Origin of the sequence: Providencia alcalifaciens (assembly GCF_915403165.1) — a bacterium.
In the GTDB taxonomy this organism is placed as follows: Bacteria; Pseudomonadota; Gammaproteobacteria; order Enterobacterales; family Enterobacteriaceae; genus Providencia; species Providencia alcalifaciens_C.
On record NZ_OU659204.1, the window covers coordinates 461,371 to 692,056 of the forward strand.

Genomic DNA, 230,686 nt, shown 5'->3' on the forward strand with positions numbered 1-230,686 from the left:
GAACGCTGGCTAGCGCCAAATTTAGGCTATGACCCAGAAGATTGATTTGATTCATAAGATTGATTTTTCAGTTATTCGCCTCCATCTTATAGGTAGGAAATCTATTGGGAGCAAATGATGAGCTATGAATTTATAATTGAAGGAAAACTGCCATCTTCGGTAGTCTATCCTTATCAGATCCAAAATAGCGCCGCACCAGAAACATTTATGATGAGCGAAGATGCGGTGAGTGCCATGATGAGCATTTTGCAAATCATGGATAAGCTGGATACTGAAGATTCATTGACGGAACATTGCTTTAACCAAATTTGGTTAAGAAGCGAGTTAACGCCAGCAAGAGCAGAAGAAATTTACCTGTTCTTGGAAAACCAAGAGCGGGTTGAGCCGATCCCTTCACAAGAGGAAATCGACGCATTTTATCAAGCCCAACAAGCAGAAGATAAGTTACTCTCTAAAGAAAGTACCAAAGACGGTATGGTTCCGGTTCATAAATTTGCGACCAATGATGGCTGGTTAATTACAGCGAAAGAGAGTGGATTAATTGCCGAGGTATTTTCAGAAGAATTAGTGGGTGAAAACCATTTTGTGGTTTCCCAAATATCGACGCTATGCAAAATTAGCCATCAAAAATTGGAATTGATTTTAATTGAGTGGGGTAAGTTTAATTTATTTGCCAGTAAGCATGGTGGATATCGCGTTAATTAATTTTCCGCATTAAGACAATTTAATTATTAATTAGAGGGTGATTAGCTCGTTTTATAACCAATTACGATAATCACCCAAATTATTTTCTTAAAAATTCACATCATTTGGTTATTTTCTGCTTATAGTCCTTATGATTTTTGTATGGGAATGATATCTTATATAGCAGTGGTCAATGCCAAGCTGTGAGTAAATGTCATGAAATTACCCTCTCTCTTATTTAGTTTCTGCATTATCTGTGCCCCTTATGTGCAAGCAGAGCCAATAGAGTCGGGTTCGTTTCATAACCAACCAACCAAAGCGACTGCTAATCAATCTTCTACCCCAATGATCACCCCTGTGGTTTTAACACCTCAGGCGGATTCTGCTTTAGTTGAACCTTTACCTAAAGCCCTTGAAGTGACTGAGCCAAGCAACCTTCCAACCGATTTCCAAAGTAGCATTAAAGAGGCCAATGCGGGCAAAGTTGATGCCATGATTGACGTGGGTGTCGCTTATTTGGATGGCACAGATTTTCTCGATGTCGATGAAAATAAAGCCTATTACTGGTTTAAGAAAGCTTCAGATTTAAATAGTAATGATGGTGATTATTACATTGGTATGCTGGCGCAGCGCAAAAAGGATTATGAGCAAGCGGGTAATTGGTACCGTAAATGCGCCGAAAAAGGTGATGCATACTGCCAATATGCGATGGGCTATTTATTTGAGCGTGGTTTAGGTGTCGAAAAAGACTATAAACAAGCACGCGCTTGGTATTATGAAGCCGCAGAGCAAGAGCAAGAATATGCACAGTTTGCCATTGGGTTGTTCTACCATGATGGGCTTGGTGGTGATATTGACTACAATAAAGCTTTTACATGGTATGAGCGCAGTGCACGTAATGGTGTAGCCTCTGCCGTGAACAACTTAGCCGTGATGTATGAAAATGGCGAAGGCATGGAAAAAGATGAGGACACGGCGATTTACCTGTATCGCCAAGCCGCGAATATGGGCTCCCCAGTTGCACAAAAAAACATGGGGGACTTTTACAGCAAGGGCCACCCGCTTGTTGAGCAAAATAACTACCAAGCCGTTTACTGGTATAAACGCGCGGCAAACCAAGGTGAATTTTCGGCTCAATATGCGCTAGCACAAGCATATGAGACAGGCGATGGCGTTGGACAAGACCTGAGCGAAGCCTTTAAGTGGTACCAAATGGCAGCGGATAATGAGTCTGCTGAAGCCGCCATGAAAGTGGCTGAGTATTATGAAAAAGGCCTCGGCGGCGTTAAACCTGATATGGCCAAAGCGACCCAGTGGTATATCGAATTAGCCGATTCAGATATTGTCGATGCACAATTAAAGTTGGCGAATTTATATCTGGCGGGTCAGTTGAAAGATGTTGAGATCCAGCAGATTGTGAAGTGGCTGGAAGCCACTAAAGAAGACAATATGGAAGCCAAAAGCCAGTTGGCAATTTTCTACCTGACTGGAACTGGGGTTCAGCAAGATAGCCAAAAAGCACGAGAGCTTTTGGAGTCCGCTGCATTCAAAGAAAACAGTGATGCGCAAAATAACCTCGGCGTGATGTATGCCCGAGGAGAAGGCGGCAGTAAAAATATTTTCCGCGCCATTATGTGGTTTGAGCGTGCGGATAAACTGGGTAATGTGACCGCAAAAAATAACTTAGCATTATTGCAAAAAGACCATAATGCGAAAGCGAATATGCTGCAATATACAGAAAGTGTAAAAAATTCATTGCCTTCTAAAAAATGAATCAATAAAAGAATCCATTCTATTTCATTTAAAAGCCAATAACCTTATTAATGCTATTGGCTTTTAATCATCTTTATCTATTTTGCTTTTTTATCGTAATGACAAATATCATTTTGATATTCTTGAAAATTACTCTCTTACTCTTTCTTTTTTAAAAAATACGTATTTCTACACCATAAAATTTATCAATCTTTGTGAATTAGGAAGCTATTTTTATTTAGCTAAATAATGAAGTATAGTTTTATTAACTGGTTCTTTGTTGAGTCTTTGTTGTAAATCTCTCCATTAGATTAGAACGAGTCTAGTTGTTTTTTGAGTATGAAAAAATGAGGTGTCAAATGAGCACTTATTGTTTTTTTATTAAATCTGACGAAGTTGTTGCGTTAGAGATGACTGAAATCCAGAAAGCTACCGAGTTAGTGAATACGGGTTACCAAAAGCAGTTTGAAGAGATAGAGGCGAATAGCGAAGAATTGGCGTTAGCGCGCTTTGCAGATATTCGCGGAGAAGAGCTAAAAAGCACTTATGCTTTTGCGGGTGAGTCGACGTTTAGTGGGCTGATTACCTCTTTCCTAAGTCGTTAAATTGATTTTCCTTGTTAATTTTACAACCCAAAAGAGCCATTTCCAAACCTGATGGGTTTATCAATAGTCAAACGGGCAATCAAAAGATTGCCCGTTATCGTTTATGGATAGCTATTCGCCATCACTCAAAAAGATTATTGTGCAGCGTGCGAACAATCTCTTCCGCGTCGTTACCCGGCACAAGCAGACAAATATTATGGCTGCTAGCACCGTAGCTGATCATACGGATATTAAAGGATTCCAGCGCGCCGAAAATCTGTTTGCCGAGCCCGTTCACTTGTGAAAGTTGGTTACCAATAATAGCCACCAGAGCAAGGTTTTCTTCCACTTCTACGCGGCACAGCGCGGATAATTCTGTCATTAAGGCATTGGTCAGCAAGCTACCATTAGTGCCTGTTGAGCCCGTTGTATCTAATGTCAGTGCGACACTCACTTCCGACGTGGTGATCAAATCCACGGAAATATTATGGCGCAGCAAGATAGTAAAAATCTCTGCCAGGAAACCACGGGCATGTAGCATTTTCAAACTGTGCAGCGTCAGTAACGTTTGCTTGCGGCGTAATGCGAGTGCTCTAAATTGCGGTGGGTTTTCCGTTTGGTCGCTGACAATCGTCCCACCTGCTTCTGGGGCTTTACTCGAGCCGACGAATACAGGGATCCCTGCACGCACTGCGGGTAATAACGTGGCTGGATGCAGGATTTTTGCGCCGAAAGTCGCCATTTCAGCTGCTTCATCAAAGGCGATTTCATCGATTTTTTGGGCATTCGGCACCACGCGAGGATCGGTGGTGTAAATGCCAGGCACATCCGTCCAAATATCCACGCGGGCTAGGTTCAATACTTCAGCCAGTAAGGCAGCGGTATAGTCACTGCCTCCGCGCCCTAGGGTGGTGGTGCGCCCTTTGGCATCTCGACCAATAAACCCTTGAGTGATAATAATCGACTCGGCTAAGCGTGGAAGTAACTGCTGCTGTGCGAGCACTTGTAGCTGTTCAAGATCCGGCTCAGCGCGACCAAAGCTTTCATTGGTTCTCATCACTTTGCGGACATCAAACCATTGTGAGGATGCCCCACGTTGGCGCAACACTTCCACAAACAGTAATGTGGACATAATCTCGCCGTGGCTGACCATTTCATCCGTTAAAGCATCGGAAGTGGCCAGAGAGGCGGAATCGGCTAAATGGGCGATATTCTCAAGTAGACGATCGATTTCTTCGCGAATAACGTTCGCAGTTTGCAGGTGTTCAATAATGTCATATTGAGTTTGTTTGACTCTTTGCAGTAGCTCGTTGCGTTTATCAGTGTCACAGCCTTCAGCGAGTTCAATGAGTAAGTTGGTGATCCCTGCACTTGCGGAAAGCACAACCACACGAACTTGATCATTTGCCAGTACGATATCCGCACTTTTATTCATGGCGTCGAAGTTAGCGACGCTTGTGCCGCCGAATTTTGCGATAACAAACTGATTACTGCCAGCTACTGTATTCATTTTTCCAATCCCTTTAATTAAACCGCCTATCTTTAAATAATGCATGAACCCAAAATAATTCCTGCGGCGCTGGTCGAATACGGCACGACATCAACAGCTTGAAATACGTTGGAGTAATAGATTTATCGACTTTGGCACGTATCGTCAATAATGAATCGAGGTAAATCAGTAATTCTAATGATGGGCAAATGATTATCGGTTTTCCCAATACCTTCCTTTTTCAAAACCATTTTGGGGATGAGATGACAGTTGGCGTTAGGTTTGGGAGAATAGACCTAACAACAGCAGATTATGAGAACGCAGAAAACCGATAAGCTTCGTGTCCTCGGCGAGTTACAATCTATTATTATTTGAAATTGTTTTGGAGGTGTTATCCATGAAAAGTATCAATCCAAGCCAGACAGCGGCATGGCGAGCGCTAGAGCAGCATTATGCAGACATGAAAAATGTGCATATGCGTGACTTATTTGCACAAGATGAGCAGCGCTTTACGAGGTTTTCAGCCACTTTTGATGACCAAATCTTAGTGGATTTCTCCAAAAACCGTATTAAACAAGAGACATTGAACAAACTTTTGGCATTAGCCAAAGAAACGCAACTGGAAGATGCAATCAAAAGTCTGTTCAGTGGTGAGAAAATCAATCGCACTGAAGATCGTGCCGTGCTGCATACCGCATTACGTAACCGCGACAATACCCCAGTGCTGGTGGATGGCAAAGATGTGATGCCAGAAGTGAACGCAGTGCTGGAAAAAATGCAGCAGTTCAGCGTACGCATTATCAGTGGCGAGTGGAAAGGGTACACCGGTAAAGCCATTACGGATGTGGTGAACATTGGGATTGGTGGCTCAGATCTGGGACCATTTATGGTGACTGAGGCGCTACGTCCTTATAAAAACCATTTAAATATGCATTTTGTCTCTAACGTTGATGGCACTCAAATTGCAGAAACATTGAAGGATCTCAATCCTGAAACGACGTTATTCCTGATCGCATCGAAAACCTTTACAACGCAAGAAACCATGACTAATGCGCATTCCGCGCGTGAGTGGTTATTGACGTTTGCCAACGATGAAAAACATATCGCGAAGCATTTTGTGGCGCTCTCAACGAACAGCGAGCAAGTCGCAAAATTTGGTATTGATACCAATAACATGTTCGAATTCTGGGATTGGGTTGGCGGTCGTTACTCTCTGTGGTCAGCGATTGGTTTGTCTATCATTTTATCCATCGGTTATGAGAATTTCGTTCAATTACTGAGCGGTGCTCATGCAATGGATAAGCACTTCACGCAAACGCCTCTAGAAAGCAATATCCCCGTTTTATTAGCGCTGATCGGCATCTGGTACAACAACTTTTTTGGTTCAGAAACTGAAGCGATTCTTCCATACGATCAATATATGCATCGCTTTGCGGCCTACTTCCAACAAGGCAATATGGAATCAAACGGAAAATATATCGACCGTAATGGCAATGCAGTCACTTACCAAACAGGCCCGATTATTTGGGGTGAACCGGGAACTAACGGGCAACATGCGTTTTACCAGTTGATTCACCAAGGGACAAAAATGATCCCATGTGACTTTATTGCGCCGGCCGTGACACATAATCCACTGGGGGACCACCATGCTAAGCTGCTTTCTAACTTCTTCGCACAAACGGAAGCGTTAGCCTTCGGTAAAACCCGTGAAGTGGTGGATGCAGAATTTGCCGCGCAAGGTAAAACCGTCGAAGAGATGGAATATGTGGCACCTTACAAAGTGTTTGAAGGCAATCGCCCAACTAACTCTATTTTACTTAAAGAGATCACGCCGTATTCATTAGGGGCGCTGATCGCTATGTATGAGCATAAAATCTTCACCCAAGGTGCAATTTTGAATATTTTCACCTTTGACCAATGGGGCGTAGAGTTAGGTAAGCAACTGGCGAGCCGTATCCTACCTGAATTGGAAAATAGCCAAGGGGTAGAGAGCCATGATAGCTCTACCAACGGGCTGATTAATCGCTATAAAAACTGGCGTTAATGGCGTTTTTTTAAGCGACTAATAGCCTGTGATTGGCAGGCTATTAGTATCCTAATAAAATACGATTTTTAAGCTAACTCATTATAAATCAAATAATTTTCACAAAATTTTTACAATTTGTGTTGAATTAGCGACTTTTTATATAAATTGTTATCTATCTTTAACCTTGCACTATAACAACGTGCTATTCTATCGCCCAATAATTTAGATGAACGATGCTGGTTGTGGCTTTAATACGCTAGACGTTAACAAGCTGGAGTAGCAATCAGGGGATAACCATAATTACTATGGTGGAATTTGATTGAATGTCTGAAACGATTTTTACCTCTCACCCGATAAACTGGTTAGAAGAGGGCGACGAGAGTGTTCCTGAAAGTGTATTAGATTGGTTGCAAGAGCAGGGCTCGATGACCAAGCGGTTTGAGCAGCATAGTCAGAAAGTGACGGTAATACCTTATTTAGAACGCTATATCTCACTGGATATGCTCACAGCCGACGAACAAAAATGCTTACCAATGAGTGAGCGTTATTGGCTACGGGAAGTGATTATGTATGGGGATAATATCCCTTGGTTGATTGGCAGAACGCTGATCCCAGAAGAGACGCTCACCGATACTGACAAGCAATTAGTGGACATTGGGCGAGTCCCATTAGGGCGCTACCTCTTTAGTCATGAAAATCTAACCCGAGATTATATTGAAATGGGATCCAGCGCTGATCGCTGGGTACGCCGCTCCCTACTTAGATTGTCCCAAAAACCATTATTATTAACCGAAATATTTTTACCTGAATCACCTGCATATAGATAACTATCTAACATAATTCAAATGACGTTTATGGGTAAAATAGAATCATAAAGGAGCACGATAACGTGGAGGGAAGTATGGCGCTAAGTAAATGGCATGCATACAGCCGTTTAATGCGTATTGATAGACCTATTGGCTCACTGTTATTACTGTGGCCAACCTATTGGGCGCTGTGGATTGCCGCCCAAGGCACGCCAAGCTTGCATTTTCTGATTGTCTTCACGGCAGGTGTATTTTTAATGCGTGCTGCAGGCTGTGTTATCAATGACTTTGCTGATCGTAATTTCGATGGGCACGTAGAAAGAACCAAACACCGACCACTGCCTAGCGGTGATGTCACGGAAAAAGAAGCAAAAATTCTATTTGCTGCGCTGGTGGGGCTCTCTTTCTTATTGGTATTGAGTTTGAATACCATGACTATCTGGTTATCAGTCGCAGGCTTAGCGCTAGCGTGGGTCTACCCGTTTGTGAAGCGTGTGAGCCATTTACCTCAAGTGGTATTGGGTGCTGCATTTGGTTGGTCAATCCCAATGGGATTCTCAGCCGTTAGTGAGTCCTTACCACTAGTTTGTTGGTTACTATTTTTAGTGAATATCATCTGGTCAGTGATTTATGACACTCAATATGCCATGGTTGACCGCAACGATGATTTAAAAATTGGCGTGAAATCGACGGCGATTTTGTTTGGTCAATATGACAAGCTGATTATTGGTTTGCTGCAAATTGTCATGGTTGGCTTGCTGGTGGTGATTGGCTCATTGGCTAACTTAGGTATGGTTTATTATGGTTCGTTAGTGCTAGCCGCTGCGCTGTTTGTTTATCAACAGCAATTGATGGTGAACCGAGAACGAGCGCCGTGTTTCAAAGCGTTTATGAATAATAACTATGTTGGCTTTATTCTGTTTATCGGTATGGTGATTAGCTATTTTTAACCGCTAAAATTGTTTGAGGGTTGTGAAATAAATAAGGAAAATCAATTAATTGATTTTTGCCTGATAACACAAAGAGGGAAAAACCAGGTTTTATCCCTCTTTGTTAGCAACCTAAGGGTAATGCATTGGCATTACCCTTTTTTGTTGGTGCGTATCATTGACTTGTGAGATTACTCTTGCGGAGCTTCTGAGTCTGTATCAGCACTTTCCGGCGTATTTTTCGGTGCCGGCTTTGGTGCAGAAAGTTCTTCAGTTTGGCTAACGCTCTCAATGGTCAGACGGATTTCCGGTGACATCAAGCGTGCAAGCACGGCATACAGATTCTTCGCATTCGTTGAGAAAATATCGTTCTCATTATTATCGATATAGCCTTCTTCTTTGAGGGTATCGACCAGTGTTGAGAACACGGCTTTATCAAAGAATTCAGGGGCGTTAATACCGTGCAGAACGGACAGACGCTGCGCGAGCATACGACTCTCTTTCTCCAACGTATTGCGGCTGACTTCTGGGCTTGCATTGAGCAATGACAGCGTGATGGCGTAGCGTTGCAGTGTCTCACGAACACCCGCGGCCAGTAGCTGTAAAGGACGGATACGGCGAGGATTTAGCACCACCATATTCTCATCTTTCACGCAGATCAGTTGTTGGCTGTTCAGCTCATCAATCAATGTATCCACCGTTTCCGTGAGCGCGTTTGCGTCATAACGCATAAACAGTTCAGCTTTCAGGAATGGATAAATCAGCGCAACTTGCTGGTGGATAGCGTCACGGCTAATGCGCTCATGGTGCAGCACAATGCTAGCGATAAGCGAAGGCAGAACCAGTAAGTGATGAATATTGTTACGGTAATAGGTCATCAAGACGGCATTTTCGCGTGGCAGAATAATAATATCCCCCATACTGTCTTTTTCGACTTCAAACTTATTCATCTGCAAAGCGTGTTCAAGAAGCTCTTCAGCTGTTTTGTTCGGCGTGGTTGCATCGGCAGTGTAAGGCACATTGCGCAGTAGCTGCAGATAGCACTCTATTTGCTCAAGCAGTTGTTCACGGGTGAGCGAGCGCTGACGTGACGCCAACAGTGCCGTTGAACATAAGTTAATCGCGTTGGCGGCTGCCGCATTATTGATATTCACCATAATGTTATCGGCTAAGCTGCTGACGGTTGGGTTTAACCAGCTTGGGCGCTGTGGCTCAATTGGGTCAATAGATTCACGCCAATTTGGCACGCGGTTATTTAAGTATTGGGTCAGTGAAATTGGCTGCCCAAAGTTCACATAGCCTTGACCTAAATTACGCAGTTTACGCAGACCACGCACCATGGAGAAGAAGCCTTCTTTCTCTTTTTCCGCTCCACGCAGCTCTTTCGCGTAAGTTCCCACTTCCATCACATGTTCGTAACCAATATAGATAGGGACAATAGTGATAGGGCGAGAGTCTCCGCGTAGCATCGCTTGTAGGGTCATCGACAAGGTACCCGTTTTCGGCTCCAGTAAGCGACCTGTACGTGAACGACCACCTTCCACAAAGTATTCAATCGAATAGCCGCGAGCAAATAGCTCACTGAGGTATTCGCGAAATATAGTGGAATAGAGTTTATTGCCTTTGAACGTACGGCGAATAAAGAATGCGCCTAAACGGCGGAAAATCGGGCCGGCTGGCCAAAAATTGAGGTTAATACCCGCCGCAATGTGTGGTGGCACCAGACCTTGGTGATACAGCACATAAGAGAGCAGCAGGTAGTCCATATGGCTACGGTGAGAGGGTACATACACAATTTCGTGACCATCTTGTGCCAGCTGGCGAACGCGCTCAGCATGTTGAACGTTGATCCCTTGGTATAAGCGGTTCCATGTCCAGCCCAGTACGCGGTCAGTCAGTCGCACAGCTTCATAAGAGAAGTTGGCGGCAATTTCTTCCATCATCGCCACGGCATTTTGCTGGGCTTTTTGTAATGGAATTTTTTTACTGCGAGCTTCGTCTTCAACCGCTTTTTCAATGGCTTTAGAGGATAGCAGCTTATTAAATAGCTCATAACGTGCAGGCAGTTTTGGCCCGACTGCAGCTAAACGCTGACGAGAGTAATGGATACGTGCTACGCGAGCGAGTTTATTGGCAATGATGGTATCAGTGCCATGCTCCTGTGCCATCTGGCCAAGAGAAATGCTCGGAGAAAAACGCACAAAGCTATCGCGCCCTAACCACAGGACTGCAAAGAATTTTTGCACTCCGTTTAAGAGTTTTAACGGGGCTGGCTTATGCCCTTCGCGACCCGGCGCACGTCCAAACATGACGGATGCAGGTAGCATTTGAATATCAAGATTTGGATTGTTTTTATGCAAATCCAGATACGCATGGAATATTTTTACTGACTCTTTACGTGGATCTGGGGAGTAGTAACGGAACACGCGTGGGCCATCATCAATAAACACATAGGCAGGGAGCTTGGTGCCATTGATATCGTTATCCACGAGAGGATCAGGTAAACCAATCGCTAAGCATTGTTGGCGAAGCGTGAGAAGGTCGGACTTTGAGTGATATGGCAAGACGTACAGCGTTGGCTTGTTTGGGTCAAGCTGCAACTCTGTTATCGGGTCCGTTGGGATTAGTTTACTTTTTACCAATAATTTCAGTGGTAAATTCAACGTGTTGTAATATATTTTACGCCATAGTGACATAAATGATTATAGCCTCTTGTTAGTAATGCTGCGCAATCATATCAGAAAGCAACGTTTAGATCTGTTATCGATAATTCACTTTGACTGCAAAAGTTGATTATTGTTTAAAAATTAAGGAAAAAATATGGCAAGTCAAACTAAGGGTCTCACTCGGGTCATCAAAGCGGCTGGATACTCCCTTAAAGGTTTAAAAGCAGCATGGGTCAATGAAGCTGCATTCCGTCAAGAAGCGGTTGCTGCTATCATTGCGATAATTATAGCTTTTTACTTGGATATTAGCCAAATTGACAGAATTTTATTAATTGGTTCAGTCGTGTTAGTCGCAATCGTTGAGTTAATTAACAGTGCAATTGAGGCGGTTGTTGACCGTATTGGCAGTGAATACCATGAATTATCTGGGCGAGCGAAAGATATTGGCTCCGCAGCTGTGTTCGTCACGATAGGATTGGCACTGTTTATCTGGGGAACGGTTTTATGGGCGCGTTATTTTACGGTTTAATCGGCTAAAAATAGTAAAAGAGATAAAAAGCCAGAAATTCATCAACAAATGCAGATTTTGGCTAATTTAACAGTTCCCAATACCCATTTACCTGTATATACTCACAGTCTGACTGTATAAACAAACAGGGGAACGGGATGAAAGCACTGACAGCTCGACAACAGCAAGTTTACGATCTGGTGCGTGACCATATTTCGCAAACTGGCATGCCACCAACACGCGCTGAGATAGCAGCAAGTTTGGGTTTTCGTTCGCCTAATGCGGCAGAAGAACATTTAAAAGCCTTAGCTCGTAAAGGGGTAATTGAAATTGTTTCTGGAGCTTCCAGAGGCATTCGTCTGTTGTTAGAAGAGGAACCTGAAGATTTAGGACTTCCTCTGATTGGACGTGTTGCTGCCGGCGAACCATTGCTTGCACAAGAACATATTGAAAGCCATTACCAAGTCGACCCAGAGTTATTTAAACCACACGCTGACTTTTTATTACGCGTAAATGGTATGTCGATGAAAGATATCGGTATTATGGATGGTGATTTACTTGCGGTACATAAAACACAGAATGTCCATAATGGGCAAATTGTTGTGGCACGTATCGAAGATGAAGTCACTGTTAAACGTTTTAAGCAACAAGGCAATCGTGTTGAGCTTATTGCTGAAAACTCTGATTTTGCACCAATCGTGGTTGATTTACGCGAACAGAATTTTACCATCGAAGGTCTGGCTGTTGGGGTTATCCGTAACAGTGACTGGCATTGATGATGAGCGATTGAGTCTGGCAGCAGACTCAATATCTCTATTTTTTGAATAGTCTTTCTTTATATAGCTATATATAACTATGTTCATATTGCACTTCTTTATATATAGCCATCTTCCATATTGCTATATAGCTTCCTTTCTTTTACTTCCTGTATACCATTTCTTCTATATCACTTCTTTTTTGAACTGACTGTGTTTTTTGCACTGACTGTAGTGTGATGGTCATGCTCACAGTGTTCATGATCTTGGCAATTGGAAATCTCAAAACATTTCTGACATAAGCCATGGTTTTCTACCACCGTATGCCTGAGATGAAAATGATTTTCTTCTGCTAGTGTGCTAATCGCTTGCTCGATAGTCGTGCAGTCACTTTCGGTCACATTGCCACAATTATCACAAATCAACATCACTGAAATATGGCTTGGATTATCGACATGGTGACAAACCACATAGCTGTTCGTGGATTCAATTTTATGAATGAATCCTTGTTCCATGAGGAATTCTAAACCGCGATAAACGGTAGGTGGCTTAGCCTGCGGCTCTATTTCACGCAGTAAATCTAGCAAATCATAAGCACTGATCGCACCGTGTTGCTGCGCAATTAACCGCAAAACAGTCTCTCTTTGTGGGGTCAAACGCACGCCTCGAGACTGGCAAATACGTTCGGCCGTCGTAAGCAGCTTATCTTCACTGATTGTTTTCATCTTGTTTGGCCCCACCTAGATAGCTTCAAGTTTTTATTACTGTTTAGTTTACCATAACTTCCATTTCTGTTGTGTTTGAAATGGTGGTGATGAAATGAACAGTTTTTTTACTAAATTGAATACGCAATTTTAACTTTAATAAAGGTAACGTTAATAAAGAATGAATATCTTATTTAAAAGGTGGTTTTTTTTATTTTAAATAAATCATTAATTGCTGCATTTTAGTTAATCATTGAGTGTTAATTTTAACCAAATAAAAACAATTATTGAAATTCATTGTTACTATTTGACGTTAATTTTAATTAAGACTTATCTTACGCCTCGTTTGTTATGTAGCGATTACGGGTAAAAAAAATACGATTTTCAGAATTTAAATTCAATAAATTTGCATCAGTCTGGATTATTAAGTTGTATTTAAATATAAATATAGGTTTTTATATTTATAGGTTTTTTGCAATATTTAGACATTTTTATAAATGTAAAATGAAGTCTTCATATAAATCTTTCTAAGTAATTTATCATTTCTTCAGATTTAAGTACTCACTCAGTGGATAAAAGTTGTTTGTATGCACTTTGTCGATATAAAAAACCAAGTCAACGCTTTATTTGGGTGATTTTTGACAACATATGTCACGTATGTAGAATTGACATCAGAAAATATCACAAGGTAGTTATCAGAATTCATTTAGTGTTCTATATCAATTTTAATTAATTAATGAATGACTCAGTAATTAATTTAGAAGTGAGAATGTTGGCTTAATGAGTTTTGTTTTTTAAATCACATAAATGAGATGGAGCTCGTTTATATAAAAAAATCTCTAACCTGAATGAAATTCATCAAGTAGGAAAGCTAGAGGAATTTTCAAGGGTGCACTACTTAAGTAAATAGACTTAATTTTGCGTCAATGAAAGCAGGAAAGAGAAAAAAGAGAAATAGCAGTTCCTACTCATTTAAAGGAAAACTTTTATGAAACTGAATAAATTAGCATTAACTCTAGCTTTAGGTTTAGGTGTTGGCGTTTCTGGTGTTGCTTTAGCTGCTGATCCAGCAACTCCTCCTGCACCAGTAGAAAGCTCACAAGGTGAAATCCGTTTTACTGGTTTCATTAATGACGTTCCATGTTCAATCGATGCTGACAACCTGAAGCAATTAGTTGAATTCGGCGAAATCGCGTTACACGAACTGACTTCTAACCAATTCCGTTCAGACAGCAAAGCGTTCGATATCGTTCTGAAAAACTGCTCTACTGAAACTTACAAAAACGCAAAAATCACATTTACTGGTTCTACAGTAAATGGTTTCCAAGGCTTCACTGGTGACTTACTGGGCTTAGGCGGTAAAGTTAAAAACGCTGGTATCATCATCACTAACGGCGCTGATAAAGTTGTTGAATTCGGTAAAGCATTCCCAGGTACTGGTGACGGCTATGCGTTAAACAATGGTGACGGTTCACAAACTACTCTGCACTTCGCTGCATACGTTAAAGGTAACGAAGATCCAACTAAGAAAGCTACAACAGGTCGTTTTGACACTGTAGCTAACTTCAAAATTGTTTACCAATAATAGTCAGTTTCTATAGAGAATAATATGGCGTAGTCATACGCCATATTTCTCATACCGTCTTCATTGTGTTTGTTTGTATAGGCGCATAGTTAATGAAAAGCATGAAGCTAAATCTAATTACAAAATTAATGCTTTTAATGTTAACGCCAATGGTTGCATTCTCTGAAGAGGCCGTTGATTTTAACACCGACTTCATTGATTCTGAAGGTAAAGAAAACGTCGACTTCAGTAAATTCTCTCACGCCAACTATGTCCCCCCTGGGGATTACTCTTTAGCGATTGAAGTTAACCGCGCTAAAGTTTCTATGGAACAACCTATCACCTTTTTTAATCCTAATTACGACGACAAAGTTTCGTTGGCATGTATTACGCCTGAAATTTATGCATTATTGGGATTAAAAAAGGAGTGGAATAGCCAAGTCAAATGGCTAGATGATGGAAAATGTTTGGATATTCGCTCAGTTCCAGATATGACCATTCAAGGCGATTTGGCAAAGAACGTTGTACAGTTCAATATTCCTCAGGCCTACATGGAGTACTCAGACCCTGATTGGGACCCACCATCTCGTTGGGATGACGGGATCATGGGTGCATTTATTGACTATAACGCGACAGGACGCGTTGTTAATAAACAAACCGGCGATAAAGGAACGAAATCAGGTCTGACGGCCACAGGGACAATGGGTGCAAACTTCGGTGCATGGCGTTTGCGTGCCGATTGGCAAACTCAAAATGGTGAGCTGAATAAAGGCAGCAAATCATGGTCTTGGAACCAATTATACGCCTATAGAGCGATTCGTTCACTGAGTGCGCGTTTAACACTCGGGGAGCAATATTTAGCATCAAACTTGTTTGACAGTATTCGTTACGTTGGTGCGAGTTTAGAAACCAACGAATCCATGTTGCCGCCTCGCTTACAAGGCTATGCGCCTGAAATTGCGGGTGTTGCAAAAACAAATGCGACAGTCATGGTAAAACAAGATGGCCGTATTATTTATCAAACAGAAGTTAGCCCTGGTCCATTCCGTATTCAGGATGTGAACTCATTCGGTGGTGGTACGCTGGATGTAGTGATCCAAGAACAAGATGGCACAACAAGCAGCTATCGGGTGGAAACTTCTCGACTGGGTACGTTGACACGCCCTGGACAGCTGATTTATCAATTTGTGATGGGTAAACCGACTAAAGATGACCATGATACTCAAGGCCCTGCATTTAGCATGGGGTCACTCTCTTGGGGGGCGACAAACAATATCACGGTTTATGGTGGTTTACAGGCATCATCTGAATATCAAAACGTTGCATTTGGTTTAGGTCGTGACTTTGCGCCATTTGGTGTGTTATCAGGAAACATCAACATTTCTCGCGCACAAATGGGTCGACTGGATGACAATGAAACGTTAACCGGTAACTCTTATAACCTAACGTATTCTAAGCAGTTTGACGAAATTAACAGTCAGATTACGTTTGCGGGTTATCGATTCTCTGAACGAAATTATATGACCATGAGCCAGTTTATTGATCGTCGCTATAAAGGCGATACGGTCGATAGCGGTAAAGAACTGTATACCATTATCTTTGGTACGGCGTTCCCTGATTATAACGCCAACATGTATTTGAACTATTCGCACCAAACCTATTGGAATAGAGCATCAACGAATCAGTATAACTTTACGCTTTCAAACTATTTTGATATTGGCAAAGTTAAAAATATCAGCCTGAGCTTAACGGCATATAAAACGAAATCACGCGAAAGTGATGATGATGGTATTTATTTAAACCTCATGATCCCATTAGATAAAAATGAGTCGAGCATAAGCTATTCTGGTTCTTATTCTGGGGGGAATAACTCCAATAACGTTAACTATTATAGCCGAATTGATAATCGCTCTTCTTACTCTGTGTCTGCAGGTAACTGGGATAAAGATAAAGTCACGACTGCGGGTACATACAGTTATGATGGCGATAGAAGCCAGCTGAATTTGAGTGGTACCTATATTCAGGATAACCAAACTGCCGTTTCTATGCAGTTAAAAGGCGGTATGACGATGACACCTGAAGGTGGCGCGATACACCGTAATAACTCAATTAGTGGCGGATCCCGAATATTAGTCGATACTAATGGTGTTGCAGATGTACCCATCTTAAATGGAGTAACACCAATAAAAACTAACCGTTACGGTAAAGCGGTGGTCACCAGTGTGATGGACTACAACCGTAATAACTTAAATATTGATCTGAAAAACGTACCGGACAATGCAGAAGCATTGCAATCCACACAGTATGCAACCCTGACAGAAGGTGCCATTGGTTACCGTAAATTTAATGTCATCACGGGTGAGAAATTAATGGGAATTATCAGCTTAGCTGATGGAAGCTATCCACCATTTGGGGCTTCAGTAAAAAATGCGAAGAAAGTAGAAGTTGGAATTATTTCAGATAAAGGTTTTGTTTACTTAGCGGGTGTTAACCCATCAGAGTCGCTTGATGTGGTGTGGGGTGATGATACTTCATGTCATATTCAACTGCCTGAAAAATTAGATAGCAACATGGAGCATGATGTTTTACTGCCATGTAAATAATTAAAAAAAAATTTTTAACGTCAACGGTGAAAATATGAATTTATTAACTAAACGCAATGCGGTCGCAATTTTAAGCGCCTCATTACTGGCTCAGTCAGCTTATGCAGCCATTGCTATTGATAGAACTCGTGTGATTTACAACGAGGGCGATAAATCAGTGAGCGTAGGTTTAAGTAATGAACACAAAATCAGCCCTTATTTAGCGCAAGCATGGATAGAAAACGATAAAGATGAAAAAGTAAATTCTCCCTTTATTGTGACGCCACCCGTACACAGGCTTGAGGCAGATTCAAAAAGCCAAATTAAAATTCAGTCTGTGCCTGCTATCTCTAAATTACCGAAAGATCAGGAAAGTGTTTATTACCTAAACGTGAGAGAAATACCACCGCGCAGTGAAAAAGCCAACGTATTACAAATTGCGTTACAAACAAAAATAAAACTGTTCTATCGTCCTGCTGCGATTGCTACGAAAGAAAGAATGGAAACTATTCCTCAAGAGAATGACATTAAACTGATAAAACAGGGCAGTGGATATATCGTCAAAAACCCAACCCCTTACTTCTTATCAGTCACTAAATTCAGCAAAGGTAAGACGGAAGTTGCCGATTTTGAACCTATTATGGTTCCACCACGCGGTGAAACTAGCTTAGGAAAAAATACAGGGGATATCGGGACATCACCAACCTTAGTATATCTCAACGATTTTGGCGGTACGATTGACTTGAAATTTAACTGCAGCGCGGTTGAGTGTTCTGTCGTACCTAGAAAATAAGGTCTACCGCTATGATGTCTATTAAAAATTTAGCCAAGGTATTATTGATATCATCGACTCTTTTTACGTCAGGTGCCTTTGGATTTTCAGGCTATCTGTATGTAGAAATTAAGGGGGTCGTCTTATCCAAACCCTGCCAGATTAATAATGGACAAGCCATAGAAGTCGATTTTGGCGATGTCATGACTACGCGTATTGAAGGTGAAGTGTATAAACAGCCAATGGATTACACCATTACCTGCAAAGATGGCGTTCAACCAAAATTGAATATGTATATTGACGGCACACCCGCTGTGTTTGACCAGCGGGTGCTTAAAACGAGTGTCGATAATCTCGGTGTCCTTTTTAAGGCGGATGCTAGTGATTTTCCATTAAAAAGTAGGCGCGGTTTTAACTTTGCATCACCAACTAAATTATTTGCAGTATTGGTGAAGAAAAGTGGCGCTGATTTACCAGCGAAAGCTTTTACGGCCAATGCGACACTCAAAGTCGAGTATCAATAAGGGTGATAAACATGCGAGACATTTATAAGCTTATTGGGGTGTTTTTACTGTTTATCTTATTCCCTTTCGCTTCAACGGCGAGAGATAACGAAACGGACATTCTGATTAAAGGTAATTTAATCACCCCGCCGCCGTGCCATATTGATAATGGTAAAGATATTGAAGTGGAGTTTGGTAACGTTTCCATTAAATCCATTCAAGGTAATGCTCAAAAGAGACAAGTGAATTACCAAATCCAGTGTGAAGAAAACAAGAACAACTGGGCCATGTATTTAACATTAAATGGCGCAAAAAGTGCATTTGATACCAATGGATTGAATACTGGCGTTACTAACCTTGCGGTTAAATTTCAACTGGGTGATCAAACTTTAGATTTAGGCAAAAAATATTTAATTAACCCAAGTAACCCTGGGGTACTTTGGGCTGTATTGGTTCGTGATGGCAATAAAGAGCTGAAAACGGGCGACTTTCTTGCAAACGGAACCATGCTAGTGGAGTACCAATAATGAATAAGAAAATACGTTTTGGAATTTTATTTGCATTACTGGGAAACCTCGCTGCAGTAGCAACGATGCCTGCGCAAGCTGCGCAGAATAATATGAAAATCAAAGGAACGCTGGTAAATGCACCTTGTGTGGTGTTACCAGAAAACTCAAAGGTTGAAGTCGATTTTGGTGATATCCGACTGTTGGATATCTATGAGCCGGGATTTCAATTTCCTAATGAATCCTTCACGTTAGTGCTGTCAGATTGCGATTTGACCATTGCCCAAAAGTTGAAAGTGAAATTCTCAGGAACTGAAAACTTACTGTTGCCGGGTTCCCTTGCGTTGGCGGGCAGTGATTTAAACCCAGGACTCGGTATTTTTATTGAGTTGGCGGATGGGACTCCGATGAAAATTAACCAATTTTCATCGCTAATGCCAATCAGCAAAGCGGGTAAGAATGAATTACAGTTTAATTCATTTATCAAAGCGACATCGGATGTTGTGAATAATAAACAAGTGAAAGTCGGTAGAATATCAGCCACTGCAACATTTATATTTGAGTACGAGTAATTTTATTATCAAAGTCTATTGCTTTGATTTAACTAAGCTTTACTAAGTATATAAAGAGAACTGAAATGGGAAAACGAATTCAAAGGTTATTTTTAATACCGTTGCTTTTTATAAGCTCTCTTGGTTATGGGTCGACGTATTTCTCGTATGTTGAAGATATTGTCTCTTCAGGTAGTAGCCATACCTATTATTACCAATTTGATTATTGGAAAGCGAACTCTCCTACGGAACCAAACCCATGTGTTGCTGTTCTAGGTTCTGGTGGTGCTAGGAACTGCTATTTTACGATTAACCATTTACATACAGCTCCAAATATTGGGGGGGCTGGGTCTCGTAAAGACTGGGAGTGTTCCATAAATTTCGCGACTTACAAGACGATGCAATCAATTATCGATGCAGCGCAAAACCAATGTGGTTTGAGTTTTCCTAAAAAAGGGGATAGTCGTCACTCTGGAGCTATTACAGCAGATGAATGTGTCGGTATCTTTTTAGACACGAACCGCACTAGTGGTTCTGCGAAAATGCTACCCGGTGGAATTTGTGGTATTGCACCTCCACCTGCAGGTAAGTGTTATTTCAATTATGTTGCAAATAACCGAATGGAATTAGATCACGGTACATTGAATACTGGGGAGCTGAATGGAAATACGCAACGCGGATTCTTCTCTATTGTTTGTAACCAAAACATGCGAGTAAAAGTTTCTTCAAACATGTTGCAAGAGTACGTGAATTTGCGTCCGAATGGTGAACTGGCGTCACGAGTGACATTGAACGGTCAACCTGCTTGGTTTGGTACTGTTATCAATGCAAGAGCAAATACGAATGAGCTTGTGACAGTAGAATCTGTATTGAAAACGAATGGTACGGTTGCACCGGGTAACTTTAGTGGTGTAATTACACTGGTAATGACCATTCCATGATGTAAAGAAGCAAGAATTTTGTATTCGTCATTTTCCCATGTTGACGGTTTTGCCTACTTAAACGTAAATGTTGGTAGGCTTTTTTTTATCTTTTTTATTTATTCTAAAGTACGTATTTTTAATATAGAACTTATTAAGCTTTATGCTTATTCAACATAGCAAGTGAAGGCAGAATAGGCCTCATCCTTCAAAATATAAACATTATCTTCCATTTTAGTAACATTCACATAATATTTTATTTTATCTTTTTCCAATTGAATGAAATTAGAAAATACTTCATTGGGGGTGCTATCAGAGTTTGTGACTGATGAAGAATTCATTACGATTGCATAATTTCCCTTTTTATCTACTGGCGTATAGGAAAAGTAAATAGCACGATCTAATCGATAAATTGTTTCTTGGTTTTTTATATAACCATAAAAATTCATTCTTCCATTATGATTATCTGAAACCTGCAATGACATTTTAGATTTAAGGATAACACCATCCGGTGTGCCATTTTCTTTTATCCAAACAATTTCAGAATGACAAAGTTTTACATCATCTTTATCTTTTGCAAAGGTCGCATAGGTAATGGGGATAATAACTGCAGCTAGAGCTGCAGTAATAAGATACTTTTTCATTTAAATTCTCTGATCGTTAATGGAAACACAGTCAAACTTATTATTTTTTTCTTTGCAAACACTAATTGCAGCATTTTTATCGAATGAGTAAGAGGCATTGACATCAGAAAGAACAATAATTCGTTTTGGCTCTTCGCAGGCAATATTATATTTATCTAGTTTTTTATTAATAAAATCGAGATTGATTTTTTTTGCCTGTTCATTCATTTTTACCGGTGATTGGAATACGCAATTATCTCGGCTTCCAAACGTTGTATAGCTATTCCTTTCATCACCGGCTGAATTTAGTGAATTGATAAATAAGTAAAATAATCCAATCGAGATGAATGAAATGATAGCGAATAAAAGCATTCTACCTTTTCGATTACCATTTTTAGTGGCGATTTCCTCTGAAATTATAATGGGTTTCGTCTTTAAATCGTCGGTACTTTTACTTATTGGAGTATTAAGTTCTGCGGTTTCATTTTCACCATTTGAAATAGATACTTTTGTAAGTTCGGTATTTTGGGGTATTAGTAAGTTCTTCGATGGGGTGACAAGTGTTTCTGTTATCCCATAATTATCTGAAGTGATAATTTCACTGGATACAGTTTTCTTGTTGTCATTATCCATTGCAATACTGGATAGATGACTATCGATTCTAAATCCTTTTTTGGGAACCGTAACAATTGTTTTTGGATCAATACCAACCAGCTCAAGTTTTTTTCTTATTTCGCTGATATAGGTGTTTAAATTATTATTTGAGCCAACCAGACCATATTCCTCCCAAACATTTGTAAGAAGTTCGTCTCGGGTAGCAATTCCTTTCTTTAAATTTAATAAAAGGATTTCACCAAATAATCGAGCGGCAGGTTTAGATAATTCAATATGTTGATCTGGATCATCTTTTAGAAAAATACGACTTGTCCTGTGCTCAAAAATAAACTTGTTATCGATTGTATAATCATGTTTTTCAATCATAGTTACCGTCAGCTCTCTGAAATTCAAATAATTCAATAGCTAAGCCACTATTAATTAGTGGCTTAGTGTAATTTAAGTTAAATTTATTCTGGGGATTTATATATTTTTATTAATTTAATTATGAGTATAGTCTAAATAGGGATTGGAATAACTTCAAGTATTCGGAGATGAGCTTTTTTGCTATAAATTAGCAAAAATATTGATTTGAATATCATATTGGAGTAATAAACTATATAAAATATTATTGCCAGTTTATTATTATAAATATATTCGTTTTTGTTGTTATATCGGTAGATAAAACTAAATTTCAAGGGCGTTAAGTAGGGTTATTTATAGGAATTATCCTAAGGGATTTCGCTTAATTCTATTTATAGGTCAAATTAACTGATAAGACAATTTATTTCTCAATTTATAAGGCAAGAAAGTAATTTCTTGCCTTATATAATTACGTATTAGTATTTATATTCAATTCCTAGCCAATAGTTGCGACCTTCTTCTATATAGCCATCAGTATATTCATAGGACTTGTCGAACAGGTTGTTGACTGAGCTGTTCACGGATAGCCCATGCCCTAAGTCATAGTCCACGCGGAGATCGGTTTTGGCGAAGCCGCGTACCTTATCTTCGCTGTCCACATAGTTAAATGCCCAGCTTCTAGCTTCTTCTGTAATCGTAATGCTCATCGGCTGATATGGCGTGAATTTCACCCAAGCAAATGCTTTGTGAGTTGGCAGTTCTGAAACATGGCGTACGCTGTAATGTTTCGGGTCAGCGTGGATATAGCTGTAGTTCACACCCGCTTCCATCCAGTCAGTGATCTGCCCTGTGGTACCTAAATCCGCACCGATATAATCCACTTTGCCGCTGTTACGGTTTTGCAGTAATGCGCCACCTTTTTTATTCTCGCCAACATGGTGCGCCATAATGGCATCAGAAACGTGGTTATAGTAAGTGCTTGCGGTGTAGCTCCACTCTGGAGTGAAATGCCCTTTGTAAGTTAAATCAAAGGTCAGTGCGCGCTCAGCATCTAAATGCGGGTTAATGAGGAATGAATCATCATTCTTCATTTTGTTTTCGGTGTAGCGCTCTTTCTGTGTTGGGAAACGTGTTCTTTCAGAAACCGAGAATTGAACGGTATCTTCATTTTCTAAATGGTAACGCGCCATCATCTCCCAGTTAAAGGCATGTTGGTTGTTATTGTCATAATGTTGAACGCCTTCCATTGCGCCCGTTTTTTTATTGTATATATAGCGTTTTCCATCATCACTATCACGCCAGTCATAGCCAATCCCGCCGATGATATCGAGCTTATCAGTCGCAACCCATTGGTATTCCGTGGAGACAGACCAGGTTTGATCTTTATAACGGTCAAATGGATTGGTTTTATTACTGCGAGAGCGATGAACGTCTTCTTTCCAGTGTGCAGCAAATGACAGCATGTCTAATTCACGTACAGTAAAGTCTGCGCGTAGGTCTGCACCGTTACTGTAGTCGTCATAGCGGCTGTAGTTATAATTACCTTTTTGATAATCTTTGACGGATTTGTACTGGTGCAGCGTGTTTTTGAATGAATCGTGGTAAACACGACTTTGCAGGGCAATACCGTCAGTAACTTGGGTGGTGCCATTAAAATAGATGCTTTCTTTATCATAAGCAGGCCACTGCCAGATCTGCTGCTTATCGGAGTTGGCATTCGGTGCACTATTTTTGTCACCATCTTGCTTAATGTAAGTTACCACATACTCATCGGCTTCTCGTGGCGTCCAGCCCATTTTCAACATTAAACGTTTATCATCGGTGGCTGAGTTAGTGCGGCGTCCGTGAGTCCCCGCATAAGGGTTATTATCATCAGAGCTAGGCAGGCCCATAAAGCGCTGCTTATATTGGCTGCCACTGACTTGAATAAAACCTAAATCATTGCGACCACCAAGGCGGGCGCTAACGTTATGGGCATTGTCTGCGCCACGCGCAAAGCCTTGGTTCAGGCTGATATTAGCTTCGAACGGTTTTTTCGGGGTTGCGGTAGTTAAGTTGATGGCACCGCCCATTAAGTTCGGGCCTTGTAACAGGGAAGTATAGCCCGTAGAAAGCTCGACACTCGCCAGTTCACTGGTCATAAAGCGCCCAAGGTCAAGGGTGCCATCATAAGGAACATAGGTCGGGATACCGTCGAAGAAAACAGGTACTTGGCGACTGTCAAAGCCACGCACATTCACTTGAGTTTCGTTTCGGTTACCGGATTTTTGAATCGCTACGCCGGGTAGGGTGCTGAGGGCTTGAGCCACGTTGGTTTTATTGAGTTGCTTCATTTGCGACTCAGTGATCACGTTAGCGTCAGCGGCGAGTGGGGTACTCCAAACTGACATCACATCACGGCTAGCGTCAGCTTGCGCCTGATTTTTCTCTGGAGTGGCGGTTGCTGCTTGCCCGTGTGTTGCGAATAACGCCATTCCTATCAAATAGGTAATTTGTTTTATTTTCATTATTAATAATTTCCAGTTAGTTTTTACTGCGACTGATATCGATATATTTATTTTTATATAACGATAAGCGTCACTTTTGCCATAAAACACCATCCCGCGGCTAGCCGCAGGATAAGGTTTTAAATCTATGTTCTTGGGGGGTTAAGATTTAAATATCTGTACTTTGATGTCTCTCGGGTTTGCGTAATAGGGCGCGGAGGTCACCAATAATGGGACGCCCGTTTGAGCGAAACTTTCGATGGTTTGCAGGTTAACGCCCCCTGCAATGGATAAGCGGCAGCGAGACTTTTTCTCATTCACCAAACGTTGTAATTGCTGAATCTGTTCCACAGGAAGTTTATCCAGCTGAACAATATCGGCGTTGGCATCAATGGCAAGCAGGGCCTGCTGATAGTCATCGGCTTCAACGATGATCTGTTTCTCAGGGGCTGCCGCTCGTAACGTATCAACATGAGACTGCCAATCATTGGGATTTGTAAGGCAGTTGCGATGGTTAGTGAATAATAAGATAGTTTCTGCGCTGCCAGCACGGTGGATAATGCCACCGCCAGCGAGGATCGCGGTTAACGCAAGGGGCTTGGTCACGGGAATGGTTTTTCGTGTGCAAGCAAGCTGCCCATTAGGGCGATATTTTTTTAATATCGTGACCATTTGATGGGTGTAGTGGCTGACACCACTGCACCATTCCAAGACATTCTGGACTGCCTTCCACCCTTGATGTAGTGCTTCAACCGAGCCGGACGCGTGAATTAAGCGGCTTTGTGGATCCACAATATCCCCATCACGAAATAGGCACTCGCTGTGTATGCCCAGCTTTGTGAGCATACGTTGGGCGATATCCAACCCACTGATACAGCCGCCAAGTTTCGAGGTAAAGGTCATGGTGCCTTGCTGGGTATGTAAGCCAAGGGCGCGGCTGGTGAGATCCCCATACTGGATATCGTCAAGAAGCAGCTGGTCAATCAGGGTATCAGGCAAGTAGATCATAATGTCAGTTCCGCTTCATCCACCACATCCCACGACACCATAGCCCAATCGCGAGATGGGAACGGCAGAGTTTTGCCGTCTGCGGTTTGTTTCTCGTAGTAAGCGCGAAGTTTTTCAATTTCTTCTTCGGTGAGATCTTTGAGAGACCAATTTACGCTATCGATAAACGCATCCACGTTATCGAATCCACCTCGATTTGGACTTTTAATAAAGTCGACACGGGCGTGGATCCCCATTTGATGCAGGACATTCACAGCATAGATATAGGTTGGCAGGCTAACCACTTCGCGCCCAATTTCACGGATAATTTTTTCATCGATAAATGTCGGGTTAACGGTGTGGGTGGTATACACGCGTAAGTTAGTTTGGCGGTTGAGCTTTAACATTGCGGTTTTTAAGTCATCTACGAGGGTAGAGCGGGAGGCCACCGAAATATCGGCTTTTGGTAAATCGTCCCAGCTATCTTCCCATGCAAGGGTTTTAAATTGTGCATTGGTGACGTTCATCTCTTTGGCACGAATATTGGCCATTTCGAGCATACCTGCGCTGTAGTCAATGCCGGTGACAGATTGAAATTGGTTAGCGAGATAAAGGCTAATGGAGCCGGGGCCGCATCCCACATCCAGCAAGGTTTTTGCACCCGTAAAATCCATTAATTGGCGAAAGCGAATTAAGTATGGATCGTTCGGATTGGCACAATTTTGCGCCATTTGCTGGGCTTTTTTATCCCAATGCTCCGGCTCTTTGCGTGTGCGTTGGGCTTGTTGCATATGCTGCTGATACATCGCGGCAAAATCGAGTTGGTGAATAAGCATGACGCTTTCCCTTAACAAGTAAAATTGATTGGAAGCTGAAAATGCGCCGTAATACTCGGTGCATCGATATTATAAAGTTCTGCCAAGTTAGTAAGCGTTAACATACTTTGAGTCGAGCCTTGCCGTGCCTGCTGTTGTTTGTTTAATAAAATGACATGGTCGGCAATGGCGGCAGCATGTTGGGGGTGATGGGTGGACATCAACACCGTGATCCCATGTTGCTTTAACGCTTCGATATGCTGTAACAGTCGAATTTGGTTGCCAAAATCGAGGCTAGCTGCGGGTTCATCCATAATCAATAACTTAGGTTTTTGGACTAAGGCTCTGGCAATTAAAACCAGCTGTTTTTCTCCTCCGCTGAGGGTGCTATACAAGCGCTCTGCAAGGTGAGCAATACCAAATTGGGTCAATTGCTCCATGGCACTGGCTTTTTCTTTTCCCCCCGGTACGCTGAACGCAGAGAGATAGGGGGTGAGTCCCATCATCACCATATCTACCACTGAAAACGTAAAGGGCGTGTCGTGAGCTTGGGGTACGTAAGCAATCACTTTCGCGATATCTCGCTGTTTCAGTCGGTTGATGGATTGCCCTTGCAAGTATATATCCCCATCAATGGCAGGAAGTAACCCTAATAAGGTTTTCATTAAGGTGGTTTTTCCACACCCATTAGCGCCCAGCAAGCAGGTCATCTCACCTTCAGGTAAATGCAGGTTAATGCCTTCGATAATGGCTTGGCGGTGGTAGCCAATCGCCACATTGTCTAAGGTTAAAATACTCATTTAACCCGCCTTGTTTGCAGCAAAATGGCTAAGAAAAAGGGCGCACCCACGGCAGAGGTTAAGATCCCTAGCGGTAACTCAATGGCAGCAATGGTGCGAGCTAGCGTATCGGTGATCAGCAGTAAAATAGCGCCGATGGCCATTGCCGCAGGGAGTTGATAGCGAAAGTTAGCACCCACTATCATTCGCGTAATATGGGGAACAATTAGCCCCACCCAGCCAATAATACCGGCAATCGACACGGTGCTGGCGGTAATCAGTGTTGCGCTAATAATCAAAATGGTGCGATTGAGCGTGACATTTACGCCTAAACTTTTGGCTTCTTCATCGGATAAACTCAGCAAATTCATGCGCCAACGCAGCATCAATAAGGGGATAAAACCCACTATCATGATGGGCAGGACTGACCATAAATCTTGCTGAGTAATAGAGGACAAACCACCGAGCAGCCAGAACGTGATAGAAGGGAGTTGAGTGTAAGGGTCGGCTAAAATTTTCATTAACGAGATGGCAGAACCGCAAATCGCACTGACTGCAACTCCAACCAGCACAAGGGACAGAATGGGGTCGTGCTGGCGGGCTAGACGAGCAATCAGATACATCACTGCCACGGTGATAAGTCCACCCACAAAAGCAAACAGTTGGATAGAAACCAGAGACTGTCCGAGAAATATCCCCAAAACCGCCCCCACGCCTGCTCCTGCCGAAACACCAAGAATATCGGGGGATACTAGCGGGTTACGAAACATCCCTTGATAAGCTGCGCCAGCAATCGCCAGCCCGCCACCAATTAAGATGGCAGCTAAGACACGCGGAAAGCGAATTTGCCAAAATACCGTATTACTACGAGGGTCATCGACGGGCGCTTGGATAAACAAGCGATATAGCTCTTCCAAGGTTAGTGAGTATTTACCACTGGTTAATGCCATCAGAAAACAGAGCAGCAAAATAGCCATCAATAATAATGGCTTGGTTTTGGTGTTGAGCCAGCTCGCCGTCATGACCTTTCCATTAGCAAGTCGACCTGCTCTTGAGTGAGCGATGAGTGGTAGAACAGCACAAAAAATTGTCTGAGATCGTGAGTCATCGTCTCTTCAATCGCTTTATCAAAGTGACTCTGTAAGCGTCTCATGCCCAGTAAACGGTTGATCCCCGGCGGGCCATCTAGCCAACCGAATGGCATACCACTGAATACAAAAAGGTTATTCGATGTGATGGCTTTGAGTCCTGCCCATAATGGCGAGTGAGTGATTAATTCAACGGATTCATCATATTGGGTGATGATGATATCGGGCTCCCACTGGTACAGTTGTTCCATCGAAACATCGGTCAAACCGTGGAAATTGTTGATGTCCACCACATTGCGAAAACCGAGCATTTCGATGGCTTCTGTGTGAATAGAGCCTTTTGTGCCGGTTTGTAGCCCTTTTGCACCTCTGGCGAGGTAAAAACTGAGGGGCTTTTGTTGTTGAGTCAGTGCAAATTGCTGCGCATTGCTAAGATAGCGTTCTGCTACCATACTCAGTTTTTCAGCCTGCTGGTTGACATTCAATAGGCGACCGAGCTGGCGAAGCTGTTGCGGGGCATCAATCAGCTTGCCGTCCATCAGCAAATACGGGATCCCCGTCTGTTTGGCGACTTTTTCTGCTTGGGAACGGTAGGTTTCATCGATATTGCCAGTATCGAGGATCAAATCAGGATGGTAAGCCAATAATTGTTCAAGGGATAACGTGCTACCGCGTCCCGCAAGACGACCATAAACAGGCAAATTCACCCATTGTGGCGCAAACAGTTCACTGTTCCCTTTTTTCAAGTTAATAGAGGCAAAACCCACCATTTTTTCTGGGGCGAGGGCAAACATCAGCAAGTCTGCGGGCGGGCCCGCCGTGATCACTTTTTGAATGTTACTGCTTACAGGTAAAGTACCGAATAATGCCTCTGCGACAGGGCTGCGACTAAATGCAGGTAAACTGTAGAATGCTGCAAGGACAGCGCAGGATTGGATAAAATGTCTTCTGTTCATTGCCATAATCAATATCGTTATACTTATATTTATATAGCGCGAAAATTAGCGAAGTCAGGCAACAGAGTCAACAGTAAAAATGAGATAGTACTGAAAAGTCGATGATTCTGTGATTTAAAGCAATATCAAGGATTGATATCCACAGGCAGATCGCAGAACATAGCGAAATATAACGGCGTATTATAGATAATCTGGGATATATGAAGAATAAAAGACCTTCTTTGCAAGATGTAGCCGACCAAGTCGGTATCACAAAAATGACGGTGAGCCGTTTTCTGCGTAATCCTGAGCAAGTTTCAGAATCCTTGCGCGGGAAAATTGCCAGTGCAGTGGAGAAATTAGGCTATATCCCAAACAAAGCGCCCGATATTTTGTCTAATGCGACAAGCCACGCCATCGGCGTTCTATTGCCATCATTAACCAACCAAGTTTTTGCAGAAGTGATCCGCGGTATTGAAGCCGTCACCGACAAACACGGTTATCAAACTATGTTGGCGCACTATGGTTATCGCGCAGAAAAAGAGGAGGAGCGCCTAACCTCGCTACTTTCTTATAATATTGATGGCGTGATTTTAGCGGAACGTACCCATACTGAGCGCACTCTGCGCATGTTAAAAACGGCGGGGATCCCCGTTGTTGAGATTATGGACAGCATTTCGCCTTGTTTTGATGCCGCGGTAGGCATTGATAACTTTGAAGCGTCTCGCCAAATGACGCAGGCGATGATCGACCGTGGCTGCAAAAAAGTGGTCTATTTAGGGGCGAGGCAGGATGAGCGGACAATCATCCGCTTGGAAGGTTATGAAAAAGCCATGCTCGATGCCAAACTGACTCCGCGTAATTTAATGACTCAAGAGAGCTCCTCTTATTCTCTAGGCGCACAATTACTTCAAGAATGCCGCGTAAAATACCCCGATACTGATGGGTTATTTTGTACCAACGATGACTTAGCCATCGGCGCTATTTTTGAATGTCAGCGTTTAGGGATCAATGTCCCCAACGATTTGGCCATTTCTGGCTTCCACGGACATGACGTAGGGCAGGTCATGACGCCAAAACTCGCCAGTATCTTAACCCCCCGTGACCTTATGGGACGCAAGGCGGCAGAAGTGCTGCTGGCAAGGATGCGCGGTGAGAAATTATCGCAGAAAAAATTCGATGTTGGTTTTAAGTTACTAACTGGTGAAAGTATCTAGCAAGGTTGCATCGAGTCAGCAAAAGATTATTGCGATTACCATCACAATTCCGCTGTTTTCTTCACCTATCTAATTGCTAAATAAATATCCACTAGCAATAATGTTACCCGTAACCTGTTACCGGTAACATGCAATCAGGGCACCGGAATAACAACCTAAATTAAATTTCAAATCTAGAATTAAATAACCTCTTTTCAACACCCGAGGAGTTTCCTATGAGTGATACCCAAAATCAAAACTACACATTTGTCTTAATGGGGGTATCGGGTAGCGGCAAATCCGCAGTGGCGAGTGGCGTTGCTCAGCAGTTACAAGCTGCTTTTTTAGACGGGGACTTTTTGCACCCGAAATCCAATATTATGAAAATGGCTTCTGGACATGCGCTGAATGACGACGACCGTCGTCCATGGTTAGAAGCGCTGAACGGTGCCATTTTTGCAATGCAAAGAACCAATCAAGTTTCTCTGGTTGTGTGCTCTGCATTGAAAAAGAGCTATCGCGATATTCTTCGTGAAGATAATAAAAATCTTTATTTTATCTATCTGAAAGGCGATGCCGCAGTGATTGAAGAGCGTTTAAGAGCGCGTCGTGGTCACTTCTTTAAACCAGAAATGTTGAAATCACAGTTCGATACACTGCAAGAACCAGATACCCAAGAAGCCGACGCTTATGCGGTTGATATCCGTCCTGCACTTAATGAGGTTATCGACAATACCTGTGCCACCATTCGTCAAATCATGACGGGAGATAAAGCATGAACGCACCAGTAGAAACATTAAGTACCTTAACATTGGTACTGACCGCCGTTGGCTCGGTGGTGTTATTGCTATTTTTAGTGATGTACGCGCGTTTACACGCTTTTGTGGCATTAATGATTGTGTCGATTGGCGCGGGTCTATTTTCTGGTATGCCAGTCCAAGATATTACCGCAACCATGCAAAAAGGGATGGCAGGAACTCTAGGATTCCTCGCTATCGTCGTGGCCTTAGGTGCCATGTTCGGTAAAATCCTGCATGAAACGGGCGCATTGGATCAGGTCGCTCATAAGCTATTAGACCTTTTTGGTGAAAAGCGTGCGCATTATGCAGTTGGTGTCGCGGGTCTTATCTGTGCATTACCGCTGTTTTTTGACGTCGCAATTGTTTTACTCATCGGCGTGGTCTTTGCGGTAGCAAATCGCACTGGTCACAACGTGGTTCGCTTAGCTATTCCTCTGTTTGCCGGTGTGGCAGCCGCGGCAGCCTTCCTGCTACCAGGGCCAACACCAATGCTGGTGGCCTCACAAATGGGAGCAGATTATGGCTGGATGATCTTAATTGGTCTGTGTGCGGCTATTCCAAGCATGATTTTAGCAGGACCACTGTTTGGTAGCTTTATCAGTAAATTTGTTAGCATTGAAATTCCTGCTGACTACCAAGCACCACAAAGCTCTAACGGCAAAATGCCAAGCTTTGGTTTCAGTTTGAGCCTCGTATTGTTCCCATTATTGCTGGTCGGTTTAAAAACCATCGGGACTCACTTTGTGGAAAAAGGCTCGAATCTAGAGAACTGGTTAGAGTTTATTGGCCATCCATTTACTGCATTATTACTGGCATGTTTGCTGGCAATTTATGGCTTAGGCTTCCGTTACGGTATGGACAAAGAGCGCGTGATGGCGGTCTGTTCTGCGGCAATTCAACCGGCGGGTATCATCCTGTTAGTGACTGGTGCAGGTGGGGTATTCAAACAAGTGCTGGTGGACTCAGGTGTAGGCCCAGCATTAGGTGACTCACTGATTGGCGCAGGTTTACCGATTGCTGTCGCGTGTTTTGTCTTAGCGGGTGCAGTACGTGTTATCCAAGGTTCTGCGACTGTGGCATGTTTAACGACAGTTGGCTTAGTCCTACCTGTTATCGGTGAGCTAGGTTACTCTGGCGCACAACTGGCGGCATTAGCGATTTGTATCTCTGGTGGTTCATTAATTCTGAGCCATGTGAATGACTCCGGTTTCTGGTTATTCGGTAAATTTACAGGGGCAACTGAAGCTCAAACCTTAAAAACGTGGACCATCATGGAAACGATTTTAGGAACGACGGGTGCGATTGTCGGGATGATTTTCTTTATGTTCCTGTAATTCCAATATTTTTAATATCGCTAATAATAGAAACCAGCTTATAGAAATAAGCTGGTTTTTTTATTTAGTTTAATGAAATTTTAGGGATTACAATTTCATTTGTGCTAACGATTGATTTGGAGTGTGTTGTTTGATTCGATAAAGCAATATGTTGGGTAAATAAAGATGCGAGTCCTAAATCATGAGTCGCAAAGAAAATAATGGTATTTTCTAATTCTAATTGCTGGCGAATGGTCGTCAAAAAAGTCAATGCATCGTGGGAAGCCATGAAAGATGTGGATTCATCAAGGAAGATAATCTCCGGTTTTTTTAATAAGCTTATTGCTAGCATTAATTTTTGCTTTTCTCCGGTAGAGGCTTGAACATCCCAAACTAATACATCATCTAAACTCTCTTTGCTCAGTACCAGTTTAGGGCAGCATAATTTTGTGATTCGAATAATCAACGCATTATCAAATACACCATGTAAATTGAAATTATCGCGAATACTGCCGTTTAAGAAAACAGATGACCCTGAATGATAGGCGACTTTTTCTTGGAAAAATCGACCTGAGATTTCACTGAGATTAACATCGTTAATCGTAATTTCACCTGAATAATGATTGGATGTCCCATTCAACACATTAATTAATGATGTTTTTCCTGAACCTGAAGCCCCTGAAATTCCAACGATATCACCCGGCTTCGCTTCAAAGTCTAAGTCTCTAATTACCTTTTTTCCATTAAAGTTAAGTGTGACTTTTTTGACTTTAAAGCTCTCTAACTCCTCAATGACAATGCCATTTTCTTTTGAATGGAAAAAGGTGTTTTTTGTCAGTTGGGAAACACTGGATTGAATATGAAATAAATGGGTTTTTACCATGAATAAGCGATTAATTGCGCCAGTAATTGCACCAGAAAGTCGCCCATTAATGATCAGAACAGCAATAATAGAAGCTAGGCTTAAACTCCCACTGCCAATGGCTAAGTAGGAGGCTAGATACATCACAACCATGGACAAAAAACTATTGGTTTTAATTACTTCCATCCAGTGATGATTTGCATCATTGAGTTTGAGTTTAACCTTTTCATCTTCATCAATTTTTAAGTCAATATACTGTTTAAAATGTGTATCGTTAATAAACGCAAGCTCCTGCTTTTTTTGCTCTAGTGAATAATACATAGCGGACTTTTCATAGTTGCAGCTATTCGCCCGTAACATATTTTTATAAGAACGAAATCGGATATGTAAACAGAGAAAAATGAGCCCAGCATAATAAAGTAGGAGCAAAATAGAATAGAATCCTAGCATACCGATAATGCATAAAGTAAATAATACTGCTAATCCTATATCATAGATAATCTGCGGTTTAAGTTCCCATACCTGCATAATTGACGCTTCAGCGGTTCGTATTTTTATTGATGCATTTTTACAATTCGCGTGTTTGAGCATACTGACAAAGTAACGATTAAATAACCCGATATTCTTTTTGATTTTTTTGAGATTATATTCATGAATAATATGCTTAATAAAAAACTCTAAACCAACCACAAAGATAAAAATGGTACTAATGTATAGCAAGGAAGCGATAGATTCGCTATAGACTAAACGAGAATTAAATAGGTTTGAATACAATGGAAGTAAAAGTGCAAACAAAACCAGTGGCAATGAGAATAGGGTTGATTTAGGGGTTAAACGGATTAGAGAATGAAAAATTTTTTCATCATTAAGCTCTTTGGCTACAGAGCGAAAGAAAAATAGATTTTTACTGTCTAAAAGTAGTTCTGTGATTTTGGTCTGGGTAGTTAAATTGGTAAACTTTCCGCCTTGATTTTTGATCAGAATGTACTTCCCGTCATGGATTTCCATGATAAAAATCATCGGTAAAATGCTATTTTCTGAATATATTATGGGTGAAAAATTAAAAGTAAAAAACTCATTATCGATAAACTCATTAATATGATTAAGAATATATTTTGAATCATAGGAAGGAGCTGGTGAATTAAAAGATTCCCCTAAAATACCGAAATAATTATTAATAACTTCATGGAAATTATTTGCTTTCATGCTTGGTACTCTTTAAAAAACAGGTGTTTTCGTTCTCTGTATCGTTGATCGGCTTTTCTGCCAAAATAGTGATACCGGGAAGATTTTTTTTAATTAAAACCGTATTGTAAATGGTATAAGTCATTGAAGAATTAAAAGATAAATTGTAACCATAACTACAATACACATTAATAGTCTTTATTTTGGGATCTTTCATCACCTTTAAGGAATCTTGGCTAAAGACGAGGGATTGCACGATATCGCTTTGCCCAGCCTGAGTTGATTGCTTTTCGCTAACACCCTCTAACAAAGCTTTATTTTTATTTTTTTCCATTTCCATGGTTGTGGAGAGTACGTTAGCTAGTAGCACGGACATAAGTAGCACCATGACGGCTACCGAAGCAGATAATGCAGAAACGAAACCCAGCATAAAATCACCAAACGTTAAAAGAGATATTGTCCCCAAGCAAAGCTGTCAAGTAGTTGAATACCGATATTTTTTTACTCGATATATAAACCATGACAGGCAAACCATCATTCTCAGATGAAATGACGGTATTTTGCTCAGGGGTAACTTGAATAGAATAAAAGCGTTCTTGGCTGGATCTATCCTTATCAGCAAAGGAGTCAGCGCTAATTTTTGTGACGGTACCGTGAAGAATTCGTTTAAAACCAGGAGAATTCACGATGATTTTCACTGGCAACTCAGGCGCAATAAATGGGCGATATTTTGCTGCTATCTTGGCATCTATTATTCGAGTTTCCTGATGCTTTTTCAGTACCATAACTAAGTTAGATGCTTCAACATAGGAGCCTTGTTCTAAGTCTTTTTCAATACTTAAGACTACGCCATCAGAGGGAGCCAATACGCTATTCGCACGAATTTTATTTCTCAGTAATTCCATTTGACCGTTGTTTTCCAGCTTTTCTTTTTTTAATCGATTAAGCTGGTCTTCGTTATCTTGTACTTCACCAATTAGATTTGTTGTGTATTTTTTATCCGATAACGCTATCTCTCGAATTAGCGCTTGGGCACTTAATTCACCAGTTGTGATAAGCACGGTAGTTCGACTGATATCGGCATTATTATTGAGTTTTTCTATTTCAGGGGCACCTGCTTTGATTAATAGAGCGCCTTTACGCTTCAAGATGGTAATTTGGTTATTAAGCTCAGTTAGCTCTTTCTCTTGCGCTGAATATTTTGCTTGTAAATTACTCGTTTCCATCTGCAATAATAGATATTCAGATAACTTTTTATAGGCACTTAAACCTTTACTTTTATCTGTTTTTATCTGTGATAAAAATTCAGATTCACTGGTAATATCCCCGTTTAAAATCGCGTTTAGTAGAATTCTATTTTCTTCAAGTTCATCAATGCGATCACTCGCAAATTCGACTAGGTGGGTTAAGGTTTTTTCCTGATGAAATGCTTCAATATTGGTATAGGAAAAAAGTACCTGATTTTTTTTAACGTTATCTCCAGTTTTAATATTAAAAACATTAATAAAACCAGATGCTGGGCTGACAATTTCTAAACGATTGGATATACCTGAAATTACGCCTTCACCGGGGGATGAAACATCAATCTCGGCAAAGGTAATATAAGCAATAAAAAGACATGAAACAGCGAGTAAAATTTTCACCTTTTTTGGAAGTAGGCGAAGTTTATTCAAATTATGCAGTTTTAGACTAGGTAGTTTATTAAGATAGTGTTTCACTTTCAATCAAGTCTCCAGTGATCTGCATATACTCCATTTTATTTTTCATGTCGTTGATCATCAGCTCAGCAATACGTCGTTGGATTGTTACCATATCAAAAAGCGTATTGACCATTTCATAAAATGAGGACTGAGAGATATCGTACTCTTTTTTCTGGCTTTGAATGATAGAGCGCATAGTGGTTAATTGTGCTTGTAAACTCGCCAATTCAATTTCATTCGAGGTGGAAATTTGCTTTAAATTTTTGATTCGAGCCGTAATCTCTCTATATTTATAATCAGCTTTTCCTTTTGTTGCTTCATATAATTTAAGTTGAGATAATTTTGAAAGTTTTCTGTCTAAATCGAATACGTTGACCTTTAATTCAACACCAAAGTAAGACTCATTACGTACTTTTTTTCGGTCAATATAACGTTCTTCAGCGATTAAGTTAACGTTAAATAAAGCATCTTGTTGCTTCGCATTTTCCTTCAATGCATCAGCTTGCATCTGTAACATTGAGTACTCGGTATTTTTTTCTGTACTATCACTATTAATCTGTATCGATTTTATTTTTTTAATTAAAGCATTAGGTAATTTAACACCTAACTTTGGAAAATCGATCCCTGAAGCTAATTCAATATTAGACTTGTATTGTTCAATTTCCATCTTGATATTTTTTTGTTCAGTTTCAATTCGTTGCATTAATAATTTTGCTTGTTCAACATCACTGAGTTTTGCAACCCCACTTTGATAGCGGCGATCGATCAACTTAAAAATATCTTGAGCTTGACTATTTAATTGATTAGTTTTACCCGTTAACTCGCTGAGGTAATGTATGCCAATTAAATTATTAGTTACTGAAGAGTATAATTGCTCTTTCTCTTTGGTTAATGTCAATTCAGAGGCTTTCAAACGAGCATTTTTTTCATTAAAACGGTTATTTAGGGCACTGTCATAGATCATCGATGTTGCCGTTAACTGTGTCGTATTTCCACCTTTATCTTTTATCTTTCCTGATGCGCTTAATTTTGGCAAATAAAAATAGCTGGTTTGCTTAGCTCTATATTCTTCTGCTTCATGTTCCAATTTTTTGATCTGTATTGGACTGGAATTATCTAATACTTTTTTCATAAATGAATCGAAGTTTTCTGCGGATTGATTCGCAAAACTCATATTTCCGAACATTAATGAGAATGATAAACTGATGACTGTTAGTGAAAGACGCATGGTTACTCCATTGATAAATAGGCTAATAATTTTTTTCGGTTTTCTATGGATTGAATTTTTAGCCATTGCGTTGTTTGAGCAACCTCTAAAAGACCTTCTGCTATTTTTTTATTGTCATCTGAACGTATCTTTTGATCTTCTAAGAAAAGCTCAGAAAATTTTATATTCCAATGATTATTTTCATTTTTTATAGAATTTAGTATCTCAGCATTTTGTTGTGAGGTATTTACCAGCATAGATAAGCTTTCAGAAAGTTCTTTGGCGATTACACCATTTTCGGGAATAGAAACTAACTTTTTAGCTATCTCGATATTGATATCTTGTAATGAATTCAATGTCAGATGGAGGCTATTGAATTCTTTAGTATAATTATCTTGTTTATTTTTATGAGTTTCCTTTTTCTCTTTTTGATAAGAGAAGTGAAAAAAGTTTAAACTCACCAATAATAATACGGAGATAGAAACCCCTAAAATGGATGTTAAGAATGCGAAAGACATGGAGTCTAGCGCCATTGAGATCGATGAAATCATCGCTTCCATTTTAGCTGCTACATCACCATCGCCGGATAATGATGAAGAAATTGCTCCAATCATGCCGGTTAAACCGATAAAAGTACCAATTAATCCCAATGAAACTGTTACTGATGCAGAAAGTTTGGTTTGATTTGAAAGAAATACATAGTGTCGATATGTATTGTGTTTAAATATTTTTTGGCATAAGAAAATAACTAATGGATAGATATAAATACCTATCATGGCATAGCTAATTTCTGGGGCTAATAACAAACATTGTTGCAGCATTTCTTTAATTGAAGAAACAAAAAATGAGGCAATAAACGTGATTACGTAGAAAAAAAAGTCCGATATAATACATATTATTTGTAGTCCCAATAAATACATGAATTCCAATCTAAACATGGTTCGGAAGTTCCTTCTTTTAAGGTAACTTTTTTATCAATATTTAGCTTTTTGGTGAGTGATAACATATAGAGAAGATTATAAGTATTCTTTTCTTTTGCATTAGTTATCTTATTGTTGATATAACCGTGAAAAATAATGTTTCTAGTCGAATTGCTATTTAATTCATTTTCTAATAGTTTTGTATCTCTCTCAGATAGCTGAATTCCACCTTTGAAATAGATAACTCTTTTAGTCAAATCAACCTTTACATTTTCAAACCTAAGCTGTCCAAAATTAATATACGTAGATGCGGTTTTTAGACCGCTAAATATAAAAATCATGGAAACTAAGATGATAATACATAAGGTTCCACTTAGCCCATCAACCATGGGTGCAAGTTCTTCATCAGAACTATTTTCTTCTTCTGTCATTTAAATATAATCCCCTAGAGGTTTTTTCCTAGGGTTTATTATATTCAGTATTTTATTATCAGTATCGGATTATGAGCTCAAAAATAGTGATATTGAGCTCATTCGATAATTTGGTGGGTCTAATTTTTAAATGGTTATATATAATGAGGAAAACATCCCTTATTAATAAAGGTTAATATTGTATTAATCTTTCAAATAACGAAGCCAAGAAAACAAATGACTAATTCAAACGAAGTAAATAATATCATCATTAAATCCTTTAAAGTTCAAGGATTAGATTTAATTATAACCATGCCAGATGGTAAAGTTGAAAGAATTGAGAATGGTTTATCTGAAATCATTCTTGGTAATTTAATTTTATCAACGGAAAAAGGTGTTCCTTTATCTCAAGATGAAATTCTATCCTCTATACATATGAGTGTTGGCGCAGATGCCGTTTATATTAAAGAGCAATTCACTAGCGACATTATTGATGTTGCAGATAATCAGAAGATTGATATTGATGATGAAAAGCAACTTGACCATAACCTGATTGAATTAGAAAAAGAAAATCAAGCTTTATCAGAAGCGCTTCGAGAATTAACAGAGATAAATGAGCAGAAAGATGAACAACTAAATTCATCAGTGACTAAGCTTAATCAAGTTAAGCAGCAAATGAACCAAGTTAAATCGGAGAAAGGTGCTGAAGAAAAAAACAATGAAATGCCCCCACTTCCTGCACTCGTGGTTCCTCCTGTCACTTCAGTATCTTCATCGTCATCGAGTGCCTCAGCAGAACAGCCAAAAGAAAAACTAAATGAATTACCGGTTATTGCGATAACTAAAAGCCAGCTATTTATTCAAGGTGGGTTGAGTGCAAAAAGTGACTCCTCAAAAGTAGGGGATAATATTACACAGGTTAGTACACCGATATTTACTGGGGTTATCTCGCTTGATGCGGTTGGCTACTTACTTTTAGATGGGCAAAAATACCCCATCACACCCGATCTTAAAGGTAATTGGTCTTTAGACATTAAAACGCCATTGAAAGAGGGTAAACACCAATATGAGTTAGTTGCTTCTCGTGATGCAACAGACACAACCACGGTGTCTGGTGAACTCATCATTGATACTCAGTTAGATAATCTTAATTCAGGGATAGATTTAAATTCCGACAGTGGCGTAGCTGGGGATGGTATCACCAATAACCCATTACCGACGTTAACGGGACTTGCTGAAGCAGGAAGCCAAGTCACATTGACATTAGGGCAGCAGACACTATCAACGGTTGTGGATCAGCAAGGAATATGGCGCATTGGCGTTAAAGATGCGTTACCGGAAGGTACTTCAGCCTATCAGGTGACGGCAGTGGATGCGGCGGGGAACACGAAAACAGAAACGGGCAGCGTGACAGTAAAAACGAGGTCGCCGAATCTGACTTTACTGTTAGAAGGGAAAGCAGATTTTAAAACTAATCATGCCACGCCAACATTCTCAGGTAAAACAGAGAGCGATGTTGATGTCCGTGTGAAAATTGACAACCAAGATTATGCGGTTAAAGCCGATAAAGACGGCAATTGGTCGCTGCCAATGGTCGACAAGCTTGCCGATGGTATGCATGTTATTGGTCTCAGTGTGACGGATATTGCGGGGAATATATCGACGGTGACGCAGTCCGTGTTGATTGATACGGTAATACCGTCAAGTCATGCGCAGTTAGCATTGGAAAGTGACTCTGGTATTGAAGGTGATAGCCTTACTCAGAAAAAAGCAGTGACATTGGTGGGTGTGACGAAGCCGGATGCGAAAATCAACGTGACCTTCGATGGAAAAACCTATCCAGCCACGGCCAATCCGATGGGTGAATGGCAAGTTCCATTGCCAGCGGTTTCTAGCGATGGGGCGTTTGACTACCACGTAAACGTGGTTGACCATGTGGGTAACATCGGGACTTCGTCAGGGCAATTTACCGTCGATACCAGCATGCATCTGGATGCCGGGCTAGATAGTGCAAGCCAAAGTCCATTAAAAACAGACGGTAAAACCACCCACTTACTGCGTCCACAAATCAGTGGTACCGCTGATCCACAGAGTATTATCACTGCTACGTTTAAAGGCACGGTAAAGAAAGTCAATGCGGATGCGCAAGGGAAATGGTCATTGGCATTCGATACTAATGCTTCGGTAGGAAAAGACAACCAATACGTGATCACTGCCGAAGATGCGGCGGGGAACACGAAAACCCTTAACCAAGTATTTACGTTTATACTTCAGTCAGAGGGGAAAGAGGATCTCACTGCGCCAAAACTATCGGTTATGTTAGATGCGGATAGTGATAGCGGGAAGATTAACGATGGTATCACTAATGTTAAAAAGCCTAAATTTATTGGTGTTGCGACAGAAAATTCAGATATTTCTTTGGTTATTGCAGGTAACACTTATACCGCAAAAGCAGATGCATCTACGGGGAAATGGTCATTAACGACAGATACGTTACAGGAAGGGACTAACTCGTATACCGTGACAGCAACTCGCCCTGATAATGGAATGTCTTCGAGTGTACAAGGTAATCTTTTCATTGATACCACTGCGGCAGTATCGACAGTTGCATTAACGGAAGACACTGACTCAGGTATTAAAGGTAATTTTATTACTAATCACAGAACGCCTGTATTTACGGGGCAAAGTGACCCCAATATTGAAATTAAATTAACACTCAATAATGAAGCGGTATCGACAACGACCGACAAAGACGGTAAGTGGTCATTAAAATTAACAAAACAATTACCTGAAAATTTCACGGGTGAGTACGTCATTTCGACAACGGATACGGCAGATAATAAATTTGAAAAGAAAGGGTCGTTGGTTGTTGATAATTTAAAACCTGAATTGTCAGAAATAAAATTAGTCTCACCGTGGAAGAAAGGTAAATTCCATGGTGATCAGTCGACTAATGATCTGACTCCAGATTTTGAGGGAAAAGCCTCTGTGGGGGCAAATTTAGTTTTTTCATTTACATTAACTGATTATGCGGGCTCTAAAAAATTCAGTTATCCCATCACAGATATTGACCAAAATGGAAACTGGTCTTTTAGCCCACCAAAGGGTTTGTTGGTAAAAGACCACCGATATTCAATGAATGAAATTTTTGTGAAAGCAGTTTCGCCTGCGGGAAATGAATCAATAAAGGATTTTTATAAGCCCGGAGTACAGATTAAAGAAAGTGTCTTAACCGTGAAGGGCGAAGTTGCTGCTGAGTCGAGCTCGACAGGAATAAATGATCAATATCTTAGCGCTTCGCGTTCGCCGAAATTACAAGGAACTATTGATGGTAGCTCGGATAGAGATGAGCTACAAGGTTACATTGATATATCAGGGAATCGCTATCCTTTATCTTTTGCAAATAGTCGCAAAAATTGGAGCGTGGAATTACCTCAAGATGTTCAATTGCCATTAGGTGAAAATAATTACACTCTCACACTAAATGATGTTTATGGTTCAGAGTATAAGTTTTCATCCTATATTGTGGTTTCCGATTTTAAATTCTCGCTTACGCCTGAAACGGATACAAATAGGTTGGGTGACAACATCACTAGCCATAAAAAACCAGTTTACAAAGGAAAAGCTGCTATAGGTGCAAATGTTTCAGCGAAAATTAACGGTGAGATTTATCCAATTAAAGTTAATAGTAAAGGTGAGTGGCAATTTGAAGTGCCGAGTAAAGGTGAAGGGATTTACGATATTACGTTTGTTCACGACCTTGATCGTATGATTTCGGGTAAAATTACGCTAAATATAGATACCACACCTCCTGAGTATGAAAATAATTGGATTCATTGGGATGACGTCCATCCGAAAACCAATATCTCGAAAACTAACGACCTAAGATTTTATAGTGTATATAAAGGGATGATTGATTCAACGATCGTTTCGGTGAATGGTCAGACATATACTTTTAATACAGATTTCGATAGTAATCGTTCTGATATAAGCCAGTTTGGTGGCAAAATTTATTTACCCAATGGTGAATATCTAGCCCAAATAACGGCAATAGACATTGCTGGAAATAAGACTGAGCATGAAATTACGATGAATGTTCTGGGAGGGGATCAGGGTAAAAATCCACCTCAGATAGCTGCTGGATTCCATGAGCAGCTTCTCGTCTCGACTAAAGATAGCAAAATAGAATTTAATGAAAGCATGCTCAAGCTGATGGGGACTACAACCCCTGCAAGCTGGGTAGAAATTAAGGATGCTCAAGGTAAATTACTTGGAAAAGAGAAAGCAAATAACAACGGAAAATGGGAAGTTTTGCTACCGATAGATGATATTCCTGTCGGGATTAAACAAGATGATAGTATAAAATTAATGATTAGCGCTAAAGATATGTTAGATCGTGAAAGCCATCTAGACGTTAATCTTGTTTACTCCAATACCCCGCCAGAGCTTACCGGTGGTTTAGACAATGTATTGATTGTGGATAAGCAGCAAGTAAATATTAAAACACCAAGTTTTAGTGGTACTACAGAGGCTTATGCAAAAGTGACTTTAGCGATTAACAGCAAGTCATATGCAGTCACCGCAGATAAAAATGGAAAATGGTTATTTAAATTATCTGATTCTGACGCCCTTAATGATGGGAATTACTCGTATCGTATCGAAGCAAAAAGTGTAATTGGTCTAGAAAGCACTCAACACATTGAAAATAATCTCATTGTTAAAACGACACCTAAATTAGCAGGCGGCTTAGATTTTAGTTCAGATTCCGGTGTTCTCGATGATGAGATAACGAAAGTGTCAACGCCAAAACTGAGTGGTGTAACGGAAGCTAATGCAACCGTGCGTGTGACCTTTGATAATAAAATGGCAGACGCGTATGAAATAAAAGCAGATAATCAAGGTGTTTGGCAAATTGAAGTTTCTAAGGCATTAGCGGAAGGAAAACATGATTATGTCATCTCAGTGGATGATAAGAACCAAGATATTCGCGGCAATATAACTGGGCAATTAATCATCGATACAATAGCCCCAGATACCCTGACTGCTGGAGTTACGGATACCCCCAATTCTACCATTCAAAATAATCTGTTAACCAAAATAAATACGCCAACCTTTAGCGGTCGTAGCGAACCTTTGGCGCAAATTTTATTAACAATCGATGCGAGTACACACGTAGCCAGTATTCAGAAAAAGATAGTTGCAGATGACCAGGGGCGCTGGACATTTACATTACCTTCGTCAAATGCGCTCAGTGATGGACAATATGTTTATCGGGCAATGGTTGAAGATACAGCGGGGAATCCAAGTGGTATTGAGCTGATAGGTTTTATCACGGTAGACACCACAGCGCCGATACTAAAAGGCGAGTTGGATGCTGCTTCAGACACTGGAATTGCGGGAGATAACCTCACCAATATCAACACGCCAACCTTTAGTGGAGGGGCGGAAGCTAAGTCTACAGTGTTCTTGAGCATCAATGGCAAGGCGTATTCAGCCATAGCAGATGAAGCGGGGCACTGGAGCGTCAGTATACCAGCGTCAGATAAACTGGCAGACGGGCAACATGCTTATACCATTGATGTGATGGATGCTGCGGGTAATCAGACCCAACAAGCGGGCAGTATCACCGTCGACACCTCCGCGCCAGCATTACACGGGGCGTTAGATGCCGCCTCAGACACTGGGATTGTCGGTGACCACCTTACCAATATCAACACGCCAACCTTTAGTGGAGGGGCGGAAGCTAAGTCTACAGTGTTCTTGAGCATCAATGGCAAGGCGTATTCAGCCATAGCAGATGAAGCGGGGCACTGGAGAGTCAGCATACCAACGTCAGATAAACTGTCGGACGGGCAACATGCTTATACCATTGATGTGATGGATGCTGCTGGAAATCAGACCCAACAAGCGGGCAGTATCACCGTCGACACCTCCGCGCCAGCATTACACGGGGCGTTAGATGCCGCCTCAGACACTGGGATTGTCGGTGACCACCTTACCAATATCAACACGCCAACCTTTAGTGGAGGGGCGGAAGCTAAGTCCACAGTGTTCTTGAGCATCAATGGCAAGGCGTATTCAGCCATAGCAGATGAAGCGGGGCACTGGAGCGTCAGCATACCAGCGTCAGATAAACTGTCGGACGGGCAACATGCTTATACCATTGATGTGATGGATGCTGCGGGTAATCAGACCCAACAAGCGGGCAGTATCACCGTCGACACCTCCGCGCCAGCATTACACGGGGCGTTAGATGCCGCCTCAGACACTGGGATTGTCGGTGACCACCTTACCAATATCAACACGCCAACCTTTAGTGGAGGGGCGGAAGCTAAATCCACAGTGTTCTTGAGCATCAATGGCAAGGCGTATTCAGCCATAGCAGATGAAGCGGGGCACTGGAGCGTCAGCATACCAACGTCAGATAAACTGGCAGACGGGCAACATGCTTATACCATTGATGTGATGGATGCCGCGGGTAATCAGACCCAACAAGCGGGCAATATCACCATCGATACGCAGCAGCCACATTTGGATGGCCAATTGGATGACGCGAGCAATAGCGGCGAGCTATCCGATACCCTGACCAATGTAGCGACGCCAACATTCAGCGGAACGGTGAAGGTGGGTTCAGTGGTCACCTTGACCATCAATAACGTCACGTATCCGGCACAGGTCGATAATGCAGGAAAATGGGCGCTGGCCTTGCCAGCAGGGGATGCATTACCGGATGGCTCTTATCTGTATACAGTTGAAGCGACGGACATCGCGGGGAACACTCAGCAATTCAGCAATAGCATAACGGTGGACACTCTTGCGCCAAGTGCCGCAGGGGAGTTGAGCACAGGCAGTGATTCGGGGATCCCCAACGATAATATTACGAATATCGCTACCCCGACGTTTAGCGGGAAAACAGAATCGAAAGCAAAAGTGACCTTAAACATCAATGGTAAAGATTATAACGATGTTGCGGATGCTTCAGGGGAGTGGCGTATCAGCATACCAACGTCAGATAAACTGTCGGACGGGCAACATGCTTATACCATCGAGGTGATGGATGCCGCGGGTAATCAGGCACAAGAAGCGGGCAGTATCACCATTGATACCCAAGCCCCTACATATATTGAAGCACATCTTAATGCAGAATTGAGAGTCGATATGGGATCATTGAATACCACCGTGACGTTTGGTGGTAAAGCTGAGCCGGAATCAACAATTACTGTCTTTATAGAAAATAAACCTTATGGTCATACTCAAGTGGATAAGAACGGTAGCTGGGAGCTCAAACTTGAAAATTTCGCAGATGAAGGTGACTTTCAATACACAGTAGAATCTAAAGATATTGCAGGAAATACCCATAAAATAGAAGGCGTGATGTCGGTGTCTAATCCTGTTGTTCCGGTTGATGGGAGTATATCGACAACGCTTATTATACATACACCCGACGCTAGTCATTTCGATTTAGATAATGACTATCACTTTTAATAGATAGAACTAGACGCCACCTAAAAACTCAATATAAGGTGGCGTTTATAAAATCGCCGCTATTATAAAAAAGATGAGATCTGGGTACGGTAGTATTTTTTGAAGGTAGACATAAAGAATGGAATATCATCGTAGCCCACTTCCTGCGCGATGCGGGTCATTGGTATGTTATTGGTTTTAGATAACATCATTGCTTTATTCATTCGTGACATTAAACTCACTTGAGAAAAGCTCGTTCCTTCACTAGTCAAACGGCGCTTTAACGTTGCTGGACTCATGTATAACTGTTTAGCAATAGAGCCTAAATTAGAATTTTGCTTTCCAACGTTATTAAACACCAAGTTATATACTTTCTCTTTGATAGAAACATTGATTGATAAATGCAGTGCAGGAATGAATTCGTTCACATTTAAGAAAAAAGCCAAAATAAAATTGAGATAAATACTAATTTTATTCTTTTTAATGATGTCATTTTCACTATAAGAACATTGCTGTAGTTCATTAATATCTTGATATGCGTAATGGAAAATATCTTTAATGATTGGCACCATCTCAAAATTTGCAACACAAAGCTGATTTTTTTTGCCTATTTTTTCTTTCTGAATACAAACAGGTAAATACTGTTGATTAAATACATTTAAGATATTGGCAGGTAAAGGAATAATGCTCAAAATGACAGTATCACTAGGGGCATTTTTTTTCATTTCTATGATTTGATCTTTTGGTAGAAAACAAACATCTTTGGAAGTTAGTGTACGCCATTCACCCGTTTTCAAACGGATCATGACTTCACCTAAACTTACGGTTAATAACAACGTTTCGGATAAATAAAATGCGCTTTCCGTTTCACTGGAAAGATCTTCTATATATGAATGAAAGGTTTTTTCACAAAAGTTTAGTGACATAACGATCCTAATTATAAAGTTAACAAAAAAGATAAGTTTCTATTTTGAAATGTGCTTTAGTGATAGGTCGTAATTTTAATTTGCCAATAGGTATGGATATTTAATGGTTAGTCGGGATTTTTTATTTTTCTATAAGAGTCAGAATTAATAAAAGAGAGGCAGGAATTTTCCTGCCTCTTACTCAATGTGACGTAACATGAAGATGTTAGTTTATAGCCTGATTAAACTGGCTATACAGTGCCTGTGCGCTTTTCTTATAACCATCCGCAGAGAAATGCACATTATCAGGACGGGCTAAACCTTGTGATGCCCATGCGCGGATAGAACAAGGCCCGCCCATGTTAGCTTGCCAATCCCAAAACAGCGTATGTTCCTGAGCGGCAATGTTTTTCTGAATGCGAATAACATCCATCAAATTCACTGGCATTTGTGCACTACAACCCGCCGCATTACTGAATTTAATTGAGTCACTTGGGCCCACTAACATAATCACCGCATTTGGCGATTGCTGGCGAATTTGACGAATTTTATCCCGTAGGTTTTGCTCGTAAGCTGCCAAATTCAGGGTGTCATTAAACGCTTCGTTGGTGCCGAAGGCTAAAATCACCATATCCGGCGACATTTGAGCCAGCGTGGCGCTCCACTGTGGTTGCCACTTATCTAGCATGTTGATAGTCGCACCGTTCAAACCGATGGCAGATAACATCACACCGGGTTTATTCGAACGGACTAACCAGCCACCCACTTTGAGATTACTTGCCGCACCAACTGACACGGTTGATGGCAATTGCGTGCTCACTGGCGCAGAGAATTGCCAGCTATTTCCCGTGGCAGGTAAGGCAACCGTCGAAGACGAGGATGGCGAAACCTGCATCTGGGCACCATTTGAGCTTTGGTACAGTGCTTGTAAGCGATAACTATTTTGAACAGGCTGCAACGGTTTTAATAACACATTGCTCTTGCTACCTTGTGGCTCAGCTATCAAACCACCTAACGGGTAGTCAAAACGCTCATCTTTGCGGCTACTGGAAAGTGACCAATCCGACTTATCACTGACGCGATTAATGGTGGCGGTGCGTTGACCCGGTACCGAAATTGGCGGTACAAAACCAGGGCCTGCATCGCCATAGCGTTGTTGGAACAATGCTCTTAATTCACCCGTGAAAAAATCGGCGGCCGTGTGTGAATCCCCTATCTGGACGATATGGATTTGTTGACCACCTTGGCGCAGCTTAGATGCCAATTGGCTTAGGTTTGGTTCGCCATTATTGACTAACTGCCCTTGCTCTGTAGGTGCTTGCCACTGAGTTTGCGACGTTTTGCCGCGTTTAGTATCAGGGGTTTGACAAGAGACTAAGCCTAATGACAGCAGTGTAATGACACTAGCTGTGAGTAGCTTGCTCTTGACCTGATTCTGGTTGTTCAGTTTCATGAGGTTCCTTGTCTTCCTCTTCGAAATGGATCAGTGAAAATACGCTTTCGGCAATCATTTGTTGCCCTTTACCACTGAAATGGATCCCATCACCACTGCGCAATTTTATAGCATTGCTACCATCCCCAATATAGTCGGAATAGTCGTCATTTTTATATTTAAAGACGTCATTGGCAGAAATGTACATTTCGCCATATTTCGCGACTTCAGTCTGGTAAAGACCACGAAGGAATTTCATACCATCGGAAAGGGTGTTTTTACGCATATTCGGTGGACCCACCCAAATCACATCGACATGATGTTGGCGTGCGGTGGAGAGAATTTCACTGATACGCGAGCGATAGGTTTGTTCCCACTCTTCACTCTTGAATTTCACATACTTATAGCCTGACTGTGGTGGCATATCCCATGGATCATTAGGCCCTAAAAATACCACTAAGACTTTAATGTTCGGGTTATCGTTCAATGCTTTGGCAATGGTATCTGGCCAGTTAAAGAATTTAGGGTACGCAAGACCCGTACTCTGCTTACTTAAGTTAATACTCTCAATATTATACTTTTTCAACAGCATGTTTTTAACATGGGGAGCGACGCCCTGCATCATGGAGTCCCCTGCAAACAAGACTTGATCCCCTGCGGCAATATTGGCTATTTGTTTTTGAACAACAGGCCCTTCAGGTTGTGCAATAGTCACGCCCGCAAAGGTTCGACCCGGAATTTTAGCGCGAGCTTGAGGGCGTTTTAATAACTCAGGGAACGTAACCGATAAGCTCTCTGCTGGATGAATATAACCATTAACAAAGTGTAGTCCCACACGGAAATCTTGTGGGAAAACTAACGTTTTGTGGTTAGCGGCCATTTGGGCCGCAAGTTTATCTTCAGCGGCCTTTTGTCCCGATGCGTGATAGGCAAAAGTTGCCCCCGCTTCTTGGACACCATCATGTAACGCACTCCCGTAATCCCAGACAGGGTTTCCGCCGATTTTCGCCCATGGGGTATCTTGGTGATACTTTTGCTGCCAGAATCGCTCTAAGGAGCTTTGGTTTAACCAAATCAGTAGCAAGCCCGTGATGATGACAATCAGCACAACTTGCCCAGTTTTTTTCAGGTTATTTTTAAACTCAGAAGTTAGCATAGATAAATCCTGGCATTCCCGAAGGTGATAGCATAAACATAATCGTCAACACAATGGCTAATGGGATTGGGTAATAGTACCAAGCGATATCTTGATATTTTTTGGCAACATACTGATAGCCTTGAACAAAATAAGGGTAGGCAAAGAACAGTAACCAGAATGCAATCAGCAAGCCGAGATTCGCGCTAATTGAGGCGATAAATCCAGGTTCAATAAATTGATTGAGCATCACCAGCGCATCATCAAACGATGGGCTACGGAAAAAGATCCATGCAAAGCAGACAAAATGGAAAGTCAGAATTCGTGCAAGTAATTTTGAAACGTGGGCATTGGGAATTAAGTGGGTTCTTCCCAGTTTTTTCATTAGCTCAGTTTTAATATTAAAAATCACCGTCCCTAAGCCATGGATCGCCCCCCAAATAACAAACGTCATTGCGGCACCATGCCACAGACCTGAAATTAACATGGCGGTTAATACGTTGATATTTTTGCGCACAAATCCTTTGCGACTGCCCCCCAATGGAATATAGATATAGTCCATGATGAAGGTCGATAAACTGATATGCCAGCGTTTCCAGAAATCTTGCAAGTTAGTCGCTAAATATGGGGCATTAAAGTTAAGAGGTACTCTAAAGCCTAATAGCAATGCAATCCCCGTGACTAAGTTGGTATAACCGGAGAAGTTAAAATAGATATTCCATGCGTAAGCGTAGGTGGCAATTAATATTTCCCCTGCACTAAAGCCTGCGGGAGCATCAAATACCGGATTAACGTAGTTTTCAGCAAGGTAAGAGCTGAATAGAAACAGTTTTACCAGTGCTAAGCTAATTAACAAAATGGCGCGGCGAGAGTCGAGAATAACGCGGCTTTCAGCTTGGATTTGCGGTAAAAAGTTTTTCGCACGGTTAATTGGACCTGCCACGATACTTGGGAAAAAAGCCAAATATAATACAACGTCAAAAAAGTCGGCTTTTTCAATTTCTTTGCGACACACCGAAACGGTATAGCTGACGGAATGGAAGGCGTAGAAAGAGAGCCCCAATGGTGCCAGCAGCTCCAGCACAGGCAGTCCAACGCTAAATCCAAACTTGTCGAGGGTTTGCTGAATAGTTTCTTGGAAGAAAGAATAATATTTAAATGCGGTAAAGCAGCCAATGATCCCGACAGCTAATAACGAATATACCCATCGGTTAGATAACCAAACCGTTGCCCAGTTGGTGAGCAAATAGATAAATAACGTGTAGCCAAACAGAATATAGGCAAAGTCAGGGCTAAATGAGTAGACAAAGAAATAACTTGCTGTGATGAGCAACCCATTCTGCAATTTAGAGCTGGGTTGGCAGCCCCAATAAATAAGAAAAAAAACTAAAAAAGAGCCAAGAAACTCAAATGAGAAGAAATTCATATTAGACTCAGGTGTTATTTGTTATGGGTGACCATGATATTTATTCTTTTCCGGCATGCAATCGGAATTTCGTCATATTTCAATTTACTCGTCATACTTCGAATTTTAGGGGTGTTGGCTGCGCTCAACTACCCTAGTCACATACTTATGTATGCTCCTAGGGATATCTTCTCTTGCCGCCTACCTAAAACCCGAATTATTTAGAGTAAATCGGGGATAGGGAAAATAAGTTATGTAAGATTCAAAGTTCAAAGTTCAAGAAGTATAGCTGGGGCGGGGTGGGTTGTCATATTTCGAGTGGGTGGGACAAAGTGCAAAAAAAAATCCACTTTCGAAAAAGTGGATTTTTATACTGTGTACCTGGTGTGTAGATACTAAAATTAGCTGCGAGTCGCTGCTCTTTGTTGAGCTTGTGTAATCAATTCTTCGTTGCTCGCGTACATCTCTTTCAAATAGCGGTTATATGATGAACCTAACTCTGAGTACCCTTTCATATCGTTAATCAGCTTGACGGAGTCTAACTCATCTTGTGATTGACGCTGTTTAGCACGCGAGTGACGTAAGGATTCATACGCGTTATGGGTATTCATGTTCTTCATATAGGCAGTCACTGTTGCTTCAACAGAAGCGTAAGCTGAGTAGCCTTTGATCTTTCCTTTGCTAACTTGGCAACCGCTACCACAGCGCATACCAAATAAATTTCCGTTTTGTAGAGCAAGCTGAGAAGTACCCCAACCAGACTCTGTAGCCGCTTGTGTCGCAACTAAATGTGTTGGCATGATGTCTACACGACTTAACAGCTTATCCCAATTAATACGTTTTGGGTTGCTGCAACTGATGCCATAACTATCGCAGATCTGGGTTAGGCGACGTAGCTCTTGGGCGCTCCATTTGGTGTTTGCGCGCACGGAAAGCAGCCAGTTACGCTCTTCCATAATCTGTTGATTGACTTTTTCAATCACCGGGACAATCGTTTTCAAAAACGCTTTCTTACGTGGAGTACCAGACGGGTATTTACGCATATCAGGCAGTGGTGTTTCTGCTTGATTTGAGTTTTGTGCCGACTTCAGCGTGAAGTCTTTTTTAAGCATCGTACTGGTACTGGTGGAGCCAAAACTGAGGCCCGAAAACAAAAGTAAAAATAAGAAAGCGAAGACGGCGTTTGTCCTCATCGTTCGAGAGGGCATTTGCTTCTCCTATGTTTCTCTGAACAAAAATCGAGCGAATGGTAGCAGAATAATTTTTCATGAGCTACCTTTATCCGACTCACATTAGGTAAATTTCTGTATTGGTATGTCATTAAGTGTTGATTTCTTTTAACTCAATGATTTTAGATTATATATAATTCCGTTATTTATATTTTTAATGCTTTATTTATCAATTTTTGTTTTTGATTCCATGCTGCAACAATCTGATTTAAGCTAAATTGGATTGATTTTCAAACAATTAACAGGTGTATTGTAGGGTTATTATGTTTGATAAATGACCAATCAGTGGTCTGATTTTTAAACAAAACGAGGTGTTTCGCATTTTTTGAGTGGTATTGGTTGTTAAAAATACAGAATCAAAATCGACTTTCAATGTGTGAAAAGGCCAAAAAAAAGGCCGTTTTTTGACCTTTTACCTTAGCCAATTATCAACGTTGGCCGACGACTTTTTTAGTCGTTGAATGGCACGGTTTGCTGTTTTTGATCTTCAATTTTTGCATTCTCAGCGAGCCGTTTGAAATCATCAACTGTCCAATATGTTTCTGGAATGGGGAGCTGTGCCATATGATCGGTGGGGACTAAGCGAAACTGTGCGAGAGATGATAACGTAAATCCTGCATATTCCGACGGTAAACTGAGTTTTAGCCCTAAAGTCGCTACAGTTTGGGTAGGTAAAAAAGGGTAGCGGCTATCGGTGGTGTCATAATCTCGCTTAAGCACTAAAAATTTATCTGGAACACGCTTCGAACTATTCCACCAAAGCCCATCAATTTTGTTAAATGCATGGCGAGTTAAGGATTTTTCTTGGGCCCCAAGTTGATGTAATGCAATGGGAAGCAGTGCTTCGAGTGATTGTGAGAATATGGCAAGTGACTCAGCATGACCTTGTAAAATCAGCGAACTTGCTAGCCTTGCACCTACTAAGTTGGAATATAAGTCTTCGGGAGAGAAGGCGGATATCCCCTCAGAAAAACCGGGAACCGATTGATAACCATACCATTGTGCAATTTCATGCCAAGCGGCTAACTGAAACGCGAGTTTGGCCGCTAGATAGGTACTTAACGTGTAGCGCTCTGCGGGGGAAGTAGGAGGCGTAAAGGCGGAAAAATGGATTTGTCTGCTCGCGAGTTCATCGCTGAGGGTTAATGTCCACTCTTCACCAAGCTTTGGGTAAATCTGGCTAAAGAGATATAACGTATAGTCGGCGGTATCTCGAACATGGGCAATATCAATAAACCCGCCATCAGTGGTGTAGATAAGCCCCACTTTTTCGTGACTGACTCCCATTAGACCTGCAGTGGCACCCAAGTAGCTATCATTATAATGGTGCTCACCGAGATTATCGGCTTCAACAATGTTGTCGATGGTATAGAAAGGAACGGGAATACCAGCTACTTCTGCTTGCAGATCATAGCCAAAAGCGCAGCAGGCTCGAAGCCCTTGAGGGGCTTTGAGATCGTGCAGAATAGGCCACGCTTGGGATGCTTCTTCGTAGGAAACAGTATCTAGATTAAGGTTCGCCGCAGGTAAGTTCAGTTCTTCGCGAGTTTGGCAGGCGACGAGCATAAATAAAAAACATGAAGTTATTAGCAGCTTAAACATTAGAAAGATTCACCAACTTGGAAATAGACGCCCGTACTGTTACGACCAACACCAAAATCCAGTCTTACATTCATCCGAGGCTTAAATTCAAAACGATAACCCACTCCGGCACTTGGGAGCCAGTGTCCAGCACCTAACTCTGAGGGAGAGTCGCTCATGGTTCCTGTACCTAGCCAACCAACAACTCCGTGCCGCCAGTCTAATTTATGGCGTAACTCAATTTGGCTAGTAAAAATATTGTTATCCCGATAGCGCCCTTCATAGTAACCCCGCATGCGGTTACTGTTACCTAATAAAGAAAGCTGGTTCCATGGCACATCTCCCGTAGTAAAACGGGCATAGTTATCAATAGCTACGACAGTTTTCTCTGTGAGCTCATGGTAATAAGCATACTGCAACTGGGTCGCTTGAAAACGGGTATCACTACCAAGGTTAGGTGAAAAATAGGTGTAGATGACCTCGAGTGTTTGCCCATGATGCGCGTTGGGTAAAAAGTCTCGGGTGTCATAGCTATAATAGGCGCTGACGCCTGAACTGATAACCGAGCGCCCACCAACTGACTGAGAGAAATAAGTTTTTGCGCCTTCATCGGGGTCACTGGCATTGATCGATGAAAAATTCCAGCCTAGCCCCACATAGGTGGCCTCGGTTAGCTTATATAAAGCTCTTGGGGTAATTTTGAACTCTTGGGAATGGTATTTTTCTTTATTGCTCTCTTTTTTACCCGCTGCGTATCCTTTGCCCCAATAATAAGTCGGTACATTATTGATGGTGCCAGATACAAACAGTCGCCATTGGTCACTATCCACAAAGTTGTAGTTAGTGAAGTTGAGCCCAAAAGCACCTGTGGATGAGGCAAAACCACTTAACCCAATCGAAGAGGGCTGGGTTTTGGTGTCTTGCTTGTCGAGACGATACAAGCCCACTAAAGCGGTTCCGACACCTAACCCCATTTCAGGGGTATAAAAAGGGCCCGGTAAGACGCCCCAGTCGATAGTTTTGGATTCATCAAAGCTGTTTTCGCCCCCAAGCTCGCTGAGCCAACCATCAATTTGTTCCCGTTCAGGAAGGATTTGGGCTTGCGAGGAGAAGGTAGCGATAAGGCTGAGCAATGTCAGCCTACGCAGGTATTTCTGTTGCAACATTAAAAACGGAACTCGCCTGAAATAAAGAAGCTGTTACGGTTATTAAAACCAATTTCGGTAAGGACGTTAAAGTTCCGAGTTAACTCAACGCGAGCACCGACGGTATTGTTCCATTTATGGGCTAGGTGTTGTTCAACATCGAACTTAGTATCAGCGGGCGCTAAAGCCATCATACCTTGGAGTTCTGGAGGTAAATCCAAATTACTGATATTCCCTTTAAAACGTTGGGTAATATCTTGGTACATAGCTCCTGTCCAAACTTGAATTTTGGTATTACCTTGACCTGAAATTAGAGGCTCAAAAACAAATTCATATCCAATGCGTGGGGTAATGACTAATGCTTTAATATCCCCATCAATAATGTCTAAATTGGTTTTTGTATAGTTAAGATCCAAAGTTGAGAAAAATTGGTTATAAGCCCCGGCGAAAGTCACCCCTCCACCGTATGATTTTCCGTCATATTTGAGTTCGAAAGGAAGATTACTACCAATATGCATCTTCTTGTATTTACCCAATATTTTCACATTGGCATCAATGTTGGTTAAGTTCGTGTTGGAGGTACCTTTTGTTTTTCCGTATACCCCGTAGACGTTCATAAAAGGGAAAACCCACGTATCTAATTTCAACATTTGGGATTCATTCTTACTGCGAGTGTGGCCTGTTTGAATCTCTAAGTCTTTGTTGATATCAAACTCAACTAATCTACCGATCTTAATAAGTGAATCTGATTTGAAACCAATCTTATCCACTACAACATCCTGACGCAGGTTCATATAGCCATAACTGACCCCAAAAGGCTGCGGTAAGTCATAGCCTTGAGCGCGTGCTTCATCTCCCCAAAAAGGCAAAATACGGGATTCGGTTGTGGATGAACGAGTTACTCCGCCTTCGTCATTTGCTTTAGGGACTCCAGATTCGCTCATGCTTAATGAAAATAGTGGGGTGTCACTATCGGCAAAACTGGCAGGGATAGCCAGACAAGAGGAAAGTAGCAGCGCTGCGCTGTATTGAATGCGTGTCATAATGGACTCAATGATTAGTAGAATAGAATGAAGGAAACAATAAATTATCTTAATTTAATTAACTTACAGTTATCGTCAAAAGTTTAGCATAGATGACAATTGATAATATGGCTCATGGTGCTATTTTAATGATATCTCGCTACCGATAAATGCGTATTATTATCAATGTGATGGATGTGACTAAAATATTAGGAAGATGCTATTGAGGTGCTAAAGAACGTGCTGAAACTTTGGGTATTTCAGCACTGATATGTATTAGACGAGTAAGAAAGGTATTATTTGCTGTTTTTCTGATGAAACTGAACTCGCTCATGGAAGTAATCTTTTAAATGCGCTTCCATGCTGTGAATTTTTTGTTCCAGTGCATTAATTAAGACATCATCATTGTTCATATCAAAAACGCGCTTCATTGCGAGGTCATCAATATATTCTTTTTGTTTCTCAGATAAATCAGCCATGTTGTAAAGCCTCTATTTTCAAAACCTATATATAAGAAAGGATTATTTCACCAACCAACAATATTGGTGATGCTGGTTCTCATTGTGCCCTAGTGAATACGGGATGAAAAGTGGAATTACGTTGCATCAAATAATGATGATTGGTGCTCCTAGTTTAAATATGAGAGATTAAACGCCTATCTGATTGGGTTAAGAATAATCACAATATTCTTACCGAATATAAGCTGATATCCTCCGGTAAGATAATAAATAACAGGGCAAAATAGTGAACAATAAACAACAATACCTTGATATTGCTGCTGGAAACGGGGAAAAAGAAGCCTCGATGATGGTGGCAATCCCTGCATCAGAGCTGGCCTCCCTACAACTTGAACAGCGTCTGGAAGAGCAAACCTACTTTACCGAAGGGGAAATAGATTACCTGCCAGATGAAGAAGGCGGCGGTTTCTTCTTTACCTGTAAACGTGGCGAAGAAGAGTTACGTTTTTACATTTCGCTTGTGGAAAGCGACCCGGAATACACCATCAACCCGTATTTCGCGACAGATCCTATTAGCCAAGAACTCTACACGCAGGCAAGTAATGCGCCACAAGCCGTGGTGGTTGAATGCCTATTCCAAGAAAAGCCTCTAGTGAGCTACTTACAGCAGCTTAAAATTATCCAAATTTTAGTGCCTGATTTATTACTGGGCTTGGATATTTCTGCCGCAGGTAAAGTCTTTACCCGTGAATGGCTTAACTTCCAACTGATCGACGATTTAATGCCAAGCATTGATTCCCTGTATGTGGTACATGCCATTTACGATCATGATGAAAACTCAGAAGATTCAGCGCCAACCAAATATTGGTTCCATACCCATGGGTTAGCCCGTTGTGGTTTATCGGAAGCGGAAATTATCATTCCACACCCGATTGCGTCTTATTATGGGATCCCTGAGTTGTTCTGGAGCTTTGTGAACAACAGCATTACCAACGGAAAAATCGACTTTAATGAGCCAATTTTTATTGGGCAAACACAAACTGGCTATGAGTATTTAGTGGCGGTGCCTTTTGAAGAAGGTTTACTTCATGTAGGTACCTCCACACCGATCGATAACTTAAAACCGCTGGAAGAAATGAACTTCGAGTTTGGCGATATGAGTTCTGAGCGCTTTATGGGGGATTGGCACGACCGTGATGAATCTCACCAGCATCCGTCCGTAATGTTATTCCGTGTCACGCAAGAAAACCCAACATTGGAAAGTTTCTTCGAAGGGTTTGAAGACCAAAATGCGATGATGTTTATGCGCACTGATGAAGAAACGGCGGATATGTCCAGCAAAGCCAGACTGCGTTGGGAATATTTCATCCATATGTTAGATAACTATGGTCCAAAACCGGTCGCACCGAAAAAAGGGTTATTTGCGAAGCTGCTCGGAAAATCGGAAGAAGAGGAAGAATCAGAGTGGCGCTTCCTAGTCAAATGCGGCATTAGTTATCAAGATGAAGATGGCGACGAGGGGCACGAACATATGTGGTTTGAGCCGTTGACATGGAACGGCGACCAATTTGAAGGCCGTTTAATTAATCACCCATTCTATGTGGAAACTATGGAAGAGGGTGGTGTTTATCCGCTAACGCGTGACCATATCACGGATTGGACTATTTATTATCAGGACGGTAGCTATACTCCTGATACAATTTATAAACTTCTTAGTGGTGCTCAAGTTCATTAGTCTATCCTGACTGACTAATGCGAATAGGGCACTGAATTCAGTGCCCTGAGGTTGATGACAAAGAGGGATAAAAGCGTGGTTTTTCCCTCTTTGTGTTATCAGGCGAAAATCAATAAATTGATTTTCCTTGTTAATTTTACAACCCAAACGAGCCATTTCCAAACCTGATGGGTTTGTCAATGGTCTGCGGGCACTTCATTCAGTGCCCTTTTTAATGAGCTAAATGTGACAATGACCCAACCTGAACTGTACCAATACGCCCTATTTTTACTTTCCAGACGAGATTATGGCAAAGCGGAGTTATTTGCCCGTATGAAGCGTCGTATGTATGAGAAAAATGAGGGTATTATCGATGAGCAGTTGATTGAAGGGGTGTTAGACAAACTGAGTGAGCAGCATTTTCTCGACGATGACCGCGTTGTGTCGCTGTTATTGCAAGGGTATGCACGTAAAGGATATGGGCCTTTGCGGATCAAACAAGAAATGCGGCAAAAAGGATTTGCCGAGACATTAGTCGAACACCATTTTGCCGAGCTTGATGTGGATTGGTTTGAAAAGGCAGCGGAAGTGCGCAGTAAAAAGTTTGGCGATGAAATCCCAACTGACTTTAAAGAGAAAGGTAGGCAAATTCGTTATCTGCAATACCGAGGTTTTTTTGGCGATATGATATTTGAATTATTTTCACGCTAATTTTTGCAGTTAATCCTACATTATTTATGATTGTCATTATGTGGATAATCACGCCATTTAATATCGCTCAAATGACTATTATTTGACTTTAGTTTAAATAATTAACGCACCTGAGTTTCATTTCTTTTGCTTAGTCAAAAAATAATATTTTTTTGACTTGTGTTTTTATCTATTTCTAGATTAAAAATATTGTCCACTATGATCATTATCAGTGTATTTCGCTTTTTTTTTAGGCAGAGTACCACCAATAATTACAAAATGAGACGGGCAGGAGAAACACATGATTGAGCTCTTAATAGGCGTATTAGTCGCCGTTGGAGTCGGGCGCTATATAATAAAGGGTTACTCTGCAACAGGGGTATTAATGACGGGGGGTATTTTACTCCTGATTATTACTGCGTTAATGGGTAAAAGCATTTTACCAGAATCAGTGAAAGCAACGGGATGGCGCGTTACTGATATTCTGGAATACATCAAGTTCTTATTAATGAGCCGAGGCGGTGATCTCGGTATGATGATCATGGTGCTGTGTGGGTTTGCGTCTTATATGACTCACATCGGTGCGAATGACGTGGTGGTTAAAATTGCCTCCAAGCCATTAAAAATGATCAACTCTCCATACTTATTGATGGTTGCGGCGTATATTGTTGCTTGCTTGATGTCGCTGGCAGTTTCATCGGCAACAGGTTTAGGGGTGTTATTAATGGCAACCCTGTTCCCTGTGATGGTTAACGTCGGGATCAGCCGTGGTGCAGCGGCGGCTATCTGTGCGTCACCAGCCGCTATCATTCTGGCACCAACGTCTGGAGACGTTATCTTAGCGGCAAAAGCAGCCGAAATGCCATTAATTGATTTCGCATTCAAAACTACACTGCCTATCTCCATCGCTGCAATTGTTGCGATGTCAGTGGCTCACTTCTTCTGGCAGCGTTTTCTGGATAGAAAAGAGCATGTTAAAACCGAAATGCTGGATGTGAATGAAATTAAAACCCACGCACCAGGTTTCTACGCGATTTTACCGTTTACTCCAATCATCGGCGTATTAGTGTTTGATGGTAAATGGGCACCTGAGCTGCATATCGTCACCATTATTGTTGGCTGTATTATTATGGCAGCAATTATTGAATTTATTCGTAGCTTCAGTGCAAAACACGTCTATGGCGGCTTAGAAGTTTGCTATAGAGGCATGGCGGATGCATTTGCAACCGTAGTGATGTTGTTAGTCGCAGCGGGCGTCTTCGCGCAAGGTCTAAGCACCATTGGCTTTATTAAAGGCTTAATCGACTTAGCACAATCCTTTGGTTCAGGTGCGATTGTGATGATGATTGCGCTGGTGGTGATCACCATGTTAGCGGCGATGACGACAGGTTCTGGTAACGCACCATTCTACGCATTCGTTGAACTGATCCCTCACTTAGCGAAGCAAATGGGCGTCAACCCAGCTTACCTTGTCATCCCAATGTTACAGGCATCTAACTTAGGTCGTACATTATCACCGGTTTCTGGGGTGGTGGTGGCGGTATCGGGGATGGCGAAGATTTCACCGTTTGAAGTGGTGAAAAGAACCTCGGTTCCCGTATTAGTTGGGCTTATCGTTGTTGTGATTGCTACCGAGATTTTAGTGCCTGTTTATTTGTAACAAAATAGGTATTTCTCCCTCTAAAATGGCTAGAAATTATTCTAGCCATTTTTTTATCGATATTTATTTCGGTTAACACTTAGGTTAAAAAGAAAAAAATTCTACGCTTTTTTGATGTGGTGTTTTGGTGTTTTCAATCAAATGATAAAGATTTATTTGCGATTATTAACAAATTGTCATTTTTTTAAACTCAGATATGAGATCTACACCAAAAAGCCAGAAAGATTAATCAAAATAAGCTAGTTGCTCTAACGCATTTAATGCAAAATTCGCGCATCTTTTTTTATCCATTTTAAAACGATGAAGTGACGGTATGAGCACAATAAAAACCGCAGTAAACACGACAGACAAACCAGCCAGTAAGTGGACGTATAAAGACTTCACTTGGGTATTATCTCTTTTTGGAACAGCCGTTGGTGCGGGTGTTCTTTTTCTGCCAATCAAAGCTGGCGCAGGTGGTTTCTGGCCATTAGTTGTATTAGCGTTAATTGCAACACCAATGATTTGGTTAGCCCATAAAGGGTTAGCGCGTTTTGTTTTGTCTGCCAAGAAACAAGATGCTGATATCACCGATACCGTGGAAGAGCATTTCGGTAAAACTGGTGCGAATATCATCACATTTGCATATTTCTTTGCTATCTACCCAATCGTATTAATTTACGGCGTGGGCATCACCAACACTGTAGACTCATTCTTAGTGAACCAAATTGGTATGGACCCATTACCACGTTGGTTATTGTCTGGAGTGTTGATTGCCGCGATGACTGCGGGTGTCGTTTTCGGCCGTGATTTAATGCTGAAACTCACTTCTATGATGGTTTATCCATTAGTCCTCATCTTATTAGCACTGTCTCTGTACCTGATCCCTGAGTGGAACACGTCGATGTTAGACGTCGCACCAGATTGGAGCACAATGCCGATTGTTGTCTGGATGGCTATCCCTATCATCGTATTCTCCTTTAACCACAGCCCAATTATCAGCCAGTTTGCGAAAGACCAACGCCAACAATTTGGTGACAAAGCGGTAATTAAAACAGACATGATTACTGGCGGCGCAGCATTCATGCTGACTGGCTTTGTGATGTTCTTCGTCTTCTCAGTGGTACTGTCACTGAGCCCAGCAGAATTAGAAATCGCGAAGAAAGAAAACATCAGCGTGTTATCCCATATTGCGAACATTAACCCATCACCGATCCTGTCTTATTTAGGTCCTATTGTGGCATTCGCAGCTATCGTTTCTAGCTACTTTGGTCACTTCTTAGGTGCGCATGAAGGTTTGGTGGGGTTAGTGAAATCACGCTCTTCAGTTTCTGTGAAGAAAATTGAGTTAATCTCTTTACTGTTCATCGTGATCACGACTTGGATCGTCGCAATTATCAACCCAAGTATCTTAGGTATGATTGAAACCATGGGTGCCCCAATGATTGCGGCAATCCTGTTTATTCTGCCTGTAGTGGCAATGCGCATCATACCTGCGATGAAACCGTTAAGTACTTCTAAACCAGCCCAAATTTTCACATTGATCTGTGGTTTAGCATCCATTACCTCTGTGATTTACGGCGCATTCGCGTAATTAAATTCAGTTGTACCGGAGCCCATATTGCCAAAAGCAATATGGGTAGGTTGATGACAAAGCGGGATAAAAGCGTGGTTTTTCCCGCTTTGTGTTATCAGGCGAAAATCAATAAATTGATTTTCCTTGTTAATTTTACAACCTAAAAGAACCATTTCCAAACCTGATAGTTTTGTCAATGGTCTGACCCATATTGCTTCGGCAATATGGGTTTTTTATTTTTAATCACTGACATATTTATTTATCGAATAACGTTAGATGAAATTATTTCAAGTCTAGGTGGTTGTGTGAGGAATTTACTTGGGGGATATTGAAGAGGACTGCCATGAAACAATAAGTACCGTGAAATAAAAACAATAACCCATTCAATTGGCAGTGCGGGTATAACAAGGATAACGCAATGAAATTAGAAACATTATCAATCCACGCAGGCTATTCTCCAGACCCTACAACCAAGTCTGTCGCGGTGCCTATTTATCAAACCACTTCTTATGCATTTGACGATACACAGCACGGCGCGGATCTGTTCGACTTAAAAGTTGCAGGTAATATCTATACCCGCATTATGAACCCGACCAACGATGTGCTAGAAAAGCGCGTTGCTGCTCTTGAAGGGGGTATTGCCGGGCTGGCTGTGGCTTCGGGTATGGCTGCTATCACCTATGCAATTCAAACTATTGCCCAAGTCGGCGATAACATTGTTTCGGTGGCAAAACTGTATGGCGGTACGTACAACTTACTGGCGCATACTCTGCCGCGCCTTGGTATCGAAACACGTTTTGCTGAGCATGACGATTTAGCTGCACTAGAAGCCCTGATTGACGAGAAAACAAAAGCCGTTTTCTGCGAATCTATCTCTAACCCTGCAGGTTTTATTGTTGACCTTGCGGCGCTGGCGGAGGTCGCTCATCGCCATGGTGTACCTCTGATTGTCGACAATACTGTTGCGACCCCATATTTATGCCGCCCATTTGAACACGGTGCGGACATCGTGGTGCACTCGTTAACTAAATATATCGGTGGTCATGGCACCTCAATCGGTGGAATGGTGATTGATTCAGGTAAATTCCCATGGGCGGAGCACGCAGAGCGTTTTTCTCTGCTGGTTGAGCCAGATATCGCCTATCACGGCGTCAGTTATACTGAGCACTTCGGTGCTGCGGCGTTTATTGCGCGTTGCCGCGTGGCACCGCTTCGTGGAACAGGAGCGGCATTATCGCCATTCAACGCCTTCTTGATTTTACAAGGTCTGGAAACGCTAGCGTTAAGAATGGAGCGCCATACTGAAAATGCATTAAAAGTGGCACAATTCCTCGAAAACCATCCTCAAGTGGCATGGGTAAAATATGCGGGTCTACCAAGCAACCCTGAGCACGCACTGGCGCAAAAATATATGCAAGGCAAACCTGCCAGTATCATGTCTTTTGGGATCAAAGGTGGGCAGGAAGCCGGTGCGCGTTTTATTGATGCACTGAACCTGATTGTTCGCTTGGTCAATATTGGAGATGCAAAATCATTAGCTTGCCATCCAGCATCCACCACCCATCGTCAATTAAATGATGCGGAGCTAGCTCGTGCAGGGGTGTCGCGCGATATGATCCGTTTATCCATTGGTATTGAGCATATTGATGACATTCTTGCTGACTTAATCCAAGCTTTGGATGCAGCCAAGTAAATCTTGTTAAGCAGCTACCGATAAATAAAGGCGGTTATTGTGAAGAATATATTGCAATAACTGCCTTTATTGTTATCTGCGTGATTAACTATTGGGTTTTATTCTTCTTTTTAGAATTAATAACTATTCGCAAGCTGCACCGTTTTTTAATTTATTTTTCATTCTGTTAAAAATAAATTAAAATCGCTGAACTATTGTTTTTTAATCGAGTCTTAACAAGCAGCTCATCCTGTTATCTTAATGTTGAAATAAAAGATTCATTTATTGATTGTTTATCTCATATGGGCATATGTGATACGAAAACGTTTATTGGTTTATACTGGGTTTAGTCGAACTAATGATAATAGAACCCTGATTTGATTAATCAAAAGTGCCTGAAGCTTCGGCGCAAATAATAATTATTAAATATTTATGACAATAATGGTTGAGATTAAATGATGATGGCAAATAATAAAGTTGCCTACTTTAAGTGGTGCCTATTATTCGGTTTTGTACTCATAACCTATTTCCTTCCTCTCAATGGGCGCATGCTATGGCAGCCTGATGAGCTACGCTATGCAGAAATCAGCCGTGAGCTGATATTAAGTCACCATTGGAGCGTACCTGAGCTGCTTGGTATCCGCTATTTTGAAAAACCGATTTTGGGTTATTGGGTCGGTTCTTTCTTCCAAATGTTATTTGGTGAAAACAATGTCTCAGTTCGATTGGGTGTGGTTTTTAGCACCCTGATCAGCGGGCTATTTGTTTACCTCAGCGCAAAGATGGCATGGAAAAATAAAGACCTCGCGTTTAATGCGGTGCTTATTTATCTTTCCATGTTTATGATTTTGACCATTGGGACATACAATATCCTTGACCCAATTGTGACCGCTTTTATTACGATGATTATCTTCTTTTTCCAATGGGGGATAACCACGACACAACGCACTCATAAACTGTATGCATATATTCTGATTGGTGTGGCATGTGGCTTAGGGGTCATGACAAAAGGCTTTTTAGTCTTAGTGCTTCCCGTTTTAGTGTGTTCCGTTAGCGCAATTTACTTCAAAAAACTCAAAGACGTCTGCCTGTACGCATTAATTTCTATTATTGTCGCGGTGTTAGTTTGCTTACCGTGGGCGCTGACTATTGCCAGCCTAGAGCCAGATTTTTGGAGCTACTTTTTCTGGGTTGAGCATATTCAGCGTTTTATGGCTGATAACGCACAAAACAAATCTCCGTTCTGGTTCTATATGCCGATTTTATTGGCGGCGGTGCTTCCGTGGCTAGGTTACCTCTTTTCATCCATTGCACACGCAGTTCGCGCTAGAGGCATGAATCTTTATTTCTTATTCTGGGCAGCGCTGCCTTTCCTATTTTTTAGTGTGACGAAAGGGAAGCTACTCACCTATATTCTGCCATGCATCGCACCTATCGCGATTTTGATGGCATCCTATTTGCAGCAGGTTTTAACCCAGAATAAAGTGGCTACCATTCGCCTGAATGCGCTGATAAACATCACGTTGGGTGTCGCGGCAGCTGGGGCATTTATTGCATCACCTTACTTCCCTAAAATGAATTTATATCAAGGGGATGAAAGCTACAAAATGTGGATTGCCGCAGGGACGTTTCTGTTTTGGGCAGCGATGGGTGTGGTGTCATTTAACCGCAAATTCTGGTCATTGGCAGCCGCTTGTACGTTAGTACTCAGCCTCAGTATTGGGCATGTGATCCCTAAATACATAGAGAGCAATAACACACCGCAAGGCGTGTTAACTAAATACCAAGATCAGCTACAAAACCGCGCGATACTCTTAACCAATAACGTGGGATTAGGCACTGCGTTGGCTTGGGTATTAAAACGCGATGACATTACCATGCTGTATCAAACGGGTGAGCTAGGCTACGGGCTGAATTACCCTGATGCAGAAAACCGTTTTTACCGTTTAGAGCAGTTACCAAGCTTGCTGGCGAGCCAAAATAACCGCAACGTCGCGGTGGTGGTTGATGCTTCACAAAATGAAGTTATTGATGCTCTACCGGGTACGCCAATCATTATTAAAGAAGGTAAATTAGTGATGGCTTTCTATGAAGGTCAGTAAATTAATAGCTTGATGCTCTATTCTTGAGAGCCTATTGAAGAAGAGCCGCACTACGAAAGTATGCGGCTCTTTTGTATTGGGAACTAAGAGACTATTTACGCCATCGGTTCGTGACGTCGGAGTGCGTGTTCCTTGATGGATAAGGATGATAAATCATCATCATTGCCACACTGTTGCTCATAGGATTAGTCACAGAATCCGCTGATTTGCTGTCATGAACTGATCGCTTTTCCTTGCGAGTGGGAACAAGCGAAAGATGGTTTAACGATGATAAATTCATGGTGCCGTCTCCTCAGAGTGTTTAATTAAACGGTTAGCTTCAGCCAGCTCATAACGTCTTGGGGTTAACGCTGTCGCACTGTGATTACGTGCAAGCACAGAATAGATAGTTGGCAACACAAACAGAGTAAATAGCGTACCCACCAGCATGCCTGTGACAATCACCAAGCCCAGTCCAAAACGGCTATTTGCTCCTGCGCCAGTCGCGAACAGAAGGGGAACTAAACCGATAACCATCGCCGCTGTCGTCATCAAAATCGGGCGTAAACGGATTTGTGCTGCTTTTAAAATGGCATGGCGTTTATCTAACCCTTCGTTAGCTTGCAGTTCATTGGCAAATTCCACCATTAAGATCCCGTGTTTACTGATTAGCCCGATCAAGGTGACTAAGCCAATTTGGGTATAAATATTGAGGGTGGCATAACCCAATGCCAGCGGGATCAAGGCACCACAGATAGACAGCGGAACGGTAATTAAAATAATCAACGGATCCACTAAACTTTCATACTGAGCCGCGAGCACTAAATAGATAATGATCAGCGCCGCCATAAACGCGAAGGCGAGGGTGTTTCCTTCTTGTTTATATTGGCGCGAATCGGATTGCCAATCATGGCTAAAACCGGCTGGTAGTTCGCTGGCTATCTCATCGAGATAAGCCACCGCTTGCCCTAAGGTGACGCCCGGTGCAGGGATCGCTTGGAAAATAGCGGCATTTTGCTGATTAAACTGAGACAGTTTATTCGGCTCTACTTGTGTTGAAATATCCACCACCGTTGAAAGCGGGATCATGCTACCATCTTCAGACTTAACATAATGGCGGGATAACGCTTCTGGGGTCAGCCGTTGACTGCGCAAGCTTTGCGGGATCACATCATAGGAACGTCCATCCATGCCAAAACGGTTGATATAATTCTCACCCACTAACAGCGTTAGGGACTCACCAATATCCTGCATGCGAATGCCTAAACTGTTGGCTTTTGAACGATTAATACGCACCTCAACTACGGGGTTGTTATAGTCGAGGTCGCTATCGACCACCATAAACAGGCCACTTTCACGAGCTTGTTGTTTGATCTCTTCCATGGTGCGATACAGCACCGGATAATCTTGCGGGCTTTTTAGCACCATCTGAATAGGTAAGCCGCCTGTAGAGCCGGGTAATGCCGGTAACTGGAACACAAAGATACTGTTACCTTCCACATCGCCAACGCGATTTTGTAAATCCGATTGGATAGCCGACGCAGGACGCTCCCGTTGTTCCCAAGACGTTAAGTTTGTGCCCCCGAAGCTGGCGGAAGGGCCATCGGTACCGTTAATAATCCACGTACTCTCAGTTTCGGGTAGCTCCATAAACACATCGTGTAATTTACGGGAGAAACGCTCCACATACTCAAGGTTGGCATGTTGCGGGGACTTAATCGCCGTTAAGACGCTCGACTGATCTTCAACAGGAGCCAGCTCTCTCGGTGCTGCTTGATACAACATCGGCAGGCTGATCACGACGCCGATAGCCAAAATTCCGGTGATCCAGCGGTTTTTCAATGAGAAATTCAGTACCGCAGTATAGTAATGGGCAAGGGTCTCGAAGAAGGTTTCCGCCATTCGTGCCATGCGCCCTTCATTCTGTTTCGAGTTCAACATAAACGAACTCATCACCGGAGAAAGGGTTAACGCCACTATTCCTGATACAATCACCGCCCCCGCCAACGTGAGCGCAAACTCTTTAAATAATGCCCCTGTTAATCCAGACATTAAGCCAATCGGTGCATACACCGCAGCGAGGGTAATGGTCATCGCGAGAACGGGACCTGCCACCTCACGTGCACCGATCAATGCTGCCAGAACAGGGGATTTTCCCTCTTCAATATGGCGATGAACGTTTTCCACCACCACGATGGCATCATCCACTACCAACCCAATCGCCAGCACCATTGCCAGTAAGGTCAGCAAGTTAATACTAAAGCCGAACGCCATCATCAATGCCGCCGCACCCAGCATGGACAGCGGAATGGCAAGAATAGGAATAATCACGCTGCGAATCGAACCAAGGCATAGATAAATCACGGCGATAACAATCAGCAGGGCTTCAACGAGGGTGTGGATCACTTGGTCGATGGAGGCTTTAATAAACCGTGAAGTTTCAAAGGCCATTTCCACTTTTACCCCCGGCGGCAGGGTTTTGATGATATCTGGCATTAACGTGTTCATGCCATCTACAATCACTAACGGGTTACCGGTTGGCGTGGCAAACAAACCTAAGTAAATAGCAGGTTCCCCGTTCATTAAACCGCTGGTTTCTGTAGATGCCGCCCCCAGTTCAATGGTGCCCACATCTTTTAAGCGCACCAATCCGTTACCGTCATTGCGGATCACCAAATCGCGAAATTCATCCACATTGGTTAAATCGGTGTTTACATACACGTTAGAAATGACAAACTCCCCCTTCACTTTACCGGGAGCCGCTTGATAGTTATTTTGACGCACTGCTTGGGCGACTTCAGCCGCAGAAATGCCGCGACCCGCGAGCTTATCCACATCCAACCATAAACGCATCGCCAGTTGTTGCCCGCCAAATACTTGCACTTTCGCTACGCCATCAATGGCGGAATACATTGGTTCCACCACGCGGGAAAGGTAATCGGTTAGTGCGGGAATCGAAAGTTCGGTACTGGAAAAACCAATATAAGCGACAGCGGTAGACTCCCCAGAAGAAAGCTCAACCACAGGGTCATAGGCCTCTTTCGGCAGCTTATAACGCACTTGGTTTACCTTCGCCATCACTTGGGTGAGGGCTTGGGTTGAATCGCGATTTAGCTCCATACGCACCGTCACAAGACTACTGCCTTGAACTGACGATGAGGATAGGTAATCAACCCCTTCAACGGAAGAGACCGCTTGGGCAATCGGCTGAGTCACAAACCCCTGCATCAATTTTGCCGATGCGCCCGGATATTGCGTGGTAATGGTGATGGTTGAACTTTCTAATTGAGGATATTGGCGAATGGGTAATTTACTCAGCGCAAACAGCCCCATCAACACAATCAAGGCACTGACGACTAAAGCTAATACTGGTCGGCGCACAAACAAGTCCGTAAATTTCATAGCACCGTCCTTAGGAACCTTGCGGGGTTTCAGATAATGTATTTTGAGCGACAGGGGTAATGGCAGAGCCATTATTCAGACGTAGCTGACCAGAGCTGACCACTTGGTCGCCTTCTGCAAGCCCGTGCTCAATTTCGATATTGCCATCAAAACGCTGCCCCGTTTTCACGGAAACGCGCTTGACCGTCATGGCGTCCCCAGAACCTTCGGCGATAAATACCGTATCCCCATAAGCGGTGTAAGTGACTGCTGTTTCAGGGATTGTCAGCACTGCATTGTTGGCTTGTCGCACCACGGTGACATTGGCGTACATACCTGCCTTTAGCTTGCCATTGCTGTTATCCAATGTGGCTTGCAGAGCAATTGTTCGGGACTTACCAATCAACGGATCAATGGCTGTCACTTTGGCGGGGAATGGTGTTTCGGGGTAAGCATCTACAGTGATGTCCACCACTTGCCCTTGATGCAACTCAGGGGATGCCTGTTCATCCAGAGAAAAATTCAGTTTTAAGGTTTGGGTATCCACAAGGCTGGCTATCGCTTCACCAGGGCTAAGGTATTGCCCTTCATGGACTTGGCGAATACCAATGGTGCCATCGAATGGGGCATGAATGGCTTTTTGCGCAATCAATGCTTGGGTTTGCTGAATCAGCCCCTGCGCCATATCTCGCTCTGCACGGGTGCTATCCACCTGCGCTTCCGCTACTAAATGTTGTGCAGACAAAGAACGAGTTCTGTCATATAGGCGGGCAGCATTGCGGTATTGTGCTTGATAGCGGGCTAAATCTGCGCGTTCCACTGCATCATTGAGCTGCACCAGTAATTGCCCTTTTTTTACCTGTTGACCGGATTCAAAACCAATTTTGGTGATACGCCCACTAGTTTCTCCGGCCACAAACACCTGACTACCCGCTTCTAATTCCCCCACGCCGTAAAAAGTACGTGGGGCATTAGCCAAGGTGACGGGGGCAAGTGCCACTTTCACTGGAGGATACTGATAAGCCGCTTGTGGCTTGTCGTCTGAGCTGGCGTAAGTCGAGTAAATGGCTGCTCCCCCACCTACGGAGAGAAGCCCTGCACATAGCAAAGTTAGCGTTTTTTTATTCATTATCATTGGCATCTTAAATTGACAATTAAAGAGGCTGGCACTATAAAACCTTAAGTTAAGTTGAGGTCAATAGGGAGTGAGCAAAAATGGTGGGCAAAACCATGAATACGATAAAAACGCGGGAAATTGCCGCAGAAAAGGCAGATTTTTCACGGGCACTGACGGTAGGAGAAGTGGCAAAACGCGCAGGCGTTCCGGTTTCTACCGTACATTTTTATGAATCGAAAGGGTTGATTCAAAGTACTCGAACACAAGGGAATCAGCGGCGTTTTCCACCCGTGGTTTTACGCTACATTGCCATTATCAAAGTGGCACAAAGTACCGGCATTCCCCTCAAAGAGATCCAAAATGCACTTGGCCAGTTTCCGGCAAACAGCAAATTGACGGCGGAAGAGTGGAAAGGGATGTCAACGGAATGGAAAAGCACATTAGATAGAAGAATCAAGCAATTAACTCGATTACGCAATGAGTTGGATCACTGTATTGGTTGTGGTTGTTTGTCTCTCAAAGATTGCCCATTGCGCAACCCTGAAGATATCTTAGGCAACCAAGGCCCCGGTGCCCAAATCCTCGAACGTCCCTAAATCACACTTTTCACTATCTGGATAGCCACTGCAAAATGTGGCTATTTATCCATTATTATCATCATGTTATTAACCAAATAGCCGCGCTGTGTGGATAATCTTTGCGCATATGGGCTACCGATTTTTGCCTTTTTTGCGTAATGATTCGTCATGTTAATTTTTTGTGAACGAATAAGAGCAAAGAGGGCACAGTGATGAAAGGTCTGAATAACAAAATTGCCATCGTGACGGGTGGTGCAACCAAAATCGGCGCAACCGTGGCAAAAATCTTATGTTCCTATGGGGTTAAAGTCACCATTTTTGATATCGATAAAACCAATGGGGAACGTGTGGCGCAATCGGAGCCCAATATTGACTTTCTGCCTGTGGATATCACCGATGACCAACAGTTAAAGCAAGGCATTGACCGTGTTGCGCAAAAATATGGTCAACTCGATTTTTTGGTTAATTTGGCCGCAACCTATCTGGATGACGGCCAAGCCTCTTCACGTCAAGACTGGCTAGCGGCATTAAATATCAACTTGGTGAGCGCCGTGATGGCAGCGCAATTTGCCAAGCCCCATTTAGCCAAAGCGGGTAAAGGGGCAATTGTTAACTTCACCAGTATTTCCTCTTCGGTGGCGCAAACAGGTCGCTGGCTCTATCCCGCATCGAAAGCCGCTATGTTGGAAGTGACGCGTAGCCAAGCGATGGATTATGCCCCCGACGGTATTCGCGTTAATTCCGTTTCCCCTGGTTGGACATGGTCTCGGGTGATGGACGAATTGACTGGCGGCGACCGTCAAAAAACTGACCGCATCGCGGCGGATTATCATCTTTTACAACGTGTTGGCGACCCTGAAGAGGTGGCTCAAGTTGTAGCATTCCTACTGTCTGAGCTGGCGAGTTTTGTCACTGGCGCAGATTACGCGGTCGATGGTGGATATTCCGCCATGGGGCCTGAACAGGCGAAACCCGCCATTCCCCGTCTTGCTGAATAAGACACCCTGATTTTAATTTTATCGAGGAATTCACTATGCGTCGTATTGCAATCGTAGGTGGTGGTCAGGCGGGTATGCCATTGGCATTAGGGCTGCTGGACAAAGGTTATGACGTGACGGTTGTGACCAACCGTACCCCAGATGATGTGAAAAATGGTCGCGTGATGTCCAGCCAATGTATGTTTGATATCTCACTGCAATTTGAGCGCGATTTAGGGATCAATTTCTGGGAAGACAAATGCCCACCAGTTGAAGGCATTGGTTTTACCGTTCCGCATCCTGAAAAAGCGGGTGAAAAAGCCATTAGCTGGCGCTCACGTATCGATAACTACGCTCAAGCCGTTGACCAGCGCATCAAAATGCCTTACTGGTTGGAGTTGTTTGCTGCTCGCGGCGGTAACTTGATGATTGAAGATGTGGGCGTCGCAGAGTTAGAGCGCCTCGCCGAAACTCACGATTTAGTGATTTTAGCAGGGGGTAAAGGGGAAATCGTTAAGCTGTTAGAGCGTGACCCGACTCGATCACCGTACGATAAACCTCAGCGTGCGCTAGCGCTCACGTATGTTCACGGCATGCTGCCAACCCCTGAATTTTCACAAGTTTCCTTCAACTTGATACCGGGTGTTGGGGAGTACTTTGTGTTCCCATCTCTAACCAACAGTGGTGACTGCCACATCATGGTTTTTGAAGGCGTTCCGGGTGGCCCTATGGATCAATGGGGAGAAGCTCGTACTCCACAAGAACACTTGGCCTACAGCAAAAAAATCATTGATACCTATTTACCGTGGGAAGCAGAGCGCTGCCGCCATGTGGAGTTAACTGACGAAAACGGCATTCTGGCAGGGCGCTTTGCCCCAACAGTCCGTAAGCCTGTTCTCACGCTGCCATCAGGGAAAATTGTCTTTGGCTTAGGGGATGCATTAGTCACCAACGATCCACTAACCGGACAAGGATCGAATAACGCCACGAAAGCCAGTAAAGTCTACTACGACGCCATTTTAGCCCATGGTGACAAACCGTATACCGCACAGTGGATGAACGATACGTTTGAACAATTCTGGAAATACGGTCGCCATGTGGTGGAGTGGACTAACGCCCTGTTAGCGCCGCCACAGCCACATATTCTTAATGCATTAGGCGCAGCGCAACAACTGCCAACCTTAGCGCACACCATCGCGAATGCCTTTAACTATCCACCAGTTCTTGCGCCATGGTGGCATGATGCCCATGCCTGCGATGCGTATATTCAATCGCTGATGCAAGAAGAAGTTCGCGCTTCGTAGGAGAAATCAGTATGTCGATGATTGCAGAGGACACGCTTATGTGCGAAAGCGAATGGGGTCATACCGAGTTTGAATCGAAAACCTTACGCAACTTACTAGGCTGCTACCCCACAGGGGTAGCGGTTGTGACCACCCGCACCCCTGATGGACGTGACGTTGGGTTGACCATCAACTCATTCGCATCACTGTCGTTAGATCCACCTTTGGTGTTGTGGAGCTTAGTGAATCATTCACCCAATCTCGCGGTATTTCGTGATTGCCAACATTTCACGATCAATATCTTAGGCAAAGATCACCAAGAGTTGGCAATGCGTTTTGCTAACCCTCGAGTCGAAAATAAATTTGAAGATATCGCCGTGCACATCACGCCAGAAGGGATCCCCGCCTTACACGGCGCGATCGTGACCTTAGTGTGTGAAAACCACAAGCAAGATCATATTGGCGATCACTTATTGATGGTGGGGCATGTGCGCCGTATCGGTAGTGAAACGGGTAAGCCTTTAGTTTTCCACGGCGGCACATTTACCGCCCTACATGAAGCGCAATAGGCGCAGGAGATAGTATGGAACAGCAAACTTTGATGTCATTCGCTAGCGAGTTACAAAAAGGCAATATTCAGATTATCGACCTGACACAAACTTTATCGCCTTCATTTCCGGCATTGCAATTACCTGCCGAATTTGGGCAAGTATGGTCATTCAAAATGGAGCAAATCTCCCGTTATGATGAGAATGGTCCCGCTTGGTATTGGAACAATTTTAGCTGCGGTGAACACACGGGCACCCACTTTGATGCTCCAATCCATTGGATAAGTGGTAAAGATCAGCCAAAAAACACCGTTGATACTATCCCGCTCCACCACTTTATTGCCCCTGCGGTCGTCGTTGATGCCAGCAAAGAAGTGGCACAAAACCCCGATTGGGTCTTAACTGTGGATTTCCTACAAAAGTGGGAAGATAAACACGGCAAGATCCCTAAAGCAGCATGGGTTTTACTGCGTACGGATTGGTCGAAAAAATCCGATAACCCAGAAGCGTATGTGAACATGCGTGAAGATGGGGCGCATACGCCGGGGCCTTCTCAGGAAGCGGTTGAATGGCTTATCCATCAGCGTGATGTCAAAGGTTTTGGGGTTGAAACTATCAATACGGATGCAGGGCAATCTTACAGCTGGCCTGTGCCGTACCCGTGCCACACGTTAATGCACGGTAACAATAAATACGGTCTGCAATGTTTGAAAAACCTCGACCAATTACCCGCTACTGGGGTGGTGATCGTCGCAGCGCCTCTAAAAATTGAAGGCGGCTCTGGCAGCCCGTTACGCGTGCTTGCGCTGGTGGGGTGAGGTATGGCGACCTTATCCAATCCCCAAGTGATCGTGGTCGGTAGCGGAATGAACTCGCTAATGTGCGCTGCCTTATTGGCGGTGCGCGGAAAATCGGTCTTGGTTCTGGAACGTAATGACCGCCTTGGCGGCTGTATTCGTACCGAAGCGCTATTTGAAGGCTACACCCACGACCTGCTTTCTTGCTGGTATTCACTGTTTGTCGGTAGCCCCGGCTACCAAGAATTAGCGCCATTACTTCAACAGCAGGGTTTGGAGTTCGCTCAATGCGATTACTCCACTGGATTGGTGCAGCCTGATGGCAAATCAGTGGCATTAAAGCGGGATATTGCTGAGGCCGCCAAACAGTTGGATGCTCTCGCCCCCGGAGACGGTTCAGCGTTTCGCCAAATGGCAGAAAAACTGTTTAGCGAAGATGCCGCACTGACATTTGGTTTATTGGGGCAAAACCCCTACAGCGGCGGTATGTTCAAGCTGCTGTTCTCCGAGTGGCGCACACGCGGCGTTGATGGCTTGCTGGATTTTGCTAAATCCGGCGTGGAAAGCTTTCGTCGCTGGTCTGAGCGGGAATTACAGCATGATTTCAGCCGTGCGTTGATGGCACCGTGGGTGTTGCATACCGGGTTAGGGCCTGATGAAGCCAGCTCGGCGCTGATTGGTAAACTGACGTTTGCCGCGGTTGTGGCAGGCGGTATGCCCGTTGTCAAAGGCGGCAGCTACCGGATTGTCGAAGCGTTTACCAAAGTGATTGAGCAACATGGTGGTGAGTTACGTATCAACGCCCATGTCGAGAAAATTATCACACAGGGCGGCGGTAAAAATAGCCGTGCCACAGGGGTTCGTGTGAATGGGCAGTTTATCCCCGCGAGTGAAAGTGTGGTGTGCAACGTAACGCCAACCCAGCTATATGGTGGCTTGCTCGATGAGGTTTCGCCACAAGTGAAACAACGGGCGAAGGGCTACCGTTATGGTCGCGGTGGGATGCAAATCCATTTTGCGCTAAGCGCTCCGCCACCTTGGTGTAACCCTGAATTATTGAATGTGCCATTGGTTCATTTCACGGAAAGCATGGAACAAGTATGCCTATCCGTTACGCAAGCCAATAATGGCTATCTGCCTGATCGCCCAACGTTTGGGATCGGTCAACCCACCACATTAGATCCAAGCCGCGCCCCTGAAGGTGGGTGGATCTTGTGGATCCAAATGCAGGAATTACCTCGCCATCTGAAAGGGGATGCGGCAGGAGAAATTGCGATCCCTGAGGATGGCCGTTGGAATGACGCGGTACGTGAAGCGGTAGCGGATCGCATTCAACAGCGTTTGGAAATGGTGATGCCCGGTGTATCTGATTTGATAGTCGGGCGTAAAGCGATTTCCCCCACTGATCTTGAACGTTATAACTGCAATCTGGTGGGTGGGGATCCTTACTCAGGAACTTGTTCGCCAGATCAATTCTTTTGGTTGCGACCGTTTGCCGCTTCAGGGCAGACCAAAGCGCATCAAACGGCAGTTAAAAATCTGTTCCATATTGGGGCATCAACCCATCCGGGTCCCGGTCTTGGCGGGGGCTCTGGGTATTTAGTTGCTGAGAAATTAGCAGCGAAGAAAAAGCGGTAATAGAGAATGGGCTTGAGTCAATTCTAGGCAAGACAAACACAGCGATCATAAAAGTAAACATATAAAAAATATCATAAAACCACTACAGCGGCAGGTAAATGATGAATAAAGAAATGGTGAATAAGCTGCTCGTCGGCTCGTGCTTGGGTGCACTGTCATTTGGTGCTGTCGCAACAGAAGGGGGCGGTCTTGGGATCTACCCTGATGGGCTAGAAAACTTTATGTCTGGCGCACTGCCACCGCAAGGTGTCCATGTGCTGGTCTATGGTGGAAATGCCCACTATGACAGTGTTCGTGACAACAAAGGCGATAAAATTCCAATCCCCGGTTTTAGTGTGAATGTGAACGTACTCGCACCACGTTTTATCTGGGTGACTGACCAAAAAGTGTTTGGTGGCGATTTAGCGTTTCATACCATCCTTCCTTTGTTGGATGTGACGGCGAAGGCGGCGGGGAATAAAGAAACCAGTCGTGGGCTCGGGGATATTACTTTTGGTCCCGCACTCGGTTTCCATCCTTCCGCTGACTTACATTATGTCTTAGGGCTGGATGCTTACGCGCCGACCGGAAAATACAGTAAAACCGACCCATCAAGTTTAGGGAAAAATTACTGGGTATTACAGCCGGTGTGGGCAATCAGCTACATTCCACCTGTCGGGGTGAATGCGGATTTAAAAATGATGTATGATTTTAACTTCCGCAACAATGATACGGACACGCGTTCAGGGCAAGCATTCCACGCCGATTATGCATTAGGCTGGGGCTTTGGTAATGGCTGGGTCGCGGGTGTTGGGGGCTATGGATTTATGCAAACCACCAATGACAGTGGTCCAAACTCAGCGCAAGGTAAGGCTCAAGCCTTCGCGGTAGGGCCTTCAATCCGTTATGCAAACCCACAAGGTTGGCTATTTACGGCGAAGTGGGAAAAAGATTTCTCTGTGAAAAATCGCCCAGAAGGTTCGCAAATTTACCTCAAAGCGTCTATTCCGTTTTAGTCCCCTCTCCTCAATATTGGCAGCCGAAAGGCTGCTGATATGTTTGTTTTTCTAGAGAAAGTTAGGTGGTAGTAGGATTAAATCTAACTCATCAGCAAGTAGAGTTAGTTCATTATTCACATCGACTGAGTTCAATGCAGGCTCTGAATCAATATTAACATTAAGATTGCTGTGATTAACTCTGTCACCAAATAACATAATGGCGTGATCACCATGCTGTTTTGAAGCCCATTGTATCCCTTGCGCTTCAGGGTTATCTCCATGCACTTTCTCTGCCCACTTTTGTGTCGAAGAGTAATTGGCTGATGGTGAATTGAGAAGATGGTTTTGTGTTATCCCATGCTTTCTCATGAAACGCGGGTTTAAATCGATTAAGCGAATATCTTCTTTAGGTAGAATTTGGCTGCGCACAAGTAAACTTAATAACGAAAGTTCGACGGGAGTATTTTTACAAGGTGTTGGAAGGTCGTGTAACAGAGTTTCCATTAGGGCAACCGAGATGTTTATCCCGCCATAGAGTGTGGGTATATTATTACCAGACTGACTAAAAATAGGGCTAAAACGGCTGTATCCCTTCCCAGGATTAAACTGTACAGCATGAAATAATACGGAATGAATGCGTTCTATTTTCTTACCTTTTGGCCAAGTAATCAGTTTATTGGAAAGGTTATCCATTTCATCAGGCTCCTTGATTTTTTCATCCATGTATAGGGCCTTCTTTTGCTCTTTGCGCCGCTTCCAATACGCGCTCTGGGTTTGAGGTGAGTAAATCTTTTGGTTTTGCATTATTTAGCCAGCTATTAGGACTACCAAACCAAGCGGCTAGTGCCCAAGGTGTTTTGGTTTCACCAAATAACTCGATGATTTTCTTTATCAAAGGCAGTGGCTGTCCACCAATATCAAGCGCATAAGCGGGGTAAAGATCTTTGCCATCAATGGTCACCGCAAAGATTTTTTTAGTGCGTTTCCAGCGGTTTGCCAAACCACTCGGGTTTTTAACTTCGGCTCCAGACCCTCCTCGACGAGATACGACATTTGCAGGAAGCCATTTGCTATCGTTCAGCATATCCTTTTTTAATTGTTCTAAACGATCGGTATTAATAGGAAGTACAGTTTGATGCTTAATATCAGTGCTTTGTGTTGATGGTGCGGTTGTCTGATTAGACGGCAAATTGTTCAGTTTTGCTAAGATGCAAAACGCAGCTTCTAATGCGATTTGAAAGGCATCATCATCAATAGAGTTTGGTCGTTTCAATACATAGTATTGGCTTGGCTGAGGCTCCTGTGCTTCATAAAAATCAGGGACAGAGAGAGTGATATTGGCACCATGTTCTGTCTTTTTATATGAAACTTTATGGGCAGGAACTGCAATAACGCCGAAATTAGAGTCTTTGTTTGAGGCTATCATGAGGGACTCCTTGGTAAATTGAGATATCTAATATCTACAATATAGCCCATATATCTTTTTGTGGCTATTTATTGTTCAGAGCATGATGAGCAGGCACTTTTGAAGAATACAATCTCTCATGACTTCATTTTTCTTCGTTTATAATTTGACACATAAGCTATAGCTTATTATTCTCATGCATAAGCTATAACTTATGTGAGGTGTATTGTGTGGACAGTCATATTAACGGATTATTTTGACTGCTGGTTATCGGAACAAGATGAAGATATGCAGGAAAAGGTTTTTGCATCGCTTGGTAACTTAGAAGTGTATGGACCCAAACTATCAAGACCCTATGCGGATACTATAAAAGGATCTCAATATCCTAATATGAAAGAGTTACGGGTTCAGCATATGGGAAAACCAATACGTGCATTCTTTGCTTTTGATCCTAAAAGACAAGCGATTGTTTTATGTGCAGGAGACAAAAGTAATGACAAAAAATTTTATTCAAAGATGATTCGTATCGCTGATGATGAATTCAGTAAATACCTTGCTTCAATAGAGGATAAGCAATGAAAACGTTAAAACAAGCTATTGCTGAGCGTTCTCTCGAAAGTCAGGAAAGGATAAAAAACCTTACTGATGAATTAGTTCTAGAAACAGGCTTACAGCTTTTAAGAGAAGAGTTAAACATTTCACAAAAGACACTCGCAAACAATCTTGGCATCTCTCAACCCGCTATCACACAGATAGAGCAAAGAGGAAATGATATCAAGCTTTCAACATTGAAGCGCTATATTGAAGCGATGGGCGGAAAGTTGAGTTTAACAATTGAGTTCCCTACAGGTGACGGACGAGTATTTCACCTCTAAAAAATATCGCGCTGTGAGATATTGAGCAGCGCGATACATTTTATCAGTGGGGGCAAAAATTAAGGGGCTAAGCAGTTATGCCTTTTTCATACTTTGGCTTGGGCTCTCTCCGTAACGTTGCTTATATTCTGCGCTAAACCGTCCCATGTGGGCGAATCCCCAACGTAATGCTACGCCAGTCACGCTGGTGGCTTCTCCTGACATCAATTCGGCTCTAACTCGCTCCATACGCAAATCACGTAAATATTGCATTGGGCTAATATCTAAAAACTCTTTAAAACCAGCATATAAGCTGCGCAAACTGACGCCAGCAATATGGGCGAGTTGTTCAACAGTAATCGGTTCATGGGCATGTGCTTCGAGATACTCTTGCACGCGGCGCACATGACGCGGGCGAATGGTGGCACGACGCATACCGGAATCTTCTAAATAATTATGTTGGTGGGTGGAAAGTAGAGTGACAGAAACCAATTGTTCTACTTGGGTGGTTATCAGCTTATGTTGCAGTAAATCAGGCGTGCGTGTAGCGCATTCAACCAAATAATTCATCAACGTACGCCATGCAATACAAGACTGCCAAGCGAACCCCAATTCAAAAACTAACGGTTTTTCTAAGGTATGCCCAAGCTGTCCAACCAACGTACGCTCTAATAAAGAGCGAGAGATTCGCAGCATAAATTGGTCATTGTCACCATTCCATCGCATCACCGTGGACTCTTCTGGGCTAAGCAAAGAAGCCATCTGCGGTGTGGATTCTAAGGTTTTTCCGCCACTTTCGATAATTGCACTACCTGATAATGGCATTTGTACCAGAAAAAAATCTTCCAGTTGTCCGGGAGTGATAGCCACATCTGCCCCATAGCGTAGGCGGCTTAGGGAAATATCCCCCATTGGAATGTAGTGCATGCGAGCATCAAGACGCTGATGCGGGTTAAGTAACTGAAATTGATGGGGCTTCATCACGCGACCCACCATGGATTTGATCTCTTCAGGATCAGCAGAACTGAATAATAATCGCTCAGAAGAACAGAGTTGGTTCTCTATCTGAGGTGCAGGTGCGTAAGGCCATGAATTGCTCAACATAAGGAGGTGCCTCCAAAGTAAACACTGTGCCCTTGATAGGTTGCCTAGCGAGTGTCGCGATAAGCAAGAATCCTTGAGGGTCTCTATGGGATATTTCAATATCTCATTGTTATTTTTTTATTATCTTCGACTTATCACGCAGGTCGATTTTGTTAACATTTTATTAAACAATTTTTAACCGATTGTGCTTCGAACATAGCATAAAGGAATTTGCTTACCTAGCCATATTTGTGCAAAAACTATCCAAATACTGCAAAAAAATAGAGATAATTCACTGATTGTGATTTCTGTAACAAACTAAAAAATAAAGTTATTTTTATTAACCTACAGTTATAAATATATGATTATTCATGTTGTTTTGTATATTTAGCTACCTATTAGTTAAGCAAAAAGTTATCAATGGTGGTATTTCATTTTTTATTAGAGGAATACTCTAATGCCCTTCTATTTGTAAGGGTTAATTAGGATTATTAGTTGATTCATTAGGTAAATTAGCTACGACTTTCTTTGGCAGTGATTCTTATCAATTGCCCCTTTCTATGACATTTTTTCATTGTTTTACAATGATTTTGTCCGCTCTATGCACCTCTTATCCACTCTCTGCAAAAATCTAATATACATGATTAATCATGGATTGACCGTTTATTAACAAATGAGATACAAGAAAGAAACACAAAAAAGATAACAACGTGCTGACGTTGACTGGTGAGGTTAAAATGGCTGAGCGCTCGTTTGTTCAAGAAGTTCAAAAATTACGGCAGGGTGAAGGCGAAGTCTTCAGCGGTGAAGGGATCCTTGCCGTCACTAAAGCATTACTCGAATCAGGGGTTTCGTATGTGGCTGGCTATCAAGGCGCTCCCATCTCCCACCTGATGGATGTACTGGCAGATGCGCAGGATATCCTATCGGATTACGGTATTCGCTTCGAAAATAGCGCCAGTGAAGCCACTGCGGCCGCAACACTGGCCGCATCGGTTAACTACCCTTTGCGTGGCGCAGTGACATTCAAAGCAACCGTTGGTACTAACGTTGCTTCAGATGCATTAGCAAACTTAGCCTCTGGCGGTGTACTGGGTGGTGCGCTGATCATCGTCGGTGAAGATTACGGCGAAGGTTCCTCCATCATGCAGGAACGCAGCCACGCATTTGCTATGAAATCCCAAATGTGGCTCCTCGACCCACGCCCTAATTTACCTTGCATTGTTCAGGCAGTTAAAGATGGTTTTGATCTTTCCGAAGCCAGTAACACGCCTGTTATGTTGCAAATGCGCATTCGCTCTTGTCATGTGCACGGGCAGTTCACATGCTCTGATAACCAACACCCTAAATTTACAGTCAAAGATGCACTAGAAAACCCAACTCGTGACGTGAGCCGCATTGTGTTACCGCCAGCCAGTTTTTTACATGAAAAAGAGAAAATTGAGGCTCGCTGGCCTGCTGCCATCAAATTTATTCAGCAACGTGAACTTAACGAATTTTTTGCGGAAGATGCTGAAGATGTGGGGATCGCCTTACAAGGTGGCAACTACAATACGCTGATCCGCGCATTAAACCAGATTGGTCTAGCCGACGTTTTTGGTAATAGCAAAATTCCGCTGTATGTCATGAATGTGGCATACCCGTTGATTGATGATGAATTTGAACGTTTTTGCCGCAATAAAAAAGCCATTTTAGTTTTAGAAGAAGGGCAACCGAACTTTGTTGAGCAAAATGTGGCGAATATTTTACGTCAACGCAATATTGATGTGGCACTGCATGGTAAAGATATGCTGCCGATGGCGGGGGAATATAACACCGCAACAGTATTAGCAGGGCTGCGCTCATTCTTCGAACGCTATGGCAAAATCGAGCCACAAGTGAAAGCAGCAGCAAATCAAATTCGTATTCCAACCATTAATGTCGCGGCCGTCAAAGTCGATGATGACTTACCTGAATATGTGAATGCTGCACAACCTACTCTGAATGAAACGGTACATGCGCGCCCACCAGGGTTCTGTACGGGCTGCCCTGAGCGCCCCATTTTTACTGCAATGAAGCTAATTGAGCGTGAACTGGGCGAACACCATGTGAGTGCGGATATTGGCTGCCATTTATTCTCTATTCTGCCGCCATTTAACCTCGGTAACACAACGATGGGTTACGGGCTGGGTGGCGCGGGTGCGGCTGCGCTCAACGCGAAGGCGGGTAAACGGGCGATTTCAGTGATGGGAGATGGTGGTTTTTGGCACAACGGGTTAACCAGCGGTATTGCTAACAGTGTATTTAACCGTAGCGATAACTTAACCATTGTTGTTGATAACAGTTATACCTCCGCAACAGGTGGGCAAGATATTTTGTCGTCAACGGCGCTAAATTCTACCCGCAGCACAGGGCATGAGATTGAAAAAGCAGTTAAAGGCGTTGGGGTTAATTGGGTAAAAACCATCAAACGTACCTACGATTTAAAAGCCATGACGAATACGCTGCGTGAGGCACTGACGACGACAGAAAGTGGTCCGAAAGTGTTAATTGCGCAAAGCGAATGTATGTTGAACAAACAGCGCCGTGAGAAGAAAAAAGTCCGCGAAGATGTTTCAGCGGGCAAGCGAGTTGTCCGTGAACGTTTTGGTGTTGATTCAGACACTTGCACGGGCGACCACTCCTGTATTCGTTTATCGGGTTGTCCATCGTTATCAATCAAGCCTAACCCAGATCCTTTACGGACAGACCCAGTCGCAACCGTGATGGATAGTTGCGTAGGTTGTGGGCTGTGCGGTGAAGTCTCCCATGCCGCAGTGCTGTGTCCTTCATTCTTTAAAGCTCAGATTATTACCAATCCAAATGGTTGGGACAAATTGCGCCACCGTGTTCGCGGCTGGTTTATTGGCTTCTTGCAGCGCCGTGATGCACGCCGCCGTGAACAACTGAGTTTCTAGGGGGGCACATGGCTCAATCTTTAATGACTTCTCAACCGCTAATGGCTTTGCAGCCGATCAAAATCGCCATCCTCGCGATGGGCGGTGAAGGCGGTGGCGTTCTCGCTGATTGGATTGTCAATCTTGGCGAAGATAACGGTTATTTTGCGCAAACGACTTCTGTGCCAGGCGTGGCGCAGCGTACTGGGGCGACAATTTATTATGTTGAATTATTCCCCGGCGCTGATAACCCTCAGACCCCTTCACCTGTTTTAGCGTTAATGCCAATGCCCGGTGATGTAGATGTGGTGCTGGCTTCAGAGCTGATGGAAGCTGGGCGAGCCGTACAGCGTGGCTTTGTGACCACGGAGCGTACCACGCTGATTAGTTCGACCCATCGGGTTTATTCCATCGCAGAAAAATCGGCAATGGGGGATGGACGAGTGGATAGCCAAGCGTTGATCCGCCATGCGGGGCAAGCCGCCCGCCAGTTTGTGCATTTTGATATGGCGCAAGCCGCGCAAGAAAGTGGCAGCGTGATCAGCGCCGTGTTGTTCGGTGCGCTGTTTGGTTCGGGGGTTTTGCCCTTTAGCCGTGAACAATTTGAAGAAACCATCGTTCGTGGTGGCGTGGGTGTAAAGCCGAGCTTGCGGGCATTTGCATTGGGCGCTGAAAAAGCGGCTCAGCCTGAAGAGGCTTATCAAGCAGAATCTGCAAAGTCGGTAGAAAAAACACCAAAAAACAAACATGTAGCTGCTCTCCTTTCTCGGATTGAAAGCCAGTTTCCTGACCATGTTCACTACCTTGCGACCGAAGGTGTTCGTCGGCTGGTTGATTATCAAGACCCTGCGTATGCCGAAACGTATCTCAACCGATTACAAGGGCTGTTTGCGCAAAAAGGCGGTGATGACCCACGCTTGCAACGTGCATTAGTACGCCACTTAGCGCTATGGATGTCCTATGAAGACACTATTCGCGTTGCGGACTTAAAAATTCGCGATAGTCGTTTTGCCCGAGTACGCAATGAAGTCCAAGCGAAAGATAACCAATTGCTCGACATCAATGAATTTATGCACCCAAGAATCGAAGAGATTTGCGAAACGCTTCCCAAAAATTTAGGCAACTGGTTGATGAAACCACATTGGGTACACAAAGCAGTTCGCAAATTGACGCAAAGGGGACGAACAATCACTACCAGTTCCTTGTGGGGATTTTTACAGTTATACGTGCTAGCCGCATGGCGCAGAGGGCGTCGCTCAACGCTACGTTATCAGCTTGAAAATAACCGTATTGAAAAATGGCTAGCCACCGTTGTGCAAGCTGCAAAAAGTAACCCTGCTTTAGCAACCGAAATTGCGCAATGTCAGAGAGTGGTGAAAGGGTATAGCGACACCCATGCCCGTGGATTGCGCAATTTCCAAGTTTTGATGGAGATTGTTGAGCGTCATGGTAGCCAGCTAGCACCGATTAATTTACGTGAATTACGTGAAGCGGCGCTGGCGGATGAACATGGTAATGAGTTGAAAAAATGCCGTCAGCGTTTGGCGATGGAATAAGGATAGCACCATGAGTTTACTGACATTTTCTCGAAACCATCGAATTAATTTTTCAGAGTGTGATCCCGCAGGGATCGTGTTTTACCCGCAATATTTCGTGATGTTTAACAACCTCATTGAGCGTTGGTTTGATGAATTACTCCCTGAAGGATTTGCAGGGTACATCCTCGATCAACGCTTTGGTTTGCCAACTGTGCATTTAGAGGCTGATTTTAAAGCGATTAGCCGTATGGGGGATGACGTTCAGCTTGAGCTGCATGTCGAACGCATTGGCGGTAAATCACTGACTTTACGTCAACGCTGTATCAGCCTTGATGGCGAATTGCGCATGGAAGTGACGCAGACCTATGTCACTACATCACTGATTACGCATCAGGCTATTCCAATCCCTGAAGCACTGTATAGCGCCTTAACCCAGCAGCAACCTGTGTAATGGCACAACGTAATTAAAGGAGAAACTCCATGAATATCGTTTGTATCGGCGGCGGTCCCGCTGGGCTTTATTTCGGGTTACTGATGAAACTGCAAAACCCAAGTAACCGTGTAGTGGTGGTTGAACGTAACCGTCCTTATGACACCTTTGGTTGGGGCGTGGTTTTTTCGGATGCCACATTAAGTAATTTGCGCAAAGCAGATCCCGTTTCTGCGGAAACTATTAGCGCTGAATTTAGCCATTGGGATGATATCGACATTCATTTTAAAGGCAGCTGTAACCGCAGTGGCGGGCATGGCTTTATTGGTATTGGGCGTAAAAAATTACTCAATATTTTGCAAGATCGTTGTCTTGAAGTGGGTGTAGAACTGGTGTTCGAAACCCAAGTGACTGATGACCAAGAAATTGCTCGCCAATATAACGCGGATTTAGTCATTGCCTCCGATGGGATCAACAGTGCGGTGCGTACGCGTTATGAAAATATCTTTAAACCGGATATCGATCAGCGCCGCTGCCGTTTCGTTTGGTTAGGAACTAAAAAGATTTTCGACGCATTTACCTTTATTTTTGCCGAAAATGAACATGGTTGGTTCCAAGTTCACGCTTATCAATTCCAAGAAGGTTTATCCACATTTATTGTAGAAACCACAGAAGAGACCTGGTTAAAAGCAGGTATCGACCAAATGTCTCAGGAAGATGGGATTGCTTACTGTGAAAAACTATTCGCCCCATGGCTGGATGGTGAAAAACTGATTGCCAATGCAGCCCACTTACGTGGTGCAGCGATTTGGATCCGCTTCCCTCGCGTGATTTGTGATAACTGGGTGCACTGGACACAGCCAACAAGCAGCAAGGAAGTCCCTGTGGTGCTGATGGGGGATGCAGCTCATACCGCTCACTTCTCTATTGGTTCAGGCACAAAACTGGCTCTGGAAGATGCAATTGAGCTGTGCGAAAGCTTGAAATCGACCCAAGGGGGTTTGCGCAAGGGACTGGAGCACTACCAAAAAGTTCGCAGTGTCGAAGTGCTGAAAATTCAGAATGCGGCGCGTAACTCGACCGAGTGGTTTGAAAACGTGCAGCGCTATGAAAACCTCGATCCCGAGCAGTTTGCTTACTCTTTATTAACCCGTTCTCAACGTATCTCTCATGAAAACTTACGTGTGCGTGATGGTAACTGGTTAACCCATTATGAAAACTGGTTCGCCGAAAAATCGGGTTTACCAACGCAGGTGGCTAACCAAAAAGTTGCCCCGATGTTGACGCCATTTCGCTTGCGTAATGTGGAACTGAAAAACCGCGTGATAGCGTCTCCAACGCTACTGTATTGCGCAACTGATGGGTTAGTCAGTGATTTCCATCTAGTACATATCGGTAGCCGTGCATTGGGTGGAGCTAGCCTGATTATGACGGAAATGACGGCGATTTCTCCTGAGGCGCGAGTCACGACAGGCTGCCCGGGAATTTGGAATGATGAGCAAGTGGCGGCATGGAAAAATGTGACGCAATTTGTACATCAAAAAACGGATGCGAAAATTGGCATCCAACTGGGGCATGCAGGGCGTCGTGGCTCAACACAGCGCGGCTGGGAGCAAGAAAATCATCCAATGAAACACGATAATTGGTCATTAGTTTCTGCGTCACCATTGCCTTATTTACCTTCAATTTCACAGACACCCACTGAACTAACAGAAGCCCAAATGGCGACGATCATCGACCAGTTTGTGGCGGCAGCAAAACGCGCGGATCAAGCCGGTTTTGATTGGTTAGAGTTGCAAGCTGGGCATGGTTATCTGTTATCGAGCTTTATTTCTCCGTTAACTAACCAGCGTATCGATGCATTTGGTGGGTCGCTAGAAAATCGCCTGCGTTTCCCATTAGCGGTAGTGAGTGCAGTTAGAAAAGTATGGTCTGACGATAAGCCACTGTCTGTGCGCATTTCAGCAACAGATTGGGTTGAAGGCGGTACAACGGTGGATGAAGCAGTATTAATTGGGCGGGCGCTTCATCAAGCCGGAGCCGACATTATCGATTGTTCATCCGGTGAAGTCTCCCCACTACAGCAGCCTGTTTATGGGCGTATGTACCAAACCCCAATGGCGGATCGTATTCGCAATGAAGGATCGGTACCGGTCATTGCGGTTGGCGCTATTACCGATGCGGATCAAGTGAATAGCATTATTGCGTCAGGGCGTGCTGATCTTTGTGCACTCTCACGACCACTCCTTGCCGACCCTGCTTGGTTACTCCATGAATGCGCTCGCTTTGGGTGGAATTCAGTAACGTGGCCAGCGCCTTATGAATATGGTCGCCAACAATTAATCCAACAATCGAAAAGCCGTTAATGGCGCAAATGCGAGAGGAGGAAACATCATGACGACTCAGTCCCATGACCAATACAGAGAAAATGTCGCAGGACGCGCAGATGTGGAAGATACACCAGAATTGTTGGCGTATTACAAACAGTTAGATGAACTAAAAACGGGCGCATTGTGGACGGTAGCCAACAAAATTGAGCCGTGGCAGCCAAAATCTCAATCTGTGCCTGTGTTATGGCGCTACAAAGATTTACGGGAGCATGTTTTGCGTTCAGTGGATTTGGTGACCCCGGAAAAAGCGGGTCGCCGTGTGATCTACTTAAACAACCCTGGTCGTCAAGATGTGGCAGCCGCGGTGGGTTGGTTGTATTCCGGTTTACAGGTGATGCATCCGGGAGAAGCGGCTTCGGCTCACGCACATTCATCATCAGCATTGCGTTTCATTATGGAAGGGCGCGGAGCCTACACCATTGTGGAAGGGCAAAAAATGATTTTAGAAGCTAATGACTTTGTACTGACGCCTAACGGTACTTGGCATGAACATGGTGTGGAAGAAGGTGGGCTGCCGTGTATTTGGCAGGATGGTCTGGATATTCCATTAGTCAATGCGATGGAAGCGGGTTTCTACAAAGTTCACCCTGATTTGCATCAAGCGCAAACTCGCCCAATTGATTATCCCGTTGGTATGTGGGGAGCGACAGCATTGCGCCCGCATCATGTGGGATGGGATAAACCGTATTCGCCATTATTCAAATATCAGTGGGGGCCAACGTATGAGGCATTGCAACGCGCCGCAAAAGTGACGGATGGCTCGGTATTTGATGATGTTTTAATGAACTACACCAACCCATTAACTGGCGGGCCAGTGATGCCAACGATTGGGGCTAGTATGCAGTTATTACGCCCTGGGTTTGTTGGTAAAGCTCATCGTCACACGGGTAGCTTTATCTACCAAGTAGCGAAAGGAAAAGGGTATTCGATTATTAATGGGCAGCGCTTTGACTGGCAAGAGCGAGATATTTTTTGCGTGCCATCGTGGATGTTCCACGAACATGTGAATACATCCCAGAGTGAAGGTGCGTGTCTGTTCTGTTTTAACGACCTGCCAGTGATGCACTCCCTTGGTCTCTATTACGAAGAGGCGCTTGTGGACAATGACGGGCACCAAAAAGTTATTAGCTAAGTTTTTATTCTAACTATTTATTCCGATTACTTATTTTAATTATTTACGTGAAGATTTTAGTTAGGTCTGAGACCTGACTCAAGGAGAAAAATTATGCGTCTTATTACTTACCGTTCAGATGTTACCGCAGCAGCACGTTTAGGGGCGATTGTTAACGAGCAAGTCGTGGATTTGGCGAGACTAGCGGAAGAGAATGGCCAATATCTCCCTGATAATATGTTGGAATTTATTGATTTAGGCCCTCAAGGGATCCGTGCAGGTACTGAATTATTAAACGCACATAAAGGGCAGTTTCCTGCGGGAACTGCATGGCCAGTACAAAACGTAAAAATTTTAGCGCCAATTCCGCGCCCAAGAAAAAACATTTTTGGGATTGGTCTGAACTATGTTGAGCACGTTGCTGAGTCAAGCCGTACTTTGGATACCTCGAAAGAATTACCAAAAGAGCCAGTTATCTTTTCTAAACCACCAACAACGGTGATTGGACCGGGTGATGCGATTGAACATAACAGCCAAATTACTCAGCAATTAGATTGGGAAGTGGAGTTGGCAGTGATTATGGGGACGCGTGCTAAAGGGGTTTCTGAAGCAGACGCACTGAATTATGTGTTCGGTTATAGCTTAATGATCGATATGAGTGCGCGTGATTGCCGCCGTGCGGGTCAATGGATCTACTCAAAAGGGCAGGATACCTACGCACCATTCGGCCCTTGTATTGTGACTGCCGATGAAATTCCTGATCCTCACTCACTAAACTTAAGTTTGAAAGTTAACGGCGTAATCAAGCAAGACTCCAATACGCGCCACATGCTGTTCAATGTGAATGCGTTGATTGCTGATATCAGCAAAGGCATTACGTTGGAGCCGGGGGATATTATCGCGACGGGCACACCTGAAGGGGTTGGTGCGGGTCGTTCTCCACAAGAGTGGGTATGGCCGGGTGATGTAATTGAAGCTTATGTCGAAAAAATCGGTGAGTTACGTCATCCAGTGGTTGCGGTATAACCCAAGGGAGATAGCAGCATGTTGAATCTACCTCAATTTAAGGCGGCGGCAGTACAGGCCGCCCCTGTATTCCTCGATACCGATGCGACTGTTGATAAAGTGTGTCGGTTGATTGAAGAAGCGGCTGATAATGGTGCCAAATTAGTGGCATTTCCTGAAGTGTTTGTTTCTGGCTATCCATATTGGAGCTGGGTGATGAATCCGATTGATGGCAGCCCTTGGTTTGAAAAACTGTGCAAATCTGCCATTGAAGTTCCGGGGCCTGAAATTAAACGAATCGCCCAAGCCGCTGCTCGCCACCATATCAACGTAGTTGTGGGTGTGAATGAGCGTAATCCGAATGGCATCGCTACGCTGTACAACACCTTAGTGACGATTTCTGATGAAGGTAAAATTTTAGGGCGTCACCGTAAATTAGTCCCAACGTGGGCTGAAAAATTGACGTGGGCAAATGGGGATGCCTCCTCGCTGAAAGTTCACCAAACCAGTATTGGTCCATTAGGGGCATTGGCATGCGGCGAAAATACCAATACGCTGGCGCGTTTCTCGTTATTGGCTCAAGGTGAATTGGTCCATATTGCCAGTTATATTGCACTGCCAGTGGCACCAAAAGACTATGACATGGCGGATGCGATTCGTTTACGTGCTTCAGCCCACTGTTTTGAAGGCAAAGTATTTACCATCATTTCATGTTCAACAGTCTCTGAAGAAATCGTTGAGGCTATGGCTGCGTCGCATCCCGAATCCCGTGAGTTGCTAGCGCGTCCAAATAGCGCGTTTTCCGGCATTATCGGCCCCGATGGTCGAGTGATTGGGGAACCATTGATTGATAAAGAAGGCATTGTTTATGGTGAAATCGACTTGAATCGCTGTATTCAACCTCGCCAGATGCACGACATTACAGGGCATTATAATCGCTTTGATATCTTTGATTTACAGGTTAATCGTCGCCCATTAACGGCAGCTCGTTTCCATCATGGTGGACAAGATGTCGATGAACTTAATCAGTTTGCTGAATCGGATGACCCTTCAGTGGAGAAAGGACTATGAGCTTAGCGCGTACTTTTCGTATTGGGCAGATTGTGCCTTCATCAAATACCACGATGGAAACTGAAATTCCGGCCATATTACGTGCCCGAGAAGCGATGTTTGCAGAACGTTTTACATTTCATTCTAGCCGTATGCGTATGCAGAAAGTGACTAAGGATGAGCTTGCTAAAATGGACTCAGACAGTGACCGCTGCGCGATTGAACTGTCAGACGCCGACGTCGATGTATTAGGATATGCTTGCTTGGTTGCCATTATGAGCATGGGGAAGGGCTATCACCGTGTTTCGCAAAAGCGCCTTCATCAATGCACCATCGATAATGGGCATCCAGCACCGGTTGTCACCAGTGCAGGAGCGTTAGTCGAAGGGTTACATGCCATTGGCGCGAAAAAAGTGTCGATTTTGACGCCGTATATGAAGCCATTAACGCAAATGGTTATCGACTATATTGAACATGAAGGCATTGAAGTGGTGGATAGCATTTCATTGGAGATCCCCGATAACCTCGAAGTGGGGAGACAAAACCCATTAGCACCAGTGGAAATCACCAAAAAGCTAAATACCAATGTGGATGCGATTGTGGCATCGGCTTGTGTGCAAATGCCGTCATTACCGTCGATTCAACTTATCGAAGATAGAGTGGGCTTGCCAGTATTGTCTTCGTCTGTGGCAACAACTTACATGATGCTAAAAAAATTGGGGCTAGATACGCGAGTGGATGGTTTTGGCTCACTACTTAGCGGAAGATTTTAGTTAAATTATGTTAAGAGTTCGGTTTCCTTCTGCTACTCTGCTAGCTTCTAATGTTATAAAACCAGAAGCGAGAAAAGAGGAATTGATGCCTGAATCGAAAGTCTTCGTTGATAATTACCTGCCTGCTCTTTTGGGGCAGGCATGGATGATAGTTTCATCTGAATTTCATGCGGTTGTGGAAGCCAATGGGCTATCGGTTTTGGAGTGGCGAGTGCTTTCTACATTAGCCAATAATGGTTCGATGGGGATCACCGAGCTGTCGCAAAAAACAGTTAGCAAGCAACCGACAATCACGCGGGTATTACAACGATTGGAACAACAAGGGCATGTGGTCCGTCACAATAACCATACAGGAAGTGACCGCCGCGTGACACTCGTGAGTGTGACTTCTAGCGGCGTCGAGCTAGTCGAAGGTTTATTGATTGCAGCGGAAGAACACGAAAGGCAGGTTTTAGCGCCCCTCGGTGTTCGTAAAAGCAAAATGCTCAAGCAAGTTTTACAAGAGTTGATTGATAGACATAGCCCTGAAATCAAATAGATAAGTTGCATTGAAATACTCAGAATTATCTGTTTTTGATGAGTGATAAGGATTTATAGCAGAAGAACAGATTAAATCCTTATAAAACACGAACATATTGAACGAGAATGTAATGTATTGGAAGTTAAGTAATATCCTGTAACACAATGATTGATATCGTAGTTTTTGATTTATTTTATTTTTTTATTCAGTAATAAATTGATGCTTTACATTGATTTGATTTATCTATTTACTGCAAGGTAGATAACTAAGATAAACCATTATGGAGCACTCAATGTCAGTAGTGACACTTGTACTCGTTTTTTTACTTGCAGTCGTCGTGAGCGTATTTGTTTCTCGACTACTTAAAGACATCATTCCATTGCCAATTATCCAGATAGCGTTAGGGGCAGCCTTATCTTTCTACGGATTTACAGTGGAATTCGAACCGCATCTTTTTCTATTTTTATTTATACCTCCATTGCTATTTCTTGATGGATGGCGAATTCCCAAAGAGGCATTATTCCAAGAAATTAAGCCAATTATGTCATTGGCGATTGGCTTGGTGGTCGTCACCGTTATTGGGATGGGCTTCTTTATCCATTGGCTGATCCCAACGATTTCACTGGCGGTTGCCTTTGCACTGGCGGCTATCCTTTCTCCAACTGATCCTGTGTCGGTATCCGCAATGACAGTGAATTCGCCACTGCCATCGCGTATGGCGCACATTCTTGAAGGGGAATCTCTACTCAATGATGCGACGGGCTTAGTGTGCTTTAGCTTTGCGGTTGTGGCTGCGCTGACAGGGGAGTTCTCTCTGACATCTGCTGCGGGGCAATTTGTGCTGGTGGCATTTGGTGGGATAGTGATTGGTTTATTAGTCGCATGGGCAATCGGCTGGTTAAACCAATTCTTGGTCAAGCGTACGGGTGAAGAGCCTGCTATCCAAATTATGATCAGCCTGTTAATGCCTTTTACGGCGTATCTGCTGGCTGAGCATTTACATGTTTCTGGGATCCTTGCTGCCGTTGTTGCGGGTATTGCGATGCACTATGAAAAAATCGCAGGGCGTATGCAAGCGGCGACTCGAATGCAAAGTAAGGCAGTTTGGGACACGGTACAGACAGGTTTGAACGGCATGATCTTTATCCTACTGGGTGAGCAGCTCCCCGGCATGTGGACAAATCTTCCTCAGGTAGCCGAAGCCGCAGGCGCTAGCCATCCTTGGATGTTGTTTGTGTATGTTGCAGTTATCACCACGGCATTAGGTGCACTGCGTTTTGCTTGGGTATGGATATCAATGACCCTGACAGTTTTCCACAATCGTCGCCGTGGAAAGCAAGCGGATGAAGTGCGCATTCGCATGATGGCGGTGATGGCAACGGCAGGCGTTCGCGGGGCAATTACGTTAGCAGGTATTTTAACGTTGCCATTCTTAATGCCAGATGGGTCATTATTCCCTAACCGTGATGTAGCTATCTTCCTCTCGATGGGGGTTATCTTGTGTTCGCTGTTAATTGCCAGCATCGCATTGCCGATATTAACCAAAGGTTTGGTGCAAGATTTACCTTACGATAACGATGAAATTCGAGCTCGTCTGGCACTAAATGAAGCCGCAATGGCACATATTCGAGAGCTGATGAATCACCCTTCTGATGATATGGATGAAATTGCGATGCGTACCGAAGTGGGGGCTCAGCTGTTAGAAATCTATGGTCGTCGTTTAGATAATACGGATGAAACAGAGTCGGATGTGTTTGATTTACATCGGATGATCGAAATGGAACGTTCGATGTCGGATTCAGCTCTGAAGGCGAAACGTGAAGCGCTATACCAAATGCGTAAAGGGAAAAACATCAATGAGCGTGTGTATCATCGCTTACGTGATGAGCTTGATTTAAAAGAAGAAACATTAAATCATCATAAGAGTTCAAAACACTAGTTTTTGTGATTTTTGTATATCAAATCATGCTCTGGTATTTTTCGAGTGCTTTGACTGTCATCGGCAATCCTTGGCGTAACAAGGCGGCAAAGTACTCGTTAATATTTATTTCTGGCTTTGTTAAGCTGAGTCGTTGTCGGCGCACAGCGGATAAAGCCAGAGCATGGTTTAAATCAAATAAGTCTGAAATAAACTCATCTGGATGCAAGGCTTCTATTTCTAATTGATCCATAGATTCTTTTGGAAAATCTTTTAGATTGAGCGTCACAATGATTTTTGCATGGCATTTTATGGCTGCAGCAACAACATGCCGGTCATTAAGGTCGGGCAATTCAATACCTTCAATTAATGGTTCATATTGACTGACTCTAGCGTCTGGTAGCGCATTATTCATTAGTGAGGCCGTTCGGATTAACTGTTTTTGGGCTAAATCAGGACGGTTACTGAGTAGATTCCGCTGCCATTCGTCTTGAATAGTATCGGTCCATTTTGCTTGATACAGGCCTGTAATGGCTAGATGCATGAGTAAATCCCGTAAAAGGGATGGATATAAAACACATGCATCTAGTACAACAGGAAAAGGGGAATGGATCATCAGTAAAGACCAAGCTCCTGACTTTGGTCTACCAGCGCTTGCATTGCCTGTAAGCTCTCTTTCTCTCGTTGAGCTTTGAATTGCATTAAATCTGCAAAAAGAATACGGCGATGACGACCTGTTTTATGAAAAGGAAGTCTACCTTCTTCTAGCAGTTTCACCATATGTGGGCGAGAAACATTAAGAATATTAGCCGCTTCCTGCGTTGTTAGCTCTGCATGTACGGGAACAACTTGTACTGCATTACCTGCTGCTAGCTCACCCAAAATAGCCATTAACAATGTGAGTGCTGATGTTGGTAACTCAATTTGATGAATATTGTCATCAGCATCTTTAATGGATATTTGCTGGGTTTCTAACTTAGTGGAGAGATAAGTTGCAAGCTCTCTTTGTCCGCGTACTGCCGCCTCAATCTCCTTTGGAGCCGGGAGGCTCATACTATTAAGAATTGAGTGTGTCATTGCTATTCCTACTTATAAGGTTAATTGCTATCAATTGCTTAGAAAAAATGTTTAAAAACCGATCAGAGCATAATCGAAATAAACGAAAATCGCAATAAACGAAATGATGCTGGAGGTGAATAAATTATGAGCATCCTGACTTGACTGTAGATAGATAGCTGATAATGTAATCTCTAATTATATTCAGGAAAAAATTATGTCACAGCATGTAGCTCACCTCATTATTATGATGACCATCACTTAACTGGTGGGAGTTTGCTGCATCCTCAACCCGCCAGATAAGGCGGGTTTTTTGTCCTTGTCTGGTTAGCCTTCAACAAGGAGCCCTCTATGAATCTTTTCGTTAATACTCAAAAGCACACGCAAGAACTTGAAGCTCTAATTGCCAGCGCAGATAGAGCCATCACGGAAGAGAATTTCAGCTATTTAATGGATTTTTATTCTGAGAATGGCTCGTTAGTGGTGAAAGACGGTTTACATGTCCATGGAAAAGAGAACCTAAAGAAAGCGTTTTCTGCCATCGCTGAATTTTTTAATCACAGCCTGCAAGTATCTCAAGGTACGGTGAAAGTTATTTTTGGCGAAGATTGTGCCTTAGTCTTAGCTGAAACAATTCTGAGTGCGCAAATGCAGGACGGTACGCCGTTTAACACGGTGCGAGATGCCACCTACGTTTTTAAACTGATCGACGGTAAGTGGCTATGTGTGATTGATAATTCTTATGGAACTTCACTGCTGAAATCCTAAGGAAAGCTTTTGCTCATTCACCTGCTGGTGTCATGAAAAAACAGCAAAATTCAGTTTACGTAATAAATGGTTTTTTATTGTAATTATTAAGCTTTACTGTTGTCTTTGGAGTTAAGTCTAAGGTTTATACTCGGGACAAGAATAACAGTGGAGGATATTTATTATGTCAATTTTCAGCTGGTTATTTAACCTCGGCAGAAATCGTTATGACTCGAAACGCGATAGCCAATATCGAGGTTATTCAGGACATGGCAGCAATTCTAAACATGGCTCTCGAGGTAAACATGGCTCACGAGATAAACAGGGTTATGGCTCGAAGTATGGCGGGGATTATCAATGTAATGATGGTCAGGGCGAAGACAATTATTTTTCACAGGGACAAAACATCCAAAAGATAAGATGCCGACAATGCCAAAGAGCCGTAGACCCGAATGCAAATTTTTGCGGTGAATGTGGAGCATCAACTTAAGGAAATAGAAAAGGTATTTCTGATTCAGGAGGAAGCATGGCGGAATCATTTTTTTCTCATAAGAACCATTACCAGCTCTACGTTAAGAATTTCATTGCATCACCAGCCTCGATGGGAACGGTATTCCCATCCTCTCGCTGGCTATGTAATACCATGATTGACAATATTGATTGGGCTCAATGTCATCAAATTGCAGAGATTGGTGCAGGTAATGGCGTCATGACTCGCTATATTGTGAACAAAATTACAGCGCAAACACGTTTAGATCTCTATGAAATTAATCATGATTTTATCGATATTTTAAATCAGATTGATGACCCGAGAGTGGCTGTTAACCCACGCTCTGCAGAATATTTATTGGGTGATTATGATTTGATTATTTCAGGAATTCCGTTTCTTTCCCTGAATAAAAAAACCAGCATGCGAATATTAAAGCAGGTACGTCAGAGCCTAATAAAGCATCAGGGTAAATTGGTGTTATTTCAGTATACCCAAAGTTGTGAGCCGCTATTTTCACGTTATTTTTCATTCACGAAAGAACGTGTGTATCGCAATTTCCCACCCGCTTGGGTGTATACCTGTATACCCAAATAACCCATCTTAGGCCAGCGTGATAGAAACTGGCCTAAGACTTTTTACGTTATTTAGGGCGATACATTTCGAGCTTTTGTTGCTCTTCAATCCAGTAATAATCCGCAGGTCCACCCGCCCGCATCAGGGGTTTTTGACGGGCACTGTTATATAAGCCTTGCTCTAAAGTGGCTTCATCGATATGCACCATCACCACTTCCCCCATGACCATCCACGTATCCAGTAGGCTGCCATCTGCACGCTTTAATTGCTGATATTCAGTGACCACACACTCCATGGAAACAGGTGTTTGGGCGATGCGTGGAGGCGTAATTAATGTGGACGGTAAGGTGGAAAGCCCAGTAAGGTCAAACTCACTTTCTCCACGAGGTAACATTGCACTGCTTGAATTGACCTGCTGCCCAAGTTCAAGAGTCGCAAGGTTATAAACGAACTCACCCGTTTCGATAGCATTGGTGACGGAATCTTTTTTTCCAACACTTGAAAAGACCAAAATAGGGGGGGAGTAGTTAAAAATATTGAAGAAGCTATAAGGTGCAAGATTGGTGTTGCCTTGCTTATCGCATGTGGAGATCCAACCAATAGGGCGCGGACCAATTAATGAGGGGATCGGATCATGGGGAAGCCCATGACCTTGTTGTGGTTGGTAACTATAAAATTGAGTTTTCATTATTGGCTCCTTTTTCGTTATCCTAACGGATTAATTTATTCTAGTTAATATTAGAAAATGAAAAGTGCACGATATGCATAGTTTAAGCATGATATGGATAATGGTGAAGATTCTATGGTTAATATGACTTATTTTGATAAATTTAAATTATATTTGAAATTTTATGGATTGAATTCACAAAACACAAAATATGAGTTATTTAAGTGTATTTTTGTTTTTTATTAAAATATTAAGTTTTTATGTTTGATATTGTTTGTTTATAACCACGAATAAATTTAATTAAGTTATTATTTGAAATATTTATAATTGGATAATTTTATTTTATTTAATTTTAAATGATATTTTTTTAATGACTTATCACGCTTAAAATAATCTAATATTTAAATGTTAAGCTAATTATACCATATGATATTTGTTATGTAATATATTGATATTTAATCTTATATAAATAAAACCTCGACGTTAAAACGATCGATAAATTTAATTTGATAGGTATTAACTATTGAATGATATAATTTCGATCGATATAAACGTATTTACAGACTTATTTACTGTATCTATATTTTAATAAATTAAATTTCCTGCACTTTGGATATATCCATTTTTTATTGCACTATTTTCTCAATGAATTAGCTACCTTTGAGTAAATAAAATTAAAGCTATTTAAATTGGTTTTAATATGATGAAAAACAAATATAGATTGCGTGAAGAGGTTGGTTTATTTATTCGAGAAGCACGGCTTAATTGCTCATTAACAGGTGAGGAATTAGGGCGAATGCTTCATATTAGTCAACAACAAATATCTCGCTATGAACGTGGTATTACGAGCATAAATATAGAAACGCTTGATGCCATATTAAATGAATTAGGCAAGGATTGGTCTGAGTTTTTTTTCAAAGTTATTGCTAATTATTCAGATGAAATAGCAGAGATAAAATTACAAGATAATTTTTTATTTCAAGATAAAAAATCAAAAAATTCCTATTACGATAAATTAAAGTTCAAAGCTTTACATGATCTTTAATAACGAATAATCAAATTTAAATATTCTTCAGTAAGTATGTAGTTAATTGTTATTTAATGTTTTTTGTTCCATTGATTATTTAATGGTGTATTGCGTTTTTCTTATTTTTAAACGAAAGGAAAGTCATTATATGAAACTTAATCAATTAGCAATCATTACACTTCTGGCTACATCTGCAACTTCTTTTAGTGTAATGGCAGAGAACACAGGCACGGTGAATTTTATCGGCTCAGTGGTGACTTCACCCTGTAATATTGCACAACCATCGCTAAAACAAACTATTGATTTTGGGCAGCTTTCTCGCCGTGGTTTGGAGAATGGTCGAACAGCTGAAGTGAGTTTTAATATTGAATTAACAGGATGTGATTTTTCAGATTACACCAAAGATGGTACAGGGGTGCCAGCAGCGGTGAAAAGTATGGAGTTAATCTTTACCGGGCAAAACTACGCTGATGCGGGTAATACTTTGCTCTCAACCTCTCCGGGCAATGCAAACAACGTGGGTATTGGTATTGATGGCTTTGAATTTGGCAAAGCCAAGGATATTTTATCGAGCATTATCAATAAGAAGGGAGATAACACCTTAACCTTCAAAGCATTAGCTAAGGCTATTGATGCTACAAAGGATGTCGCTGAAGGTAAGTTTAGCGCCGTAACTAACTTCCGAATTACGTATCAGTAGGCATTGGAGCCTGCCGCCAGTGAACAGCTGGCGGTATCAAAACTGGGTTGAAGGAGAAAGTTGAGGGAGACAATTGTGATTTTTTATCAATGGGTAACTTGCCAATTAGCTCAACTGATGGCTGTGGCCATTTTGATATGCCCGATGATTTCAGGGGCTGCAGTGAATAAAAAAATAGAGCTTAATGGCAGCACAACGCTGAAAGGTATTGTCATCGCGACACCGTGTTCGGTTGTAATGGAAAATAGATTTCAAACGATTGATTTTTCAACTTTAGCAATCCCCCTGCTTGGTACGAAGTTACAGCGTGAGCGACATAATCAACCTTTTATTATTGAGTTACGAGACTGTGGAAGCCTTTATTCTTCACTCGATAGTAAAACATGGTCTATTCGATTTGCAGGGGAAACAGCGGAACACATTGATGCATTTGTACTACGGGGCGCATCACAAGGTCTCGGGGTTTCTGTCCTTGATAGCCGTTTCAATACATTGATTCCAGGTCAATATTATCCTTTATCTGACAATGTGTTGCGACAAGATAAATCAGGCAAAGCACTCTATCTACAGTACTTTTTACGTCTAGAGCTAACTGGGCGGCCTATTCAAGCGGGTAACTATCAAGGGTTAATCCGCTTTTTTATCGATTATCAATAACACCGATTATCAATAAATTGCAGATAAACATTTTCTCGAAGTCATTTTCGAGAGGGGCACACTCGTCGCATTTGGGATGGTATAGAGCATGATGTTCAAACATAGCAAACTAAGACAGACGATTTTATTGGCGCTAAGTATGGGGATCAGCAATAGCTATGCTGCTGAATTTAATACCGATGTGTTAGATGCCGAAGATATGAATAACATTGATATGAGCCAATTCTCTGTCGCCGGATATGTTCCACCTGGAGACTATATTTTGACGGTTTTTGTCAATGGACAGCGTTTAGGTGAACCGCGAGATATCGCTGTTTTTGATGATAAAAGTGCAAAAAGTGCTGGGTCTCAGCAAGTGTGCCTGGCACCTCAGTTGCTGGATTTTATGGGGCTAAAAAAATCCGCGGAGGAAAAAGTCACATTATTTCATGATGAAAAATGTTTGAATTTCTCGGCTTTGGCTGGGGTACAAACCAAAGTGGATTTGTCTTCGATGTCCTTAAAAATGACCATTCCCCAAATGTGGATGGAATATCGTGATCCTTACTGGGTTCCCCCAAAATTATGGGAAGAGGGGATCACTGGGATGTTTGTGGACTACAGTGCGAATATTTCTGCCACAAAAGAAACCGATGGCGACAAGCGCGTTTACTTATCCGGTAATGGTACATCGGGTATTAACATTGGAGCTTGGCGGTTGCGCGGTGACTTCAATGGAACTTATCAAAAGCAGCATGGGGGCAGTTATTCGCAAGAAAAACATAACTTTGATTTCAGTCGGTTATATGCGTTTCGCTCATTGAAGGAAACCGCAGCTCTGCTCACGCTCGGGGAAAATAACTTTTACTCGGACGTGTTTGACTCTTGGCAATACACCGGTATTTCGATTGAAAGTGATGATCGCATGTTGCCGCCAAAATTGGTGGGATATGCCCCTGAAATTATCGGTGTGGCGAAAACCAACGCCATTGTGATCGTCCGCAGTCAAGATCGGATCATTTCAGAAACCTCTGTGCCACCAGGGCCTTTTCGTATTCAAACATTGGATAGTGGGATCCGTGGTGTACTTGATGTGACGGTGCGCGAAGAAAATGGAGAAGAGAACAAATTTAGCCTCAGTACCGCATCGTTGCCCTACTTAACCCGCCCCGGCCGGATAAATTATAAAGCGGCGGTGGGGAAAACACGTTATGACAATCGACATTTAACGGGGGATCCCGTCATTAGTGGTGAATTGTCATACGGTGTATCAAATGCGTGGTCGCTGTATGGAGGAACTCAGCTTAATGCCTATTACCAAAGTGCCGCTTTAGGGATTGGGCGTGACCTGTTCTCTTTCGGGGCAGTGGCGGTGGACATCACCCAATCTTTTGCTGATTATTCTGATGACGATAAAGGCCGCTTACAGGGGCGTTCTTACCGTTTTAATTATGCGAAGTCATTCGAGGATCTCCGTACCGATATTACTTTTGCGGGCTATCGTTTTGCCGATAAAGAGTATCGAACGCTAATGCAATATATGGATGAGAACAGAACTGGGCACTCACCGCGAGCCACTAAGGAAAACTACCAGGTCTATTTAAATAAATACTTTGATGATTTTAACCTCTCGTTAAATTACCAGTACAGCACCTATTGGCAGGATGATCCGCAAACCCAGTACGGTTTATACGCCAATACGAGCCTGAATTTTCCTTCTCTTTCTCAATATAGCGGCAATATTGCGATCTCTGCAACGCGAACAGAGCGGAGTAACGGCTATGAAGATGATGCCATTAACCTCTATTTAACGATCCCACTGTACAGCGGGCATAGCTTGACGTTTTCTGAGCTGTACTCTCGTTCCAATAAAAAGAATCAATATAACCATAATGTGGGATATAGCGGTTATGGGGAGCAGGATAATTACAGCCTAACGATGGGGTATAACTACGGGCAAGATGTGGATAGCCAAACAAGCTTGAGCGGTTTTTATTCTCGAGATCTTTCGGATGGCAGTGTGTCCATTAATGGCAGCTATGTTCCTCATCAATACCGCAGTATTGGGGCATCGATTAATAGCGGGATCACGATAACAGGCAAGGGAGCAGCGCTGCATCGCTCCGCGCATGGTGACACTCGCTTGATGGTGGAAACCTCGGATATTGGCGGCGTTCCGCTGAATAATGGCATCACAAAAACCAACCGCTTTGGTTTGGCGGTGATCCCAAATGTGAATAGCTACCGCAAATCCTCGGCTTCCATTAATACCAGCAAATTACCTGAAAACATTGAAGCGCTCAGTGCCACCAGCGATATCACGCTCACAAAAGGCGCTATTGGCTATCGAAGTTTCCCTGTGATGAAAGGGGAAAAACTCTTCTCGGTGATCGCCTTACCGGATGGCAAAAAACCACCGTTTGGCGCTAGCGTGCGTAATGAGGCGAATCAAGAGCTTGGGATAGTTGGAGAAGATGGGGTGACCTGGTTGGTGGGTGTCCAGAAAAATGCTGCGTTATGGGTTTATTGGCGCAACCAAAAACAGTGCCAGTTAACTTTGCCTGACTCATTAAGTAGCCCTTCTTCAATGCTGTTACTGCCATGTCAAAAATAACGGAATTTTTATTATCTTTAATCTATGAGGTTGATTATGCTGAATTTTAAACTTATTTCCGCAGCATTGATAAGCATGCTTATTGGAATTCCACAAGTCTCTTATAGCGCGGTGACTCTGGATAGAACGCGAATTGTTTTTCCGGGCAATGAGAATTCCATTAATGTGCGTATCGCTAATGATAATCCTGAAGAAGCCTATTTAGCCCAGAGTTGGATTGAAGATCTTCAAGGTAAAAAACTGACTCAAGGCGCGATCCTTGCCACGCCGCCGTTACAGCGGGTAGAAGCCAATAGCCACAGTTTAGTGCGTTTGAGCAAAACGCCGTTATTAAGCCAATTACCCGATGATAGAGAGTCCGTTTTCTATTTCAATTTGCGTGAAGTTCCGCCGAAATCTACGGAAGAAAATACACTGCAAATCGCACTACAATCCCGGGTAAAACTGTTCTATCGCCCTGAAAAAATCCTCGAAGCCTCTCAAACTAAATGGGCGCATAACATTACGTTGCAAAAAACGGCCAAAGGCTACCGTTTGAATAACACCACGCCGTTTAATTTAACGGTGATTGGGGTGGGGAACAGTAAAAAACAGTCGGAAGAGAGCAGCTTTGAGGTCGTGATGGTTGCCCCAAAATCCACATTCGAGATTAATACTCATACACTAACCACCCCTTATCTCACTTACATCAATGATTATGGTGGCAAGCCAACACTGGTATTTCGTTGCCAAGGAGACACCTGCACGGTCTCAGGGGAACAGTAATGGAACCAAGGCATAAAAGGGGAATATGTGGATGAATATTATCCGGTTAGTTATCGGGATTATCACAATGACCGTAAGTGCTTGGGGGCAAGGCGAGGAATTCCTAGGCAGCGTGCCACCCACTGAATCCCATTATGAATCTTCACAGGCGGGCTGGTTTTTGGTGAATGCCACGTTATTCAATGCGCCATGCAGTTTAGAGGTGGGGAAAATGTTGAAATTGACCCATTGCGGTGCGGGTTTAGCATTCAGTGAAAATAAGAATGGAGCAAAAACGCCCGCAATTTTGCGGGTGGTGGATGCCTTAACGGGGGAAGAAACGGTGCGCTACCCCGTGGCACTTATTGATGGAAATAACCCCGTTCAGCTCCCTTCTGTGATTGATAAAGCCCACCCACTGCGGCTGGAGGTGAGTTATGAGTAAGTTAACTCTGTTCTGGTGGCTGCTAGCGCCACTTTTTTGGAGCTTTTCGACTCAAGGTAATGCGCAATTTCTTGATGTGGAGTTTAGCGGGGAGTTAGTGCATTTATCCTGCAAAGTGAGTGCAGGTTCCGTTAAAAAAGAGATCCAACTAGAAGATTTACGCATGGAGTCTCTTAATCTGGGGGAGATTAGCGCTATCACGCCATTTTTTATTGAAATTGACCATTGCCAGCGTGCAGAGCTGGGAAAACTAATCAAGGTAACGTGGCATGGTACGCAGTTAGTGGATATTGATGGGCATAACTATCTTATCACTCAGGGCGACAGCGGTGTGGTACTGGGGATCGTGGACAGTGAAGATAAACCCATTGCTTGGGATGAACCTATTGATGTAGGCAGTGTTGTGGTTGTGAATGATTCGCAGTCTTTATCCTTTGGGGTGGTGGCGCGTAAGCCACCTTATGGCTACGTCAGCACAGGGCAGTTCTCCGGTTGGGCTACGTTTTCCGTGGAGTATAAATAGTGAAGCAAATCAATAAAGTCAGAAAGTATTGGTGGGGTTTACTGTTATTTATCTCACCGGTGGTTAATGGGGATGTGTTTGTGGATGTTGTGGCGACAATGGTCGACCCTGCTTGCCACGTACGCAGTGAAAATAACGATTCACCACTGCAAATTAATTTTGGGGTGGTTGAAATTAATGGTGCGCCAGGGGTTTCGTTGACCAAAGATTTTCCGGTGTATATCAGTGGGTGCTCAGGAAGAAAAACGTTGTCGGTGCTACTCAACCCAAAAGGCTATGGAACGGAAGAGTACCAAGGTCGACAAATATTATCCACCAGCGCAAAAGGGTTGGGAATCGATTTTTCTGATATCACGGATGGGTTAATATTTCCTTTAGAGCTCAATCAATTACAACCTATCACACCACAGCCTATCAGTGCGACGGAGCACCGTATTAATCTTCAAGCAAAGTTGGTGAATACACGGCCACTCAGCCAATTACCTGCAGGAAGATTCACGTCGGCAATGATGCTCTCAGTCACTTATCACTAATGGGAACACTAATATGTTGAAAATTAAATCCATAGCGCGGGCAGGTTGTTTGGTGGGTGGAATACTGTCGGCGATGATGGCTCATGCGGATTATGCGGCGCAAATTATCGATCCTAATACGGGCTATACCATACGCGTGAATAACAGCAGCACGCTGGCGGATCACCCTGATCGGGGGTCGGACGGTCAAAATTACTATCAAGTTGGGGAGCCTTTTGTGGTGGATAGTAACCTTGCGGAACCGACTGGTATGGTGAAGTGTATCGGGCGGCGCTGGGGGAGTACGAGTACGCAAATTTTGCCAGCAAATGCGTTTCATCGATTATTTATGTATGTGCCTGAAACGGGATTTTCAATCAGCGGGCTTAAAGCGTATCGGCTGAATGCCAACCTTGTGATGACAGTGCAAGCCGACATGATGGAATGGACGAACCGTAGCTCCGGTGTGTGCTCAATGTCTGATGCGGATACGAAATTTGATGTTCCTCGATTTAATAACCATTTTCCTATCACCATGACGTTTTATATCAAAGAGCAAATTATCGATGGGCAGTTGGTTATTAGTGAAATGCCGTTAGCAGGCTACGTGCGCGCATTTACCAACCCGAAAGTGGCACCACCTTATGATAGCTGGCCGCTTCACGAATCTTCTGTGCCATTACGCTTGGCGGCTTCGCAAATTAATATCGGTGCAAAATGCACATCCAGTACCAGCAGTGGGGAGCAAGGGATTTTGAACTTGCGTCATGGGCAGTTAAATAGCTTGTACTATGACAACCGTGCTAGCGGTCAAGTCACCTATAGTTGCCTCTTCCAATCGGCGACCAAAGTGCGTTTGCGCTTAGATTACACGCAGGATAATGATCCTCAAAAGCGCTTACCGATGAAAAATGAGGCGAATGATACCATCTACAGCTCACTGGTGATTACGGATCTTGAAACCGGGCAATCTGGCAAAGAGATCAACGCGGAAATCCACAGCCTGAAAGAGTTTGAGATCAGTAGTCACCTGAAAGGGGAAAATGCCCAAGCGGGTGACTATCGCGGATCCGCATGGCTGATTGCCACCTTAGATTAAGGCTAGGACTCAATACGCTGAATAAAACTCGATGGGGTTTGTCCGAGCCATTTTTTAAACATGGTTGAGAACGAACCTACATTGCTGTAACCAAGATCAAATGCCACCTCAGTGATCGACTTGCCTGCTGAAATCTGGCTAATGGCACTCAGTAAGCAGGCTTGTTGTCGCCAATCTGAAAATGACAAACCCGTTTGGGCTCCAAAAAAACGGCTAAATGATCGGTCACTTTTGTGCAATTTTGCTGCCCACTCTTGGGGTAGCGAGGTAATTTGTGGTGATTTTAAAAATTCACGGCACAGGGCTGCGAGGCTTTCATCTCGAGGGATCGGGGCAAAAAATGGTAGCGGCTCGGCTCGCGCCACTTCATGGAGGATCAATTGCATCAATGAGCCATCGCGTCCGCTAAGATCATATTCCAGTGGCGCACCAACCGCGTCTAATAACAATTGGCGAAGTAAAGGCGAGACACGCAAAACTTCACATCGATTGCCTTGGCGGGGCGATGCCGCAGGTTCGATATATAAACTGCGGGTGCTGACATTCAGCATCCGCGTTTCGTGCGCCGTATTTTCAGGGATCCACACGCCGCTATCGGGAGGAATAACCCACTCACCATCTTCAGTGCTCACCTCAATTAACCCCGTTGCACCATATAAAAATTGAGCGCGGCGGTGCTTGTGAGAATCCAACAGCACGTTGGGTAAGTAATCCGTCGCGAGTGCGATAACATCCCGGGCGACACTATCAATGGTACTCAGTGGAATATTTCTCATCGTAATTTTGGTTACCGTCGTTCAGTGGCTCAAATTCAAACATAACGAATTATTTTCTGAATATAGGCAAAATTTATTGATATAACCACCTGTTTTAGGCGGTTGGCTGAAATTCCAATGCCTTTGGCGGTTTTTCAAAAGTTGGCTCAGTGGGAAATGTTTACGCTATCGCGGCAACCTAATGTATGCCAGAGGTAGAGTTATCATGAAAAATTATAATGATCAGAGTGAACATCTGATTGAACCATTGACCCGTCGTCGGTTTATTCAAGGCAGCTCTGCACTCATGGCTGTCCCTTTTATTACCACGAACACGGTCGCTTCAACACCAGAAAACCCCAATATTATCCCTACGACCACTTTACCGAATGACGGTGAGCGAGTGGTTTCCACATGCAGCAGTTTTGACTGCGGCGGAAAATGTGATATTCGCGCCCACGTTAAACAGGGTGTTGTTACGCGCATCAGCACACGTCCTGACGGGGATCTTGATGAAGAGATGCCGATTATGCGTGCTTGTGTGCGCGGACGCAGCTACCGCAAATTTGTCTACCATCCGAATCGCTTAAAATACCCAATGAAGCGGGTGGGCAAACGTGGCGAAGGGCATTTTGAGCGAATTAGCTGGGAAGAAGCGACCGCGCTTATCGCTGAAAATATGCAGCGAATTAACCAGCAATATGGTCCTGCATCTCGATTTGTCAGCCTAAGTACTGGGGTGACGGGCGGCATTTTTTCAGGGGCGAATATGCTGCGCCGCTTGTTTAATCTGACAGGGGGATTTCTGGAAAATTACCACTCTGTCAGTAACGGCAACACCATGGCAGTGACGCCGTACACTTACGGCACCTCGGCGAGCGGCAGTACATTAGATACATTGGAAGAGACTCCATTAGTCATTCTATGGGGACATAACCCGAATGAGACTATTTTCGGGCATACCAACCATTACTTCCAAAAAATGAAGAAAAATGGCACCAAGTTTATTGTGGTGGATCCGCGCTACTCCGATACCGCGTCTTCGTTAGCGGATCAGTGGATCCCGATTTTACCGACCACCGATAACGCCATGATGGATGCCATGATGTATGTGATCATCAGCGAAGGTCTGCATGATCAGGCATTTATCGATACCTACACCGTTGGCTTTGATGAGCACCAAATGCCTGACGGAGTACCGGAGAATGAATCTTTAGTGGCCTATTTGATGGGGAAAAAAGATGGCGTGGTGAAAACCCCTGAGTGGGCGGAACCGATTACCAAAGTGCCTGCGCAAACCATTCGCCAGCTTGCCCGTGAATATGCCACAACCAAACCTGCCGCCTTGATGCAAGGGTGGGGACCGCAGCGTCATATTTGCGGGGAACGCTCTGCGCGTGGCGCGACATTGCTAGCAACCATTACGGGAAACGTCGGCGTGAAAGGGGGCTGGGCTGCCGGTTATGGCATGGCAGTGACGCCTGATCTTCGTAAAACACTGGCGGGCCCTAGCCTGTTTGAAAACCCAGTTAAAGCGAAAATTAATATTACCAACTGGGTACAAGCCTGTGAGAATGCCAGCTTAGTCACGCCAGACAACGGCTTAAAAAATGCTGAAAAACTGGATACCGAAATCAAAATGATTTTTTCCCTTGCGGGAAATTACATGACGAACCAGAACCCCGATATTCGCCATGCTGCCAAAGTGCTGGAGGATGAAAACAAGGTTGAGTTTATCGTCTACAGTGACCTGTATATGACGCCAAGCGCCAAATATGCCGACATCTTACTGCCTGAAACCAGCTTTTTAGAACGTTGGAATGTCGGCGGGACATGGGGGACGGGAAACTACATTATTCTGTCTGAAAAGGTCGCGGAGCCTGAGTTTGAACGCCGCAGTGATTATGAGTGGCTCTGTGATGTGGCGAACAAATTGGGTGTCGGTGAAAAATTCAGTGAAGGGCGTACCGAAAAGCAGTGGATTGAACATCTGGTGAATGATGCTCATGAAAAACGCCCTGAAGATGGTATTCCAACTTTTAATGAATTGTTAGTTAAACGTCGCCATCTTTTGAAACATAAACCCCATACGGGGCATGTGGCATTTGAGAAAAATATTAAAGACTTAGCCAATAACCCGTTTGAAACTCCATCGGGCAAAATCGAGATTTTTTCGAAACGTCTGTATGACCGTAATAACCGCGATATTCCCGCACTCTCTCATTATGTGCCTGCGATTGAAGGCCCTGAAGACACGTTGACGCAGCAGTACCCGCTGCAATTGATTACGTGGAAAGGGCGCAACCGCGCGAATTCTACCCAATTTGCGAACCCGTGGTTACAAGAGGTGCAGCGCCAAGAGTTATGGATCAACCCGATCGATGCGAAACGCCGCCACATTACTGAAGACGATTCCGTGAAAGTGCATAACGACCGAGGCATCACGATGGTGCCCGTCAAAATTACCTCACGGATCATGCCGGGGGTGGTAGCACTACAAGCGGGAGCCTGGTGGCAGCCAGATGAAAATGATGTTGATCAAGGGGGCTGTGCGAACGTTTTAACGTCAGCACGCAGTACTGCAATGGCACACGGTAATGCCCATCAAACCTTATTGGTGGAGGTAGCAAAAGTATGAGTAAATTCCACGTTTACCCCGCAGTGAGTGACAAACAACTCGGGTTTTATATTGACTCGGCACGCTGCTCAGGGTGCAAAGCGTGTCAGGTATCCTGCAAAGATAAAAACAATCTCGAAGTCGGACGTAAATTTCGTCGGGTTTATGAAATCACGGGCGGGGAGTTCATCGAAAATGGCTGCGGCAGCTGGGAGAACAATGTGTTCGCCTACACTCTGTCTATTTCGTGCAACCACTGTGCTGACCCAATGTGTGTGAAAAACTGCCCAACCACGGCAATGCATAAACGTGAAGGGGATGGCATTGTGATGGTCAATACAGATAAATGCGTGGGTTGCGGAACCTGCGCGTGGTCATGTCCATATGGTGCGCCGCAGATGAACCCCGAAACTAAGCAAATGTCGAAGTGCGATTTTTGCATTGATTTGCAACTGCAAGGGCAGGCTCCCGTATGTGTGGCGACGTGTCCACTCGGCGCGATCCAGTTTGGTCCTATTGATGAGCTGCGTGAACGCTTTGGCTCGCAAGCGGATGTGAAAGGGCTGCCAGACTCATCCATAACTCACCCTAATTTAGTGATCCATCCGCACCAAGGGGCTGGGCGTAATACGGTTATCCAAGGAGCGAAAAAATGAATGAATGGCCACTATTGATATTTACCTTGTTAATGCAAGCCTCTATCGGGTTAAGCGTGATGCTGGGCATTTGTGCAAAAAGATTGGCGACAACTCTTGGTGGAAATATTCCTTCGAGCTTTCTGCTGCGTTATTTATTCATCGCATGTGTGCTGGCGGGTGTGGGTTTACTCTCTTCCATTACACACTTGGGGGTGCCGCTCAATGCGCCTAATTCGTTGTTAAACATTTTCTCCTCTTGGCTCAGCCGTGAAGTGGTTTTTACGGCAACTTACTTTACGTTCTTGGGCCTCACTTTTTTGTGGATGTGGTTTAAAAAACGACTGTCTTACGGGTTATTGGGGATGGCGATTATCGCGGGGCTTTGTGATGTGTATGCGATGGGGTCAATTTACCGTTATACCTCCATGTTAGTGTGGATGAATGACAATACCTATCTGATGTTTTATGGGGCGATGTTGACCTTAGGGGCGGCAGGGTACTATTTACTGGTTAGCCTCCTCCTGAAAGATAAAGGCCAAAATAGGGCGCTCGCATTATTGATGGTCGTGGGCGTGAGCTTAGTGGTTCGTTTGATTTATCAACCATTCTACGAAAACTATTTGCTGGAAACTGCTTACACCAATGAATCCGTCACTTTTCCCATTGATTCAATTAATGCTTATCAACAAATTTGGTCACTGCGTTTAGCCAGTTGGGTGGTTGGGTTTATTGCTATTGTTGCTATCGGTATGGGGGCATTTTATCGAATTAAAGGCGAAGCTCAGGGCGTGTTGGTTGGACGTAGCCAATATATTCTTGCGATGGGCTGTGTTTGTGCGCTGGTTGCGGAATTTATGCTGCGTTACTGTTTTTATACGATCCATATTTAAAAATGAATAACCGAGCCTGATAGGTTCGGTTATCTAATTTACGCTTAAAGTATGGGTGACTAAGCTGCCTTGATCATTGATATACACCGCAATAAGTTTGCCATTTTGCCGCTGGCTCCCTTCTAACTTTTCGGTTGAATAGGGTGGGATCATAACGCTTTTTGCGATGGGGGTATTTTGGCTATTTTCATAATAGAGCTGTGAAATATTCAAAAAATAAGGGGTGGGGTTTTTAATCGAAAGCTGATTCTCGGAATGTAAAGCACTCACGTTATTGATAAATGACTCTACGCCACTGGCAAGCGCAGCGGGTCGATAAAAAACTTTGATACGAATTTGTAGCGCTAACTGAATAATATTCATCCCTTCTTTATTTTGAGGTTTTGGCGAGATATCAAGTACATTCAAATAAAAAACAGATTCTCTATCTTGCGGTAAATCCCCGCCAATAAATCGAATCCGCAATTGCGCGCCATCATGAGCGGCGATTTTGGTCACAGGAGGCGTCACAATAAACGGTGCTTCTGTTGTTTCTGGGGTGGAATGGATATTGCCCTCATCAACCCAACTCTGTACTAAGCTTGCTTGTTCACTGTCATTAATGGTTTGAATATTGGCAGATTTTTGGTCGCTTAAGTAAATCAAACGCGTTTTTTTGAGTATTAAGCTCGCGTGCGTCTGTGAGCTGAGAAGGAGCAATATTAAACCGTAAAGAATTCCTTGAATATACCGCATTTTTTCATCCTTCTAATTATAAGACATGACCACAGTTGCGGTGCTGGATACAGGGCCTTGCGTCACAATTGCCGGGGTATAAGGGTAATAGTAAGCCCCCATATTGAGAGTAAATGATGGGGATATCGGATTCCCTTTTGTTACCGTGAAAATAGAGGTTGCGGTATTTTGTGCTGATACGCTATTGGATAGAGTGATAGGGGTATTAGGAGCACTTGCCATAACGAGTCTAAAACCGACACCGGCGGCACCTTGGCTGGCCGTATTATTCATGGTGGTTTTGTCTGTCGCGAGTAAGCTGCTGCTGGATAAAAAGATATTGATATCCCTTGATGCGTTGCCTCCTGCAAGAAAATCACTGCAAGTGAAGTTGAGGTTAAAGGGAGTATAACCTGCGCGTGTTGCTGATTTGACGGTGCTGATACTGACGGGCGGCAAAGTCACCACTAAACCTTGATTTGCAAAGTTACAGGTGGTGGTAATAGGGCTATAAGTCACTTGAACGGGTTGCAAATAGATATCATCAGGCTGAGTTGTCCATACAAATCCCAGTAAAAATGCTAAAAGTCTAGCCACCACATCAAGAAGCCATTGTACAAGACCTAAAGTGGATGCATCCGAAGCAAAAACAACGGGGTTAATGGTTGCGGTGCTTCCTGCAATTTCAATATAGTTCGAGCTCGGTTTGACGGTCACCAGGGTAAATTGCATAGTGAAATTTACATTGAGTTCATTGGCATTGTGGGTACCGGGGGACAAGTTTGACACATTATTTTTTTCTAATTGGGTGACGGTGACTTCGACTAATTGCTTGCCCCCATTAAATCCCACGGTCGCTTTTCGACCTTGAAATGGTGAGGCAATACCTACGACATTAGGGAGTAATCCATTATTGGTACAAGTAAATGTACCGGAAAATATGGTTCGAGAGTCTTTGGTCACGACAGTTGATGAGCTGGTTAAGTCGTTTGATAAGTCAAAAGCAATAGGGGATGCCGTGACTGTTGACGCTTGTCGACAGTTAGCAGAGGCATACTGGCTGACGGCAAGTAAACTTGAAAATAATAGTGCCAATGTGGTTTTTTTCATTGGAGTTTCCTTTATTGACAGCGGTTTTTACCTTTATCCATCGTGTTAACTGGTTGATGGATCACGCACTCTTTTTCCCCTTTCAGCTTGATGTGTAAGGCTGAAGGTAGCTGTTCACTCTTAAGGTACAACACGCCAGATTGCCCTACATAGCCAATATTTTGCTGCTGTGGATCGACGACTTCAGTACCGAATGGCAGGCTGTGACCATCGGCTAACTCACCGCGTAAAATAAAGGTTTGTCGAGTGTCGGTTTCTAACTGAATGTAGTTAACTGCGCCTTTATATGGACTAATATTTGCCATATTGCCGAGTACTTCAGCGCCTTCTGTTTTTTCAGTATCAGAAAGGGTATATGAGTTAGCGCGATAAGGGGTGCTGTTGGTTACTAGCACCACACCGCGTTGATTAGTTAGTGTGGTTTTATCGTCATTGACCATCATATTATTGGCCATTGGGGCATCAATGATGGTGTAGGTATCTCCGGTATCACCCGATAAGGCGATATGGTTAGGGATAGCGACCAAGGTACCTCGGGCACCTAACCCTGCCTGACGATAATCATTCGCTTCGGTATAAGAGCCGGATAATGTGGTGTAAGGGTGCTTATAGGTAATATTTCCACCAAGGACATTGTTGCCCCCAGACTGATTTGTGCCCGTCACGGTGTAATTAACTTGGTTATCTTTCCCCGCGATACCACTGACACTCAAAGCTGTTTGTTCATAGTGAGAGTCAGTAAAATAGCTACCTAAGCTTACGTTAGCGCGTTTTTCAAATAGGTTAATGGGAACGCTAATATTCATATAAACGCGGGTTTCTTCTTTATTATCATAATTACGCATCCGTGATACGGATACGCTGTAGGAAATGTCGTTGTAGTTGTTGGCATAACCGACTTGATACTCTCGGCTACTGCCGTGGGTATTCCAGTAATCACGATGAGTTCCAGAAACAAAAACAGAGCCATAATCGTCGCCAAGTTGCTGATTCAAGTTAACGGTGAAAGTATTTTTCGCCCGTGATCCTCGTAGGGCATCGAAGTTACTTAACGAGAGAGCTGAATTGTTATTATTATTGCCAATTTGGTTGGCATTTTCGTCTTGATATCGCTGCCATGCTTTGTAGTTATCATGAGAGTAAATTGAATCAACAAAGCTGTAGTAGCCACTGGTGGAATAACGGTACGTGGCGAGAGTTAAACTGGTCGAGGTGGCATCAATAAATTTACTGTAGGTTAAACGATAGCTTTGGCCACTCTTATCTCCGCTATCCAATTTAGTTTTGGCATGAGTGATGTCTGCGGAGATAGCACCAAAGCGAAAGTTCCAACCACTCCCAATGACGGCGGAGTAATATTTCTCACTGAGTAGAGCGCCGGAATAGAGCGTCACTAAGTTATTCAAACCGTAATGATATTCACCTTGAATAAATTTAGGTTGGTATGAGGTATTGTCGATTTTTGCTTGCCCAGCAAGAACGTTATAGTTGGAAACTCCCTCTTTAAGCATGTCTGGCACGGCGGAGTAGGGAACTGAAAATGACTCTTTTCGACCATCAGCCTCTTGTATTACCACCAATAAATCACCACTTCCTGCACTAGGCTGAATATCGTTAAATGCGAACTCTCCCGGTGGAACGTTTTCTTGATAGACCAAATACCCATTTTGATAAACGGTGACTAAGGCATTGGTTTGTGCGACGCCTCGAATAATCGGCACAAAGTTTTGACTTGAGTTCGGCAACATACCGACTTCCGTTGCGAGCATTACACCTCGTATACGGATGCTATTAAATAGTGCCGTTGGTGTATAAAAATCGCCAGCCTTCAACCCTGAATTAATTTGGCTGATTGGGCGGTATACATAGCGGGTATTATTGCGCCATTTTTGCGAGCCATGGGATGAATAGCGATAACTTGATTCATCACGAAATTGCCATGCACCTAAATTGACACCTGAGTTGAGGGTGGCATAGAAATTTTCATTATTTCTCTTCTCGCGTTTTTTCTCTTTATAACTGTAATAATTTGTATTGTAAGCAAAAATAATGGCTGGGACTCCATGTTGCCACAAGCTAGGATCGACATAACCAGATTCAGATTGTTTAATCGATACTTGTGGAACGGTAATATTCAGCTGCAATTCGCTGATTTTAAATTGGTAATGTAGGTTGGGTGCCTGTGAGCTGAGTTGAACATATGCGTTATCCTCAGGCTGATCTGTTTGGTTAGGCGTGGCCTTTAAACCGAGCTTAGGGACATCACTTTGTGCAATGCTGATCTGCTTACCATTATCCTCAACATTGATGTCAAATTGTCCTTTCCAAACCTGATTAACATAGAGATCCACAAGCTGTTTGCCCGCTGGAATTTGCCCATCAGAATAGAAACGAGAAATATCTCCTTTTGCAGATTCACCCACCAAAAGGGAGGTATCAAATTCATCTGCAAATGCATTTTTTAGATAAGTCTGTAGCCCTATTAAAATAAGGATGTAGAGATAATTTTCTTTTTTCATGATGGTTTCTTCTGTTAAAGCTGAAGGTTTTTAGATTTGAAAACACCATAATCATCAACATAAGTCAGAATAAGATTGTTACCTTTTAACTGCTTTTTTAACGGTAGCGTTTTGGATGTGTGTGGTGGAACCATCTCTGAATCAATAAGCGCTGTTTTTTTATCTTCAGGCGTTGTAATAGCAGCAATAGTAAAGTGGTATTGGGAGTTATTATTCACGACAATGCCGTTATTATTTAGCTTGTAACTAATATTGTCTGTGATATTTTCAGGTGATTCAGTTAATCCCGTAGGTCGATAAAATAATTTTATTCTTGAACGTGCTGCTAATTGAATTCCATTTTTCCCTTTCATTGAGTCCGGTGCTTTAGGAATATCTAAGACATTTAAATAAAAAACACTTTCAACATTATCTGGAAGTTTTCTATCTGTTTTTTTGATTTTTAATTGTTGACCTTGTAAACCTTCTATTTTGATAATAGGAGGGTAAAGATAAAAAGGTGCATCTGAATTTTCAGGTGTTGAGTTTATATTTCCATCATCAATCCAAGATTGAACTAATGACGGCGTGTTACTGTTATTAGTTAATTGAATGGACATGCTTTGTGCAGCTTCAGGATATATAATTCGTGTTCCTGTAATAATAACGTTTGAAAAGGTTTCTTTAGAGAATAATAAAATAAGTAAGAATAATAATTTTATTTTCATAATAAATTCTCACTAAAAGCTAGGCTCATAGGAACCTAGCTTGAGTTTATTGTTATAGATATGAAACGGTATAAATAACGTTTGATTGCAGCGCACCGACAGATGCGGCAGTCGCATTTGTTTTGTAGTAGCTAGCAATTAAGTTTAATGTCGCACCTGCAGCTGAAGTGGTATTGGCTGCAGTTAGCTGAGTATCAAAGGTCGTATTTAATGGAATAGCAACGGTTGGTGATCCTGTCTGTGACAAGCTAAAGCCCACGTTACGTGCAACGGTCGGATCATTTTCGTTCACTGTTGTATTCATTAAATACAGGCCTGAAGGCGAAATATTACTTGAAGAGAAGTGAAGTTTTAATGTTCCTGCTGGTGTACCCCCACCAACAATTGCACAGTTTGAAAAGGTAAGCGCAAAGGCTTTTTGGTTTTTTGTAATAACTGTACTTGCCGTTGTTCCTGCATCAGAAGATATAATCGGATCTAAAGCAATCGACATATCAGCGCTGTTATTACCATTAATCGTACAGGTAGTATCACTAATTGCACCGGAGAAAGAAATAATACCTCCAGGGCTATTTGTGGCAGCAATTACTGAGCCAGATAACACGGATAAGGACAGTATTGATAGAGAAAGTATATGTCTAGGCATAATTAACCCCATCGAGGTTCTCGATTAATTAAAATAAGTGATTTTTTTTCGCGAGTCAGAATTGACTAGCTTTTTAAGCTTAGACAAGGTTTAAAGATCTTCAAGATATGTAAAGTGGAATTCTTAGGTTTATAAAACCAATGATTTTAAATTCTCAGATTAAAAGTCTGCATTTTTTATTTTTGATTATCATATATTCTATTTTATTGCTTGTAATGAGTGATGTTACTTAGTTAAGTATAGATAATATAAGGAAGATTCTATTTTGTTATTTTATTTCTATTCTGGAATTTTTTATTTTTATTTATCTTCAATATTTAAACAAGTAAAAAGAGTATTATGCTTTTTTAATATTTTGTTTAATTAATTAAAAATTTATTGAGTGATTAGTCTTGTTAATTATGTGGTTAATTTTTGATGGGGTGTTTTTCAATTTAACTGCACATTGAGTTGTGGGGTTCAAAAAATTAGTTCAAAAAAAGAGAGCATAAACGTTATTTTTGAATAAGAAATAGTGTATTAGAAATAACTAAAATTACCTTGATTTAGATAAATAAAATGAAAATTAAAACAATTCTCATTTCTGATTTTTGAACCATAATGATAAGTAACATAACGTAGAGAGATGGGGTGCAAAATGGTCGGACTTTTCAATCGTTGTTTGTCACATGAAGACGCAGGAAAATTGCTGTTGCGCTTAGCAGTGGGTGGGTTAATGCTATTTCACGGAATGAGCAAGTTGCTAACAGGGGCGAGTGGCATCAAAGGGTTGTTAGCCTCGTATGGTTTACCTGAATTTATTGCTTACGGCACACTTTTGGGTGAAGTGGTTGCACCTATTTTCATCGTGTTGGGTATTTTAACCCGACCATCCGCATTGTTAGTGGCGTTCACGATGGTTGTTGCATGGTTAATGGTGGGGTTAGATAAAACGTTCTTACTGGATAAAACAGGGGCATGGGCGATTGAGAGTATCGTTTATTTCTTTGTGAGTGCGCTGGCGATTGCGTTGCTGGGGGCCGGGAAATATTCCGTGGTGAAAAGCGAAAATTGGCGATAAATAGTGTGGCATAGTGAAAAGGGCATCGAAATCGATGCCCTTTGTTTGATCACGAAAAACGCTATTTAGCACTAAATTCTAAGATGGTTTTCTGTAAGAACGCATCTAGCAGGCGACTATCTCTACAGGATGGCTCTGGAAATTGGCCGCGTTCCATGCTGTCTATGGTTTCTTGGATTAATGCATCAATAGCGGGTCTGCGCGCACCATAAAGGCTTTCTTTGCCTCGACCTTTTATCTCTAGCAGCGTATTAATTTCCGCTAATACATCCTTTTGGCTAACACATGCCGCGACTAAATCACTAAAAGCCATCGGTGGCATATTTCTATGGTTCTCTATCCATCGCAAGGCTAATACTGATCGTAAGATATAAAAGTATTTTTTTAATCTCACTTCTTCGCCTTTGAAATCAGTGTGTAAGTTCCTTTTACTGATAGAAAGATAGTGATAACGCGCTTTTAACGGTGAGTAAAATTGTTCAGCCAATGATTCTAACTGAGCAAAAAAATCCTCATCTTTATGATAAACAATTGGTGATTGTAACCATTCAATTAATGCGGGGTTGGAATTACGCATCAGTTTTAAGGCTTTTGATAATTCCCAACCCGACACATCCAGTTCATCGTCAATCGGCTTCTCTATCACATCACGCTTTCTATCGAGTGTGAGATACCAATCGAGTGAATGAACATAAATAAAGCGCACATCATAATCGCTGTCTTGTGAGGCGAACCCCCAACCACGACTACCGGATTCACAGGCAAATAATATTTTGACTTGGTGAGTGCGCTCTATTTCGCTTAATGTTTCACGTATCCTTTCTCGCATCGGCATGGATACGCCATCACTTATATTTTCCATGCTGCTATTTTCCATTTGAACTCCTAATTGGGGAGAATTACCCCTTCACACACACCACTTGGCGTAGAGTATGCACAATTTCTACCAGCGATGATTGGGCTGCCATAACCGCATCAATGTCTTTATAAGCCATTGGAATTTCATCAATTACATCACTATCTTTTCGACATTCAACGTGGGCGGTCGCTATCTTTTGGTCGCTCACTGAAAAACGTTTTTTGGCTTCTGTTCGGCTCATTACGCGTCCTGCGCCATGACTACAGGAACAAAAACTCTCTTCGTCTCCAAGACCTCGAACAATAAAGCTTTTGGCTCCCATTGAACCAGGAATGATCCCCATTTGCCCTTTTTGGGCAGATACGGCCCCTTTTCGGGTAACTAGGATCTCTTCACCAAAATGCTGCTCTTTCTGCACATAGTTATGGTGGCAGTTTACGGCTTCTTGTTGCGTCATAAACGGTTTGGTGATTTCTTTCGACAGCGCTTCCAGTACGCGGTGCATCATCACTTCACGGTTATGGCGGGCAAAATCTTGTGCCCAACCTACGGCTTCCATATAGTCGTTGAAGTATTGGCTACCCTCTTGGAAATACGCTAAATCACGGTCGGGTAAGTTGGCGATATGTTGCTGCATATCTTTTTGCGCTAAGGTAATAAACAAGTTACCAATCGCATTTCCCACACCGCGAGACCCGCTATGTAGCATTACCCAAACGCGGTCTTGCTCATCCAGACACAGCTCAATAAAGTGGTTCCCCGTTCCCAAGGTTCCTAAATGGTTGTAATGGTTTGTCCCACGTAACTTCGGGTACTTATCGCAGATACGTTTGAACTCTTCATCCAGTTGCGCCCAATGGGTATCCACAATATCAGGAGCACGATGCCAAGCGCCTTTATCTCGACCATGTCGATGGGTGGTTCGTCCGTGAGGTACCGCGGCTTCAATGGCAAAACGAATATTTTGCAGGCTATCTGGCAAATCCGATGCAGTTAATGATGTACGTACCGCAATCATCCCACATCCGATATCCACGCCAACCGCCGCAGGGATAATCGCCCCTTTAGTTGGGATCACGCTCCCAATGGTGGAACCTTTACCCACATGCACATCTGGCATCACTGCGAGGTGTTTAAAGATAAACGGCATTTTGGCTGTGTTTTGCAATTGGGTCACTGCCGCAGGATCGACAGGAACTCCGTGAGTCCACATTTTTACAGGGGCACTATTTGGCTGCATGATTTGGTTAAAGTTATTGTTATTCATTGTTATTCCTTAATTTTTACCAATCCGTTTAATACTTGATCCAATCCACCGTAAACGGAAATTTGGTCGATTCGATGTGCAATATTTTCTAAGGTTTCGAGTTCTTTTAAACGCAAGGCAATGGGGTTGTTTTCCATTACTTTGGCGGTATTTAACAGTGAGCGCGTGGCGGCGGTTTCTTCGCGGCGACGGATCACGTTGGCTTGCGCCGATTTTTCGGCTTCGACTACTTGAGACAAGATGGTGCGCATGTCTCCGGGCAAAATAATATCTTTCACGCCAATGCTATCGATTTCTAAACCGAAAGTGAGGGCGGTTTGTACCACCTGATCCATCATCAGTTGGTCGATTAACTGCTTGTTTTCCAAAAGCTCATCTAAGGTACGTGTGCCGATAATTTCACGCAGGGCAAATTGCAGCTCGCGATATAAATAGTCTACCGGTTGGCTCAATTTGGATAACGCCAATAAAATGTCGGCATAGCGCCAGTTTGCCGATAAGTTAACACGTAAAGTCACTTTATCTTTGGTCAAGATCTCCTGACCGCTGACTTCCAATGCCTGTAATCGCGTATCAATCACGTCCACTTCAGGCTTGCGACAAATCTTCCAGTAGCCGTAAGTGCCGGGTTGTAAAACTGACTGGATCTCGCCATCCAACTTAAAGATGCCCACATGCCATGCAGGGACTTGGCTGATTAAGGCCAGATCGGTACCTTTGATGCGTTTTTTACCCGCCAAGCGCGCCAGTAATGTTGGGTTGATAACCACATCGTCTGTTGATTGGGTCTTGATGCATAACGTATTGCCTGTTTTCCAGTACAGCCGGCGCGTCGCGGGCGCTAAAATTTCAGTCAGGCTGTTATGCAAATAAACCAAGCCCATTTCATCATCTGCGAGGGTGATATCCACGCAGTATTCTTCAACCCAATCAGGATGAAACTGGCGTAAATGTTCAGCGAGTTTTTCTTCAATTGGGTCATTATTCAGTTCAAACAGTGAAACCGTTAGTTTATTAAACCAATCATTGAGGCGATGTTCACCAGCGGTGAACAGTTGCTTGAAATCGCCTTTGTTTGAAGTCAGTGCAATGTATCCCTGTGCCACGTTAATTTTTGTCATTGTTATTTTCCTTTTTATTTATTGAGGTGTTATCGAAATTATCGACGAAGCGAAGAGGGAAACAGCTGAGTGCCATAGGGCTGTCTACTGTTCTGCTCAATGCCCGGTGCGATGACTCGGATAACACTGTGTGGCGAAACGGCAACCACGTTTTATTCATTTGGTTTTGAATGTCGGGACTCGAACCCGATAGCGCATGCTATTACCAGATAGGTCTTACCAACGGCGGAATACAGACCATGAAGTGGGGCTAGCCACCATGTCTGCACCGGTAGAACTGAAGTTCTGACAAATTCCGGTAGTGGACAGCTAGACTATTGCCAGATGCGTGCCAACTTTTTATGAATGCCATTAAATATTTTTAAATGATTGATATTTAATGGTTAATTATTTTAATGATTTTTTTGGTGCCATTGTTAGGCAGAATGACTTATTCTTATTTATATATTTTTATATCGCCTTTTATAAATTTTTATAAATATGAATCAGAAAAGAAAAGTGGTTATTGGCGTATTGGGTACTGTGCTCGACCGCCGAGGTAAAAAAGCCAATCGCTGGAACAAATGGCGGCCTACCGTGGGACTGTGCCAACAAGCAGATTTAGATATTCACCGTTTTGAGCTAATTCATCAGGTGAATGACTACTCGCTCGCGTGCCGCGTGAAAGAGGATATTGAGCAGGCATCGCCGAAAACTGAGGTGGTGCTACGTGAAGTGGATATTGCGGATCCGTGGGATTTTGAAGAGGTCTACACTTCACTGCTGGATTTTTCCGCAGACTACCCTTTCGATACACAAAACGAAGAGTATTTGGTGCACATCACGACAGGCACCCACGTAGTACAAATCTGTTGGTTCTTGCTGACTGAAGCCCATTATCTGCCCGCAAAATTGATCCAGACTTCACCGACTCGTGGGGAACGGGAAACCGATCCTGCGGGTATGTATGCGGAGATTGATCTCGATTTAAGTCGTTATACACAAATCACCAGCCGTTTTGACAGCCAACAGCAAACTCAATTGGCATTCTTAAAAGCGGGTATCGCCACCCGTAATCGGGCGTTTAACACTATGATTGAGCAAATCGAGCGCGTGGCACTGCGCTCTAAAGCGCCTATTTTGCTCAATGGCCCTACGGGAGCAGGAAAATCATTCCTCGCTCGGCGAATTTATCAGTTACGCCAAGGACGCCACCAAGTCAAAGGGCGTTTTGTGGAGATCAACTGTGCGACCTTGCGCGGCGATAATGCGATGTCCACGTTATTTGGGCATGTGAAGGGCGCATTTACAGGGGCACTTAATCCGCGCCAAGGGCTACTGAAAGAGGCCGATGGGGGCATTTTATTTTTGGATGAAATTGCCGAGTTGGGGCTTGATGAGCAAGCCATGCTCTTAAAAGCCATTGAAGAGAAAAGTTTTTTCCCGTTCGGTTCAGACAGTGAAATTCAAAGTGATTTCCAGTTGATAGCAGGAACCCATCGCAACCTTGCCGAGTGGGTGGAAGAGGGGAAATTCCGCGAAGATTTATTCGCCCGTATTAATATGTGGACGTTTGCGTTGCCAGGGCTGGCGGATCGCCGTGAGGATATTGAGCCGAATATCGATTATGAGCTGGCAAAATTCTGCCAAGCGGAGCAATGCCAAATCCGTTTTGACCGAGAAGCTCGCAAGCACTATGTTCAGTTTGCTTGCTCCTCTCAAGCCGCATGGCGTGGTAACTTCCGTGAGCTAGGCGCTTCAATTTCCCGAATGGCAACCTTTGCGGAACGTGGGCGCATTTCGCAATCAGTGGTGGAGGAAGAAATTCAGCGCCTGAGTCAGCAGTGGCAGCCTAAATCTAAACTACAGCTGCCCGAACAAGTGGGGGAAATCGACCTGTTTGAGCAGCAGCAGCTCGCCACTGTACTGGATGTGTGCCGAAAATCTTCATCATTATCAGAAGCCGGTCGCACATTGTTTGCGGTGTCTCGCCAACAGAAAAAACAACCGAATGATGCCGACCGGCTACGTAAATATTTAGCTAAGTTTGGGTTGGATTGGGATCAGATCAGATAGATTTAAATAATAATAACGATAAAACAAGGAATTATGATGGAACTGACTTTCTTGGGTACTAGCGCAGGTGTGCCAACAAAAGAGCGCAATGTCACCAGTATGATATTAAATTTAGTCGGTATCCGTAAAAGCTACTGGCTCTTTGACTGTGGCGAAGGTACCCAGCACCGAATTTTAAATAGCCCCTTTAAAACACCTAAAATCGAGAAGATTTTTATTACCCATTTACACGGTGACCATATTTTTGGTTTACCGGGATTGCTGTGTAGTCGTTCTATGGGGGGAACGACGGATCCCTTGAGACTATATGGACCAAAAGGGTTGAAGCAGTATGTGGAAACCGTTTTATCAGTGAGCGACTCCTATATGACTTATCCTCTTGAAATTGTAGAAATTGAGGCAGGTAAGTTATTTGATGATGGGGAGCTAATTGTCACAGCGTATCGGTTGGATCACCGCGTAGAATGTTATGGCTATCGTATTGAAGAGCATCCAAAACCGGGGGCGCTAAATGTGCAAAAACTGGAGCAAGATGGGATCCCTCGCGGGCCTTGGATGCAGGCGCTGAAAAAGGGTGAAGTTATTGAGCTAGAAGATGGCCGTATCGTGAATGGGGCTGACTACCTTGGTGAGCCAGTTGCAGGTAAAGTGGTCGCGATTTTTGGGGATACTATTCCAACACCAGACGCGTTGTTATTGGCAAAAAATGCCGATGTGATGGTGCATGAAACGACGTTAGAAGTGGCGCTAGAGGCGAAAGCCAATGAACATGGGCACTCTTCTACCCGCCAAGCGGCGCAGCTAGCCAAACAAGCGGGGGTAAAACGGTTTATTGCGACGCATATCAGTGGGCGTTATGGACCTGATGAAATTCCACGTTTACTGGCGGAGTGCCAAGCTGAGTTTCCTGAGACGCAAATAGCGGAAGATTATTTGACGGTGAGAGTTTAGTTTTGAAGCAATCGACACGCATAAGGAAAACGTGTCGAAAAACTGACAGAAAATGTACATATAGGAAAATCGTGTCGATTCAATCGACACATAGATATGAAATGTCGATTTTTATTGTAAAAATCGACATATAAAGATGAAGGGATATATCGTACTAGTAAATCACTTTCACAAACCCATTGCGGCAGTAAGTTTCGTACTCATCACTCAGCTGTCGGTTTGTCACTATCACATCAAACTGGGACAGTTCGCCCATATTGGCGGTCGCCACTTCATCAAACAGATTGTAAGGCGCTAATAAAATCTTACGGATAGATTTTTCCATACCTTTCTTTTTCATCGGTAAATCATCGAGATTATAGCAAGTCACCCCGTAGGTGCTGTGAACCCCAGTGGCAGACATAAATGCTTTTTTGGGGTTAATGGAATCGAGTAAAGAGGGCAGCGTAGGGCTGTAAAAAGAATCACTTTTTGGGCGATATTCTCCACCACACAGTAGCGCTGTGGCATTTTTTTTCTGGCTCAATGCGAGAAAAACGTTATGAGAATAACAAATTCCGGTAAAGCTAATTTCTTCTGGAATTAAGGCTATCAAGGTCGCCATTTCGATGCCATTGTCGAAAAAGATCACATCGTCTTCACTGACCATACTGGCGGCTAAATTTGGGATATACAGGTCTTCAGTTTGATCTGGCGTGAAAATATCGGCATGAGGTTCGTGAGGGGCTAAGGTGGTAGGTTGAGTGACAGAAACAATATAGCCACCAAGCAGTGACATCGGGATAGGGCCTTCGGTATCCGCATTAAGATCTCGACGAATGGTCATTTCAGAGACTTCGAGTATTCTCGCGGCTTCTTTAAGATGAATGCGTCCTGAACGTTTAATACATTCACTTAATCGGCGAAGGCGTTCTTTTTGTTTAGTTTCTATCACCCTGCAATCCTTTTTATGATGGCGCGGACGAACCGCGCCCCGTTGTTTAGTAGTCACTTGGAGTGATATTTTCTCCAGTCACAATTGAGACACTTGCGCTTGCGCCAACACGGTTAGCACCCGCTTCAATCATTTTAATTGCGGTTTCGCGAGTACGAACGCCGCCAGATGCTTTAACGCCAATTTCATTACCAACGACTTTGCGCATCAAGGCAACATGATGCTCGGTGGCACCCATTGTACTGAATCCTGTTGAAGTTTTCACAAAACCAACTTTCATTGTGCGGCAAATTTCACAAACTTGTGTGATTTCTTCATCAGTTAACAGGCAGTTCTCTAAAATAACTTTCAAAGTGGCATCACCACAAGCGGAAAATACCGCTTCGATATCACGACGAACGAACTCTAAATCACCGCTTTTTAGCATGCCAACGTTGATAACCATATCCACTTCATCAGCACCACGGCGTACCGCTTCTGCTGCTTCAAATGCTTTAGTTTCTGTTAAACCAGCACCTAATGGGAATCCTACCACACAGCAAACTTTTACATCGCTATCTTTTAAGCATTCATTTGCAAGTGGAACATAACCGGTATTAACACACACAGAGGCAAAGTGGTATTGCGCAGCTTCTGCACATAACTTTTTGATATCACTGACAGTTGCGTCTGCGGCTAATAATGTGTGATCAATATATTTCGCTAAATCTTGCATTTTATACCTTCCTATATAATGAAAATTAGGATAAACGTGGGTTAGATAACAATGAATGAGGAAATGTGGCAGATGTAACACTTGATCATTCGTTATTCGAGATCCTAATCACAAATGATATTTTTGCAACATGATAATGTTAGAATCATATCATTATGTGATTTATTTAACACGAGGGACGTCATGGATATAGCAGTTATCGGTTCAAATATGGTCGATTTGATCACTTACATCGACCAAATGCCAAAAGAGGGTGAAACCCTCGAAGCGCCAGCATTCAAAATTGGTTGTGGCGGTAAAGGCGCAAACCAAGCGGTTGCAGCGGCAAAATTGAACTCAAAAGTGATTATGTTAACCAAAGTCGGTGACGATATTTTTGCGGATAATACCATTCGTAATCTTGAGTCCTACGGCATCAATACCCGTTATGTAGAAAAGGTACCTTGTACATCGAGCGGTGTTGCCCCGATTTTTGTCAACCAAAATTCGTCTAACAGTATTTTGATTGTCAAAGGAGCGAATAAATTCTTATCTCCAGAAGATATCGACCGCGCTGCGGAAGATCTGAAAAAATGCAAATTGATCGTATTGCAGCTGGAAGTACAGCTGGAAACGGTTTACCACGCGATTGCTTTCGGGAATAAGCACAACATTCCTGTGTTACTTAACCCTGCGCCAGCACAACGCGCACTGGATTTAGATTACGCATGCCGTTGTGATTTCTTTGTACCGAATGAAACCGAGTTAGAGATTCTGACCAATATGCCTGTGGACACCATGGATGACGTGCGTCGTGCTGCACAATCCCTGTTAGACAAAGGCTTGAAAAACCTGATTGTCACTTTAGGTGATAAAGGTGCGCTATGGATGACTCGCGATAGTGAGCTGTTCATTCCGGCTATCAAAGTTAACGCGATTGATACCAGTGGTGCTGGCGATGCGTTTATCGGCTGCTTCTCTCATTATTATGTCCACACTGGAAATATCGAGGAAGCGATGAAAAAAGCGGTTCTATTCTCGGCTTTTAGTGTAACCGGAAAAGGTACGCAATCTTCTTACCCAAGTATCGAGCAGTTCAGTGAGTTTGTGCAGTTGAATAATTAGTATTAACCATCTTTCAAGCGCCAGAAGCATTACCTGTACCCACAATATTTGCTCTGAATTTGAATGATGTTGAGCATGACCGGTTGAAATAAAGGTTGCCGTTAGAGCACTAAAGCCTGTTTAACCGGTTAAAAATATAATAAAAACGATTAAGGGTTAATATGAACATCAAAAATATTACTCAGTTACCAGATGGTTACCTGAGCAGAACACCTATATTCCAATTTATCCTACTTTCCTGCTTATTTCCGCTCTGGGGATGCGCAGCAGCACTGAATGATATTTTAATCACACAGTTTAAAAGCGTTTTTGAACTCAGTAACTTTGCCTCTGCATTAGTGCAAAGTGCGTTTTATGGCGGTTACTTTTTGATTGCTATCCCTGCCTCACTGGTTATCAAGAAAACCAGCTATAAATACGCGATTATGATCGGGCTTATTTTGTATATCGCGGGTTGTTCCATGTTCTTCCCTGCGTCTCATATGGCGACTTACACCATGTTCTTAGCCGCGATTTTTGCTATCGCGATTGGATTAAGTTTCCTTGAAACCGCTGCGAACACTTACAGTTCGATGATTGGTCCAAAGCAGTATGCGACTCTGCGTCTGAATATTAGCCAAACTTTCTACCCAATCGGTGCCGCGGGCGGGATCTTACTGGGTAAATATTTAGTGTTCTCAGAAGGTGAAAGCTTACAAAATCAAATGGCGGGAATGGACGCAACACAGCTTCATGAATTCCGTCTGGCTATGTTAGAAAATACCCTCGAACCATACCGCTATATGATCATGGTTTTGGTCGTGGTCATGATTCTGTTTTTACTGACTAAATTCCCGAAATGTAAAGTGGCAGAAACGGTGGATCATAAACGTCCTTCTGCACTGGATACCTTAAAATATTTAGCCAAAAACAGCCGCTTTAGAAAAGGGATCATCGCCCAGTTCTTATATGTGGGCATGCAAGTTGCAGTGTGGTCGTTCACCATCCGCTTAGCGCTGGAAATGGGGGATATCAACGAGCGAGATGCCTCTAACTTTATGGTGTACAGCTTCGCCTGTTTCTTCATTGGTAAGTTTATTGCCAACATCTTAATGACTCGCTTTAACGCCGATAAAGTACTGATTATCTATTCGATTATTGGTGTGCTGTTCCTGGTGTATGTGGCCTTTATGCCAAGCTTCACCGCAGTGTATGCGGCAGTATTAGTGAGTATTCTGTTTGGACCATGCTGGGCAACTATCTATGCCGGCACTTTGGAAACCGTCGACAACGAGCATACTGAAATGGCGGGTGCGGTGATTGTAATGGCGATTGTGGGTGCGGCAGTTGTGCCTGCTATTCAAGGTTATGTCGCGGATATCACCCACTCTCTGCAACTCTCTTTCTTAGTTTCAATGTTGTGCTTCGTCTACGTGGGCATTTACTTCGTTGGCGAACGTCGCTTTAAAGCTAAACAACAAGCCAAATAATTAACTGTTACTCAGGGTAGGCGTTACGCCTACCCATCTTTACCTCAAACCGTGAGTATGACAATGAACACAATTATCCCGTTACATAAACGCTTATTTACGGAAAAACCGACCTTAGTTTTGAAAAATAGCCAGTTTTCCGTTTCCGCATTTGTCTATCAATCTGGCGTGCAAGGGCTGCGTGTTGAAAACTCGCAGGGGCACTTAACCATTTTGCCATTTTTAGGGCAGATGATTTGGGATGCTGAGTTTTGCGGGCAAAATCTGAAAATGGAAAATATGTTTTCAGAACCCAAGCCTGTTCCAACCGTGATTGAAACCTATGGCTGCTTCGCCTTCCATTCTGGAATAATCAGTAATGGTTGCCCATCACCAGAAGATAATCACCCACTACACGGGGAAATGCCCTGCGCACCGATGGATAGCGCATGGCTTGAATTGACAGAAAACAGCCTTAAAGTGTGTGGCGAATATGAGTATGTGATGGGCTTTGGCCATCATTATTGTGCGTCGCCATTTGTGCAATTACATACCGATAGTGCGCTGTTTGATATTCATATGTCCGTCACTAACTTGGCATCAGTGCCAATGCCGCTCCAATATATGTGCCATATGAACTATGCCTATGTGGACGACGCCACTTTAACGCAGAATATTCCTGAGCAGGCGATTAAGCTGCGTGAGTCTATTCCGGGGCATGTGCATCCAACCCAAAAGTGGCTCGATTTTAACCAAGCTCTTAAGTGTGGCGAAGTGAAGCTAAATCAACTGAATCAGCCGCAAATGTGTGACCCTGAAATTGTCTTCTTTATGGATAATTTGAGCCAATACACTGCAAATCCTGAATTTAAGATGACTTCGCCAGCAGGCAATACGTTTGTGACCCGGTTTAAAGCCAATGAACTAAATTATGCGACTCGCTGGATTTTATATAATGGCGATCAAAAAGTGGGGGCATTTGTGTTGCCAGCAACCTGTCGCCCAGAAGGGTTTATTGCTGCGAAAAATAACCAAACGTTGATTTGGTTGGCGGCGGGAGAAAACCGTCAATTTACCGTGACGACGGGCGTCGAACAGTAAATTTTGTTTTTGAGTTTTTTATGAGGCTGCCAATATGCAGCCTTTTTATTCATATTGCTGACACTCTTCTTGTAAGTCATCGAGTACGCTTTGAGCATTAAATGTAGGGGTACCCTTGCCATTGGGTAGCATCATAATTGCCGTTTTTATATTAGCGCTCGCCATGTCAGGTAATACTTCCATCATTACATGTTCCAACGTCATAGGAAGCGGGTAACATCCGCTCCATTCATCGGTTAAGCATAATTCGGCATACTCTTTTGCGACCCACAACGGTAAAAATAAACACTGGCTATCATCTTGTGCCGTGACTAAGCCATCATGGTTACCCAATGTCCATACTTGCTCCCAGTCCGCAACCTTGCCGATAAAATAGTCATATCGTTGATGAGGATTCAGCAGTAGAACATTTTGGATTTCTTGTTTTTTAGGTGAAAAATAGATGCTGTTCATTATTAGACTACCTGAAAAGTAATTGATAATTATTGAGAAAATTAAATGAATAATTGATATCTTAGCAGTTATTCACTCACTATTTAGAGTGTTATATTTTACACAGCAAATTGGTTTTCAATGTCAGTTTAGGGCAATAGACATGATAGAAGCACTACTTGAAAAATATGCCATTGGCATGACCATCATTGCCGTCTGTTTAGCGTTGTATTTGCTTTTTGAAGTTTTACACAAGCGGCACAAACATAAGCGAAAAAGCATTTTGGTGCATGTGATCCAAACCATGGTGCTATGCGTGATGGTGTTGGTGGCGGCTCAATCTGTGGATATGGCAGCCAGTGATTTTGATTTAACCTTTATTTCAACACCACTGATTAATTTAGTCGCCATATCGGTGATAGCATTGATTATCACGCGAAAATTCTTTCAGTTGGTTAACCGCTTAGAGAAAAAACAGATTAAAAAAGGCAGTGACCCAACTTCTGCTAGGATTATTGCGCGAGTATTTAAGACGGCGGTCATCGTCGTCATTATGCTGCTATTTGGCGAACATTTTGGCATGAGTTTGTCAGGATTGATGGCATTTGGGGGCATTGGCGGTATCGCCATCGGTATGGCGGGTAAAGATATTCTGAGTAACTTTTTCTCAGGGATCATGCTCTATTTCGACCGCCCGTTTAATATTGGGGATTGGGTCAGCTCACCGGATAGAAATATTGAAGGGACAGTCGTTGAAATTGGCTGGCGGATCACTAAGATTGTCACGTTTGACCATCGCCCGCTCTATATTCCTAACTCGCTGTTTTCTTCCATTAGCGTTGAAAACCCGGGGCGCATGACTAATCGACGGATTAAAACGGAAATCGGTTTACGTTATGAAGATTCTGACAAAGTCAGCGCGATTGTGGACGATATTCGCACCATGCTGAAGCAAGATGAAAATATCGATACAGGGCAAACCTTGTTGGTCTATTTCGATGCGTTTGCTGATTCTTCCCTGAATATTATGGTGTACTGCTTTACGAAAACCACCGTTTGGGCAGAATGGCTGGATGCACAGCAAGCAGTCTATTTGAAAATTATTGAGATAGTTAAGCGTCACAATGCGGACTTTGCGTATCCATCTCAAACTCTGTACGTGGAAAGAAACAAGTAACCTCGTCATCCTAAAAAATTAACCGACTGATCCACTGTCATGAGTGTCTGTTTTGGTCGGTTAATCTGCAAATAATTTATTTTTTATAGTTTATGACTAAAAAGCCTGTGAGGTTGTCTGGAAATTTTTATACTATTAACCAGTAAGTTATAAAAAATATTTACCCTAGGCAAAACTGAATAGTTTTGCATTAATTCTGACTATTTCAATCTCAGTATCTATCAAGTATATTGAGCCCCTCTTTACCTCGCTAACCAAGAGCCAGACTGCTATGAAGAAAATCAATGTGGCATGTAGCCAGGGGGTCGCTATCTATTTTACGGGTCAATTCCAGTGGGTAGATATTCGCGATGCACAGTTAAATAATATTGCTGCGGTTGTGCTCTCTGAACAAGATGCCAACCAAGGGCTGTGGAAGAGAGTTGCAGACAGTAAACTCAGTATTCCGCTGTTTGTCATTAGTGACAAGCAGCTACCAGACAATGCACCAACACCTGACTATTTGACGGCATTATTACCGCCAGCGCCTGCTGCGCGCGAAGAGAATAGCCGCCAATTACGGGATGCTGCAAACCAATACCTTGAACAGTTATTGCCGCCATTCTTTGCGCGAATGATGGATTATGCTGCGGGCCACAATGTGACATTTGCCTGCCCTGGGCACCAAGGTGGACAATTTTTCCGTCGGCACCCAACGGGTGAACAGTTCTACCAATTCTACGGTGAAAACCTTTTTCGCACCGACTTGTGCAACGCTGATGTGGCGATGGGGGATTTGCTTATTCACGAAGGTGCAGCAAAAGAAGCGCAAAAATTTGCGGCGAAAGTATTCAATGCTGATAAAACCTACTTTGTGCTTAATGGCACGTCGTCATCCAATAAAGTGGTTTTAAACGCCTTATTAACACCGGGTGATTTAGTGCTGTTTGACCGCAATAACCATAAATCTAACCATCACGGTGCCTTGATCCAAGCGGGGGCAACACCGGTTTATTTAGAAACGGCACGTAACCCATTTGGATTTATTGGTGGAATTGATGCCCACTGTTTTACCGAAGATTATCTGAGAAATGCGGTGAGCGAAGTGATGCCGGAAAAAGCACAGGCAGAAAAACCGTTCCGCCTTGCGGTGATCCAACTCGGGACTTATGACGGCACGGTCTACAACGCGAGACAAGTGGTGGATAAGATTGGGCATCTTTGCGAATACATTCTGTTTGATTCCGCGTGGGTGGGTTACGAACAATTTATTCCGATGATGCGCCAATGCTCGCCGTTACTGCTGGAATTGAATGAAAATGACCCCGGTATTATGGTGACGCAATCTGTTCACAAACAGTTAGCTGGCTTTTCCCAAGCTTCACAGATCCATAAGAAAGATAACCATATCAAAGGGCAAGAGCGTTTTGTTTCCCATAAGAAACTGAATAATGCGTTTATGATGCACGCCTCTACCAGCCCGTTTTACCCACTGTTTGCTTCACTGGATGTGAATGCGCGTATGCATCAAGGGGAAGCGGGGGAAATGATGTGGATGGAGTGTGTGAGACAAGGAATTGAGGTACGAAAATCCATTATTCAACACTGCCGTCACTTTAGACCGTTTGTGCCTGAGCTGGTGGATGGCAAGCCGTGGCATGAATACCCAACAGAACAAATTGCGTCAGAAAAGCGTTTCTTTAATTTCATTCCGAAAGCGCGCTGGCATGCGTTTGATGGTTACGCGCAGGATCAATATTTCGTTGACCCTTGCAAGCTGATGCTGACCACGCCGGGGATTGATGTAGAAAGCGGGGAATATGAATCTTTCGGGGTTCCAGCCACGATTTTGGCGCATTTTCTGCGTGAACATGGCGTGATCCCGGAAAAATGTGATTTGAACTCCATTTTGTTCTTGTTAACCCCTGCAGAGTCGCGGGAAAAACTGGAGCTGCTAGTTTCTCACTTAGTCCGTTTCGAACAGCTTTTGGATGAAGATGCGTTATTTGAAGACGTATTGCCGTCAGTGTATCAGCGTTATCAGGAACAGTACCAAGGTTATACTTTGCGTCGATTGTGCCAAGAAATGCATCAATTAAGCGTAGATTTTAATATTAAACAGCTGCAAAAAGAGATGTTCCGTAAGGCGCATTTCCCTGTGGTGAAAATGAATCCACAACAGGCACATCTGGAGTTTATTCGTGGCAATGTGGAGTTACTGCCGCTGGATGAGCTAGAGGGGCGAATTGCTGCAGAAGGCGCGTTACCTTATCCGCCGGGCGTGCTGTGTGTGGTTCCGGGGGAAGTGTGGTCAGGCCCTGTTCTTCAGTATTTTAAAGCGTTGGAAGCGGGAATTAATGCGCTACCAGGTTTTGCGCCGGAGCTGCAAGGGGTCTATATTTCGAAAAATGAAAATGGACCAAAACGCGTGTATGCGCATGTTTTGAAATAAATCTCTTGGTATTCAGACATCAAGCATAGATTTTGCCCCATGAGATAGCTAAATTGGGATCTGCGAAATGTGGATCCCGATTGACGATAAGGCAACCCTATGACGAAAAAGATTATTTTAGACTGTGACCCAGGGCATGACGATGCCATTGCTATGCTGTTGGCTTACGGTAATCCAGACATCGATTTACTCGCCGTCACCACGGTTGCAGGCAACCAAACTCTCGAAAAAGTCACCCGTAATGCTCGTGCGATTGCTGAAATGGCCAATATTCGCGGCATTCCTTTTGCTGCGGGTTCAGCGCGGCCATTAGTACGTGAAGTGGAAGTAGCGCCCGATATTCATGGGGATTCCGGGTTGGATGGCCCAGAGCTTCCAACGCCGACGTTAGCGTTGGATGAACGCCATGGGGTGAATCTGATCATCGATACCATCATGTCCCACCCGCCAAAAACCATCACTTTAGTGCCTACGGGGGCGCTGACCAATATCGCGTTAGCAGCAAGGTTAGAACCACGGATTGTCGAACGTGTAAAAGAAGTGGTATTGATGGGCGGCGGCTACCATGTGGGAAATTGGAGCCCGGTAGCGGAATTTAATATCAAGATTGACCCAGAAGCGGCGCACATTGTTTTCAATGAAAAGTGGCCGTTAACCATGGTCGGTTTGGATCTAACCCACCAAGCGCTGGCAACGCCAGAGGTAGTGGCGAAAATTGCCGAAATAGACACGATATGCTCGCAGTTTGTCGTCGAATTGCTGGATTTCTTCGGGAAAATGTATAAACAGGCTCAGGGCTTTGATGCGCCGCCAGTGCATGATCCTTGCGCAGTCGCTTATGTGATTGACCCGTCAGTGATGACCACCCAAAAAGTCCCTGTGAACATCGAATTAACGGGAACGTTAACTCTTGGCATGACGGTGGCTGATTTTCGTCATCCCGCTCCAGCCAATTGCCATACGCAGGTTGCTGTGAAACTAGATAGCGACAAGTTTTGGCAGATGGTTATCGAGGCACTGAAAAATATTGGTTAATGGAATCGTATTTAACATGAAGAGTGAATTAGAACAGATGCCTTATGAGGCATTAATTGAACGCAGTATGAATTCCCTGCAATTGAAAAATCAGTTCCATTGCGATAATTGGAAACTGGATGAAGCCAGTTGGTCGGTAGACCAAGATGAAGGCACCATTATTTTTCATGCGCCGGACGATATAATGGTGACGGCACCTGTGCAAATTATTGGGACTTATGACCAAAATATGGGTAGCTGGATGTGGGGCTGGGCAAATAGCTCCATTGAAGAGCCATTAATGCAGGATGCGATCACGGTTAAAGCTTACGGTGAGCGCCAAGATAATAGTTTGCTGACTTCCCGTGTGAGCGATATCGAAGAGAATGATGCATGGCAACTCGCCGCATTGGCATGTGAGCTAAATGAGCAACAAGGTGTTTATCGCGGCGTTGCAGGCAGTACACTGATTTTTATGACATTCGGTCAAGTATCCCTCCAAAAAATGTAAGCCAAAAACGCCTTTTTTATCGTTGCTAAGAAGGGCGTCACCAATTTCTCGAAAACGACCCACCCAGTTTATTATGACAACAGTTTATTATGACAAAAGAAAGCCAGCTGTTAAAATGCGGCTTTCTTTTGCTATTTCACAACAGCATAAGCCTTAAATTCGATATCAACGCCAAAAGACCAACATGCAACAAAATCAAACGATAGAACAAAATACACCATCAACAACAGGTGGTTACAAAAATCTTAACCGCTTCTCGGTTGCGCCGATGCTCGATTGGACTGACCGTCATTGCCGTTATTTCCATCGCTTATTAACGAAAAATACGTTGCTGTACACCGAAATGGTGACGACCGGTGCGATTATTTATGGTAAAGGCGATTATCTTGCTTATAGCGAAGAAGAGCATCCCGTTTCCTTGCAATTGGGCGGTAGTGACCCTGCGGCTTTAGCGCAATGCGCAAAATTAGCGCAAGAACGTGGTTACGATGAAATCAACCTGAACGTCGGTTGCCCATCAGACCGCGTACAGAACGGGCGTTTTGGGGCATGTTTGATGGCGGATGCTCAGCTGGTCGCAGATTGTGTCAAAGCGATGCGTGATGTGGTGTCTATCCCTGTGACGGTGAAAACGCGAATTGGGATTGATGAGCAAGATAGCTACGAATTTTTATGTGAATTCATTGATACTGTCTCCACAAAAGGGGACTGCGACATGTTTATTATCCATGCTCGCAAAGCGTGGTTATCAGGATTAAGTCCAAAAGAAAACCGTGAAATCCCCCCGCTGGATTACCCTCGCGTATACCAATTAAAGCGTGATTTTCCGCATCTAACTATGGCTATCAATGGGGGCGTTAAAACTCTTGAAGAAGCTAAAGAGCATTTAAAACATTTAGATGGCGTGATGGTGGGTCGTGAAGCGTATCAAAATCCGTCAATTTTAACCGCGGTAGATAATCAATTGTTTGATGAAACAATGCCAATTGTCGATAGCGTGGCCGCTGTACGTAGTATGTATCCATACATCGAAAAAGAGCTGTCTAACGGGGCTTATTTAGGGCATATGACTCGCCATATGTTAGGGATTTTCCAAGGGATTCCGGGGGCTCGTCAATGGCGTCGCCACTTAAGCGAAAACGCTCATAAACAAGGTGCTGACTTATCTGTGGTCGAACAAGCGCTCGCGTTTGTCACTCGTGGCGAGTAAACAATGCTTAAATAAAATTTCGATTTTGGTTGATGCGGGCTGAATAGGATTATCTGCATGCTATGATAAAACTCATTAATGAATGAGGAATAAGCAGATGAAAATATTAATCGCAACCTCTTTGCTGCTGTTAGTTGCTGGGTGTTCGGGGTCAGGTGGGCAGATGCGAGAACCACCAAAGCAAGATCCTTATGAGGGAACGGTGTTAAACACCATCAAAGAGAACCAGCAGATCTACAAAGAGCAGCAAGCACGCAAAGGGCACTATTAATTATTAGTGCAACTGAAGTGAGTAAAATTGCAGTGGTTAGAATTTTAAAAGCGCCAGTTATTGATAGCTGGCGCTTTTTTATAACGGAATAATTTTAAGGAACTAGCAGGCTAGAACCTTGAGTCTTACGTTGTTCCAACGTTTGGTGCGCTTTTTGGGCATCTTTCAGTGCAAAAACTTGGGATGCCGGTACATCCACATTCACTTTGCCACTTAAAATCATGTCAAACAGGGCTTTGCTGGCTTGGTCTAACTCTTCTCTGTTAGTAACATAGCCACCTAGTGATGGGCGGGTCACATACAGAGAGCCTTTTTGATTTAAGATCCCTAAGTTAACCCCAGTTACGGCACCAGAAGCGTTACCAAAGCTCACCATTAAGCCGCGACGCTTCAGTGAATCTAAAGAAGCTAGCCACGTCGCTTGACCTACGGAGTCATACACGACATTCACTTTTTCGCCGTGAGTGATTTCTTTCACTCGCTCAGCAATATTTTCAGTTTGGTAGTTGATGACTTCCCACGCGCCTGCGGCTTTCGCACGCTGCGCTTTTTCTTGCGAGCCAACGGTACCAATCATTTTCGCGCCTAACGCTTTTGCCCATTGGCAAGCAATGAGGCCAACACCGCCCGCTGCTGCGTGGAACAAGAAAATTTCATCTTTTTGAACTTGATAGGTTTGATTGAGCAGGTAGTAAACCGTCATTCCTTTAAGCGAACAGGCTGCCGCTTGCTCGAAGGTGATGCCGTCGGGTAAGTGTGCCACGGCATTGACGGGCACATTATGAACTTCACTGTATGCGCCGAGAGGGCCTTGTGCGTAAACCACGCGATCACCTGGTTTGAAACCTGTGACTTGGGAGCCAGTTTTAACCACCACACCCGCCGCTTCTGTGCCAAGTCCACATGGCAAATTTGCAACTGGATACAGCCCACTGCGTACATAGGTATCAATAAAGTTAATACCAATTGCACGGTTTTCGATTTGGATTTCATTTTCAGCCGGCGCATTCGGGGAATAGTCGACAAAATTGAGAACTTCAGGACCACCATGTTGCGAAAATTCAATACGTTTTGCCATGATCATCTCCAATGAGTGAGTTTGTTTTTATTAACAGTATCAATTGCTCCATCATAACGCGATGCTTTAATGAGAAGAATTATCGGTTTGTGCGCTGCGTTAAGATTGCGCCTGCAATAATATCTTGTGCAGATAACAATAAAGACGCCACAAGACACCTAAGATTGGCGTATACTAACTGTTGGTTAATTATAGACGTGGATATTTCAAGTATGGCTAAAAAACCCTCCTCAGATTACAAGACAAACCCACCGCGCGATCAGCAAATGGAAGGCTTAAAACTTCCTCCGCACTCTATCGAAGCGGAACAGTCTGTATTGGGGGGACTGATGTTAGACAACGAACGCTGGGACACAGTCTCTGAGCGTGTCACGTCAGCGGACTTTTTTAGTCGTCCTCACCGCACTATCTTTGCTCAAATGCAGATCCTGCTTGAGCAGGGCAAACCCATTGACTTGATCACTCTATCAGAATCTCTTGAACAACAAGGGGAACTGGACAGCGTTGGGGGCTTTGCTTACTTAGCTGAATTATCAAAAAATACCCCAAGTGCGGCGAACATCAACGCTTATGCGGACATCGTCCGTGAACGTGCCATTGTGCGCGATATGATTTCCGTTGCCAATGATATTGCTGATGCTGGGTATGACCCACAAGGCCGTAGCAGTGAAGATTTACTCGATTTCGCGGAAACTAAAGTTTTCCAAATTGCAGAATCTCGCGCGAATAAAGATGAAGGCCCGAAAGGGATTGAAGCGATTTTGTCGGAAACCGTTGAGAAAATCGAACAGCTTTATCAGCAGCCTCATGATGGTGTCACCGGGGTTTCCACGGGCTATCAAGATTTAGATAAGAAAACCGCAGGGTTACAAGGCTCAGATTTAATTATTGTTGCCGCACGTCCATCCATGGGTAAAACCACTTTCGCGATGAACTTGTGTGAAAATGCGGCGATGACAGAAGAGAAACCGGTACTTATCTTCAGTTTGGAGATGCCCGGCAACCAGATCATGATGCGTATGCTTGCGTCACTGTCTCGCGTAGACCAAACCCGTATTCGTACGGGGCAGCTTGATGATGAGGATTGGGCGCGAATTTCGAGCACCATGGGCATATTGATGGAAAAACGCAATATGTACATCGATGACTCATCGGGGTTAACACCAACAGAGGTTCGTTCCCGTGCACGCCGAATTTACCGCGAACACGGCGGGCTAAGCCTGATTATGATCGACTACCTTCAGTTAATGCGCGTGCCAGCGTTGTCCGATAACCGTACATTGGAAATCGCCGAAATTTCTCGTTCTCTCAAAGCGTTAGCGAAAGAATTAAACGTGCCAGTGGTGGCGCTTTCCCAGTTAAACCGTAGCTTGGAGCAACGAGCAGACAAACGTCCAGTCAACTCCGACTTACGTGAATCAGGCTCCATCGAGCAAGATGCTGACTTAATTATGTTTATCTACCGTGATGAGGTCTACCACGAAAACAGCGACCTCAAAGGGATCGCCGAAATTATTCTGGGTAAGCAGCGTAACGGCCCGATAGGTTCTGTGAGATTGACGTTTAATGGGCAGTGGTCGCGGTTTGATAATTATGCGGGGCCAGCCTACGATGACGAATAACCTAATCTCGTCATATTTTGAGCTGTAGCTGTGTTGGTTGCTCTCAGCCACCCTAGTCACATACTTGTGTATGCTCCTAGGGATAGCTTCGTTTACCGCCTTGCTACAGTTCAAACTATTTAGAGATTGGTAAGCCTCGTCATACTTTACACTGTGGCGTTGTTGGCTGCGCTCGCTAACCTGAGTCACATACTTATGTATGCTCCTAAGGATTAGCTTTTCTTGCCGCCTAGCCCCAGTGCGAATTATTTAGAGGCTGGTATGGTTAGAGATTGGTAAGCTCGTCATATTTTGAGCTGTAGCTGTGTTGGTTGCTCTCAGCCACCCTAGTCACATACTTATGTATGCTCCTAGGGATAGCTTCGTTTACCGCCTTGCTACAGTTCAAACTATTTAGAGCTTATAGAAAATTGAAGACTAAATAAGTTAAATTTTAAAATGAATAATTAAGAGGACGAAATGAAAGCGGCAACCGCATTAATAAACCGCCGCGCTCTGCGACACAACCTGCAACGCGTGAGAGAATTGGCACCGAATAGCCGTCTGATTGCAGTTGTTAAAGCAAACGCTTATGGTCATGGATTAATTGGAGTGGGCACAGAAGTTCAAGAGTTTGTGGACGGGTTTGGCGTTGCGCGTTTAAATGAAGCTTTGCTGCTTCGACATCAAGGTGTGACAAAACCGATTGTTTTATTAGAAGGCTTTTTCGAAAAATCCGATTTGCAGTTGATGGTGGAATACAACATCGATACAGTGATCCACTGCATTGAACAACTGGAAATGCTGGAAAATGCCCAGCTCGCCAAAAAAATCAAAGTGTGGATGAAACTCGATACTGGCATGCATCGCCTTGGCGTACTTCCTCAGCATGCGGAAAGTTTTTACCAACGTCTTCAAAGCTGTAGCAACGTGGATTTACCTATCAATATTGTTAGCCACTTCTGTCAGGCAGATGCGCCTGAACTCCCAACCACCAAAAAACAAATTGAATGCTTCCAACAGTTTGTGTCTGATAAACCGGGTGAAAAATCCATCGCGGCATCCGCAGGGATCCTCTTATGGCCAGAAGCTCATTATGACTGGGTTCGCCCCGGTATTATGATGTATGGAGCCTCACCGCAAGAAGGCAAAAGCGCTGCAAGCTTCGGTTTATTACCCGTCATGACCTTAAAGTCCAGCCTGATTGCGGTGAGAGAGCATTCGGCAGGGCAGTGTGTTGGCTACGGTGAAACATGGTGCAGTGAACGCAATACTCGTCTTGGGGTGGTAGCGATTGGTTATGGAGATGGTTATCCGCGTAACGTTCCATCAGGAACGCCGGTTTTAGTAAATGGACGAAAAGTGCCGATTATTGGTCGAATTTCTATGGATATGACTGTCGTGGATTTAGGGCCAGATGCCACCGATAAAGTGGGTGATGACGTCATTCTATGGGGAAATGCTCTGCCAGTGGAAGAAATTGCCGCACAAACAGGCATTATTAACTATGAGCTTTTGACGAAATTGACCTCTCGAGTTGCAATGGAATATGTAGACGAATAGGTTTTAAAGGGTTATTTTCAAAAGACAAAAGTAATAAAAGAAAACCTACAAGTAGGAGATATCCTGTGTACCAACATGTTGATGCTTATCCGGGCGACCCGATTTTATCGTTGATGGATGAATTTAATAAAGATACTCGTGAAGGCAAAATTAACCTGAGTATTGGTCTTTATTATGATGCAGAGGGGAAAACTCCTGAGCTGGAAACCGTCGGTACAGCGAAAGCTGCACTGAGAAAACTTCCAGCAAGTGCATCGCTTTATCTGCCAATGGAAGGTTTGAAAGATTACCGTACTGAATTACAAAAATTGGTGTTCGGTGAAGATTGCCCGCTAATTGCCCAAGAGCGTATTGCTACCGTACAAACCATCGGTGGTTCTGGCGCACTGAAAATCGGGGCTGATTTTTTACACCATTATTTTCCGAATTCAGAAGTCTGGTGCAGTAACCCAACATGGGAAAACCACGCTTCTATTTTCTCTGGTGCTGGCACAAAAGTGCATTACTACCCTTATTTCGATGAAAAAACCAAAGGGGTTAAATTTGATGAAATGCTGGAAACTTTCAAAAAGTTACCAGAAAACAGCATCATCTTAATGCACCCTTGCTGTCATAACCCAACAGGCTCAGATTTAACACCAGCTCAGTGGGATGAAGTGACGAAAGTGGCACTTGAACACAAATTGATCCCATTCTTAGATATCGCGTACCAAGGTTTTGCGGAAGGTATCGATGAAGATGCTTATGCGATCCGCGCGATGGTGAAAGTGGGCCTACCAGTATTTGTCAGCAATTCATTCTCGAAAATCTTTGGTATTTACGGTGAACGTGCGGGGGGGTTATCTGTTATCTGTAAAGATAAAGATGAGCGCGACCGCGTGCTGGGGCAATTGAAGGCGGGCGTTCGTCGTCTCTATTCAAGCCCACCGTCTAATGGTGCAAAAATTGTTGCGGCAGTACTGACTGATAGCCAACAAAAAGCCAAATGGCTGGAAGAAGTGGAAGAGATGCGTCTGCGTATTTTAGATATGCGTACCGTCTTAGTGGATGAGCTGAAAAAAGCGCTACCAAACAAAAACTTCGACCACCTGTTAAAACAGCGCGGTATGTTTAGCTACACTGGTTTTTCTCAACAACAAGTTGACCGTCTGAAAGATGAGTTTGCTGTTTATTTAGTTGGAACAGGTCGCGTATGTATGGCTGGTGTAAACCGTCATAATGTGAAGCGCATTGTGGAAGCATTCACTGCCGTTAGCCAGTAATAGACTGTTATATAAGCATTAAAAAAGGGGAACTGAGTTCCCCTTTTTCTATTTTGATTGACGGTTTCTGTTAACTATTTTTACTCAAGCTAACCATTTTTGTTTCAGTTAACTCAGTAGCCACGAGCTAAGATAGGCTTCAAGAAACGCGCTGTATGGGATTTTTCACATTCAGCCACCTGCTCAGGGGTACCTGAAATTAAAATCTCACCGCCACCGCTACCACCTTCTGGACCTAAATCGACAATCCAGTCTGCTGTTTTGATCACATCCAAGTTATGCTCGATGACGACGATGGTGTTGCCTTGATCGCGTAGCTGGTGCAAGACCACAAGCAGTTGTTGGATATCGGCAAAGTGCAATCCGGTGGTTGGTTCATCCAATATATAGATGGTTTGCCCCGTTCCTCGTTTAGACAACTCGCGAGCCAACTTCACGCGCTGGGCTTCACCGCCTGACAAGGTTGTCGCAGATTGGCCTAAGCGAATGTAGGAGAGACCCACATCCATCAGCGTTTGCAGCTTACGCGCTAGCGCAGGTACGGCATCAAAGAATTCACGAGACTCTTCGATGGTCATATCCAACACTTCATGAATGCTTTTGCCTTTGTATTTGATCTCTAAGGTTTCACGGTTATAGCGCTTGCCTTTACATTGGTCACACGGCACATAGACATCGGGCAGGAAGTGCATTTCGACTTTAATTACCCCGTCCCCTTGGCAGGCTTCACAACGACCGCCTTTCACATTAAAGCTGAAACGCCCTGGGTTATAGCCACGAGTTCGTGATTCAGGTACACCCGCGAACAGCTCACGAATTGGTGTAAATATGCCGGTGTAAGTGGCTGGGTTCGAACGTGGTGTACGTCCAATAGGGCTTTGGTCGATATCGATCACTTTATCGAAATGCTCTAAACCTTCGACATTGGTATACGGCGCAGGGTTAATCACTGTAGCCCCATTTAACTGGCGCTGAGCAATTGGAAATAGCGTATCGTTGATGAGCGTGGATTTACCGGAACCAGAAACCCCTGTAATGCACGTAAATAAGCCAACAGGAATATTCAGGGTGACATTCTTCAGGTTGTTGCCCGTTGCGCCAGAGACAGTCAGCACTTTATCTTTATTAAATGGAACACGCGTTTGCGGGATATCAATCTTGCGTTCGCCACTTAAGAATTTACCCGTTAACGATTCTGGGTTAGCGACAATATCTTCCAATGTGCCTTGCGCCACAATTTGCCCACCGTGAACACCGGCTCCTGGGCCAATATCAATCACATGGTCGGCAGCGCGGATGGCATCTTCATCATGCTCAACCACAATTACGGTGTTCCCTAAGTTACGTAGGTGAATCAGGGTTTCCAGTAATCGGTCATTATCACGCTGGTGGAGCCCGATAGACGGTTCATCCAGCACGTACATCACACCAACCAGACCTGCACCGATTTGGCTTGCTAGACGGATACGCTGGGCCTCACCGCCGGATAATGTTTCTGCGGAACGTGAAAGGCTTAAGTAATTCAATCCCACGTTCACTAAGAATTTCAGACGGTCGCCGATCTCTTTTAGAATTTTTTCAGCAATTTGAGCTCGTTGCCCACTGAGTTTTAAGTTTTGGAAAAACTCCATCGCATGGCCGATGCTGTAATCTGCAATTTCAGGCAGCGTGGTATTTTCCACAAACACAAAGCGAGCTTCTTTACGCAAACGGGTGCCGGAGCAAGTCACACAAGGGCGGTTGCTAATGTACTTTGCTAACTCTTCGCGCACCGCGGTGGATTCCGTTTCTTTATAACGGCGTTCCATATTGTTAAGCACACCTTCGAACGGGTGGTGGCGTACGGTAATATCTCCGCGATCATTGCGGTACTTGAATTCAATAGTTTCTTTGCCAGAACCATACAAAATCACTTTTTGAATGGCAGGGCTGAGTGAGTCATAAGGGGCTTCAACATCAAATTTATAGTGTTCGCCCAATGACATTAACATCTGAAAATAATAGAAATTACGACGATCCCATCCGCGGATTGCTCCGCCCGCAAGGGAAATTTCGGGGTTTTGAATCACGCGCTCAGGGTCAAAAAACTGCTGAACCCCTAAGCCATCGCAGCTTGGGCAAGCCCCTGCTGGGTTGTTGAATGAGAACAATCGTGGCTCTAACTCCATCATGCTATAGCCACAAACGGGGCATGCAAAGTTAGCAGAGAACACTAATTCTTCGGCTTTTGGGTCATCCATATCTGCGACAACAGCGGTACCACCAGATAGCTCCAGTGCAGTTTCAAAGGATTCTGCAAGACGCTGGGCGATATCATCACGCACTTTGAAACGGTCAACCACCACTTCAATGGTATGTTTTTTCTGTAATTCGAGTTTTGGTGGATCGGATAAATCACAAACTTCACCATCAATACGGGCGCGAATATAGCCTTGGCTCGCTAAGTTATCGAGTAACTTAACGTGTTCACCTTTACGCTCTTTCACGACTGGAGCCAGCAGCATCATACGGCGATCTGTCGGCTGCGCGAGGACGTTATCCACCATCTGGCTGACGGTTTGTGCAGCAAGCGGAATATCATGATCAGGGCAACGAGGCTCACCCACACGGGCAAACAGTAGACGCAGATAATCATGGATTTCGGTGATGGTCCCGACCGTTGAACGCGGGTTATGGGAAGTGGATTTCTGTTCAATGGAGATAGCAGGCGATAGCCCTTCGATATGGTCAACATCCGGCTTTTCCATTAAAGAAAGGAATTGACGAGCATACGCGGATAGTGACTCAACATAACGGCGCTGGCCTTCTGCATAGAGGGTATCAAAGGCGAGGGAAGATTTCCCTGAGCCAGATAGCCCTGTAATAACTATCAGCTTGTCTCGGGGGATGATGAGATTGATATTTTTTAGGTTATGCGTGCGTGCGCCGCGGACTTCGATATTCTCCATTTACCACTTCCCGAATGAATTGATAGTGAACAAAAATGAACTTGGTAGTCTTAATTAACGAGCCAGTATTAATAAACGATTTAGTATTGCACAAAATTTGCTGAATGGATATACAGTATATGTGCTCTTTATATTTCATTCCATAGGGGGCTGATGGCAACTTATCTGTGGCGACAATAATTAGTGTCTATACTAAAAATCAGTAATGCAGATTTCACTTAAATTTGGAAAGCGCTTCGCAACTTCTTATCGAGCAATCTCAATTTATGGTGCAATACAGATAGGTCGTGGTAAACTTCACGGTCAGTCCAGAGATTAAAAATTCAATGCATCAGGAGTAATAAATGGCCACCAGAGGCGTAAATAAAGTAATTCTTATCGGTAACTTAGGACAAGATCCAGAAATCCGTTATATGCCTAACGGCGGAGCTGTCGCTAACCTGACTCTGGCAACTTCTGAAAGTTGGCGTGACAAGCAAACCGGTGAAATGAAGGAAAAAACAGAGTGGCACCGTGTGGTTATTTTCGGAAAATTAGCGGAAATCGCTGGTGAATATCTGAAAAAAGGTTCACAAGTTTATATCGAAGGTTCGTTGCAAACCCGTAAATGGCAAGACCAAAGCGGTCAAGATCGCTACAGCACCGAAGTCGTGGTGAATATCGGCGGTTCAATGCAAATGTTGGGTGGTCGTGGTGGCGATGCCCCATCACAAGGCCAAAGCGGCGGACAAGGCGGTTGGGGTCAACCACAACAGCCACAAGCAGCACAACAATTCAGTGGCGGCGGCGCAGCTCCAGCGCGTTCACCAGCACCAGCATCACAAGCCAATGAACCACCAATGGATTTTGATGACGATATCCCGTTCTAATTTCTAAATTAGAAAATCAAAATCATCGATTAAAGCCCTTAATATTAAGGGCTTTAATTTTTGGGAGATTAGTTAGCCATGAAATTATTATGAAATTAATTTTATGTGCATGTAACAATTTGATTATATAAAAATAAAATGCAGTTTGAGCTGATTATCTAGCATTTGACATTTACGAAATTTTTCGTAAATTAAGGGTGTTCTATGGGATTTAAGCAAGCTAAAAAGGATATTTTAGCAGCACTACGTCATGGTTATTATCAACATGAAGTTCGTAATAATTATATCGATAAAAATAAACTACAAACGGGTGAAATTGACGCAGAGACGGTTATAGAAATCATTCATCGTAGTACAGGAAATGATTATTCAAAAAGTTCACATCACCAAGCTAACGAAATAGACGTACATATAATAAAAATTGAAGGTTGGTATATTAAATATTATTTAATAGATGATGGCGACATAGGGGTATTTATTAGTGTTCATCAGTAAATGATAAGGGAAAATATGAAACTATATATTCAAGGCGATAAAAGCAAGGCGATTTGTCAAGATTGTGGCTTAGTAACTACAACATTCGATTATAGAAATCTTGAAATTAAAGAAAGCAGTAAAATTGTTAAAAATATCCTTGTTGGGGTTTGTGACTGCTGTGGAAGAACAGTCAGTACGCCAGCACAATCAACGCCAGAGATAAAAAAAGAAAAAGAAAAGGACGTTATATCCATTGAGGCCATTCTTCCGTCTATATATATCGAAATACTTAATTTAGCTTGTTTAAGAATAGATCCGAATACCAGTCAAGAGATGAATAAGCGACTATTGTTTTTGTATGTTCACAATAATAAAAATGATAAATCAATAAAGGATTATATTGATAATTATGATGCGTTATTAAAGATAATACCAATAATGGCATCAATGCCTAAAAAAAGGTTATCAATGAAAGTATCATCAAAATTTGCAAATGAATTTAATGAATTAACGCAATCGCTAGATAAAAATAAAACAGAAACAATTAAAATCATTATCGCTTCAATAAAAAAAGATCTTATTGATAACGAAAATTCTTTTATGGTTGATGAGTTTAGAAAAACTCATTCTCTGAGCGTGTGCTAATTTGGATGGGAGCATCACAACACAACAATATTTCGTGACTGACCTCACATTTGAAATCCACAACCAAGAAAAACGAAAAAAAGGGTTGTGAAGGTTAGGATTTTATGGTTTCTTAAATGCAGCAAACACAAAAATGAAAAATCAGACAGACTTTAGCTAAACAGGAAATTCATTAAACATGGATTTTAGCTAAACCAGACAGAATTAAATTACAGGAAACTCCCGTGAAAATGACCGCTAACCGTTCAAACCTACTACTTACCGCGCCACTAGCCGCGGTAGTCGTGCGTGTGGTGGTGGTCGTGGGCTTAGCGCCGTAACGGGAACAAATCACGCGATTTAGAAACCCCGCCGGCGCAAACCGAGCGGGGTTTTTTTATGACCTAAAACTCGGATCCGCAGGCTAGTGAAGGAATAAAAAATTATGAGCGAGTCGGGCACAACATCACCACAAAAAACCTGTTTTACAGGCGCAGAATTGATTGTCCATTTATTGGAAAAACATGGTATTACCATCGTTTCTGGTATTCCGGGCGGGGCTGCATTGCCATTCTATGATGCGCTGGGGCAGAGCAAAAAAATTCGCCACATACTGGCGCGTCACGAGCAAGGTGCGGGTTTTATTGCGCAGGGAATTGCGCGTAGCACAGGTAAAGCGGCGGTATGTATTTCCTCAAGTGGCCCCGGAGCCACTAACTTAGTGACTGCCATTGCAGATGCTAAGTTGGATTCAATTCCACTAGTATGCATCACTGCGCAAGTGCCATCTTCGATGATTGGTACCGATGCGTTTCAGGAAGTGGATACTTACGGTATCTCGATTCCGATTACGAAACACAACTATTTGGTGCGCAGTATTGAAGACCTACCTCAGGTTATTTGCGAAGCATTCCGTATCGCTGAGTCTGGGCGTCCAGGGCCTGTTTGGATTGATATTCCAAAAGATGTTCAGACCGCAACCATTGAATTAGATGCACTGCCAGAGGTTTTACCGAAAGACAAAACCCCAAGTTTCGATATGGAAAAAGTGATCCACGCGGCGGAAATGATCAACCGTGCGAAGCGCCCAGTTCTCTATTTAGGTGGTGGAGTGATTAGCTCGGATTCAACGGCGACAGCTATCGCTTTTGCGGAAAAAGCCTCTTTACCAACAACAATGACCTTGATGGCGTTGGGCACTATCCCGATACGTCATCCGTTGTATTTGGGCATGTTGGGCATGCATGCGGCACGTAGCACGAACATGATCATGGAAGAGTCTGATTTACTGATTGTTATTGGCGCTCGCTTTGATGATCGTGCAATTGGTAACGCAGAAAAATTCTGTCCGAATGCCAAAATTATTCACGTTGATATCGATAAAGCGGAAATCAGTAAAATCAAACGCCCTGATATTGCTATTCATGCCGATGCGGGACAGATTCTGGAATTGTTGCTGCCATTAGTTGAGCGAAACGATCGCCGAGAGTGGGTTCAACAAGTCAATGATCTGAAAAATAATTATCCGCTGAATTTAACCAATGCGAATGATCCGTTAGATCATTACGGTTTGGTATTAGCCACTGCACGAGCCGCAGGGGAAGAGGCGATTGTCACGACGGATGTTGGGCAACACCAAATGTGGGCAGCGCAAGCTTATCCATTATCACGCCCTCGCCAGTGGTTAACATCCGGCGGTTTGGGCACAATGGGCTTTGGTTTACCGGCCGCAATTGGCGCAGCGTTGGCTCACCCAGATAAAACCATCGTTTGTTTCTCAGGTGATGGCAGCTTGATGATGAATATTCAGGAATTGGCGACAGCCGCTGAGCATCAGTTAAACGTTAAAATTATTTTAATGAACAACCAAGCATTGGGAATGGTGCATCAGCAGCAAGATCTGTTTTTTGAGAATCGTATCTTTGCAGCGGCTTATCCGTATCAGACGGATTTTATTAAAATTGCCTCTGGGTTTGGTTTCCAAACGTGTGATTTAAATAATGAAGCCGACCCTGAAATGGCACTTGAAGCGATTATGAACACCAAAGGTCCTTGTTTAATTCATGCCTTGATTGATGTAAATCAGAAGGTATATCCAATGGTTCCTCCTGGTGCCGCTAATATTGATATGATCGGAGCGTAATTATGGTATTTGAACATCACCCTATCGCCTTAGAATTAATTGTTCGCAACCATCCGGGCGTCATGTCACATATTTGCGGGCTGTTTGCTCGTCGTGCATTTAACGTGGATGGCATCTTATGTTTGCCAATTAAAGATAGAGATGAAAGCCGAATTTGGTTATTAGTACAAAAAGATGAGCGTTTATCGCAGATGATTAACCAAGTTGAAAAACTGGAAGACGTCCGTGAAGTTCGCTTTAGCGATGATCTGCGCGTGTTTGAAATCATGCAGGATTATTTGCAGTAAATCTTAACGGATGTTGTCAGCCTACAAGGATGGTAAGCTGACACATTAAACGCCATCACTTAAATGTGAATAGGTCATCACGACGGTGGCGTGCACATCCCCTTCAATAGATAAGTAAGCGTGAGGAAAGTCTCCGCTGAAAGCGTAAAAATCCCCGGCCTCAAGAACGACATTTTGCTCATTTTCTAAGCGTAGCATAAGGGAACCCGCGTGTACCATAATGTGTTCATGGGTGCCGACCATATGAGCGGGGCTGTTAATAATTGCGCCTCTTTTCATACTGAGTTGCCAAATTTCAGAGACGTTTCCCATGCTGATACGAAATTTAAATTGCTCTAAATAATCGCCTTCGAGTGGTGTGGCCTTCACCAAATAAGGATAAGATTCATTTTGGCGTGTAAATAAGTCACTGAGCGGAAAACGCAGTGCCGCTGCAATGGACTCTAAGGTGTCGATGCGTGGGTTTGAATCCCCTGATTCCAGTTTAGAAAGAGCAGCTTTAGAGATCCCTGATAAGAGGGAAAGCTGACTCAGAGAAAGGTTTCTCGCTTGACGTAACAGACGCACTTTCTGACCAATTTTTATATTTATTTTATTTTCCACGACACTGTCTTCCACAATATTGCTTTTATAAATTCTCATTTCTGCTGTCAATTCTAACATCTTAAATATGAAATGTCAGAAACCCGATATTATGAAAATAATATTTTGCTGAATGCGAATAAATGAAGAAATAATCTAAAAATTATTTTTTAAATAAACAATTATAAAAATAAGATTTGTTGTTTTTCAGTGTGTTATTTTGTTGAATAAATTCATGATATAATTTACTTTGTATTATTCTAATGACTGAATATGTCACAGTGTTTTATTTCAAATAAATAATATTTTTTCGGAGTTTATATCTGACAATTAATCCTAATTGAGCAGATTAATACAAAAATGAACCCTGCTAATTCGAGTTTTCAACATTTTCGACGTTCTGCTTCTTTTGCTATTTTTACGATTACAACCAGCATTGCCGTTATCGGCATCGTGATTGGTCTCAGTATCCCGATGGTGGCGCTGCGGCTGAATAATTTTGGTGTGGGTGAGCTGTACATTGGCATTATCTCTGCGGCTCCAGCCTTGGGGATGTTTTTGATTGCCCCTGTGGTACAGCGCATTGTGAAGTGGTGTGGAAAGCGCAAAGCGATGTTAATTGCGACGATGATCTCCGCCATTAGCTTACTGCCACTATTAAGTTCGCTACCTTTATGGTTGCTTTTCCCTTTGCGATTGATTACGGGACTTGCGAGCGGAGTGATGATTTGTTTGGGGGAAACGTGGATCAACGAATTATCCCCTGAAAACAAGCGCGGGCGGATATTAGCGATTTACACGACGGTATTTACCGTGAGCCAATTATTAGGTCCGTCATTTATTGCCTATTATGGTGTGGAAGATAAATCGCCTCTGTTTATCTGTACCTTGATCCACTTAATTTCTGTGGCTTTATTCCTACTGATGGATCAAAAAGTAGGGGATAGGCTTGCAGAAACGGCGTCAGAATCTAACTTTTCAATTGTACAATTCGTGAAAGTTGCTCCTGGAATTTGTGCCGGAATCCTATTTTTTGCTTTTTTCGATGGCACTATCCTGTCGATGTTCCCGATTTATGGGATGGGCATGGGGCATACCGAGGCGGTTGCTGCGATGATGATCAGCGCAATTTTGGCGGGGGATGCGATTATGCAGATGCCGTTTGGTTGGTTAGCTGACCACATGAATCGCGAAAAATTGTACCGTATTTGTGGTGTGGTCACGCTAGGGGCGAGTATGCTGTTGCCGTTCTTAATCACGCACACTTACTTTATTTGGGTTTTACTGTTTGTGTTAGGGGCGACGGCTGGGGCTATTTACACCATTGCTTTAGTGCAGATAGGCCAATACTTCAAAGGGAATGAGCTGATTATAGCCAACGCCGCAGCGGCAATGTTATGGGGCGTGGGTAATCTTTCAGGTCCATTATTGGCTGGAGCCGCAACGGCGATTTCACCGTCTGGCTTGCCAATGCTATTGATTGGAATTGCGGGGCTATTTTTATGGTTTACCCGTGAAAAATATGGCGCTCAAGCCATTGAACAACAAGCTCAGTAACGTTTTTATTATCAATGTCCTAAAAAAATCCCCGAGTTTTTGGCTCAGGGATTTTTTATTGGCTACCCACTATTCTATCACTCGATAAACGACTAAATTCTCACGGAATTCATCAGGGCGATGATTTGACCAAAACAGTTCCATGCCTTCAGGAGCGGGTTGAACTTCTTTGGATAACACAATCAGCCAGCGGCACTGCTGTGGTTTTTCAATTTCCATCTGTCTCTGATGCAAAATACCGGTGTAGTAATAGAGCATCGGCGCTTCTGATTCCCCAAGGTTTTCGGAAGCCATACAGTCATTCTGGGTAAATTGCCCTTCTAAATGATGACGAAGATCCACAAAAACCCCTTCGTAGCCTTTTGAATAATCAATCCAGCCAACAAACAACGTGAGAATAATGCTCCACACACTTACCATCCCCAGTGACCAGTTTCTTGTCGCTTGGAAAGCGCTGTTTGATGAGGAAATAAGACGATTGCGGAAGAACCAAAAACAGGTAATAAAAATGCCCGCTATCAACGCAAATACAGAAAAATGCATTTGGTAATCAAGAGGTAACCAACGACCAAAAACAGGCAACCATTGGGCGTGATGACCAACAAGTACGATAGCGTAGCAAACCCACAGAAAGAGAATTATCCCAGACCAGAAGAGGGCGGCGAAGCGTGCAAATGCGTTCAATACTTTCTCTGAAACCAGCCAAGAGCCTGCACACCGAGGATCGCCATCGGAGCAATAAAGGGCAGTAAATAGAGTGCTCGCCCACTGGCAGACATTTGTAAGAATACCACGCCAAGGACGGGAAATATGGCAATCAAATATTCATTATGATCACGCAGGCGTTTGAGTGGATGACGTAAAAAATAGGCAGTTGCCAGTAGCCCTGCAGGGAGCGCAAAGAATGCGACTGCAGAAGGAATGCGCGTGAAATTGGCTTTAGCCCCTAACTTTTCAACGGAGAATCCAAGGAAGCGACCAATGTTATTTTCCCAGAACCAAGTCACGAACAGCTCGGGATGCTGCACATACAGAATAATTGGCCAAGGTAGGATAGCAATGAGAGCGACCAAGCCTGCGAATAGCGCGGGTAACCAAAACTGTTTAGACCGGCACTGAGCGAGAAACACAGGTGCCAAAAATAGACTGATCCACAGAACGCCGGGAATAAATACACCTTTAGATAAGGTGGTGATAATGGTTCCAAGGCAGAGCCAGAAGGCGGACGCAGCAATTTTCTGTTGCTGAATTAACCCTAATAAGCCATATAAACCGATGGTAGCCCCTGTAATTAGCGATACATCCGTGAACATTTCATGGGTGTGTCGCAATATTCCGGGCGCACAAATATACAGAGCAACAGCTATCCAAATACGGATATCAGAAAAACTGTCGGATTTAAAAAAGCGACGAGCTAATAAAATAAAAAATGAAAAATTAATAATAGAAAAAAATAAGCTCGCGCTGCGGGCTGCATCGTATAGAGGCATCACTCCCGATAGTAAATGAGAAAAAAACGTCGCCGTCCAATAATAGAGTGGCGGCTTTTCCATAAAAGGCTCGCCCGCATTGGTAGGAACCAGCCAATTACCCGTCTCATACATCGTTTGAATAATACCAAAACTGTAGTTTTCATCCTGCTTCCATGGGCTATGTCCATAAATCCCGGGAAGGAGATAAATCAGTAAAAATACAGCAAAAAGTATTAAGGCACTTTTTGGCATTGTTTTAATTGAGGTTGTAATGGTTGACATAATATTTATAGCGAGTGTTAAGTATTATTAAAAAATATATTTATAAAAATAATCACCAGAGAAATGAGTTATTTAATTAGTATTAGAGAATAAATACTTTCATAAACAGATTATTTATTAAAAACTCAATATTAGTGGGGGATTTTAGCAACACTCTCACACATGTATTTAAACAAAGGATATATAGAACGAAATATGACTAACTTTCATGGAGGATTGTAAAAATACGACGCAGTTTTTATGGTTAGCGGCTAAAAAGTAGCCAGTTATAAAACACTTGATCAATTCCCCCCTTTCGAACGATAATTACGCTCTTCACAATTCGCCTCACTTTGTTCTGAAAGCCAAACGTTTGCGCACTGTCCCTAGAGAGTCACTCTGTTTACCAGTTATCTCGGTTCAGTGAACATTTATCAAAAGGTAATCGTTTACGTGAGTTTCAGTTTGAGGCGATATTCGCTAAGTCACCAAGCAAAAAATGAATAAATGCTTAGGAAAATATTAGCAAAAATAGTGACATAGAATTTTCTAAAATTAATAGCAGAGGTATACCATGGCAGGCCAACAGGCTTCATCCAATTGCAAATTGGATTCATATTTTAAGATCACAGCGCGTGGCTCATCAGTGCGCCGCGAAATCATTGCGGGATTAACGACATTCTTAGCGATGGTTTATTCTGTCATCGTCGTGCCGGGTATGTTAGGACAAGCAGGCTTTCCACCTACTGCTGTGTTTATCGCAACCTGTTTAGTGGCAGGTTTTGGTTCTTTATTAATGGGGTTATGGGCGAATCTGCCAATGGCGATTGGCTGTGCAATCTCATTGACCGCATTTACCGCCTTTAGCTTGGTGTTAGGGCAACATATTAGTATTCCAGTTGCATTGGGTGCCGTGTTCTTAATGGGGTGTTTATTCACCATTATCTCTGTGACAGGTATTCGTAGTTGGATTTTACGTAACATGCCAATGGGCGTGGCTCACGGTACGGGTATTGGTATCGGTCTGTTTTTACTGTTGATTGCAGCGACGGGCGTTGGCTTAGTGGTTAAAAACCCAAATGCAGGTTTACCTGTTGCGTTGGGTGAGTTCACTTCATTCCCTGTTTTAATGTCTCTGATTGGCTTAGCGGTAATTTTTGGTTTAGAAAAACGCCGCGTGCCGGGTGGGGTGTTATTAGTCATTATCGCGATTTCGATTATTGGTTTGATTTTCGACCCTGCTGTTAAATACCAAGGTTTCTTTAAACTGCCTTCATTCGGTGAAGATGGTTTAGCGTTGATGTTTAGCATGGATATTATGGGTGCTCTTCAAGCAGCGGTTCTGCCAAGCGTTCTGGCATTAGTAATGACAGCCGTTTTTGATGCAACGGGGACTATCCGCGCGGTTGCGGGTCAAGCGAACTTGCTGGATAAAGACGGTCAGATTATTGATGGTGGAAAAGCATTAACCGCTGACTCTGTAAGCAGCATTTTTGCAGGGGCTATCGGTGCATCACCAGCTGCCGTATATATTGAATCTGCAGCAGGAACCGCAGCAGGCGGTCGTACAGGTTTAACCGCCGTAGTTGTTGGTGTTTTATTCTTATTTATTTTGTTCTTATCGCCATTGTCTTATCTGGTACCTGCCTATGCAACGGCACCAGCGTTGATGTATGTGGGTCTGTTGATGCTGAGCAATGTCTCGAAATTAGATTTCGATGATTTTGTGGATTCAATGTCAGGTTTATTGTGTGCGGTATTCATCGTATTAACCTGCAATATCGTTACCGGTATTATGTTAGGTTTCGCCTCACTGGTTATCGGGCGTATTTGTGCGGGTGAGTGGCGTAAACTGAATATAGGTAGTGTGATTATCGCGGTTCTATTGGTAGCGTTTTATGCTGCCGGCCTTGCTATCTAAAGGTAATTCTCATGATAGGGCGGCACCTGCTGTCGCCCTTTAACGGATTGTTGCGATTCGTTCTAAAGTCCAAATTATTTTCCCGTCAGATAGCCTGTTAAGGATAGAATAGTGCTAAGGCGGTAAATGAAGTGAAATGCCTATTTTCAACCAATGGCTGCCTTGACTGAAAATCTCATGGTCTGGACGGTGCTATCTCTTACTATGCGGCGGCAGGCAAATTTTGGGTTCTCCCGTTATACTTTAAGCTGCGATATTTAGGGTATGCATTAGTTAATAAGTAAGGGCAACATGGAAATTTTCTTTACTATTCTTATTTTGATCTTGGCTGTCTCTGTTTCTGGTGTGGTGACGAAAGTCATTCCCATCCGTATTCCCCTTCCTCTTATTCAAATCGCTATCGGTGCATTATTAGCGTGGCCTCAGTTTGGGTTACACGTCTCTTTTGACCCTGAACTTTTTATGGTTCTGTTGATTCCACCGCTGTTATTCGTCGATGGGTGGAAAACCCCTACCCGTGAATTTTTCCAGAATGGGCGAGAAATTTTCATTCTGGTATTAGTGCTAGTGTTGGTAACCGTTATCGGAATTGGTTATCTGATTTACTGGCTGATGCCCGGTATTCCGCTTATTGCCGCCTTTGCGCTGGCAGCGGTACTTTCCCCAACAGATGCGGTGGCATTGTCCTCTATCGTCGGGAAAGGGCGAATTCCCAAACGCATGATGAGCGTACTCGAAGGGGAAGCATTGATGAACGATGCTTCCGGTCTGGTGGCGTTGAAGTTCGCCGTGGCGATTGCCATGGGAACGATGGTTTTCAGCGTATCGGGTGTCACAATCGAATTCTTTAAAGTCGCAGTTGGTGGCCTGTTGGCGGGCGTTGCTGTGACTTGGTTATACAGTAAATCTCTGCGCTTAATGAGCCGCTGGAGTGGGGATGACCCCGCAACACAAATTGTCTTTATGCTGCTGTTACCATTCGCCTCCTACATGATTGCGGAACATATCGGTTTCTCGGGTATTTTGGCGGCGGTTGCTGCGGGTATGACTATCACCAAATCTGGCGTTATACGTAATGCCCCTTTGGCGATGCGTTTACGTGCTGATAGCGTCTGGTCGATGTTAGAGTTTGTCTTTAATGGCTTAGTGTTCATTATGCTTGGTCTGCAATTACCGGGGATTTGGGAAACATCGGTTATTCAAGCGGAACTCGACCCAAGCGTTGAAACGTGGATGTTATTCACCGCCGTGGTGATTATCTATTTTGCGCTGCTGTTATTACGTTTTTGCTGGCTATGGTTGATGAAGAGATTCAGTCGCTTGTTCCTGAAAAAACGCCCATTACAGTTTGCGAACTATACAGTCCGTGAACTGTGGCTAGCGTCGTTTGCTGGGGTTCGTGGGGCGATTACTTTAGCCGGTGTGCTCTCGGTACCTCTGTTTTTAACTGATGGTTCTCCGTTCCCTGCAAGGTACCAGCTGGTGTTTATCGCCGCTGGGGTCATTTTATTCTCTATTTTTGCGGGCGTTGTGGCGTTACCACTCCTGCTACGTAATTTTAAAGTGGGGGATAAAGAGGCGGATATTAACGAAATCCGTATGGCGAAAGCAGCAATGGCAGAAGTGGCGATTGTCAGCTTGAACAAGATGCAAGAGCGTTTATCTGCGGATGTGGAAGAGCAATTAGACTCGGAAGACATCAACGAGGTTGCGACAAGGGTGATTGGTCATTTACGTCGTCGGACGGCAGACCAAGACGAAATGGAGCATAACTTGCAAATTGAAGACCTTGAACGACGTTTTCGCTTAACGGCGCTACGCGCAGAACGTGGAGAGCTCTATCACTTACGTGCAACCCGGAAAATCAGTAATGAAACCTTACAAAGCTTGCTGGTGGATCTGGATTTATTAGAAGCCGTGCTGATCGAAAAAGAGCATTAAAACGAAAAAACGAGTATTCTACGGGCATCTTGTTTGTTAAATCATTGTGCTTGAGAGTGAACAACAATGTGGTTACTCGTCTTCACGACGCTGCTCTGGGCAGCGTCTTTTAGTTTAATGGGGGAATACCTCGCGGGGCAGGTGGATAGCTGGTTGTCTGTGCTTATCCGCGTGAGTTTAGCCTCTCTGGTATTCCTACCTTTCCTGCGTTGGCGTAACTTCAGCGCCAAAGTGATCTCTCTGTATATGCTGGTGGGGGCTTGCCAGCTGGGGATCATGTATTACTTTGTTTTCCAAGCCTATAAATACCTGAGCGTGGCAGAATTTTTGCTATTTACGGTATTAACTCCGCTATATGTCACGTTGATTTACGATCTCTTAGAGCGCCAGCGCCTACGTAAAGGCTACCTGTTTAGCTCGATATTAGCCGTGATTGGTGCTGCCATTATTCGTTATGATCACCTTAGCGAATCATTCTGGACTGGATTGATGTTTGTTCAGCTTGCCAACATCTTCTTTGCACTTGGGCAAGTGGGCTATAAGCGCTTAATGGAAGTGCACCCGATCCCCCAGCATCAAGCCTTTTCGTGGTTCTATCTCGGGGCGACGTTGATTGCCTTGATAGGATGGCTACTGTTTGGGAATAAGGCGATGGTGCCGACAAGCCAAGCTCAATGGATAGTTTTACTATGGTTGGGTGTGGTTGCGTCGGGAATAGGCTATTTTCTGTGGAACTATGGTGCCACAAAAGTGGATGCCGGAACCCTCGCGATAATGAATAACATGATGGTTCCAGCAGGCTTATTAGTGAATTTTGCCATTTGGCAGCAACATCCTAATTGGCTCAGTTTTACCATGGGGTCGAGCCTGATAATTGCGTCTCTGTGGGTGCATAAGCGCTGGATCCTCGCACCGGCTTCACGTAAGACAAATTCTCCACCGCGTGATCAGTAGCGGTATTGGTAAATGTTTCAATGGCTGGCTGGCGCTGTTCCCCTTCACGACATGCAGCGTACAGTCGGCTCCATAATCCACTTCCTAATGTTTTCGTTGTAATCAAACCTTGTTTTTCAAAGGAATCCACCGCCCAGTGTGGCAGTGCCGCAATCCCCATTTTAGCCGCCACCATCTGAATTAAAATCAGTGTATTGTCGACAGTTTTGATATTGGGTGAAACACCGGCTGGCTGTAAGAAATGACGCCAGATATCAAAACGTTGACGCTGAACTGGATAAATCAGCAATGTCTCTTTGGCAAGATCATGAGGCTCAATCAACGGTTTTTTAGCTAATGGATGGTCATTCGCTACTACCAGTTTTACTTCATAATCAAACATCGGCGTGTAGTGTAAATCTTGATCCGCAAGAATATCTGAGGTCATCACGATATCTAATTCCCGCGAAAGTAATTCGGGTTGCGGGTCAAAGGTCACGCCAGATTTAAAATCAACGGTCACTTGTGGCCATGCTTGCCTAAACTGTTGCAACGCAGGGGTCAGCCACTGAATACAGCTGTGGCACTCAATAGCGATACGTAGCGTACTGATAGTCGGTTCATTGCAGACACGAATCGCATCTTTCACCATTGGTAAAATACGTTGCGCTAATTGCAGCAGAACTTCCCCTTGTGGCGTGAAATGGACGGGCTGAGTTTTACGAACAAACAGTTTGTAGCCTAAGCGATGCTCTAAATCACTAAATTGGTGAGATAGCGCAGACTGAGTCTGGTGCAGGTGCGTCGCAGTGGCAGCTAATGATCCGTATTGGTTGAGCGCCTGCAACGTTTTTAAATGTTTTAATTCGATCATGAGAAACCTTCAAGTAGACGATGAATAATTTGCGCTTGTGCTTTATACAGTACCTGTTGATTATGGATGTGTAAACATCTAGACGGCTAAATATTTTAAGGGGTCAATATGTCTGTTATAAATCATACACTTGGTTTTCCACGGGTCGGTCTGAAAAGAGAGCTCAAACGTGCACAAGAAGATTATTGGGCAGGCAAAATTGACCAATCTGCACTTCTTGAAACGGGTTACCAATTACGTGTTCGTCACTGGGAACAACAAAAAAATGCAGGTGTAGACCTGCTACCCGTCGGTGATTTTGCGTGGTATGACCAAGTTTTAACCACCAGTTTATTACTCGGAAACGTTCCGCCGCGCCATCAAAATGAAGATGGCACTGTCGATTTAGATACCTTATTCCGTGTGGCTCGTGGTCGTGCGCCAACAGGCAAGCCAGCGGCGGCGGGAGAAATGACGAAATGGTTTAATACTAACTATCACTATATCGTGCCGGAATTCCAGCAAGGACAACAATTTAAACTATCGTGGAATCAACTGTTTGACGAAGTCGATGAGGCATTAAAACTTGGTCACAACGTTAAGCCAGTTGTCATTGGCCCGATTACCTACCTGTGGTTAGGAAAAGTGAAGGGACCTGCCTTTGACCGCTTATCTTTGCTGAAGGATCTGCTGCCTGCTTACCAAGAAATTCTTGCTCGACTGGCTGAAAAAGGTGTGGAATGGGTGCAAATTGACGAGCCAGCACTGGTACTCGATTTACCTATTGAATGGCAGAACGCTTACCAACAAGCGTATCAATCTCTAGCAGGTAAAACTAACTTACTATTAACCACCTATTTTGACGGTATTAGCCATCACTTGGATGTAATTAAACAACTGCCAGTGCAAGGGCTGCATGTGGATGTGGTTGCGGGCAAGGATGATATTGCAGCATTGCATCAAGCGCTTCCTAAGGACTGGGTGCTTTCACTAGGGTTAATTAATGGGCGCAACGTGTGGAAAGGGGATTTAGGCGAGAAATTCCAACGGGTGAAACCGCTGCTAGGAGAGCGCACTCTGTGGGTAGGTTCATCTTGCTCATTACTGCATAGCCCGATTGATTTAAATGATGAGACGCGTCTGGATGCCGAAGTGAAAAGCTGGTTTGCTTTTGCTCTGCAAAAATGTGAAGAACTGGCGCTATTGACGAAAACATTCAACCAACCAACGGCAGAAAATATTGCAGCGCTAGAAACCTATAGTGCGCCAATTCGTGCTCGCCGCACCTCTTCTCGAGTTAATAATGTGGAGGTCGCCCAGCGTTTAGCGGCAATTAACGCGAAAGACATCGAGCGTACGCGCCCTTATGTAGAGCGTGCTGAACTTCAGCGCCAGCGCTTTAATCTGCCGTTGTGGCCAACCACGACAATAGGCTCTTTCCCGCAGACCAGTGAAATTCGTTCTTTGCGCCTGGATTTCAAAAAAGGGAATGTAGACCAACTGAATTACCGCACCAGTATCAGTGAGCACATCAAACAAGCTATCAAAGAGCAGGAGCTATTGGATATTGACGTCCTCGTGCATGGTGAAGCTGAGCGAAATGACATGGTGGAATACTTCGGTGAACACTTTGATGGCTATGTCTTTACGCAAAATGGTTGGGTACAAAGTTACGGTTCTCGCTGCGTGAAGCCACCAGTGATTATTGGTGACATTAGCCGCCCAGAAGCCATTACCGTGGAGTGGGCCAAGTATGCGCAATCGTTGACAGATAAACCCGTTAAAGGAATGCTGACAGGCCCGGTGACCATCCTGTGTTGGTCATTCCCTCGGGAAGATGTCAGTCGTGAAACGATAGCCAAGCAAATTGCGCTGGCATTGCGTGATGAAGTGGATGACTTACAAAAAGCGGGTATTGGTATTATTCAGATTGATGAGCCTGCATTACGTGAAGGGCTGCCGCTGCGTCGCGATGAGTGGAATGACTATCTGACTTGGGCGGTGGATGCCTTTAAACTAAGTGCCGCTATCGCTGATGATGAAACGCAAATTCACACCCATATGTGTTATTGCGAATTCAATGACATTATGGATTCGATTGCTGCGCTGGATGCCGATGTGATCACCATTGAAACCTCACGCTCGGATATGGATCTGTTAGATGCATTCGAAGATTTTGATTACCCAAATGAAATTGGACCGGGGGTTTATGATATTCACTCGCCTAACGTCCCAAATGTGGAGTGGATTGTGGCGCTATTGCGTAAGGCTGCACAGCGAGTGCCGGTGGAGCGTTTATGGGTGAACCCTGACTGCGGTTTAAAAACCCGCGGATGGACGGAGACTCGCCAAGCATTGGCTAACATGGTGGAAGCGGCGAAAAAACTGCGAAATGAGTATCAAAGCTAGTAACGAGTTAGTTTAGTAAAAAGCCCACTTTTGAAGTGGGCTTTTATTTGTGCCAAAGACTGGGCTTAACCGAACAGTTTTTGTTTCAGTAAGTTCATGCCAATTGACGCTAAATCGATATTTTCTGGCAGCACACCATTCGGGCTCGCGCTATCCACGATAGTCGGTAAATATTTAGCGACCATATCTGTTGCTTGTTGTGGATCTAAACCAACGCGTTGAGCGAGTTCTTGGATCCCTGAATCACCGAAAACTTGCATTAGCTGGCTAGCATTAACTGGCAAATTTTCACCTTCAGCAATCCATGATGAAACGATCCCGCCTAAGCCTTCAGTGTTAAATTTATCGACGACACCGGAGAGCCCGCCTTGCTTTTCAACCCAATCAATAACAGATTGAAACTGTTGCATTTTATCACCTGCAACCATGCTTAACACTTGATCAAACAGACCCATTTTGACTCCTCGATAACGTAATTGATGCGTTCAATACCAAGTATGGAACATTTTACAAAAAATAATAGGCGGCTATTTTGGGGAATTTACTCAACAGGTCAATGAAAATCAGAGACAAAGAGGAAATTTAATAGGTATAAAAATCAATAGACTAAAAAACAACCAAATTACTCACAATTTTTATCACACTTTCTTGTGAAGGGCTGCATCAGTCTACTAAATATAAAAATACTTAAATATCATAATGATAATTATTTTTTGTTCAAAATTTATATTATCTTTAGTGTGATGGTAGTCATGTGTTTGTGAATTTGGTTGTGTGAAAATTCACAACATTCACCAGAATTCACAGTATTTACCAAAACTAACCGTATTAACCAGAATTTATCATTTGTTGGAACTGACAACATCAGGGGGCTAGATGAAAAATACCGTTAACCATGTTGGCGTTATTGGCCTAGGTTCGATGGGAATAGGGATCGCGCAATCACTAATAAGAAATAAGATCCCAACCTATGGGTTTGATTTAAATCCACAAGCCTGTGAGATGCTACTCGAATATGGGGCGCAAGCCACAGGGCAAGATGCCGCGCAGTATGCGCAACAGCTAGATGCGCTACTTATGGTCGTCGTCAATGGGCGACAAGTTGAGACGATTTTATTTGGTGGTGAGAAGCCGCTGGTAGAGCAGCTTCGTCCAAATACAGTCATTGTGTTGCACAGCACACTGGCTGCTGAGCAGACAAAACAGATAGCTCAGCGCCTTGCCGAATACCAGCTTCCATTAGTCGATGCGCCTATATCTGGTGGAGCGATTAAAGCGGCAGAAGGCAAACTGACCGTCATGGCATCAGGTTCCCCTGAGCTATTCGCTCAGCTTTCTACAGTGTTTGAGGCAATTTCAGAGCGTCTCTATCGTGTGGGGAATGAAATTGGCCTAGGCTCAACCGTGAAAACTATCCACCAGCTATTGGCGGGGGTACATATTGCGGTTGCGGCGGAAAGTATGGCGCTGGCGGCAAAAGCTGGCATCAATTTAGATGTGATGTATGACATCGTCACCCATGCAGCCGGCAACTCATGGATGTTTGAGAACCGTATGCAGCATGTGCTTGACGGAGACTATACCCCTAAATCGTCAGTCGATATTTTTGTGAAAGATCTCGGTTTGGTGATGCAAACCGGAAAAGCGCTGAATTTCCCACTGCCACTGGCAGCAACGGCGCATCAAATGTTTATCTCAGCCAGTAATGAAGGTTTTGGCTTACAGGATGATAGTGCCGTTATCAAAACCTTTAAGGGAATCACTTTACCGGAGAAAAAGGCATGACAGTGAAATTAGGCGTGATTGCTGATGATTTTACCGGCGCGACAGATATTGCAGGCTTTATGGTACAAAACGGCTGGAAAGTGGTGCAGCTACTGAATGAGCCGAATGAAAATACACCAATCCCTCAAGATGTGGATGCCATTGTGGTGAGCTTGAAAAGTCGTTCTTGTCCAGTGGATGAAGCCATAAGCGCCTCGGTGAATGCATGCCGCTGGCTGAAAGGATCAGCGCAGTGCCAGCAGATTTTCTTTAAATATTGCTCAACCTTTGATTCAACAGAGAAAGGCAACATTGGCCCAGTGACCGATGCATTGATGAAGCAGCTGGGTACGTCATTATCATTAGTGTGCCCTGCATTGCCCGTTAACGGTCGAACCGTGGTACATGGGCACCTGTTTGTTAACGGTCAATTGCTCAATGAAAGTGGAATGCAGCACCATCCGGTGACACCAATGACCGATGCCAACCTGATGCGCGTCATGGAGAAACAGTCAGCAGGTAAAGCTGGGCTGATTAATCTTGGGACAGTGCAAAAGGGCAGTGCCGCTATCACTGAACAGTTAGAGCAGCTACGCCAGCAGGGCGTCAGTTATGCGATTGTGGATAGCTTCACGATGGATGATTTACTGCCTATTGCTCAGGCGTCGCAATCACTGCCTTTACTAACGGGCGGGTCAGGATTGGGGGCAGCCCTTGCGAATATTGATAGCCAAGTGGCTTGGGGACAAGGGGAAAGCCGCGGCAGTAAGCCCACGGGGAAAGACAGAAAAACGGTCATTCTATCAGGAAGCTGCTCGCTAATGACCAACAAACAAGTACAAAACTATCAGCAAGTCGCGCCTAGCAAAGCGCTAGATGTGGGTGAATGCATCAATAATCCAGACTATGCAACCGTATTAGCACAATGGGTTAAAGAGCAGAAAATCACAGGGCTAGCGCCTCTGTTATATGCCACTCAACCGCCAGAATTATTGAAGCAAACGCAGGAAAAATACGGAGCCGCATTATCGAGTGCCGCGGTAGAGAATGTATTTGGACAGGTGGTGATGTTACTTCAGCCGCAAGGCTATAACACCTTTATTATCGCGGGCGGCGAAACATCAGGAAAAGTGGTGCAAAGCCTCGGAACTGAACAATTAAGTATTGGCTCACCTATCGCGCCGGGTGTGCCTTGGGTACAAGACTTAGCGAGCGGTAACTGGTTAGCACTGAAATCAGGCAATTTTGGTCAAGAGAATTTCTTCCAGTTAGCACAGGAGATGGCTAATGAGTAATGAAAAGGCGCTACGCCAAGAGTTAGTGGATTGGGCGAAGTCAATGTTTAATCGCGGTTACAGCAGCGGTGGTGCAGGCAATATCAGCGCACGCTTGCCGGATGGCTGCATTATTGTCACCCCGACTAACTCTAGCTTTGGCGATTTAGATCCTGAGCGCCTGAGCAAGCTCGATGCGCAAGGTCACTGGATTGACGGTGATAAGCCTACAAAAGAAGTATCCATGCATATGGCAATGTATTTGCAGCGCCCAGATTGCCAAGCGGTTGTTCATCTACATTCTCCTTGGCTAACGGCACTGTCCTGTTTGCCGAATTTAGATACCGCAAACTGCTTACCGCCGATCACGCCTTATTACGTGATGCGTGTGGGCAAATTACCGTTGATTGAATATTTACCACCGGGTGATGACCGTATTGGTGAAGAAATCGCAAAATTAGCGCCTAATCATAATGCGATTTTACTCTCTAATCACGGCCCCGTTGTTGGCGGAAAAACCTTAAGACAGGCGTTTTTCAATGCGGAAGAATTAGAAGATACCGCGCGCCTATACATTACATTGCGCCCACACGGCTTCACAACGTTAACGCAAGAGCAGGTTCGTGAGCTCGAAAGCCGTTATCCACAGAAATGAGGCGATAGACATGGCTAAATTTGCAGCAAATCTCAGTATGATGTTTAACGAAGTTCCGTTTATTCAACGCTTTGAACGTGCCGCTCAAGCTGGTTTTAAGGGCGTTGAGTATCTTTTCCCTTATGAAGAAGATGCGGATGTTATTGCGGGTGAATTGAAAAAACATCAGCTTACTCAAGCACTATTTAATATGCCTGCGGGAAATTGGGGCGCTGGCGAGCGTGGCATGGCATCTATTCCCGGCCGTGAAGCCGAGTTCGCTCAAGGGGTACAAACTGCCCTGAAGTACGCTTTAGCATTAGGTTGTAAGCAAGTGCATGCCATGGCAGGAAAAGTGGATGAAAAATTCACACCTGAAGAACAAAAAGCGTGTTTTATTAAGAATATACAGCAGGCTGCGGATGTGATGGCTGAGCACGGAATTCGTGTGCTTATCGAGCCGATTAATACCCGTGATATGCCGGGGTATTTCTTAACGACCCAAAAGCAGGCTGAAGCGCTGTTACCTGAAATCAATCGAGAAAACGTGTTTATTCAATTGGATTTGTATCACTGCCAGATTATGGAAGGTGACTTATTGAAAACAATTGAGCGTCTTTGGGGTAAATTTAGTCATATTCAGATAGCATCAGTACCTTTTCGCCATGAACCTGATAGCGGTGAAGTCAATTATCCATGGATTTTTAATCAACTCGATGAAATGGGATATGAAGGCTGGCTGGGATGTGAATACCACCCAGCAGGACGCACCGAAGACGGTTTAGGCTGGCTAAAGCAAGCTAATTCCTAGGAGAACCGAATGATCCCTTCCGAACGTCGTGATTTTATTTATCGCTATGTCTATGAGCACCAAACTGTGTCTATCAATGACTTAGTTGGCTTAATGAATGTCTCTCATATGACGGTTCGACGTGATATTCGCATGTTGGAAGAGGAAGGGAAGGTTGTCGGAATTAGCGGCGGTGTTCGATTAAATGATGCGTTACGCCAAGAGCTACCGTGGAGCGAAAAGGCAAGGCTTCATCATCAAACGAAACGCGAAATCGGTCAATTTGCCAGTTCATTGGTTGAAGATGGTCAGGTGGTTTACCTCGATGCAGGCACCACCACTTTTGAAATTGCCCGTGTATTAGGTGAGCGTTTTAATCTCACTATCGTGACCAATGATTTTTCCATCATGCAGTACTTGATGAATAAATCGCAACTGAACTTGTATCACACCGGCGGGCAGGTTGATAAACGCAATCACTCCTGTGTTGGCAATACGGCGGCCGCTATGTTGCAAACACTGAATGTGGATATCGCGTTTATTAGTACCAGCTCATGGGATCTGCAACATGGGGTTTCCACACCGCATGAGGAAAAAGTCCAAATAAAACAAACTTTATTGGATGTCGCTCGTCGGTGTGTACTGGTTTCAGATAGCAGTAAATTCGGTAAATACGGCATGTTCCGTGTCTGCCCATTAGATCAATTGCACGACATCATTTGTGACCAACATTTACCGTCTGATGTGGTGCAACGGATACTCGAAAAAAACATAAAACTTCATTTAATAAATACATAAAAAACATCTTACCTACTGATGCATAGCCCGGCAGGGTTATAGCAAGGAGAATGACAATGAAAGTTATTATTACTGGTGGCGCAGGTTTTCTGGGCCAGCAGCTAGCCGCTGCTTTGCTTAAAAACAACCAAGGATTAAAATTTAACCAGCTCGTTTTAGCGGATATTCAATGCCCTACATCGCCTATTGAAGATCCTCGCGTGAGTTGCGTTGCATTAGACTTAACCCAGCCAGAAGCCGCAGATAAACTGATTGACGCGCAAACTGACGTGGTATTCCACCTTGCTGCGATTGTCAGTAGCCATGCTGAAAGTGATTTTAACTTAGGCATGAAAGTGAATTTTGATGCGACTCGCCAATTGCTTGAAGTCGCTCGCGCTAAAAACCCTGCCATCAAGTTTTTATTCACCAGCTCCCTTGCGGTATTCGGCGGTGAATTACCGGATGTGATCACTGACCTGTGTGTTGTTAACCCGCAATCTTCTTATGGTGCTCAAAAAGCCATGTGTGAATTGATGGTGAACGACTATTCCCGTAAAGGCTATGTGGATGGACGCGTGATGCGCTTACCTACTATCAGTATTCGTCCAGGAGTCCCGAATAAAGCAGCATCTTCTTTTGCTAGCGGTATTATTCGCGAGCCTCTAAATGGGATTGAGAGTGTTTGCCCTGTGTCTCCAGAGTTGGCGCTATGGTTATCTAGCCCAGAAACGGTAATCAACAACTTCATCCATGCGGTTTCAATTCCAGCTGAAAAATTTGGTCTTTCACGTACCGTGAACCTGCCAGGGATCACCGTAACAGTGCAAGAGATGATTGATGCTCTGCGTGATGTCGCAGGTCAACAAGCGGTTGATTTAATTCGCTTTGAACCGGATGAAGCCATCAACCGCATTGTGGCAAGCTGGCCGGGTAAATTCGATATTCGCCGTGCACTGGGTTTAGGCTTTAAAGCTGATGGGTCATTTAGCGATGCGATCCGTTCCTTCATAAAGCACCACGGCTGCGCAAAATAGGAGATTAAACAATGTCCTATATTCCTATTATTGGCCTCGCGGTGGCCATATTTGTCCTTATCTTTTTAGTATTACGAACGCGGGTTCACGCCTTGTTAGCGATGTTGATTGCGGCTGCAATCGCAGGGTTATCAGGTGGATTAACCGCAGCGGAAACCGTCACGGTTATTACAAAGGGCTTTGGTTCGACCCTCGGTAGCATTGGTATTGTTATCGGTCTCGGGGTAATGATGGGAAGGGTGCTGGAAGTGTCCGGTGCTGCTGAGCAGATAGCCTATAGCTTTATCAAATGGTTAGGTAAAAAACGCGAAGAGTGGGCGCTGGCAATTACCGGTTATATTGTCAGTATTCCTATCTTTGTAGACTCTGCATTCGTTATTTTGTATCCGCTGGCAAAAGCGTTAGCGAAGAATGGAAAACGCAGTATTTTAACCCTTGGTGTCGCATTGGCGGGGGGATTAGTTGTTACCCACCATACTGTACCGCCAACTCCGGGCCCTCTCGGTGTTGCAGGGATCTTCGGGGTCGATGTTGGTGCCATGATTTTAGCGGGTATGACGCTGGCGGTGCCGTGTGTCATCGGGATTGTGTTCTACGCCAAATGGTTGGGAACTAAATACCCTGAATTTATGCCAGATGAGACGGGCAGCGAAGATTTAAAAGAAGTGCATGCGCGTTACATGGAAGAAAAAGCCAATAAACCATTACCAAGCTTATTCTTATCATTGTTACCAATCATCACACCAATTCTGTTGATTTTTATTAATGCTATCAACGGATTATTACTGAAAACAGCCGCATTCCAAGGCATGGATGATAATTGGTATTTCCAATCATTCCAATTCTTGGGAGCACCGATTATCGCCTTATCCATTAGCGTCCTGATTTCGGTCTATACGTTAATGCCAAAAGCGTCGAAAGAAGAAGTTATCGACCGTATGGAAGAAGGCTTACAGGCGGCGGGTATCATCCTGCTTGTAACCGGTGCTGGTGGAGCATTAGGTGCGGTATTGCGTGACAGCGGAACGGGAACAATTCTTGCGGAGCATGTCGCGAATTTACCGATTACACCTGTATTAATTCCGTTTATTATCGCGACATTAGTGCGTTTAATTCAGGGGTCTGGAACGGTAGCAATGATCACCGCAGCTTCGATTTCTGCGCCAATCATTAGCCAAATTCCAGATATCAACTTATTAGTTGCGGCCCAAGCGGCAACGATGGGATCTCTGTTCTTCGGTTACTTTAACGACAGCCTTTACTGGGTGGTGAACAGAATGATGGGGATCAAAGACGTTAAACAGCAAATGATTGTTTGGTCTATTCCAACAACAATAGCTTGGGCTATCGGGTTGGTTGGGGTCTTGATCCTTGATGCGGTGTTGTAACGTGATGTAGTACTGTAAATCTAGTATATTGATATTATAGTATTTTTTCTTCTGCCTAATAAAAGCGCCCATTTGGGCGCTTTTTTTCGATAATCACAAACATTCATCTATACTGGGTGTATCTCATTATTCACATTCATCTTAAGAAGACTTATTTGTGATCATGATCTCGTTTTAATGAAATTCAAGTGAACCTGTTTCCATTAAAGTAGATATTGGTCACTAAATTAATCAAAGCTAAGCGCTATATTGACAATAATGTACTAATTCAATGATGCCATTGTGTAAAGGAGTTTGATATGTCTGACGTTTTCCACTTAGGTTTAAAAAAGAGTGACTTACAGGGTGCAACCGTTGCTATTGTTCCTGGGGATCCTAACCGTGTTGAAAAAATTGCACGTCTGATGGACAACCCTGTACATCTGGCTTCATTACGCGAATTCACCTCATGGCGTGGCGAGCTCGATGGCAAAGCTGTGATTGTCTGCTCAACTGGTATTGGTGGTCCATCAACCTCTATTGCAGTTGAAGAGCTGGCTCAGTTAGGTATCCGTACTTTCTTACGTATTGGTACAACGGGTGCAATCCAAGAAAACATTAATGTGGGTGATGTACTTGTCACTACAGGTGCGGTTCGTTTAGATGGCGCAAGCCAGCACTTTGCACCACTGGAATTCCCAGCAGTCGCTGACTTCACTTGTACTAATGCGCTGTATGCTGCGGCGACAGAAGCGGGCGCAACCGTACACGTCGGCATTACCGCATCTTCCGATACCTTCTATCCAGGTCAAGAGCGTTACGATACCTACACCGGTCGCGTAATGCGCCACTTCAGAGGTTCAATGAAAGAGTGGCAAGACATGGGCGTGATGAACTATGAAATGGAATCTGCAACGCTGTTAACCATGTGTGCAAGCCAAGGTCTGCGTGCGGGTATGGTGGCAGGGGTTATCGTAAACCGTACTCAGCAAGAAATTCCAAATGAAGCGCTACTGAAAAAAACAGAAGGCAATGTTCTGAGCATCGTTGTAGAAGCTGCTCGTCGCTTGCTGTAACCCTATTTAGCTGACCCGTTTACTGACTTCACTCGGTTGTGGATTTTTGGTAAACGGGTTCAGTTATCATCGTTTTACCCATGCCTCTTAAATATTCTTGTATTTCTAATTGATCAGCGCAAAATTTATTTTCTCACGTTTTTCTTATTCCCTTCATCGATGAATCTGTTATTGTCATTTAAAACAATTAATAGAAGCCTCTTAAGTTACTCAAATTACAAGTAATTGATGATTTCGTTTATTTTTAGTTTGAGCAATGACAGAGCTAAAAGGGAAAACGTATGTCAACCAAACCTTACCTTCACCCCTCTGTACTGCCTTTAACGGGTGGAATTAACTTTCGTGATTTAGGGGGAAAAAAGCTTTCCAATGGCGGAAAAATAAAGCCCGGTGTTTTATTTCGTTCTGGGGCGCTTGACCGCTTAACCCAAGATGATGAAAAAGTCTTACAGTCACAAAACCTTTTCCAAATCATCGACTATCGTGATGAAGCTGAAATTTTGGATAAACCGGATGTGGTGTGGAGTGGCGCTCATTATGTACATGCCCCTGCGAACCCGCTGGCAAAAGAGGTGAGCGCGAATCTTGATAAACTCACCCCAGAAGTGCTGGAACAGTTTGATCCTCAAGCCTTTATGTTCCGCCTCTATGAGTTGCTTCCATTGAATAATACCGCTTATCACCAATTAGTGAGCATGTTGAAGCAGCCAGAAAAAGGTGGGCTTGTGCAACACTGTGCCGTTGGTAAGGACCGCACCGGGGTTGGCTCGGCGCTTGTGTTGTTTGCGCTGGGTGCAGATGTGAATACCGTGATGGAAGATTACCTTTTAACGAACGAGACGTTAGCACCATTTCGTAACCATTTACTCGATGAATTCTCCAAGACCATGAGTGAACATGTGGTGAAAAAATTCGAATATGTATTTTCTGTTCGTGAAGAATTTTTGCAGACTGCATTGAAAAGCATAGAAAATAATTATGGCGGTGTGGATAGTTGGCTAGAAAAAGACTTTGGTTTAGATAACGCTCAGCGCAGCGTATTACAAAGTTACTTCCTCGAATAAACCTCTGTGGAATTGAAGTTGCAATGCGTCAGTTTTGTTGCAACTTTATTTACTTCCAAGAACTATAATATAGTTACTTAGTCGACTTATAGTTAATAAATCAATCTTAAACTGTAGGAATTCGCCCTTGAGCATTAATGAAATTGTCACGGTCATTACAGAATTCACTCGCGCTCATGAGGTGTGGGCGATCCCTATTGTTTTCATTCTTGCGTTTGGTGAGTCCCTCGCGTTTTTATCATTATTACTCCCTGCGACCGTTATTTTGCTTGGGCTTGGAGCATTGATTGGTGAAAGCGAGATTGCCTTTTTCCCGATTTGGTTAGCCGCCGCATTAGGTGCATTTTTTGGGGATTGGGTCTCTTATTGGTTTGGTTTTCACTATAAAGAAAAAGTTCGCGAAATGTGGCCAATTTCCCGCAATCCTGAAATGATCGACAAAGGACATCGTTTCTTTGAAAAATGGGGTGTTTGGGGAATTTTCTTCGGTCGATTTTTTGGGCCATTACGTGCGGTAGTTCCGCTTGTTGCAGGGATTTGTGAAATGCGACAACGACATTTCCAAGTCGCCAATCTAGCCTCTGCGATGATTTGGGCGTTTGGTATTTTAGCTCCCGGCGCGCTTGGTTTACGTTGGTTTGCGAGCTGGATGGGATAAGCTGCGAAGCCGCTCGCAAAAAGTAGCCGTTGGGAGATTTACCTCTGGACACTTATACAGTATCCCATTACCTTACTCTAGATTTTAAAAAGTAAGGATTGAGTCGTGGATACCTCTCTTTTATATGCAATTATTGGTGCTTTAAGTGGCGTTTTGGTCGGCGGTTTAGCGGTCTGGTTTTCTATTGTCCAAAAAATAGCGGGAAAAGAGCGAGAGCTACAAGAGGTATATCGCCAACTGGCGGCGAGCGATGAAAAAAATGTGCATTTAGCACAGTGGAAAGATGAATGTGACAGGCTCGATCAGGAGCTACGCACACAGCGGGATATTAACCGCGAACAAGAAGCTGAGTTGCGGGAAGTGATGACCCGTTTCGAACAGACGCAACTCGCCAATGAAGAAAAACAACGGATTTTACAAAATAGCGAGCAGCGCCTTACCGCGCAGTTTGAAAATTTAGCCAATCGTATTTTTGAGCAGAACGAACGTCGAGCATCCGAACAACATCAGAAAAATTTAATGGCGATGCTGTCACCGTTTCGTGAGCAACTCGAAGGATTTCGTCAACAAGTACAGCAAAGTTATGGTGAAGAAGCCAAAGAGCGCCATACACTCACTTATGAAATTCGCCAATTACAGCAGTTAAATAACCAAATGACCAAAGAAGCGGTCAACTTAACCCGAGCCCTAAAAGGAGATAACAAAATCCAAGGGAATTGGGGGGAAACTATCTTAACGCGGATTTTAGAAGTTTCAGGGCTGCGAAAAGGCAGTGAATTTGAAACTCAGGTGAGCATCAATACTGGTTTCAATAGCCGATACCAACCTGATGTGATTATCCATCTTCCTGAAGGCAAAGATGTGGTGGTCGATGCGAAAATGTCGCTGGTGGCTTACGAGCACTATTTTAATAGTGATGATCCAGAACAGCAGCAGCAAGGCATCAAGGAACATGTAGCTTCCATTCGTAACCATATGAAAATGCTCAGTCGCAAAGACTACCATCAATTACCGGGAGTTCGCTCTTTAGATTATGTGCTCATGTTTATTCCGATTGAGCCTGCGTATTTATTAGCATTAAAAGAAGCACCTGAACTACTTGATGAAGGATTAAAACTGAATATCATGTTGGTTTGTCCATCGACCTTGCTGGTGGCAGTACGTACCATTAATAATTTGTGGCGCTATGAACGGCAAGAGCAAAATGCTCAAGAAATCGCAGATAGAGCCGCTAAAATGTACGATAAACTGCGTTTATTTATCGATGATATGCAGGTATTGGGCTCGAGTTTAGAGAAAGCAAATCACACTTATTCTTCAGCCATGAAGCGCCTCGCTGAAGGCCGAGGTAATTTGCTTGCTCAAGCGGAAAGTTTTAAAGAGTTAGGTGTGGAAGTTAAGCAATCTATAGACCCTCAGCTAGCTGAGCGGGCTGGCAAGTCTAATTGTGCGGAATCTTAGAGTTATAATAGGGTTTTCACTCAAAGGCTGGTACACTTCACTAAAAAGTTTGAACGATTAACAGGCATAATAGAAATGACCGAACCAACAAAAGAAACCATCGATTTTGGTTTCCGTACTGTAGAGAAAGAAGAAAAAGCTGGCCTAGTAGCAAATGTTTTTCACTCTGTAGCCTCTAAATATGACCTGATGAATGACTTAATGTCTTTTGGTATTCATCGTATCTGGAAACGTTTCACAATCGAAGCGAGTGGTGTGCGTCGTAATCAACGTGTACTTGATCTTGCTGGTGGAACCGGTGACCTCACTGCAAAATTCTCTCGCCTTGTAGGTGAAAAAGGTGAAGTGGTTCTCGCAGATATTAACGATTCAATGTTAAAAATGGGTCGCGAGAAACTGCGCGATTTAGGCATTGTTGGTAATGTTAATTACGTACAAGCTAACGCAGAAGAGTTGCCATTCCCTGATAACTATTTTGACTGTATTACCATCTCTTTTGGTTTACGTAACGTCACTGATAAAGATAAAGCATTACGCTCCATGTTCCGCGTATTGAAGCCAGGTGGACGCCTGTTAGTGCTTGAGTTCTCTAAACCAATTCTTGAACCACTGAACAAAGCTTACGATGCTTACTCATTCCATATTTTACCGCGTATCGGTCAAGTGATTGTGAATGATCCTGAAAGCTATCGTTACCTCGCTGAATCTATCCGTATGCACCCAAATCAAGAAACCTTGAAAGGGATGATGGAAAACGCAGGTTTCGAGCAAGTCTCTTATGACAATATGACCGGTGGTATTGTTGCATTACATAAAGGGTTTAAATTCTAAGATGGAAGCACCATCAGCGCATATTGAAAATCCTAATACTGTTTTATATTCCTTAATGACGGCATTAATGGAAACTTCCTTAAACCACATGTTGTTCAAGGAAAAAGTTCTACAACCTGCAAGAATGCGTTTAGCAGGTAAAGTGATGGGGATTGAGCTTAAAGAGCTGAATAAAACTCTGACACTTGTTTTTGCTGAAAATCATGTTGATGTATTAAGTGAATGGCAGGAACCTGCAGATTGCATTATCAAAACGTCACTGTTTACGTTGATTAAGTTGAAAGATAAGCAGCAGCTTTCACAACTCATCAATAATGGCGATATAGTGATTGAAGGCGATATGCAAATTGTTCAACATTGGTCTTCATTACTGGATTTAGCTATCTGGAACCCGGCTCATTATTTATCGCCCTACATTGGTGATATTGCGGCAGAAGGTATCAGTAAAGTGCTGGGTAAAGGGGCTTGCCTCGCTTCTCGATTAGTCAGTCGCCAAAAAACATACGTTAAAGACATTATTCTGGAAGAGTGGAAAATGACGCCAAGCCAGCTGGAATTAGTGCACTTTAGCGATGAAGTTGAGCAGGTTTCAAATTCAATGAGTCAGTTAGAACAACGACTCAATCAGTTGGAGGAGAAGAATGACTCCCGGTGAAATAAAACGCCTTTACTTCATTATTCGGGTATTTCTCTCTTATGGACTAGATGAGCTGATCCCTAAAATTAAGCTGACATTGCCTTTAAGAATCGGGCGGTTAGGTTTTTTCTGGATCAAAAACACACACAAAGATAAAGATCTTGGTGAGCGACTACGCTTAGCATTGCAAGAATTAGGACCTGTTTGGATCAAATTCGGTCAAATGCTTTCGACTCGTCGAGATTTATTCCCTCCTACAATTGCTGACCAACTGTCATTGTTACAAGACAAAGTGGCGAGTTTCGATGGTAAATTAGCTCGTCATTATATTGAAGAGTCGCTCGGTGGCCCATTAGAGCAGTGGTTTGATAACTTTGATGAGCAAGCTCTTGCCTCAGCGTCGATTGCCCAAGTTCATACTGCAACATTGAAAGAAAATGGCAAAAATGTTGTTTTAAAAGTTATTCGTCCTGATATTTTGCCTGTCATCAAAGCTGATATTAAGCTGATGTACCGTATTGCCAATTGGGTTCCTCTTCTTCCTGATGGGCGGCGCTTACGTCCTAAAGAAGTCGTGCGTGAGTACGAAAAAACCTTAATTGATGAGCTAAATCTTCTTCGCGAATCTGCCAACGCTATCCAGTTACGACGCAACTTTGAAAACAGTTCTATGCTGTATATTCCTGAAGTTTATCCTGATTATTGCCGTGAAAACGTGATGGTCATGGAGCGTATCTACGGCATTCCTGTTTCTGATATTGCGGCATTAGAGGCGCAAGGCACGAACATGAAGTTGCTGGCAGAGCGGGGTGTAAAAGTCTTCTTTACTCAGGTATTTCGTGATAGTTTCTTCCACGCGGATATGCATCCGGGCAACATTTTTGTTAGCTACGACCATCCAGAAGATCCTCTCTATATTGGTATCGACTGTGGGATCGTGGGCTCGCTTAACAAAGAAGATAAGCGCTATTTAGCTGAAAACTTTATTGCCTTCTTTAATCGTGACTATCGTAAAGTTGCTGAATTGCATGTGGATTCTGGCTGGGTTCCACCAGATACCAATGTTGAAGATTTTGAGTTTGCTATTCGCACCGTTTGTGAACCTATCTTTGAAAAGCCACTAGCTGAGATTTCATTTGGGCATGTATTATTAAATCTGTTCAATACCGCTCGCCGCTTTAATATGGAAGTTCAGCCGCAATTGGTGTTATTGCAAAAAACCTTATTGTACGTTGAAGGCCTAGGCCGTCAGTTATATCCTCAGTTGGATTTATGGAAAACAGCAAAACCATTCTTAGAGGATTGGATCCATAGCCAAGTGGGTATTCCTGCTATCACGAAAGCGTTAAAAGAAAAAGCGCCGTATTGGGCGGAGAAAATGCCAGAAATTCCTGATTTAATTTATGGGGCATTAAAGCAGCACCGTTTCTTGCAGTCCAATATTGAACAGCTTACACAAGAATTAAAGCACCAACGCACTAAACAACGTAAATCACAGTACCTATTAGGAATTGGGGCAACCTTTATTCTATGTGGTAGCTTATTCTTTATTTCTGACTTAACCCGAATTGCAGCAGCATTTATGGCTGTAGGTGCATTGTCGTGGCTTGTAGGTTGGTGTAAAGGAGAGGATAATTAAGTAGACTTTGTTTTGCGACAAGTTTATAAGGCTGTGAACATTTCCGTATTTAGCGTTGGTTGTATATAATAGAGTTAGTTACAATTGATCCCAAAACTATAGAGGTATTAACAATGGAATCAACTTTTGCAATGGCTGCTTTCGGTAGTCCTTGGCAATTAATTATCATTGCTTTGCTTATCATTTTAATTTTCGGCACCAAGAAATTACGTTCTTTAGGTTCTGATTTGGGCGAATCACTTAAAGGCTTCAAAAAAGCAATGAGTGATGATGAAGCTGCAAAAGCGAAAGCAGAGCAAGAAAAGCAAGACGCGGACTTTGCACCGAAAAATATCACTGAACAACAGGCTCCTGAGAAAAAAGACAGCCCAGTTGAGAGCAAAAATAAAGAGCAGGGATAAACCGTGTTTGACATAGGTTTTAGTGAACTACTGCTAGTTGCGATCATCGGTCTTGTGGTATTAGGCCCTCAACGTCTACCAGTGGCAGTGAGAACTGTTGCTGGTTGGATTCGTGCTATGCGCTCAATGGCTGCCAATGTCCAAAATGAGCTATCACAAGAACTGAAATTGCAAGAACTGCAAGAGACTCTTAAAAAAGTTGAAGAGAAAGCGGGTTTGGAAACTCTTTCTCCTGAACTTAAAAAGTCGATGGATGACCTGCGTCATGCTGCTTTGTCTTTACAAAGTGGTTATCAGGCAACAACCAATGATGTCCAATCTGAGTTGAACAAAGCAAAAGAGATCACAGAAAACTACGATGCTGCGGTAAAGGAATCCCATTCTAGTTCTTCGCAAACTCAAGAGTCAGATCCTGATCCTGAGTATGCTGCTAAGATGGCTGCAGTTGTTGAAGAAAAACCTGCTTCAGCAACACCTACAGACTCTAAGCCACTCGATGCTAAAGTAACAAACTCCAATCAAACAGAAAGTGAAAAATAACACATGGCTGTCAATGATGCTCAACCACTTATTAGCCACCTGATTGAACTAAGAAAGCGGCTACTAAACTGTTTGATTACCGTATTAATCGTCTTTGCGGCGCTCGCTTATTTTTCAAATGATATTTATCGCCTTGTTGCTGCGCCTTTGATTGATAAGCTGCCTGTTGGTTCTCAAATGAGTGCGACAGACGTAGCATCGACGTTTTTTACCCCGATTAAACTGACCATGATGGTATCTATATTTGTTTCGATACCTGTCATTTTGTACCAGGTCTGGGCATTTATCGCGCCTGCGCTGTATAAGCATGAACGTCGATTAATGCTACCGTTACTGGTATCAAGTAGCTTCCTATTCTATCTAGGAATGGCATTTGCTTACTTTGTGGTATTCCCGTTAGCTTTTGGCTTCTTTGTAAAAACAACGCCAGAAAGCGTTAACTTCATACCTGATATCAGCAAATACCTCAGTTTTGTCATGACACTGTTTATGGCATTCGGGGCGGCGTTTGAAGTGCCAATCGCGATTATTTTACTCTGCTGGACTGGCGTAACGACTCCAGAATCACTCAGACGTAAACGTCCATATATCTTAGTCGGTGCGTTTATCGTCGGGATGTTCCTGACTCCGCCAGATGTTTTATCGCAAACTCTACTCGCAGTACCGATGTACTTGCTGTTTGAGCTTGGGGTATTACTGTCTAATTTCTATGTTGGCAAAGGTCGACGTAGAGGTGATGACGAAGAAGAAGAGCCAGAAGAATAGTCACGGTGACAACGTTATTGTGAATTAAAAAGCCCACTCAATCGATGGGCTTTTTTTATGCCAGTTTGAAGCGAATATATCGCGAAAAACTTATTCAGACTCTTTTCTAAATTGCGTATTATCAATGACTTTTGCGACAGTGGTATTTAAAATGTTAAGCAAGAGGATTGAGCGTGACTCACCATTTGGTTCATTGAAGATGGCTTTAACGCCGGCAAAAATACCTTCAGTAATGACAACATTATCTCCCTGAGAAGGAAGATCCGGTGATTGAGTATGACTGACGGGCGTCTGCTGTATAAGTTCAATTATCTCTTCAGGAACTTCAGCTGGTAATGTGCCAAAGCGAATAAAGTGGCTGACACCGCGTGTAGATTGGATAGTGGTTGTATGAATTTGCTCATGGTCGAATTTTACAAACAGGTAATTGGGGAACAGTGCTTCAGTGACAACTGTGCGTTTGCCTCGAACGACTTTTTCCATTTCAGTCATTGGAGTCATACAAGTCACATGTTGTCGAGTTAAGTGCTCAACTGCTCTATCCAGCTGCCCTCGTTTGCAATACAGCAAATACCATTTTTCCATTTTTTGATCCCATCCAACAAATTTATGCTCATGATAACAAATTAAGACATAAGAATGTGACTAATGATGAGTAGCACAATATTATTCATCTACACAAGTATAGATTAATTCGATAGTTACGAAATTAGATACACAATAAACACAGCAGTTAATACACTTTTTGTAGGAGACACCATGGATATCTTTTTACTGAGTAATGGCAAACTTTCCGGCAACCCTGTATGGCTAAGTTATGCATTACCAAGAATTAGCGAAATGATTGAACGCAAGCAGATTAAGTCAGCAGTATTAGTGCCTTATGCTGTTTTACGTGGTTCTCACGATGAGCGTGCGGAGCAGTTAAGTGATGCTTTAGGCATTAAAGTTACTTCGATTGAACATTTTGAAAGCCCAGTAGAAGCCATCGAACAAGCAGAATGTATTCTTGTGAGTGGCGGTAATACATGGTGGTTAAATAAATGCTTGCATGAGAATGGCTTAATTGTTGCTATCCAACGTGCAGTGCGTGAACGCGGTGTACCTTACATTGGTTGGAGTGCGGGTTGTAATGTGGCGACCCCAAGTATTCGTACAACGAATGATATGCCTGTAAGCAATGCGGTTATCATGCCATCTTTGGGACTGTTCCCAATGCAAATTAACCCACACTATATCGATGCGCACATTTCTGGGCATATGGGTGAAACACGCGATGAGCGTTTACAAGAATTCTGTGTTATCAACCCTCATGAGGTCGTTGTTGCGTTACGTGAAGGTAGTGGATTACAGATCAAAGGTAATGAATTAAGCTACTTCAGTGGCAAAGATGAAGGTTTCAAGCTGTTTCAGCACAACAAAACATTCCCTGAGCAATTTGATACCGTATCATTAAAGGATTATGTTCCGTTTGATTGCAAGTAAAGTGATATACTTAATCTGAACATATTGATTATTAAGTATGTTTAACAGCAACTTGTAACCTTGGCTGGGAACCTTATAATGAGGCTCCCCCTGTAATAGTAAAAGAAGATAATGAAATACCGTGACCTTAGAGATTTCATCGCGCAGCTTGAAAAGCAAGGCGAACTAAAACGCATTACGATGGAAGTTGATCCTTACTTGGAAATGACTGAAATCGCAGATCGTACACTAAGAGCAGGGGGGCCAGCCTTACTATTCGAAAACCCTAAAGGCTATAACATGCCCGTTCTGTGTAACTTGTTTGGTACAACCAAGCGTGTTGCTATGGGAATGGGGCAAGAAGATATCAAAGCCTTACATGATGTGGGCAAGTTGCTCGCTTTCTTGAAAGAACCTGATCCTCCGAAGGGTTTTCGTGACCTAATGGACAAGTTGCCGAAATTCAAACAAGTGCTGAATATGCCAGCTAAACGCTTAAGCTCAGCGCCTTGTCAGGAAGAAATTTGGGCAGGTGATGATGTTGACCTTACTAAGATCCCCGTTATGCATTGCTGGCCGGAAGATGCTGCGCCATTGATTACTTGGGGATTAACGGTCACTAAAGGCCCTTATAAAGAACGCCAAAATTTAGGTATCTATCGCCAACAAGTCCTTGGCAAAAATAAAGTTATTATGCGTTGGTTATCTCATCGCGGTGGTGCGCTGGATTTCCAAGAGTGGTGTCAGGCACATCCTGGAGAACGATTCCCAGTTGCGGTGGCACTAGGTGCTGATCCCGCAACGATTTTAGGCGCTGTGACGCCAGTTCCTGATACGTTATCTGAATATGCTTTTGCTGGGTTACTCCGGGGCAATAAAACGGAAGTCGTAAAGTGTATTTCTAATGACTTAGAAGTTCCTGCAGGGGCTGAAATTATCCTTGAAGGGTATATTGAACCTGGCGAAATGGCACCAGAAGGCCCTTACGGTGACCACACTGGTTATTATAATGAGATTGATGATTTCCCAGTATTTACTGTGACTCATGTGACTCAACGTCGCGATGCGATTTATCACTCTACCTATACAGGTCGTCCACCGGATGAACCTGCAGTATTAGGGGAAGCCCTGAACGAAGTTTTAGTGCCTATTTTGCAAAAGCAGTTCCCTGAAATTGTGGATTTCTATTTACCACCAGAAGGTTGTTCCTATCGTCTGGCGGTTGTTACCATGAAAAAACAGTATGCAGGACACGCAAAAAGAGTAATGATGGGCGTCTGGTCTTACCTGCGCCAATTTATGTACACGAAGTTCGTGATTGTTTGTGATGATGATATCAATGCTCGTGATTGGAAAGATGTTATTTGGGCCATCACAACACGTATGGATCCAGCTCGTGATACTGTCATGATGGAAAACACACCGATTGATTATCTTGATTTTGCATCACCGATTTCTGGACTTGGTTCCAAAATGGGAATGGATGCGACCAATAAATGGCCGGGAGAAACCAACCGTGAGTGGGGACGCCCAATTGTCATGACGCAGAGTGTTAAATCCCGCGTAGATGATATCTGGGAACAGTTAAATATTATTGAAAAATAAGAGGAAAATCATGGCAACTTTGAGCTGTAAAGTCACATCTGTTGAATCTATCACGGATACAGTTTATCGGGTTATTTTGTTGCCAGACGGACCTTTTCATTTTAAAGCTGGTCAATATCTTATGGTCGTTATGGATGAAAGAGACAAGCGACCATTCTCTATGGCTTCTACTCCCGAAAATAATCAATCCATCGAATTGCATATTGGAGCGTCGGAATTTAATTTATACGCTATGGCGGTGATGGATCGCATTTTAGAACAGCAACGTATTGATATTGATATCCCTCACGGTAAAGCGTGGTTTCGCGAAAATAGCCAAAACCCGATGATCTTGATCGCAGGCGGTACCGGCTTTTCTTATACCCATTCTATTTTGTTGGCTGCACTGGCTGAAAACCCTCAACGAGATATTACTTTCTATTGGGGTGGTCGCCAGTTAGAGCATTTGTATGATCTCGGTGAATTACAGGCTATTAGTGAGCGTTATCCTAACCTGAAAGTAATCCCTGTTGTTGAGCAACCGGATGATAATTGGCGTGGAAGAACGGGGACTGTTTTGAGTACCGTGCTAGAAGATTTCGGTGATTTATCTGGGCATGATATTTATATTGCGGGACGTTTTGAGATGGCGAAGATTGCGCGGGATAGGTTTTGTAATGAGAGGAATGCAAAAGCGGCTCAATTGTTCGGCGATGCTTTCGATTTTCTATAACTCGTCATATTTCAAGCTGTAGGGGTGTTGGCTTCATAGGTTACCCCATCACATACTTATAGTTTGCATATCCCCGTCATATTTCAAGCCACAGGGGTGTTGGCTTCATAAAGCTACCCTATCACATACTTCAGTATGCTCAAGGGATAGCTTTACTTGCCGCCTACCTGTGACCTGAACTATTTAGGGGATGGACTGAGTTGTATTCCATATTCTGGTTGATTGAATTGATTGATTGGTTGATTTCATTGAGCTGGTTTGTGGATAAAAAAATCCCGCCCCTGACTAGGCGGGAACATTGCAAGATACGACAATGTAACGGCAAAATGAATTAGACTCTTTCGATAATTGTGGCGATGCCTTGCCCAAATCCAATACACATTGTAGCTAAACCAAACTGCTTATCATGTTGCTCTAACTGATTAAGTAACGCGGTTGTGATCCTTGCGCCAGAGCAACCGAGAGGGTGCCCTAACGCAATTGCGCCGCCACTCAGATTTACCTTCTGGTCCACTTGGCTTTCTGAAATTTGCAGTCCTTTTAGGCAAGCAATAGACTGAGCCGCGAAAGCCTCATTAAGTTCAATAATATCAATATCATTCAACGTAAGCCCCGCACGCTTTAACGCTAACTCAGTGGCTGGAACTGGTCCAAACCCCATAATAGATGGATCGCAACCAACCACGGCCATGGATCGAACTTTTGCACGAGGTTTCAATCCATGCTGTTTGGCATAAGATTCACTGGCAAGTAGCATGGCTGAAGCACCATCGGACAGTGCTGACGAATTACCTGCGGTCACGGTGCCACTGATAGGATCGAAAGCGGGTCTTAATGCAGCAAGTCCTTCCAAGTTGGCATCAAAACGGATGACTTCGTCATAGTTGATTGAAATAAGATTGCCATCGGCGTCATGTCCTGAGATCGGAACAATTTCACGGCTAAATTTACCATTCTTGGTTGCCGCTGCCGCGCGTTGGTGAGATCGCAATGCAAAAGCATCTTGCTCTTCGCGACTGATTTTATACATTTTGGCGAGCATCTCGGCAGTTAAACCCATGGCTCCTGAGGCTTTAGCTACGCGTAATGTAAGCTTTGGATTGAAATCAATACCATGAGTCATTGGAACATGTCCCATATGCTCAACACCACCAATCAAAACAGAATGTGCATCTCCCGTCATAATGAAACGGCTTGCATCATGAATGGCTTGCATCGAAGAACCACACAGGCGATTGACCGTGACCGCAGGAACCGTATGAGGAATATCAGTCAATAAAGCAGCATTTTTTGCGATGTTAAAACCTTGCTCTAAGGTTTGCTGAACACATCCCCAAATAATGTCATCCAACTCTTTCTTTTTCGCATTGGGATTGCGTTCAAAAATTGCATTCATCAGGTGTGCAGAGAGGTCTTCTGCTCTTACATGACGAAATACACCTCCTTTGGAACGGCCCATTGGTGTGCGTATACCATCAATAATGAAGACATTTTCCATAGGATTAACCTCTCGCAACTTTTTTAACATCAATAGCCACAACCGGTGGCTGCGGATAGTATCTGGCGTTAGTGGCCGCTTTTTCTTTCAATCCATTTGGAACCTGATAAAGCGGGCTTAAATGGGAGTAGGACTCCGCAGTTTTGACGTAAGACAGACTACCGAGTGTATCAAGATAGCAGAAAACACCTCCGCGGAATGGTGGGAAACCAAGGCCATAAACTAGCGCAATATCGGCATCTGAAGGGCTTTGAATAATACCTTCTTCAAGGCAGCGAACAACTTCGTTCACCATTGGTGCCATCATTCGAGCAATAATTTCATCTTTAGTAAATGAACGCTTACTTTGGCGAATTGAACTTAATAATTCATCGGTTTTGGGGTCATCAATTTTCTTTGGCTTTCCTTTTTTATCTTTTTCATATTGATAAAAGCCTTTGCCATTTTTCTGACCAAAACGTTGTTGTTCAAACATAATATCAATGGCGTTCTTACCCACTTTTTGCATTCTTTGCGGGAAGCCTTGAGCCATGACTTGCTCTGCATGAAATGCGGTATCAATCCCAACAACATCAAGTAGATAAGCAGGTCCCATTGGCCAACCAAACTCTTTTTCCATGACTTTATCGATTTCTCTAAAATCCGCGCCATCTTGAAGCAATAAGTTAAACGCGGCGAAATAAGGGAAAAGAACGCGGTTAACGAAAAAACCAGGGCAGTCATTTACAACAATAGGGGTTTTCCCCATTTTATTCGCATAAGCAACCACTTTAGTGATGGTGGCATTACTGGTTTTTTCACCTCGAATAATTTCGACTAAAGGCATGCGATGAACAGGATTGAAAAAATGCATACCACAGAAGTTTTCTGGACGTTTAAGGGAATTTGCTAACTCGGTAATTGGGATAGTTGAAGTATTCGAAGCCAGTATAGTTTCTGATGTGATTAATGATTCCACTTCGGATAACACGGCTGCTTTTATTTTAGGATTTTCAACGACAGCTTCAACGACCACCTGAGAATTCTCAATGCCAGCATAAGATAAAGACGGGTGGATAGAGGCTAAGGTTGTTGCCATCTTATCTGCGGTTATTTTTCCGCGTTCAAATTGGCCATTAAGGAGCTTTCTCGCTTCATCAATACCTAAATCTAAGGATTTCTCATTGATATCCTTCATTAGAACGGGAACGCCCTTGCTCGCGGATTGATAAGCAATACCGCCACCCATAATGCCAGCACCAAGCACCGTGGCGTGTGCTGGTGCAGTAGAGGAGCCTGCGATTTTTTTACTGTTAGATTTAACCTGTTGATCATTCAGAAAAACGCTAACTAATGCGCGAGCAACATCACTGTGAGCGAGCGGTACAAACGCAGCAGTTTCATGTTTCAGTGCTTCATTACGAGTGCAGTTCGCGGCTTTTTCAATTGCATTAATCGCGCTCATTGGTGCCGGATAGTGTTTTCCTGCAACTTGATAGACCATGCCTTTCGCAACGTTAAAGCTCATTGCTTGCTCAAGTGCGCTAAGTTTTAGCGGCTCAAGTTTTGGCTGTCGTGTTTGACGCCAATTTAGTGCACCAGAAATAGCTTGCTCGATGATTTTCAAGGCTGCTTGTGGTAATTTTTCAGTTTCGACAATCGCATCCACTAAACCGAGTTTAAGTGCTTGAGGACCACTAACATCTTTACCAGCAGTAATAATTTCCAGAGCACTATCAAGACCAATGAGTCGAGGTAAACGTACTGACCCGCCAAAGCCAGGCATAATCCCTAACTTTGTTTCTGGTAAGCCAATTCTGGCATCGGGCGACGCAATTCTAAAATCGGTAGCGAGTACACACTCACATCCACCGCCTAGGGCATAGCCATTAATGGCGCTAATAGTTGGAACAGGGAGATCTTCAAGGCGATTAAATATACTATTCGCGTAACCAAGCCAGTCACTGAGGGTTTCTTTGGATGCCTCGAATAGAGATAAAAATTCTTTGATGTCTGCGCCAACAATAAAAGCGGGTTTATCTGAGCGCAAAATAACGCCTTGTAAATCGCTTTGTTGTTCGAGTACTGCAACTGCTTCATCAAGTGAAGCGACGGTATGAGTATCCAATTTATTGATTGGTCCTGATGAGTTAAACACCAGTTCTGCAATACCTTTTTTCAACCATTGAATAGAGATTGTCTCACTTTGATAAAGCATGCTGTTCTCCTTTATGTGGCGGTTTCATCTGGTATGACCAGATAAAAATCAGTGTGACGATAATGTTAATTAAATGCAAATGATTAATAACAAAACTGGAAGGCTGCTCACAGGAATTAAGGTAAATAACGCAAGGTGAAAATGATATTTTAATTAATAATCAATGTATTAATCTTATCTTGTTATTGAGTGCATACACGTTATTAGCAGAACGTGATAAGCTTAATTTTTCTAACTAATACTGAAAGGTTGAATGAAATGGAAAAACTGGCTGGACTCTACGCAGAACATATTAAAACGCTACAAAAAACGACTCAGCAAGTTTTACAACGCAGTAAATTAGATGCCATCTTGATTCATTCAGGAGAGCCAATTCGCATTTTCCTCGATGATAGTGACTACCCATTTAAAGTGAACCCACATTTTAAAGCTTGGGTTCCAGTGACGGATGTCCCTCATTCCTGGTTATTAGTCGACGGTGTGAATAAACCTAAGTTATGGTTTTACTCGCCAGTTGATTATTGGCATAGCGTTGAACCTTTACCAACTAGCTTCTGGACAAAAGAAGTTGAGCTTATTCATCTGAAAAATGCGGATGAAATTAAAGGCTTTTTAGCTAATTTACCGAAAGAGCATTTAGCTTATATTGGCTCCTCTGCAAACAAAGCTGAATCTCTGGGTATTTCTACTCACAATATTAACCCAAAGCCTGTACTCGATTATTATCACTATCATCGTTCATATAAGACAGACTATGAGCTGTACTGCATGCGAGAAGCCCAAAAAATGGCGGTGAATGGTCACTTATCAGCTTTCGAAGCTTTCCAGGCTGGAGCAAGTGAGTTTGATATTAATATTAGTTATTTAGGAGCGACAGGGCATCGTGATACGAATGTACCTTACGGTAACATTGTAGCTTTAAATGAAAATGCAGCCGTGCTTCACTACACTAAATTACAGCAAACAGTTCCAAGTGAATTACGTAGCTTCTTGATTGATGCTGGTGCTGAGTACAATGGTTATGCTGCTGATATTACTCGTACTTATGCAGCTAAAAACAAAAGTGAATTTGCAGAATTAGTTGCGGACTTGAATACAGAACAACTCGCGCTGATCGCGTCTATTAAAGCTGGCGTGCGTTATACCGATTACCATGTCGATATGCATCACCGTATTGCGAAATTACTTGCTAAGCATGGAATTGTGAAAGGGATTAGCGAAGATGCTATGGTTGAAAATGGTCTAACAACACCATTTTTACCACACGGATTAGGCCACCCATTAGGTTTACAAGTGCATGATGTAGCAGGTTTTATGCAGGATGAAGATGGTACTCATTTAGCTGCACCTAAAATGTATCCATTCTTACGCTGTACTCGTATTTTGGAACCAAGAATGGTTTTAACTATCGAGCCGGGCCTTTACTTTATTGAGTCCCTGCTTTCTGCGTGGCGTACAGGGGAGTTCAGTCAACACTTTAATTGGGATAAAATCGAGCACTTCAAACCTTATGGTGGTATTCGAATTGAAGATAATATTGTTATCCATCATAACCATATTGAAAATATGACTCGAGATTTGCATTTACCGTAATGAAAGCGTACTCAATTCCGGCAGAAACGATCTCTTTTTCGGAAGAGATCAAAAAAAGCCGTTTTATTACTTATATCGCTCACACCGAGGGTATTGCCGCTGCGAAAGATTATATTCAATCGATTAAAGCGCAATACCCCGATGCCCGGCACCATTGCTGGGCATTTGTGGCGGGGCGGCCTGATGATTCCCAACAGTTAGGTTTTTCTGATGATGGAGAGCCTACGGGTACGGCAGGTAAACCCATTATGGCGCAGCTGTTAGGTAGCAACTTAGGTGAGATCACTTGCGTTGTTGTGCGTTATTTTGGTGGAATAAAGCTAGGTACGGGTGGGCTAGTCCGTGCTTATGGTAGTGGGGTTCAGCAGGCACTGAAGTTGCTCCCAACACAAACGAAAGTCCCTCAAAAAATCTTCAATGTGGTATGTGATTACTCACTTATCAATGGAGTTGATCAATTATTAGCTCAGGTAAATGGTACTATATTGCTCAGTGATTATAATGAGTCTGTATCTTTGCAAATTTCTATTCCTGCTACTTGTGAGCAGGAGGTCAATGATAAATTACGTGATATCAGTCGTGGGGAAGTTACTCTCTTAGAACCGTCACAAGAGCAAACAGCATAGCAAGGAACCGGCCGAATGCATTTTCGCGCAATAACTCGTATTGTCGGGTTACTCGTCATTATCTTCTCTTTTACTATGGTCATACCAGGTATTGTCGCACTGATATATCGCGATGGTGCGGGACGAGCATTCAGTCAGACTTTTATAACGGCGTTACTAATCGGGCTTTTTTTATGGCTACCTACGCGAAATAGCCGACATGAACTAAAAGCGAAAGAAGGTTTTTTAATTGTAGTTCTGTTTTGGACGGTGCTAGGGAGCGTCGGGGCACTGCCGTTTATCTTCTCTGAAAAACCCAACTTATCTGTTACAGATGCCTTCTTTGAATCCTTTTCTGGGCTAACAACTACCGGTGCAACAACTCTGACGGGATTAGACTCTCTTCCGAAAGCGATTTTGTTCTATCGGCAGATGCTGCAATGGCTTGGTGGGATGGGGATCATTGTACTCGCTGTAGCGATTTTGCCTCTCTTAGGTGTCGGTGGCATGCAGCTCTATCGTGCTGAGATGCCTGGGCCATTAAAAGATAACAAAATGCGTCCGCGAATTGCGGAAACGGCAAAAACGCTTTGGCTTATTTATGTATTGCTAACTATTGCGTGTGCGATTGCATTATGGATCGCAGGTATGGATGTGTTCGATGCGATATCTCACAGTTTTTCAACCATCGCGATCGGTGGGTTTTCTACCCATGATGCCAGCATAGGCTACTTTAATAGTCCTGCCATTAATACCATTATTGGCGTCTTCCTAATTATCTCAGGTTGTAACTTTGGTTTGCACTTTGCCGTTCTAACGGGAAGAAGCCTCGGAATTTATTGGCGCGACCCTGAATTTAGAATGTTCATCAGCTTCCAGTTTGTTCTAGTCGTGATCTGTACCGCGGTGCTGATGTATCACTCCGTATATGCTGGCTTTGGACAAACGCTGGATCAAGCCTTTTTCCAAGTGGTCTCGATGGCGACTACAGCAGGCTTCACCACTGACAGTTTTTCTGGCTGGCCGCTGTTCTTACCCATGCTTCTATTATGTGCGGCGTTTGTTGGTGGATGTGCAGGGTCAACAGGTGGGGGATTAAAAGTGATTCGTATCCTTTTACTGTTCCTGCAAGGTTCCCGAGAATTAAAACGATTAGTGCATCCTAATGCGGTCTATACCATTAAATTAGGACAAAGGGCATTGCCAGAAAGGATCATTGAAGCTGTCTGGGGATTCTTCTCTGCTTATGCTTTAGTTTTCGTGGTTAGCTTGCTGCTTTTAATCGCCACTGGGGTGGATGAGTTTTCTGCATTTTCAGCGATTGCGACAACGTTGAATAACTTAGGTCCAGGCTTAGGTACTGTTGCTGATAACTTCACGACAATGAATCCTGCAGGTAAATGGATTTTAGTTGTCACGATGCTGTTTGGTCGTTTGGAAGTGTTTACTTTATTAGTGTTACTGACCCCAACTTTCTGGCGTGAGTAATATAGCTGCGCCGCTAACGTATATAGATAGTAACGATTAGGAAGAAAAATGAGTTATCTACTTTTGCACTCAAGCACCGATGGGCAAACTAAAAAAATTATACTTAAAATGGCAGATCAATTACGTCGCGCTGGGCGTGAGTGTGATATTCGTGATTTGAATTCAGATAAAAGTTTTAACTTATCTGCTTATGAAAAGGTGCTAGTAGGGGCTTCTATTCGTTATGGGCATTTTAATAAGAAGTTAGTGCGTTTTGCCACAATCCATCAAACTCAACTTAATTCAATGAAGACGGGATTCTTTGCCGTTAACCTTACAGCAAGAAAGGAAGGTAAGAATACTGTTGATACGAATGCCTATACTCGTAAGTTCTTAGAGAAGTGTCCATGGCAGCCGACCATAAAGTCTGTTTTTGCGGGCGCGCTGTTTTACCCTCGTTATAAATGGTTTGATAGAGTGATGATCAGGCTGATTATGAAAATGACAGACGGACCAACCGACCCAAATACAGAAATAGAATATACCAATTGGGATAATGTTGCTGAGTTTGCAACGAAATTTGATAATATCTAGCCTTATATTTAAACAAATCGTGGTTGTTTTATACGATTTGTTTAAAAAGAAAACGGTCGAATAAAAATATTTAAAAAACACTTGCAGGATTTCTGTGACTCCCTATAATGCGCATCCACTGACCGGGAACAAGCCAACGCAAAGCGCGATGGACACTGAACCGGCAGCGAGAGAATCTGAAAAGATTAAGTAAAAAAATACTTGACTCTCACTGAGGAAAGCGTAATATACGCCACCTCGCGACAACGACCTAAGTTGATAAAAACTGAGTCGAATTTCTAAAGAAATGTCGCAACGCTCTTTAACAATTTATCAGACAATCTGTGTGGGCACTCACAGGACACTATCAAAAAAATATTTGATTTTAAGTCTTGAAGAGTGACTAACACGTTAATTCATATATATGAACTAATAGGTAATTTGGTTTCTTCGGAAATCAAACGACAGTAACATTCTTTGAGCATCAAGCTTTTTAATTGAAGAGTTTGATCATGGCTCAGATTGAACGCTGGCGGCAGGCCTAACACATGCAAGTCGAGCGGTAACAGGGGAAGCTTGCTTCTCGCTGACGAGCGGCGGACGGGTGAGTAATGTATGGGGATCTGCCCGATAGAGGGGGATAACTACTGGAAACGGTAGCTAATACCGCATAATCTCTCAGGAGCAAAGCAGGGGAACTTCGGTCCTTGCGCTATCGGATGAACCCATATGGGATTAGCTAGTTGGTGAGGTAATGGCTCACCAAGGCGACGATCCCTAGCTGGTCTGAGAGGATGATCAGCCACACTGGGACTGAGACACGGCCCAGACTCCTACGGGAGGCAGCAGTGGGGAATATTGCACAATGGGCGCAAGCCTGATGCAGCCATGCCGCGTGTATGAAGAAGGCCTTAGGGTTGTAAAGTACTTTCAGTTGGGAGGAAGGCGTTGATGCTAATATCATCAACGATTGACGTTACCAACAGAAGAAGCACCGGCTAACTCCGTGCCAGCAGCCGCGGTAATACGGAGGGTGCAAGCGTTAATCGGAATTACTGGGCGTAAAGCGCACGCAGGCGGTTGATTAAGTTAGATGTGAAATCCCCGGGCTTAACCTGGGAATGGCATCTAAAACTGGTCAGCTAGAGTCTTGTAGAGGGGGGTAGAATTCCATGTGTAGCGGTGAAATGCGTAGAGATGTGGAGGAATACCGGTGGCGAAGGCGGCCCCCTGGACAAAGACTGACGCTCAGGTGCGAAAGCGTGGGGAGCAAACAGGATTAGATACCCTGGTAGTCCACGCTGTAAACGATGTCGATTTGGAGGTTGTTCCCTTGAGGAGTGGCTTCCGGAGCTAACGCGTTAAATCGACCGCCTGGGGAGTACGGCCGCAAGGTTAAAACTCAAATGAATTGACGGGGGCCCGCACAAGCGGTGGAGCATGTGGTTTAATTCGATGCAACGCGAAGAACCTTACCTACTCTTGACATCCAGAGAATTTAGCAGAGATGCTTTAGTGCCTTCGGGAACTCTGAGACAGGTGCTGCATGGCTGTCGTCAGCTCGTGTTGTGAAATGTTGGGTTAAGTCCCGCAACGAGCGCAACCCTTATCCTTTGTTGCCAGCACGTAATGGTGGGAACTCAAAGGAGACTGCCGGTGATAAACCGGAGGAAGGTGGGGATGACGTCAAGTCATCATGGCCCTTACGAGTAGGGCTACACACGTGCTACAATGGCGTATACAAAGAGAAGCGACCTCGCGAGAGCAAGCGGAACTCATAAAGTACGTCGTAGTCCGGATTGGAGTCTGCAACTCGACTCCATGAAGTCGGAATCGCTAGTAATCGTAGATCAGAATGCTACGGTGAATACGTTCCCGGGCCTTGTACACACCGCCCGTCACACCATGGGAGTGGGTTGCAAAAGAAGTAGGTAGCTTAACCTTCGGGAGGGCGCTTACCACTTTGTGATTCATGACTGGGGTGAAGTCGTAACAAGGTAACCGTAGGGGAACCTGCGGTTGGATCACCTCCTTACCATTGAAGTGTTTTTGTGAAGTGCTCACACAGATTGTCTGATAGAAAGTAGAGCAATAGGCTATACGTGGGAGAGCTATTCGAAAGAATGGGTCTTACACGAGATATGCAACAAAGTAATTTGTGCAGTATTTCGTGTCCCCTTCGTCTAGAGGCCTAGGACACCGCCCTTTCACGGCGGTAACAGGGGTTCGAATCCCCTAGGGGACGCCAATTGCGCCGATATCGAGTGAAAGACGATGTCCCCAATAATGATTAAGCCAATTACCTTGTAGTTGGTTTAACAATTATGCTCTTTAACAATCTGGAACAAGCTGAAAATTGAAAACAACGCACATTGTTTATCGCTTAAACAATGTGAGAGTCTCTCAAAAATCTCAACTTGAAGATGTTCTCTGTTACGATGGCAAATCGTAATGAGCGAGCAGTCAGCCATTCAAGGCGGACAGCGCACAGCAAGCGCAGCATACATGAGTATGTGAGCATTGCGAGCACTGCCCAACACAGAATGGATGCACGCGCAGCCATTACTTGTCAGAATGACACGAAAAGACACCTTCGGGTTGTGAGGTTAAGCGACTAAGCGTACACGGTGGATGCCTAGGCAATCAGAGGCGATGAAGGACGTGCTAATCTGCGAAAAGCGTCGGTAAGGTGATATGAACCGTTATAACCGACGATATCCGAATGGGGAAACCCAGTGCAATTCGTTGCACTATCGTTTGATGAATACATAGTCAAACGAGGCGAACCGAGGGAACTGAAACATCTCAGTACCTCGAGGAAAAGAAATCAACCGAGATTCCCCTAGTAGCGGCGAGCGAACGGGGAGCAGCCCAGAGTCTTAATCAGCATTAGCATCAGGAGAACGGTCTGGAAAGGCCGGCAGTAAAGGGTGATAGCCCCGTATCTGAAGATGTTAGTGTTGTGAACTCGACGAGTAGGGCGGGACACGTGTTATCCTGTCTGAATATGGGGGGACCATCCTCCAAGGCTAAATACTCCTGATTGACCGATAGTGAACCAGTACCGTGAGGGAAAGGCGAAAAGAACCCCGGCGAGGGGAGTGAAATAGAACCTGAAACCGTGTACGTACAAGCAGTGGGAGCCTTGATTTATCAGGGTGACTGCGTACCTTTTGTATAATGGGTCAGCGACTTATATTCTGTAGCAAGGTTAACCGTATAGGGGAGCCGTAGGGAAACCGAGTCTTAACTGGGCGAATAAGTTGCAGGGTATAGACCCGAAACCCGGTGATCTAGCCATGGGCAGGTTGAAGGTTGGGTAACACTAACTGGAGGACCGAACCGACTAATGTTGAAAAATTAGCGGATGACTTGTGGCTGGGGGTGAAAGGCCAATCAAACCGGGAGATAGCTGGTTCTCCCCGAAAGCTATTTAGGTAGCGCCTCGTGAACTCATCTTCGGGGGTAGAGCACTGTTTCGACTAGGGGGTCATCCCGACTTACCAACTCGATGCAAACTACGAATACCGAAGAATGTTATCACGGGAGACACACGGCGGGTGCTAACGTTCGTCGTGAAGAGGGAAACAACCCAGACCGCCAGCTAAGGTCCCAAAGTCATAGTTAAGTGGGAAACGAAGTGGGAAGGCTCAGACAGCCAGGATGTTGGCTTAGAAGCAGCCATCATTTAAAGAAAGCGTAATAGCTCACTGGTCGAGTCGGCCTGCGCGGAAGATGTAACGGGGCTAAACTATGCACCGAAGCTGCGGCAGCGATATGTAAATATTGTTGGGTAGGGGAGCGTTCTGTAAGCCTGTGAAGGTGTGCTGTGAGGCATGCTGGAGGTATCAGAAGTGCGAATGCTGACATAAGTAACGATAATGCGGGTGAAAAACCCGCACGCCGGAAGACCAAGGGTTCCTGTCCAACGTTAATCGGGGCAGGGTGAGTCGACCCCTAAGGCGAGGCAGAAATGCGTAGTCGATGGGCAACGGGTTAATATTCCCGTACTGGTGATAATTGCGATGGGGGGACGGAGAAGGTTAGGCTGGCCGGGCGACGGTTGTCCCGGTTTAAGGATGTAGGCAGGTGAATTAGGCAAATCCGGTTCACTATATGCTGAGGTCTGATGACGAGTCACTACGGTGGCGAAGTAGCTTATACCCCGCTTCCAGGAAAAGCCTCTAAGCTCTAGATTATCATTAATCGTACCCCAAACCGACACAGGTGGTCAGGTAGAGAATACTCAGGCGCTTGAGAGAACTCGGGTGAAGGAACTAGGCAAAATGGTGCCGTAACTTCGGGAGAAGGCACGCTGGCATTAGGTGAAATGGTTTACCCATGGAGCTGAAGCCAGTCGCAGATACCAGCTGGCTGCAACTGTTTATTAAAAACACAGCACTGTGCAAACACGAAAGTGGACGTATACGGTGTGACGCCTGCCCGGTGCTGGAAGGTTAATTGATGGGGTTATCCGTAAGGAGAAGCTCTTGATCGAAGCCCCAGTAAACGGCGGCCGTAACTATAACGGTCCTAAGGTAGCGAAATTCCTTGTCGGGTAAGTTCCGACCTGCACGAATGGCGTAATGATGGCCAGGCTGTCTCCACCCGAGACTCAGTGAAATTGAACTCGCTGTGAAGATGCAGTGTACCCGCGGCAAGACGGAAAGACCCCGTGAACCTTTACTATAGCTTGACACTGAACATTGAGCCTTGATGTGTAGGATAGGTGGGAGGCTTTGAAGCGTGGACGCCAGTCTGCGTGGAGCCAACCTTGAAATACCACCCTTTAATGTTTGATGTTCTAACGTCGCCCCGTTATCCGGGGTGCGGACAGTGTCTGGTGGGTAGTTTGACTGGGGCGGTCTCCTCCCAAAGAGTAACGGAGGAGCACGAAGGTTGGCTAAGCATGGTCGGACATCATGCGGTTAGTGCAAAGGCATAAGCCAGCTTGACTGCGAGAGTGACAGCTCGAGCAGGTACGAAAGTAGGTCTTAGTGATCCGGTGGTTCTGAATGGAAGGGCCATCGCTCAACGGATAAAAGGTACTCCGGGGATAACAGGCTGATACCGCCCAAGAGTTCATATCGACGGCGGTGTTTGGCACCTCGATGTCGGCTCATCACATCCTGGGGCTGAAGTAGGTCCCAAGGGTACGGCTGTTCGCCGTTTAAAGTGGTACGCGAGCTGGGTTTAGAACGTCGTGAGACAGTTCGGTCCCTATCTGCCGTGGGCGTTGGAAGATTGAAAGGGGCTGCTCCTAGTACGAGAGGACCGGAGTGGACGCACCACTGGTGTTCGGGTTGTCATGCCAATGGCATTGCCCGGTAGCTAAGTGCGGAAGAGATAACCGCTGAAAGCATCTAAGCGGGAAACTTGCCTTGAGATGAGTCTTCCCTGACTCTTTAAGGGTCCTAAAGGAACGTTTAAGACTAAGACGTTGATAGGTTGGGTGTGTAAGCGTAGCGATACGTTGAGCTAACCAATACTAATGAACCGTGAGGCTTAACCTGACAACACCGAAGGTGTTTTAGAGATTGAGAGATTAAGTTGATTCAATAGCGAGTGAGAAGCCGAAAGGTGAAGGACACAGCAGCTTGTTCAGGATTGATATTCTGGTTTAAGAAAAAACTTAAACGGGAATAAACAGAATTTGTCTGGCGGCAATAGCGCGGTGGTCCCACCTGACCCCATGCCGAACTCAGTAGTGAAACGCCGTAGCGCCGATGGTAGTGTGGGGTCTCCCCATGTGAGAGTAGGGAACTGCCAGACATTAAATTAGCCGAGAAGCCACCCATTGGGTGGCTTTTTTGCGTTTGGGAAATTGAAATCGCCGAAAGGTGTATGACAAATGGTCTTCTCGTTAGCAAAATCTGGGGCGGCACTCACCAACGGCCTAAAAGCGCCGAATATCCCTGTGCTTCCCGCCTTATTTCACTGTCAATCGAGGTAGTCCCCGTGAGATCTGGTGAATAAAAGCACTTTAATGGTGAATACCTGATCTGGCATAATCTCAAATCTCAAATCTCAAATCTCAAATCTCAAATCTCAAATCTCAAATCTCAAATCTCAAATTTCAAACCGAATCTAAGCTCCAAATTTCTCAGTAAATTTTCAGTATCACTTTTAGCTCAGGCTCGAAAATTTAAGCCATTCTAGAAATAAAATTCTTATATATTAATTGATTATGCTATCTGGTGCTTATGAAAAGACAATCTGGTAACAGATAAAAAATGAATACGCTGTGGTTGACGTAATATAGAAGAAGGATTAGGAAGAAAAATTCAACAGTGGGTATTTTTCCCAGATTTTTTTGAACCACGGAGTGAATTTTTCAGGATGAGTACTAATTTCTTGGGCTAAAGTTTCAAGGCTAACCCAGCGGGTAGCACTGACTTCTTCAGGATTAGGAACGACTTGCTTGTCATAGTAGCCCACAAATAGGTGGTCATACTCGTGCTCAATTAGTCCGCCATTAACATCTGCTTTATAAATAAACTCACCAACATGTGTTAATGAAGTTGAAAAACCAAGTTCTTCCGTTAAGCGACGTAAAGCTGCAGCATGGGTATCTTCTTGTGGTCTTGGATGGCTACAGCAGGAATTGGCCCACTGCCCAGCGGAATGATATTTATGAAATGCGCGTTGTTGAATGAGCAATTCGTTCTTACGATTAAAAATGAAGATAGAAAATGCACGATGCAGGCAGCCTTGCTGATGAGCTAGCAGTTTTGGCATGCTACCAATCGGTGTATCTTGTTCATTAACTAAAATAAGTAGTTCTTCTATCATTGGGGTCATCTGTATCAGCTAGAGTCAAAAACAAGCTTATTATAACTGGAAAAAAATGACTTGTAGATTAGAGCTATTAATAGCCTTAGCTAATTTGTGATGGGAGATTGATAAAGTACATTCATAGCTAGATGAATCGATCATTTAGCTATGAATGAAGACGGAATGATGAAGAAATATTATTTCTGTTGGAGCACCCAGACAGCAGCTTCGACTCTAGATTTTAGGTTTAGTTTTTTAAGTAAGTGTTTTACATGTACTTTTACTGTGCTCTCTGCAATATCTAAATTTCGAGCGATCATTTTATTTGATAATCCTTGAGCTATAAGCTCTAAAATATCGGATTCTCGTGGAGTTAGCGCGATAGCATCGCTTTCATTTTGTGATTGATTTTCTCTTAATGATTCGGCAAGGACAGAGGTTAATGTCGGGCTCACTACCATTTTTCCACTTGCGGCTTCTTTGAGGGCGATAATCAATTCTTCAGGTTCCATATCTTTTAACAAATAACCATCAGCACCTCGCTTAAGTGCACTGATCAAATCGTCACTATAATTCGATACGGTAAAGAGAATAATTCTGCCTGAAAGTTCGCGTTTTCTAAGCTCATCCAGAGTTTCAAAACCGTTCATTCCTGGCATATTGAGATCTAAAAGGATCAGGTCAGGATCTTGTTCTTCAGCTATCTGAATGCCCGTTTTGCCATCTCCAGCTTCACCAATAACTTGAAGTGAAGGTTCTAAGCTAATCAATTGTTTTACACCATTTCGGAGCATTGGGTGATCATCAATAAGTAGAATTGTTGATTTTTCGGTCATTATATTTTTAGTCTCCATGAATGATTTGATCCGGTGTTCTAAATGTTAGATGCTTTAAATGTCAGATAAAGGGAATGTGACTTTCACTTCAGTTCCCCCTTCGGCACGTTGAGTGATATAACACTCGCCATTCAGGCTAAGTGCTCTTTCTCTCATAATAATGAGGCCATAATGATTAAGTTTATTTGGATTGTCATCGATACCATTGCCATTATCATCAATTGTAACAGTGACGGTGCCTCTATTTTGGCTTAATGAAACTTTAGCCCAAGTTGCATTGGCATGCTTCAGAATATTACTTAGCGCTTCACGAATAATTTGTATTATGTGGATAGATTGGTGTGGCGAGATACTTTTCGCTGGAATTTCATAATTAAGTTGAATATTAAAGCCAATACGCCCACTAAATTCACCTAAAGTGCTTTTGAGTGAAGGTAATAGTCCTGATTCAGTAAGTTTCAAGCGGAAAGTCGTCAATAATTCCCGTAACTGGCTGTATGCAGTATTAATTTCTGTCCGCATCTCATTGAGCAAGTGTAGAGTTGTTTCTGGTAATGGCTCTGGTTGCATTTGCAGATAGCTAATTTGCATTTTTAAACATGAGAGTGATTGTGCTATAGAGTCATGAAGCTCTCTAGCAATCGCGGCACGTTCATCCATGATCAGTAACTGCTGCTGCTGCTCTATCTGTTGCTCCATAGTGAGCATACCTGAAATCTGTTTCGCGAGCATAAGAACCAATCTATTTTTTTCATCAGAAAATGGTTTTTTTTGCTCAATTTCACCGATAATTACACCATATCGGTGCATATTGTCAGAGAGATCCCACTGTAATGTTTGATATTCTTTTACTGAATCATTGTTTAATGGATGCTGATTAGCGGAAGATAGCTTTGCTTTATCTATTTCGAGGTTGGTCGTGTCATAAGAGATTTCATGGAAGTATTGTTCATTACTATCTTCATATAATTTGAGACGCAAGTTTTCTAGCTGTGTGATGTTTTTCAGCTCCGCGAGAACTTTTTGTAATCTTGAATAAAGCGTTTCCGAAGAGTGTAATATTTGATTTGATTGATAAAGATATGACAAAACACGATTTTTAGCGAGTAAGTCTGCGGTTTTTTCTGCCACACGTTCTTCGAGTTGGTGGTAACTTTGCGCCAGCTCATCAGACATATGATTGAGAGTTTCACCTAGGGCATTGAGCTCATCTTGCTTATTATTCTTCATGGGATAGCGCTGAGTAAAATCTTTACGCCCAATGGCATTAACCATAGAAAGCAGCTTCATCCATGGGTAATAAATTTTTCGTCTTAAATGCCAGATTGTTCCCATCAATAGTAAAAAGACTAAGCTAATAAAAATAAGCTGAGTCATCGCTACATAAGCGATTTTTTTCTCAGTTTTATCATCAATGTTATGAACTAACTCATTGAGCATATTAACAAAAGTAATGACTTCATAGCGGGCATCATCAGGCGAAGATGCTTTAGTAAGTGCGGGCCTTAAAGTGTTTAGCCAAAATTCATGTATTTTATTAAATTCAGGTGTGAGGTTTTCAATTTTAACCACTTGAGTTAGCTCGGGGCTGAGTAAATCTTTCTCTAATTCATCAAGGTAATTTTGGTTATGCGGGTTTATGGGAGTTAAAGAAAGTAGGCGGTAGCTTTGCATGCGCAAGGAACCAGATGTGTTAATGGCATGAGCGTTGCCTTGTACACTGATGATCATGCGGTTGGAAATTGTCATGCCGATAATGCCTAAAACAGCAATAAGCAGCATTAACCCAATAACCTGATTGATGATCGAAAATCGTCGGTAAAGTGTCGGCATTCTCTCTTCTTCCTGATACAAAATAAACTGACTATTACCATAATGTATTTAAGGATATTAGTCAGTTTTTAGCTTTATTTTGTTTTTTTAAATCGAGCAAAAAAGTGAATAATTAAAACAATAAATAAACCGATAACTAGGCCAAAAATTAAATTAAGAATGGAAGGTGTCAAAAATTGTAGTGTATTACCAACAATACTGATGCTACCTGTTTTCTCTGCTATTTTTTCGATACATAAATGCAGATAGGTAATTCCGTGAGTGAGTATCCCCCCTCCGACCATAAACATCGCGGCAGTCCCTACAACAGATAATGTTTTCATTAAATAAGGGGTTACATAGATTAACCCATTACCGCATTTACGCAGTAAAGTAGACGTTTTTTTCTGTAAATAGAAGCCTAAGTCATCTAGTTTGACTATACCAGCAACTAATCCATACACCCCGACAGTCATGACAATGGCAATAATTGATAAAACTGCAAATTGGTTCAGGAGAGTTGTTGAAGACACAATACCTAAAGTAATAGCGATAATTTCCGCAGATAAAACAAAATCAGTGCGGATTGCACCTTTAATTTTTTGTTTTTCAAATGCTGCTATTTCTTGTTCTGAAAGCTGGGCCTCTCGTGCAGCTTCTGATGGTGAAGTCTCATGTTTGTGTAGATACTTATGGGCAAGTTTTTCAGCGCCTTCAAAGCAGAGATATGCGCCTCCAATCATTAATAATGGTGTGACTGCCCATGGAATGAAAGCGCTAATCAATAATGCGAGTGGGACTAAAATGAGTTTGTTGATGAAGGAGCCCTTTGCGACAGCCCAAACGACAGGGATCTCTCTTTCAGCACGAACGCCAGTGACTTGTTGAGCATTTAAAGCGAGGTCATCACCCAGAACACCGGACGTTTTTTTTGCTGCCATTTTTGTCATCACTGACACATCATCTAGAACTGCTGCGATATCATCTAATAAGGCAAGTAAGCTACTTCCAGCCACAGGAGGATCCTTTTGTTAAGGTAAGGTATAATTGACATTTCTTAGGTAAGATAAGTCAAAATTAGTTCACAGGGATTTGATAATTTGAGTAATAACAGGGATAGGTAAATTTTTCCCTATCATAATTATTTGATTTAATTATCAGTTCCTTATGGAAGACTAGAGTATATTTTGTCATTATCATTATTTTTAATGAGTGTAAGGTTAATCCATGTCCCTTCAGCCTGTATTGAGTATCGTTGTTGCGGTTTATAACGGCGAAAAATTTTTACCCCATTTTTTTGATAGCCTAATTGCCCAAAAACTCGAAAACTGGGAACTGATCGTTGTGAATGATGGTTCAAAAGATGATAGCGAATCGGTCATTCGTCAATACGAAGATAAGTTTGAGAATATCAAAGTACTCAGTCAGGAAAATGGCGGAGTTTCCGTTGCGCGTAATACCGGAATGGCTGTCGCAACAGGGGAATATATCACTTTCCCTGATATTGATGATGAAATTGATGCAAGAATGTATGGTCGCTTATTAGAGATTGCCTTAGCGGGAGATCTGGACGTAGCAACTTGCAATGGTACCTACGTTTACACTAATGGGGATGCTTCAAAGGCTATTTTCCCACCCAATAAAGTGCCTTCTACTGGCGTGATCACGGGTCCTCAATGGCTACAAATTGGCTTGAGCTCCCGTAAGTTTCTCCATGTAACTTGGTTGAATCTGTATCGCTTGTCATTAATTAGAGAGCACAATTTTACCTTTGAGCCTAGATTGCACCATCAAGACATTCCTTGGACTACCGAAATGCTGCTCGTTGCTAAACGAGTGCAGTTTATCAATGAACAATATTATGAATATCTGATCCACAACCAATCCGTTTCACACTCTTTAACCGGAGATGAACGCTCAGTACGTAAGATCAATACCTACCTGAAGATCTTAGATATGTTGATGGATATCTATAAGCGTCATCCTGAGGAAGTGAAACAAGCGCCTGCCTGTTTATGGCAAGTGGGAAAAGAAGGCTTAGGGGTTGTTTTAGCGCTATTAGCCATTAAGTCACCGGAAACGCAAAAGCAGATGGTTCAGCTGTTTTTTGATAAAGGTTACTGGGATATTGTTTGGAAGCATGCCACAACGCTGAAATTAAAATGGCGTTTGATCCGTCGTTACAGCAAATTGAAGGCCATTATCAATAAATAGTTTTCTAGCAGCCTTTCGGGGCTGCTCTCTTTTACCCTTCCTGTACTCCCTTAGAACTCGCCTTCAACTTATTAAATAATTGATAAAATATTATTAATATCCATAGCATATATTGTGATTTAATTAACATATTAATAACAAAAAAATTGAGCTTCCTCTCAGAATGTGGTCTTTATAGGGTCATAGTTCGCCTGAATATACACGGTGATAAATTATTAATAAGTTAATGAGTGAGGGCTGAATGGATCATTATCTGCGTAAATTACCTGACCTTATTGACTCCGTGGCAACCAACCAGTTTTACCCCAATTTGTTGTCATGGCTGTCCTCTTTTGTGGCTTTTGATAACGCCATTATCTATGCCTTCGAAAAAGAAGGCGCGCCGCGTTTTCTGTCGAAAGTTGAGAAGCGCAATAGCGACAGCATCAATCGCATTTATCAGCGTGGCGCTTATCTGATGGATCCTTTTTATCAAGAACTACAAAAAGGCGGAAGTTCGAAGGTACTAACATTGAAAGAAGTTGCACCGAAAGGGTTTTATCATACTGATTATTATCTTAATTTTTATCGTAAGACAGGTTGGTGTGATGAGGCGGGTTTATTGTTGGAGCTATCAGCCGATAAACAATTAGGTATTTTCTTTGGTAATGAAGACCAGCCTTTTCTTTCAGATGAAAGTAAGCAGAAATCATTAAAAGAAGCCTTTGATATTATTCGAAGTATTGCTCGATTACATAAGGAAGTGGTGCCGAATTCAGTCTCTAGCCATTATCGTAATACGGACTTACAGACTTGCTTTGGTTTGACGCCAAGAGAGTGTGAGGTCGTTGAATTAATTTTGGAAGGTAAAGGTTCCCCACAAATTGCTGAGTCACTGTTTATTAGTTTAGGCACTGTCAAAAATCATCGTAAGAATATCTATCAAAAATTAGAGATCAACTCTCAAGTTGAGTTATTTAATTTATTAATGACTCCAATAAAACAGTAATTTAGGGGTCTTAGTTTATTTCTTGTATACATTAGATGGTTAAACTGAGCCGTTAAGATAAAGCTTTATTTTTCAATAAATTAAATTTCTCTCTTAGCAATAAAACACTCCTCGCCTTCATCCTTTATCAAAATATGTAATAATTTCTATTAATATAATAATAAATATTTATCTTTTTGAATTTAAACAGAAAAAATTTAAATTGATTTAATTTTGTTTATAAGTAAATATTGTATCCACGTCACAAATGTTAACTTTATGTTTCGAATGTCCCTAAAGGGCTATGTAACTGTTAATGATTGGTTAAGATAATCAAGGTTATTGCAAGATACTAGATAGGGTATCCATTATGAATAACCAAGTAGAATCATTAACTTATTACTCAGCAACCAAAAAATATGACCTGCGTTTCCCAACCTTGAAAGAAGACATTGATGTGGATGTCGTGATCATTGGTGGTGGATTTTCAGGGATTAATACGGCATTGGAATTGTGTGAAAAGGGAATTACCAATATTGCTATCTTGGAAGGTCGCCATCTTGGGTATGGCGGTACAGGACGTAATGGTGGGCAAGTGATGGCCGGTATTGGTCATGACCTCGATGCGATTAAAAAGCACGTTGGCTCAGAAGGTTTAGAAACGATTTTTAAACTGAGCAACATGGGTGCAGGGATCATGCGTGACCGTATCGCCAAATATAATATTGATGCGGATTTCTGCCATGGTTATGCCTATTTAGGTAGCAACAAGCGCCAAGAAAAAACATTGCGTAGTTGGCTTGCAGATTTTAAAGCCGTCGCGCCAGATGAAGAAATTGAATTTTATACAGGTTCAGATTTAAAGCAGATTATCGGCTCTGACGCTTATACATGTGGAATCAAACACATGGGAGGCGGACATGTTCATTCACTTAACCTGTTATTGGGGGAAGCGAAAGCGGTGAGTGAATATGGCGCAAAAATTTTTGAAAACAGCCAAGTTTTGAATGTTGAGTACGGCGATACAGTAACGGTTCGTACCGCGATGGGCTCCGTAAAAGCGAAAAAAATGTTGTGGGCGTGTGATGGCTTCTTGAATGGTCTTGAGCCGACGTTATACCCAAAAACAATTAACACCTATGCCTATCAGTTAATGACGGAAGAGCTTTCTGATGAATTGATTGAACGCATTAGCCCAATTCGCGGGGCATATAGCGATATTCGCCCGGTCATCGATTACTACCGTGTGACAAACGAAAATCGCCTGCTATTTGGTAGCTCGACGTACTTTTTAGAATACATTCCATCCGACTTGAAAGCGTGGAACCGTAAATTGATGCTGAATGTTTTCCCATACCTGAAAGACGTCAAAATCGAGCTGGCATGGGGTGGTCCAATGGCGTGTAGTGCCAACCTGTTCCCGCAAATTGGCACAATCCCTGGTCATAAAAACGTGTTCTACGTACAAGGTTATTCAGGTTTTGGTGTTACGCCGAGCCAGATCGTGTGCAAGGTGCTTGCTGAAGGGATAGTTGAAGGCTCCAGCCGCTATGACCTGATGAGTTCGATTCCTCATGCTGACATTATGGGGAAAGACAGCATGCGTAATGCCATTGTGTCACTTGCCAAGTGTTGGCATCAGTTATCAGGATATTGGCAAGGTCGCCGCTAAGTTTTCCTAAATTTAATGTCCATTTTTGATTTTATTACATAAGAGAAGGTAAGAAAGATGATCAGCCCATTACTGTTAAACAAAGCACTTCCTGAATTACTGAACATTGGTAGCGTGAGCAATTTAGGTTCTGTGGTTGTTGAAGGGGACCCTCAAGCAAGCGTGGCGATGATCCACGGCGAGCCAACAGATAATCTGACTTGCGGTATTTTTGCTTGTACAACAGGCAAATTTAAGATGGTTTACCCATTTGATGAAATGGCAACTGTTCATGAAGGTTCGGTGAAATTAACCGACGTGAAAACAGGCGTCACCGTGGAATACCACAAAGGCGACACTTGGTTTGCAGCCAAAGGCACTGAAGTGCTATGGGAAATTAGCGCAGCGCGTTTTGTAAAACACTATTTAGCCTGCGTGAATGCGTAATTCGATAAATTAACGAGGTGGAGATAACGATGAGTGAGTTAACCCTGTTACCAGAAGTTAGAGAATTCTTGAACCGTCAACACGGTCATTTTATTAATGGATTGCCTGTTTCTGGCAAGGGAGATGCTTATTTTGAAGTCGTGAATCCAGCCACCGAGCAAGTGATTGCGAAAGTGAAAGAAGGGACGCGCGAAGAAGTTGATGCAGCGATGAATGCGGCATATGCCGCATTTAAAGGCTCATGGGCAAATACGACGCCGATGGAACGAGGCAATTGTTTGAATCGTTTAGCGGATTTGCTCGAAAAACACTTAGAAGAATTAGCGCAATTAGAAACCTTAAGTTCTGGGAAAACCATTCAGTTATCACGTTTTCTGGAAGTGGGGTCATCGGCGCAGTTTCTACGTTATTTTGCGGGCTGGGCAACCAAAATTAGTGGTGAAACCCTGAATGTTTCTTTGCCATCATTTAATGGCGAAAAATACTCAGCATTTACGCAGCGTGAGCCTGTAGGTGTGGTTGCAGGAATTATTCCATGGAACTTCTCTATTATGATTTCCATTTGGAAATTAGCAGCGGCATTGACATGTGGCTGCACGATTGTACTGAAACCAAGTGAATTTACCCCTCTGACCATGTTACGCGTGGCTGAACTAGCCAAAGAAGCGGGCATTCCTGATGGCGTGATTAACATTGTGAATGGCGGTGGGCGCGAAGTGGGACCTGCTTTAATTAGCCATGAACTTTGTTCGAAAGTGACCTTTACTGGTTCAGTGCCGACTGGGTTAGCCGTAGGGCGCTCGGCAATGGAAGGCAAACTGGCTCGCGTCACATTAGAATTGGGCGGTAAAAATGGTGCTGCATTCTTAGCGGATTTATCGGTAGATAAGATTGTGAGCGGTATTATTGAAGCGGGTTATTTAAACCAAGGGCAAATTTGTGCCGCAGCGGAGCGTTTCTATATTCCATCTAAATTGATGAATGCGGTTCTAGAAGAGCTAAAATCGCGTTTATCGGCGATGAAAATTGGTTCTCCATTAGATGAAACCACCGAAATGGGCCCATTAGCCAACAAAGCCCACTACGATAAAATTTTAAGTTTATTTGAAAAAGCACGCCAAGATGGTAGTGAAATTATCTATGGCGGGCAGCCAATTGCAGGAGCCGGTTACTTTGTTCCCCCTACGATTATTCGCGCAAATGGCCCAGATGATGTGTTAATGAAAGAAGAGACATTTGGTCCTATCGGTACGTTCTTAGCTTATGATGATGAAGAAGAGCTGGTTACGATGATGAATAGCACGCCATTTGGTTTAGCGGCGAGCGTGTGGACGAATGATCTTAGTAAAGCAATGCGCATGGTTTCACAAATTGAAGCAGGAACCGTTTGGGTGAATATGCACACTTTCCTCGACCCAGCAGTGCCTTTCGGTGGCATTAAGTCGTCTGGAATTGGTCGTGAATTTGGTAGTGCATTTATCGAACACTACACTGAATTAAAGTCCGTCATGGTGCGTTATTAGAGCGTTAGTGGTTTTGTTTTTTCTGTAAAGCAACAGTTTTCCCGGCCAATGTGCCGGGATTTTTTATAGAATTTTATCTTGGCGGATAATAAACCCGGAGGAAACTAATTCTGTCCGGTTGCTTACATTGGCTTTGGTAAAAATATTACGAAGGTGGGTTTTCACAGTAGAAAGCGAAACGCCTAATAGTAGCGCAATACGCTTATTATTGGCTCCTTCTCGCACTAAATGAATGATTTCTTGCTCTTTCGGGGTATAGGAAACCAGTGAATCGGGTCGCACATCGAACGTCATAAGCTCCGCAATCGGTAAGATTGCATTGAGCCTAATTACCTCCTGAGGCGTAAACGGCGTATCTCGCAGCACTGAAATTCCTGCCACAATCTTATTTTTACGACGAATAAAAATCTCTGCCATATCCGCGATATGATTCGGCTGCATAAAATCATGGAAGAAGGTTTGATCGTGTTGACGCATTTCCACAGGCATCTTCACTAAACGGAGATCCTCACCGCGAAAATGGTCTGGATGTAGAGGGTCATGCTGGGAAAATGCAGAGAGATACTCTTCATGCATACGTGCGGAAATCCCATACAGTACATGGTTTTCTGGCTGCCAGTGCTCATTCACCAGATAATAAACCGCTGCAGAAATAGGAATGATATGGGCAATCGTATTTAGGCAGCAGTCGATTAAGCCCTGTTGACTCTCACTAAATAGCGGTTGAACCATCATCATACCTCATCAAAATAGTCAGCTTACTATCATGCAATTTAATTCAGTTAACATAAAGTAAACATGTTAATAACGTGAGCTTGATTACACTATTCAAAACTTGTTTTTTATTGCTTAGAGGGCGTTGGCTGCCTTTGGGTATCTTTCGTAGTGTATTTGTTAATATATTAATGAGGTGGTTTTTCGCTAGTTATTGATATTTCAATGATTATTGTGTTTCTCGTGCATAAAAATAGTACTTTTCGTCTTAGTTTCTGTGTGTTCCCCTCTCTCTGGGTATCGTTCTAAAGGACGATGGCGACATGTTTATGCTTATTTCTATAGTGAGAATGCAGCCACTTCATTTTTACAAAAAATTCACAATTTGGGCTGTGATCAGAGAGAGGGAAGCAAAATGAATTTATCCTCAAAATTAACATCACATATTGAAAAAGGTAAGGTTGGCTTTCCAACGACGCTCGCCAGTTCGGTTGGCGTGATTATGGCAAGCCCTGTGATCCTCACAGTAACCAGTGGTTTCGGGATCGGCGGTGATACTTTCGCCTTAGCCGTTTTACTGAGCTTTATCATGATGCAGGCTCAATTAACCACATTCTCTGAAGCGGCGGCAATTTTACCGACCTCTGGTTCCGTTTACGACTATATCTCCTGTGGTATGGGCCGTTTTTGGGCGATTACAGGGGCGCTGTCTGCCTATCTGATTGTTCACGTTTTTGCTGGTACTGCAGAGACCATTTTATCCGGCATTATGGCGTTAGTGAACTTTGAAAGCCTCAATACAGTGCTGGAAACCAATAACTCCTCTTGGATGGTGGGGGTTGGTTTAGTCGTGGCATTTGGCTTACTAAATGCATTTGGTATCGAAGCTTTTGGCAAGGTAGAAGTGGTGCTCACTTTTGCAATGTGGAGCACGTTGGTGATTTTCAGCATTTGTGGATTGATGATGCCATTTCACGTTTCCTCAGAAGGCTGGTTTGGCCAAGGATTGAATATTTCTGACCCAACCATTGTTCTTAGTTTTGTGGGAATGGCGATGTTTATGTTTGTCGGCTGTGAGTTAGTGACACCGATGGCACCTGAAATTAAAAACTCAGCCAAAGTGATCCCGCGTGCGATGACGATTGGCTTATGCGGCGTCGCATTTTGTATGTTTTTGTTTGGTGCGGCACTGACTAACCAAGTCGAAAACGTGATTGTCGATCCACAAAATGGTGTGAGTCTATTAGAAACACCGATGGCAATTCCTGCGTTTGCTGGGCAAATTATGGGTGACTTTGGCAAATACTGGATTGGGATTGCATTATTGCTGGCGGGTGGGGCGACCATCAACACCTTAATGGCAGCGGTTCCGCGCATTCTTTACGGTATGGCGTTAGATGGTGCATTACCAAAGGTATTCGCCTATTTGCATCCTCGCTTTAAAACGCCAGTATTCGGTATTTTAGTGGCGGTGATGATCCCTTGTTTACACGCATTTGCTATCCAAGGGGATTTAGACAGAATTATCCCGTTGGTGCTGGCGGCTGTGTGTTCGTGGGGAACGGCATACTTATTAGTGACGATTTCTGTGGTGTTATTGCGTATCCGTCGCCCTGATTTACACCGCGCTTATCGCTCGCCATTCTTCCCTATCCCACAAATTATTTCGAGTGTGGGGATCATCCTAGCGATTGTTTACATCACGCCTCCGGGCATGAATAAAGCAGATGTGTATATTCCATTTGCCATAATGTTGGGATTAACAGCGAGTTATGCATTAGGTTGGACCGTGTTAGTGCAGAAAGTGAATCCATTTAAGCCCGTTCCGGTTGAACAAGTATTGTCCAATTCATTTGAAGATGAGAATGCAGAGGAGGTGGAACTTGAGCCTTTACGTAACCTTGCCTAAGTCACCATGGTGGAAAAAGTTAACCCAAAAGCGCCTCCCTACAGGGTATCAAGCGGGGTTAACTTTAAATCGGATTGAGAAAGATATCGCCCCTTATGTTTGTGAGTGGGGGACGCCAGGAGTGCTCCTCATCCAATTGCCTCAAGGCATTAAAGTGGAAGTCACTGAGCGTGTGAAAACCTTGTTTATGGCGTTTATTGTGCATAGCCGTTTTGCGGTTTCGGGAAAATGTGACAACGCGCTGGTGGCACAGATCGATGTGAAAACAGCAGGATCTGCACGGAAAAAACACATTCAGTTCACGACTCAACAAGCGGATGGGAAACTTTTAGTCGAAAGCTTAGATCTATACCCCGTGATCCGCCAAACTTTCGAAGAGCTAGACTTCACTCACTGTCATATTGCTGTCAAAAATGGCGTTTGGCGTTGTGAAATTGAGCCTTATACCGCTTCGGAAATGGTCAGCCGGATCCCCGCTGCTCGGCGTTATTTACGTTTGACTGACCAGCAGCGCCATCGCTTATTAAGTGCATTACAGCTGATTTCTCAGCTCATGAACCAACAGGTTTCTCATCAATAATTTCTTCTCATCGATAACGCCCAGATTGGGCGTTTCGCTTTTATGATTGTTATGTTTATGGCTGCCATGTTTATGACAATCATCTTTATATCGACATAAAACCGTCATTCAACTGTCATCTAGCTGCTCTAGCATGCTGGTCAACTATTCGAAGCATACTTATTTACTCTTCTTATTGATTGGCAAGGATAAAACTTATGACAGGTAATTTTATGAAATCGATGTTAGCCGTCGCTGTAAGTACGTTCATTTTAGGAACTGCAATCCCAGCTTATGCCGCGGATAAAAATGAAGCAGTTTCAGAAAGTCGCGCTGCAAAAGGGGATATCACTAAGTTTGGTGGTGCTCGCCGTTTATCGACTGAACAGACGGATATCATGAAAGCAGCACTGCATAATGGTCAAGCGAAGAACGTCATTTTATTTATCGGCGATGGTATGGGGGATTCTGAAATTACCGTCGCACGTAACTATGCAGAAGGCGCAGGCGGTTTTTTTAAAGGAATCGATGCACTGCCAATCACTGGGCAATACACCCATTACGCATTAGATAAGAAAACACAAAAACCAGACTATGTAACTGATTCTGCTGCATCTGCAACAGCATGGTCATCCGGTGTGAAAACCTATAACGGCGCTTTAGGGATTGATGTGTTTGGTAAAGACCATGACACATTGATTGAAATTGCGAAACGTAATGGCAAAGCAACGGGCAACGTGACAACATCTGAAATTCAAGATGCAACGCCAGCGGCTCAGTTTGCTCATGTGACGGGACGTAAATGTTACGGCCCTGAAGAAACCAGCGAAAAGTGTGCGACGAATGCACTGGAAAATGGCGGTCGTGGTTCTATTTCAGAACAGTTAATGATTACTCGCGCGGATGTCACATTAGGTGGCGGTGCGAAAAGCTTTAAGCAGGAAGCTAAAGCGGGTGATTACAAAGGGAAAACCTTGGAACAACAAGCGGCAGATCGTGGATTCACTATTGTCCGTGATGCTAAGTCACTCGATGCAATCAAAGAAGCTAACCAAGATAAGCCGGTGTTAGGCCTGTTCCATGACGGCAACATGACCGTGGCGTGGGAAGGTCCAAAAGCCACTTATCACGGCAACTTAAATAACGCAGCATTAGAGTGTAAACCGAATTCTAAGTTAGACCCGAATGCGCCGACATTAGCCCAAATGACTGAAAAAGCGATTGATTTACTGAAGGTAAATCCAAATGGCTTCTTCTTGCAGGTTGAAAGCGCTTCTATCGATAAGCAGGATCACAAAGCGAATCCATGTGGTCAAATTGGCGAGACTGTCTCGCTGGATCAAGCGGTACAAGTTGGCTTAGATTTCGCTAAGAAGCACGGTGATACACTGGTTATCGTGACGGCTGACCACTCGCATTCTAGTCAAATTATTCCAGACGGAACTAAGTCATCAGGCTTAACTCAAGCACTGATCACAAAAGACGGTACCGTGATGACCGTGAACTACGGTAATTCTGAAGAAGAAGATTCACAGGAGCATACAGGTGCTCAGCTACGTATCGCAGCCTATGGTCCACATGCTGCGAACGTGATGGGTCTGACTGACCAAACCGATTTGTTCTTTACCATGCGTGATGCGATGGGATTGAAGCAATAAACCAACCCCTGTAGTTAAAAGTTCTCTGTGGTAGGATGCCGCAGAGAACTTTTTTGTTTATAAAGTCCAATAAATCCTCGTCGAAATTTTCTCCTTCAGACCCTCACATCACACTAAAATTTGATTGATTTTTATAGAAACGCAGATATGATTGATAATCATTATCATCTTTAACGAAATTATAGGCTCATTATGAGTTGGCTAAAGACTCATTAGCTATAAATGGGAGGCGTTATGGGAACTAGCGTATCAAAAGCAACAGGGTTGCGGCGTATTGGCGCTGGTTTGTGGGGCGTCTTCGCGGTGGTGTTACTGAGTATTATGTATTTGCTGAGCAATATGGGGTTTGATCCACTGAAAGTGGCGATGATCACCTTGATGATTGCGACAGCAGGCATGCTGTTTAATCGTGGTTCACGGCGCTTATTAATTATTCCTGCAGTAATGTCTTTAGGCTGTTTTTTGCTGATTTTTATTATGCGAAGCTAAGATTGTCTAAGCGATATCTAGGTTAGGAATATTGCGCGAATGGCTATTGAGAATTGAATATCTGAAGATTGAATTCTTGAAGATTAAGGCTACGAATCATTAACAGTGGTGCGAAAGGGGGGACTTGAACCCCCACGTCCATAGGACACTAACACCTGAAGCTAGCGCGTCTACCAATTCCGCCACCCTCGCAAATACTGTCAAAATTCTTTCTATTGATACTGACTTCTATAATGAGCTGCTAAGAGCAGTCAACACATAGATAATTGAAATTATGATATGAGCTTTCTTACTCAAAAGAATTCCAATTAGATAAAGGCGACAAACGCCGCTATTCCGTTGAGCATAGATAACTATGTAATACGGATAGCGAAGAGCAGTCAACGCATAGATAATTGAAATTATGAAGAGTAAGTGGTGCGAAAGGGGGGACTTGAACCCCCACGTCCATAGGACACTAACACCTGAAGCTAGCGCGTCTACCAATTCCGCCACCCTCGCAATACTAACTCTTTTGCATAATTGCTCATGCATCAATAGTACGGTGCGGATTTTAGGCTAATTTGCGCAGACGTCAATAAATTTTTATCGGCACTATCTTGTTTGATGAAAAAACGGCCAACGTTATAAGTTGACCGTTAGAAACCAAACCGATAATGAGATAATGTCGTCGTTTTAGCGCTTAATGGCTTCGTAAACTTTGAATTTACCCGTTTTAGCCAGAACCACATGACCGCCAAACGTTTTATCTAGTAGGTCAGGATATGGTAAAAACGCATTTGCGACGATACGTAAGCGGCCGCCTTTTTTCAGGTGCTTAGGTGCTTGGAGAATAAGCGTTTCTACCGCGTTATAACTGGTGTTGATCCCATCATGGAACGGTGGATTAGAAATGATCCAATCAAATTTATCATCAACATTGGAATAGACGTCACTTGGGATCACTTTTCCGGTGAGATTGTTGGCCGCGAGCGTTGCAGTGGCGGAATCAATCGCAGATGCGCTGACATCACTCAGGGTTAAGGTGACATTCGGATTTTGTGAGCCGATAACCGCAGCGAGTACGCCGTTACCGCAAGCCAGATCAAGCACATTACCACTCATTGGCTCAGTCAATGTGGAAAGCAGCAAATCACTGCCGATGTCTAACTCGTTATGGCTAAATACACCTGGAAGCGCGTGAATTTTCACACTATCAACCTGATAGTTACGCCACCAGCGTTTAATATCAAATTCAGTTGGTTGCTCAAGCTCACCATAATAGAGCCCGCAGCGGCGTGCGGAGTCAATTTTTTGCAGTGTTGCAATTCCTTCCATCATCGCTTCGGCACTTTTTACACCGCTGCGATTTTCGCCGACGATAAAAATTTGGCTTCCAGCAGCAAGATGGGTACATAAGTCATCAAGTTGGAACGCTGCTTCTTGTTTGTTCTTAGACCAAAAGTAAATTAAGGTATCGCAAGGTTGAACGAATTCCGCGGTTGCTGTTGAAGCAAACAGAACATTTTCACCCAATGCCGGCTGTAAGTTTTTCCAGCGATGGTACTGGTTAGTGAGAACACGCACGCTGGCGGCTTCTAAAATTGTGCCCAGCTCATCCTGAATATCGCCTGCCAAAAGAACATGACGATCAATAAAGTGCTCTAAATGGCGTTGAATAACTTCGCTGGCGGGTGTCAGTAATGACATATTCTGTCTATCTCCTAAAATGAATATAACCACGCGGACTACCTTACCAGAAAAAAGATAAATAGCATTGCTCTGTTGGCGCTATTAATCCCCTTTGATAAGATGTGGTTGTTAACTAACGACTGGGTAAAGCAATGACACGACGTGACAGACTTTTAGAACAAATGGGGATCACTCAATGGATGGTGAGAAATCCGACTGTGTTACGTGGTGAACGTGGTGTACGCATTCCTGAGTCGACTAAGCTTATTATTATCACTGATGAGAACCTTGATTTAAACAGCCAGCTGCTAAAAGATATTTTTCTCACAATGAAGGTCGATGAGATTGACGTTGTGTGCATTACTTCCGATCAGCTCAAACTCATTCCAACACCAATAACAATACCTTGTTGGGTGATAGGGGATGGCATTCATCCCGAAGGTTCAAAAATCACATTTATTTCTCCTGTTTTGTCTGAACTGATAGCAAGCAGCAATGCTAAACAGGCACTATGGAAACAAATTTATCAATATGATGAAAATTTCAACACTCAAGCAATCTGATCTCGCCACCGCCTTCTTAATTGAAAAGTTAAGCCATGACTTTCCGTGGACTGAGCGAGTTTTTTATGGAAATCAAGGTGAAAAATACCATAATCTAAAAATATCAGTTAATAATCAAATTGTTGGGTATGCTATTACGCAATATGTTTTAGATGAGGCAACGTTATTTAACATTGCCATTCATCCTGATTTTCAAGGGCATGGATATGGGCGAATGTTATTGGAAAATTTGATTAATAACCTAGTCAATCGTGGAATATCGACGCTGTGGTTGGAAGTGCGGGAATCGAACGCCTCTGCCATTCATCTGTATGATAAACTCGGCTTTCAACAGGCGACTGTACGTAAAGACTACTATCCGACGAAAACAGGTCGAGAAGATGCATTAGTGCTGGCATTAACCTTGTTTAGTGAAGATATGTTTAGCCAAAAAGCATAATAAACTTACCGTAAAAATAGATTAAAAAAAGAAGCCACGAGGTAGCAATTTATTGTGATTCGTGGTTTTTTGTATTGGAGCATATAAACCGAAAATAAAATAATAAGAGGCGTTGAAAATGGCACAATTCAATATAGCGGTCATTCCGGGGGATGGAATTGGAACGGAAGTGATCCCCGAAGGATTACGTGTTTTAGAGGCAGCCGCGCAAAAGCACGGTGTAAAGCTTAACTTTACACACTTTGATTGGTCGTGTGAAACCTATCACTGTACCGGTCGTATGATGCCGGAAGATGGTTTAGAACAACTGAAAAAATTTGATGCTATTTTCTTAGGTGCCGTTGGATTCCCGGGGGTTCCAGACCATATTTCCCTGTGGGGCTTGTTATTGCCTATTCGTCGTGCATTCAATCAATATGTGAATCTGCGCCCAGTACGTTTATTTGAAGGGATTAAATGCCCGCTGGCGGATAAAAAGCCGGGTGATATTGATTTTTATGTGGTTCGGGAAAACGTAGAAGGGGAATATTCTGCAATTGGCGGAATTCAGTATGAAGGGACGGAAGACGAAATGGTGTCCCAGCAAAGTATTTTTACCCGCAAAGGGACTGACCGAATTTTAAAATATGCGTTTGAACTTGCCCGCTCTCGCGATAAAAAACATTTAAGTTCAGCCACGAAATCGAATGGATTATTCCACTCCATGCCGTATTGGGATAGCCGTGTGGCTGAAATGGCAAAACAGTATCCTGATGTAAAAGTTGACCAATTCCACATTGATATTTTTGCGGCTAACTTAGTGAGAATGCCGGAATTTTATGACGTGATTGTGGGGTCAAACTTATTTGGGGATATTTTGTCAGACCTTGGTCCTGCATGTACGGGGACGATTGCGATTGCACCATCGGCGAATATCAATCCAGAGAAAAAATTCCCATCGATGTTTGAACCTGTGCACGGCTCTGCGCCGGATATTGCAGGGCTAAATATCGCTAACCCAATCGGTACCATTTGGGCGGCAGCGATGATGATGCAGCATCTCGGTTGCCAAGAAATGCATGACACGATTATGTCAGCGGTTGAAACGGCTATTCGTGAGCGTCATCATTTGACTCGCGATATGGGCGGAAATGCCAGTACACAAGAGTTAGGGCTGGAAATTGCTCAGTTAGTGGCTGCGACAGCATAAGTTTATTGGCTCCATCCAGTGGGTGGAGCGCTTAACATTTCAGGCTCTGATTGTTTATAACCCCAAGATCTGCGAAAATAACCGCCAATTACGATTAACAATACGGATTTGCTGCGCTTAGAGCCACCTAGAGCCTCTTCCTGATGCCCATACAAATCTGGATATAGACGAAAAGAACGATTAAATGACAGATCAGAATTTTCTCCATGAAGTTAGCACCCGTAGAACGTTTGCTATCATTTCTCACCCCGATGCCGGTAAAACCACGATCACTGAAAAAGTATTACTTTTCGGACACGCAATCCAACGTGCAGGTACGGTAAAAGGTCGTGGCTCTAATCAACATGCCAAATCAGACTGGATGGAAATGGAAAAGCAGCGTGGGATTTCAATCACCACCTCTGTAATGCAATTTCCCTATAATGATTGCTTAGTAAATCTACTTGATACCCCAGGGCACGAAGACTTCTCGGAAGATACTTATCGTACATTAACCGCCGTTGACTGCTGCTTAATGGTCATCGATTCTAGTAAAGGGGTTGAGGATCGTACACGTAAGCTGATGGAAGTTACCCGTCTACGCGATACGCCAATTCTGACCTTTATGAACAAATTGGACCGTGATATTCGTGACCCAATGGAGCTGCTCGATGAAGTGGAAAACGAGCTGAAAATTGCGTGTTGCCCAATCACATGGCCGATTGGCTGCGGTAAATTATTCAAAGGTGTTTACCACTTACTGCGTGACGAAACCATTTTGTACCAAACGGGCCAAGGTCACACTATTCAAGATGTTCGCATCGTAAAAGGGTTAAATAATCCTGAATTAGATACCGCCGTTGGCGGTGAGCTGGCGGCTCAGTTGCGCGAAGAGCTAGAGCTAGTTCAAGGAGCTTCCCATGAATTTGATCACGATGCATTCTTAGCAGGTGAACTGACCCCTGTATTCTTTGGTACCGCATTAGGTAACTTTGGTGTGGATCATATGCTTGATGGTCTCGTCGAGTGGGCACCTGCACCGCAAGCACGTAAAACGGATGTGCGTGAAGTGGAAGCCACTGAAGAGAAATTCACTGGGTTTGTATTCAAAATTCAGGCGAATATGGATCCTAAACACCGTGACCGTGTTGCCTTTATGCGTATCGTCTCGGGTACCTATGAAAAAGGTATGAAACTGCGCCAAGTTCGCATTAAGAAAGACGTGGTGATTTCAGATGCGCTGACCTTTATGGCGGGTGATCGTTCTCAAGTTGAGCATGCTTATGCAGGGGATATCATCGGTTTGCATAACCACGGTACCATCCAAATTGGGGATACTTTCACACAAGGCGAAGAACTGAAATTTACAGGGATCCCGAACTTTGCACCTGAATTATTCCGTCGTATTCGTTTGCGTGATCCTCTGAAGCAGAAGCAGCTACTGAAAGGTTTGGTGCAGCTATCCGAAGAAGGTGCTGTGCAGGTTTTCCGTCCATTAAGCAATAATGACTTGATTGTGGGTGCGGTAGGAGTGCTCCAGTTTGACGTGGTAGTTTCTCGCTTGAAGAGCGAATATAACGTTGAAGCAATTTATGAAGCGGTTAACGTTTCTACCGCTCGCTGGGTTGAGTGCGATGATGTGAAGAAATTCGAAGAATTTAAGCGCAAAAATGAGCTGAACTTAGCCTTAGATGGCGGTGATAACTTATCTTATATTGCGCCGACAATGGTTAATTTGAACTTAACCAGCGAACGTTATCCTGAAGTGAGATTCCGCAAAACGCGCGAACATTAATCATTATCGCTAATTAGTGTATTTATATCGAAATGGTCAACTGAGTTGGCCATTTTTGTTATTTATTCCGCTAATCATTAATGTTTTCAACGTCATAACTAATTGAATCGATATTTTTTCGCGATGAGCATACTGCTATGATGGCGGTGGGTGCTTGGATCATTTTGGTTCAAGCAGATAATTGATTTAAATAAACAATTGGTTTAAGTGAACAATAAGTTGTGAGACCAAAAAGACGAAAGCCCCGAGTTCCATTAACAGTAACTCGAGGCAGTCTCCAACACGACAATTGGATTCTGTCTCCTTTTTGTACAGGAGTCAAGAGGAATGACCAAGTTTGCTCTTATCGGGCTAATGACCGTGTGCGCCACGGTATTGTGCCTTTCACTGCTGCTGCGCGATCGGCTCTGTTCGGTCAATGTAGTGAGTGGAAGCACAATGGTTCAAGCTACTCTGTTATGCGTTGAGTAGTCTGGTGGGGGAGGAATCCCCCACATTTCTCTCTGATTGTGGGTTGAGTGGTACAGGCACCCTTTTTCAAGTCAGATAACCCTTCTACAATCCAATTATCTATTTATTATCATAATCAATAGCTATTAATGATAGTAATCATTAAAAATGAATTTAATATCATGTGGTTAATTAATCGAATCGATATTTTTTCGCGATGAGCATACTGCTATGATGGCGGTGGGTGCTTGGATCATTTTGGTTCAAGCAGACATTAAGTTGTGAGACCAAAAAGACGAAAGCCCCGAGTTCCATTAACAGTAACTCGAGGCAGTCTCCAACCCAACAATTGGATTCTGTCTCCTTTTTGTACAGGAGTCAAGAGGAATGACCAAGTTTGCTCTTATCGGGCTAATGACCGTGTGCGCCACGGTGTTGTGCCTTTCACTGCTGCTGCGAGACCGACTCTGTTCGGTTAACGTAGTGAGTGGAAACACAATGGTTCAAGCTACTCTGTTATGCGTTGAGTAGTCTGGTGGGGGAGCAATCCCCCACATTTCTCTCTGATTGTGGGTTAGGTGGTACAGGCACCCTTTTTTCTGTTTTTTCATCAACAGATATTAGATACTTATTTTTAAATTTCGTATTTAAATCATCTAATTAAGATTATTTTTCTCGAAACTGAAAATTATCTTTAGCCATACTCTGGAAGATGAGTTATTTGACTTTATTTTTACCTGCTTTTTACTTAGGCTATGACATTGCTAGTTTATTAATCATACCAAGAGGAAGGTTCCAATGAAAAAGATCGCCGTTTTACGTTCTTTAGGTGTCATTGGGTTGAGCTGGGCACTTTTTGCTTGTAGTTCATCATCTGATAGCGCCTTAAAAAAACAAGCTTCAGAAACTTGGGACAGCGCAGCTAAAACTGTTGAAATGGCAGGAAAAGATACGGGTAATGCCATCTCGGGTGGCGTGAAAAGCACCGATACCTATATTGATGATTCATCCATTACTGCGGATATTAAAAGCAAACTCTTAGGTACCAGCGGGCTACCAAGTAACAGCGTGTCGGTGAAAACTGTTCAGGGTGTGGTTTACCTCTCTGGTTTTCTCAAATCTAGCGAGCAGATAAATCAAGTTGTGCAGATTGCATCGACCGCGAAAGGGGTAAAATCAGTACAGAATGGTTTAGTTCTGACGAATAAGTAATTTCTTTTAAATGGGCTTTCAGCCGAAAGCTCATTTTGCTATTTGCTCTTTCTAAGAAAAACAGTTTAATGTGAATCATTTAATTTGATTTAATCATATTTATAATGGGATTGATTAAAAACACGTCAATATAGAGAAAGGGTTACTATGGGAAAGCATGTTCCAGTCACTTTAGGCACGATTGAGCCACTCGCGTTTTCTGATGAAATTAACGGAAGAAAAACTGCCCTTATCTGCGAAGGTGGCGGTCAGCGTGGTATTTTTACGGCCGGTGTATTGGATGAATTTCTGATAGAAAACTTTAACCCTTTTGATTTGATGATAGGGACGTCCGCAGGAGCCCAAAATTTATCCGCTTATATTTGTGGTCAAGCCGGATATGCCCGCCGAGTTATTACTCGCTATACCACGAATCTTAATTTCTTTAACCCACTGCGATTTATTCGTGGCGGGAACTTAATTGACCTTGATTGGTTGATTGAAACGACGGCGAAAGAGTTTCCACTTAATATGGATGCAGGGCTTGAATTGTTAGATTCTGGCCGTGAATTCTATATGGGAGCCAGTCGTAGCGATGATTTTTCCGCCGCATTTTTACAGCCTGATGCGGATTCTTGGTTGGATATCATTCGTGCTTCCAGCGCAATCCCAGGATTTTATCGAACTGGCGTAGAATTTAGCGGCGTGCGATACCACGATGGAGGGATAAGCGCAGCGATTCCTGTCGAGGAAGCTTATCGTCGTGGGGCGGATACGATAGTTGTGATCCGCACCGTACCTTCTCAAATGTACTTTACGCCTGAATGGGTAAAGCGCATGACCCGCTGGCTTGAAGGGGATAGTTCGGCGTTGCAACGCATGGCAGCAATGTTAAAAGTTCACTTGAAGAGTTATCGAAAAACGCAGGAATTTATCGAAAATCCACCCGATGGCGTGCAGATTTTTGAAATATATCCACCGACACCACTGAAAAGCAGTGCTTTAGGCAGTAAAATTAGTGCCTTAAACCAAGATTATCATGTCGGACGACGCTGTGGACGTTACTTTATTGCGGCATTAGCTCAACAGTTTGCGAGTAATGATGCTGATTTCAGTCGATTTTCTAAGAACACCAATTCATTAGAATTGATGCACATGGAAGACCAGCGAGAGTCTTTATTAGCAGGAAAGACGGCCGAGGCAGTAGGTGCTAGCGCCCTGCAAGGCAATCCTGCTCATGAGTGATAATATTCGATTTATCGACACTCACTGTCATTTTGATTTTCCCCCGTTCAGCGAGGCACTTATTGAAAGCCTAGAAGCCGCGAAGCAAGGTGGAATTACGGATATTATTATTCCTGCGGTTAGTCAGGATAACTTTCAGCGCGTCTGGAATTTAGCGCATCAGCATTCTCAACTCCACGCAGCAATGGGATTTCACCCTCTATATTTAAGCCAGTTTCAAGAATCACATTTTGAAAAACTGACGGATTTTCTGATGTGTAAAAGCCAGAAATGCGTGGCGGTAGGAGAGATTGGGCTTGATCTCTATATGGAAGATCCTCAATTTGAAAGGCAGCAAATATTACTACAGCGCCAGTTGAAGCTAGCGAAGCAGTTTGACTTACCTGTTATTTTGCATTCAAGAAAAACCCATGATCAATTGGTTGCTATGTTACGTCGCTATGAAGTCCCAGCTCGAGGTGTAGTGCATGGTTTTGCTGGCAGCCTTTCTCAAGCAGAAAGTTTTGTGAAACTGGGGTATTACATTGGCGTAGGCGGGACAATTACTTATGAGCGAGCGAGTAAAACCCGTCAAGTGATGGCTCAACTCCCGCTAAGCTGTCTTGTGTTTGAAACAGATGCACCGGATATGCCTGTATCCGGTTTTCAAGGTGAGCCTAATCGACCAGAGCGTATTCAGTGGGTATTTCAGTCTTTGTGTGAGCTGCGCCACGAATCTCCAGATGAAATAGCACAACAACTTTACAACAATAGCCGGACGTTATTTAATCTAATTTAGATTATAATTATCCGATTAATAATTATTTCTTAAGTATTTTATGTATTTATCCGAGTAAATCCATTCAGCTTTTTATCTCTTCGACTATCGCATTAGTGCCTTTCCAGACGAAACCGATCCTCTATTGTGAGTTTCGTCACAATATTTGAATTTATGTTACTTATTGCACTTTGGATTTGTGATGAATGTTGGGGGTTATTAATGATGACTGGTTATAATCATCGAACTAAGATTCGTGGAATCTTGCGAGTTTCTTTATACATTAACCTAGAATTAAGTGAACAGGGATACTTCCATGCAACTCATTTTGAGTATTGTTGGGATGGCGGTGCTTATTGCGATAGCCGTTCTCTTCTCCAGCAATCGTCGCGCAATTAGACTTCGTACAGTCGGCGGTGCTTTTTTAATCCAAGTCGCTATCGGCGCATTCGTTCTTTACTCCCCTGCGGGACGTAGCGTTTTACAAGGCATGTCCGACGGTGTTTCTAAAGTTATCGGTTACGGTCAAGACGGGATGAGCTTCATCTTCGGTGGTCTAGTTTCCGACAAAATGTTTGAATTATTTGGCGGTGGCGGTTTTATCTTTGCTTTCCGTGTATTGCCTATCATCGTCTTCTTCTCATCTCTGATTGCAGTCCTGTATTATCTCGGCATCATGCAACTGGTCATCAAAATTCTAGGTGGTGGTCTGCAAAAAGTACTGGGAACTTCAAGAACTGAATCACTGTCTGCAACCGCGAATATTTTCGTTGGTCAAACTGAAGCACCTCTGGTTGTTCGCCCTTATATTTCTACCATGACTAACTCTGAACTGTTTGCCATCATGTGTGGTGGTTTAGCGTCTGTAGCGGGTTCAGTATTAGCGGGTTATGCGCAAATGGGTGTTCCAATGGAATATCTGATTGCGGCATCCTTCATGGCGGCACCGGGTGGATTACTGTTTGCTAAGTTAATGGTTCCTGAAACTGAAGTTGTTAAAGATGATGTGGATGCTAAAGATTTAGTAGCTGAAGCAGATCGTCCAACCAACATCATCGATGCAGCAGCATCGGGTGCAGCATCCGGTATGCAACTGGCTCTGAACGTGGGGGCAATGTTACTGGCATTCATCGCATTAATCGCCTTAATTAACGGTATCTTAGGTGGTGTGGGTGGCTGGTTTAACTATCCACAATTATCCCTCGAATTATTACTAGGTTGGGTATTTGCTCCAATTGCATACTTAATTGGTGTGCCATGGAGCGAAGCAACAATTGCCGGTTCTTTCATTGGGCAAAAAGTGGTTGTGAACGAATTCGTTGCTTTCATGAACTTCGGTGAATATATGAAAGCAGATGCGGATGTGATTGCGGCTGGCAAGCAAGTTCTGTCTGCTCACACTAAAGCGATTATTTCGTTCGCTCTGTGTGGTTTTGCAAACTTATCTTCTGTAGCAATTTTGCTGGGTGGCTTAGGTGGAATGGCACCAAACCGCCGTAGTGATGTCGCTCGTTTAGGTATGAAAGCCGTGATGGCAGGTACACTCTCTAACTTAATGAGTGCGACTATCGCAGGCTTCTTCTTAACATTGACTGCAATGACCGCAATGTAATCTCCCTGTTTGCAGCGGAAAGGCGATTTGTCTTTCCGCTGTCATTTTCTTTTGCGATATTCTTTTCCTGGTTTTTATCGTAACTCTTACTTTTTCAACTATTCTTAACGTAATCAATTTAAGACGAGAAGGCAGCAGCCTGTATAATGGCTGATAAAGAGTGAGTAATTACCTGTTAAATTGTGATATCGTTCACGAATATATATTTAATAATGTAACGTTCAGTCGATAAATGTGATTTGTAGCGCATAAAATACCCCGGTTACGTGGTCAAATAGGTAACAGTAAGTTGCCACGGAACTGATAGTTCATAGAGTCAACTGGCTCTAGGGCATCGTGCGGTGAGATGGATCTCAGCTGCTGAGTTTGGATAACCTAACTAGCATCTTTATGGAACAAGCCCGCTCGCCAACAAAGAACGTATCGTTCTGAAAGAATTAACATCGTTGGAGAGTTATATGACTGATTTAAAAGCAGCAGCGCAACGCGCACTGACCCTGATGGATTTAACCACGTTAAATGACGACGACACTGACGCAAAAGTGATCGCCTTATGTCATCAGGCAAAAAGCCCAGCAGGCCACACCGCTGCTATCTGTATTTATCCTCGTTTTATTCCTATTGCACGTAAAACCTTGCGTGAACAAGGAACACCAGATATCCGCATTGCGACCGTCACCAACTTCCCACATGGTAATGATGATATTGAGATTGCTTTAGCCGAAACTAAAGCTGCCATTGCTTATGGTGCAGATGAAGTTGACGTTGTATTCCCATACCGTGCACTGATGGCTGGCAATGAAAAAATCGGTTTCGATTTAGTGAAAGCATGTAAAGATGCTTGCGCAGCCTCAAATGTATTACTGAAAGTGATCATTGAAACTGGCGAGCTAAAAGATGCTGCACTAATCCGTAAAGCGTCTGAAATTTCAATCAATGCAGGTGCTGATTTTATTAAGACATCCACGGGTAAAGTACCTGTGAATGCCACTTTAGAAAGCGCAGAAATCATGATGCAAGTCATCCATGATATGGGCGTTGCGAAAAGTGTTGGTTTCAAACCTGCTGGCGGCGTTCGTACCGCTGAAGAAGCAGCACAATATTTAGCCTTAGCAAGCAAAATCTTAGGCGATAACTGGGCTGATGCTCGCCATTTCCGTTTTGGTGCATCTAGCTTATTAGCGAATTTATTAAATACTCTGGGATTTGACGTTAAAAAATCCTCCAGCAGCTATTAATAATCGCAATTATTAGTGACATCAGACTGTTGCCTAATCTGACTTGGGCAACAGCCGTGACTATTTAGCCGAAGAATTCGATGTGAATTAAGGAGCCTATTGTGTTTCTCGCTCAAGAAATTATTCGTAAAAAACGTGATGGCAAACCATTAAGCGAAGAAGAGATCCGCTTCTTCATCAATGGTGTGCGTGATAACACTGTTTCTGAAGGTCAGATTGCAGCCCTTGCAATGACCATCTATTTCAATGATATGACAACCCCTGAGCGTGTCGCGCTAACGCTAGCGATGCGTGATTCAGGTACCGTATTAAATTGGAAATCGCTGAATCTTAATGGCCCACTCGTGGATAAACACTCCACGGGCGGTGTGGGGGATGTGACTTCACTCATGTTGGGACCTATGGTTGCTGCATGTGGTGGTTATGTTCCGATGATTTCCGGTCGCGGATTAGGTCATACCGGTGGAACCCTTGATAAGCTCGAAGCTATCCCTGGATTTGATATTTTCCCTGACGATGAGCGTTTCCGTGACATCATCAAAAATGTGGGCGTGGCGATTATTGGTCAAACCAACTCACTAGCCCCTGCTGACAAGCGTTTCTATGCGACTCGTGATATCACGGCGACCGTGGATTCTATTCCTCTTATCACCGCTTCTATCTTAGGTAAAAAATTAGCCGAAGGGTTAGATGCGTTAGTGATGGACGTTAAAGTGGGTTCTGGTGCATTTATGCCAACCTACGAAAAATCAGAGCAACTGGCTGAGTCTATCGTGCAAGTCGCCAATGGTGCAGGTTGTAATACCACTGCGCTGTTAACTGATATGAACGAAGTACTGGCATCTAGCGCAGGTAATGCCGTTGAAGTCCGTGAAGCTGTACAGTTCCTGACGGGTGAATACCGTAACCCACGTTTGTTTGAAGTCACCATGGCGCTGTGTGTGGAAATGCTAGTGTCTGGTAAGTTGGCGTCAGATCGTGACGATGCACGTCAGAAATTACAAGCGGTGCTGGATAACGGCAAAGCGGCGGAAGTGTTTGGTCGTATGGTTGCGGCACAAAAAGGGCCGAAAGATTTTGTTGAAAATTACAGCAAATATCTACCAACTGCCGTTCTTAGCAAAGCAGTTTACGCACCTCAAGCGGGCATTATCACACAAATGGACACACGAGCACTGGGTATGTCTGTGGTAACGTTAGGGGGTGGTCGTCGTAAAGCTTCTGATCCTATCGATTACAGTGTTGGTTTAAGTGATATCGCAGCATTAGGTAGCAAAGTTGATACCCAAACTCCACTTGCGATCATTCATGCCAATAGCGAAAAATCATGGGAAGAGGCGGCGAAAGAAGTTCGCGCTGCTATGATTATTGGGGATAAAGCCCCAGAAGCGACACCAATGGTCTATCGTCAAATTAGTGAATAAACCGATATCCGCATCTTTCACAGAAGGGTGCGGGTTAGATGACGCGATGAACAGATAAGCTGTATCGCAGGAGAATAAATATGAAACGCACATTTATCATGGTACTGGATTCTTTCGGGATCGGCGCTGCAGGTGATGCCCACAAATTCGGCGACGAAGGTTCGAACACTCTAGGTCACATCGCAGACGCTTGTGCTCGCGGGGAAGCAGACAAAGGCCGTAAAGGTCCATTACACCTGCCTAACTTAACGAAATTAGGTTTAGGAAAAGCAGGGGAAGAATCAAGCGGAAAATTCCCTGCGGGTCTGGATCCAAATTCAGAAATTATCGGTGCATATGGTTATGCGAGCGAGTTATCCTCAGGTAAAGACACACCGTCTGGACACTGGGAGATTGCGGGTGTTCCTGTTCTGTTTGATTGGGGCTATTTCGAAAAACATGAAAACAGTTTCCCGCAAGAATTGCTGGATACGCTGGTAGAAAAAGCCAATTTACCGGGTTACCTCGGTAACTGCCATTCATCCGGTACAGTCATTCTTGACCAACTGGGTGAAGAGCACATGAAAACTGGCAAGCCAATTTTCTATACCTCTGCGGACTCTGTATTCCAAATCGCGTGTCATGAAGAGACTTACGGCTTAGACAAACTGTATGAGTTGTGTGAAATTGCTCGTGAAGAGTTAACCAAAGGTGGTTACAACATCGGTCGTGTGATTGCACGTCCATTTATTGGTGATAAAGCGGGTCACTTTGAGCGTACGGGTAACCGCCATGATTTAGCGGTTGAGCCACCAGCGCCAACCGTACTGCAAAAATTAGTGGAAGAAAAACAAGGTGAAGTGGTGTCTATCGGTAAGATTGCCGATATCTACGCTCACGTTGGTATCACCAAAAAAATCAAAGCAACAGGTATTAATGCTCTGTTTGACGCAACCTTAGAAGAAATGAAAATCGCGGGTGACGATACCATCGTTTTCACTAACTTCGTGGATTTTGACTCTGCATATGGTCACCGTCGTGATGTTGCCGGTTATGCCGCTGCATTAGAGCTATTCGATAGCCGCTTACCTGAAATGCTGAAACTGGTTAAAGAAGATGACATTCTGATCTTAACCGCTGACCACGGTTGCGACCCAACTTGGCCGGGCACAGACCACACTCGTGAACACATCCCTGTGCTGGTGTACGGACCAAAAGTTAAACCTGGTTCTTTAGGTCACCGTGAAACGTTCGCGGATATTGGCCAGACAGTCGCGAATTATTTTGATTTATCACCAATGGATTATGGTAAGCCGATGTTTTAAGCTTGCGACAAGGTGATTTAAAAATAAGGCAGGAAACTGCCTTATTTATTGTGCACAATTTTAATGATTAAAAGGGAATACGAATGGCTACTCCACATATTAATGCAGAAATGGGTGATTTCGCAGACGTCGTACTGATGCCGGGTGATCCACTGCGCGCGAAGTACATTGCAGAAACTTTCCTTCAAGATGTTCGCCAAGTGAATAACGTACGCGGTATGTTAGGTTTCACCGGGACTTATAAAGGTCGTAAAATTTCCGTTATGGGTCATGGGATGGGTATTCCTTCATGCTCCATCTATGCAAAAGAGCTGATCACTGATTTTGGCGTTAAAACGCTGATCCGTGTTGGTTCATGTGGCGCAGTAATGGATGATGTTAAACTGCGTGACGTGGTTATCGGTATGGGCGCATGTACTGATTCTAAAGTGAACCGTCAGCGTTTTAAAGACCATGACTTTGCAGCAATTGCAGATTATGACTTAGTGCATAACGCGGTTGAAGCGGCAAAAGCACGTAACGTAAACGTTCGTGTTGGTAACCTGTTCTCTGCGGATCTGTTCTATTCTCCAGACCCGGACATGTTTAAAGTGATGGAAAAATACGGCATCCTCGGCGTGGAAATGGAAGCCGCAGGTATCTACGGTGTTGCTGCTGAGTTTGGTGCTCGTGCACTGACTATTTGTACCGTTTCGGATCACATCAAAACTGGCGAACAAACTACGGCAGAAGAGCGTCAAACCACGTTCAATGAAATGATTGAAATCGCGCTGGATTCAGTTCTGTTAGGCGATAAATAATCGTTGATTAGCGCTCTAATTTGAATACAACAATGCCACTTTCGAGTGGCATTTTTGATTTATAAATCTGCTTAAATTTTCGACTTAATTCGACTCATCACAATAGCATCCACATACTCACCGTCACGAAAAGCATAATCGCGCAAAATCCCCTCTTGCTTGAAGCCAAATTTTTCATATAGACCCAAGCCATTACCATTAGAGGCAAAGACTTCTAATTCAATGCGGTGAATATTCAGCCAGTTGTCGCAGTAATCCACCATAACTTGCATTAATTTTGAGCCAATTCCTTTACCTTGATAAGCCTGACTGACGGTAATACCGAAGCTCGCCACATGTCGGCGGCGTATTTGTGCCGGTTGATGCACGACAAGTAACCCAACCACGGCATTATCAAGTGTGGCGACAAATTGAGTTACTAGCGGGTCATTGGTTCCCAGTCGGGCTTCCCATGTTTTCTCTGTGGGATAAGGCAGTTGCAAAGTGTTGGCATAAGCGGAGTAATCAGCATGCATTTGTGTGATAGCGTGGACATCGTCCAAAGTGGCTCTACGTATTATTACGTTATTCACAAATTTTTCCTTTTATTATCGTTTTTTAGAAGAATATTAATCACACTAAAAGCAATGTATGTCAACGAAGTAAATAGCTTATCTCCATGGATTAATATTGGAAATATATAAATAGCGATATTTGATATCATAGATAAATTGAAGGATATATTATTATTTTTATTTTATTTAAATTAAGGAAGCAATTATGTCTATTATTAAAACTGGTTCAGTTGAGAAGGACAGTAATATATTCTTAAAGAATGACTTGAATTATAATGTTCAGCAAAAATATGGATTCAAGAATACCTTGAATTCAACGATTGGATGCTTTATTTCATCGGTTAAAAATAAGCTTGATTCAATCAATGAAATGGTATGTCGCAAAAAAATCATTAGAAGCTACCATTCAGTTGTTGAAGCTATTGAGCTTAAATCAGCGAATAATGATATTTCAAAAAAATCACTAAAAAAAATAGAACGTAAAATTTTAGAAATTAACAAAAGTAACTCTTTCCTAGATAGTATAAATATCAAAAAAGCAATTAAATCTAAAATAAAAGGTGCTAATGAACCTGTACGTGAGAAAATTAGTACGATGCTTGGACGTAAATTCGGTATCGATATTTATCATAGTGCAGAGAAACCATCTTCAATGCTAACACCCAAAAACGATTTTACTGATGTTCAAGTTTCAAATAGGACTGTAAATTCAGATATGAACGATACTGAATTTTTGAATTCAGTAAAAAATCATCAAATGATAGCGGTGGATAAAAAAGAGAATCGAATTAGTAAAGGTAGCTTCATCCTTTCAAAGATAGAGGAAGTTGATGTGGCAGACGATAATGGAAATAACTTGTTAAGTTTAAAAAAGGATACAGAGGAAACAACTGAAGCACTTTCTAAGTTAAAAATGGAATTTAAAACGAGAGAAAATCAATTAAGTTTGCGCGATGCTTATAAAGTTAATAAAAATTCATTCAAATAAAATACGGGTAAAATAATTTAACTATTTTCAACAGGGCTTATTCTTAATTAACATCAAGAATAAGCTCTTTTTTTAAAACTAAACGAGTTTATACAAATAGGAATGTATATGAAACTTTTTCAAAATCAATCTCAAACTGCTGCATTAATTGATTATTCATTGAATGACATGGTAATGGCAATAACCAAAAACCCAAAGGTTTTCGAAGGGAAAAGCGATATTATCATCGATAAAATTAAAGTAGCCAAAAACAATGGCGGGGAAGGCTGGACAGAAATAAATAATGCATGGGGCATTATGGCGAGCGGGAAAGCGAAAGAAAAAATTGATAAGTATTTTAAGAAAGGCTTGAGGGACGTAAGTAGCGCGGAAAATGAATATTTAAAAGTGAGTGTGAAATCGGAACCGAAAGGCGAAAGTGTATCGGATAAATTTCCCGAAGCCTCTTCTGCTGGTGAAAAAAAAACAAAGCCGCATCGTATGATGGAAAAAATTGAAAGCAGGCTTACTCAGTTTAAATCAGATGTGAAATCAGAAATAAAAAGTAAATTGGACTTAATTAAGATAAAAGAAACACATAAAAGTGAGGAGAGTTTAGAGGTAAAAAACACGTATTACAGTAGTTTTGAAGAGTTAATGGATAACTTGAAAAGCGGAGCGAGCTTATCCGAACACGATTTGAGCTATATAAAGGTTTTAATTAGCTATATTAGAACGAAAAAAGCCATTGATGGAAATGATCAGGTAAGAACGGAGTTGGAGCATTTTTTCATGGACATTGTTGGCGAATTGCACAATGATTTTGATAAAAAAACGGTTCTTAACCTTTTTCAAGAACAACGATTTTTATCAATATATAAATCCTATTATCGGACAATGTCTTACTCTATCTTGTCTCTGTTGAAAAAACATCATTACCCAAAGGAAATTACAGCAGAACTCAAAAAGCATATTATGGCCTATTCAAATGAAAATTTGGACAAGCTTAAATCAAATAAGGCCGATTACATGGAGTCTGTGAGAAATATCAAAGATATAAAAAGTGGTGCTGGTTTTGATGCCTTTAACTCGATTGATAGTGTAAAAAAAATTACGCTGATTAAAAAAATTCTTTCTGATAATGAATTTACAGGTGAAAAAGGCGAGTGTTTAGCCACGTTGAGTCATGATGTAAAAGATGGGCGCATTATTGAGTTTATCAAAGAGAAAATGAATTCAGATATTGAATCATTACAATCTGAATATGATGCCAAACGCGACGAAGAAAAAAGCGTATATGATAAGTACATTAAAGAGAAAAATGAGGCTATAGATACTGGGATTAATAGAATTAAATCAATGTTAGTCATGAAATCAATACGTAAAAACATTGTAGACTCTGTGCTTGAAATTATTAATGAAAAAAGAATCAGCACAAGGATCGACGATTTTTCCTCTAAAATTGACTTAATTATCAACATTCTTCAGTGTAAAAGAATTAAAAACAATAAAATCGCTAACGATATTGAACACTATCTGAATATTTCAACGGATAAATTAATATCAGAGATCGAAATAGCGAAATCTAAAAAATCATCATTTAAAGAACGCGTATTTTCATTATTTAATGGCTTCAATAATCGAGTGTTAAACTTTATTTATAACGTAAGATATTCATTTAAATAAGGGTTCGCTTAATGTGGCTCTGGAAACCAACAGCTTGATAAATGAAGCTGTTGGTTTCTGACTATATTATGGTGGCTATGGCGTCATCATAAATACTTTTTGATTTTGCCCTAAGTATTTACCAGCCAATTGATTTATCTGCGGGCGTGTTAAGGACTCAATCACCGCTCGTTCTTGCGTTAAGCGCTGATATTGCCCATCATCCGTCGCAACTTGCGCGAGGGCTTCAGTCCAATAGCTTGAGCTATCGGTGACTTGCGCATTTTCGGTGAGCCAAATGTTTTTTGCTTCCGTTAACTCTTTTTCCGTCACTCCCGTTTGGCGCAGCTGCGCAACAGTATTGTGCGCTAAAGTCACCATTTCTGATGCACGTTCTGGTGCAGTGGTGAAATTTAAACGTCCGGTGTAATACGGCTGTGGTTTTTTCGCTAACATTTGCGAGAAACTCAGGGCATAAATGCCGCTGGCTTTTTCACGTAATTCGCTACGCAGGCGTTGGCTAACAATGGTATCAATTAGTTGCAGAGCCAGCTGATCTTGCTGAGACCACTGCGCTGGTGCAGCGAACTGAATGCTTACCATGCTCTTATCGCTGCTACTGATCGGATATTGCTGATTAAAGCTTGCCATCTTCGGCATGATCCCTTGGTTGCGCCATGCCAGTTTGCCATCATGGGCAGGTAGCGTCGCGACCCATTGCTCCAGTAGTGGTTTCAGCTCGCGGGCATTCATCGCACCGGTGATCACCAATGTCATATCTGAAGTTGAGGTGAGTAACTGACGATTCGCTTGCTGAAGTTGCTGAGCGGTAAAGGTTTTCCAAGCCCCTTCAGGGGAGATCACGAGAAGCTCGCCATGCTGGTAACTCTGTTGATTAATATGGTCGAGGAATGTGCGCTCTACGGGCATTTTCGATAAATTCAGTGCGAAAGCCTGTTTTTGTTGCTCGAGTTTCTCTCCGCTAAACTG

198 protein-coding genes, 3 tRNA genes, 3 rRNA genes and 1 pseudogene (2 of these 205 running past the window's edge) are annotated in these 230,686 nt (G+C 43.2%); 139 read left to right on the forward strand and 66 right to left on the reverse strand.

The window, feature by feature from the left end; genetic code table 11:
* The 4 genes from metH to LDO73_RS02035 all read left to right on the forward strand — a co-directional run.
* Positions 1 to 45 carry the final stretch of a methionine synthase gene (gene metH, locus LDO73_RS02020; RefSeq protein ID WP_224059966.1) on the forward strand. The gene continues 3,639 nt to the left of window position 1, outside the view, so the window shows 45 of its 3,684 coding nt (coding positions 3,640-3,684); its start codon lies off the left edge, out of view; the stop codon is at positions 43 to 45.
* 72 nt (positions 46 to 117) lie between these two features.
* Positions 118 to 705 (forward strand): hypothetical protein, encoded by a 588-nt coding sequence (locus tag LDO73_RS02025; protein ID WP_224059967.1) that lies wholly within the window; start codon positions 118 to 120, stop codon positions 703 to 705.
* A 195-nt stretch (positions 706 to 900) separates the two neighbouring features.
* Complete coding sequence (locus LDO73_RS02030) at positions 901 to 2,457, forward strand: SEL1-like repeat protein (protein WP_224059968.1); 1,557 nt, start codon at positions 901 to 903, stop codon at positions 2,455 to 2,457.
* 338 nt (positions 2,458 to 2,795) lie between these two features.
* Complete coding sequence (locus LDO73_RS02035) at positions 2,796 to 3,041, forward strand: hypothetical protein (RefSeq protein WP_224059969.1); 246 nt, start codon at positions 2,796 to 2,798, stop codon at positions 3,039 to 3,041.
* 121 nt (positions 3,042 to 3,162) lie between these two features.
* Here LDO73_RS02035 and lysC read toward each other — a convergent pair whose 3' ends face one another.
* On the reverse strand, positions 3,163 to 4,530 hold the full coding sequence (gene lysC, locus LDO73_RS02040; protein ID WP_224059970.1) for a lysine-sensitive aspartokinase 3: 1,368 nt from the start codon (positions 4,528 to 4,530) through the stop codon (positions 3,163 to 3,165).
* A 376-nt stretch (positions 4,531 to 4,906) separates the two neighbouring features.
* On the opposite strand from lysC, the gene pgi reads away from it, so the two are divergent.
* The 3 genes from pgi to ubiA all read left to right on the forward strand — a co-directional run bounded on the left by pgi (position 4,907) and on the right by ubiA (position 8,291).
* Positions 4,907 to 6,553, forward strand: a complete 1,647-nt coding sequence (gene pgi, locus LDO73_RS02045; protein ID WP_224059971.1) for a glucose-6-phosphate isomerase — start codon at positions 4,907 to 4,909, stop codon at positions 6,551 to 6,553.
* Between the two features lie 305 nt (positions 6,554 to 6,858).
* Positions 6,859 to 7,362 carry a chorismate lyase gene (gene ubiC / locus LDO73_RS02050; protein ID WP_224059972.1) on the forward strand — a complete coding sequence of 168 codons (504 nt, stop codon included), beginning with the start codon at positions 6,859 to 6,861 and terminating at the stop codon, positions 7,360 to 7,362.
* Positions 7,363 to 7,436: 74 nt separating this feature from the next.
* A complete protein-coding gene (ubiA, locus tag LDO73_RS02055) occupies positions 7,437 to 8,291 on the forward strand; it encodes a 4-hydroxybenzoate octaprenyltransferase (RefSeq protein WP_224059973.1) in 855 nt (284 codons plus the stop codon).
* 170 nt (positions 8,292 to 8,461) lie between these two features.
* Here ubiA and plsB read toward each other — a convergent pair whose 3' ends face one another.
* Positions 8,462 to 10,966, reverse strand: coding sequence for a glycerol-3-phosphate 1-O-acyltransferase PlsB (plsB, locus tag LDO73_RS02060; RefSeq protein WP_224059974.1), 2,505 nt, complete (start codon positions 10,964 to 10,966; stop codon positions 8,462 to 8,464).
* Positions 10,967 to 11,090: 124 nt separating this feature from the next.
* Between plsB and LDO73_RS02065 the strand changes: the two genes are divergently transcribed.
* Together LDO73_RS02065 and lexA are read left to right on the forward strand one after the other, a co-directional pair.
* Positions 11,091 to 11,465, forward strand: coding sequence for a diacylglycerol kinase (locus LDO73_RS02065; protein ID WP_224059975.1), 375 nt, complete (start codon positions 11,091 to 11,093; stop codon positions 11,463 to 11,465).
* Positions 11,466 to 11,602: 137 nt separating this feature from the next.
* Positions 11,603 to 12,220, forward strand: coding sequence for a transcriptional repressor LexA (gene lexA, locus LDO73_RS02070; RefSeq protein WP_224059976.1), 618 nt, complete (start codon positions 11,603 to 11,605; stop codon positions 12,218 to 12,220).
* Between the two features lie 170 nt (positions 12,221 to 12,390).
* Here the strand turns inward: lexA and zur are convergent, their stop codons facing one another.
* Entirely contained in the window at positions 12,391 to 12,924 is a 534-nt protein-coding gene (zur, locus tag LDO73_RS02075) for a zinc uptake transcriptional repressor Zur (protein WP_224059977.1), read from the reverse strand.
* Positions 12,925 to 13,891: 967 nt separating this feature from the next.
* Between zur and LDO73_RS02080 the strand changes: the two genes are divergently transcribed.
* The 7 genes from LDO73_RS02080 to LDO73_RS18175 all read left to right on the forward strand — a co-directional run bounded on the left by LDO73_RS02080 (position 13,892) and on the right by LDO73_RS18175 (position 20,322).
* Positions 13,892 to 14,488: a fimbrial protein gene (locus LDO73_RS02080; RefSeq protein WP_224059978.1), complete on the forward strand. Its 597-nt coding sequence runs from the start codon at positions 13,892 to 13,894 to the stop codon at positions 14,486 to 14,488.
* A gap of 92 nt (positions 14,489 to 14,580) precedes the next feature.
* Positions 14,581 to 17,070 (forward strand): fimbria/pilus outer membrane usher protein, encoded by a 2,490-nt coding sequence (locus LDO73_RS02085; RefSeq protein WP_224059979.1) that lies wholly within the window; start codon positions 14,581 to 14,583, stop codon positions 17,068 to 17,070.
* A 34-nt stretch (positions 17,071 to 17,104) separates the two neighbouring features.
* The gene (locus LDO73_RS02090) at positions 17,105 to 17,842 is read left to right on the forward strand and encodes a fimbria/pilus periplasmic chaperone (protein WP_224059980.1); all 738 of its coding nucleotides are present in this window, start codon (positions 17,105 to 17,107) and stop codon (positions 17,840 to 17,842) included.
* An 11-nt stretch (positions 17,843 to 17,853) separates the two neighbouring features.
* Positions 17,854 to 18,345 carry a fimbrial protein gene (locus LDO73_RS02095; RefSeq protein WP_224059981.1) on the forward strand — a complete coding sequence of 164 codons (492 nt, stop codon included), beginning with the start codon at positions 17,854 to 17,856 and terminating at the stop codon, positions 18,343 to 18,345.
* 11 nt (positions 18,346 to 18,356) lie between these two features.
* On the forward strand, positions 18,357 to 18,851 hold the full coding sequence (locus LDO73_RS02100) for a fimbrial protein (protein ID WP_126458441.1): 495 nt from the start codon (positions 18,357 to 18,359) through the stop codon (positions 18,849 to 18,851).
* Positions 18,851 to 19,402, forward strand: coding sequence for a fimbrial protein (locus tag LDO73_RS02105; RefSeq protein ID WP_224059982.1), 552 nt, complete (start codon positions 18,851 to 18,853; stop codon positions 19,400 to 19,402). Before LDO73_RS02100 ends, LDO73_RS02105 begins: the two co-directional genes overlap by 1 nt.
* Before the next feature lie 65 nt (positions 19,403 to 19,467).
* Positions 19,468 to 20,322, forward strand: coding sequence for a hypothetical protein (locus LDO73_RS18175; RefSeq protein WP_423810868.1), 855 nt, complete (start codon positions 19,468 to 19,470; stop codon positions 20,320 to 20,322).
* Between the two features lie 146 nt (positions 20,323 to 20,468).
* Here LDO73_RS18175 and LDO73_RS02115 read toward each other — a convergent pair whose 3' ends face one another.
* The 8 genes from LDO73_RS02115 to LDO73_RS02150 form a co-directional block, all read right to left on the reverse strand.
* Positions 20,469 to 20,945, reverse strand: coding sequence for a FidL-like protein (locus LDO73_RS02115; RefSeq protein WP_224059984.1), 477 nt, complete (start codon positions 20,943 to 20,945; stop codon positions 20,469 to 20,471).
* Positions 20,946 to 21,905 carry a winged helix-turn-helix domain-containing protein gene (locus tag LDO73_RS02120; RefSeq protein WP_224059985.1) on the reverse strand — a complete coding sequence of 320 codons (960 nt, stop codon included), beginning with the start codon at positions 21,903 to 21,905 and terminating at the stop codon, positions 20,946 to 20,948. It abuts the gene before it with no gap.
* Between the two features lie 452 nt (positions 21,906 to 22,357).
* Positions 22,358 to 24,388, reverse strand: a complete 2,031-nt coding sequence (locus LDO73_RS02125) for a TonB-dependent receptor plug domain-containing protein (RefSeq protein WP_224059986.1) — start codon at positions 24,386 to 24,388, stop codon at positions 22,358 to 22,360.
* Positions 24,389 to 24,529: 141 nt separating this feature from the next.
* On the reverse strand, positions 24,530 to 25,375 hold the full coding sequence (modD, locus tag LDO73_RS02130) for a ModD protein (RefSeq protein WP_224059987.1): 846 nt from the start codon (positions 25,373 to 25,375) through the stop codon (positions 24,530 to 24,532).
* On the reverse strand, positions 25,372 to 26,190 hold the full coding sequence (locus LDO73_RS02135; RefSeq protein ID WP_224059988.1) for a class I SAM-dependent methyltransferase: 819 nt from the start codon (positions 26,188 to 26,190) through the stop codon (positions 25,372 to 25,374). Before LDO73_RS02135 ends, modD begins: the two co-directional genes overlap by 4 nt.
* An 11-nt stretch (positions 26,191 to 26,201) precedes the next feature.
* Complete coding sequence (locus tag LDO73_RS02140; protein ID WP_224059989.1) at positions 26,202 to 26,969, reverse strand: ABC transporter ATP-binding protein; 768 nt, start codon at positions 26,967 to 26,969, stop codon at positions 26,202 to 26,204.
* Positions 26,966 to 27,970 (reverse strand): FecCD family ABC transporter permease, encoded by a 1,005-nt coding sequence (locus LDO73_RS02145; RefSeq protein ID WP_224059990.1) that lies wholly within the window; start codon positions 27,968 to 27,970, stop codon positions 26,966 to 26,968. Before LDO73_RS02145 ends, LDO73_RS02140 begins: the two co-directional genes overlap by 4 nt.
* Positions 27,967 to 28,998, reverse strand: coding sequence for an ABC transporter substrate-binding protein (locus tag LDO73_RS02150; RefSeq protein ID WP_224059991.1), 1,032 nt, complete (start codon positions 28,996 to 28,998; stop codon positions 27,967 to 27,969). Before LDO73_RS02150 ends, LDO73_RS02145 begins: the two co-directional genes overlap by 4 nt.
* Before the next feature lie 194 nt (positions 28,999 to 29,192).
* Between LDO73_RS02150 and gntR the strand changes: the two genes are divergently transcribed.
* The 3 genes from gntR (at position 29,193) to gntU (ending at position 32,301) form a co-directional block, all read left to right on the forward strand.
* Complete coding sequence (gene gntR, locus LDO73_RS02155) at positions 29,193 to 30,188, forward strand: gluconate operon transcriptional repressor GntR (RefSeq protein WP_224059992.1); 996 nt, start codon at positions 29,193 to 29,195, stop codon at positions 30,186 to 30,188.
* Between the two features lie 215 nt (positions 30,189 to 30,403).
* A complete protein-coding gene (gene gntK, locus LDO73_RS02160) occupies positions 30,404 to 30,946 on the forward strand; it encodes a gluconokinase (RefSeq protein ID WP_036955343.1) in 543 nt (180 codons plus the stop codon).
* Complete coding sequence (gntU, locus tag LDO73_RS02165) at positions 30,943 to 32,301, forward strand: gluconate transporter (RefSeq protein ID WP_224059993.1); 1,359 nt, start codon at positions 30,943 to 30,945, stop codon at positions 32,299 to 32,301. Before gntK ends, gntU begins: the two co-directional genes overlap by 4 nt.
* A gap of 64 nt (positions 32,302 to 32,365) precedes the next feature.
* Here gntU and LDO73_RS02170 read toward each other — a convergent pair whose 3' ends face one another.
* Genes LDO73_RS02170 through LDO73_RS02195 form a run of 6 tightly spaced genes read right to left on the reverse strand, consistent with a single transcriptional unit; the run spans position 32,366 to position 38,585 of the window.
* A complete protein-coding gene (locus LDO73_RS02170; protein WP_224059994.1) occupies positions 32,366 to 34,348 on the reverse strand; it encodes an ATP-binding cassette domain-containing protein in 1,983 nt (660 codons plus the stop codon).
* Positions 34,335 to 34,757: a hypothetical protein gene (locus tag LDO73_RS02175; protein ID WP_224059995.1), complete on the reverse strand. Its 423-nt coding sequence runs from the start codon at positions 34,755 to 34,757 to the stop codon at positions 34,335 to 34,337. The genes LDO73_RS02170 and LDO73_RS02175 overlap by 14 nt, the downstream gene beginning before the upstream one ends.
* 4 nt (positions 34,758 to 34,761) lie before the next feature.
* Entirely contained in the window at positions 34,762 to 36,045 is a 1,284-nt protein-coding gene (locus LDO73_RS18080) for an HlyD family efflux transporter periplasmic adaptor subunit (RefSeq protein WP_224061118.1), read from the reverse strand.
* Positions 36,029 to 37,255 (reverse strand): TolC family protein, encoded by a 1,227-nt coding sequence (locus LDO73_RS02185; RefSeq protein WP_224059996.1) that lies wholly within the window; start codon positions 37,253 to 37,255, stop codon positions 36,029 to 36,031. Before LDO73_RS02185 ends, LDO73_RS18080 begins: the two co-directional genes overlap by 17 nt.
* A 2-nt stretch (positions 37,256 to 37,257) precedes the next feature.
* Positions 37,258 to 38,172 (reverse strand): hypothetical protein, encoded by a 915-nt coding sequence (locus LDO73_RS02190; protein ID WP_224059997.1) that lies wholly within the window; start codon positions 38,170 to 38,172, stop codon positions 37,258 to 37,260.
* The gene (locus LDO73_RS02195) at positions 38,130 to 38,585 is read right to left on the reverse strand and encodes a hypothetical protein (protein WP_224059998.1); all 456 of its coding nucleotides are present in this window, start codon (positions 38,583 to 38,585) and stop codon (positions 38,130 to 38,132) included. The genes LDO73_RS02190 and LDO73_RS02195 overlap by 43 nt, the downstream gene beginning before the upstream one ends.
* 216 nt (positions 38,586 to 38,801) lie before the next feature.
* On the opposite strand from LDO73_RS02195, the gene LDO73_RS02200 reads away from it, so the two are divergent.
* The gene (locus LDO73_RS02200) at positions 38,802 to 46,049 is read left to right on the forward strand and encodes an Ig-like domain-containing protein (protein ID WP_224059999.1); all 7,248 of its coding nucleotides are present in this window, start codon (positions 38,802 to 38,804) and stop codon (positions 46,047 to 46,049) included.
* Between the two features lie 62 nt (positions 46,050 to 46,111).
* Here the strand turns inward: LDO73_RS02200 and LDO73_RS02205 are convergent, their stop codons facing one another.
* The 9 genes from LDO73_RS02205 to LDO73_RS02245 form a co-directional block, all read right to left on the reverse strand.
* Positions 46,112 to 46,954, reverse strand: coding sequence for a helix-turn-helix domain-containing protein (locus LDO73_RS02205; protein WP_224060000.1), 843 nt, complete (start codon positions 46,952 to 46,954; stop codon positions 46,112 to 46,114).
* Between the two features lie 205 nt (positions 46,955 to 47,159).
* A complete protein-coding gene (locus LDO73_RS02210; protein WP_224060001.1) occupies positions 47,160 to 48,386 on the reverse strand; it encodes an SGNH/GDSL hydrolase family protein in 1,227 nt (408 codons plus the stop codon).
* A complete protein-coding gene (locus tag LDO73_RS02215; protein WP_224060002.1) occupies positions 48,337 to 49,521 on the reverse strand; it encodes a DUF459 domain-containing protein in 1,185 nt (394 codons plus the stop codon). The genes LDO73_RS02210 and LDO73_RS02215 overlap by 50 nt, the downstream gene beginning before the upstream one ends.
* Positions 49,508 to 50,926: an MBOAT family O-acyltransferase gene (locus LDO73_RS02220; protein ID WP_224060003.1), complete on the reverse strand. Its 1,419-nt coding sequence runs from the start codon at positions 50,924 to 50,926 to the stop codon at positions 49,508 to 49,510. The genes LDO73_RS02215 and LDO73_RS02220 overlap by 14 nt, the downstream gene beginning before the upstream one ends.
* Positions 50,927 to 51,306: 380 nt before the next feature.
* On the reverse strand, positions 51,307 to 52,113 hold the full coding sequence (locus tag LDO73_RS02225) for a protein bax (RefSeq protein WP_224060004.1): 807 nt from the start codon (positions 52,111 to 52,113) through the stop codon (positions 51,307 to 51,309).
* Positions 52,114 to 52,584: 471 nt separating this feature from the next.
* Positions 52,585 to 53,736 (reverse strand): DUF4056 domain-containing protein, encoded by a 1,152-nt coding sequence (locus LDO73_RS02230; RefSeq protein ID WP_224060005.1) that lies wholly within the window; start codon positions 53,734 to 53,736, stop codon positions 52,585 to 52,587.
* The gene (locus tag LDO73_RS02235; RefSeq protein ID WP_224060006.1) at positions 53,736 to 54,881 is read right to left on the reverse strand and encodes a BamA/TamA family outer membrane protein; all 1,146 of its coding nucleotides are present in this window, start codon (positions 54,879 to 54,881) and stop codon (positions 53,736 to 53,738) included. The genes LDO73_RS02230 and LDO73_RS02235 overlap by 1 nt, the downstream gene beginning before the upstream one ends.
* Positions 54,881 to 55,903: a hypothetical protein gene (locus LDO73_RS02240; RefSeq protein WP_224060007.1), complete on the reverse strand. Its 1,023-nt coding sequence runs from the start codon at positions 55,901 to 55,903 to the stop codon at positions 54,881 to 54,883. The genes LDO73_RS02235 and LDO73_RS02240 overlap by 1 nt, the downstream gene beginning before the upstream one ends.
* Positions 55,904 to 56,178: 275 nt before the next feature.
* On the reverse strand, positions 56,179 to 56,361 hold the full coding sequence (locus LDO73_RS02245) for a hypothetical protein (RefSeq protein ID WP_006658236.1): 183 nt from the start codon (positions 56,359 to 56,361) through the stop codon (positions 56,179 to 56,181).
* Positions 56,362 to 56,626: 265 nt separating this feature from the next.
* On the opposite strand from LDO73_RS02245, the gene LDO73_RS02250 reads away from it, so the two are divergent.
* The 4 genes from LDO73_RS02250 to LDO73_RS02265 all read left to right on the forward strand — a co-directional run bounded on the left by LDO73_RS02250 (position 56,627) and on the right by LDO73_RS02265 (position 61,977).
* Positions 56,627 to 58,075, forward strand: coding sequence for a DUF4026 domain-containing protein (locus LDO73_RS02250; protein WP_224060008.1), 1,449 nt, complete (start codon positions 56,627 to 56,629; stop codon positions 58,073 to 58,075).
* Between the two features lie 231 nt (positions 58,076 to 58,306).
* Positions 58,307 to 58,765 carry a regulatory protein RecX gene (locus LDO73_RS02255; protein ID WP_224061119.1) on the forward strand — a complete coding sequence of 153 codons (459 nt, stop codon included), beginning with the start codon at positions 58,307 to 58,309 and terminating at the stop codon, positions 58,763 to 58,765.
* A gap of 280 nt (positions 58,766 to 59,045) precedes the next feature.
* The gene (gene dcuC, locus LDO73_RS02260; protein WP_036955315.1) at positions 59,046 to 60,404 is read left to right on the forward strand and encodes an anaerobic C4-dicarboxylate transporter DcuC; all 1,359 of its coding nucleotides are present in this window, start codon (positions 59,046 to 59,048) and stop codon (positions 60,402 to 60,404) included.
* Between the two features lie 313 nt (positions 60,405 to 60,717).
* Positions 60,718 to 61,977, forward strand: a complete 1,260-nt coding sequence (locus tag LDO73_RS02265) for an aromatic amino acid transport family protein (protein WP_224060009.1) — start codon at positions 60,718 to 60,720, stop codon at positions 61,975 to 61,977.
* On the opposite strand, the gene LDO73_RS02270 is transcribed toward LDO73_RS02265, so the two are convergent.
* Positions 61,959 to 62,156, reverse strand: coding sequence for a hypothetical protein (locus LDO73_RS02270; RefSeq protein ID WP_224060010.1), 198 nt, complete (start codon positions 62,154 to 62,156; stop codon positions 61,959 to 61,961). The two genes, LDO73_RS02265 and LDO73_RS02270, sit on opposite strands and share 19 nt — an antisense overlap.
* A gap of 221 nt (positions 62,157 to 62,377) precedes the next feature.
* Between LDO73_RS02270 and LDO73_RS02275 the strand changes: the two genes are divergently transcribed.
* Together LDO73_RS02275 and arnT are read left to right on the forward strand one after the other, a co-directional pair.
* Entirely contained in the window at positions 62,378 to 63,652 is a 1,275-nt protein-coding gene (locus LDO73_RS02275; protein ID WP_224060011.1) for a bifunctional O-acetylhomoserine aminocarboxypropyltransferase/cysteine synthase, read from the forward strand.
* A gap of 434 nt (positions 63,653 to 64,086) precedes the next feature.
* Positions 64,087 to 65,733: a lipid IV(A) 4-amino-4-deoxy-L-arabinosyltransferase gene (gene arnT / locus LDO73_RS02280; RefSeq protein WP_224060012.1), complete on the forward strand. Its 1,647-nt coding sequence runs from the start codon at positions 64,087 to 64,089 to the stop codon at positions 65,731 to 65,733.
* A 276-nt stretch (positions 65,734 to 66,009) separates the two neighbouring features.
* Here arnT and LDO73_RS02285 read toward each other — a convergent pair whose 3' ends face one another.
* Both LDO73_RS02285 and LDO73_RS02290 read right to left on the reverse strand, forming a co-directional pair.
* Positions 66,010 to 69,114, reverse strand: a complete 3,105-nt coding sequence (locus LDO73_RS02285; protein WP_224060013.1) for a MexW/MexI family multidrug efflux RND transporter permease subunit — start codon at positions 69,112 to 69,114, stop codon at positions 66,010 to 66,012.
* Between the two features lie 10 nt (positions 69,115 to 69,124).
* Positions 69,125 to 70,222 (reverse strand): efflux RND transporter periplasmic adaptor subunit, encoded by a 1,098-nt coding sequence (locus tag LDO73_RS02290; protein WP_224060014.1) that lies wholly within the window; start codon positions 70,220 to 70,222, stop codon positions 69,125 to 69,127.
* A 101-nt stretch (positions 70,223 to 70,323) separates the two neighbouring features.
* On the opposite strand from LDO73_RS02290, the gene soxR reads away from it, so the two are divergent.
* The 7 genes from soxR to LDO73_RS02325 all read left to right on the forward strand — a co-directional run bounded on the left by soxR (position 70,324) and on the right by LDO73_RS02325 (position 77,026).
* Complete coding sequence (soxR, locus tag LDO73_RS02295; RefSeq protein ID WP_224060015.1) at positions 70,324 to 70,806, forward strand: redox-sensitive transcriptional activator SoxR; 483 nt, start codon at positions 70,324 to 70,326, stop codon at positions 70,804 to 70,806.
* A gap of 194 nt (positions 70,807 to 71,000) precedes the next feature.
* Positions 71,001 to 71,786 carry an SDR family oxidoreductase gene (locus tag LDO73_RS02300; protein ID WP_224060016.1) on the forward strand — a complete coding sequence of 262 codons (786 nt, stop codon included), beginning with the start codon at positions 71,001 to 71,003 and terminating at the stop codon, positions 71,784 to 71,786.
* 35 nt (positions 71,787 to 71,821) lie between these two features.
* A complete protein-coding gene (locus LDO73_RS02305; RefSeq protein WP_224060017.1) occupies positions 71,822 to 73,069 on the forward strand; it encodes a styrene monooxygenase/indole monooxygenase family protein in 1,248 nt (415 codons plus the stop codon).
* A gap of 11 nt (positions 73,070 to 73,080) precedes the next feature.
* Positions 73,081 to 73,617 carry a flavin reductase family protein gene (locus LDO73_RS02310; protein WP_224060018.1) on the forward strand — a complete coding sequence of 179 codons (537 nt, stop codon included), beginning with the start codon at positions 73,081 to 73,083 and terminating at the stop codon, positions 73,615 to 73,617.
* A gap of 14 nt (positions 73,618 to 73,631) precedes the next feature.
* Positions 73,632 to 74,414 carry a cyclase family protein gene (locus LDO73_RS02315; RefSeq protein WP_224060019.1) on the forward strand — a complete coding sequence of 261 codons (783 nt, stop codon included), beginning with the start codon at positions 73,632 to 73,634 and terminating at the stop codon, positions 74,412 to 74,414.
* A gap of 3 nt (positions 74,415 to 74,417) precedes the next feature.
* Complete coding sequence (locus LDO73_RS02320) at positions 74,418 to 76,031, forward strand: phytoene desaturase family protein (RefSeq protein WP_224060020.1); 1,614 nt, start codon at positions 74,418 to 74,420, stop codon at positions 76,029 to 76,031.
* A gap of 98 nt (positions 76,032 to 76,129) precedes the next feature.
* Positions 76,130 to 77,026: a SphA family protein gene (locus LDO73_RS02325; RefSeq protein ID WP_036955277.1), complete on the forward strand. Its 897-nt coding sequence runs from the start codon at positions 76,130 to 76,132 to the stop codon at positions 77,024 to 77,026.
* Positions 77,027 to 77,077: 51 nt separating this feature from the next.
* Here the strand turns inward: LDO73_RS02325 and LDO73_RS02330 are convergent, their stop codons facing one another.
* Complete coding sequence (locus LDO73_RS02330) at positions 77,078 to 77,731, reverse strand: RES family NAD+ phosphorylase (RefSeq protein WP_224060021.1); 654 nt, start codon at positions 77,729 to 77,731, stop codon at positions 77,078 to 77,080.
* A complete protein-coding gene (locus tag LDO73_RS02335) occupies positions 77,724 to 78,434 on the reverse strand; it encodes a hypothetical protein (protein WP_224060022.1) in 711 nt (236 codons plus the stop codon). Before LDO73_RS02335 ends, LDO73_RS02330 begins: the two co-directional genes overlap by 8 nt.
* 207 nt (positions 78,435 to 78,641) lie before the next feature.
* Here LDO73_RS02335 and LDO73_RS02340 point away from each other — a divergent pair, with 207 nt between their 5' ends.
* Together LDO73_RS02340 and LDO73_RS02345 are read left to right on the forward strand one after the other, a co-directional pair.
* Positions 78,642 to 78,992 (forward strand): type II toxin-antitoxin system RelE/ParE family toxin, encoded by a 351-nt coding sequence (locus LDO73_RS02340; RefSeq protein WP_224060023.1) that lies wholly within the window; start codon positions 78,642 to 78,644, stop codon positions 78,990 to 78,992.
* Positions 78,989 to 79,288, forward strand: a complete 300-nt coding sequence (locus LDO73_RS02345; protein WP_224060024.1) for a helix-turn-helix domain-containing protein — start codon at positions 78,989 to 78,991, stop codon at positions 79,286 to 79,288. The genes LDO73_RS02340 and LDO73_RS02345 overlap by 4 nt, the downstream gene beginning before the upstream one ends.
* Before the next feature lie 75 nt (positions 79,289 to 79,363).
* On the opposite strand, the gene LDO73_RS02350 is transcribed toward LDO73_RS02345, so the two are convergent.
* On the reverse strand, positions 79,364 to 80,371 hold the full coding sequence (locus LDO73_RS02350; RefSeq protein ID WP_224060025.1) for an AraC family transcriptional regulator: 1,008 nt from the start codon (positions 80,369 to 80,371) through the stop codon (positions 79,364 to 79,366).
* A 716-nt stretch (positions 80,372 to 81,087) separates the two neighbouring features.
* Between LDO73_RS02350 and LDO73_RS02355 the strand changes: the two genes are divergently transcribed.
* The 10 genes from LDO73_RS02355 (at position 81,088) to LDO73_RS02400 (ending at position 94,021) form a co-directional block, all read left to right on the forward strand.
* Positions 81,088 to 83,286, forward strand: coding sequence for an indolepyruvate ferredoxin oxidoreductase subunit alpha (locus tag LDO73_RS02355; RefSeq protein WP_336431857.1), 2,199 nt, complete (start codon positions 81,088 to 81,090; stop codon positions 83,284 to 83,286).
* Between the two features lie 8 nt (positions 83,287 to 83,294).
* Positions 83,295 to 84,821 (forward strand): indolepyruvate oxidoreductase subunit beta family protein, encoded by a 1,527-nt coding sequence (locus LDO73_RS02360; RefSeq protein ID WP_224060027.1) that lies wholly within the window; start codon positions 83,295 to 83,297, stop codon positions 84,819 to 84,821.
* Between the two features lie 10 nt (positions 84,822 to 84,831).
* Positions 84,832 to 85,254: an acyl-CoA thioesterase gene (locus LDO73_RS02365; RefSeq protein WP_154602039.1), complete on the forward strand. Its 423-nt coding sequence runs from the start codon at positions 84,832 to 84,834 to the stop codon at positions 85,252 to 85,254.
* 29 nt (positions 85,255 to 85,283) lie between these two features.
* A complete protein-coding gene (locus LDO73_RS02370; RefSeq protein WP_224060028.1) occupies positions 85,284 to 87,599 on the forward strand; it encodes a bifunctional salicylyl-CoA 5-hydroxylase/oxidoreductase in 2,316 nt (771 codons plus the stop codon).
* A 28-nt stretch (positions 87,600 to 87,627) separates the two neighbouring features.
* Entirely contained in the window at positions 87,628 to 88,755 is a 1,128-nt protein-coding gene (locus LDO73_RS02375; protein WP_224060029.1) for a cupin domain-containing protein, read from the forward strand.
* A gap of 93 nt (positions 88,756 to 88,848) precedes the next feature.
* Positions 88,849 to 89,760, forward strand: a complete 912-nt coding sequence (locus tag LDO73_RS02380; protein ID WP_224060030.1) for a fumarylacetoacetate hydrolase family protein — start codon at positions 88,849 to 88,851, stop codon at positions 89,758 to 89,760.
* A gap of 18 nt (positions 89,761 to 89,778) precedes the next feature.
* Positions 89,779 to 90,810, forward strand: a complete 1,032-nt coding sequence (locus tag LDO73_RS02385) for a carbon-nitrogen hydrolase family protein (protein ID WP_224060031.1) — start codon at positions 89,779 to 89,781, stop codon at positions 90,808 to 90,810.
* A complete protein-coding gene (locus LDO73_RS02390; RefSeq protein ID WP_282560735.1) occupies positions 90,807 to 91,562 on the forward strand; it encodes a maleate cis-trans isomerase family protein in 756 nt (251 codons plus the stop codon). The genes LDO73_RS02385 and LDO73_RS02390 overlap by 4 nt, the downstream gene beginning before the upstream one ends.
* An 85-nt stretch (positions 91,563 to 91,647) precedes the next feature.
* The gene (locus tag LDO73_RS02395) at positions 91,648 to 92,100 is read left to right on the forward strand and encodes a MarR family winged helix-turn-helix transcriptional regulator (RefSeq protein WP_224060032.1); all 453 of its coding nucleotides are present in this window, start codon (positions 91,648 to 91,650) and stop codon (positions 92,098 to 92,100) included.
* A 274-nt stretch (positions 92,101 to 92,374) separates the two neighbouring features.
* Positions 92,375 to 94,021 carry a Na+/H+ antiporter gene (locus LDO73_RS02400; RefSeq protein WP_224060033.1) on the forward strand — a complete coding sequence of 549 codons (1,647 nt, stop codon included), beginning with the start codon at positions 92,375 to 92,377 and terminating at the stop codon, positions 94,019 to 94,021.
* Positions 94,022 to 94,040: 19 nt separating this feature from the next.
* Here the strand turns inward: LDO73_RS02400 and LDO73_RS02405 are convergent, their stop codons facing one another.
* A complete protein-coding gene (locus LDO73_RS02405; RefSeq protein WP_154602046.1) occupies positions 94,041 to 94,616 on the reverse strand; it encodes a PIN domain-containing protein in 576 nt (191 codons plus the stop codon).
* Positions 94,616 to 95,077 (reverse strand): helix-turn-helix domain-containing protein, encoded by a 462-nt coding sequence (locus LDO73_RS02410; RefSeq protein WP_154602047.1) that lies wholly within the window; start codon positions 95,075 to 95,077, stop codon positions 94,616 to 94,618. Before LDO73_RS02410 ends, LDO73_RS02405 begins: the two co-directional genes overlap by 1 nt.
* A 330-nt stretch (positions 95,078 to 95,407) precedes the next feature.
* Between LDO73_RS02410 and LDO73_RS02415 the strand changes: the two genes are divergently transcribed.
* From LDO73_RS02415 to LDO73_RS02425, 3 genes are all read left to right on the forward strand, one after another.
* Positions 95,408 to 95,824 carry a YybH family protein gene (locus LDO73_RS02415; RefSeq protein ID WP_224060034.1) on the forward strand — a complete coding sequence of 139 codons (417 nt, stop codon included), beginning with the start codon at positions 95,408 to 95,410 and terminating at the stop codon, positions 95,822 to 95,824.
* A gap of 163 nt (positions 95,825 to 95,987) precedes the next feature.
* Positions 95,988 to 96,293, forward strand: a complete 306-nt coding sequence (locus LDO73_RS02420) for a zinc ribbon domain-containing protein (protein ID WP_224060035.1) — start codon at positions 95,988 to 95,990, stop codon at positions 96,291 to 96,293.
* A 36-nt stretch (positions 96,294 to 96,329) separates the two neighbouring features.
* A complete protein-coding gene (locus LDO73_RS02425; protein WP_224060036.1) occupies positions 96,330 to 96,887 on the forward strand; it encodes a class I SAM-dependent methyltransferase in 558 nt (185 codons plus the stop codon).
* 46 nt (positions 96,888 to 96,933) lie between these two features.
* Here the strand turns inward: LDO73_RS02425 and LDO73_RS02430 are convergent, their stop codons facing one another.
* Positions 96,934 to 97,554, reverse strand: a complete 621-nt coding sequence (locus tag LDO73_RS02430; RefSeq protein WP_224060037.1) for a flavin reductase family protein — start codon at positions 97,552 to 97,554, stop codon at positions 96,934 to 96,936.
* 679 nt (positions 97,555 to 98,233) lie between these two features.
* On the opposite strand from LDO73_RS02430, the gene LDO73_RS02435 reads away from it, so the two are divergent.
* The 9 genes from LDO73_RS02435 (at position 98,234) to LDO73_RS02475 (ending at position 105,833) form a co-directional block, all read left to right on the forward strand.
* Positions 98,234 to 98,578: a helix-turn-helix domain-containing protein gene (locus LDO73_RS02435; protein WP_224060038.1), complete on the forward strand. Its 345-nt coding sequence runs from the start codon at positions 98,234 to 98,236 to the stop codon at positions 98,576 to 98,578.
* A gap of 130 nt (positions 98,579 to 98,708) precedes the next feature.
* Positions 98,709 to 99,260, forward strand: coding sequence for a fimbrial protein (locus LDO73_RS02440; protein ID WP_224060039.1), 552 nt, complete (start codon positions 98,709 to 98,711; stop codon positions 99,258 to 99,260).
* A gap of 75 nt (positions 99,261 to 99,335) precedes the next feature.
* Positions 99,336 to 99,917 (forward strand): fimbrial protein, encoded by a 582-nt coding sequence (locus LDO73_RS02445; protein ID WP_423810869.1) that lies wholly within the window; start codon positions 99,336 to 99,338, stop codon positions 99,915 to 99,917.
* A gap of 88 nt (positions 99,918 to 100,005) precedes the next feature.
* A complete protein-coding gene (locus LDO73_RS02450; RefSeq protein ID WP_224060040.1) occupies positions 100,006 to 102,510 on the forward strand; it encodes a fimbria/pilus outer membrane usher protein in 2,505 nt (834 codons plus the stop codon).
* A gap of 75 nt (positions 102,511 to 102,585) precedes the next feature.
* Positions 102,586 to 103,275, forward strand: a complete 690-nt coding sequence (locus LDO73_RS02455) for a fimbria/pilus periplasmic chaperone (RefSeq protein WP_423810881.1) — start codon at positions 102,586 to 102,588, stop codon at positions 103,273 to 103,275.
* A 31-nt stretch (positions 103,276 to 103,306) separates the two neighbouring features.
* Positions 103,307 to 103,699: a hypothetical protein gene (locus LDO73_RS02460; protein WP_224060042.1), complete on the forward strand. Its 393-nt coding sequence runs from the start codon at positions 103,307 to 103,309 to the stop codon at positions 103,697 to 103,699.
* Positions 103,692 to 104,222, forward strand: a complete 531-nt coding sequence (locus LDO73_RS02465) for a fimbrial protein (RefSeq protein ID WP_224060043.1) — start codon at positions 103,692 to 103,694, stop codon at positions 104,220 to 104,222. The genes LDO73_RS02460 and LDO73_RS02465 overlap by 8 nt, the downstream gene beginning before the upstream one ends.
* Positions 104,222 to 104,755: a fimbrial protein gene (locus LDO73_RS02470; RefSeq protein WP_224060044.1), complete on the forward strand. Its 534-nt coding sequence runs from the start codon at positions 104,222 to 104,224 to the stop codon at positions 104,753 to 104,755. Before LDO73_RS02465 ends, LDO73_RS02470 begins: the two co-directional genes overlap by 1 nt.
* Positions 104,756 to 104,768: 13 nt before the next feature.
* Positions 104,769 to 105,833, forward strand: a complete 1,065-nt coding sequence (locus LDO73_RS02475) for an adhesin (protein ID WP_224060045.1) — start codon at positions 104,769 to 104,771, stop codon at positions 105,831 to 105,833.
* 2 nt (positions 105,834 to 105,835) lie between these two features.
* Here the strand turns inward: LDO73_RS02475 and LDO73_RS02480 are convergent, their stop codons facing one another.
* Entirely contained in the window at positions 105,836 to 106,609 is a 774-nt protein-coding gene (locus LDO73_RS02480; protein ID WP_224060046.1) for an AraC family transcriptional regulator, read from the reverse strand.
* A 205-nt stretch (positions 106,610 to 106,814) separates the two neighbouring features.
* Between LDO73_RS02480 and LDO73_RS02485 the strand changes: the two genes are divergently transcribed.
* From LDO73_RS02485 to LDO73_RS02495, 3 genes are read left to right on the forward strand one after another with little or no spacing between them, the layout of a single operon-like run.
* Complete coding sequence (locus LDO73_RS02485; RefSeq protein WP_224060047.1) at positions 106,815 to 109,226, forward strand: DMSO/selenate family reductase complex A subunit; 2,412 nt, start codon at positions 106,815 to 106,817, stop codon at positions 109,224 to 109,226.
* A complete protein-coding gene (locus LDO73_RS02490; RefSeq protein WP_224060048.1) occupies positions 109,223 to 109,861 on the forward strand; it encodes a DMSO/selenate family reductase complex B subunit in 639 nt (212 codons plus the stop codon). Before LDO73_RS02485 ends, LDO73_RS02490 begins: the two co-directional genes overlap by 4 nt.
* On the forward strand, positions 109,858 to 110,733 hold the full coding sequence (locus LDO73_RS02495) for a dimethyl sulfoxide reductase anchor subunit family protein (RefSeq protein WP_224060049.1): 876 nt from the start codon (positions 109,858 to 109,860) through the stop codon (positions 110,731 to 110,733). Before LDO73_RS02490 ends, LDO73_RS02495 begins: the two co-directional genes overlap by 4 nt.
* 33 nt (positions 110,734 to 110,766) lie before the next feature.
* Here the strand turns inward: LDO73_RS02495 and LDO73_RS02500 are convergent, their stop codons facing one another.
* The 5 genes from LDO73_RS02500 to LDO73_RS02520 are packed head-to-tail and all read right to left on the reverse strand — an operon-like array spanning position 110,767 to position 116,429.
* Positions 110,767 to 111,468: a fimbrial biogenesis chaperone gene (locus tag LDO73_RS02500; RefSeq protein WP_224060050.1), complete on the reverse strand. Its 702-nt coding sequence runs from the start codon at positions 111,466 to 111,468 to the stop codon at positions 110,767 to 110,769.
* A gap of 12 nt (positions 111,469 to 111,480) precedes the next feature.
* On the reverse strand, positions 111,481 to 112,557 hold the full coding sequence (locus LDO73_RS02505; RefSeq protein ID WP_224060051.1) for a fimbrial protein: 1,077 nt from the start codon (positions 112,555 to 112,557) through the stop codon (positions 111,481 to 111,483).
* Between the two features lie 11 nt (positions 112,558 to 112,568).
* A complete protein-coding gene (locus LDO73_RS02510) occupies positions 112,569 to 115,076 on the reverse strand; it encodes a fimbria/pilus outer membrane usher protein (RefSeq protein WP_224060052.1) in 2,508 nt (835 codons plus the stop codon).
* Positions 115,077 to 115,090: 14 nt separating this feature from the next.
* The gene (locus LDO73_RS02515) at positions 115,091 to 115,783 is read right to left on the reverse strand and encodes a fimbrial biogenesis chaperone (protein ID WP_224060053.1); all 693 of its coding nucleotides are present in this window, start codon (positions 115,781 to 115,783) and stop codon (positions 115,091 to 115,093) included.
* A gap of 52 nt (positions 115,784 to 115,835) precedes the next feature.
* Complete coding sequence (locus tag LDO73_RS02520) at positions 115,836 to 116,429, reverse strand: fimbrial protein (protein WP_224060054.1); 594 nt, start codon at positions 116,427 to 116,429, stop codon at positions 115,836 to 115,838.
* A 637-nt stretch (positions 116,430 to 117,066) separates the two neighbouring features.
* On the opposite strand from LDO73_RS02520, the gene LDO73_RS02525 reads away from it, so the two are divergent.
* Positions 117,067 to 117,489, forward strand: coding sequence for a DoxX family protein (locus tag LDO73_RS02525; protein WP_224060055.1), 423 nt, complete (start codon positions 117,067 to 117,069; stop codon positions 117,487 to 117,489).
* Between the two features lie 61 nt (positions 117,490 to 117,550).
* Here LDO73_RS02525 and LDO73_RS02530 read toward each other — a convergent pair whose 3' ends face one another.
* Genes LDO73_RS02530 through LDO73_RS02540 form a run of 3 tightly spaced genes read right to left on the reverse strand, consistent with a single transcriptional unit; the run spans position 117,551 to position 120,736 of the window.
* Positions 117,551 to 118,366 (reverse strand): nucleotidyltransferase domain-containing protein, encoded by an 816-nt coding sequence (locus LDO73_RS02530; protein WP_423810870.1) that lies wholly within the window; start codon positions 118,364 to 118,366, stop codon positions 117,551 to 117,553.
* A gap of 22 nt (positions 118,367 to 118,388) precedes the next feature.
* On the reverse strand, positions 118,389 to 119,615 hold the full coding sequence (locus LDO73_RS02535; RefSeq protein ID WP_224060056.1) for an RtcB family protein: 1,227 nt from the start codon (positions 119,613 to 119,615) through the stop codon (positions 118,389 to 118,391).
* 2 nt (positions 119,616 to 119,617) lie between these two features.
* A complete protein-coding gene (locus LDO73_RS02540; protein ID WP_224060057.1) occupies positions 119,618 to 120,736 on the reverse strand; it encodes a slipin family protein in 1,119 nt (372 codons plus the stop codon).
* Positions 120,737 to 121,216: 480 nt separating this feature from the next.
* Between LDO73_RS02540 and rtcR the strand changes: the two genes are divergently transcribed.
* Together rtcR and rnz are read left to right on the forward strand one after the other, a co-directional pair.
* Positions 121,217 to 122,791, forward strand: coding sequence for an RNA repair transcriptional activator RtcR (rtcR, locus tag LDO73_RS02545; protein WP_224060058.1), 1,575 nt, complete (start codon positions 121,217 to 121,219; stop codon positions 122,789 to 122,791).
* A 36-nt stretch (positions 122,792 to 122,827) separates the two neighbouring features.
* Complete coding sequence (gene rnz / locus LDO73_RS02550) at positions 122,828 to 123,742, forward strand: ribonuclease Z (protein WP_224060059.1); 915 nt, start codon at positions 122,828 to 122,830, stop codon at positions 123,740 to 123,742.
* 154 nt (positions 123,743 to 123,896) lie between these two features.
* Here rnz and LDO73_RS02555 read toward each other — a convergent pair whose 3' ends face one another.
* Positions 123,897 to 124,676 (reverse strand): DeoR family transcriptional regulator, encoded by a 780-nt coding sequence (locus LDO73_RS02555; RefSeq protein WP_224060060.1) that lies wholly within the window; start codon positions 124,674 to 124,676, stop codon positions 123,897 to 123,899.
* A 46-nt stretch (positions 124,677 to 124,722) separates the two neighbouring features.
* Positions 124,723 to 125,391, reverse strand: coding sequence for a deoxyribose-phosphate aldolase (gene deoC / locus LDO73_RS02560; protein ID WP_224060061.1), 669 nt, complete (start codon positions 125,389 to 125,391; stop codon positions 124,723 to 124,725).
* Positions 125,392 to 125,574: 183 nt separating this feature from the next.
* Here deoC (LDO73_RS02560) and rbsK point away from each other — a divergent pair, with 183 nt between their 5' ends.
* The 3 genes from rbsK to LDO73_RS02575 all read left to right on the forward strand — a co-directional run bounded on the left by rbsK (position 125,575) and on the right by LDO73_RS02575 (position 129,044).
* Complete coding sequence (gene rbsK / locus LDO73_RS02565) at positions 125,575 to 126,495, forward strand: ribokinase (protein ID WP_224060062.1); 921 nt, start codon at positions 125,575 to 125,577, stop codon at positions 126,493 to 126,495.
* 161 nt (positions 126,496 to 126,656) lie between these two features.
* Positions 126,657 to 127,964 carry an L-fucose:H+ symporter permease gene (fucP, locus tag LDO73_RS02570; protein ID WP_224060063.1) on the forward strand — a complete coding sequence of 436 codons (1,308 nt, stop codon included), beginning with the start codon at positions 126,657 to 126,659 and terminating at the stop codon, positions 127,962 to 127,964.
* Between the two features lie 63 nt (positions 127,965 to 128,027).
* On the forward strand, positions 128,028 to 129,044 hold the full coding sequence (locus LDO73_RS02575) for an aldose 1-epimerase family protein (protein ID WP_224060064.1): 1,017 nt from the start codon (positions 128,028 to 128,030) through the stop codon (positions 129,042 to 129,044).
* A gap of 45 nt (positions 129,045 to 129,089) precedes the next feature.
* Here the strand turns inward: LDO73_RS02575 and LDO73_RS02580 are convergent, their stop codons facing one another.
* Complete coding sequence (locus LDO73_RS02580; RefSeq protein WP_224060065.1) at positions 129,090 to 129,497, reverse strand: DUF2750 domain-containing protein; 408 nt, start codon at positions 129,495 to 129,497, stop codon at positions 129,090 to 129,092.
* Between the two features lie 142 nt (positions 129,498 to 129,639).
* On the opposite strand from LDO73_RS02580, the gene LDO73_RS02585 reads away from it, so the two are divergent.
* From LDO73_RS02585 to LDO73_RS02610, 6 genes are all read left to right on the forward strand, one after another.
* Complete coding sequence (locus tag LDO73_RS02585; protein WP_224060066.1) at positions 129,640 to 130,653, forward strand: mechanosensitive ion channel family protein; 1,014 nt, start codon at positions 129,640 to 129,642, stop codon at positions 130,651 to 130,653.
* A 271-nt stretch (positions 130,654 to 130,924) separates the two neighbouring features.
* On the forward strand, positions 130,925 to 133,084 hold the full coding sequence (locus LDO73_RS02590) for an ornithine decarboxylase (protein WP_224060067.1): 2,160 nt from the start codon (positions 130,925 to 130,927) through the stop codon (positions 133,082 to 133,084).
* Positions 133,085 to 133,183: 99 nt separating this feature from the next.
* Entirely contained in the window at positions 133,184 to 134,119 is a 936-nt protein-coding gene (locus LDO73_RS02595) for a nucleoside hydrolase (RefSeq protein WP_224060068.1), read from the forward strand.
* A 16-nt stretch (positions 134,120 to 134,135) separates the two neighbouring features.
* Positions 134,136 to 134,609 (forward strand): DUF6882 domain-containing protein, encoded by a 474-nt coding sequence (locus LDO73_RS02600; protein WP_224060069.1) that lies wholly within the window; start codon positions 134,136 to 134,138, stop codon positions 134,607 to 134,609.
* A 184-nt stretch (positions 134,610 to 134,793) separates the two neighbouring features.
* Positions 134,794 to 135,819, forward strand: a complete 1,026-nt coding sequence (gene dusA / locus LDO73_RS02605) for a tRNA dihydrouridine(20/20a) synthase DusA (protein WP_224060070.1) — start codon at positions 134,794 to 134,796, stop codon at positions 135,817 to 135,819.
* A 97-nt stretch (positions 135,820 to 135,916) separates the two neighbouring features.
* A complete protein-coding gene (locus LDO73_RS02610; RefSeq protein ID WP_181477955.1) occupies positions 135,917 to 136,090 on the forward strand; it encodes a hypothetical protein in 174 nt (57 codons plus the stop codon).
* A 94-nt stretch (positions 136,091 to 136,184) separates the two neighbouring features.
* On the opposite strand, the gene LDO73_RS02615 is transcribed toward LDO73_RS02610, so the two are convergent.
* On the reverse strand, positions 136,185 to 137,168 hold the full coding sequence (locus LDO73_RS02615) for a quinone oxidoreductase (RefSeq protein WP_224060071.1): 984 nt from the start codon (positions 137,166 to 137,168) through the stop codon (positions 136,185 to 136,187).
* Positions 137,169 to 137,380: 212 nt separating this feature from the next.
* Between LDO73_RS02615 and dnaB the strand changes: the two genes are divergently transcribed.
* From dnaB to LDO73_RS02630, 3 genes are all read left to right on the forward strand, one after another.
* Positions 137,381 to 138,790 (forward strand): replicative DNA helicase, encoded by a 1,410-nt coding sequence (gene dnaB / locus LDO73_RS02620; RefSeq protein WP_224060072.1) that lies wholly within the window; start codon positions 137,381 to 137,383, stop codon positions 138,788 to 138,790.
* A gap of 459 nt (positions 138,791 to 139,249) precedes the next feature.
* A complete protein-coding gene (gene alr, locus LDO73_RS02625) occupies positions 139,250 to 140,332 on the forward strand; it encodes an alanine racemase (RefSeq protein WP_224060073.1) in 1,083 nt (360 codons plus the stop codon).
* 65 nt (positions 140,333 to 140,397) lie between these two features.
* Positions 140,398 to 141,594, forward strand: coding sequence for an aromatic amino acid transaminase (locus LDO73_RS02630; protein ID WP_224060074.1), 1,197 nt, complete (start codon positions 140,398 to 140,400; stop codon positions 141,592 to 141,594).
* A gap of 113 nt (positions 141,595 to 141,707) precedes the next feature.
* Here the strand turns inward: LDO73_RS02630 and uvrA are convergent, their stop codons facing one another.
* Entirely contained in the window at positions 141,708 to 144,542 is a 2,835-nt protein-coding gene (uvrA, locus tag LDO73_RS02635; protein ID WP_224060075.1) for an excinuclease ABC subunit UvrA, read from the reverse strand.
* 344 nt (positions 144,543 to 144,886) lie between these two features.
* Here uvrA and LDO73_RS02640 point away from each other — a divergent pair, with 344 nt between their 5' ends.
* The 6 genes from LDO73_RS02640 (at position 144,887) to ilvN (ending at position 148,942) form a co-directional block, all read left to right on the forward strand.
* Positions 144,887 to 145,411 (forward strand): single-stranded DNA-binding protein, encoded by a 525-nt coding sequence (locus LDO73_RS02640; RefSeq protein WP_224060076.1) that lies wholly within the window; start codon positions 144,887 to 144,889, stop codon positions 145,409 to 145,411.
* 204 nt (positions 145,412 to 145,615) lie between these two features.
* A complete protein-coding gene (locus LDO73_RS02645; RefSeq protein ID WP_224060077.1) occupies positions 145,616 to 145,906 on the forward strand; it encodes a hypothetical protein in 291 nt (96 codons plus the stop codon).
* A 15-nt stretch (positions 145,907 to 145,921) separates the two neighbouring features.
* Positions 145,922 to 146,533 (forward strand): hypothetical protein, encoded by a 612-nt coding sequence (locus LDO73_RS02650; protein WP_224060078.1) that lies wholly within the window; start codon positions 145,922 to 145,924, stop codon positions 146,531 to 146,533.
* 230 nt (positions 146,534 to 146,763) lie between these two features.
* The gene (gene ivbL / locus LDO73_RS02655) at positions 146,764 to 146,853 is read left to right on the forward strand and encodes an ilvB operon leader peptide IvbL (RefSeq protein ID WP_108479355.1); all 90 of its coding nucleotides are present in this window, start codon (positions 146,764 to 146,766) and stop codon (positions 146,851 to 146,853) included.
* A 104-nt stretch (positions 146,854 to 146,957) separates the two neighbouring features.
* Positions 146,958 to 148,655 carry an acetolactate synthase large subunit gene (gene ilvB, locus LDO73_RS02660; protein WP_224060079.1) on the forward strand — a complete coding sequence of 566 codons (1,698 nt, stop codon included), beginning with the start codon at positions 146,958 to 146,960 and terminating at the stop codon, positions 148,653 to 148,655.
* A 2-nt stretch (positions 148,656 to 148,657) separates the two neighbouring features.
* A complete protein-coding gene (ilvN, locus tag LDO73_RS02665) occupies positions 148,658 to 148,942 on the forward strand; it encodes an acetolactate synthase small subunit (RefSeq protein WP_224060080.1) in 285 nt (94 codons plus the stop codon).
* 45 nt (positions 148,943 to 148,987) lie between these two features.
* Here ilvN and LDO73_RS02670 read toward each other — a convergent pair whose 3' ends face one another.
* Positions 148,988 to 149,545, reverse strand: coding sequence for a helix-turn-helix domain-containing protein (locus LDO73_RS02670; RefSeq protein WP_224061122.1), 558 nt, complete (start codon positions 149,543 to 149,545; stop codon positions 148,988 to 148,990).
* Between the two features lie 339 nt (positions 149,546 to 149,884).
* Here LDO73_RS02670 and LDO73_RS02675 point away from each other — a divergent pair, with 339 nt between their 5' ends.
* Positions 149,885 to 151,081, forward strand: a complete 1,197-nt coding sequence (locus LDO73_RS02675; protein WP_224060081.1) for an MFS transporter — start codon at positions 149,885 to 149,887, stop codon at positions 151,079 to 151,081.
* A gap of 69 nt (positions 151,082 to 151,150) precedes the next feature.
* Here the strand turns inward: LDO73_RS02675 and LDO73_RS02680 are convergent.
* Positions 151,151 to 152,835, reverse strand: a pseudogene (locus LDO73_RS02680) (ArnT family glycosyltransferase).
* Positions 152,836 to 153,388: 553 nt separating this feature from the next.
* On the opposite strand from LDO73_RS02680, the gene LDO73_RS02685 reads away from it, so the two are divergent.
* The 3 genes from LDO73_RS02685 to LDO73_RS02695 all read left to right on the forward strand — a co-directional run bounded on the left by LDO73_RS02685 (position 153,389) and on the right by LDO73_RS02695 (position 157,630).
* On the forward strand, positions 153,389 to 154,735 hold the full coding sequence (locus tag LDO73_RS02685; protein WP_224060082.1) for an NCS2 family permease: 1,347 nt from the start codon (positions 153,389 to 153,391) through the stop codon (positions 154,733 to 154,735).
* A gap of 291 nt (positions 154,736 to 155,026) precedes the next feature.
* On the forward strand, positions 155,027 to 156,676 hold the full coding sequence (locus tag LDO73_RS02690; protein WP_224060083.1) for a Na+/H+ antiporter: 1,650 nt from the start codon (positions 155,027 to 155,029) through the stop codon (positions 156,674 to 156,676).
* 66 nt (positions 156,677 to 156,742) lie between these two features.
* Entirely contained in the window at positions 156,743 to 157,630 is an 888-nt protein-coding gene (locus LDO73_RS02695; protein WP_224060084.1) for a carboxylate/amino acid/amine transporter, read from the forward strand.
* Here the strand turns inward: LDO73_RS02695 and metR are convergent.
* Positions 157,527 to 158,483 carry an HTH-type transcriptional regulator MetR gene (metR, locus tag LDO73_RS02700; RefSeq protein WP_224060085.1) on the reverse strand — a complete coding sequence of 319 codons (957 nt, stop codon included), beginning with the start codon at positions 158,481 to 158,483 and terminating at the stop codon, positions 157,527 to 157,529. The genes LDO73_RS02695 and metR overlap by 104 nt on opposite strands.
* Before the next feature lie 108 nt (positions 158,484 to 158,591).
* On the opposite strand from metR, the gene metE reads away from it, so the two are divergent.
* Positions 158,592 to 160,871 carry a 5-methyltetrahydropteroyltriglutamate--homocysteine S-methyltransferase gene (gene metE, locus LDO73_RS02705; protein ID WP_224060086.1) on the forward strand — a complete coding sequence of 760 codons (2,280 nt, stop codon included), beginning with the start codon at positions 158,592 to 158,594 and terminating at the stop codon, positions 160,869 to 160,871.
* A gap of 65 nt (positions 160,872 to 160,936) precedes the next feature.
* Here metE and LDO73_RS02710 read toward each other — a convergent pair whose 3' ends face one another.
* Positions 160,937 to 161,326, reverse strand: a complete 390-nt coding sequence (locus tag LDO73_RS02710; protein WP_154602097.1) for a YidB family protein — start codon at positions 161,324 to 161,326, stop codon at positions 160,937 to 160,939.
* A 421-nt stretch (positions 161,327 to 161,747) separates the two neighbouring features.
* Between LDO73_RS02710 and ltnD the strand changes: the two genes are divergently transcribed.
* From ltnD to tatC, 17 genes are all read left to right on the forward strand, one after another.
* Complete coding sequence (ltnD, locus tag LDO73_RS02715) at positions 161,748 to 162,656, forward strand: L-threonate dehydrogenase (RefSeq protein WP_224060087.1); 909 nt, start codon at positions 161,748 to 161,750, stop codon at positions 162,654 to 162,656.
* The gene (gene otnK, locus LDO73_RS02720; RefSeq protein ID WP_224060088.1) at positions 162,653 to 163,930 is read left to right on the forward strand and encodes a 3-oxo-tetronate kinase; all 1,278 of its coding nucleotides are present in this window, start codon (positions 162,653 to 162,655) and stop codon (positions 163,928 to 163,930) included. Before ltnD ends, otnK begins: the two co-directional genes overlap by 4 nt.
* The gene (locus LDO73_RS02725; protein ID WP_224060089.1) at positions 163,923 to 164,564 is read left to right on the forward strand and encodes an aldolase; all 642 of its coding nucleotides are present in this window, start codon (positions 163,923 to 163,925) and stop codon (positions 164,562 to 164,564) included. Before otnK ends, LDO73_RS02725 begins: the two co-directional genes overlap by 8 nt.
* 10 nt (positions 164,565 to 164,574) lie before the next feature.
* Complete coding sequence (otnI, locus tag LDO73_RS02730; protein ID WP_224060090.1) at positions 164,575 to 165,354, forward strand: 2-oxo-tetronate isomerase; 780 nt, start codon at positions 164,575 to 164,577, stop codon at positions 165,352 to 165,354.
* A 9-nt stretch (positions 165,355 to 165,363) separates the two neighbouring features.
* Complete coding sequence (locus tag LDO73_RS02735) at positions 165,364 to 166,131, forward strand: DeoR/GlpR family DNA-binding transcription regulator (protein WP_036954967.1); 768 nt, start codon at positions 165,364 to 165,366, stop codon at positions 166,129 to 166,131.
* 56 nt (positions 166,132 to 166,187) lie between these two features.
* A complete protein-coding gene (denD, locus tag LDO73_RS02740) occupies positions 166,188 to 167,147 on the forward strand; it encodes a D-erythronate dehydrogenase (protein ID WP_224060091.1) in 960 nt (319 codons plus the stop codon).
* An 11-nt stretch (positions 167,148 to 167,158) separates the two neighbouring features.
* A complete protein-coding gene (locus tag LDO73_RS02745) occupies positions 167,159 to 168,535 on the forward strand; it encodes a GntP family permease (protein ID WP_224060092.1) in 1,377 nt (458 codons plus the stop codon).
* A gap of 299 nt (positions 168,536 to 168,834) precedes the next feature.
* Positions 168,835 to 169,590 (forward strand): uridine phosphorylase, encoded by a 756-nt coding sequence (gene udp / locus LDO73_RS02750; protein ID WP_006658334.1) that lies wholly within the window; start codon positions 168,835 to 168,837, stop codon positions 169,588 to 169,590.
* A gap of 281 nt (positions 169,591 to 169,871) precedes the next feature.
* Positions 169,872 to 170,654, forward strand: coding sequence for a tyrosine-protein phosphatase (locus tag LDO73_RS02755; protein ID WP_224060093.1), 783 nt, complete (start codon positions 169,872 to 169,874; stop codon positions 170,652 to 170,654).
* Between the two features lie 127 nt (positions 170,655 to 170,781).
* Complete coding sequence (locus LDO73_RS02760; RefSeq protein ID WP_036954954.1) at positions 170,782 to 171,312, forward strand: DedA family protein; 531 nt, start codon at positions 170,782 to 170,784, stop codon at positions 171,310 to 171,312.
* 105 nt (positions 171,313 to 171,417) lie between these two features.
* A complete protein-coding gene (gene rmuC / locus LDO73_RS02765; RefSeq protein ID WP_224060094.1) occupies positions 171,418 to 172,773 on the forward strand; it encodes a DNA recombination protein RmuC in 1,356 nt (451 codons plus the stop codon).
* Positions 172,774 to 172,848: 75 nt separating this feature from the next.
* A complete protein-coding gene (gene ubiE, locus LDO73_RS02770) occupies positions 172,849 to 173,604 on the forward strand; it encodes a bifunctional demethylmenaquinone methyltransferase/2-methoxy-6-polyprenyl-1,4-benzoquinol methylase UbiE (protein WP_036954951.1) in 756 nt (251 codons plus the stop codon).
* A gap of 1 nt (position 173,605) precedes the next feature.
* Positions 173,606 to 174,259 carry a ubiquinone biosynthesis accessory factor UbiJ gene (locus LDO73_RS02775; protein ID WP_224060095.1) on the forward strand — a complete coding sequence of 218 codons (654 nt, stop codon included), beginning with the start codon at positions 173,606 to 173,608 and terminating at the stop codon, positions 174,257 to 174,259.
* A complete protein-coding gene (ubiB, locus tag LDO73_RS02780) occupies positions 174,246 to 175,880 on the forward strand; it encodes a ubiquinone biosynthesis regulatory protein kinase UbiB (RefSeq protein ID WP_224060096.1) in 1,635 nt (544 codons plus the stop codon). The genes LDO73_RS02775 and ubiB overlap by 14 nt, the downstream gene beginning before the upstream one ends.
* A 113-nt stretch (positions 175,881 to 175,993) precedes the next feature.
* On the forward strand, positions 175,994 to 176,281 hold the full coding sequence (gene tatA, locus LDO73_RS02785; protein WP_036954943.1) for a twin-arginine translocase TatA/TatE family subunit: 288 nt from the start codon (positions 175,994 to 175,996) through the stop codon (positions 176,279 to 176,281).
* A gap of 3 nt (positions 176,282 to 176,284) precedes the next feature.
* On the forward strand, positions 176,285 to 176,821 hold the full coding sequence (tatB, locus tag LDO73_RS02790) for a Sec-independent protein translocase protein TatB (protein ID WP_224060097.1): 537 nt from the start codon (positions 176,285 to 176,287) through the stop codon (positions 176,819 to 176,821).
* Between the two features lie 3 nt (positions 176,822 to 176,824).
* Entirely contained in the window at positions 176,825 to 177,586 is a 762-nt protein-coding gene (tatC, locus tag LDO73_RS02795; RefSeq protein ID WP_224060098.1) for a Sec-independent protein translocase subunit TatC, read from the forward strand.
* 90 nt (positions 177,587 to 177,676) lie between these two features.
* On the opposite strand, the gene rfaH is transcribed toward tatC, so the two are convergent.
* The gene (rfaH, locus tag LDO73_RS02800) at positions 177,677 to 178,171 is read right to left on the reverse strand and encodes a transcription/translation regulatory transformer protein RfaH (RefSeq protein ID WP_224060099.1); all 495 of its coding nucleotides are present in this window, start codon (positions 178,169 to 178,171) and stop codon (positions 177,677 to 177,679) included.
* A 174-nt stretch (positions 178,172 to 178,345) separates the two neighbouring features.
* Between rfaH and pepE the strand changes: the two genes are divergently transcribed.
* The 3 genes from pepE to fre all read left to right on the forward strand — a co-directional run bounded on the left by pepE (position 178,346) and on the right by fre (position 181,367).
* A complete protein-coding gene (gene pepE, locus LDO73_RS02805) occupies positions 178,346 to 179,071 on the forward strand; it encodes a dipeptidase PepE (RefSeq protein ID WP_224060100.1) in 726 nt (241 codons plus the stop codon).
* Between the two features lie 111 nt (positions 179,072 to 179,182).
* Positions 179,183 to 180,655, forward strand: coding sequence for a 4-hydroxy-3-polyprenylbenzoate decarboxylase (gene ubiD / locus LDO73_RS02810; RefSeq protein ID WP_224060101.1), 1,473 nt, complete (start codon positions 179,183 to 179,185; stop codon positions 180,653 to 180,655).
* 10 nt (positions 180,656 to 180,665) lie between these two features.
* On the forward strand, positions 180,666 to 181,367 hold the full coding sequence (fre, locus tag LDO73_RS02815) for an NAD(P)H-flavin reductase (protein WP_224060102.1): 702 nt from the start codon (positions 180,666 to 180,668) through the stop codon (positions 181,365 to 181,367).
* Between the two features lie 331 nt (positions 181,368 to 181,698).
* Here fre and fadA read toward each other — a convergent pair whose 3' ends face one another.
* Both fadA and fadB read right to left on the reverse strand, forming a co-directional pair.
* Positions 181,699 to 182,865 (reverse strand): acetyl-CoA C-acyltransferase FadA, encoded by a 1,167-nt coding sequence (fadA, locus tag LDO73_RS02820; RefSeq protein WP_224060103.1) that lies wholly within the window; start codon positions 182,863 to 182,865, stop codon positions 181,699 to 181,701.
* 4 nt (positions 182,866 to 182,869) lie between these two features.
* Positions 182,870 to 185,062 carry a fatty acid oxidation complex subunit alpha FadB gene (fadB, locus tag LDO73_RS02825; protein ID WP_224060104.1) on the reverse strand — a complete coding sequence of 731 codons (2,193 nt, stop codon included), beginning with the start codon at positions 185,060 to 185,062 and terminating at the stop codon, positions 182,870 to 182,872.
* Between the two features lie 258 nt (positions 185,063 to 185,320).
* On the opposite strand from fadB, the gene pepQ reads away from it, so the two are divergent.
* The 8 genes from pepQ (at position 185,321) to rrf (ending at position 195,072) form a co-directional block, all read left to right on the forward strand.
* A complete protein-coding gene (gene pepQ, locus LDO73_RS02830) occupies positions 185,321 to 186,655 on the forward strand; it encodes a Xaa-Pro dipeptidase (RefSeq protein ID WP_224060105.1) in 1,335 nt (444 codons plus the stop codon).
* Positions 186,655 to 187,281 carry an IMPACT family protein gene (locus LDO73_RS02835; protein ID WP_224060106.1) on the forward strand — a complete coding sequence of 209 codons (627 nt, stop codon included), beginning with the start codon at positions 186,655 to 186,657 and terminating at the stop codon, positions 187,279 to 187,281. Before pepQ ends, LDO73_RS02835 begins: the two co-directional genes overlap by 1 nt.
* A 15-nt stretch (positions 187,282 to 187,296) precedes the next feature.
* Positions 187,297 to 188,748 (forward strand): Trk system potassium transporter TrkH, encoded by a 1,452-nt coding sequence (gene trkH, locus LDO73_RS02840; protein ID WP_108479348.1) that lies wholly within the window; start codon positions 187,297 to 187,299, stop codon positions 188,746 to 188,748.
* Positions 188,749 to 188,796: 48 nt separating this feature from the next.
* Entirely contained in the window at positions 188,797 to 189,321 is a 525-nt protein-coding gene (hemG, locus tag LDO73_RS02845; protein WP_224060107.1) for a menaquinone-dependent protoporphyrinogen IX dehydrogenase, read from the forward strand.
* Between the two features lie 473 nt (positions 189,322 to 189,794).
* A 16S ribosomal RNA gene (locus LDO73_RS02850) occupies positions 189,795 to 191,335 on the forward strand.
* Between the two features lie 137 nt (positions 191,336 to 191,472).
* Positions 191,473 to 191,548: transfer RNA gene (locus tag LDO73_RS02855), tRNA-Glu, on the forward strand.
* A 356-nt stretch (positions 191,549 to 191,904) separates the two neighbouring features.
* Positions 191,905 to 194,813 (forward strand): 23S ribosomal RNA (locus LDO73_RS02860).
* Between the two features lie 143 nt (positions 194,814 to 194,956).
* A 5S ribosomal RNA gene (gene rrf, locus LDO73_RS02865) occupies positions 194,957 to 195,072 on the forward strand.
* The 16S, 23S and 5S rRNA genes sit together here with 1 tRNA gene alongside, the layout of an rRNA operon.
* Before the next feature lie 498 nt (positions 195,073 to 195,570).
* Here rrf and idi read toward each other — a convergent pair.
* The 4 genes from idi to LDO73_RS02885 all read right to left on the reverse strand — a co-directional run bounded on the left by idi (position 195,571) and on the right by LDO73_RS02885 (position 199,738).
* The gene (idi, locus tag LDO73_RS02870; protein WP_224060108.1) at positions 195,571 to 196,092 is read right to left on the reverse strand and encodes an isopentenyl-diphosphate Delta-isomerase; all 522 of its coding nucleotides are present in this window, start codon (positions 196,090 to 196,092) and stop codon (positions 195,571 to 195,573) included.
* Between the two features lie 179 nt (positions 196,093 to 196,271).
* Positions 196,272 to 196,910 carry a two-component system response regulator NarL gene (gene narL / locus LDO73_RS02875; protein WP_006662852.1) on the reverse strand — a complete coding sequence of 213 codons (639 nt, stop codon included), beginning with the start codon at positions 196,908 to 196,910 and terminating at the stop codon, positions 196,272 to 196,274.
* A gap of 54 nt (positions 196,911 to 196,964) precedes the next feature.
* Positions 196,965 to 198,743, reverse strand: a complete 1,779-nt coding sequence (gene narX / locus LDO73_RS02880) for a nitrate/nitrite two-component system sensor histidine kinase NarX (RefSeq protein WP_224060109.1) — start codon at positions 198,741 to 198,743, stop codon at positions 196,965 to 196,967.
* A 74-nt stretch (positions 198,744 to 198,817) separates the two neighbouring features.
* A complete protein-coding gene (locus LDO73_RS02885) occupies positions 198,818 to 199,738 on the reverse strand; it encodes a DUF808 domain-containing protein (RefSeq protein WP_224060110.1) in 921 nt (306 codons plus the stop codon).
* Positions 199,739 to 199,949: 211 nt separating this feature from the next.
* Here LDO73_RS02885 and LDO73_RS02890 point away from each other — a divergent pair, with 211 nt between their 5' ends.
* The 5 genes from LDO73_RS02890 (at position 199,950) to LDO73_RS02910 (ending at position 205,524) form a co-directional block, all read left to right on the forward strand.
* Entirely contained in the window at positions 199,950 to 200,936 is a 987-nt protein-coding gene (locus LDO73_RS02890) for a glycosyltransferase (protein WP_224060111.1), read from the forward strand.
* A gap of 241 nt (positions 200,937 to 201,177) precedes the next feature.
* A complete protein-coding gene (locus LDO73_RS02895) occupies positions 201,178 to 201,924 on the forward strand; it encodes a helix-turn-helix transcriptional regulator (RefSeq protein WP_224060112.1) in 747 nt (248 codons plus the stop codon).
* Positions 201,925 to 202,273: 349 nt separating this feature from the next.
* The gene (locus LDO73_RS02900) at positions 202,274 to 203,575 is read left to right on the forward strand and encodes an NAD(P)/FAD-dependent oxidoreductase (RefSeq protein WP_224060113.1); all 1,302 of its coding nucleotides are present in this window, start codon (positions 202,274 to 202,276) and stop codon (positions 203,573 to 203,575) included.
* A gap of 57 nt (positions 203,576 to 203,632) precedes the next feature.
* On the forward strand, positions 203,633 to 204,001 hold the full coding sequence (locus LDO73_RS02905) for a cupin domain-containing protein (RefSeq protein WP_224060114.1): 369 nt from the start codon (positions 203,633 to 203,635) through the stop codon (positions 203,999 to 204,001).
* A gap of 29 nt (positions 204,002 to 204,030) precedes the next feature.
* Complete coding sequence (locus LDO73_RS02910; protein ID WP_224060115.1) at positions 204,031 to 205,524, forward strand: aldehyde dehydrogenase family protein; 1,494 nt, start codon at positions 204,031 to 204,033, stop codon at positions 205,522 to 205,524.
* 63 nt (positions 205,525 to 205,587) lie between these two features.
* Here the strand turns inward: LDO73_RS02910 and LDO73_RS02915 are convergent, their stop codons facing one another.
* Positions 205,588 to 206,256, reverse strand: a complete 669-nt coding sequence (locus tag LDO73_RS02915) for a helix-turn-helix transcriptional regulator (RefSeq protein WP_224061123.1) — start codon at positions 206,254 to 206,256, stop codon at positions 205,588 to 205,590.
* Between the two features lie 397 nt (positions 206,257 to 206,653).
* Between LDO73_RS02915 and LDO73_RS02920 the strand changes: the two genes are divergently transcribed.
* From LDO73_RS02920 to LDO73_RS02935, 4 genes are all read left to right on the forward strand, one after another.
* Positions 206,654 to 208,147 (forward strand): APC family permease, encoded by a 1,494-nt coding sequence (locus LDO73_RS02920; RefSeq protein WP_224060116.1) that lies wholly within the window; start codon positions 206,654 to 206,656, stop codon positions 208,145 to 208,147.
* Positions 208,122 to 208,727, forward strand: a complete 606-nt coding sequence (locus LDO73_RS02925; protein ID WP_224060117.1) for a DUF3156 family protein — start codon at positions 208,122 to 208,124, stop codon at positions 208,725 to 208,727. The genes LDO73_RS02920 and LDO73_RS02925 overlap by 26 nt, the downstream gene beginning before the upstream one ends.
* A 197-nt stretch (positions 208,728 to 208,924) precedes the next feature.
* Entirely contained in the window at positions 208,925 to 210,364 is a 1,440-nt protein-coding gene (phoA, locus tag LDO73_RS02930; RefSeq protein ID WP_224060118.1) for an alkaline phosphatase, read from the forward strand.
* A 234-nt stretch (positions 210,365 to 210,598) separates the two neighbouring features.
* On the forward strand, positions 210,599 to 210,853 hold the full coding sequence (locus LDO73_RS02935; protein ID WP_036950193.1) for a DUF1435 family protein: 255 nt from the start codon (positions 210,599 to 210,601) through the stop codon (positions 210,851 to 210,853).
* Between the two features lie 106 nt (positions 210,854 to 210,959).
* On the opposite strand, the gene LDO73_RS02940 is transcribed toward LDO73_RS02935, so the two are convergent.
* The 3 genes from LDO73_RS02940 to rsmC all read right to left on the reverse strand — a co-directional run bounded on the left by LDO73_RS02940 (position 210,960) and on the right by rsmC (position 212,542).
* Positions 210,960 to 211,045 (reverse strand) — tRNA-Leu (locus LDO73_RS02940).
* Positions 211,046 to 211,268: 223 nt separating this feature from the next.
* Positions 211,269 to 211,354, reverse strand: a tRNA-Leu gene (locus LDO73_RS02945).
* A 174-nt stretch (positions 211,355 to 211,528) separates the two neighbouring features.
* A complete protein-coding gene (rsmC, locus tag LDO73_RS02950; RefSeq protein ID WP_224060119.1) occupies positions 211,529 to 212,542 on the reverse strand; it encodes a 16S rRNA (guanine(1207)-N(2))-methyltransferase RsmC in 1,014 nt (337 codons plus the stop codon).
* A gap of 134 nt (positions 212,543 to 212,676) precedes the next feature.
* Here rsmC and LDO73_RS02955 point away from each other — a divergent pair, with 134 nt between their 5' ends.
* The 14 genes from LDO73_RS02955 to deoD all read left to right on the forward strand — a co-directional run bounded on the left by LDO73_RS02955 (position 212,677) and on the right by deoD (position 226,510).
* Positions 212,677 to 213,087 (forward strand): DNA polymerase III subunit psi, encoded by a 411-nt coding sequence (locus LDO73_RS02955; RefSeq protein WP_224060120.1) that lies wholly within the window; start codon positions 212,677 to 212,679, stop codon positions 213,085 to 213,087.
* Complete coding sequence (rimI, locus tag LDO73_RS02960) at positions 213,056 to 213,526, forward strand: ribosomal protein S18-alanine N-acetyltransferase (RefSeq protein WP_224060121.1); 471 nt, start codon at positions 213,056 to 213,058, stop codon at positions 213,524 to 213,526. Before LDO73_RS02955 ends, rimI begins: the two co-directional genes overlap by 32 nt.
* Before the next feature lie 118 nt (positions 213,527 to 213,644).
* The gene (locus tag LDO73_RS02965; RefSeq protein WP_224060122.1) at positions 213,645 to 214,715 is read left to right on the forward strand and encodes a tartrate dehydrogenase; all 1,071 of its coding nucleotides are present in this window, start codon (positions 213,645 to 213,647) and stop codon (positions 214,713 to 214,715) included.
* 184 nt (positions 214,716 to 214,899) lie between these two features.
* Positions 214,900 to 216,489 (forward strand): peptide chain release factor 3, encoded by a 1,590-nt coding sequence (gene prfC, locus LDO73_RS02970; RefSeq protein ID WP_224060123.1) that lies wholly within the window; start codon positions 214,900 to 214,902, stop codon positions 216,487 to 216,489.
* A gap of 327 nt (positions 216,490 to 216,816) precedes the next feature.
* Complete coding sequence (locus tag LDO73_RS02975; RefSeq protein WP_263422587.1) at positions 216,817 to 216,960, forward strand: type I toxin-antitoxin system Hok family toxin; 144 nt, start codon at positions 216,817 to 216,819, stop codon at positions 216,958 to 216,960.
* A 366-nt stretch (positions 216,961 to 217,326) separates the two neighbouring features.
* Entirely contained in the window at positions 217,327 to 217,470 is a 144-nt protein-coding gene (locus tag LDO73_RS02980) for a Hok/Gef family protein (RefSeq protein WP_108479205.1), read from the forward strand.
* Between the two features lie 267 nt (positions 217,471 to 217,737).
* The gene (locus tag LDO73_RS02985; protein ID WP_224060124.1) at positions 217,738 to 218,151 is read left to right on the forward strand and encodes a BON domain-containing protein; all 414 of its coding nucleotides are present in this window, start codon (positions 217,738 to 217,740) and stop codon (positions 218,149 to 218,151) included.
* A gap of 147 nt (positions 218,152 to 218,298) precedes the next feature.
* Positions 218,299 to 219,375 (forward strand): patatin-like phospholipase family protein, encoded by a 1,077-nt coding sequence (locus LDO73_RS02990; RefSeq protein ID WP_224060125.1) that lies wholly within the window; start codon positions 218,299 to 218,301, stop codon positions 219,373 to 219,375.
* A complete protein-coding gene (locus LDO73_RS02995) occupies positions 219,368 to 220,153 on the forward strand; it encodes a TatD family hydrolase (RefSeq protein WP_224060126.1) in 786 nt (261 codons plus the stop codon). The genes LDO73_RS02990 and LDO73_RS02995 overlap by 8 nt, the downstream gene beginning before the upstream one ends.
* 295 nt (positions 220,154 to 220,448) lie before the next feature.
* Positions 220,449 to 221,744 carry a NupC/NupG family nucleoside CNT transporter gene (locus tag LDO73_RS03000; protein WP_224060127.1) on the forward strand — a complete coding sequence of 432 codons (1,296 nt, stop codon included), beginning with the start codon at positions 220,449 to 220,451 and terminating at the stop codon, positions 221,742 to 221,744.
* 458 nt (positions 221,745 to 222,202) lie between these two features.
* On the forward strand, positions 222,203 to 222,982 hold the full coding sequence (gene deoC / locus LDO73_RS03005) for a deoxyribose-phosphate aldolase (protein ID WP_224060128.1): 780 nt from the start codon (positions 222,203 to 222,205) through the stop codon (positions 222,980 to 222,982).
* Between the two features lie 101 nt (positions 222,983 to 223,083).
* Positions 223,084 to 224,406: a thymidine phosphorylase gene (gene deoA / locus LDO73_RS03010; protein ID WP_224060129.1), complete on the forward strand. Its 1,323-nt coding sequence runs from the start codon at positions 223,084 to 223,086 to the stop codon at positions 224,404 to 224,406.
* 80 nt (positions 224,407 to 224,486) lie between these two features.
* Complete coding sequence (gene deoB / locus LDO73_RS03015) at positions 224,487 to 225,710, forward strand: phosphopentomutase (RefSeq protein ID WP_224060130.1); 1,224 nt, start codon at positions 224,487 to 224,489, stop codon at positions 225,708 to 225,710.
* A gap of 83 nt (positions 225,711 to 225,793) precedes the next feature.
* Positions 225,794 to 226,510 (forward strand): purine-nucleoside phosphorylase, encoded by a 717-nt coding sequence (gene deoD, locus LDO73_RS03020; protein WP_224060131.1) that lies wholly within the window; start codon positions 225,794 to 225,796, stop codon positions 226,508 to 226,510.
* 71 nt (positions 226,511 to 226,581) lie between these two features.
* Here deoD and LDO73_RS03025 read toward each other — a convergent pair whose 3' ends face one another.
* Positions 226,582 to 227,082 carry a GNAT family N-acetyltransferase gene (locus tag LDO73_RS03025; protein WP_224060132.1) on the reverse strand — a complete coding sequence of 167 codons (501 nt, stop codon included), beginning with the start codon at positions 227,080 to 227,082 and terminating at the stop codon, positions 226,582 to 226,584.
* 187 nt (positions 227,083 to 227,269) lie between these two features.
* On the opposite strand from LDO73_RS03025, the gene LDO73_RS03030 reads away from it, so the two are divergent.
* Together LDO73_RS03030 and LDO73_RS03035 are read left to right on the forward strand one after the other, a co-directional pair.
* A complete protein-coding gene (locus tag LDO73_RS03030; RefSeq protein WP_224060133.1) occupies positions 227,270 to 228,052 on the forward strand; it encodes a hypothetical protein in 783 nt (260 codons plus the stop codon).
* A gap of 108 nt (positions 228,053 to 228,160) precedes the next feature.
* A complete protein-coding gene (locus LDO73_RS03035) occupies positions 228,161 to 229,717 on the forward strand; it encodes a hypothetical protein (protein WP_224060134.1) in 1,557 nt (518 codons plus the stop codon).
* Between the two features lie 75 nt (positions 229,718 to 229,792).
* On the opposite strand, the gene LDO73_RS03040 is transcribed toward LDO73_RS03035, so the two are convergent.
* Positions 229,793 to 230,686, reverse strand: partial view of a M16 family metallopeptidase gene (locus LDO73_RS03040; protein WP_224060135.1) — the end only. Its footprint extends 1,896 nt past the window's final position; only the last 894 of its 2,790 coding nucleotides appear in the window; its start codon lies off the right edge, out of view; it ends in the stop codon at positions 229,793 to 229,795.

Excerpts from the sequence above, each read along its gene's own strand:
- LDO73_RS02025 (WP_224059967.1), top strand. The coding sequence starts at position 118 with ATGAGCTATGAATTTATAATTGAAGGAAAACTGCCATCTTCGGTAGTC.
- LDO73_RS02030 (WP_224059968.1), top strand. The coding sequence starts at position 901 with ATGAAATTACCCTCTCTCTTATTTAGTTTCTGCATTATCTGTGCCCCT.
- LDO73_RS02035 (WP_224059969.1), top strand. The coding sequence starts at position 2,796 with ATGAGCACTTATTGTTTTTTTATTAAATCTGACGAAGTTGTTGCGTTA.
- lysC (WP_224059970.1), bottom strand. The coding sequence starts at position 4,530 with ATGAATACAGTAGCTGGCAGTAATCAGTTTGTTATCGCAAAATTCGGC.
- pgi (WP_224059971.1), top strand. The coding sequence starts at position 4,907 with ATGAAAAGTATCAATCCAAGCCAGACAGCGGCATGGCGAGCGCTAGAG.
- ubiC (WP_224059972.1), top strand. The coding sequence starts at position 6,859 with ATGTCTGAAACGATTTTTACCTCTCACCCGATAAACTGGTTAGAAGAG.
- ubiA (WP_224059973.1), top strand. The coding sequence starts at position 7,437 with ATGGCGCTAAGTAAATGGCATGCATACAGCCGTTTAATGCGTATTGAT.
- plsB (WP_224059974.1), bottom strand. The coding sequence starts at position 10,966 with ATGTCACTATGGCGTAAAATATATTACAACACGTTGAATTTACCACTG.
- LDO73_RS02065 (WP_224059975.1), top strand. The coding sequence starts at position 11,091 with ATGGCAAGTCAAACTAAGGGTCTCACTCGGGTCATCAAAGCGGCTGGA.
- lexA (WP_224059976.1), top strand. The coding sequence starts at position 11,603 with ATGAAAGCACTGACAGCTCGACAACAGCAAGTTTACGATCTGGTGCGT.
- zur (WP_224059977.1), bottom strand. The coding sequence starts at position 12,924 with ATGAAAACAATCAGTGAAGATAAGCTGCTTACGACGGCCGAACGTATT.
- LDO73_RS02080 (WP_224059978.1), top strand. The coding sequence starts at position 13,892 with ATGAAACTGAATAAATTAGCATTAACTCTAGCTTTAGGTTTAGGTGTT.
- LDO73_RS02085 (WP_224059979.1), top strand. The coding sequence starts at position 14,581 with ATGAAAAGCATGAAGCTAAATCTAATTACAAAATTAATGCTTTTAATG.
- LDO73_RS02090 (WP_224059980.1), top strand. The coding sequence starts at position 17,105 with ATGAATTTATTAACTAAACGCAATGCGGTCGCAATTTTAAGCGCCTCA.
- LDO73_RS02095 (WP_224059981.1), top strand. The coding sequence starts at position 17,854 with ATGATGTCTATTAAAAATTTAGCCAAGGTATTATTGATATCATCGACT.
- LDO73_RS02100 (WP_126458441.1), top strand. The coding sequence starts at position 18,357 with ATGCGAGACATTTATAAGCTTATTGGGGTGTTTTTACTGTTTATCTTA.
- LDO73_RS02105 (WP_224059982.1), top strand. The coding sequence starts at position 18,851 with ATGAATAAGAAAATACGTTTTGGAATTTTATTTGCATTACTGGGAAAC.
- LDO73_RS18175 (WP_423810868.1), top strand. The coding sequence starts at position 19,468 with ATGGGAAAACGAATTCAAAGGTTATTTTTAATACCGTTGCTTTTTATA.
- LDO73_RS02115 (WP_224059984.1), bottom strand. The coding sequence starts at position 20,945 with ATGAAAAAGTATCTTATTACTGCAGCTCTAGCTGCAGTTATTATCCCC.
- LDO73_RS02120 (WP_224059985.1), bottom strand. The coding sequence starts at position 21,905 with ATGATTGAAAAACATGATTATACAATCGATAACAAGTTTATTTTTGAG.
- LDO73_RS02125 (WP_224059986.1), bottom strand. The coding sequence starts at position 24,388 with ATGAAAATAAAACAAATTACCTATTTGATAGGAATGGCGTTATTCGCA.
- modD (WP_224059987.1), bottom strand. The coding sequence starts at position 25,375 with ATGATCTACTTGCCTGATACCCTGATTGACCAGCTGCTTCTTGACGAT.
- LDO73_RS02135 (WP_224059988.1), bottom strand. The coding sequence starts at position 26,190 with ATGCTTATTCACCAACTCGATTTTGCCGCGATGTATCAGCAGCATATG.
- LDO73_RS02140 (WP_224059989.1), bottom strand. The coding sequence starts at position 26,969 with ATGAGTATTTTAACCTTAGACAATGTGGCGATTGGCTACCACCGCCAA.
- LDO73_RS02145 (WP_224059990.1), bottom strand. The coding sequence starts at position 27,970 with ATGACGGCGAGCTGGCTCAACACCAAAACCAAGCCATTATTATTGATG.
- LDO73_RS02150 (WP_224059991.1), bottom strand. The coding sequence starts at position 28,998 with ATGGCAATGAACAGAAGACATTTTATCCAATCCTGCGCTGTCCTTGCA.
- gntR (WP_224059992.1), top strand. The coding sequence starts at position 29,193 with ATGAAGAATAAAAGACCTTCTTTGCAAGATGTAGCCGACCAAGTCGGT.
- gntK (WP_036955343.1), top strand. The coding sequence starts at position 30,404 with ATGAGTGATACCCAAAATCAAAACTACACATTTGTCTTAATGGGGGTA.
- gntU (WP_224059993.1), top strand. The coding sequence starts at position 30,943 with ATGAACGCACCAGTAGAAACATTAAGTACCTTAACATTGGTACTGACC.
- LDO73_RS02170 (WP_224059994.1), bottom strand. The coding sequence starts at position 34,348 with ATGAAAGCAAATAATTTCCATGAAGTTATTAATAATTATTTCGGTATT.
- LDO73_RS02175 (WP_224059995.1), bottom strand. The coding sequence starts at position 34,757 with ATGCTGGGTTTCGTTTCTGCATTATCTGCTTCGGTAGCCGTCATGGTG.
- LDO73_RS02185 (WP_224059996.1), bottom strand. The coding sequence starts at position 37,255 with ATGCGTCTTTCACTAACAGTCATCAGTTTATCATTCTCATTAATGTTC.
- LDO73_RS02190 (WP_224059997.1), bottom strand. The coding sequence starts at position 38,172 with ATGTTTAGATTGGAATTCATGTATTTATTGGGACTACAAATAATATGT.
- LDO73_RS02195 (WP_224059998.1), bottom strand. The coding sequence starts at position 38,585 with ATGACAGAAGAAGAAAATAGTTCTGATGAAGAACTTGCACCCATGGTT.
- LDO73_RS02200 (WP_224059999.1), top strand. The coding sequence starts at position 38,802 with ATGACTAATTCAAACGAAGTAAATAATATCATCATTAAATCCTTTAAA.
- LDO73_RS02205 (WP_224060000.1), bottom strand. The coding sequence starts at position 46,954 with ATGTCACTAAACTTTTGTGAAAAAACCTTTCATTCATATATAGAAGAT.
- LDO73_RS02210 (WP_224060001.1), bottom strand. The coding sequence starts at position 48,386 with ATGAAACTGAACAACCAGAATCAGGTCAAGAGCAAGCTACTCACAGCT.
- LDO73_RS02215 (WP_224060002.1), bottom strand. The coding sequence starts at position 49,521 with ATGCTAACTTCTGAGTTTAAAAATAACCTGAAAAAAACTGGGCAAGTT.
- LDO73_RS02220 (WP_224060003.1), bottom strand. The coding sequence starts at position 50,926 with ATGAATTTCTTCTCATTTGAGTTTCTTGGCTCTTTTTTAGTTTTTTTT.
- LDO73_RS02225 (WP_224060004.1), bottom strand. The coding sequence starts at position 52,113 with ATGCCCTCTCGAACGATGAGGACAAACGCCGTCTTCGCTTTCTTATTT.
- LDO73_RS02230 (WP_224060005.1), bottom strand. The coding sequence starts at position 53,736 with ATGTTTAAGCTGCTAATAACTTCATGTTTTTTATTTATGCTCGTCGCC.
- LDO73_RS02235 (WP_224060006.1), bottom strand. The coding sequence starts at position 54,881 with ATGTTGCAACAGAAATACCTGCGTAGGCTGACATTGCTCAGCCTTATC.
- LDO73_RS02240 (WP_224060007.1), bottom strand. The coding sequence starts at position 55,903 with ATGACACGCATTCAATACAGCGCAGCGCTGCTACTTTCCTCTTGTCTG.
- LDO73_RS02245 (WP_006658236.1), bottom strand. The coding sequence starts at position 56,361 with ATGGCTGATTTATCTGAGAAACAAAAAGAATATATTGATGACCTCGCA.
- LDO73_RS02255 (WP_224061119.1), top strand. The coding sequence starts at position 58,307 with ATGACCCAACCTGAACTGTACCAATACGCCCTATTTTTACTTTCCAGA.
- dcuC (WP_036955315.1), top strand. The coding sequence starts at position 59,046 with ATGATTGAGCTCTTAATAGGCGTATTAGTCGCCGTTGGAGTCGGGCGC.
- LDO73_RS02265 (WP_224060009.1), top strand. The coding sequence starts at position 60,718 with ATGAGCACAATAAAAACCGCAGTAAACACGACAGACAAACCAGCCAGT.
- LDO73_RS02275 (WP_224060011.1), top strand. The coding sequence starts at position 62,378 with ATGAAATTAGAAACATTATCAATCCACGCAGGCTATTCTCCAGACCCT.
- arnT (WP_224060012.1), top strand. The coding sequence starts at position 64,087 with ATGATGATGGCAAATAATAAAGTTGCCTACTTTAAGTGGTGCCTATTA.
- LDO73_RS02285 (WP_224060013.1), bottom strand. The coding sequence starts at position 69,114 with ATGAAATTTACGGACTTGTTTGTGCGCCGACCAGTATTAGCTTTAGTC.
- LDO73_RS02290 (WP_224060014.1), bottom strand. The coding sequence starts at position 70,222 with ATGAATAAAAAAACGCTAACTTTGCTATGTGCAGGGCTTCTCTCCGTA.
- soxR (WP_224060015.1), top strand. The coding sequence starts at position 70,324 with ATGAATACGATAAAAACGCGGGAAATTGCCGCAGAAAAGGCAGATTTT.
- LDO73_RS02300 (WP_224060016.1), top strand. The coding sequence starts at position 71,001 with ATGAAAGGTCTGAATAACAAAATTGCCATCGTGACGGGTGGTGCAACC.
- LDO73_RS02305 (WP_224060017.1), top strand. The coding sequence starts at position 71,822 with ATGCGTCGTATTGCAATCGTAGGTGGTGGTCAGGCGGGTATGCCATTG.
- LDO73_RS02310 (WP_224060018.1), top strand. The coding sequence starts at position 73,081 with ATGTCGATGATTGCAGAGGACACGCTTATGTGCGAAAGCGAATGGGGT.
- LDO73_RS02315 (WP_224060019.1), top strand. The coding sequence starts at position 73,632 with ATGGAACAGCAAACTTTGATGTCATTCGCTAGCGAGTTACAAAAAGGC.
- LDO73_RS02320 (WP_224060020.1), top strand. The coding sequence starts at position 74,418 with ATGGCGACCTTATCCAATCCCCAAGTGATCGTGGTCGGTAGCGGAATG.
- LDO73_RS02325 (WP_036955277.1), top strand. The coding sequence starts at position 76,130 with ATGATGAATAAAGAAATGGTGAATAAGCTGCTCGTCGGCTCGTGCTTG.
- LDO73_RS02330 (WP_224060021.1), bottom strand. The coding sequence starts at position 77,731 with ATGGATGAAAAAATCAAGGAGCCTGATGAAATGGATAACCTTTCCAAT.
- LDO73_RS02335 (WP_224060022.1), bottom strand. The coding sequence starts at position 78,434 with ATGATAGCCTCAAACAAAGACTCTAATTTCGGCGTTATTGCAGTTCCT.
- LDO73_RS02345 (WP_224060024.1), top strand. The coding sequence starts at position 78,989 with ATGAAAACGTTAAAACAAGCTATTGCTGAGCGTTCTCTCGAAAGTCAG.
- LDO73_RS02350 (WP_224060025.1), bottom strand. The coding sequence starts at position 80,371 with ATGTTGAGCAATTCATGGCCTTACGCACCTGCACCTCAGATAGAGAAC.
- LDO73_RS02355 (WP_336431857.1), top strand. The coding sequence starts at position 81,088 with ATGGCTGAGCGCTCGTTTGTTCAAGAAGTTCAAAAATTACGGCAGGGT.
- LDO73_RS02360 (WP_224060027.1), top strand. The coding sequence starts at position 83,295 with ATGGCTCAATCTTTAATGACTTCTCAACCGCTAATGGCTTTGCAGCCG.
- LDO73_RS02365 (WP_154602039.1), top strand. The coding sequence starts at position 84,832 with ATGAGTTTACTGACATTTTCTCGAAACCATCGAATTAATTTTTCAGAG.
- LDO73_RS02370 (WP_224060028.1), top strand. The coding sequence starts at position 85,284 with ATGAATATCGTTTGTATCGGCGGCGGTCCCGCTGGGCTTTATTTCGGG.
- LDO73_RS02375 (WP_224060029.1), top strand. The coding sequence starts at position 87,628 with ATGACGACTCAGTCCCATGACCAATACAGAGAAAATGTCGCAGGACGC.
- LDO73_RS02380 (WP_224060030.1), top strand. The coding sequence starts at position 88,849 with ATGCGTCTTATTACTTACCGTTCAGATGTTACCGCAGCAGCACGTTTA.
- LDO73_RS02385 (WP_224060031.1), top strand. The coding sequence starts at position 89,779 with ATGTTGAATCTACCTCAATTTAAGGCGGCGGCAGTACAGGCCGCCCCT.
- LDO73_RS02390 (WP_282560735.1), top strand. The coding sequence starts at position 90,807 with ATGAGCTTAGCGCGTACTTTTCGTATTGGGCAGATTGTGCCTTCATCA.
- LDO73_RS02395 (WP_224060032.1), top strand. The coding sequence starts at position 91,648 with ATGCCTGAATCGAAAGTCTTCGTTGATAATTACCTGCCTGCTCTTTTG.
- LDO73_RS02400 (WP_224060033.1), top strand. The coding sequence starts at position 92,375 with ATGTCAGTAGTGACACTTGTACTCGTTTTTTTACTTGCAGTCGTCGTG.
- LDO73_RS02405 (WP_154602046.1), bottom strand. The coding sequence starts at position 94,616 with ATGATCCATTCCCCTTTTCCTGTTGTACTAGATGCATGTGTTTTATAT.
- LDO73_RS02410 (WP_154602047.1), bottom strand. The coding sequence starts at position 95,077 with ATGACACACTCAATTCTTAATAGTATGAGCCTCCCGGCTCCAAAGGAG.
- LDO73_RS02415 (WP_224060034.1), top strand. The coding sequence starts at position 95,408 with ATGAATCTTTTCGTTAATACTCAAAAGCACACGCAAGAACTTGAAGCT.
- LDO73_RS02420 (WP_224060035.1), top strand. The coding sequence starts at position 95,988 with ATGTCAATTTTCAGCTGGTTATTTAACCTCGGCAGAAATCGTTATGAC.
- LDO73_RS02425 (WP_224060036.1), top strand. The coding sequence starts at position 96,330 with ATGGCGGAATCATTTTTTTCTCATAAGAACCATTACCAGCTCTACGTT.
- LDO73_RS02430 (WP_224060037.1), bottom strand. The coding sequence starts at position 97,554 with ATGAAAACTCAATTTTATAGTTACCAACCACAACAAGGTCATGGGCTT.
- LDO73_RS02435 (WP_224060038.1), top strand. The coding sequence starts at position 98,234 with ATGATGAAAAACAAATATAGATTGCGTGAAGAGGTTGGTTTATTTATT.
- LDO73_RS02440 (WP_224060039.1), top strand. The coding sequence starts at position 98,709 with ATGAAACTTAATCAATTAGCAATCATTACACTTCTGGCTACATCTGCA.
- LDO73_RS02450 (WP_224060040.1), top strand. The coding sequence starts at position 100,006 with ATGATGTTCAAACATAGCAAACTAAGACAGACGATTTTATTGGCGCTA.
- LDO73_RS02455 (WP_423810881.1), top strand. The coding sequence starts at position 102,586 with ATGCTTATTGGAATTCCACAAGTCTCTTATAGCGCGGTGACTCTGGAT.
- LDO73_RS02460 (WP_224060042.1), top strand. The coding sequence starts at position 103,307 with ATGAATATTATCCGGTTAGTTATCGGGATTATCACAATGACCGTAAGT.
- LDO73_RS02465 (WP_224060043.1), top strand. The coding sequence starts at position 103,692 with ATGAGTAAGTTAACTCTGTTCTGGTGGCTGCTAGCGCCACTTTTTTGG.
- LDO73_RS02475 (WP_224060045.1), top strand. The coding sequence starts at position 104,769 with ATGTTGAAAATTAAATCCATAGCGCGGGCAGGTTGTTTGGTGGGTGGA.
- LDO73_RS02480 (WP_224060046.1), bottom strand. The coding sequence starts at position 106,609 with ATGAGAAATATTCCACTGAGTACCATTGATAGTGTCGCCCGGGATGTT.
- LDO73_RS02485 (WP_224060047.1), top strand. The coding sequence starts at position 106,815 with ATGAAAAATTATAATGATCAGAGTGAACATCTGATTGAACCATTGACC.
- LDO73_RS02490 (WP_224060048.1), top strand. The coding sequence starts at position 109,223 with ATGAGTAAATTCCACGTTTACCCCGCAGTGAGTGACAAACAACTCGGG.
- LDO73_RS02495 (WP_224060049.1), top strand. The coding sequence starts at position 109,858 with ATGAATGAATGGCCACTATTGATATTTACCTTGTTAATGCAAGCCTCT.
- LDO73_RS02500 (WP_224060050.1), bottom strand. The coding sequence starts at position 111,468 with ATGCGGTATATTCAAGGAATTCTTTACGGTTTAATATTGCTCCTTCTC.
- LDO73_RS02505 (WP_224060051.1), bottom strand. The coding sequence starts at position 112,557 with ATGAAAAAAACCACATTGGCACTATTATTTTCAAGTTTACTTGCCGTC.
- LDO73_RS02510 (WP_224060052.1), bottom strand. The coding sequence starts at position 115,076 with ATGAAAAAAGAAAATTATCTCTACATCCTTATTTTAATAGGGCTACAG.
- LDO73_RS02515 (WP_224060053.1), bottom strand. The coding sequence starts at position 115,783 with ATGAAAATAAAATTATTATTCTTACTTATTTTATTATTCTCTAAAGAA.
- LDO73_RS02520 (WP_224060054.1), bottom strand. The coding sequence starts at position 116,429 with ATGCCTAGACATATACTTTCTCTATCAATACTGTCCTTATCCGTGTTA.
- LDO73_RS02525 (WP_224060055.1), top strand. The coding sequence starts at position 117,067 with ATGGTCGGACTTTTCAATCGTTGTTTGTCACATGAAGACGCAGGAAAA.
- LDO73_RS02530 (WP_423810870.1), bottom strand. The coding sequence starts at position 118,366 with ATGGAAAATAGCAGCATGGAAAATATAAGTGATGGCGTATCCATGCCG.
- LDO73_RS02535 (WP_224060056.1), bottom strand. The coding sequence starts at position 119,615 with ATGAATAACAATAACTTTAACCAAATCATGCAGCCAAATAGTGCCCCT.
- LDO73_RS02540 (WP_224060057.1), bottom strand. The coding sequence starts at position 120,736 with ATGACAAAAATTAACGTGGCACAGGGATACATTGCACTGACTTCAAAC.
- rtcR (WP_224060058.1), top strand. The coding sequence starts at position 121,217 with ATGAATCAGAAAAGAAAAGTGGTTATTGGCGTATTGGGTACTGTGCTC.
- rnz (WP_224060059.1), top strand. The coding sequence starts at position 122,828 with ATGGAACTGACTTTCTTGGGTACTAGCGCAGGTGTGCCAACAAAAGAG.
- deoC (WP_224060061.1), bottom strand. The coding sequence starts at position 125,391 with ATGCAAGATTTAGCGAAATATATTGATCACACATTATTAGCCGCAGAC.
- rbsK (WP_224060062.1), top strand. The coding sequence starts at position 125,575 with ATGGATATAGCAGTTATCGGTTCAAATATGGTCGATTTGATCACTTAC.
- fucP (WP_224060063.1), top strand. The coding sequence starts at position 126,657 with ATGAACATCAAAAATATTACTCAGTTACCAGATGGTTACCTGAGCAGA.
- LDO73_RS02575 (WP_224060064.1), top strand. The coding sequence starts at position 128,028 with ATGAACACAATTATCCCGTTACATAAACGCTTATTTACGGAAAAACCG.
- LDO73_RS02580 (WP_224060065.1), bottom strand. The coding sequence starts at position 129,497 with ATGAACAGCATCTATTTTTCACCTAAAAAACAAGAAATCCAAAATGTT.
- LDO73_RS02585 (WP_224060066.1), top strand. The coding sequence starts at position 129,640 with ATGATAGAAGCACTACTTGAAAAATATGCCATTGGCATGACCATCATT.
- LDO73_RS02590 (WP_224060067.1), top strand. The coding sequence starts at position 130,925 with ATGAAGAAAATCAATGTGGCATGTAGCCAGGGGGTCGCTATCTATTTT.
- LDO73_RS02595 (WP_224060068.1), top strand. The coding sequence starts at position 133,184 with ATGACGAAAAAGATTATTTTAGACTGTGACCCAGGGCATGACGATGCC.
- LDO73_RS02600 (WP_224060069.1), top strand. The coding sequence starts at position 134,136 with ATGAAGAGTGAATTAGAACAGATGCCTTATGAGGCATTAATTGAACGC.
- dusA (WP_224060070.1), top strand. The coding sequence starts at position 134,794 with ATGCAACAAAATCAAACGATAGAACAAAATACACCATCAACAACAGGT.
- LDO73_RS02610 (WP_181477955.1), top strand. The coding sequence starts at position 135,917 with ATGAAAATATTAATCGCAACCTCTTTGCTGCTGTTAGTTGCTGGGTGT.
- LDO73_RS02615 (WP_224060071.1), bottom strand. The coding sequence starts at position 137,168 with ATGGCAAAACGTATTGAATTTTCGCAACATGGTGGTCCTGAAGTTCTC.
- dnaB (WP_224060072.1), top strand. The coding sequence starts at position 137,381 with ATGGCTAAAAAACCCTCCTCAGATTACAAGACAAACCCACCGCGCGAT.
- alr (WP_224060073.1), top strand. The coding sequence starts at position 139,250 with ATGAAAGCGGCAACCGCATTAATAAACCGCCGCGCTCTGCGACACAAC.
- uvrA (WP_224060075.1), bottom strand. The coding sequence starts at position 144,542 with ATGGAGAATATCGAAGTCCGCGGCGCACGCACGCATAACCTAAAAAAT.
- LDO73_RS02640 (WP_224060076.1), top strand. The coding sequence starts at position 144,887 with ATGGCCACCAGAGGCGTAAATAAAGTAATTCTTATCGGTAACTTAGGA.
- LDO73_RS02645 (WP_224060077.1), top strand. The coding sequence starts at position 145,616 with ATGGGATTTAAGCAAGCTAAAAAGGATATTTTAGCAGCACTACGTCAT.
- LDO73_RS02650 (WP_224060078.1), top strand. The coding sequence starts at position 145,922 with ATGAAACTATATATTCAAGGCGATAAAAGCAAGGCGATTTGTCAAGAT.
- ivbL (WP_108479355.1), top strand. The coding sequence starts at position 146,764 with ATGACCGCTAACCGTTCAAACCTACTACTTACCGCGCCACTAGCCGCG.
- ilvB (WP_224060079.1), top strand. The coding sequence starts at position 146,958 with ATGAGCGAGTCGGGCACAACATCACCACAAAAAACCTGTTTTACAGGC.
- ilvN (WP_224060080.1), top strand. The coding sequence starts at position 148,658 with ATGGTATTTGAACATCACCCTATCGCCTTAGAATTAATTGTTCGCAAC.
- LDO73_RS02675 (WP_224060081.1), top strand. The coding sequence starts at position 149,885 with ATGAACCCTGCTAATTCGAGTTTTCAACATTTTCGACGTTCTGCTTCT.
- LDO73_RS02685 (WP_224060082.1), top strand. The coding sequence starts at position 153,389 with ATGGCAGGCCAACAGGCTTCATCCAATTGCAAATTGGATTCATATTTT.
- LDO73_RS02690 (WP_224060083.1), top strand. The coding sequence starts at position 155,027 with ATGGAAATTTTCTTTACTATTCTTATTTTGATCTTGGCTGTCTCTGTT.
- LDO73_RS02695 (WP_224060084.1), top strand. The coding sequence starts at position 156,743 with ATGTGGTTACTCGTCTTCACGACGCTGCTCTGGGCAGCGTCTTTTAGT.
- metR (WP_224060085.1), bottom strand. The coding sequence starts at position 158,483 with ATGATCGAATTAAAACATTTAAAAACGTTGCAGGCGCTCAACCAATAC.
- metE (WP_224060086.1), top strand. The coding sequence starts at position 158,592 with ATGTCTGTTATAAATCATACACTTGGTTTTCCACGGGTCGGTCTGAAA.
- LDO73_RS02710 (WP_154602097.1), bottom strand. The coding sequence starts at position 161,326 with ATGGGTCTGTTTGATCAAGTGTTAAGCATGGTTGCAGGTGATAAAATG.
- ltnD (WP_224060087.1), top strand. The coding sequence starts at position 161,748 with ATGAAAAATACCGTTAACCATGTTGGCGTTATTGGCCTAGGTTCGATG.
- otnK (WP_224060088.1), top strand. The coding sequence starts at position 162,653 with ATGACAGTGAAATTAGGCGTGATTGCTGATGATTTTACCGGCGCGACA.
- LDO73_RS02725 (WP_224060089.1), top strand. The coding sequence starts at position 163,923 with ATGAGTAATGAAAAGGCGCTACGCCAAGAGTTAGTGGATTGGGCGAAG.
- otnI (WP_224060090.1), top strand. The coding sequence starts at position 164,575 with ATGGCTAAATTTGCAGCAAATCTCAGTATGATGTTTAACGAAGTTCCG.
- LDO73_RS02735 (WP_036954967.1), top strand. The coding sequence starts at position 165,364 with ATGATCCCTTCCGAACGTCGTGATTTTATTTATCGCTATGTCTATGAG.
- denD (WP_224060091.1), top strand. The coding sequence starts at position 166,188 with ATGAAAGTTATTATTACTGGTGGCGCAGGTTTTCTGGGCCAGCAGCTA.
- LDO73_RS02745 (WP_224060092.1), top strand. The coding sequence starts at position 167,159 with ATGTCCTATATTCCTATTATTGGCCTCGCGGTGGCCATATTTGTCCTT.
- udp (WP_006658334.1), top strand. The coding sequence starts at position 168,835 with ATGTCTGACGTTTTCCACTTAGGTTTAAAAAAGAGTGACTTACAGGGT.
- LDO73_RS02755 (WP_224060093.1), top strand. The coding sequence starts at position 169,872 with ATGTCAACCAAACCTTACCTTCACCCCTCTGTACTGCCTTTAACGGGT.
- ubiE (WP_036954951.1), top strand. The coding sequence starts at position 172,849 with ATGACCGAACCAACAAAAGAAACCATCGATTTTGGTTTCCGTACTGTA.
- LDO73_RS02775 (WP_224060095.1), top strand. The coding sequence starts at position 173,606 with ATGGAAGCACCATCAGCGCATATTGAAAATCCTAATACTGTTTTATAT.
- ubiB (WP_224060096.1), top strand. The coding sequence starts at position 174,246 with ATGACTCCCGGTGAAATAAAACGCCTTTACTTCATTATTCGGGTATTT.
- tatA (WP_036954943.1), top strand. The coding sequence starts at position 175,994 with ATGGAATCAACTTTTGCAATGGCTGCTTTCGGTAGTCCTTGGCAATTA.
- tatC (WP_224060098.1), top strand. The coding sequence starts at position 176,825 with ATGGCTGTCAATGATGCTCAACCACTTATTAGCCACCTGATTGAACTA.
- rfaH (WP_224060099.1), bottom strand. The coding sequence starts at position 178,171 with ATGGAAAAATGGTATTTGCTGTATTGCAAACGAGGGCAGCTGGATAGA.
- pepE (WP_224060100.1), top strand. The coding sequence starts at position 178,346 with ATGGATATCTTTTTACTGAGTAATGGCAAACTTTCCGGCAACCCTGTA.
- ubiD (WP_224060101.1), top strand. The coding sequence starts at position 179,183 with ATGAAATACCGTGACCTTAGAGATTTCATCGCGCAGCTTGAAAAGCAA.
- fre (WP_224060102.1), top strand. The coding sequence starts at position 180,666 with ATGGCAACTTTGAGCTGTAAAGTCACATCTGTTGAATCTATCACGGAT.
- fadA (WP_224060103.1), bottom strand. The coding sequence starts at position 182,865 with ATGGAAAATGTCTTCATTATTGATGGTATACGCACACCAATGGGCCGT.
- fadB (WP_224060104.1), bottom strand. The coding sequence starts at position 185,062 with ATGCTTTATCAAAGTGAGACAATCTCTATTCAATGGTTGAAAAAAGGT.
- pepQ (WP_224060105.1), top strand. The coding sequence starts at position 185,321 with ATGGAAAAACTGGCTGGACTCTACGCAGAACATATTAAAACGCTACAA.
- LDO73_RS02835 (WP_224060106.1), top strand. The coding sequence starts at position 186,655 with ATGAAAGCGTACTCAATTCCGGCAGAAACGATCTCTTTTTCGGAAGAG.
- trkH (WP_108479348.1), top strand. The coding sequence starts at position 187,297 with ATGCATTTTCGCGCAATAACTCGTATTGTCGGGTTACTCGTCATTATC.
- hemG (WP_224060107.1), top strand. The coding sequence starts at position 188,797 with ATGAGTTATCTACTTTTGCACTCAAGCACCGATGGGCAAACTAAAAAA.
- idi (WP_224060108.1), bottom strand. The coding sequence starts at position 196,092 with ATGATAGAAGAACTACTTATTTTAGTTAATGAACAAGATACACCGATT.
- narL (WP_006662852.1), bottom strand. The coding sequence starts at position 196,910 with ATGACCGAAAAATCAACAATTCTACTTATTGATGATCACCCAATGCTC.
- narX (WP_224060109.1), bottom strand. The coding sequence starts at position 198,743 with ATGCCGACACTTTACCGACGATTTTCGATCATCAATCAGGTTATTGGG.
- LDO73_RS02890 (WP_224060111.1), top strand. The coding sequence starts at position 199,950 with ATGTCCCTTCAGCCTGTATTGAGTATCGTTGTTGCGGTTTATAACGGC.
- LDO73_RS02895 (WP_224060112.1), top strand. The coding sequence starts at position 201,178 with ATGGATCATTATCTGCGTAAATTACCTGACCTTATTGACTCCGTGGCA.
- LDO73_RS02900 (WP_224060113.1), top strand. The coding sequence starts at position 202,274 with ATGAATAACCAAGTAGAATCATTAACTTATTACTCAGCAACCAAAAAA.
- LDO73_RS02905 (WP_224060114.1), top strand. The coding sequence starts at position 203,633 with ATGATCAGCCCATTACTGTTAAACAAAGCACTTCCTGAATTACTGAAC.
- LDO73_RS02910 (WP_224060115.1), top strand. The coding sequence starts at position 204,031 with ATGAGTGAGTTAACCCTGTTACCAGAAGTTAGAGAATTCTTGAACCGT.
- LDO73_RS02915 (WP_224061123.1), bottom strand. The coding sequence starts at position 206,256 with ATGGTTCAACCGCTATTTAGTGAGAGTCAACAGGGCTTAATCGACTGC.
- LDO73_RS02920 (WP_224060116.1), top strand. The coding sequence starts at position 206,654 with ATGAATTTATCCTCAAAATTAACATCACATATTGAAAAAGGTAAGGTT.
- phoA (WP_224060118.1), top strand. The coding sequence starts at position 208,925 with ATGACAGGTAATTTTATGAAATCGATGTTAGCCGTCGCTGTAAGTACG.
- LDO73_RS02935 (WP_036950193.1), top strand. The coding sequence starts at position 210,599 with ATGGGAACTAGCGTATCAAAAGCAACAGGGTTGCGGCGTATTGGCGCT.
- rsmC (WP_224060119.1), bottom strand. The coding sequence starts at position 212,542 with ATGTCATTACTGACACCCGCCAGCGAAGTTATTCAACGCCATTTAGAG.
- LDO73_RS02955 (WP_224060120.1), top strand. The coding sequence starts at position 212,677 with ATGACACGACGTGACAGACTTTTAGAACAAATGGGGATCACTCAATGG.
- rimI (WP_224060121.1), top strand. The coding sequence starts at position 213,056 with ATGATGAAAATTTCAACACTCAAGCAATCTGATCTCGCCACCGCCTTC.
- LDO73_RS02965 (WP_224060122.1), top strand. The coding sequence starts at position 213,645 with ATGGCACAATTCAATATAGCGGTCATTCCGGGGGATGGAATTGGAACG.
- prfC (WP_224060123.1), top strand. The coding sequence starts at position 214,900 with ATGACAGATCAGAATTTTCTCCATGAAGTTAGCACCCGTAGAACGTTT.
- LDO73_RS02975 (WP_263422587.1), top strand. The coding sequence starts at position 216,817 with ATGACCAAGTTTGCTCTTATCGGGCTAATGACCGTGTGCGCCACGGTA.
- LDO73_RS02980 (WP_108479205.1), top strand. The coding sequence starts at position 217,327 with ATGACCAAGTTTGCTCTTATCGGGCTAATGACCGTGTGCGCCACGGTG.
- LDO73_RS02985 (WP_224060124.1), top strand. The coding sequence starts at position 217,738 with ATGAAAAAGATCGCCGTTTTACGTTCTTTAGGTGTCATTGGGTTGAGC.
- LDO73_RS02990 (WP_224060125.1), top strand. The coding sequence starts at position 218,299 with ATGGGAAAGCATGTTCCAGTCACTTTAGGCACGATTGAGCCACTCGCG.
- LDO73_RS02995 (WP_224060126.1), top strand. The coding sequence starts at position 219,368 with ATGAGTGATAATATTCGATTTATCGACACTCACTGTCATTTTGATTTT.
- LDO73_RS03000 (WP_224060127.1), top strand. The coding sequence starts at position 220,449 with ATGCAACTCATTTTGAGTATTGTTGGGATGGCGGTGCTTATTGCGATA.
- deoC (WP_224060128.1), top strand. The coding sequence starts at position 222,203 with ATGACTGATTTAAAAGCAGCAGCGCAACGCGCACTGACCCTGATGGAT.
- deoB (WP_224060130.1), top strand. The coding sequence starts at position 224,487 with ATGAAACGCACATTTATCATGGTACTGGATTCTTTCGGGATCGGCGCT.
- deoD (WP_224060131.1), top strand. The coding sequence starts at position 225,794 with ATGGCTACTCCACATATTAATGCAGAAATGGGTGATTTCGCAGACGTC.
- LDO73_RS03030 (WP_224060133.1), top strand. The coding sequence starts at position 227,270 with ATGTCTATTATTAAAACTGGTTCAGTTGAGAAGGACAGTAATATATTC.
- LDO73_RS03035 (WP_224060134.1), top strand. The coding sequence starts at position 228,161 with ATGAAACTTTTTCAAAATCAATCTCAAACTGCTGCATTAATTGATTAT.